The organism is Eubacterium sp. 1001713B170207_170306_E7, assembly GCF_015547515.1.
GTDB lineage: Bacteria > Bacillota > Clostridia > Eubacteriales > Eubacteriaceae > Eubacterium.
Genome location: NZ_JADMVE010000003.1, coordinates 115,344 through 346,029 on the forward strand (window position 1 = coordinate 115,344; position 230,686 = coordinate 346,029).

Genomic DNA, 230,686 nt, shown 5'->3' on the forward strand with positions numbered 1-230,686 from the left:
TCAATACCACGAAGGACACCACCGGAAAGGGCACATCGGTTAAGACCGACTATGTGCTTGAAAGTGTGGACGGCACCGATGTGGAGGAGCTGTCGCTTCAGGAAATCGCCCAGCTGGTTGATGATGGCGGCAGTACGGTCAAGCTGAAGGTGGTCAATCCGGGGGGCGGTATTTTCAGCAATATTATCACGACATTGTACATGGTGTTTCTGTCGTTGATCATTGCGCTGCCGATTGGTATTTTGGCGGCCATTTACATGACCGAATACGCCAAGCCCGGACGGCTGGTCAATGCGATTCGGTTTGCGACCGAATGCCTGTCGGGGATTCCATCCATTATTTTCGGCCTCTTCGGCATGGCGTTTTTCGTGGTCGCCCTGAAATTTCAGATATCCTTACTGTCGGGGAGCTTAACGGTGGCAATCATTCTGCTTCCTGTAATCATACGAAGCACAGAGGAAGCGCTTAAAACTGTTCCGGTCAGCTACCGCGAGGGCTCGCTGGCTCTGGGAGCGACCAAGCTGCAGACGGTGTTCAGGGTGGTGCTGCCATCCGCAGTTCCCGGCATTGTCACCGCGGTGCTCCTGAGTATTGGCCGTGTGATCGGCGAATCTGCAGCGCTGCTGCTTACCGCCGGCACGGTTGCACAGATTCCGGGAACCCTGTTTTCACCGGGAAGCACATTGACGGTTCAGGCCTACTATGTGGCGAAAGAAGAAGGAAATATCGAACTGGCCTGCGCCATTGGTATTATCATTGTGTTGATTGTCATTGTATTGAATATTTTATCAAGACTGGCAGCGGACAAGCTGGATGTTGCCCATAAAAAATAGACGAGGTTAAAATGGATAAGAAGAAAAAATTTGATGTGAAGGATCTGGATTTGTACTATGGTGATTTTCAGGCCTTGAAAAAAATCAATATTGATATTTATGAAAATGAAGTAACCGCTTTTATTGGTCCGTCGGGCTGTGGCAAATCCACGTTTTTGCGCTGCCTGAACCGCATGAACGACCTTATCGATTCGGTTCGTATTGAGGGGACGCTGAATTTTGACGGCAAAAATATCTATGAAAAGAACACCGATGTCATTCAGCTCAGAACAAAGGTGGGCATGGTTTTTCAAAAGCCCAACCCGTTTCCGATGAGTATCTATGATAATATTGCCTATGGCCCGAAATGCCAGGGCTTGAAAGATAAGAAAAAACTTGATAAAATTGTACACGACAGTCTGGTGGCCGCGGCTCTGTGGGACGAGGTGAGCGACCGGCTTAACAAGTCTGCCTTGGGCCTTTCCGGCGGACAGCAGCAGCGTCTGTGTATCGCCCGGACCATTGCCATGCAGCCGGAGGTTATTTTGATGGATGAGCCTACCTCGGCCCTGGACCCGATCGCGACTTCAAAGATTGAAGACCTGATGGAGGAGCTTAAAAAGGAATATACCATCATCATCGTCACACACTCCATGCAGCAGGCCGCCAGAATTTCGGACAGAACGGCGTTCTTTCTGATGGGAGAAATTATTGAATATAATGAAACGAATACCATTTTCATGAATCCGGAAGATAAACGGACTGAAGATTATATTACCGGACGATTCGGTTGATAAAGGAGCAAACCATGAGAGAAGTTTACAATGAAGAATTAAAAACCATAAAAAATGAAATTCTATTAATGTCTTCCCAGGCAGAACGAATGCTGTCGGACTCGATTACAGCGCTGGAAGAACAGAATGTCAAGCTGGCCAGAAGCGTGATCAGCCGGGATGATATTGTGGATTTAAAGGAAATCCAGCTCCAGCAGATTGTCAGCGAGGTGATCGCAAGACAGCAGCCGGTCGCCGGAGATTTAAGAAGGCTTTCCTCCACCTATAAAATTATTACAAACCTTGAAAGAATCGCTGATCTGGCGGTAAATATCTGCCAGAAGGTGATCTGCCTGCGCAAGGAAGAATACTATAAAAAGCTCGATAATATTCCACAGATGGCAAAAATGGTCGAAGATCAGCTGAAAATGTGTATCCAGGCTTATATTGATGAGGATATCAGCAGAATGGACGATGTGATCCGTTATGAGGATGAGATCGACCGTCTGAACAATACGCTGCACAGCGATTGTATTGCAGAGATTAACAAAAATCCGGAAATGGCGCTTCAGGCCATGAGCTTTTCCTTTATCGGAAGCCATTTGGAAAGAATTGGCGATCATGCCACCAATATTTTTGAGACTGTGTATTTTATCGTTACCGGAAATTATATGGATTTTAATGACTTAAACACCCTTCCTGAGGACGAATAAGCCTCAGGCTTTGCTAAGACCATAAGACCAGTGCCGCTTCCCGCGCTGGTCTTTTTCTTATTTATGCAAAATAATCAAAGAATCTTGACGTGGAGAATCGCGCCTGATATAATGAGTTATAGTCTATACTGATTTTAATTTAATAATGTTTTTAATACATAAAAAGGGCAAATCTGCTGAAAGGCAGAGACGCAAAACTAAAGGGCCTAAAACCGCTAAGCGGTAACGGCAGCCAGCTGCTATGGAAATCCATCATTACAGATGGCTCTTGAATGGCTGCGCCTTTTTGCAGCCATTTTTTATTTAAAAAAACAGTGTTTGATGAAAGATCATTTATTTAGAAAATGAAAGGAAAAAGAACATGAAAAAATGGTTAGCTTGTTTTATGTCAGTTGTGATGCTGTTTGCGAGCTTTCCGGTATCCATTCTCGCAGAGGAAGCCACACAGGAAGCCCCGGCTGAAATAACTGAGAATGATATCGTGACAGAAAATCGGGAAGAAGACGGGCCGGAAGAGGACGCAGGGTCTGCTTTTTCTGCGGATGCTGAAGTTTTGGAGCCTCTGGCGGAAAGCGAAGAGGATACTGCGATCCGCGCTGGCGGGCCTGCAGAGCTTGTGGGGAATATAGAGGTGGAAATACACTTTGCCCAGCCAAGAACAAAGCTGCTTGAGACCGCAGTCCTGACGCTGACATCCGAAGATGGCACGGCAAAGGAAATTTCGCTGAAAGATATTGTGAATGAAAAAACCTCGACTGATTTTGGCGGCCGAAATATTCAATATAAGACATTGCTTTTTGACAAGGCTGCCGACAACGGGGACAGCAGCAATGTTTTTTATGATGCGCAGAATCCGGACGCGAGGGTTTATTTTGCCAATGTCAATTTTTATCATCTGCCCGTTGGTGATTATTCGTTAACCTTTTCGGATAAGGGTATGGTATCAGCCCAGGCTCAGGTAAGTCTTCAGGGGAGTTCTAAGCGCGTCGAATTTATGGGCGGCGCTATTTTAACCGGAGATGTAGACCAAAACGGTACCATCGACGATGCCGACTACGATGCTGTGTTGGGAAAGCTGGGCTCTTCCGAAAAAGATTATGATTTGAACGGAGACGGAAGTGTCGATATTGTCGATCTGGTCTACCTGCAGGAAAATATGGGCGCGGCCTATGATCCTGAGAAGGTACAAATCAGCGATACGTCTCCGATTGTAGATCCGGGAAATGTGGTGGTTGAAAAAAACGAAGCAAACCCTGTCACAGTAAAAAGCGGCGATATTGCCCAGCTTTTCAGCACAGCTTCCGACCAGGCGGCTTCAGTCCAGTTTGCCAAAGAAAATGAAGGTGTGATTTCTGAGGATGAACCGCTGGAGATTCCACTTGTCATGCAGGAACCAGTTGTGGCGACAGAGCTGCGGATTGCTCCCAGCGAGCTTGGCCTTGAAAACGCCCCGAAAAAGGGCAGGATTGAAATTATCGACGACCAGGGGACGGAAGCGCTTTATGATTTTGACCTCCAGGACAAGGTGGATTATCTCTTTTTAACGGATGAAGCTTCCCCATCGACCATTGTCATTAACCTGAATAAACAGGTCGCCATCAAAAAGGTTACCATCTTTGTGACAGAGACCAACAGGGCGAGCAGCAATCTGGTGGAAATTTCAAAGGTCGAGTTTTTAAATAATACCAAAGATAAAATTGTCGAGCAGGTCACGAGCATACCCACAAATGTCAGGGTGGCTTCTGGCAATGAAAGCCTGACGGTCAGCTGGGAGGCGCAGGCCAATGTGACCGGCTATGAAGTGAAGATGAGCTTCATAAACCCCAAAACCGGTAAAAATGAAACCACATTGACTCCGGTGGACGGAACCTCTCTGACTGTCAGCGATTTAATCAATTTTGTGGCATATACTATTTCGGTCCAGTCGGTTAACCGCTCTGAAAGTGGAAACTGGGAAAGTGGTTTCAGCGCGCCGGTTATCGGAACGCCTATGCCAACCTCAGTGCCTGAAAGACCAGAGGGTATAACCCTGAAGGGCGGGTACCGCCAAATCACGGTCAACTGGGAAAAACAGAAGAATTCTACGGGCTACAATGTCTATTACCGTGAAAAAGGACAAGGGGAATACACAAAGGCCGGGGATTTAAGCGGCACCAGCTACGTGATTGAGAATCTTAAGGACCAGTCGGAATATGAGGTTTACCTGACCGGTTATAACGCCATCGGCGAGGGCGCGAAATCACCGGTATATACCTGCGCCACCGAATCCATTGAACCGCCGGTTACCTCAAACTATAAACTGATCAACCGGGCCGGGGAGGTAAATCAGCCGACTGCCCATATTAAGGACGTCACCTATCCTTATTTAAAAGAGAGTGATTACGAAAAGGCTTTCGATAAATTTGATATTGTGGATAATGATTACACCTCATACTGGAACTATGGTGGCTGGAATGCCGGCGGCTGGTCGGGCACGCTTCAGGCGCCTGTCGTCGAATTTGACCAGACCTATGAGATGAATGATATTGTGCTGGTGCGCGGCGAGGGCGAACCGAGTACATACAACGCTTATATGAAAATCCGCTGGTGGGATGAAAACGGACAGGTCTATAATCTGAATATTGGCAATGACTTTGCGGTTCAGTCCAAGAAAAGCACGAATGGCAAGGAATATTACCGTATCCGTCTGAATGAAAAAATCAAGCCTGCTAAAATTCAGATTAATCCGGCGCTTTACTGGGCCGGCGCACCCAACGCGCGCTGCCGGATTTCGGAAATAAAATTTTATGAGTACGACAGTCTGGCAGATGAGACCAGCGCCCTGTTTATGGACGATCTGCATGTGGAACTGAAAGACAGCGTGACCATGGCGTATGTGGATAAGCTCATTGAGCGCGCCAATACACCAGACCCAGTCAGCGGTGAGTTCCATCCGGATAAGGATTCCATTCTTTCTGAACTGACGCTGGCAAAAGCTATTTTGAGTGAAACGAATATTGACGATACGGTTCTGGTGGACCAGAACGTATCAAACGCCAAAAATGGAAACCTGGGCTTTGCAATGGCCCTGAATGACTTCCAGCCTCTGGGTCTGGCGGCCAGAGCGGGAGACACCATCAATGTCTATGTGGGGACAGAGGGAAATGTCCTGCCGCAGCTTGTTTATACCCAGTATCACCCGGATGTTAAAACAGGGTGGAGCAAAACCGTTAGCCTGAAGAAGGGCAAGAATGAAATTACCCTCGACCAGATCGGCGGGGAAGACAGCGAACGCGGTGGCGCGCTGTATATCCGTTATCCCAATGCCAGCCCGTCCGGTAGGGACATCAAGGTGAGAGTAGCGGGCGCCACAAAGGTTCCCTGCTTAAATCTGACGGGTGTTACAGATGAAAATGAAGCAAAAGACGCGATTCAGTCCTATGTTAAGGAGCTGAAGGACTTTGTTGCCAGGGTACCGGAGCTGTACGCAGGCGAGGACTCGAAATACCAATGGGATAAAAAGTCCAGTGTCTATAATAGTACAGACATTATGACAGACCAGATGCTGTTGTCCGTGCCGGCGACAGCTGTGCTGGAGGCCCTATCCGGTTCCGAAAGCGAACAGATTGAGCAGCTCTATCAGAACAGCCTGGCCATGGAGCAGCTGATGGACATCACTTATCAGTCCAAGGGGCTGTCCCGAGACGCGAAAGACGCAAAGGACAAATGGCCTGGTTCCAGAATTAACATTCGTTATACCCGCATGTTTACCGGTGCTTTTATGTACGCGACCGGCCAGCATATCGGTATTGAGTATGGCTCTGTCGGCGGCATGACCCACGGGGAGCCGCATACAAAACAGGCCGACGGAACCATGAGCGGCGGAAAGCTTTATGGCTGGGGCATCGCCCATGAAATCGGGCATGTGACCGATGAGGGAGATATGGTATACGGCGAGACCTCCAATAATATTCTGTCTCAGCTGGTTAAAACCTTTGATGAAAAAGAAGCCGCACGTGCGGACTATCCCGCGATATATCAAAAGGTTACATCCGGTACAAAGGGCTACGCGAGCAATGTCTTCACACAGCTTGGCATGTTCTGGCAGCTGCATCTGGCTTACGACGATACCTATAACAATCTCGATGATTCCAACAGCTTCTATGGCCGCATGTACCAGAATTACCGGAGAAACACGGTAAAGACAGACAAGGATAACCTGTTAATCCGGATGGCGAGCGATACAGCGCAGAAGGATTTGACCGCCTACTTTGAAAAATGGGGCTTGACGCCAAACGATGAAACCATCGCCTATGTGAGCAAATACCCCAAAGAGGAGCGGGCCATCTACTATCTGAACGATAACGCAAGACATAAACGCATTGAAAAAGCGCCGGCAATGGACAAGAATACCAAGGTCGAAGCCACGCTGAACCATAGCGTGGAAAATGGAAAGGATCCAAAACAGGTTACCTTTAATTTAGGCGTAAACAAAAATCCCGAAACGATTTTAGGCTATGAAATTATCCGAAACGGTGAGGCGGTTGGCTTTACAACCGACACTACCTACACAGATGTGGTATCCTCCGTGAACAACCGCGTGCTGAGATATGAGGTGGTCGCCTATGACAATTACCTGAACAAAACCGAGGCCCTGGCCTTGGAACCGATCAAAATCCAGCACGATGGCAGCATTGCCAAAACAAAATGGACCATGGATACAGATATGACCTCGGAAGGGGATACTTACATTGAGGACTGTACAGGCTCAGGCTTAAACCATCCGGCCCTGGCCAGTCTTTATGACGATGATTACAGCAACCTTTATCAGGGAGTAAAAGGCACCGGCAATGCACAGATTACCATTAATCTGCATGAAAATATGCCCGTTGTCGGGTTTAAATACACAGCGGCTGTCGAGGACGGAGCCCTTGTGGAAAATACCATTAAAGGCTACACCATCCAGGTAAGCGAGGATGGCTCCAACTGGCAGGATGCCGCGAAGGGGAGCTTCGTGCTAACGGCTGAAAACCGCGAAGCGAAGGTTTACTTTAACGAAAAAGACCAGGAAGGTGCGAATCAGCTGATTACCTACCGCGCAGAATATATGCGTATCATCGCAAATGGCGCGTCTGGCATAAGCGCGGCAGAATTTGACATTATCGGACCGCCGGGAGATAACGTAGAGCTTGAACAGAGTGGCATAGGACTGTTGGAGGCGGATTTCGTCTATGATCCGGCTCAGCCCGCCATCAAAGCAGGCTCGCTCATCTTTACCGGCAGCTACCGCGGTCATCCGGGCTTTAACGCCATACTGCTGAAGGATCAGGACGGCAACAACGTTGTCGGCAAAAATAATAAAGCCGCAAGTATCTTTATGGCAAACATACCGGGAAACGGCAATGTCGGCGAAATCAGCCAGGGTAACTGGATTTACTGGATTGACAAGGACCAGCTGGATATGAAAAAGCTCCCCAAAACCGTCAGGGTTGAGCTGTACCGCGTCAACAATATGGAAACCAACGAAGGCCAGCGGCTGACAAGCGACACCTTTGCTGTGGCATTACCCGACAGCCTGCCGAGTATCAGGCTGACCGATGGACAGATACCAGAGAAATAGGAGAGCAGGAATGAAGAAAAATAAAAAACTGAGAAAATTAGGGTTAAGCTGCCTGGCAGCCCTTATGATAATCCTTTTTTCAATGCCGGTCATGGCAGCGGACAACAGCCCTGAGCTGCTGGTCACAAAGGGAGAAAATGCCAATGAAGTGAATCTTTCTCTGACGAATTTTGGGGATAAAGCCATTAAAGGCTTTTCCCTTGCGTTAAAGATAACTGGCGGAGATGCGGCTTTTACCGGAGCCATTGAGGCGGGGAGCGCTTTGAACACAGAAGATACCCGTGTAAAACTACGGACAGAGAACGATGGCAGAGAAGCCACGCTGGTGGTTACCAGAAATGGACAGCTGCCGACCGGCCGTATTGATATCGGCACCCTGAAGGTTAAGGGAAAAAGCGGCGAAAAGTACAGGATTGAGGCCAGCGGCCTTGAGATGGTAAGTGTCGATGATTATCAGAAGGATACAGTCGAAATGGTGGAAATGGATAAAAACTCTGAGGATGGCCTGGTCATTGAGCGTCAGGACACAGAAGATCCCGATAAAAAACCGGATGCCACGCCAGAGACTCCGGAAGTAACCCCGGGTGAAGTGGATTCGGCTCATCCGGAAAATCCGGACGGTTCGTCACCTGCCAGGCCTTACGGTCTGGCAAACCCCTCCACCGGCGTCATCACAGACCCGAACGCCGCGGCATTTGTGTCGGCGGGCATACTTATTGTGATGCTGGCCGGTATGGCGGCTTTTAAACGCAAAAGGTTCTTATAAAAAAACAGAAACAAAAATCCCGCTGACAAACGCAGCGGGATTTTTGTTTTTTTTGAGAAATTGATTAATCTTTTCAGGCATTAAAGCTAGAAAAAGGGAGGACGGTATTAATAAATAATACACTGTATTTTAATAAATATTGGGAACAGTTTAGTTTGTTTGGGGAAAGGGGTGTTACACACCACCCCTTTTGGCGTTTAAAATGGCAGATTTTAATCCCAAACAAGTGTCAAATATTGAGCGATGATTAAATTGTTGGAGATGTAGTTTCTGTGTTCATTGAAGTCCAACCATGTACGGGAAGGAGGAGAAATAAAAAATCCTTCTCCGGGTGCGAAGAAGGATAAAAAATACTAACACGGTACATGATAGCTCTTAAACCCTCTAAATCGGAGGTAATTAAGAATAAACTCCTATATAGGTCTTCTGGCTCGGCAATATCATTCCGTTTCCCTTCCCATCCGGCAGGACAGTGGATTGAAACGGGCATTTTGCCTTACAGCTGCGATTACAGCAAAGGATTTTCACCTTTTTCCCTTGAACATAGGATCATTCAATATTTAACTAAGGTTATAATACACCAGATATGGTGGTTTGTCAAGGGTGAAAACGAAAGAATGCTACAATATTAAAAAAAGGCTAAAAAGTAACGGGCACTGCGGCCCAGTGTATGACCCTTTTTCCAGATAAAGGCGATCTGGGTCTTTAACGCTTTTGCCTCAATGTTTTTGCAGATGGTATTGGCCGAGGTGATGATCCGGCTGGCAGAGCTGGGGATAATGGCGACGCCAATGCCTGCATTGGCCCACATGAGGGAGGTCCGGGCGTCATCGTTTTTGCAGATGGCCCTGGGGGTCAGGCCCGCCGCGTCAAAGGTCCCCTCAATCAGCGTTTCAAATCGGCGGTAGTAGATGAGTGGTTTTTGGGCCAGGGCCTGAAGCGTGACCGTGTCAGAGTGAATATCCTCAAAAAAGGCCGGACTACCCACAGCGACCATGGGCTCAGATTCCATAAAATGCGTTTCAAAGCCTTCCGAGTGGAAGGGCGTGCGGACAATACCAAGCTCGATAACGCCGGCGTTTAAAAGGTCGATGACCTGGAAGGTAGTGCCCTCATGGAGCTCAAAGCGGATATGCGGGTGCAGCGCATGAAAGGCCGGCAGAGCCTCAGATAAAATGATGGCGCCGGACGAGGAGATGGTGCCAAGGGTAAGCGTACCCTCCAGACCATCGTGAATATCATGGAGTTCCTGGATGGTCTGGTCTGCCAGGGTGAGCAGGGTGCAGGCCTTTTCATACAGCGCTCTGCCCGCCGCGTTCAGCGTGATTTTACGGGCGCCCCGCTCCATCAGCTTAATGCCGAGCTCAGTTTCCAGCTGTTTGATCTGCTGGCTGAGCGGAGGCTGGGAAAGGTTCAGTTTTTTAGCGGCGGCGGAGATTGTCCCCTCCTCCACCACGGTTTTAAAATAAAGCAGCTGTTTAAGATCCATGGCCGCACCTTTCTATCTGTTTTTTATATAGAAGCTATACAAACTAAATATTATTCATATGGTTATTTTTATGATATCATAGCCATAATGAGACGTAAAGACAGGAGAACAAAAATGTTAGAACTCGCGCGTTATCTTAAGCATTTTAAAAAAGAAATGATCCTCGGTCCATTTTTCAAGCTGACCGAAGCGGTTTTTGAGCTGATTGTCCCGCTGGTAATGGCCAGTATTATTGACGTGGGAATAAAAAACGGCGACACTCAGTATGTTTACCGGATGGGCGGCCTGATGGTAGCGCTGGGCGCATTGGGGCTGTGCTTTGCCCTGACCGCCCAGTATTTTGCCGCCAGGGCCTCCCAGGGAACCGGTACTTTGATGCGCCGTGATTTTTTTGCGCACATTAACCGGCTTTCCTATGCCGAGCTTGACAAAATTGGCACGCCATCCCTCATTACCCGGATTACCAATGACATTGACCAGCTGCAGGTAGCGGTCGCCATGACCATCCGGCTTTTGCTGCGGGTTCCCTTTCTAATTATCGGCGCGACCATCATGGCCATGACCATTGATTTAAAGCTGTCGGTTATTTTTTTGGTGGCGGCGCCGCTCATCGCGCTGACCATCTATTTTGTCATGAGCCGCGCCGTGCCGGTCTATAAAAAAATACAGGCTAGACTTGACGGTATCTCGCTCATTACCCGTGAGAACCTGGACGGGGTGCGGGTCATCCGGGCCTTTTCCCGGCAGGACAGCGAAACCGCCCGCTTTGCGTGGGCCAATGAAAATCTGATGAAGGCATCGCTGAAGGCCGGGCGCATTTCCTCTCTGCTCAATCCGCTCACCTACGCGATTGTCAACATCGCCATTCTTTTTATCCTGTGGTTCGGCGGTGTCCGGGTCAACGCCGGCGATCTGAGCCAGGGCGAGGTGATCGCCTTTGTCAATTATATGACCCAGATTTTACTGGCGTTGATTGTCGCGGCCAACCTGGTGGTGATCTTTACCAAGGCGGCGGCCAGCGCGGCCAGGATCAACGCCGTTTTTGACACCAAACCCTCCGTTACGCCGGGGGCTGCACTCACGGATCCGATGTCCGCCGATATCGGTGAGGCGATCCGCTTTCAGGATGTCTCCTTCTCCTATAATCAGAATAACGAGTATGCCCTGAAAAATCTGAGCTTTTCCATCAATAAGGGCGAGACCATTGGGATTATCGGCGGGACAGGAGCCGGTAAAACCACGCTGGTCAATCTGATTCCCCGCTTTTATGACGCGACTGTGGGTCGCGTTGATGTGGCGGGACTTGATGTGCGGGAATACCCTTTGGGGCAGCTCCGGTCTCAAATCAGCATTGTGCCTCAAAAGGCGGTTCTCTTTACCGGGACGATTCGTGAAAATATGAAATGGGGAAATCCCCGGGCGAATGATGAAGAAATCGAACAGGCGCTGGAGATTGCTCAGGCTGCCGAGATTATCAAAAAAATGCCAAAGGGTCTGGATTCTGAAATATACCAGGGCGGCAAGAACCTCTCCGGGGGACAGAAGCAGCGCCTGACCATCGCCCGGGCGCTGGTCAGACAGCCCGAGATTCTGATTTTGGATGACAGCGCCAGTGCCCTTGATTTTGCCACAGATGCGGCGCTTAGAAAGGCCCTCCGACAGAAAACCGGAGAGATGACCGTACTGATGGTGTCACAGCGGGTGACAACCGTAAAAAACGCGGACCGGATCATTGTGCTGGACCAGGGAAAAATGGCGGGCTTCGGTTCCCACGAGGTGCTTTTCGAGACCTGTGACATTTACCATGAAATCTGTCTGTCACAGCTGAGCAGCCAGGAGGTAAACCAATGAAAGAAAAAAACAGAATACCGGTCATTCCAAGACTGTGGGCCTACGCAAAGCCCTATGGCGTCTTTCTTTTTCTCGGTCTTGTCTGCGCGGTGATCAGCATTGCGCTGTCTTTGTGGATGCCGGTTTTAATCGGCCATGGGGTCGATTATATCGTTGGACCAGGACAGGTGGATTTTTCGGGGGTTATGCGCTATATAACAATCCTGGGGATCAATATCGGTGTCACAGTCATTTTTCAATACCTGATGAGCCTGTGCACCAATCAGATCACCTACAAGACAATCCAGGATATCCGGAAGGATGCCTTTGAAAAATTTAACACCGTCCCGCTTAAATACATCGACAGTCATTCGCACGGCGATCTGATGAGCCGTTTTGTCAATGATATCGAGCTGATCTCAAACGGCCTGCTCCAGGGCCTGACACAGCTTTTTACCGGCGTAGTGACGATTCTGGGGACGCTGGGCTTTATGCTGTCGATCAATCTGCGCATTACAGCTGTGGTGGTATTGGTCACGCCTTTATCCATCTTTGTGGCAGGGATCATCGCCCGGCTTTCCTATAACAAATTCAGGGAGCAATCCGTTGTGCGGGGCGATCTAAGCGGCTTTGTGGAAGAAATGGTCGGCAATCAGAAGGTGGTCACAGCTTTCAGCCATGAGGCAGCTGCCGAACAGCAGTTTGAGGCCATTAACCAGCGTTTGTACCGCTGCGGTGTCCGTGCGCAGTTTTATTCTTCGCTGACCAATCCCTCCACACGTTTTGTCAACGCCATGGTTTATGCTGCTGTGGGCATAACCGGGGCGCTTTCAGTTATACGCGGGGGCCTGAGTGTGGGGCAGCTCTCAAGCTTTCTGGCCTATGCCAACCAATATACCAAGCCCTTTAATGAGGTGACTGGCGTGCTGACAGAAATCCAGACAGCCTTCGCCTCAGCCAGGAGGGTCTTTGCTCTGCTGGACGAGCCGCCAGAGCCCAGCGACGCGGCGCTTCCGGCGCTGCCGCCGGCAGAAGGTGCGGTGTGCGCAGCGCATGTGGATTTTTCATACCAGCCGGATACACGTCTGATTAAGGATTTGAACCTTAATGCCAAGCCTGGGCAGCGCATTGCGCTGGTAGGGCCGACGGGCTGCGGAAAAACCACGATCATCAACCTGCTCATGCGCTTCTACGATGTAAACCGGGGCTGCATTGCGGTGGATGAGCACCCGATAAAAGACGTGACCCGCAGCAGCCTCAGGGGGCAGTACGGCATGGTGCTTCAGGATACCTGGCTGTTTTCTGGAACGATTCGGGAAAACATCGCCTATGGCCGGCCAGACGCCAGTGATGATGAGATCCTTGAGGCCGCCCGAAAGGCCTATGCGGACAGCTTTATCAGGCAGCTCGAAAAGGGCTATGATACGCAGGTCACCGAAGGGGGGGACAACCTCTCCCAGGGGCAGCGGCAGCTTTTGTGTATCGCCAGGGTGATGCTCACCAGGCCTCCGATGCTGATCCTTGACGAGGCGACCAGCAGCATTGACACGCGGACCGAGGTCCGTATCCAAAACGCCTTTAATGCGATGATGAAGGGCAGAACCAGCTTTGTGGTCGCCCACCGGCTGTCCACCATCCGCGAGGCGGATATCATTCTGGTTATGGACCAGGGGCGGATCGTGGAGCAGGGCACCCACACGTCGCTTTTGGCCCAGGGCGGCTTTTATACAAGACTTTACAACAGCCAGTTTGAGGGAAACGAATAAAAAGCATTTGCTTTGACAGGCGGCGAAAACAGGTATCTAAAACAACGGGTTTGTGGTAAAATAATCTGGAACAATTCAAGGAGGCGTTAAATCAATATGAACGAAAAAGCAAAGGTCTATTTTACAAATTTCAGAGCGAATCCTAAAATGAATCTGCTGCAAAAGCTCAGAAAGCTGATTGTGGCGGCAGGGATGACTGACATTGATTTTGAAAATAAATTTACAGCCATTAAAATTCATTTCGGGGAACCTGGAAACATTGCCTATCTCCGTCCAAACTTTTCAAAGGTCGTTGTGGATTTGATCAGGGAGGAAGGGGGCAAGCCCTTTTTGACAGACTGCAATACCCTGTATGTGGGCCGCCGGAAGGACGCCCTGGAGCATCTCGACGCAGCATACGAAAACGGCTATAATCCCTTTACAACAGGATGCCAGCTGATCATCGCCGATGGCCTTAAGGGAACGGACGAAGTGGAGGTACCGGTTAATGGCGCGTATATCAAGGAGGCCAAAATCGGACGGGCCATCATGGACGCGGACATTTTTATTACGTTGAGCCATTTTAAAGGGCACGAAAATACCGGATTTGGCGGCGCCCTTAAAAACATTGGGATGGGCTGCGGCTCCAGACGCGGAAAAATGGAAATGCACAATGCCGGTAAGCCCCATGTCATCGAAAAGAAATGTCGTGACTGTAAGGTCTGTAAGGATATCTGCGCCATGGACGCTATCTCTTATCCAGAAAAAGCCGTGATTGATCACGAAAAATGTGTGGGCTGCGGACGCTGTATCGGGATATGCCCCTTTGATGCCATCACTACGCCCAACGATGAAAGCTTCGATGTGCTCAATAAAAAAATGGCCGAATACAGCCTGGCGGTTGTAAAGGGCCGGCCGAATTTTCATATCAGCCTGGTCATGGATGTTTCGCCATTTTGCGACTGTCACGCCGAAAATGATCTGCCCATCATACAGGATGTTGGCATGTTTGCCTCTTACGATCCGGTAGCACTCGACATGGCGTGCGCCGATGCCTGTAATCAGGCGCCCATTATTCCCGGCAGCTATCTGGCTGACCAGATCCATAAAAATCATGTCCACGATCCCGAGGACCACGACCGTTTTACCTGCACCCATCCCGAAACCGACTGGCGGGTATGCCTTGAGCACGCGGAAAAAATTGGACTTGGAACCAGAACCTATGAATTGATTGAAATAAAATAGTGGGAAAAACGGCCTGAGGGATCAGGTCGTTTTTGATTTTAAAAGACATTTTTCTTGTTTTTACAGGAAGGATGTCTTTTTTTATTCGATAAAAACAATTAATTTACAAAAAAATATCGAAATGAAAGCAAAAGCGCAAAAAAATATTGCGTTTTTCAAAAGAACAACTTAGCCTGTAAAGGTTTTAAGATCCAACAAACAAAAAATTGCGCGCAATTTTTTATGTAAAAAAGACAATAAAAAATGATAAAGATATATTTATTTTATCTATAAAAGAATAAAAGATATTTAAAAAGGCTTTCATATAAATTTTCGTAAAAAAACAAAAAATATTTTTGGCATAAAATTTGCAAATATTAATTTCAAGCCAATCTATGCGAGAGGAGGGCAACCAAACATTAAAGAGGCTGTAAGCTCGCGGTAAATATGTATTTTTATAATGATCCAAGGGGGAAAAAATGAAAAAATTTGATTTTAAACGAGCAATTCAATTTATCTGTCTGTGCGGTGCCAGCATTATTTATTATGTGCCCTATATGAAAGCAAGCTTTTACGATGCTCTGATTCAGGCCTTTAATGTGACCAATGTGGAGCTTGGAATTATGACAAGCGCCTATACGACCATGACAATCGCCACCTATTTTTTAGGGGGACTGGTAGCGGACAAGTTTTCGGCGAGAAAACTGCTGGCCTTTTCCTATGTGGCCTCAGGGCTTTTGTGCGTGGCATTTGGTACGATACCGGATTACCGGGTCGCGGTCGTGCTTTTCGCCATCCTGGGCGTTACGACAACCTTAACCTTCTGGTCCGCTTTAATTAAGGCGATCCGGATTTTTGCCAGACCGGGAGAGGAAGGAAAGGCCCAGGGGGATGTCGAAGGGACAAGAAGTATTTTGGCGGCTGTTCTGGGAACCATTGCCATTTTTATTTTCAGCCAGTTTTCCAATATTGTTACGGGCATGCAGGTCGTTATTTTTATCTTTGGCGGGGCCTGTATCCTGATCGGGATTCTCATTTGGATTTTCTTTGAAAGGGATGAACCGAACAGGGATAAAAGCCTCGGCATTGGGAAGATCCTGTTAACCTGCCTCAAAAATCCAAACGTGTGGCTGATGTCCTTCATCGTTTTTGGCGCATTTATTTCCTGTACGACAACACCCTATATGACGCCATACGGCACGCAGATGTTTGGCCTTTCCATAACTCTGGGAGCGATCCTGGGCATGTTCAGGGATTATATGCAGCCCATCGGCGCTTTGATCTCGGGGAATGTCAGCAACAAAACCGGGATTTCAAAGCTGCTGATTATCGTCACCGCACTGCTGGCGGTTATTAATATCTTTATCGCGATTATTCCGCAGCAGGACTCACTGGTTATCCTGGTATTCATTGGCACCGCGCTGGGCTATATTATCCTGGGGGCTGCCAGAGGAATCTATTTTGCAACCCTGCCGGAGGCGGATATTCCAATGTACATGTCCGGCACAGTGATCGGGATTATCTCTACCATTGGCTTTTTACCGGACAGCTTTATGCCGATTATTATCGGCAGCTGGCTGGACACCTACCCGCCGGAGCTGGCGTACCGCTTTATTTTTATAGCAGCAGCGGCCGGGGCCGTATTTGCGTGCATTATCTCCATTATTTTCCATAGACGGAACAAAGAAACCATTGCAAAGCTGGCGGTGATACAAAAAGAAGGCAAAATTGCGGATAAAAAGAATGCGGAGGAAGCCGTGTAAAAACGGAAAAGAGGTTAATCGTGAAAGCTTATGAAAAGTATATTTCAAAAGAATCAGTTAAAAAAATTCATGAAAACACATTGAGAATTTTGTCGGAGATTGGTGTCAATTTTGAAAATACACGCGCGCTGGAGGTCTTTAAAAAACACGGTGCAAAAGTAGAGGGCAATACGGTCTTTATTAATGAAAAAATGCTAGACGCGGCGCTGAAAACAGCGCCTCAGAAATTTACGATTTATTCCAACTCCTATAAGGATAGGGATATCGGCGGGGGCAGTATGATGAAAATTGCGCTGGCCTCCAATATCTATATTCAGGATGGGGACAAAATCCGCAAGACGACAAACGAGGACAATCTCAATCAGTTTAAAATGGGCGTCATGAGCCCGTTTATCGACTCCGCCGTGCTGAACCAGTTTCCGGACACCCATAAATTCACGGCGGAAGAAAAGGTGTTCGGCGTCTATGCCATGGATTTAAAATATTCGGGAAAAAGCCATATAAACGCCAATGAAATGACATTAGGGCTGGAGCCGGAGCTCGTCTACAATTTGACGCGTAAGGGCATACAGCTGATCAAGGAATTTGAGGGCATCAGGGACCGGTACGTATGCTACCGAAGCTTAAACGTGCTGTCACCCTTAACCTATGACAGCGCGCCGATCGAAAAAATCTTTGCCGCCTGTGATGAAAATCAGCCTTTGATTTTATCACCCTGCGCAATGCCGGTGTTGACCGGGCCGCCCTCGGTGGCAGGTATTCTTTCAATGAACAATGCGGAAATACTGGCCGGGCTGGTGCTCATCCAGCTGATACGGCCCGGAATCGGCTTTGTCTATGGCAATACGTCGGGCTCCTCCGATTTGAAGACACTTCAGCTGACAATCGGTACACCCGAGACAGCCTTGATTGCCTACGGAACCGCCGCTCTGGCAGATTACTACGGCCTGCCATTCAGAACAGGCGGCTCGCTGTCGGACGCCAAGGATTTAGACGGGCAGGCTGGTGCGGAAAGCATGATGCTGTTAAAGGCAACCGTGGATATCCGGCCCGATGTAATTTACCATACGCTGGGAACAATGGGCACCTTTAATGTGCTGAGCCTTGAAAAGTTCATCATGGATGAGGAAATTATCGGCATGCTTGAGCGCGAACGGAGCGGTATTGACTGCTCCGAGGAAAAATTATGCTTTGATGCCATCAGGCGGGTTGGCCCAAGAGGGACCTTTCTGAAGGGAAAAACGCCTAAAATGTATCGAGAGGAATTTTACAGGGCAGCTTTATTTAACAAAGAGGACCCCAACCAGTGGCAGAACGAAGGGCGCGTCAGCATTAAGGAAAGGGCAGGGGCAGAGGTGAAGAAACGTCTGGAAGCCTATGAGGCGCCAAAGCGAACAAAAGACCAGTGCAAGCTATTGGACGCGTTTATCCCGAAAATTTACCGAGAAGGGATCTAGTCAGATGAAAGCCTATGAAAAGTATATTAAGAAGGAAGAAATTGAGACCATACATGAAAAAAGTCTGCATATCTTAAAACATACTGGAATCAAATTTGAGCATCCGGAAGCGCTGGATATTTTTAAAAGAAACGGTGCATCGGTTGAGAATGATACAGTCTATCTGGACGAAAAAATGGTACAAAACGCATTAGAAACAGTACCAGAGAGCTTTACACGGTTTTCGTTAAAGGGAAGCTACGAGGTGGGGCATGGCTCCAGGATTATGCGTCCAGCTGACGGAGCCATCTATTTATCCGAAAACGGCCGCATCCGCAAGATGACAAACGGTGATATTATCAGACAGTTTAAACTGGGTGAGACGAGCAGGGTGGTCAACAGCAACGATGTCAATGGTTTTTTAGAAACAGCGCATTTTAGCAGGGCGCAGAAGATCTTTTCAAATATTGCGATGGCTTTAAAGTACAGCCACACAGCACCTGTGGCCCTTATGCCCAGAACCTTTGCACTTTCCGGGAAAGAGAGCGTGCGGGAAGTCTTTGCCGAGGGAATCCGGCTGGTCAAGCGCTTTGAGGGTGTGGAGGATGATGAAAAATATGTGATCTCCTACGGCGTGAACACCCTGTCCCCGTTATGCTATGACCATGACCCGATCGAGCGCATTTTGGCACATTGCGACGAAAACCAGCCACTTTGGATCAGCCCATGCGGAATGGCGCTCCTGACAGCACCTCCGTCAATCGCGGGAATGATGGCCATGACCAATGCCGAAACGCTGGCGGGGATTGTCCTGACACAGCTTTGCCGGCCAGGGCTGCCAGTCGTCTATGGCAACACCTCGGCAGGCACAAATCTGAGAACCCTGCAGCTGAGCATTGGAGCGCCCGAATCTGCGCTGATCTGTTACGCGACAGCGGGCCTGGCAGACCTTTACCACATGCCCTTCCGGACAGGCGGCGCACTGAGCGACGCAAAGGATTTCGATATTCAGGCCGGCATTGAATCCCAAATGCTCACCTTTGCAACCCTGGACTGCGGCGCCGACCTGATTGCGCACGCCTGCGGTATTATGGGCTCCTTCAATGTCATCAGCTTTGAGAAGTATATCATCGATGAGGAGATAACCGCCATGTGTGACCGCCTGATAAAGGGGATTAACTGCGACGAAAGCCGTTTTTGCATTAAGGAGATTGAAGAAACCGGAGCACGGGGCACTTTTTTAAAGGGCAGAACGCCAAAGATGTACCGGGAAGAGTTCTACCTTCCTGAATTTTTGAATAAGGAAGACCCCAACCAGTGGATGAACAGGGGAGCACCAAGTATTGATGCGCTTTGCCGGGAGGAGGTGGACCGCCGCATCGCGTCTTATGAGGCGCCGGAGATTACAAAGGAACAGGATGCTCTGCTCAGGCCCTATATTCCGGTTGAATATAGGGAAAACATATAGGTAAAGCAGTAATTCTTAACGAAAAAGGCTGTTGTTTTGCCATACCGGTATTTTAGGTTAAAATACCATCACCAAAAATCAAGAGGTGCTTTATGAAAAATGGGAAAACAGATAAAAAACTAATGCCGGCAGAATGCCTTGAAAAAATTGAGGATTTCTGCGTGCTGGTGGTCGATAAAAACAAAAAAATTATTGCTTATTCAAAGGGCTGTGAGCGCATTGAGGAAATGAAAAGAGAGGATGCCATCGGCAAAAGTCCAAATGAAATCTATGAGCCGAATGACCCGGATAAAACCATCAGCCGGAGTGATGAAAACCGCTCTTTGCTCCTGAATACCCTGAAAGACGGCCGCTGCTATAAAGATACTTTCTCTTACTATAAAACCCAGAATGGCAAGGAGTGCACCGTGCTTTTCAACTCTTTTCCTGTTTTTGATGAAAATGGAAATATTGAAATGAGTGTGGGCACGTACCGCGAAATATCGGAGTATTTTAATTTAATTGACACGATCAATAAAAAAAATCACGATAGCGGCACATTGAGCGCCGCGAAGCTGCACAATAACACGCAGTATACCTTTGAGGATATTATCGGGGAAAGCAATGAGATGAAGCAGTGTATCGAAAAGGCCAAGCTGGCCGGAATAACGGATGTCCCCATCATGATATCCGGAGCCACAGGAACGGGAAAAGAGGTTTTTGCTCAGAGTATTCATAACATCAGTGATCAGAAAAAGAATCATTTTGTGGCTGTTAATTGCAGCGCAATTCCGGAAAACCTGTTGGAGAGCACGCTGTTTGGCGTGAGAAGCGGCTCCTTTACCGGGGCAAAGGAGCGAAAGGGCCTTTTTGAGGAGGCCGAAGGCGGGACGCTTTTTCTGGACGAGCTGAACTCGATGAATATCAGCATTCAATCCAAGCTGCTGAGGGTGCTGGAGGAAAAAAGATTTAGAAGGGTTGGCGGGAATAAGGAGATTTTTGAGGATGTCCGTATCATCGCGGCGATTAATCAGGATCCCCTCGAGGCCATCCAGGATAACCGCCTGCGGTCAGACCTTTACTACCGTCTCAGTGTTTTTAATATCCAACTGCCGCCATTAAAAAATCGAAAGGAGGATATCATTGCGCTCTCAAACCATTATATTTCTGAGGTGGCGGGATTTTTGGGAAAAAAGGTCAACAGCCTGTCCAAGACAAGCCGGAAAATCCTGCTGAAGCATGACTGGCCGGGAAATATAAGAGAGCTGCGGCACGTTATTACACAAAGCCTGTACTTGGCAGGGACGGACTGCTACGCCCTGGAAAGCTCATGTCTGCCCGAATACCTGCTGGACCGCTACAGGCAGATAGACGAAAAACAAACAGAATGCCTGAACCTGGGCGGCAATAAAAATCTCAGGGAGATGGTCGATAATTTTGAAAAGGAAACGATTATAAAGGCGTTAAAGCAGAATAATCATAACATTACCCAGGCGGCAAGGCTCTTGAATATTTCAAGACAGAATTTACAAAATAAAATGAGAAAATATAAAATATCGGGATAATTATCCAGACAGGAGAAATCAAAATGAAAAGCTATGAACGTTTTATATCCAAAGAAGAAATTGAAAAAATCCACGAATATTCCTTGAAAATTTTATCCGAAATCGGTATGCGCTTTGAGCATGAGGGAGCTCTGGAGGTTTTTAAAAAACACGGCGCCCGTGTGGAGGGGCAGACTGTTTTTATGGATGAAAAAATGGTGACGGAAGCCCTCAAATATGCGAAACGGAGCTTTACGGTAAAATCCTGCAAGGGTGATCTGGAAATTGGCAGCGGTAAACAGTATAACGGCGCCATCGGCGGGAATGTGTACTGTCACCACCCAGACGGTGTTATCCGGAAAATGAGCAATGAGGATACTTTAAACCAGTTTAAGCTTGAGGATACCAGCGAGATGCTGGATTTTGGGACCATCAATTATTTTCAGGACTACTCCAAGGGTTTTACTTTAGAGCAGAAAATATTCAGTAACATTGCGCTGATTTTAAAATACGGACATAAGCCGCTTTTCCTGACCACCGCCAATACCTTTGCGCTGTCGGATAAAAAAGAAATTAAAAAGGCTTTTGAAAAGAGCGTCCAGCTCCTGAACGATTTTGAAGGAAATGACGCAGTGCACAATGTTTATATTTTAAATACCCTGTCGCCGCTTACCATGGATCACGATCCCTTAGAACGGGTATTTGTTCTCTGCGAAGCAAACCAGGGCATTATGTTCGCGCCCTGCGCCATGCCGCTCATGACCGCGCCCCCTTCCATCGCTTCGATGGTGGCCATGACAAACGCCGAGGTACTGGGCGGCTATGTGCTGGCAAAATTATTAAATCCAGAGGTGCCGGTGGTCTACGGCAACACCTCAGGCGCCACCGATATGCGGACGGTTCAGCTTTCAATCGGGGCGCCCGAATGTGCGCTGGTCGTTTACGCAACAGCTGGCCTGGCAGACTACTATGGCCTGCCGTTCAGAACCGGCGGCTCGCTCAGTGACGCAAAAGACGCCGACATTCAGGCCGGGGCCGAATCCATGATGATGATCACGGCCACCCAGGATGTCAACGCCGATATTGTTCTGCACGCCTGCGGCTGCATGGGTTCATTTAACGTGACCGATTTTCGCAAGTTTGTCATTGATGAAGAAATCCAGAGAATGAACCAGCGGCTCTTTGCGGGAATTGACTGCAGCGATGAAAAATTCTGTATGGATACCCTTAAAAAGGTTGGGCCAAGGGGCGCCTTCCTGACAGGCCGCACGCCAAAAATGTACCGCGAAGAGGTCTATCTCGCCAAATACTTCAATAAGGATGACCCGAACCAGTGGCAGAATAAAGGGAGCGTCAGTGTGGTTGATATCGCACAGCGGGAAGTTGAAAAACGCCTGGCTGCCTACAGCGTTCCAGAAATCACAAAAGAGCAGAATGAGCTGCTTCAGCCTTATCTGCCCGATGCCTATAAGGAAATGATCTAAAGTGGGGCGTAAGAAAACAGCAATGAAATCCTATGAAAAGTATATTTCAAAACAGGCGGTCGAGAAAATTCACGAGCAGACACTGCGTATCCTCAATGAGGTTGGCGTAAAGTTTGAAAATCAGGAGGCCTTGGAGGTTTTTAAAAACCACGGGGTCCGAGTGGAAAACGATACGGTGTTTATTGATGAAAAAACACTGATGGATGCCCTGAAAATAATTCCGTCCCAGTTTATTCTTTCTTCCTTTAAGGGGGATCTGGTAATCGGAGGGGAGCACACGGTTTTCAGGCCGCTTGGCAGCAATATTTATATTCAGACGGGAAAAGAAATAAGAAAAATGGATAACCGGGATATTCTTGACCAGTTTAAGCTGGCGGATACCAGCCCTGTGATCACAGGCTCCCATATTAACCTGCTGGCTGAGACCCAAAATTTTACGCCAGAGCAAAAGGTTTTTGCAAACATGGCGCTGCAGATGAAATATGCCAACAAGCCAACCGTGACCCTTTATCCCAACACCCTGGCGTCTGGAAAAGAAAGCCATCTGAGAACACTGTTTAAGGAAACGATTGAAATCGTCAACCGCTTTGAGGGGAATGACAAATACCATATTTTGCCAATGCTTAATTCTCTGTCGCCCCTTACCTTTGACAATGCGCCCGTCGAAAAGTTGTTTGCGACCTGCGAGGCGAACCAGCCACTGTGGATCGTGCCCTGTGCCATGCCCCTGATGACCGCACCGCCGTCTGTGGCCTCGATGATGGCCATGACAAACGCCGAACAGCTGGCGGGCATCGTGCTGGCCCAGCTTTTGCGGCCGGGTATACCGGTCATTTACGGGAACACCTCGGCCTCCACCAATATGCACACCATTCAGCTGAGCATTGGATCGCCCGAAACCGCCCTTGTCTGCTATGTAACGGCGGGGCTGGCAGACTATTATCATCTGCCCTTCAGAACGGGCGGCGGCCTCAGCGATGCCAAGGATTTCGACGCCCAGTCCGGTATCGAGAGCATGATGATGCTCTACGCGAGCTTAGACTGCGGCTCCAACTTTATCGAGCATGCCTGCGGAACCCTGGGCACCTTTAATGTCATAAATTTTGAAAAGTTTTTGATGGATGAAGAGATCATACAGATGGTCGGGCATCTGCTAAAAGGCGTAAACTGCTCAGAAGAGCGCTTCTGCTTTGAGGAAATTAAGAGTACAGGCGCCAGAGGGACGTTCTTAAAAGGCCGGACACCGAAAATGTACCGGGAAGAATTCTACCAGTCAAAATACATGAATAAGGAAGACCCAAACCAATGGCAAAACAGCGGATCAAAATCTTTAAGGGTGACCATGGAGCCCGCTGTCAAAAAGCGGCTGGAGAGCTACCAGCCACCGCAGATTTCACAGGATCGTTTATCTGTCATTGAGCCATATATTCCTGAATGCTACAAGGCGGGTATATAAATTTGTAAAGCAGAGACAGAAAGCGTCTCTGCTTTTTTACGGAACAGGAGAAAAATCATTATGGATAAAAAAAATCAACTGTCAAAAATGGTCAACTGGCATGTACTGTTGATTTCCGGAGCTGCGCTTATTTTCTTCGTGGCCTTTGCCTGCGTCGCGCCGGATATCTTTTCAAGCACTGCCAATGCCGCCCTTGCTTTTGTGCTCAAAAATTTCACGTGGTTTATTACCATTACAGCCTTTTCGGCCATTATATTCTGCCTGTGGGCTGGTTTTAGTAAATATGGAAAAATACGGCTGGGCGGCCCGGAGGCAGAGCCGAAAATGAATAAATTCGTCTGGTTTGCGGTCGCGCTGACCTCGGGAATCGCAGTGGGGATTAATTACTACGGCGTCTATGAGCCGATCCAGTTTATATACAATCCACCACCGTTTCTGGGCGCTGCGCCTTTGTCCAGCACCGCCATTTTGGGCTCGTTAAAATACACCTTCCTGCACTGGTGCATTCATCCCTACTCGATATATACAGCCGCAGGACTGTGCGTTGTCTTTCTGATCTATAACAGCAGGAAAGACTACCGGGTTTGCACTGCGTTGTACCCCCTGGCGGGCGATAAAATATACGGAATGGCCGGAAATGTGGTGGATGCCCTTGTTATTTTTGCGATTATCGGGGGCATCGCAACCTCTCTCGGATTCGCCACACTTCAGATCGCCCGGGGCTTGGATATCATTATGGGATTTACAAGTAATCTGTACAGCTGGGTGATAATCATCGCTGTGATCACCGTGTTCTATACTTTATCCAGTATCTCCGGCCTGCATAAGGGCATTACCTATATCAGCAATCTGAACACGCTGCTTTACTTTTTTGTCCTGGTTTTCGCCTTTATAGCCGTGGATCCCGTGGGCGTAATGGAATTAACCATCACAGCCATCGGCCAGTATTTTAATGATTTTGTAAATCTGTCCCTGTTTCTTGACCCCATTGAGAAAACAGGGTGGATCGGGGCCAACAATGTGTTCTTTAACACCTGGTGGATGGTTTTTGCGCCTTTGATCGGTCTGTTTTTAGTCAAGCTGGCCTATGGGCGCACCATACGTGAATTTGTGGTCGTCAACCTCATTGCGCCAGTGGTGTTTTCCTTTGCCTGGTTTGGTATTTTTGGCGGCGGCAGCATTATACTTGAAAAGTTTTACGGCGCCAATATCGGTGAGCTCATCGAGCAGACCGGGTCAGACATGGCCCTGTACGCTTTCTTTAAGCAGCTGCCGTGGAACGCGGTCATGAATGTGGTGGCCCTTGTCATTGTAATACTATCCTTTGTCACTTTGGCGGAATCTATGACCATGTCCATCTCCGCCATGTCGATGCGCCAGTTTAAGGACGCGACCGGGGAGGCCTCGCCGCCCCGCAGTATCAGTATCTTCTGGGGGAGCATCATGGCGGTAACCGCCGCGGTTCTGCTGGTCACGGGAGGGACAGTGGCCTTGCAGACAGCCTCCATTGTATGCGGTCTGCCCATTGCGGTTTTAATGGTGTTTATGATGGCTTCTTATTGCCGCACCATGAAGCACCTGTGTTTATACGATGAATACAGTAAAGGAAATCTGGAGGTTTATAAAAAAGAGGCACGATAATCTTTGATTTTACAGAAAAGATAAATCTTTCTTTAAAGCTTTCATGCTAAAATAGAATCATCAAAAAAAGGAGACCCCCGGCCACTTTGGCGCTGACCGGGGATTTGAGAGGAGTAAAAAATTAATTTATATAAAAGGAGACCGGTGTGGTTTCCCTGCCAGAAAGATATATACCCGTGATTTTTTAAAACTAACATAAAAGGAGAAAAAAAGAATGACAATTTTTGATGATTTGGGAAAAACCCTGAACGATGTGGCCGCCGCGACCGCGGACATGCTGGGTGACCTGGCTGAAACCGCCAAGGTGAAAACCACCATCGTATCCGAAAAGCACGAGATGGAAACGCTTTTGGCCGAGCTGGGCAGAACCGTGTATGATGCCCGGAAGGATAACCTGGCAGAAGACAGCGACGACCCTTCCGATGTGCTGTGCCGCAAAATTTTAGAAAAAGAAGAAAAGATTGCAGAGCTTGAAGCCAGGGAAGAAGAAATGAAAGCTAAAGAAGAAGCAAAGGAAGAAGCCGGGAAAGCCGCCGAAGATACAGAAGAAGAAGCCGTTTCCGACGCGGAAGTAACCGAGGAAGAGGAAACCGAAGATAAAGACGGTTCAAAAGACGAATAAGAAAAAGCGCAGGCATCAGACCTGCGCTTTTGTGATTTTTTGATAGTAGACCATGCCGGCAGCCAGAAAGACCAGACAGATGGCAATGTACAGAATAAACAATGGGCTCTGCAGACCACCCGAGAAGATGATCAGAGAACCAACCGCTGCCAGAACCGGGCACAGAATACCTCTGAAAGCCCCAATCTGCCGTTTCTGGCCCAGTTTAAACACCTGGTAGTACAGGGGAAGGTAAAGCAGGTAAGAGACCACAATGGCGATTTCTGACACATCGGAGTTGGTCAGCAGTCCAAAGCGCTGGGTGAAGTAGTGGACCACAAACCAGCAGGCGACAATCAGGTAAGAGGCAATGGTCGAGTTGAGCGGAAAATCCGACTTTGGCGTCAGGGCTTTCAGCTTATCCGCCCCGGGAATCATTTTCTGAAGCGCCAGGGAATAGGGCATCTGAGAAATCCCCATGACCAGGCCATTTAAGCCGCCGAGCACAGAGATTAAAACAAAGAAGCCGATCAGCTTGGCGCCAAAGGGGCCAAAGACCATGGCGGCCGCCTTGTCCAGATGCGCGTCGCCCAGCTGCATGATGGCCGGCGCGCCCAGCAGGTTGGTGACCCCTACAAAGTAGAGGATATACATGAGCAGGATGAACAGCGGGCTGATCACCAGCGCGATGGGCAGGTTCCGCCGGCTGTTTTTGATCTCATGGGCCACCGAGGTGGAGATGATCCATCCGTCAAAGGAGAAAGCCACTGACGGGATGGCCATAATCCAGGAGGCGTGAAGCATTCCGGTGGCCGGGGCCGGCATGGCGACTGCGGCTGTTTCCGTATTGCCATGAAGCAGGCCCGCCACCGCAATGATCAGCAGGGGAATCAGCTTGATGATGGTCGCGGCGTTCTGGAAAAGGCCGGCAAGCCTGGCTGAAAGCATATTCATGAGGTATAAGCCTGTCAGCAGGCCGAAGCCTACCAGGCACTGAAGCTCCAGAGAGGCATTGATGCCCATGAAAATACAAAAGTAAATGCCCGAAACCCAGGATAACACTACGGTGATGGTTGGCAGATAGACAAAGGTTTGAAACCAGCCGTAGGCTGATCCGGCCATGGGGCTGATGAAAACCCGGGCATAGGTGAGTACGCCGCCGGGCTCGTCGGTCCGGGAGGCCAGCTCCGCGACGGTCAGGCTCCCAAAGATAATGCTGACCGCCGCAAAGCAGAAAATGATCACACCCAGAACAACATTGCCGCCAGTGGCAATTAATATATTATCGCTTTTAAAAAAAATACCGGAACCGATGACGATTCCGATAATCATGGCAATGGCTGTAAACAGTCCATAACGTTTTTTGATTGTGTCTGTTGTCATGGTAACAGACCTCCTGTCCTATTTAGTCCCGAAGAGGCGGTCTCCCGCATCGCCAAGGCCTGGAACAATATAGGAATGCTCGTTCAGTCCCTCGTCGATACAAGCACAATAAATAGGTACCTCGGGGTGTTTTGCTTGTACTGCCTTTATACCCTCCGGAGAAGCTAAAATAACAACCAACTTAATATTTTTGCAACCCGCATCCTTTAAAATGTCAATGGTGTGAACCGAAGAAACACCAGTGGCCAGCATGGGATCCGTGATAATGGCCTCACGCTCCGCGATGTCTGTGGGCAGCTTGCGGTAGTATTCCACCGCCTCCAGGGTTTCGGGATCGCGGAATAAACCGATATGGCCGATCTTGGCATTGGGGATAACATGGGTAAAGCCCTCAACCATACCTAGGCCCGCGCGCAGAATCGGCACGATGACCACATCCTTATCCGCCAGCACCTGCTTGGTGGTTTTGCAGATCGGCGTTTGGATCTCAATATCCTTGAGGGGAAAGCTTCTGGTGACCTCATAGGCCATGAGGGTGGCCAGCTCCTTTACCAGCTCTCTGAAATCCTTGGGGGGTGTGTCCTCCATGCGCAGCAGAGTCAGCTTATGGGTGACCAGTGGATGGTCGATGGTAGTTACTTCATTCATAAAAAAACTCCTTTGTCTTGTTTGCTAAACATTATCATACATTAAAAAAAGCTGAAAGGCCATTGTTTTTTACTTTTAATTCTTGACACTTCGCCAGAATAAGGTAAAATGGTAAAGAAAAGGACCGATATTATCAAAGCTTGAATAAAAATAGCGAATCAGGATATAAACATAAGAAACGGAAGGAAGTTTGATTATGAAAGAAATTAGATTATATACCTGGCCCCACTGTCCATTTTGCAATAACGCAAAGCGATTGTTAGACCAAAAGGGGCTGGCCTATAAGGATGTTGATATTTATGGCAACAATGAGATGAAGCAGGCGCTGGCCGAAAAGACCGGACAGTACACGGTTCCCTTTATTTTTGTCGACGAAAAGTTTATTGGTGGTTATACCGAGCTGGCCGAGCTTGATAATAAGGGCGATTTTGATAAAATGCTCGCATAAGCGGGATAAGATAAATAATTAAAAGGAAGAAGAGGAAGTATGGCATTTTCGTTTAAAGTAGTAGAAGAAGTTGGAGTGTTATCCGAAGGAGCAAACGGCTGGCAGAAGGAATTAAACCTGGTCAGCTGGAACGACCGCGAACCCAAATACGATATTCGTGAATGGGACGCAAACCATGAAAAAATGCGCAAAGGCGTCACCCTGACCATCGATGAGGTGGTAGAGCTGCGCAACATTTTGAATGAATTAGAACTTTAATTTTATTAGAAAAACGAATAAAAAAAGAAAAAACGGACTCGAGAGGGTCCGTTTTTTATGTTGCTTTTAGGTAGAAAAGGTTCGTGGACTGTTGGTAGTCTGCGAACTTTTTTTGATTTTTCATTTAAGAAAATGATTTGTTTTTCAACTGCGTGATTTATTATAACATTCCCTCATGAAAAATGCACCCCTTTTTTGAAAAATTTAAATAATTTTCTTTAAAATCACTTTTATGTTTATATTTTAACGATAAACCATTATTTTCTTTATTTTTTGTTTTTTTGCAGACTGGTCAAAATCTGGTCAGTTTTCTTCTATATATAATAAGGTAAAATCTGCATTTCTAAAATTTCAAATTAAAAAAATATTTTTTCCAATCTGGTCAACGATCTGGTCAGAACTTTTCATAATGTACATATATGCGCTCTTTCCGGGATTTTATTCGCAGACTACCAACAGTCCACGAATAAAAGTGAGGTCAGTTATGAGTGCGGGATACGCTATCACGACGTACAAAATACAGCTGAATTACAAGCATTTAGACTGGTTTAAACAAACCCAGGCCCTCTTTGACAACGTCCTGGCGTTCTACTATCAGCTTCTCGAGAAACAGCCCGAAGCCCTCAGCCTCACCAACCAGAATTTACTGCGTCATTTAGAACTGCAGACCATAAAACAGCGGGACGGCACTTTGCCAAAAACGCCGCTGCCCTTTGAGAAAATCCCCCTGTACTTCCGGCGCGCGGCCATCAATGCCGCCATCAGCATGTACCGGAGTTACACAAGCAAGCTCAGGGACTGGGAAGCGGGTCAAGAAAAACAAATGGAGAATGAAGAATTGAGAGTTGAGAATTCAGGAACAGAATCGCAAAGCGATTCTGGATTGAATCAAATCGGCAAAGCCGATTTGTTCCAATATTCTCCATTGTCCATTCTCAATTCTCCATTGAAAAAAGGCCGGCCTTCCAGGCCGCGACGTCTCCACATGTCCATGCTCTACTACAAAGGCATGTACAAAGACTTTGACGAAAAAAGCATCATGCTCAAGCTCTACACCGGCAAAGCCTGGGCCTGGGTCAAACACCGGTATACCGGCAGACCCTTTCCAGAAAACGCCGAGCGCATGAGCCCGACCATTGTCACCAAAAAGAAAAAAGTCATGCTCCACATCCCCGTTAAAGAGATCGTGGAAGACAGCCGGACCGCCAAAGAGCGTGTGCAGCAAAACGAAAAGTTTGTCGCCGTGGCCTTAACCGGTTCCGACACCCTCGCGGTTTGTACTACCATTCAAGCAGACGGTCGTGCCACCGCCCCATATTTCATCAAGGGCGGAAAAGAACTGGCCCACCGTAGGAAGCTGCTTTTAGGGTATACCAAACGCGGCATTGCCGGGAACAACGCCCCCAGGCTTATGACACAGCCTATAGGGAACGACGCCCTCGTCGTTCCGCAAGAGCATCGGCCAAACAAAAAATACTACGAAAAAATCACCCGCGTCACCGACCATTACGCCCATGAGGTATCGAGGGAAATCGTCGATTACGCCATCAAACAGGGCGCAAAACTCATCGTCCTGCCCGAGCTCAAAGAAAGCTTCGACCAGGCGAAAAAGCCCTATCTGGGCAAAAGTCCCTACGACTTTATTGGAAGGCGCATCGCCCGCTACGTTCAGTATAAAGCCTGGCAGAAAGGCCTGGTCGCCATGACCAGTAAGCCCTACTACGCCAGTACCCGGTGTTACTACTGCGGCGCATCCATTGCCAAGCACAACACCGAGTACCAGAACCCCAGCCCCAATTTCTACGGCGGCAAGAACTTTGTCTGTAAAGAAGGCCACAAGGGGAGTACAGCGCTGAACAGTGCTAGGAATCTGGGAAAAGGGTTTTATGAGCGGTTTTATACGGGTGTGGCTTGATAGAAAGAATAAGAAAGTAATTGTAAATATATTATCTAAATCCTGTGGAGAAATCCATAGGTGTACTTTTCGTCTATAGGGCCAAGAGTACAGGCTTAGCACCGCCTGTTTTTATTTCGCGTCGCATTGTGGTTGTTTTTTCCTTATATATTAAAGAAAGCAACCGCAATGCGATGAAAGTAGAGATTAAAGGATCATTTTTGATCATGAGTGCTACGAGTTTTAAATTATTAATGAATTGTAGGGAACGCTGCCCTCGGCGTTCCGCAAAAAGGAACTACCATGGAAAAACAAGAAAAAATCTATCTCGCCTCTCCCCACATGGGTGGCGAGGAAATGAAATACATACAGGAAGCATTTGACACCAACTGGATCGCCCCCCTGGGCAAAAATGTCAACCAGTTCGAAAAAGAAATGGCAGATTATGTGGGACTTAAAGCAGGAGCAGCCTTATCCGCCGGAACAGCCGCCCTGCACCTCGGCTTAAAAGCACTGGGAGTAGGGGAAGAAGATGTAGTCTTCTGCTCCAGTCTGACCTTCTCAGCCAGCGCCAACCCCATTATCTACCTGGGCGCAAAGCCCGTTTTTATTGACAGCGAACCCGAAACCTGGAATATGAGCCCAGTAGCCTTAGAAAAAGCTTATGAACAATATCCTAATCCCAAAGCCGTGATCATTGTGGATTTATACGGCCAGGCCGCCGATTATGAAAACCTGTCAACCCTCTGTAAAGTCCACCACACACCAATACTGGAAGACGCCGCCGAAGCCTTAGGCGCGACCTATCAAGGACAGAAATGTGGCACCTTTGGAGACTTATCTGTTCTGTCCTTTAATGGTAATAAGATCATCACCACCTCCGGCGGTGGCATGCTCCTCGGCAATGATGAAGCACTCATTCAGAAAGCCCGCTTCTGGTCCACCCAGTCCAGAGAGAATGAGCGGCATTATGAGCACAAAGAGCTGGGCTACAACTACCGCATGAGCAACATCGTTGCTGGTATCGGAAGGGGACAGTTAAAAGTCCTTGACGAACGAATTGCGAAGAAAAAACAAATCTTTGAGACCTACAAAGAAGCTTTTACGAGCATTGATGCTATCGAAATGATGCCAGTTTCCGATAAAGGCAAACCCAATTACTGGCTCAGCTGCATGACTTTAAAAGAAGGCAGTGCAGTTAAGCCGTTAGATATCATGCTGGCTCTGGAAAAAGAAAACATTGAGTCCCGGCCTGTCTGGAAGCCCATGCACCTGCAGCCTTACTTCAAAGTCTTTGATTTCTTCAGCCATTGTGACCCGGAGAATGAAGGCAGTGTGGCAGAAGATATCTTTAACCGGGGAATCTGCCTGCCGAGCGATACCAAAATGGCCGAGGCAGACCAGCAGCGCATTATCAAAATTGTCAAAAAATTGTTTTAGTTTATAGCAAGCGTGTAGGGAACGACGCCCTCGTCGTTCCGATGAAACACAGAGGTTCAAAATGATCTATCAGAAATACATCAAACGCATACTCGACATCACCCTGTCCGGTGCGGCCATCATCGTGCTGTCACCCGTGATGGGCGTCACCGCCATTCTCGTCAAAAAGAAACTGGGAAGCCCCGTCATCTTCAAACAGAAAAGACCCGGTAAAGACGAAAAAATCTTTACGATGTATAAATTCAGAACCATGACCGATGAGCGGGACGAAAAAGGCGGGTTATTACCCGACAACGTCAGACTGACGAAGTTTGGCAAGATGCTCAGGAGTACTAGCCTTGATGAGCTGCCAGAATTGTTCAATATTTTTAAAGGGGATATGAGTGTTGTGGGTCCACGACCGCAACTTATAAAAGACCTTGTATTCATGACGCCAGAGCAAAGAAAGAGACAAACCGTCTTACCAGGCTTAACCGGCTGGGCTCAAATTAATGGTCGTAATGATGTGACATGGGAAGATAAGTTTAAATATGATTTAGAGTACCTTGAAAACATGTCTTTCTTTATGGATTGTAAAATCATTATGAAAACAATTTTAAAAGTTTTTGTAAAAGAAGGAATTAATACTGAAGGAATGGATACTGCAGAAGATTTAGGCGATTATCTTTTAAGAGAGAAAAAAATTAATATATCGATTTATAATCGTCTAATAAAGAAAAGCAAAGAAATGGTTCTATAATAATGGAAAAAAACATTTGGATTTTTAATCAACATAATATGCCACCAGAATATGGGCATTTAAATCGACACTATAATTTTGCAAAATACTTAAAAAAGAGGGGATATAATCCAGTAGTTTTTGTTGGCAGTAGTTTACACAATACAGATATGCAAATAGTAGAAAATGGGAAAGTATGTACAGAGTATAAACACTGCGATTTTCCATATGTTTTTGTACGAACATGCCATTATCATGGAAGTATGAAAAAAAGAATCATATCGATGATTCAATATTATCATCGATTATTCAAAGCGACCAAAAACTATGAGAAGCCCGATGTAATTATTGGGTCCTCAGCACATCCTTTGGCAGCACTTGCAGCAATAAAACTATCAAGAAAATATCAGTGTAAAAACATTGTAGAAATAAGAGATTTATGGCCAGAATCTTTGGTTGAATATGGAATTATAAAAAGAAATGGACTTTTATCTAAAATTTTATATATTTGTGAAAAATATCTTTATAAAAAAGCTGACCAACTAGTCTTTACCATGGAAGGTGGAAAAGACTATATTGCTAATCAAGGCTGGCAAGATGATATAGATCTTTTAAAGGTGCATCATATCAATAACGGAATTGATTTAGAAGAATATGAATACAACAAAAGATATGTTATTTATCATGATGCTGATTTGGAGGATACTGGTACTTTTAAGGTTGTGTATATTGGATCAATCCGCAAAGTTAATAATATCGGAATGATCGTAGATGCAGCAAAAGTTCTGAAAAATAAGAGTTCCAAAAATATCAGAATTTTGATTTATGGAGACGGTAATGAGCGTGAAGCGCTGAAAAAGCGTTGTACTGAAGAAAAAATTGAAAACATTGTGTTTAAGGGGTCTGTTGAGAAAAAGTACATTCCTTATATTTTAAGCAAATGCGATCTAAATCTCATGCATGGTGCATCGATAAAGCTTGCGAAATATGGTATGAGTCTTAATAAATCTTTTGATTATCTCGCCAGCGGTTATCCAATTTTATCCGATATAGACGCTCATTATGACTATATTATAAATAATAATGCGGGAAAAAAAGTTGAGTGCAGTTCTGAAAATATTGCAGAGGGAATTCTCTCTTTTTTAAATTTGTCAAAAGATGAGTATGACAGTATCTGTGAAAACGCAAGGAAAACAGCGTTAAAGTACGATTTTAAATATTTAACGGATCAATTAATCGAAATTATTGAAAAGTAGGAATAGAAATGGAAATTAAACAAGAATTAATAAATAAAATCACAAAGAAGCAAATTAAAGTCGGTGTTATCGGCCTAGGCTACGTAGGCCTCCCCCTGGCCGTTGAAAAAGCTAAAGCTGGCTTTAAAACCATCGGTTTCGATGTTCAGGAAGAAAAAGTAAAAATGGTCAATGAAGGCCACAACTATATTGGTGATGTCATTGACGATGACTTAAAAGAATTAGTCAATACTGGAATGCTTTCTGCAACAACAGATTTTTCTTTCATCAAAGATGCGGATTTTATCGCAATTTGCGTGCCAACGCCGCTGGATGAATACCAGCAACCAGATATCAGCTACGTCAAGGCATCAACCGAAGAGGTTGCTAAATACCTGAAAAAAGGAACTATGGTGGTGTTAGAGTCCACGACCTATCCGGGCACCACGGAAGAACTCATTAAACCCATCCTCGAACAGGGTTCGGGTTTAAAATGCGGCGAGGATTTTTATTTAGGCTTTTCACCAGAACGGGTGGACCCTGGCAATGCGGTATATAAGACAAAAAACACTCCTAAAGTGGTTGGAGGTATTGGAAGAGACGCTACCGAGGTCATTGCGGCCATGTACCGGGCAGTGCTGGACGGCGATGTCTACGAGGTATCTTCACCAGCCATTGCTGAGATGGAAAAAATTCTGGAAAATACTTATCGGAATGTCAATATTGGTTTGATTAACGAACTGGCCATCTTATGTGACCGTATGAAGATTAACATCTGGGAAGTGGTTGACGCGGCTAAGACAAAGCCCTATGGCTTCCAGGCCTTTTATCCTGGCCCCGGCTTAGGTGGGCACTGTATCCCGCTTGATCCTTACTACCTGTCATGGAAGGCTCGAGAGTATGGATTCCATACTTCCATGATTGAAAGCTCCATGATGATCAATGACCGGATGCCAGAATACTGCATTGACCGGGCTTCGCGCATTTTAAACAAAGACAAAAAAGCCCTAAACGGCGCGAAGGTCCTTGCGCTAGGTGTGGCCTATAAACAGGACATTGATGACTACCGGGAGAGCCCAGCGTTGAAGGTCATTGAAAATTTTGAAAAAGTGGGAGCGCAGATTGATTTTTATGATCCTTTTATCCCGGAATATAAGTATAAGAACGAGATACACAAAGGCATTGATAAAATTGATGGGGCTGTTATTAAAAATTATGATTTAGTTGTTATTACAACTGCCCACACAAGTGTTGATTACAATATGGTACAACAAAATGCAAAAGCCATCTTCGACACGAAGAATGCATTAAAACAAATTAAGAATAGAGACAATATTGAGTTGTTGTAAAAAACAGGAGTAACCCAATGAACTACGCACTCATCGGCTGTGGCCGCATCGCGACCAACCATATCAAAGCCGTATTAAATAACAACCTGAATCTCGTGGCCGTCTGTGACGTGATTCCCGAGCACATGGAGAGCCTGCTGGCAAAACATGGACTTGAAAAAGACACTGGCATCGCGCGCTACACCGATTATCAGCAGATGATCGAGGCGCATGACCTCGACTTAATCGGCATTGCCACCGAAAGCGGGCTGCACGAGGAGATTGCCCTGTACTGCATTAATCATGGCATTCACGTCATCATCGAAAAGCCCATGGCCATGAGCATTGCCGGGGCTGATGCCATCATCAGGGCGGCAGCAGAAAACAACGTGAAGGTATCCGCCTGCCACCAGAACCGTTTTAACATCGCTGTACAAAAAATGCGGGGCGCGGTGGAAGAAGGCCGTTTTGGCCGAATCTCCCACGGGTCCATCCATGTGCGCTGGAACCGGAACCAGGATTATTACACCCAGGCACCCTGGCGCGGTACCTGGGCCCAGGATGGGGGCTGTCTGATGAACCAGTGCATCCACGGCATCGACCTGCTGCGCTGGATGATGGGGGATGAGATCGACACGGTTTATGGCGTGACCAGGCAGCAGTTTCATGATTATCTGGAGGCAGAGGATATTGGCATGGCCGTGGTCCAGTTTAAAAACGGCGCTGTGGCCACCATTGAAGGCACCACCAACGTTTACCCCCAGAATCTGGAAGAGACCCTGTATCTTTTTGGGGAGAAGGGCACCGTGAAGCTTGGCGGCAAGTCCACCAACGCCATTGACGTCTGGGATCTGGCCGACGCCGATGATCATGAAAGCACTGAAAACAACGGCTTTCACGAAGCGACAAGTAATGTCTACGGCAACGGGCACACCAGCCTTTACCGGGATGTGATGGAAGCCATCGAGCAGGACCGGGCGCCCTATGTGGATGCCCAGGCCGGCAAAAACGCCCTGGAGCTGGTGCTGGCTGTGTACCGATCCGCGGCAGAGGGAAGGCCGTTGAAGCTGCCCCTTGACGCGTGCTGCAGCACAGACTTTGCAGGAAGGTTTGAACGCTGATGGCCGATTATTTTGTACATGAGAGCAGTTATATCGATGATGAGGTCATCATTGGAAAGGGCACTAAAATCTGGCATTTCTGTCATATTCAAAGCGGGGCTGCCATCGGGGCACACTGTTCTTTTGGGCAGAACGTCAATGTGGCCAGCCATGTAAAAATCGGAAACGGCGTCAAGGTACAGAATAATGTCTCCATCTACGAGGGTGTGGAGCTGGAGGACGCCGTATTCTGCGGTCCTTCTATGGTGTTTACCAACGACCTGACACCGCGGGCCGAGTACCCCAAAGGAAGCGCAGGATATAAAAGAACACTTGTCAGAAAAGGTGCGACCATTGGCGCTAACGCTACCGTTGTCTGCGGCCACACCATTGGCCGTTATGCCCTGATCGCCGCAGGGGCAGTGGTCGCCACTGACGTGCCCGATCACGCCCTGATGGCCGGCGTGCCCGCCAGACAGATCGGCTGGGCCTGTGAATGCGGTGCGGTTTTAGACAAAGCACTCAGCTGTCCAGAATGCGGACGCAGCTATACACAGAACGAAAACGGATTAAGTGAGAAACAGAGGTAACCCATGCAATTCAGAGACCTTAAAACCCAATACCACCACCTGAAAAAAGACATCGACGACGCCATCCAGTCCGTGCTTGACAACACGAATTTTATTTCCGGAGCCCCCGTCACCGAGCTGGAGGAGCAGCTGGCCGAATACGTGGGCGTAAAGCATTGCGAAACCTGCGGCAACGGCACCGACGCGCTATCCCTGGTGCTCATGGCCTGGGGCATTGGCCCGGGTGATGCAGTGTTTGTGCCGGATTTCACCTTTTTTGCCTCCGGAGAGGTCGTTGCCCACCAGGGCGCCACGCCCGTGTTTGTAGACGTAGACGAAGATAGTTTTAACATGGATTCCAAAAGGCTCGAAGAAGCTATTCAGGACGTGCTTGCAGAGGGACAACTGACCCCAAAGGTTATCATTGCCGTCGACCTTTTTGGCCTGCCTGCCGATTATCCCAGGATACAGGCCATTGCGGACAAATATGGCCTCAAGGTGCTGGAGGACGGCGCCCAGGGCTTTGGCGGGGCCATAAAAGGCAGACGGGCCTGCAGCTTTGGGGACGCGGCCACCACCTCCTTTTTCCCGGCCAAGCCCTTAGGCTGCTATGGGGACGGCGGCGCTGTTTTTACCAACGACGCCGAGCTGTCTTCCCTCATCAATTCCTACAAGATTCACGGAAAGGGCAGCTTTAAGTATGACAATGTGCGCATTGGCGTCAACTCCAGACTGGACACCCTCCAGGCTGCCATTCTTCAGGTCAAGCTCAGGGCCTTTGCCGATACTGAGCTGGAGGATGTGAACGCCGTGGCAGCCCAGTACACCCAGGCACTGAGCGGCGTGGTCAAAGCACCAGCTGTTCCCGAGGGCTTTTTATCCAGCTGGGCCCAATACACCATCACCCTGTCATCAGCCAGCCAGCGGGACAGGCTGCAGGCGACGCTTAAGGAGCAGGGGATTCCGACCATGATCTATTATCCCAAGCCCATGCATGAGCAGACCGCTTTCAAAGACACGCCCTTTATTAAAGGCAGCTGTCCGGTGACTGAGCGGCTCTGTGGGCAGGTGCTGGCACTGCCCATGCACCCTTACCTGACAGAAGAAATAATTGATAAGATTGTACGAGCGATACTAAAATGAAATACTTTTTAAGTCGAATTTTTAATCAAAATAGAGATATTCAAAATATAGATGTTGATAAAGACAGAGAGTTTTTAAATAAATTTAGTGAACCACATAGTGATACGCAACGTTCACTTTATCAATATTATTGCCAAAGAAGCTGGCAAAGCAGGAAAATAAAGATTTTTACTGATTTAATCGCGTCTTTGTTATATTTGCCTTTGCTAATAGTTTTGATGACTTTTAGTTTACAAAGAATAAAAATAGTATATGAAAACTCTATTTTTTGGAATAAATTAGGTAGTGACATAGTTCCAGAAACGATTCAAAAGAAGTATGCGCCCGCTTTTATCAACGAAAAAGAAATCGGTTTTTTAAAAAAAGAAGATATATTATATATATTTAATATAATAAAGGAAGTTGGCTTTCATCCAATGTTTCTTATGAAGGTAACATTGCGTATTTCTTTTTACAGAAAATTAATAGAAAAATATAGACCTAATTATATAATAGCTACTGCTGAGTATTCTTATACATCTTCAATTTTAACATATTATTGTGAAAAAAATAAAATTAAACATATAAATATAATGCATGGAGAAAAACTGTATGATATAACAGATTCTTTTTTTAGATTTACTAATTCTTATGTTTGGGATAAGCACTATATAAATCTCTTTATAAAGCTACGAGCTGAAAAAAGTCAATTTATCATTGAATTACCAAAGTTAATGACTTTAAAATCCTTTTCTCCTTCCAAAAATAGAATAGACTATAAGATATATTTAGATAGTATTGATGAAGAACAAATTAAAACTCTTAAAATTATTATCGATAGAATTAATAAAAAGAAATTTTCTATTATAATAAGACCTCATCCTATATATACTAATTTAAAATTGCTTAAAAAATATGTCTCAAATATTTATATAGAAGATTTTAGTGAAATTAGTATAGAAGAGTCGCTATTTACTACCAATAATGTTATAGCTAAATATTCTACAGTATTAAATCAAGCCTATCATTTAAATGTGAATGTAGTGATTGATGATATTTCAAATAAAAAGATTTACCAAGCGCTTAAAGATTTAGACTATATCATGTTGAGATACCCACATAAACTACTTTCAAAAATAATTGGACAGGTATAATATGGATTTATATAATAAAAAGTTTAATATTAAGAAAGTAAGTATTAATTTTAGTTTTTATATGATATGGATAATAAATATCCTGATTTCATTACTTACTTTTCTTGATGAAATGGAGTTAAGGACGATAGTTTTTTACTGTTCTTATATTTTTATTATTTTTGGTTTTTTAAATGTTTTATTAGTGAAGAGAAAGGATAGTATTTCTAAAAAAAAGATACGGATACTTTTATTGATTTTAATCTTCAGTTTTCTTTCTATATTAGTTAGTAAAACGATGCTTAATTTAGAAACGTTAAAGGTCTATTATATATTTTTATCTACTTTGTTATTTTTTTACACCTGTTCAGAAATAGAAATTTCAAAATTAATGGTTTCATTTGTGTTGACTATTAATTTGTTTCTATCATTTTTGTACATTCTGGTGTTTTTATTTCAAAAAAAAATTATTTTTTCTGAGGGCATATTAACATTTAATTGGGGTAATCCAAATACCACTGGTCATTGGATATTTTTAGAAATGATCTACTTAATTTTATTTTATTACTATACTAATAAAAAAAGTTTAAAATTTATTTTAGGATTGTGCTCGATTATTCTATTTTATTTTTTATATTTAACGGATGCAAGAATGTCTATAGTAAGTATTTTGGTTTGTATGTTTTTTGCATTAATTGAAAATAAAATGAAAAATATTAAATTAGGCAATTTATTTGTGACCATATGTATTCTAGCACCATTGATAATTCCGATTTGTTTAGTGCTTATATATAAATTTAATATTTTGGAGAATTTTACTTTCCTAGGAAAATCTATTTTTTCAGGTAGAGAAGTTATATGGAGTGTTCTTTTTGAGAACTCAAAAAAGCATCTACTTTTAGGTAATTATAGCAAAATTATAAGTGAAGTAAACGTTGGGATTTCTAAAATTATTACAAGAGATGTATACTTAAGTTTACATAATAGCTATATGGAAGTAATTGGAAGATATGGATATATTACATTTTTTTTATTTTTAGAATATCTTTTTACAATTGTTATAACTATAAATAATAATTGCACATCAAAGACACAAAAAATAGCGTTGTTAGCTTTTTTAATAGCACTCATCAGCGATACAACTGAATCGACGCTTGTATCTGGAGTGGGGACTGTAACTTTATATATCTCAATAGGAACATTAATCATTTTAGCTCGTTATAAAATTGATAGGAGAAATACATGAAACTTCTTATTTCCGGTGCCGACGGTTTCATCGGCAGCCACCTAACCGAAGCAATACTTGAAGCAGGCTACAACGTCAAAGCCTTCGTCTACTACAATTCATTCAACAACTGGGGATGGCTAGACACCCTTCCCAAAGAAAAGCTCAGTCAAATTGAAATCTTTACCGGAGATATCCGTGACCCTAACGGTGTTCGGACTGCCATGAAAGATGTGGACATGGTTTTTCATTTGGCCGCTTTGATCGCCATTCCATTCAGCTATCATTCACCGGATTCTTACGTGGATACAAATATTAAAGGCACGTTAAATGTTCTTCAGGCAGCAAGGGATTTAGAAACCAGCCGTATTTTGGTTACCTCCACTTCTGAAGTCTATGGAACGGCACAATATGTACCCATTGATGAGCACCATCCATTCCAGGGGCAGTCGCCATATTCAGCGACAAAGATTGGTGCAGATCGTCTTGCTGAAAGTTTCTACCGCAGTTTTGACATGCCGATTTCCATCGTTCGCCCCTTTAATACTTATGGACCAAGACAGTCTGCCAGGGCTGTCATTCCTACGATTATTAGTCAGCTTTTAGCTGGTAAAGAGGAGATTAAATTAGGTTCACTTACACCGACCCGGGATTTCAATTTTGTTAAAGACACAGCCAATGGGTTTATCGAAATCGCTAAATCGGATAAAACAATTGGCGAGGAAATTAATATTGCCACACAACAGGAAATCTCTATTGGTGAGCTGGCACAGGAAATCATCGATCAGATTAATCCAAAGGCTAAAATTATCTGTGAAGAGCAGCGGCTCCGGCCAGAAAAAAGTGAGGTCAACCGTTTGTTAGGTTCTAATGAAAAGATTAAGCGTTTGACAAACTGGAGACCGCAATATACTTTTGAACAGGGAATCCAGGAAACCATTGAGTGGATGAAACAGAACATGGATGCTTATAAGACGGATATTTATAACGTGTAGAAAAGAGGAATACGAATGAAATATTGTAAGAGATGTGTGATGCCGGATACCCGCCCGGGGATTGAGTTCAATGAAGAGGGTATTTGTTCGGCGTGTGTTGCCTATGAAAAAGCAAAAGAAACGGATTGGGAACAACGCTACAAAGACCTAGAAAAATTATGTGACCAATACCGGGGAATGAACGGGTCGTCTTATGACTGTGCTATCGCCGTCAGCGGCGGTAAAGACAGCCATTATCAGGTGCATATTATGAAGGAAGTTATGGGGATGAATCCCATTCTTTTTTCAGTCGAAGATAATTTTAAAATGACAGAGGCCGGAAAGCATAACCTTAAAAATATATCAGAGACATTCGGATGTAATATTATTTCAATAAAACCAGATATAAAAACACAAAAAAAATTAATGCGTAAAACATTTGAGGCCTTTGGAAAACCCACATGGTTCATTGACCGTTTAATTTACACTTACCCACTCATGATGGCCTTAAAATTCAATACACCACTTCTGGTTTATGGAGAAGATGTCAGCTATACATATGGTGGATCGAATGCTGTGGAAACATATTCCGCCAAAAACCAGATTTTTAATGGGGTAGCGTCGGATATGGAACTTGATTTTCTACTGGGTGAAGGCGTTACAGAAAAAGATCTGTCTTTGACGAATCCACCATCTGAAGAGGAGCTTAATAAGCTTGATCCGATTTATTTAAGTTACTTTTTGCCATGGAATAGCTATAAAAACTATGTGTTTGCAAAAAAGCGCGGCTTTCATGATTTAACACATGAATGGGATCGCACGCATCATATTGAAAACTTTGATCAAATTGATTCACCAGCGTATTTAGTTCATTCCTGGTTGAAGTATCCTAAATTTGGACATGCTGCCGCAACAGATTATGGAGCACGATTTATTCGTTATGGAATGATGACGCGAGAAGAAGCGGTTCAGCTGGTGAAAGAGCACGATCATAGTTTAGACTCAAAATCTGTACAGGATTTTTGTGAATTTTTAGGATATACAGAAGATGAATTTTGGACTGTTATTGACAAATTATATAATAAAGAGCTTTTTTATAAAGATGTTTTTGGCCAATGGAAATTAAAAAAGCCGATCTGGGAAGAAAAATGATGAAACCATTTATCCCTCTATCCGTCCCAAACATCAAAGGTAATGAAATCCAATATGTGACCGACGCCCTCGAAAAAGAATGGGTCTCCACGGGCGGGACTTATATCGACCGGTTTGAAAAAGAAATTGCCGTTTATGTGAATGTGGATTCGGCGGTCGCCTGTCAGAGCGGTAGCGCAGGATTACATTTGTCCCTTGTTTTAGCCAATGTGACCCGTGAAGACATGGTCATTGTGCCAACCTTAACCTTTATCGCGGCCGTTAATCCTGTGAAATATTTAGGCGCTGCACCAGTTTTTATGGACTGTGATGGCTCTCTCTGTATGGACATGGATAAGCTTCAGCGCTTTTGCGAAACCGAATGTGAATTGAAAGATGAAAAGCTGATTCATCTTGAGACGCAAAAGCATGTGAAAGCAGCAATTGTGGTTCATGTTTTTGGCAATATGGCCGATATGGAAAAAGCCGTCATGATTGCGGACAAGTACCACCTGATTCTCATTGAAGACGCAACCGAAGCATTAGGGTCATATTATACAAAAGGAGACTTTGCCGGAAGATATGCCGGAACCATTGGCGATATTGGCGTTTATTCCTTTAACGGTAATAAGATCATCACCACCGGAGGCGGAGGGATGATGGTCACCAAAGATCCAGTGTTGAGCCAGAGAGCAAGGTATCTATCAACCCAGGCCAAGGACGATGCCGTTAACTTTATCCACGGCGACGTGGGCTATAATTACCGCATGACCAATCTTCAGGCAGCTGTCGGGGTCGCCCAGCTTGAAAAACTTAATGATTTTATTGCGGTAAAAAAGGCCAACTACCAACGCTATGAAAAAGGCATTCAAACCCTGAATGGGCTTCGGCTGCTGCCTTTTAACCAGGCCATCGAACCCAATTACTGGTTTTACAGCCTATATATTGAAGATTTAGAAAAATATTCAAAAAAGGCAATCATCAAGACACTGTCCGAAAACAATATCCAGTCAAGACCTATCTGGGGCTTGATTCATGAACAGAAGCCCTACCAGAAGGATAGGACTTTCGACATCGAAAAAGCAAAAGATTATCACAGACGTATTGTCAATCTGCCCTGCAGCAGTAACCTGACTGCGGAGGAAGTTGATCGTGTGCTTGAAACCCTCAGTAATATAAAATAACAACGGGAGACCACCATGCATTTTCAGGATCTATTTATTAATGAAAACAAAACCGTTCTCGAGGCCATGAAACAGCTGGACACCGTGAGCAAGGGCATCCTTTATCTGGTGGACGAAAAGAGCCGGCTTCTGGCAGCCCTGACCGATGGGGATCTTCGCAGGCATTTGTTGAAGGGCGGACAGCTGCAGGAGCCCATCAAAGTGATTGCCAATTACAGCCCGAAATATATTTTCCTTGAGGACAGAGAGCAGGCACAGCAGACCATGCGTGAAAAGCATATTCTCTCCATCCCGATTGTGGATCATGAGAAGGTAATTAAGGGAATCTGTTTTTTGAACAATGGAGCGTTGGAGGAGAGACAAAAGCTTAAATTGCCGGTGGTCATGATGGCAGGAGGGAAGGGCACACGGCTGTATCCTTACACCAAGGTTTTGCCCAAGCCCCTCATTCCCATTGGCGATCTGCCCATCGCGGAGCATATCATCAATCGGTTTATGGATTTTGGCTGTGATGCGTTTCATCTGATCGTTAATCATAAAAAGCAGATGATTAAGGCTTACTTTGCCGAAACGGAGATAGCTGGCCAGATTACTTACTATGACGAGACCGAGCCTTTAGGTACAGGCGGGGGTCTTAGCCTGTTAAAGGGAAAAATCCATCAGCCTTTCTTTCTGACAAACTGCGACATTATTGTCAAAGCCGATTACAGTGATATTCTGGATTTTCACAGAAAGAATGGCAATACCATCACCATTGTCTGTGCCTACAAGCATTTCACCATCCCTTATGGTGTTATCACCATGGGGGAAGGCGGCGATATTGCGGATATGACCGAAAAACCTGAGTATTCCTTTTTGACCAATACCGGCTTTTATCTTGTAGAGCCCGAGGTTTTGAATGATATTGAGGAGCATGTCAGCATCGGCTTTCCAGACATTGTTGAGAAACAGCGGGAGCAAGGTAAAAAGGTGGCCATTTATCCCGTGAGTGAAAAATCCTGGATGGATATGGGACAGCTTGAGGAGATGGAAGAAATGCGGAAAGGCTTGGGCGTGTAGCGGATGGAAAAGATACTTTTAATCGGTGCGGGCGGCCATGCCAAAAGCGTAATCGACAGCTTGAAATCCCAGGGAAAATATGAACCGGCAGGTATCATTGATAAAACTGGGGTTGGTGATACGCAGGTTCTCAGCATTCCAATTATTGGGACAGATAAAGATCTGCCGCGCTTTTATGAAAAAGGGATACAGCATGCCTTTGTTACCGTCGGCAGTATTGGCGATACCCGTATACGCCAAAGGCTCTACCAAAAACTGAAAAAAATCGGATTTACCTTGCCCAATATCATCGATCCATCCGCTGTCATCAGTCCTACTGTCAAGCTTTGGGAAAGTATTTTTATTGGAAAAAGTGTTACCGTCAATGCCGGTTCTTCCATAGGTAAGATGGCGATTATCAACACTGGTGCTGTTATTGAGCATGAATGCAGTATCGGTAATTTTTGTCATATCGCTCCGGCAGCGGCCTTATGCGGCAATGTCTCGATAGGAGAAAATACACATATCGGAACTAATGCGACGGTCATACAGGGAATAAAAGTTGGATCAAACGCGTTTGTCGGTGCAGGCAGTGTCGTGCTGAAGGATATTCCGGATAAAGTGCGCGTTGTGGGTGTCCCGGCACGGGAAATCAATTAAAAGGAAGCAATCAAATGAGTGTTTTTATCATCGCCGAAGCAGGCGTCAATCATAATGGTAGTCTAAAACGGGCAAAAGAAATGATCCTTAAAGCCAGAGAATCTGGGGCTGATGCCATCAAGTTTCAGACCTTTAAATCTGAAAGGCTGGTTTCCACATTTGCTGAGAAAGCAGCATATCAGATTAAAAATACTGGTAGTGCCGATGAAAGCCAGCTGGAAATGGTCAAAAAGCTGGAATTAAGCTTTGATGATTTTCGGGAGCTTCAGGCTTTCTCAAAAGAAAAAGGCATTCAGTTTTTGTCCACCCCCTTTGATCTTGAAAGCATTGACTTTTTAAACCAGCTGGATATGCCATTCTGGAAACTGCCGTCAGGCGAAGTTACAAACTATCCCTATCTGGTTAAGATCGCCCAGACCCATAAAGCTATTGTCATGTCCACCGGCATGTGTACCTTGGATGAAATCAGAGAAGCCCTCGCTGTGCTAAGAGAGAACGGTGCGCGTAAAATATCTCTTTTACACTGTAATACCGAGTATCCGACGCCCATGGAGGATGTCAATCTTAAAGCGATGGAAACCTTAAAAAAAGCATTTGGCACACCCATGGGCTATTCCGACCATACAAAAGGCATTGAGGTTCCTATTGCGGCGGTTGCCGTGGGAGCAACGATTATCGAAAAGCATTTTACCTTAGACCGCAGCATGGAAGGACCCGACCACAAAGCCAGCCTGGAACCATCCGAGCTCAAGGCGATGGTTCAGGCTATCCGCAATATCGAAAAAGCCGTTGGAACCGGGGATAAAAAGCCAACACCTTCAGAGATTAAAAATATGGCGATTGCCCGAAAGAGTATTGTCGCCAGCCAGCCCATTAAAAAGGGAGAGGTTTTTACAGAACAAAACATTACCACCAAACGCCCCGGAACTGGCATCAGCGCCATGCGGTGGCGCCAGGTTCTCGGTCAGAAAGCAACACGTGACTTTGCAGAGGATGAGTTGATTGAAGTATGAAAAAAATATGTATTGTTACCGCAACACGGGCAGAGTATGGCCTTTTAAGTCCTATTATCAAAAAATTGGATCAAAATCCCTGTTTTGATGTACGAGTTGTCGCAACAGGGGCCCATCTCTCGCCAGAGTTTGGTTTAACCTACCGTGAAATTGAAAAAGATAAGATTGTCATTGATCAGAAAATCGAGATTCTCATGAGTTCTGACACGCCAGTTTCCATCTCCAAAAGCATGGGTCTGGCCATGATCAGCTTTGCAGAGTATTTTAACCGTACCAATCCTGATATGCTCATTGTTTTAGGTGACCGTTACGAAACCCTAGCTGTTTGCTGTGCCGCCATGAACGCACAGATTCCCATTGCGCATTTATACGGCGGGGAGACAACCGAGGGGGCCATTGATGAGAGCATCCGCCACGCAATCACTAAGATGAGCTATCTGCATTTTACCAGTACTGAGGAATACCGGAGGCGGGTGATTCAATTGGGCGAAGCGCCTGAACGCGTCTTTAAAGTCGGCGCCATGGGAGTCGAAAATATTCTTTCGATAAAGCTGCTCTCAAAAGAAGCGTTGGAGGCGAGTATTGCGTTCAAACTAGATAAGCCCTACGTAGTGATTACCTTCCACCCCGTCACCTTAGAAAAAAACCAGGTTGAACAACAATTTGACGCCCTGTTAAGTGCCTGTGATGCCCATCCGGAGATGCAGTTCATTTTCACCAAAGCTAATTCCGATGCTCATGGAAGAATCATCAACCAGAAGATCGATGACTATGCGTGTAAGCACGAAAATGCCATTGCCTTTGAATCCCTGGGCATGCTCCGTTATCTGAGCGCTTTAAAATACGCACAGATGATCATTGGCAATTCCTCCAGCGGTTTGATTGAGGTCCCCAGCTTTCATATTCCCACCATCAATATCGGTGACCGCCAGAAGGGCAGGATACAGGGAGAAACCGTCATTAACTGTTCGCCTGAAAAAGATGCTGTCCTAAAAGCAATGGATCAGGCGAATGATCCAGCGTTCAGGGAAAGCATACAGGATGCGGTAAACCCTTACGGCGATGGAAAGACCAGTGACAGGATGATTGAAGTGCTCGCTGATTTTTTGATGAATGATCGGATAAATTTGAAAAAGAAGTTTTATGATATAGAGGTTTTGAATGTATAAAGGAAAAAGGATTCTCGCAGTAATACCAGCACGCAGCGGCTCCAAAGGGCTTCCTGATAAAAATATTAAAGAGCTCAACGACAAACCTTTGCTGGCGTATACGATTGAAGCAGCTCAAAAGACAAAAGTAATTGATGAAATTTTTGTATCCACCGATTCAGAAGCGTATAAAGAAATAGCAGAGGCATATGGTGCCAATGTTCCTTTTTTAAGGCACAATACATTAGCGACAGATACGGCCTCCTCTTGGGATGTCGTCAAAGAAGCGGTCATTGAATACGAAAAGCTGGAGCAGAGGTTTGATATTTGTCTGCTTTTGCAGCCAACCTCCCCACTCAGAACAGAAAAAGATATTTTAAACGCACTGGAGATATTTATCAAAAAAGGTGCGAATACAGTAGTGTCGGTATGCGAGACTGATCATTCACCATTATGGGAAAATACACTGCCTGAAGATGGAAATATGAGCAATTTTTTTGATAAAGTCATTACTGGAAAAAGAAGACAGGATTTACCGATTTATTATCGGATCAATGGTGCTGTTTATATTATAAAAAAAAAGCATTTAATGACAAATACTGAAATATACGATGATAAAAGTTTTGCTGTGATTATGGATAAACAGAGCTCGGTCGATATTGATGATCAGTTTGATTTTATGATGGCTGAGATTTTGCTGAGGTTTAAATATGGTAAATGAAAAGAAAAAGGAACCTAAAATTAGTATAATTGTACCAGTGTATAACGTAGAAAAGTATCTATCAAGATGTATAGAATCTTTAATAAATCAAACATTAAGCGATATTGAAATTATTTTAGTGAATGATGCATCACCTGATAATTCACTTAGTATCATGAAAAAATATCAGAAACAAGATCCAAATAGAATTGTAATTATTGACTCAAAAGTAAATAAAAAGCAAGGTGGAGCTAGAAATTTAGGATTAGCAAAAGCTTGTGGAGAATACATTTGCTTTGTCGATAGCGATGATTGGGTTGAAAAAAAACTCTGTGAAAAAGTTTACGAAAGAGCCATTAGTACAAATGCTGAAATTATTTTTTATGATGCATTAGAGACAAAGGATGGAATACAAGGAATATATCTCAAAATGGCCGATGAAAAAAATATGGGGATCATTACCGAAGAAAAAAGAAGGAGACTTATTTTAAATCCAGGTTCATGTTGGGCTAAAGTATATAAAAGATGCTTATTGTTAGATAATGAAATTAAATATCCTGAAAATATTTTTTATGAAGATAATTGTCAAGCCCATATCCCAATGTTGTATGTTAAAAAATGTGATTATATAAAAGAACCCTTATATAATTATTTTCAAGATAATATAAATAGTACAACAAAGAGTGTAGATATTCGAAAAATGAGTGATCGATGTCAATCAGCTATGTTATTCATTCAAGAAGTTCAACACAGAAAATTATATGAAACATATAAAGATGAGATCGATTATGTTTTTTTGAACTATTTTTACTTTACTACAGCTAAGGCTCTAGTGCTTCGATTCAAAAAAGTACCAAAAAAATTTCTAAAAAAATAATATTATATATAAAAAATAATTATTCTGTGTATCAAGAGAATCTATACTTTAAAAATAAAGCAAGAATAAATCAATTATCAGTCAATATATTTTTTTATAATATTACTTTAGCTATTTGTGTTTATAAGCTAATAAGAATTACCATAAAATTAATGAAAAAAATAGGAATAAGAAGGAAAAAAAATTATTCTAGGTTGAGAAATGAATAATAAATTAAAAAACATCGCAAAGAGCTTTTCGTTATCTCTATCAGCTAATATAGTGTCATTATTAATATCGGTATTAACAGTATTAATTGTGCCAAAAGTATTAGATATAACACAGTATAGTTATTGGCAATTATATATTTTTTATTCTGGTTATGTGGCTTTTTTTCATTTTGGATGGGTAGATGGTATATATTTACGTTATGGAGGACAAGAGTATACTAAACTAAAAAAAGAAAGATTTGTAACGCAATTTTGGCTGTTAACAAGTTTTGAGATAATACTATTCTTAATACTAGTTAGTTCTGTCTATTTTTTGATACCTGATAATGAAAAGAGTATAATTTTAATCTTTACTTTCATATCTGGATTTTTATCAATTTTGAAAACCTTTTTTTTGTTTATTTTACAAGCGACATATCTTATTAAGAAATATTCTTTTATTACTATACTTGATAGAATTTTATCCGGAATATTTATAATAATTTTAGTAGTATTAAAAATATCAAGCTATAAGGTATATATAATTATCGATTTGGTTACTAAAGTTATTTCTCTTTTATATGCAATTATAAGTTGTAAGGATATTGTGTTTGGAAAATATGAAAATCTTAGGTCTGGGATAAAAGAGGCTTTTGACAATATAAAAGTTGGTATTAAAATTCTATTAGCTTATATTGCAAGTTCTTTAATAATAGGTATTGTTAGATTTGGCATTGAGCAAAACTGGGATATAGCTACTTTTGGAAAAGTATCAATGACATTAAGTTTATCCAGTTTATTGATGGTATTTATTAATGCCGTAAGTAATATAATGTTTCCACTTTTAAAGCGAGAAAAAAATGAAAGTTTGCCGCTAATATATACAAGAATAAGAACAATTCTAATGCCTATATTATGTGGAACAATGTTGCTTTATTATCCTTTTAAGGTTATTTTGAATATTTGGCTGCCTCAATACTGTGAAAGTATTGAATATATGGCTTTAATGTTTCCTATGTGTATTTTTGAAAGTAAAATGTCATTGCTTGTTAATACATATTTAAAAGCTTTACGTAAAGAAAATACTATTTTTATAGTAAATATAATTTCAGTTATTATGAGTATTTTTGTGACTTTAATTTCAGTATACATATGTAACGATCTTAAACTTACAGTTGTCTCTATTGTTTTGCTCTTGGCATTCAGATGTATTTTTGCAGAACTTCTTCTGGAAAGAAGTTTGAAAATAAAGATAAAAAATGATATAGTTTGTGAGTTTAGCTTAGCAAGTTTGTTTATTATTTTGAATTGGAATGGAGGATCAATAACTTCAGGGGTCATATATTTCGTTGCATTTGTAATCTATGTTTTGTATAAAAAACGACAAATTAGAGATGTATATTTAGAGTGTAGAAAAATACTATAGATATACATTTATGATGTAGTTAAAATTGGATTGATTTAATTAGGTGTAAACAACAACATTATCGCAACAAGACTGGGTGGGTTCAATATCTCGAAACGCCTGTATTTATATCGCATTGGCATTGTCAGCGTTGGCTTTATGCTCATCAATTTGACCTATGATTTTCCGATTCTTCGATGGATCATTATTCTTATATTAGAGTGTGATTTAATTTGTTTTAATAAAAGAATTTTGAAAGAAATAATTCAAAAAGCTCTAAAGGAGAAAAAATGAAAAAAAATTATGCCGTTAGTTACCTTAAATGTATTGCAATTATTTTAGTTTTAATAACTCATAGTATTAGCCCAACAAGCGAACAGAGAATTGGCGGTCCATTTTGGATTGCAATGGCTGTACCAATTTTTTTGATTATCAGTGGATTCAACTTTACGGCATCTTGCGAAAATAAAAAGATTTTTGCAACTCGGGAATGGTTTCGACATAATAATTTATTACCTAAATTAAAACGAATACTTTTACCATATAGTGCTGTTTATGTTCTAGAGATATTCCTTATCTATATTAGTAAGAAATTGGAATTAACGAAAGGAATAATGATTTTTAATTATGTAACCGGTGGATTTGGACCAGGAAGCTATTATATTCCAATTTTGATTCAATTTCTACTTTTATTTCCTTTTATATTAATGGGATTTAAAAGTAAAGCTAAATTGACTTTTAGTATATTATTAGTTATAAATATAGCATTTGATATGGAGTCTACTTATTTATCTGGATATGCATATACGGCATCATTATATCGATTGATGATTTTTCGTTACTTTGGTTTTATAATAAGCGGCGTCATTTTATATTATTACCAAAAAAGAGTAAAAACAAGAGCAATGATTATATGTTTGTTTATTGGATTTGTATATATTTTATTCAAAAATTATTTAGGGATGAAGCCGATTGTTTTTACACTTTGGCCAACAACTTCTCTGCCTACGGTATTATGGGTATTTCCAATTGTATTTTGGAGTTTGAAATATTTGAATATACACCCTAAAAATCAGATTATGCATGTTTATGAATATTGTGGAGATGCATCATATCATATTTTTTTGACGCAAATGGTCTATTATTGTGGAATGGGAAAAATTGTAATCCAAAGCACAAATGAGTTAGTTGGAACAATCCTCAATGTAATAATCTGTTTAAGCGCGGGATGTTTGTTTTATTTTATTGAAAACAAATTTTGGAATTTTAAAAAATTAAATATTCTTAAAAATGAATAGATGGTTTCCGGGACACATCCCCAATCAACCGGCATGTGGGCGCATTCGCGCTCAGCCTGTCGGTTTTATCTTTTTTGTCAAAATCATTGTGAAAGGCGGTGATTCCCTTGGTATCTGCACCTAGGATGATGGTGTTGAAAATGTATGGACGGTAACGTTAGAATGAATTAACAATAAAAAAGGAGTAGTAGAAACAAAAAAATGAAATCGATAACAGAATTAAAATATGAATCCCTGCCCACAGGCTTTGACAACGGGCAGGTCAAGCTGACAGATGAAAACATCGGCAGGATTTTACGGTTTTCGGGCGCGCCGCTGGGGTTTTTGCGGTGCTGTGAGGAAAAGGGCAACAGCACGGTGGTGTTATATGGGGATGGACAGGCCTTTATCATCCCGGTGGAGACCAGGTATTTTCTGGACTGTATCGGGGAATATCTGGATATAAACATGGCAAGACGGCGAAAGACCACCATGCGGTTTGCGGGAAAGAGAAGCAATAACGTCATTTTTTTAGGGGCGGGGCTTGGGTACATTCCGGTCAAGGTGGATGTGCCCTGGGTGAGCGCGAAGCGGTTCAGCTATCTTAACTGGCACGCGGTATACAGAGGGCATGACCGCAGGGCCAGAGCCCTGGTTACTTTTTCGGGCTTTGTGATTCCTTACAGGCAGCGGCCCGGCAGGGTGCAGGAAAAGCTGGACGAGGGCTGGCGCGTCCGGGAAATGTTTATTAAACGCCACTGGCCGGTTTACGGGGAATGGCTGCACTGTAAAGAATGCGGAATTCAAAGCGTATGTCTTGAGTGGCATCATCAAACAGCATCTCCGAACGAAGCTTTTTCGGTTTTACCGGAAGCGCATAAAATAAAACATTATTCCTCAGAAATGCAGAGGTTTACAGTTATTAAAAAACACGATACTTTTTAAACTTTAAAGAGAAAAATATTGCCATAAAAAGATATAAAACGCTGTGTTTTATGTTTTTTTGCTGCTTATCATCCCCTGGAGGCGAGATGCGCTTTATTAAAAAACCGCTATAATTAAACCTAACGTCAGCGCTGGCGAAAGTAACCGAAAGGAAATGGTATGAACGAAGATTTAAAGAGAGATGGGTTTTATGAAGAGCCCTGGTATGATTTAAAGCGGATGTCTGAGGGCTGCAAAGAATGCGCTTACCGGGCGGATGAAACACGCTGCAGGCTGTACTGCCGCTTTTTAGACGCGCAGGGGCAGTGCCGGTGCTTTCACAAGGAGGGAGAGCCCTTTGAGAGCCGCCCAATCGAGTGGGAAATGGCCGATATTGAAAAGCGGCTGCTCAGGGCAGAGACACCCGAGTTTAAGGAGGTGAAGATGATCTGGCTGAACAACGTTTTACTCAGCGATAATCCGCTGCTCTACAACATTTATGATGTTGGAAAAGTTTTAGGCCTGAAACCCTACGAAACGGAAATGTTTCTGCTTAGGCACTGCAAAAAGCAGGATCTGCTTCAGATGCAGGTGCCCCAGCAGGATAACGGCCCGAAGGATTGGTATATGACAGCTGACGGCGTTCGCCGGATGGCCCTTGCGTGCTTTGAAAAGGCTGAAGCCGAGGACAGACTGTGGTTCTTTTACGATGAGTGGGAATGGATCAGCCGGACTTATTTTAAATCGATGCCGCAGATGGCAAAGTGTTTTTACAGCGGCCAGTCTTTAGTGAATATATGGGAGGTAGAGTAGGATGAATAAACCCGTTTTAGCAACTTTGGAACAATGTTTTGGCAGTGATTACCATAAACTGCGCGTATATACCGATATCTATGATGAGGGCAGCCGGAGCTATTTTGTTTTAAGAGAGATCGCGGGGGATTTGGGTAACCGGGATTACCGCTGTTTTTTAAAGAAGGCGCCGGCCTCAGCCATATGCAAAAGGCGTATTAAAGACCGCCGCGGGCGCGCCAGCAATATGCTGATGATCAGCCAGGAGGGGGTGCTGGCTCTGCTTAAAAAACAAGGCGGCAAGGCGGCCACGGGCTTTAAGCGGTATCTGGAAATCTGCGTGCTGCCCGTGGTCCGCCATGAGATCGACGCAGCCCGGATGATGCTGCCTGAAAGCGAAAAAGCAGACAAAAATCAGGAGGAAAAAGAGAACATGGAGGAGGCAATCCGGATGCTCTCGGCCGCTCTGGCCTTTCAGGTCATTAAAAATCAGGAGCTTGAAATGCGGCTCGAAATAGTGGAGGAGCGCCTTTTACAAAGGGCAGCTGCCTGAGGGGCTTCATGAATTTTTTTTCGGAGCTGGAGGCTTTTATCGAGTGGCAGTCCGATCTGCCTGTGGAGAGCAAGCTTTCGGAGGGGGCTGTGGCGCTCTGGATTTACCTGCTTTACCGGTGCAACTGCTGCGCGCTGCCGTCCGTTGATGGACGGTGGCTGTGGCGGGTCGAGTTCTTTGTGCGGCCAGAGGGCATTGAGCGCTTCTTTGGGCGTAGTGACCGCAATATCCGCCGCTACCGAAAGGAGCTGGTAGACGCCGGACGGATGAAATATCAGAAGGCGGTTAAGAACCGGCGCAAAGGCATTTATACTTTAATCCCTTTTGCGGAGAACGTGGCGCCCACGCGCCTGAAGAATCTGGCCGATGAGGAGGTGTCGGTTTTTGGCCTTGTGGATAAGTATGCGGGATAGGGCAGAGCGGACAGATATGACCGCAATGTGGACAAAAAAAGCGGTATCGCGGCAACATCGCGGACACAGGTGTCCGCCATTAGTAATATTATTAATAATATTATATATTAATCTTTATTAATTCAGGAGGTGCGTTTGTACACAAACCGATACGGAGCAGGAAGACCCTGTACAGGGCGGCTGAGACATTACATTGTGGAAGGGGCATGCCGGGTGCGTAAGGTGCTGCCGGCCAGAAGCCCTGAGGAGGCGGAGGATTGTTTTTACGAGGCGGCCGGAGCGGTGGAGGATCATTTCCCGGAGGCTGTTCTGGAGATTATATCCATCCGCGAGGATGAGTGAAGGAGGGTGTGCTTGAGTAAAAAGTACGCGGAGATCGGCGTGTTGGTGACAAAGGCGCAGGCAGGAAGCAAGGCGGCAGCGGAAACGCTGCTGCTGACCTTTAAGCCCTTGATTTTAGCCACCATCAGCGCGTATGTTTACGATAAAACCCAGCTGGAGGATGCCTATCAGGAGGCCTGTGTTATTTTTATGGAGCGTTTAAAGGATTTTAAATCAAAACGGCCGGACTATTTTCCGGCTTACATTAAGCGGCAGCTTTTCTACACGTTTGTCCAGAAAGCAAAAAAGCGGCCGCAGACCTCGGTGCAGGCGGTCCTGTCACTGGATATGCCCTCATCGGAGGGTGTCTGCCTGGCAGAAACATTGTCGGAAGCAGAAGCGGAGGAGAGCGACGCAGACCGGAGCATGCGGGAAATCAAACAGGACAGTGACCTGCGCCTCTTAAAGCTGCGGGTGGCACAGCTGCCAAAAGTGCAGCGGGAGTGTGTTCAGGCCCACTATTACAGGGGGCAGACCTACCAGGCCATTGCGAGGGACCGCGGCGTCAGCGAGCAATGTGTGGCGAGGACCCTGAGCAAGGCCATGAAAGGCCTGCGGAAAGCCTATGGCATTGAAAAAACTTAAAGAAAGCTTAAAAGCAGGGTGGGCGTTTTGGGGATTTGCCATATTGTAAGGTGTAAGGCAGCGCTGCCGGAATTTGAAACAGGAGGCAAACAATATGGCAACCATTGAGAAAACTGTGGAATCGGTGGGAATGAAAATCACCGTCAATTATGGAGAAAAAGATGGAAAAATCGTCAAGGGAAATAAAACCTACGGCGATGTCAAGAAGGATGTGACGGACGAGGCTTTTGTGGGCACGGCCAAGGCCATTACCGGCATGCAGGAGCCCATTCGGGAAAAACAGATGAAGGTGACCGCCGAGGACCTGGTGGAAGTGGCATAGGGTACAGCGCCTTTATCGCGCCGTCAGGCGAGAGCAGAGAACGGGGAATCACAGAGGCGTGGTTCCCTGTAAAAACTAAAATTTGAGAGGAGATTTTAAATGGCAGCAACAACCAGCAAGGATTTATCCATCTATTTTCAGCGGACAGACGGGAAGGAATTTAAAATGACCATTCCGGATTACAAAGAAGGGATTACCGACACGGAGATCAAGACAGGGGCACAGACCATTGTCGATCTGGGCGTTTTTGAGCCTGAGGGGTTCGCTCTGGCCAAGGTGACCGGAGCCGTGAAGGTCGATACCACTAAAACCGATGTGGTCATTGAGGATGCGGCGTAAAAAAGGGGCGAAAGCCCCTTTTTTAGATGGAATCATGAGCAGGCAAAAATGGAAGGGGATTCTATGAAAAAATTTTATAAACGTATTTTTATGACACTGGCCATACTGCTGGTCTTTTTCACCAGCGGCATATTTCTGGTAAACTTTCAGGGCATGCCGGAGGCGGCGCCAGAAGTGGCCGTACCGGAGGTGATAACGCCAGCGCCCCAGTCTCCAGATGAAGGGGGCGTGGATACGCGGCCGGAGCCGGAAGCTGAGGCGCCGTCTGAAGTCTTGGAGCCCCAGGCGTCCGAGCATTTTCTGATGTCGGAATACGCCTGTGACTGCGCGGGCTTCTGCGACGGCTGGCCATGCACCATGAATCCAGAGCTTCTTGAAAAAATAGAAGCACTGCGGTGCACTTTCGGGTGTCCGGTCATCATTACCTCGGGCGTACGCTGTGCGGCGCGAAACGAGGAGGTTGGCGGCGTAAGCTGGTCCTTTCATAAACGGGGCTGCGCGGCGGACTTGTACTGCCCGGGTGTGGCGGTGGGCGATCTGGCGCTGGCGGCCGGGGAGCTGGGCATGAACGTGCTGCCCTACTACAGCCAGGGCTATCTGCACGTCGAGATTAAAGGCTAGGCGGTGCTACTTTTCGGGTGCGGCACAGTCGGCTGAGCCAGCGCTCAACAGCATTTCAAGCCCGTGATCCAGGGCGGGCAGGATGGCGGCCAGGTTCTCGCGGACGGCTTTCGGGCTGCCGGGCAGATTGATGATGAGGGTGCGCCCGCGGATGCCGGCGGCGCTTCGGCTCAGCATGGCCTTTGGGGTGATCTTCAGGCTCTCATAACGCATGGCCTCAGGAATGCCCGGGGTGAGCCGGTCACAGACGGAGACGGTGGCCTCGGGGGTGACGTCCCTGGGGGAAAAGCCTGTGCCGCCTGTGGTCAGAATCAGGTTTACCGGGTCGATGGCGTCGCACAGGGCTTTCAGATTACTCTCGATCACATGTCTTTCGTCGGGCAGAATGGCGGTGTGCACCACCTCATACAGGTCGGTATCCAGCATTTCAGCAATGACCGGACCGCTTTTGTCCTTGCGTTCTCCGCGGGAGCCTTTATCGCTGAGGGTTAAAATGGCTACAGTAAACATGGTATCCTCCTTAAAGATCAAAGGTTGTGAATTCATTGTCGAGCAGGTCGATGTACAGCAGTTTTTTGCGCAGAATTTCCCCTTTTCCGGTGAGAACCTTCAGGGCTTCGCTTACTTCTACCGCCGCGGCAAGGGCGGGCGTAAACGCCGGATTTCCGCCGCTCTGGGGCTTGTAGGCGGCGTCGCCATCCTTGATTTTGTAAAGCAGGGAGAGGGTATCGTCACCCGGAAAAACCGTGGTGACCTGGGCGTTAAAGCCGCCGATGGCGCCGTGAACCAGGGGCTTTTCCAGATTTTTGCAGGCCTTCTGGAGTGTCAGGCGCGCCGGGATATTGTCCAGAGCGTCGATGACAACATCGCTGTCGGCGATAAACTCCTCGGCGTTGCTCTCGTTTAAAAAAGCGTCGTAGACGGTGACACTGACACTGCTGTTAATGGCGTGTACCCTTGAGGCAGCCGCCTCGGCCTTTGGAAAGCCGATGTTTTCCTCGGTGCACAGCAGCTGGCGGTTAAGGTTGGAGACATCGAAAATATCGCCGTCGATCAGAATAAGCCCGTCGATGCCAATGCGGGCCAGCGCCTCGATAATATAGCCGCCGAGGCCGCCGCAGCCCACCACGCTGACGGTGCTGCGCTGGATAACGGCAAAATCATCCGGCGAAAAGGCCGGGAAGTTGCGGTCGTATCGTTTGGTAAATAGGTTCATCAGAAGGCCTCCTCAATGCTTGATATGCCCATTATAGCACGGTTTTACACTAAAAACCAAGATTTCCCGAAGAAATTTATTTTTGACGGATTGACAGATACACTTTAACATGATAGAATTTAAAAATCGAAACTGCAATGTTAAAGGCTGTGACCAGAAAGAAGTAGGAATGCTTAAGTCTCCCAGAGAGCTGCCGGTTGGTGTGAGGCAGTGAGAACGGCGTTTTGAATACATTTTGCGAGCTGTGCACCGAAAGGATTTTCCGAGTAGACTGCAACGGGTGCGCCCGTTAAAGCGCAGGGGTATAAGCGTGTGCGCGCCGTACCCTGTGAGCACACTGGCTGCAAGGCGGTGTGAAATTGAGGTGGTACCACGGGTATGTTAACGCTCGTCCTCTGTCTGGAGGACGGGCGTTTTTTATTTGCCATTTTCCTGTCCGACGGATGCTTTTGTCGCGTTTTGGTATAGCGGATGATCCGCAGATTAAAAGGAGAGGATTATGGTTTGAAATGACAGAAAAAATTGTTTTACTCGTGGCGTTTTTTGCCAGTATGGTGGTTGTTGGCTTTTACTGCCGGAAGCATGCCACCGATGTCAATGGGTTTGTATTGGGGGGCCGGTCCGTCGGCCCGTGGCTAACGGCTTTTTCTTATGGCACTTCTTATTTTTCCGCCGTTATCTTTGTGGGTTACGCCGGACAGTTTGGCTGGAAGTTTGGGGTCGCGTCCACCTGGATCGGCCTGGGCAACGCGGTTTTAGGCTCGCTTCTGGCCTGGGTGGTGCTGGGACGGCGCACCCGGATCATGACCCAGTATCTGGATACGGCGACCATGCCGGAGTTTTTCGGCAAGCGCTTTGATTCCAATAAGCTGAAAATCGGGGCGTCCATCATCACCTTTGTGTTTTTAATTCCCTACACGGCCTCGCTCTATAACGGGCTTTCCCGCCTTTTCGGCATGGCCTTTAATATTGACTATACGGTCTGCATTATTGTCATGGCGGTTCTCACCGGGATTTACGTCATCGCCGGGGGCTATATGGCCACGGCCATCAACGATTTTATCCAGGGGATTATCATGATCTTTGGGATCATCGCAGTGGTGGCTGTGGTTCTGGGGAACAACGGCGGCTTTATGGAAGCGCTGAATACCCTGTCCCATGTCAATGATCCGGCGGTATCCAGCCAGGCGGGGGCTTTTACCTCCTTCTTTGGCCCGGACCCGTTGTCCCTGCTGGGGGTGATTATCCTGACCTCTCTGGGAACCTGGGGCCTGCCGCAGATGGTCGGTAAATTTTACGCGATCAAGGATGAGCACTCCATCAATAAGGGCATGGTGATTTCCACCTTCTTCGCCATTATTGTGGCGGGCGGGTCATATTTCTTAGGCGGCTTTGGCCGTCTGTTCTCCGACCGGATTGATCTTGCGGCCGGAGGCTATGACTCCATTATCCCCACCATGCTGGAGGATCTGCCGTCCCTGCTCATTGGGATCGTGGTGATCCTGGTGCTGTCGGCCTCTATGTCCACGCTGTCCTCACTGGTCATGGCGTCCAGCTCGACCCTGGCCCTTGATCTGATCAAGGACAACCTGATTAAGAACATGGATGAAAAGAAGCAGGTGTTTACGATCCGCTGCCTGATCGTGGTCTTTATCCTGATCTCAGTGGTCATCGCCATTGTGCAGTACAGAAGCTCGGTCACCTTTATTGCCCAGCTCATGGGTATATCCTGGGGAGCGCTGGCCGGGGCATTTCTGGCGCCGTTCCTTTACGGCTTATACTGGAAGCGTGCCACCAAGGCGGCGGTCTGGGTTTCCTTTATCTTCAGCACCGTGCTCATGGTCTGCAATATGATCTTCCGCACGGCTTTTCCGCCGCTGCTGCAGTCGCCCATCAACGCGGGCGCCTTTGCCATGATCATGGGGCTGATCTTTGTGCCGGTGATCAGCCTTCTGACCAAGCCGCCCAGAAAGCGCCTGGTGGACGATGCCTTTGCGTCCTACGATGCCAAGGTTATTGTATCGGTTAAGGAAGACCTGGGAGAATAGACGTCTTTTAAACACCCTCTGCTTTTGGTGGAGGGTGTTTTTTAGCGGCTGGTCAGAGACCGATATGCTTCTACAAAAATGAAAAGGTTTGACAATCAGGATTTTTGTCACTATACTGAGTACAGGTAAATGATTACAGGAGGAATGACAATGGCTGATAATGCGAAAGACAGGACATTTGAAATGGCGGAGCTGCCCAAATACCGGGTGGAGGCCTACGTGGCCGAGGTTCCCGTTTCGGAATACATGGAAAGCTGTGTGGATATTCCCACTTTTTCAGGCTATTGTGAGGCCTGCCCGAGCTATGGTAAAACCTGGGCCTGTCCGCCCTTTGATTTTTCGCCGGAGGATACCTGGCGGGCCTACCGGCGCTTTTATATGAGCGGGAAAAAAATCATCCTTGAGGGCCTGAACGGTACGGCAGAAGATTTTAAAAGAATTTCCGGACAGATCCTTAAAAGGGAGAGCCAGGCCCTTGAGACAGAGCTCATAAAGCTTGAGGCCCAATACCCGGGCAGTTTGGCCCTGTCCATGGGCAGCTGTGATGTCTGTGGGGAAGGGAACTGTACAAGACCTCTGGGAGAGCCCTGCCGCCGGCCGGAAAGAATGCGCCATTCGGTGGAATCCATGGGCGGTAATGTGGGGCTGTCCGTTGAGAAATACCTGAAACAGGAGATACAGTGGATGTCGGAGGAACATCTGCCCGAATACTTTATGCTGATGGGCGGACTGTTGAAAAAATAAAAAAGGGCGGATCCGCCCTTTTTTTATTGCCGGTTATTTTTATAGCTGGAAGCCGGACGCCCCGGCCTCCTCCCGATAAGCCGCCGCCGCTGTGTCGCCGGCCTCAATGGCGATATGAAGCCATTGGCGGAAAATGGTCTGCTCAAGCAGAAGACTGCCCTCTGGCAGCTCGGATTTTTTGATCAGACAGCAGGCTGCGCTTCCTGCACCCAGGCCCTTTTGCAGCCAGGCCTCCTGCTCTCTCACGAGCTGTTCCTGGGAAAGCGGACGGTCCTTGCTTTCGCGGTCCAGCATGCTGTAGTAAAAAACCATACCAAAGGCCGCGTCTGAAAAGCCGAGCTCCCAGGAACGCCGCATGGCTTCGGCCGCCTCAGGGAATTGATTGTCTGAAAGACGCAGCAGTCCCTCAAAGTAAGCGCCGAGGCCCGAGCCCTTTTCGGAGGCTTCGTGCAGCGCGGCGTAAAGCTGCGCGGTTTCTTCATACGGCGTATTTTTGCAGCCCCATCCGAAAAGCTGGCAGAGTGTTTTCAGCGCCAGGATATCCGGATTGTCCGCGGCTTTTTCGCAGAGGCGGTCAAAGGCATTTGTGCCGTTGACCAAAAGGGCGCGGCAGGCATCCCTGTCCGGGCCATCGAAAAAGAAATCATCGCATCTTTCCAAAATCCCCTCAGCCGAATAGTAGGGGAGCTCCGAGAGCGCCTGCGCGTACTCCGCTTCCAGAGCGGCGGGCTCTTTTTGGTACTCACGTATAAACCGCGCGTGTGCGTGCGGTGTGTCACCCGACTCCAAGTCGCCGTAATTCGCCCATTCCATATCCAGATCGGGAACCGTTGTCCCCATGTCGTCAGACAGGTACCGTGAGGCCAGGCGCTGGAAGTGGGAATAATCGCCGGAGGCTTCGTCGTAAGGACAGTTCATGGCCTTTAAGACTTTTTTGTAAAGGGGGATATAGGCGTTTTTTAACGCCGAAAACGCCTGCTCCCAATGCTGGGTCAGCTCGTGTTCTTCGCGGTCCAGCTGTACTTTTTCCTGGTTGGCCGCTTCCGGTGATTCCAGCGCCAGAAAAATGGGCTCGGGATAGTGGATATCCTTGTCGGTAAACGGCGGGTAAGTGTCTTGGCTGCGTCTGATGGAGAAGCTTCCCGGCAGGGAATTATCCCATTCCGCGATGATGGAGAGACGGTCATATATCATCCGTGTGAATAGAGACGCAGGCAGTTCAACCGCGCTGAATAGTTTTTCGGTCTGCCGGTACCAGCCGGTGTTTTTGTATTCGTCCAGATAAATATAATAGCTGGCGCCCAGCTCCGCGATGGCGCGGGCCTGAGCCTCTGTGATCGGCTTTGGCACATAGAGGTAAAGGCCCCTGTGCTGAATCTGCAGATCAAAATAATAGCGGGGCTTGCCAATATCCGGAAGCTTAAACACAGGGGGCTTTTTTTCATCGAAGCCGAGGCTGAGAAAATCCGCAGTCACTTTTTCCAGCCCGGGCAGGTTTTCGTCTTTCAGATAGTTAAAAACCTGTTTCTGGTTGCTGGTGAGGTTTGCCGTGTAGGGTTCCTGGAAAGGCTCTGCGTAATAAGGGTCGGACAGGACTAAAAAGCCTGGAAAGATCCGGGTAAGCTCAAAGGCCTTCATGGAGGGATTGATGTATAAAAATTCAATGGCTTCGCCTCCGTCCAAAGCCAGGTCGCTGGCGACAGCCGCCAGAAGATTCGCGCATTCATTTTCAGCAATGAAATAGACGCCTTTATAATTTCCGGCCGCTGTGAGATGGTGTATCAGAACACCCAGCTCCTCACACTGGCTCCAAAATTCCAAATCCCGGCTGGGGGAGAAGCCCGCCGTATTTTGGCAGCGGGCATAGTCGAAATGCCCTGCTTCTGCGGAAGCCCTGGCCGCCAGGGATTTTTCAAGGTCTGGATGCCGGTCACTGTCGATAAAGTCAAAGACAAGATAATCACAGCCATTTTGCTCTGCCTCGCAGGTGAATCGTTTCATTTGATTTAAATCTGGTTGCTTCATGATAATAAGCTCCTTTAGCTGGTAACATTGATGTTTAAAGTGCGGGTGTAGGTGGTCTCGTAGGTTTTCACCTGGTTTCCCTGCTGATAATTGACAGAGATCTTCTGCGAGACAGTAATCTGGGTAACGCCGGGGCTGGCCGCAGCGATTTGAATCTGGTTGCCGTTCTGGGAAACCGATGCCGAGGATCCGCTGGCAGAGACCACCGTGGCCGCGTTGTTAGGGCCGTTGGCGGTAACCGTAATGGCGTTTCCGGACTGCATGTTGATGGTGCCGCCCACAGCGCCCCCATTCACCAGAAAGGTGATCTCAACTCCTGGGGCGGTGGTGTGTATCGGACAGGTCTGAGACTCCGGCGGCACCATCACAGATGCCTCGGAGGCGGTGAGATACTCCGAATCGACCGGGGTGATGCCCTGCGGGAAATTCCGGTTGACCTTTTGCAGCCGCACCACGCTCTGCACCGAGCTGGCCGGGCAGTAAGGCGTAACATAGCTGTTGGTGGATGTGTCCAAGGTGACAAGCGTATGGCAGTCATCCTTTTCGGTGGGGGCGGTGCCGTCGATGAAAAGCTCGTTAAAGACCATGGAGCCTCTGGGGTCTCTGGCAGACAGGTCTGTCGCCAGCTTGCCGGAGACCCGGTCAATGGCGGCGGTGACGATGCCGCCGGGGTTATCCGGGAAGGCGGCAGACTCGAGGTCGTGGTGGATATCGTTCATGACAGCCTCAAACATGGAGGCCGGCCCCGGCTTGCTGCCCCCAAAGATACCGATGTTCAGATAATAGGTCCCCTCGCTGGTCTCCACGACATTTTCGTCATAGCCGTACCAGACAGCCATGGAATAATAGGGTGTGTAGCCGCAGAACCAGGCGTGGCGGTTTTCGTCGGTGGTTCCGGTTTTTCCCGCCACTGGCTGGCCGTCCACATAGATGTTGGTGGTTCCGCCGTTTACCACCCCTTTCAGGGCGTCTGTCATCAGATAGGCGGTCTGGGGTTTAAATACCTGCTCGGAGCTGTCGGTTTTTTCGAGCAGCGTTTTTCCGCTGCGGTCCACGACCCTGGTGTAGAAGGACGGCGTTTTGTGCACTCCCATATTGGGAAAGGTGGCGTAGGCACTGGCCATGGCCAGCGAGGACTGTCCGTGGGTATAGCCCCCAAGGGCCAGCGCTGCCGGTGTCATGTCGTTGGCATCGCCGTCCTGCACGATGTCCAGGCCAAGACGGGTGCCATAGGCGGCAGACTGGTTGAGCCCGGTCGCCACATTGGCCTGTACGGCAATGGTATTCACCGAGCTGGTGATCCCCTCGCGCACGGTGGTCAGGCCCTCAAAGGTGCCGCTGGAGTTGTTGGGCCGCCAGCCCTGGTAGGCAATGGGCACGTCGGAAAAAACCGTGCCGAGGGTGATGGTGCCGGTATCAATGCCGGGGCCGTAGGCGGTCAGGGGCTTGGTCGAGGAGCCGGGCTGGAATTTGCGGGTGGCCCGGTTCAGGGACAGGTTGGTCTTTTCCTCCCGGCCTCCGACAATCCCGGCCACATTGCCGGTGCTGTTGTCAATGACGGTCATGCCGACCTCAGGAATGTAATCTGTCTCGACGCCGGTGTCGGCTGTTTTAGCCTCGGAAGCTGCCGCTGCCGCGCCGGACTGGGAGGGGTAGAGGTCTTCATTCAACGATTCGGCCTCCATGGCGCTCTGTACCTTTGGGTCGACCGTCGCGTAGATGGTGAGCCCGCCGCCGAGCAGCATGTCGGTAGCCTCATTTTCGGTATAACGGTATTTGCTCTGAAGGTCTGTGACGACCTGCTCATATACCGCGTCGGTAAAATAGGAGTAGGTGCTGTCCGGCTCATTGTAGACAAGCCCTACCTGATTAGCGGTGAGCTCCGCGCTGGCCTGGTCGTACTGGGCCTGGTCGATATAGCCGAGCTCCAGCATTTTATCAATGACGAGCAGGGAGCGTTCCATGTTGCTGGGGTTCAGGGTATGGCGCCCGTCAGCCTCGGTGGCGAACACCTCATTGCCCTGCTCGTCGGTCGTGTAGACATAAGGGTCATAATAGGACGGCGAGTTGGCAATGGAGGCCAGTATGGCACCCTGGGCTACATCCAGATCGGAGACGCTTTTGCCAAAATAGATTTCAGAGGCGGCCTGAACGCCCCAGGCATGGGAAAGGTTGATCTTATTCAGATAGGCCTCCAGAATCTGATCCTTGGTATAGACCCGTTCCAGCTTTGTGGCCAGCACCATTTCCTGAAATTTACGGGTGACGGTCTTTTCCGAGGTCAGGTGCGTGAGCTTGATGAGCTGCTGGGTAATGGTGCTGCCGCCCGGCCCGTCCAGGCTGCCGCCGGAAAAGAGCACGCCTGCGAGAGCCCGGCCAAAGCGTTTGTAGTCAACGCCATGGTGGCTGCGGAAACGCTGGTCCTCGATGGCCACAAAGGCATTCTGTACATGGTCGGGTATGGTGTCGATGGAGACGATCTCCCGCCGCTCAGCGCCCTGAAGGTCCTGATAAAAATTCCCGTTGACATCCATGATGCGGGCATTTTCAATATAATTAAAGTTGCCGGTGTCAAGGGGCGGGGTCTGGGCGTAAAGTACGCCAAAGGCGGCGCCGCCGCTCACAACGGCCAGAGCAAAGAGAACAATGAAAATCAGACTGATTTTTTGGGGAATCGTCCGGCTGTTCCACCCTCTTTTCTTTTTTTGGGGACTTCTGGCAGCAGACTTCTCCGTTTTTCTGCCGTTTGGGGCGGCATCCTTGCGGAGAGGCGTTTTTGCGCCTTGCTTTTTCTGGGGTTCATTTTCAGGGGCAGTTTTATCTTCTAACATTATAAAACCTCCTACTTGCTTAAGTTTCTGATCGTACTATTATATCTGTAAACGAAAAAAATAGCAATGAAATCGACAATGGAGAATTCCGGGGTAGAATAGATGAAGTAAATTACCGACCTTTTTTTAAGGCATTTGTGCTATAATAAATGCGCTGTCTCTACAGACGGCGATGATTATACTATATTAAGGAAGTATTTATGAGTGAAGTAAAAGCAGAAGGGGTGCGCCGAAGCATCCTGGACGAACTGAATAAACTGATTGGCTACACCATGGAGAACCAGGTGCTGCTGGACGAACAGGTGCTTGAAGTGCTGATCCGGCTGACAAAGACCCTTGGCCGCGAAATTCTGGTGATGACCAATGACAAAAATAAGATTGAGTATGTAGGCATCGGCGACGCGTCCAAGGTGCCTCTGGACCATTCCAGGGTTCAGGAGAACCGGAAAAGCCTGAACCGCATCCGTGTCCTCCATACTCATCCCGGCGGAAACCCGCACCTGTCCGAGGAGGATTTCACAGCCTCGGACCATTTATCGGTGGAATGTATGGTGGCGGTGGGCGTGAGCGAAGCAGGGCCCGTGCGGTTTGGAATCGGCGCGCCCGTAGTCCGGGATGGAAAGGTGGTCTATGGTATGGGCATCTGCGAATCCCTGGACCAGCTGAACCGTTTTCCGCTGGAAAATTATGTGCTGGCCGCCAACCGGGCGCTGCGGCGTGACCCCAACGCGGGCTTTGACATTGAGGATGAGAAGGAGCGCGCGCTGCTGATCGGAGTGGAGGTAAACGGCAGCCGCGGCGGCATCGACCTGGAAGAATCCATGGAGGAGCTGGCCCGGCTGGTCGAAACGGCCGAGGGTGAGGTGGCTGAGGTGGTGACCCAGCACCGGCCTCAGATCGATCCGGTCTTTTACGTTGGCCGGGGCAAGCTCCTGGAAATTATGAAAATAATCCAGAATCAGGATATTAACCTCATCGTGGCCAACGATGAGCTCAGCGCCAACCAGATCGGCAATATCGAGGGTATTACGGGCGTTAAAACCATTGACCGAACCACCATCATTCTCGACATTTTTGCCCGGCAGGCAAAAACAAGGGAAGGGAAGCTTCAGGTAGAGCTGGCCCAGCAGAAATACCGCCTCAGCCATCTGAAAGGCCTGGGCATTGTGCTCTCCCGTACCGGCGGCGGCATTGGCACCCGCGGCCCGGGTGAAAAGAAGCTGGAAACCGACCGCCGCCATATCCGCAGGCAGATCGACGAGCTGGAGCGCAAAAACGCCAAGATTAACCAGACCAACGCCCTCAATGCCAAGGGCCGCCAGAAAAACAATATCCGCACCGTCTCGCTGATCGGTTATACCAACTCGGGCAAGAGCACCCTGTTTAACGTGCTCACAGAGAGCGACGCAGTTATCAAAGACGGGCTGTTCATCACCCTGGACTCCACTATCCGCAAGGTATGCCCCGAAGCGGGCGACTATCTGGTTTCGGATACTGTCGGCTTTATTGAAAAGCTGCCCCACGAGCTGATCAAGGCCTTTAAGACAACCCTTAAAGAGGTAGAGACCGCCGACCTGCTGCTGCATGTGGTGGACGCCTCCAACCCCAATTACAAAAGCCAGATTGAGGTGGTCAACCAGGTGCTGCGGGACATCGGGTCCGGCCATAAGAAGGTGCTCATGGTCTACAACAAGATGGACAGGCTGACGCCGGAAGAACAGAAGCGCTTTGAAAACAGGGCTGCCCGGGCCGGCGACGCCATCTGTATCTCGGCCAGAGAGAAATGGCAGATCGAGGCGCTGACAGGGCGCATCGACCGTGAGCTCCGGGGCATGTCCTGCGAAAAAACCTATTGTATCCCCTATGAGGACAGCCGTGCCATGGCTGTGCTCCATGAAAAAAGCACGGTTTTGGATACCCGGTACGATACGGGAGGCACCCGGGTCCGGGTTTCCGTCAGCAGTGATTTTCCGGCGCATCAGTATGAAAAGTATGAAGTGGAAGCAGAGTGACAGGAGGTAAAATGGAACAGCAGGATTATCTGACCGTGCTTACCCCTTTCGAGACAGAGCTGGAAATCAAGAAATCCCGATTTATCGGGCGGGTTTATCCCATCCAGGATGAAGCGGAAGCCGACACGCTTCTCGCCGCGGTCAAAAAAGAACATTATAAGGCCACACACGTTTGCTCCGCCTGGGTTTTGAACACAGTCCCGGCCCGACAGAAGGCCAGTGACGACGGAGAGCCCTCAGGAACAGCTGGAAAGCCTATTCTGGAGGTCATCAACAAGCGGGGCATCAAAAATGTGCTGGTGCTGGTTATCCGCTATTTTGGCGGCATTAAGCTGGGGGCCGGCGGGCTTATCCGGGCCTACAGCGGCACAGCGGCCGAAGTGCTGAACCGCTGTCAGGTGATCAAAAAACAGTTTTCTGACATGGTTACCGTTGAAATTGACTATACGAGCTACGGCGGGTTGATGAATGTACTGTCCGCCGCGGGTTTCCGGCCAGCGGCCGAAAGCTTTGGCGAAAAGGTGAGCATGGATTTTGAGATTGAAGTAAAAAAGACCGAGGCTTTTCTGGCACTGATCCGGGAAACCACCAATGGCCGGTTTGATTACGCGGTCATGGAACAGCGCTATGTGGACATACCTTTTTTAAATTAAGCGTTGATGAACCGAAAGTGGTATGATACAATTAATAGTCGGAACAAGAATTTTATAAAGCATTGGCAATAGAGGCGGATGACGCGCTTTATTGTGCAGTGGTGATTGAACTTTAAATGGAGGAATAATATGTCAGGACATTCAAAATGGGCCAATATTAAAAACAGAAAAGGAAAACAGGATGCCGCCAAGGGCAAAATCTTTACCAAGATGGCAAAATACATCGCGGTCGCAGCGCGCGAAGGCGGGTCAGACCCTGAAATGAACGCGAGACTGCGGGACGCGGTGGCAAAAGCCAAGGCAGCCAACATGCCGAATGACAACATTGACCGCGCCATTAAAAAAGGCGCCGGCGAGCTGCAGGGCGCAGTGTATGAAGAAATCACCTATGAAGGCTACGGTCCTTCAGGCGTCGCAGTGATCGTGCAGTGCCTGACCGACAATAAAAACAGAACCGCGGGCGATGTGCGCCACGCTTTTGATAAAAACGGCGGAAACCTTGGAACCAGCGGCTGCGTAAGCTTTATGTTTACTAAAAAAGGCCGCATCATGATTGAAAAGAGTGATGCCATCGACGAGGACGAGCTGATGATGGTTGCCCTGGACGCAGGCGCGGAGGATATGGAAACCTCAGATGAAGGTTATGAAATCTCAACCACACCGGAGGATTTCGCGGCTGTCATGGACGCCCTGAGAGATAACGGGATCGAGGTATTGTCCGGTGAGGTCGCCATGATCCCATCCACCGAAACCTCGTTGAGTGAAGAGGACGCCAAAAAAATGGAAAAAATGCTGGATATGTTCGACGACAATGACGATATCCAGGAAGTATGGCATAACTGGAACGAAGAATAAATACCCGCGGGCCGATTTGGAGGTACCCAGATGAGTAAAAAAAAGAAAAAGCAGGTAAAGGAACCAAAGGTTAAAAAGCAGGGAAAGGGTAAGGATTTTCTGGTCTTTATCATCATTGCTTTTGTCATGGTTTTTTTAACCTCCTCCTTTATTGTGGAGGATGTCTATAATTACGCAGACCGTATTCTCATGACACCCGATGGGGTGAAAGAGGTGTACTCGGCCAGTATAGGCCAGTCAACCTTTGTGGAGGAAGTAAAGCAAAACAATAACCCCGACACAACGAACCAGAACACACAGCCGACAGCTGCGCCGACGGTCACGCCGGAGCCGACTCCCGAGCCAACACCGGAGGCTACCCCGGAGGAAAATCCGACTCCGACCCCGGCAGAGAACCAGTAAAAATAAAGGTTATTTAAGAGAAGTAAGGACTTTCACGGGTTCTTACTTTTTTATGCTTTACAAGACGATAAAGTCTGATATAATCTAATCATCTTAAGGAATAACAAGCCCGGTATTCATAGCTTAAAGGGCGGGCGATCAATAAAGAAAAGAGGACTAAAATGAAGGTGGTAACGCCACAGGAAATGGCACAAATGGACCAGAAAATAATCGCTTCCGGTATCAGTGGAATTGATTTGATGGAAAAGGCCGGTACGGAGTGTACCCGGGTGATCGAAAGCGCGCTGGCGGAGGGAGCGTCAGTCTGTGTGGTCTGCGGTCCTGGCAACAACGGCGGCGACGGCCAGGTCATTGCCAGACAGCTCAGCGAGAGGGGTTTTTCGGTTCAGGTGTTTTTTACCGAGCCTGCGGATAAAATGTCCCCAGACAGCCAGACCAATTACAGCCGTCTTCAGGAGACCCGTGTGGTCGTTCAGTTTTTATCGCAGGAGGCAGGCCTTGAAGGCTTTGAGGCCTCTCTGGCCGGAGCGGACCTGGTGGTGGACGCTGTTTTCGGAACAGGGCTGAAGGACCGCCCGCTGGGCGAATGGTACGAGACGCTGCTGCGTGCGGTCAGCGAATGTGGAAAACGGATTGTCGCCATCGACATTCCTTCCGGGCTGCGCGGTGATAACGGCTTGACCCTGGAGGCAGCTGTGGAAGCGGACCAGACCATCATTATCCAGAACTATAAAGTGGGCTGCCTGCTCAATGACGGCCCGGACTGCGTGGGCGAGCCGGTACTCGTGGACATTGGAATTGATGAAAACAGCATTGAAAACAACAAGTATTTTGTGCAGAAGCAGGACCTGCTCTGCCCCGTAAAGCGCAAAAAGAATTCCCATAAATACGACTACGGCTCAGTGGTGATCATCGCCGGCTCAAAGGGCATGATCGGCGCCGGGCTTCTGGCGACTGAGGGCGCCCTGAAAAGCGGCGCAGGCCTGGTTACCAGCTACGTGCCCCTGGAGGTTTATCTGCCCGTGGCGGCCCGGTCTCCGGTCGAGGTAATGATCAAAACCTATGACTGCAATATTACCGGCGAGGATATTGAGCATGACCGCAAGCGGGTGGTGCTCATAGGGCCTGGGATCGGCCGGAAAAAGAATTACAGCATTATCCTGAATGACCTTCTGTATAATACCACGGTTCCGGTGGTGATCGACGCCGACGGACTTTTCCACCTGTCCAGAAACCTGGAGGTGCTCAAAGCATCCAAAACCCCCGTGATCCTGACGCCGCATTTTGGCGAGTTTTCAACGCTGACCGGCATCGACCGGGAAGAAATCCTGAAAGACCCCATCGGCCACGGCCGCCGTTTTGCGCAGGAATACCAGGTAGTGCTGGTGCTTAAGGGCTACCGGAGCATGATCTTCAGCCCAGAGGGCGAGGTGTTCTTCAACTCGACAAGCAACCCGGGAATGGCGACCGCTGGTTCCGGCGACGTGCTGGCCGGGATGATCGCAGGCTTTGCGGGACAGAGCGTGGAGCTGCTCGAAGCGGCCAAGGCCGGTGTTTTTTACCACGGCGCCGCGGGAGATTATTACGCCGGGCGTTATGGTGAAAGCACCCTGACGGCCAGGAACATCATTGATTCGTTTAAGTATGTGCTCAAATAGGAGGTTTAATGAACAAGACATATAAAATAATGACCTTTGGCTGCCAGATGAATGAAAATGACTCTGAAAAGATATCCGGCCTGCTGAAAAATATGGGCTATACGCCCGAGGAGGATGTCAAAAAAGCCGGCGTGGTGATTCTAAATACCTGCAGTGTGCGCGAAAACGCGGATGTGCGTGTGTTTGGGAATCTGGGCGCCTTTAAATCGGTTAAAAAAGTAAATCCCGATCTCGTGCTGGCCGTGTGCGGCTGTATGATGCAACAGCCGGAGATCGTTAAAAAAATAAAGGAAAAATATCCCCAGGTCGATCTGGTTTTCGGGACACACAACATCCACCAGTTTCCGCAGATGCTGGGAAATTATCTGCAAAGGGGCGAACGAATTTTTGAAATCTGGGACGACAGCAGTGAAATTATCGAGGACCTGCCCGTTGACCGCAAGTACCCCTTTAAAAGCTTTGTGACCATTATGAACGGGTGCAATAATTTCTGCACCTACTGTATTGTCCCTTATACCAGGGGCCGTGAGGTCAGCCGCCAGCCGGAAAAGATCATCGAAGAGGTAACCCGCCTGGCCGACGAGGGCTGCCTCGAGGTTACGCTTTTAGGGCAGAATGTTAATTCCTACGGCAATGATTTAAAGACCGGCTACCATTTTGCCGATCTGCTCAGAGACCTGAACCAAATCGAGAAAATTAAGCGCATCCGCTTTATGACCTCACATCCGAAGGACCTGAGTGACGAGGTGATCGAGGCCATCGCCCAGTGCGGGAAGGTCTGCCCGGCGATTCATCTGGCGATCCAGTCCGGCAGCACCCGGATATTAAAGGCCATGAACCGCCGCTACACGAAGGAACAGATCATCGGCCTGGTGGACCGGGTGCGGAGCAGAATACCGGATGTCGCCATCACGACGGACATCATCGTGGGCTTTCCGGGAGAAACCGAGGAGGATTTTCAGGATACGCTGGAGGTTATGCGGGCCTGTAAATTTGACTCGGCCTTTTCGTTCATCTATTCCATCCGAACCGGAACCCCGGCAGCGACCATGGAAAACCAGATCCCAGATGAGGTCAAGCATGACCGGCTGAACCGTCTGCTGGAGGTGCTGCGCGGCATCAGCTTTGGTTTAAACAGTAAATATGAGGGCAGAGTGCTTCCCGTACTGGTGGAGGAGCCCAGCAAAAATAATACCGACCGTCTCAGCGGCCGTACCGAAACTGGAAAGCTGGTCAATTTTGAAGGCAGCTTTGACAGTATTGGGAAAATTGTAGATGTTAAAATTACCAAAACGGGCAGTTTTAGTCTGACTGGAGTAGAAATTCAGGCGTCGGATCGTGGATAATAGATCGGGAAGCGTGAACCATATAATTTAGAAAGGGGTGATCATTTGGGTCTGACACCAATGATGCAGCAGTATTTGGAAACCCACGAGAAGGTAAAGGACGCGATTTTATTTTTTCGTCTCGGGGATTTTTATGAAATGTTTTTTGACGATGCCTTAAAGGCCTCAAAGGAGCTTGAGATCGCTTTGACTGGCAGGGACTGCGGGCTGGAAGAACGCGCGCCCATGTGCGGTGTGCCTTACCATGCGGCTGAGACGTATATCACCAAGCTGGTGGAAAAGGGCTACAAGGTGGCTATCTGTGAGCAGATGGAGGACCCCTCAGTGGCAAAAGGGATTGTCAAACGCGAGATTATCCGGGTGATCTCTCCAGGCACCATCTCGGAAGGGAAGCTGCTGGAATCTAAAAAGAATAATTACCTGATGTCCCTCTATCAGGATAAAAACACCGTCGGGCTGGCTTACCTGGATATCTCGACCGGGGACTTTTTTGTCACGGAAATTTCCGGGAAAAACACGCTGGCCCTGTTGATGGATGAGGTCGGGAAAATTGGTCCGTCAGAGATTTTGGTGAATCCGACGCTTTTTAAGGACACCGGAACCATCAAAACGCTTGAAGAAAAATTCGGGATAATGACCAACCTGTATCCGGCCCGGTATTTTGAGTTCAAAGCCTCAGAGTCAAGGCTCAAGGAACAGTTTGACGTCTACTCGCTGACAGCCCTGGACCTGGAACGGCGGGAGCACAGTGTGCGCGCTGCCGGGGCGCTTCTGCGCTATATCGACGAGACCCAGAAGCGGGTGCTCACGCACATTAACCATGTGTCCTATTATAAAAACGATGAATATATGATTCTGGACTTGTCCACAAGACGGAACCTGGAGCTGACTGAAACCATACGCTCAGGCGAGAAGAAGGGGAGCCTGCTCTGGGTTTTGGACAGGACAGTCACCGCCATGGGCGGCCGGATGCTGCGCCGCTGGCTTGAGGCGCCGCTGCTTGAAAAAGAGGCCATAGAGGCCAGGCAGAATATGGTGGAGGAGCTTTACCGCCACCCGGGAGCGCTCAAGGACCTCAAGGGCGTTCTTGGAAAGGTCTACGACCTTGAGCGTATCTGCGGGAAAATATCCTTTGGTACCTGTAACCCCAAGGATATGCTGTCGCTTAAGCAGTCTGTTTCTGCCCTGCCGCTGCTGCAGGACTTTTTCGCCGGCATCGACGCACCGGTATTTAGAGAACGCTACGGACAGGCGGACCTGCTGACCGATATTTACGACCTGGTCGATACAAGTATTGACGACAATGCCCCCTTTGCCTTAAAGGATGGCAAGGTCATCAAGCGCGGCTATAATGAGGAGATCGACAGCTACCGCGAGGCGAGCGAAAAAGGCAAGGACTGGATACGGGATCTGGAGCTCAGGGAGCGTGAGCGCACAGGCATCAAATCCCTGAAGGTCAAGTACAACCGTGTATTCGGCTACTTCATTGAAATTACCAAAACCAATCTGGACCAGACCCCTGAGGATTATATCCGCAAGCAGACCCTGGCCAACGCAGAGCGTTTTTTTACCCCTGAGCTCAAGGAAATGGAAACCAGGATTCTGGGGTCAGAGGAGCGGCTGGCACAGCTGGAATACGAGCTTTTCCAGGATGTCCGGGAAAAAATCATCGGCCAGATCGCCAGAATCCAGAAGCGGGCCAGAGATGTGGCCGAAATCGACGCCCTGTACTCTCTGGCACAGGTGGCCATAGCAGGCAACTATGTAAAACCCGAGATCACAAACGGACCGGAGCTGGAGATCGAAAATGGCCGCCATCCGGTGGTGGAGGAGATTATCGGGATTAACCATTTTGTCACCAACGGCTGCCATTTTGACGGGAAGGACCTCAGGATGATGCTGATCACCGGGCCCAACATGGCTGGGAAATCCACCTATATCCGCCAGGTAGCCGTCATCACCCTCATGGCTCAGATTGGCTCCTTTATCCCGGCGGACAGCGGCAGGATCGGCATTGTCGACCGTATTTTCACCCGTGTCGGGGCGTCCGATGATCTGGCGACCGGGCAGAGCACCTTCATGGTCGAGATGACAGAGGTATCCAATATTCTTAAAAACGCCACCCGGGACAGCCTGGTCATTCTGGATGAGATCGGCCGGGGCACCAGCACCTTTGACGGCATCAGCATTGCCTGGGCGGTGGTGGAATATCTCTGGGATGAGCAGATCATCGGGGCCAAGACCCTGTTCGCAACCCACTACCACGAGCTCACCGAGCTTGAGCATCTGAAGCCCGGCATTAAAAATTTCAGCATCGGGGTAAAGGAAACTCCGGACGGGGTGGTCTTTCTCAGAAAGATCAAAGCCGGCAGTGCGGACCAGAGCTACGGGATTGAGGTAGCCAAGCTGGCAGGCTTCCCGCCGGCGGTTACAGCCAGGGCCAGGGAAATTTTAAATATCCTGGATCAGGGCGAGGACACCTACCGTGAGGGGATGATCGCGGCCGAAAAACCGTCCTTTGAAAGCGCACAGGTAAATTTCTTCGATATGGTTCCAGCCATGTCGGAGGAGGAAAAAGCCGTGCTGAACAGCATAAAGGACCTGACCATAAACGAGATGACCCCAATGGAGGCCATGAACCAGCTTTACGGCCTGCAGAGCAAGCTGAGGGATAATTAAGGCGCGCAGCCAAGAGGTGAAACATGAAAATAAAAATGCTCAATAATGAGACCATCAATAAGATTGCGGCCGGGGAGGTAATCGTCCGGCCCGTATCCGTCATTAAGGAGCTGGTGGAAAACGCCATCGACGCCGGGTCCACCCGGGTGGTGGTGGCAGTGGAAAAAGGGGGCAAAACGAGCATCTGCGTGACGGACAATGGTGTTGGCATCGCCTATAATGAGGTGCCGCTGGCCTTTAAACGCCACGCGACCAGCAAGATATTAAAGATTGAGGACCTCGAAAGCATTGATACCCTGGGTTTCAGGGGCGAGGCCCTTTCCAGCATCTCGGCCATTGCAAGAGTGCGGATCACCACCAAAACTGCGGAGGAAGAAATCGGCAGCCAGAGCTTTTTTGAGGGCGGTGCTTTCATTAACCAGCGCGTCTGCACCTATGACCGTGGAACCGAGATTATGGTGACCGACCTTTTTTACAATACGCCCGCCCGCCAGAAGCATCTGCAAAAGGATAAAAACGAAGAAAAGCTGATCCGGGATATTTTGGAAAAGCTTTCACTTTCGCATCCTGAGATAAGCTTCACCTATATGAACGATGGCCGCGAGGTATTTAAAACCCTGGGAACTGGACAGCTAAAGGACGTGATTGAAAGCCTGTACGGCCGTGACTTTTTCAAGGGGCTCCGGGAGCTGAATGTGGAAAATGCGCCCATGTGCCTGAAGGGCTATATCAGCGATCTTACCCTGACACGCTCCACCAGGGAGGAGCAGATCTTCTTCATCAATAACCGGTTTGTGAAAAATAAAAGCCTTTCCCGCGCCTTTGAGGATGCCTACGAGGGCTATATGATGGTGCACAAACACCCGGTCGGCATTGTGTTTATAGATCTGCCCGGCCGCATGCTGGATGTCAATATTCATCCGGCCAAAACAGAAATCCAGATTCTCAATGAGAGTCTGGTATCCATTTTATTCAAGCAGGGGATACGGGATTGTCTGAAAGCGCAGAACCTGGTGGTGGACGTGAGTGAGGTGACCGCCGCGCCAGAACCGTCCGGCGAGACCGCCCGGCCAAAGCCTGTGGAGGAAGCCCTCAGCTTTCTGGCGGGTGAGAGTCAGAATTTCACCCCGGCTAGCGAAATAAACGGGAGGCCCGAAGCTGAATCTCCCGCCCCCCAGATACCAAAAGCCGAAGCAGTCCGGCCTGAAGCCGTGAAAATGGGCGCAGAGGTCCCCCACCAGGCAAGGCTTGAGGCCGCAGAAGCAGAAGCGCCAGCCCCTGCGCCGGAAGTCCCTCAGCCCCGCCAGACTTTTGTGCCTGCGCAGCCCACATCGGCCGAAACGCCCCGGGTTGCCGAGCCCACGCCAGAATACCCGATCCGTAAAGGCCCGGATTTTAAAAACGCCAAAATCATTGGCCAGCTGTTCTCCACCTATATTCTGCTTGAAAAGGGGGATGAGATCATCATGCTCGACCAGCATGCCGCGCACGAAGCCTTTTTGTATCAGGAGCTCAGGGAGCGCTTTGATCAGAAATCGGATTTTCCGGCCCAGAGTCTCATGGTGCCTCAGCCCGTGGAAATCTCGGTGCGTGAGGCCGGCCATTTTGATGAGCTGCAGCCGGAGCTCATGCGCTACGGTTTTGACTGCGACCTTTTTGGCGAAAACACGCTCATGGTCCGCAGTGTGCCCATTATCCTTGGAGAACCCCAGGACGTATCGCTTTTAAAGGCCTTTATCGAGGGGCGGGTCTATGAGGACGCTTCTGATCCGAGAAATCTTATCGAGCGCATCATTACGATGTCCTGTAAAGGCGCTGTGAAAGGACATCAGGAGCTGTCGCGTGAGGAGATCGAAACCCTGCTTGACGGAATGGGCCGTCTGGATAATCCTTATACCTGCCCCCATGGCCGGCCGATTATCCTGAAGCTGAGGGAATATGAACTCAAAAAATTATTTAAACGGGTGGTGTAAATGACAAAACCAAAGATTGCCGTGCTGGTGGGGCCGACCGCCTGCGGAAAAACCGATACCGCCGTCGAGCTGGCTAAAAAGCTCGGTGGCGAAATTATCTCTGCGGACTCCATGCAGATCTACCGGCAGATGACCATCGGCACCGCCAAACCCACTGAGGAAGAAATGCAGGGTGTTCCGCACCACCTTATCGATTGTGTGGACCCGGACGAGGAGTACAGCGTTGCGCGCTTTAAGGCGGAAGCTCTTGAGCGGATCGGGGAAATTTTGAGCCGCGGCAGACAGCCGATCGTAGCAGGAGGAACCGGGCTTTATATCAATGGGCTCACATTGCCCTGGGGCTTTCGAGAAAAAGATACAGATGAAAGGGTTCGGGAACGCCTGGCCCGTGAGGTAGAGGAAATGGGCAAGGAGGCGTTCTACGAACGTCTGAAAGCCGTGGACCCTGCCACAGCCACCACTCTGCATCCCAACAATGTCAAGCGCATGATACGGGCCTATGAAATTTACGAGGTCACCGGAAAACCCAAATCCAGCCTGGACATGGAGGCGGCCAAAGAGGAACTGCCCTATGACTATGTATTGTTGGGTATATCCATGGACCGCGCCCGGCTCTACGAGCGTATAAACCGCCGGATCGACATGATGGTGAGGGACGGGCTGGTGGACGAGGTGAAGTCTCTTTTAGACCAGGGATACACTCAGGATCTGCTTTCCATGAAGGCCATCGGTTATAAGGAGTTTCTTCCTTACCTTAAGGGAGAAATGCCCCTCGAGGAGGCCCTGCGTATCTTAAAACGCGATACCCGGCACTTTGCCAAGCGCCAGCTGACCTGGTTCAGAAAAGATCAGCGTATCCGCTGGTTTGAGGCAGAGGATTATGGCTCCAGGGCTGAGATGGCAGAGGACATGAAAGCCTGTTTTTTAACATATTGATGTAAAATTTGTCTGTTTTTAAGAAATGTTTGCTATCCTTAACACAGGGTATATGAAATGATACAATGATGAAAGGAGTGAACAGTAATGAAAAAACTGAGAACAATATATCTGGCCGGCGGATGCTTCTGGGGCCTGGAAAAATTCATGGACAATATTACCGGCGTGGTGGAAACCCGTGTCGGCTATGCCAACGGTAATAAGGAAAAGCCTACCTATAAGGAGGTCTGCACCGGACGCACGGGCTTTGCGGAAACCGTAAAGGTGGTTTATGATCCTGGCGTTATCAGCCTGGAAGCCCTGCTGATTGCCTTTTACAATGTCATCGACCCAACCAGCGTTAACCGGCAGGGCCCCGATGTCGGCTCTCAATACCGCAGCGGTATCTATTATACCGATTCGGAGGATCTACCGGTCATTGAGCATGTGACAACCATGACCTTCCGCAGGCTCGGAGGACGCAAGCCTCTCGCGACAGAGATCAAGCCTCTGAAAAACTTTTACGACGCCGAGGAATACCACCAGAAATATCTGGATAAAAATCCCGGGGGCTACTGCCACATTCCAGAATGGAAAATGGGATCTTTCAAAGACCGTGAGCTGCGGGCTTCCTAAAAACAAAAAAGACAGTGAAAACTTGATTTTCACTGTCTTTTTTAATGCCAGACTTTAGAAATAAAGACAAAATCCGGCCGGACAGAGACCTTTTCTTTGTCCGGAAAGCCAGAATTTCAGAGACCAGTGACATTTTCTGTCAACCCTTGTTTATTTTTTATTTTGTGTTAAGATGGTATTAAGAAAATGAAAAATCATATAAAGATAGCATAAAAATAATGTAAAAACGACGGAGGAATGGAATGAAAATTGTCGTTGTGGGAAATGGTAAAGTTGGCACCACCCTGACGGTTCAGCTTGCTAGAGAAGGACACGATATTATTATCGTCGACAACGATGAACGGGTAATTGAGAATGTTGTCAATGCCTATGATGTTATGGGGATCTGCGGAAACGGCGGCTCCTACGATGTATTGCAGCAGGCAGGGGTGGATACGGCAGATCTTTTTATTGCCGTGACCTCAGGCGATGAAATGAATATTCTGAGCTGTATGCTGGCAAAGAAAATGGGCGCGAAGCACACCATCGCGAGGGTTCGTAACCCCCAGTATACAAAGCTCTTGGTCTATATGCGGGATGAGCTGGGCCTCAGCATGTCCATTAATCCGGAATTTGAGGCGGCTAATGAAATTTTTCGTGTTTTAAGGCTGCCACAGGCCCTGGAGGTCGATTCCTTCTCAAAGGGCAGGGTCGATCTGGTAGCGGTGCGCATCCAGCCGAATTCAAAGCTAAACGGAAAGGCCATCGCCGGGCTTCAGAGTTTTTTCAAAGCCAATATTCTGATCTGCGCCGTCGAGCGCAGGGGCGAGGTAATCATACCGGACGGCGATTTCGTGATGCAGTGCGGAGACAAGATTTTTATTTCAGCTGCCTCCAGGGAGCTGGACCTCTTTTTTAAGGAAACGGGCATTATCAGCCATAAAATCCGAAAGGTCATGATCATCGGCGGCGGAAAAATTGCCTATTATCTGGCCAGACAGCTGATAGGCCTCAAGGTGAATGTAAAGATCATCGAACTGAATAAGCAGAGAAGCCGGGAGCTCAGCGAGCTCCTGCCCAAAGCCACTGTGGTCTACGGAGACGGGACAGATCAGGCGGTTTTGACCGAGGAGGGAATCCGAAATGTGGACGCCTGTGTCGCCTTGACTGATAATGATGAGGAAAACATTATCCTGTCCATGTACGCCGGCACCCAGAAGGTCGAAAAAATTATCACCAAGGTCAACCGGATTCCGCTGCTCAAGATCATGCAGGACGTGGGGATCGAGAGTGTCATCTCGCCTAAAATGCTCACAGCCAACCATATCGTGCGCTACGTGAGGGCCATGGAGACCACCGAGGATAACAGTATCCGCACCCTGTATAAAATTGTTGACGGGCAGGCCGAGGCCATCGAATTCCCGGTAACGCGGGATTCCGGCTTTGTGGGCCGTCCTCTGCGCGATCTGAATATCCGTAAGAATAATCTGATTGCCTGCATTATCCGAAGGGGTCGCATTATCTTTCCAAATGGGGACGCAGTTATGGAAGCCGGGGATAATGTGGTGGTGGTCACCACCACCCAGAGCTTAAAACATCTGAAGGATATACTGGACAACAGAGAATAGGACAGCGCTATGAATTATCGAATGGTTTTTTACGTCATCGGGAATATGATGAAAAGTGAGGCAGCGCTGATGCTGCTGGCGATTATTGTGGCTTTGGTTTACGGCGAGGTGGACACCATTGTCTGGTTTGTTATTCCCATGTTTATGCTGGTATCCATTGGCTTTATCCTCAGCAATAAAATGCCGGAGTACCGGAATTTTTATGCGCGCGAGGGCTTTGTGGTGGTGGCGCTTTCCTGGCTTGTCATGTCCTTTTTTGGCGGGCTGCCCTTCTTTTTAGGCGGGCAGATCCCCACGCTGGTCGACAGCTTTTTTGAAGCGGTTTCGGGCTTTACCACAACAGGCTCCACGATTTTGACCAACATAGAGGCGCTGCCGAACAGCATGTTGTTCTGGCGCAGCTTTACTCACTGGATCGGCGGCATGGGGATTCTGGTTTTTGTCCTGACCATCATGCCGAAAACAGAAGGGAATTCCATCTATCTCATGCGGGCGGAAATGCCTGGTACCTCTGTGGAAAAGCTGGTGTCCAAGGTACGCCCGACGGTAAGAATTTTGTATGGGATTTATCTGGGAATGACGCTTCTGCTGATTCTCCTGCTGGTGGTGGGCGGTATGCCGCTGTTTGACAGCATCATCAACGCCATGGGCACCGCGGGAACCGGCGGGTATTCTTTAAAGAATGACAGCATTGCCTATTACAACAGCGCCTATATTGATGTGGTCCTGACGATTTTTATGCTTATGTTCGCCGTCAACTTTAATCTTTACCACCTGGTATTTATTAAAAAGGGAAAGGATTTTTTCAAAAGCGAGGAGCTTCGTTGGTTTATTGGCATTGTGGCTGTGGCCATCGCGTTAATCACCATTGATTTGCTGCCCCAATACGGAGAGAATATTTTGGAGACCCTGCGCTATTCATCCTTTCAGGTAGCCTCCATTATCACAACGACGGGTTTTGCCACGGCCAATTTTGATTTGTGGCCGAGCTTTTCAAAATATATTCTGCTCTTTTTGATGTTTATCGGCGCCTGCGCTGGTTCTACCGGCGGCGGGATCAAGGTTTCACGCTGGCTCATCATTGTCAAGACAGCGGCCAATGAGCTCAAGAAGATGATCCGTCCCCGCCAGGTGACAACCGTCAAATTTGAAGGCAAGCCCCTTGGCGCGCAGATCGTCGCCAGTGTCTACACCTATCTGGCCGTTTATATATTAATTTTTGCAGCCTCACTGCTGGTGCTCTCGCTGGACCAGTATGATTTTCTGACTAATTTTTCGGCGGTGGCGACCTGTATCAACAATGTCGGCCCGGGCTTTAACGCCATCGGTCCCGTTGAGAATTTTTCGGATTTTTCAACGGTGTCCAAGCTGGTGCTCTGCTTTAATATGCTGGCCGGACGGCTTGAGATCTTTCCGATTTTGATGCTGTTTGCACCCCATACCTGGAAAAATTAAATAAAAATATAAAAGCATGGACTTGGGGGAGTCCATGCTTTTTTTAATCTTTAAGGGAAAGTAGTATGCTCAGTTAAAGCTATTCAAACACGACGATCGCTTCTCCATTTTTAACGCGGAGGGCAATGGTTTCGAGGATTCTGAAATGGTGGTTCAGATCAACCAGCTCGAGATAGGAGGAGGCCATATCCTGACCAACGGCCAGATCCATATACTGTGCTTCGGAGCAGACCAAGAGGGCTTTGCCAGCCAGGGTATTGCTCTTAAATACACGGCCGCCTAAAAGCTCACGGATACGGTCGATTTCCATCAATCCAGTACCTGGCTGGATACGCTGAAGCTGGTAGTACAAATCCGGACCCATGGCCAGAGAATAACGGCCGATAATGCCTTTTTCATCTAAAAGGGCAGCGGCGGCAGCAATGTTTGAAAAAGCGTTTTCGCCGGTTCCCCAGTCCTCACGTTTCATGGTGGTAGCACCCTGGGCGTTTAAAAGACCCTCAAGACCTAAGGCTTTATTGCCAAAAAAGATCATTTTGTCTTCAGCCTTAGCCAGGGCCTGGGCCGCTCTGGCAACAGCAGACAGGTCAATGGGAGTGCCCATTCTCTGGCTGGCTTCCAGATCGCGCCATAAAATCATGAAATCGGCGTAAAGCTGTGGCAGTTCGACAAATTTTCTGCCGGTTGTACGGACAAAATCATCTTCGAATTCTTCCTCTTTTGTCTGAGCGTCAACATTTACGCCCTGGATTCCGGCGCCTAAGGGGCCATACAGAGGTAAAAAACGGCGGGCGACCATACATTTCTTGGCAGCTTCAACCACTGTGTTATCAATCTGTTCCCAGAGGTCATCACCAAAGGGAGCGGTTGTTCTTGCTAAATAGTCCATGTAAAACGCCTCCTACTCTATGAGACTGCCGATGGTAGCACCTTCAGGGGATTGGGCGTCACTGCTTCCGGTTGGGATGCCTAAATCTTCCATCATTTCGTGCACCTCTTCGGCACCATCTTCAAAAAGTTTTGCTTCTTCAGGATCTAAGTAACGCATCAGAGTGGTTAATTCTCCAATGTGGGCTTTTTCTTCATCGCGAATATCGGCCAGTACCTTTTTGGCAACGACATTATCAGTTGCCTGTACGTGGGCGTCATATAAATAAATGGCTTCCAGTTCTCCTGCGAGATCAAGGCGGATGGCCTGTGCCAATTCCTTCTTGGTCATTTTTCTTTCTACGTTTCCTGCAAACGGATCTCCAAATGCTGGCATAATCTGTTCACTCCTTTCAATTTATCTGAAATGATATATACCCTCTCTTATTTAAGAATAACCATTTATCAAAAAAGTTTTTTGTGTTATAATCAGGGTGTTGCTAATTTGAAAATTCCAACGGCTCTGACGGCCATTGGAATTTTTTAATGCTGGAGTGGAGGGAGAACTGATGGAAGAGACAAAACAAATAAGTACGGGCTACCTGATCAAAAGGTTTGCGCCCTATTTTAAAAAATACCGCTGGGTGCTGGTGCTGGATCTTTTCTGCGCGGCGCTGACGACTATCTGTGAGCTGGTACTGCCGCTGATCGTACGCTTTATTACCGATAAGGGCATGAACGATATGGCCAGCCTTTCGGTGAGGCTGATTCTATATGTTGGGCTTTTTTACCTGGTTTTAAGGCTGATTGACGCGGCCGCCAACTATTTTATGGCAAATATCGGACATGTAATGGGGGCCAGAATCGAGACGGATATGCGGCGGGATATCTTCGGGCATCTTCAGAAGCTCTCCTTTTCCTACTACAGCAATACAAAGGTCGGGCAGATCATGGCCAGGATCACCAGCGATCTGTTTGACGTGACAGAGTTTGCCCATCATTGTCCTGAGGAGTTTTTTATCGCCGCCCTTAAAATCACGGTATCTTTCGTTATTCTGGCCAATGTGAATGTGGCGCTGACCCTGATTATTTTTGCGGTGATTCCCATTATGCTGCTGTGCTCCATCTGGTTTAACAAACGGATGCGCCGGGCTTTTAAAATGGGGCGGGTGGTTACCGGGGATATTAACGCCCAGGTAGAGGACAGCCTGCTGGGTGTGCGGGTTGTCAAGTCTTTTGCCAATGAAGCCATTGAAGAGGAAAAATTTAATGAGGGCAACGCGGGCTTTCTGGATATTAAAAGGATGATGTACCGTTATATGGCGGGCTTCCAGACCATGACACGCCTGTTTGACGGGGTTATGTACATCGTGGTCGTTGTTGCCGGCTCATTGTTTATGATCGGCGGAAAAATTACCCCGGGCGATTTGATGGCCTACCTGCTTTACGTCACAACGCTGCTCACCTCGATCCGGCGGGTCGTTGAGTTTACCGAGCAGTTTCAGCGGGGTATGACGGGAATCGAGCGCTTTATTGAGATTATGGACGAGCCCCTGGAAATCGTGGATACGCCGGGCGCCAGAAAGCTGAAAAATGTTAAGGGCGATATAAGGTTTGACCATGTTGGTTTTATGTATTCCGACGACAATACCGAGGTGCTTTCCAATATTGACCTGCATGTGGAGCCTGGAAAGAACATTGCCCTGATCGGCCCCTCCGGAAGCGGCAAAAGCACGCTCTGCAACCTGATTCCCCGTTTTTATGATGTGACCTCTGGACGGATTCTCATCGACGGGCAGGACATCAAGGATTTAACCCTGCATTCGCTGCGCTCCGAAATCGGCATGGTTCAGCAGGAGGTTTATCTCTTTGCCGGCTCGGTGTTTGAGAACATCGCCTACGGGCTGCCCGGGGCCGGCAGAGAAGCGGTTGAGACCGCGGCGAAACAGGCCGGTGCCCACGATTTTATCATGGGTCTGCCCGAGGGCTACGATACCTACGTTGGCGAGCGCGGCGTCAAGCTTTCCGGCGGACAGAAGCAGCGTATCAGCATCGCGCGGGTCTTTTTGAAAAATCCGCCGATCCTGATTCTTGATGAGGCCACCTCGGCGCTGGATAATGAAAGTGAGCGGATCGTTCAACAATCCCTCGAGAAACTGACGGTCGGCCGGACCACCTTTACCATTGCCCACCGTCTGACGACCATCCGCAATGCCGACATTATACTGGTGCTCACCGAGGACGGCATTGTCGAACAGGGAACCCACAGAGAGCTGATGGCAAAGGGCGGTATCTACCACGATCTTTACCAGTTTTATACAGAAGACAGCGATCTCAATGAAGAATTTTAAAAGGGACTACACAAAAAACTAAAAATATGTTAGACTAAACTGAGAAATTTGTTCAGTCTATAAGAATGAAGGAAAGTATGGAGAACACGAAAAACGCTTATTTAAAGGAAGAATTTAATATTTCAGAGGATGTTATCAGCTTTGTGGACAGAGTGGAAACAGCCATAGAGCCCCGCCTTGCAGAGCTGGACGAAAAGGCCGAGTATCACCAGTATAAGGTCATTAAAGCCATGCAGCGCGCCAACCTGAGTGACCGCCACTTTCACCCTGCAACGGGCTACGGCTATGACGATGTCGGCCGCGAAGTGGTGGAGACCATTTACGCCGATATTTTTGGCGCCGAGGACGCTTTGGTGAGGCCGCATATATCATCGGGGACGCATGCCATTTCGCTGTGCCTTTACGGCGTCTTGCGGCCAGGTGACGAGCTTTTATCCATTACTGGCAGCCCCTATGACACCCTGCGGACTGTTATCGGCATCGAAGACGCGGACGCCGGAAATGGTACCCTGAAGGATTTTGGGGTAAACTACAATCAGATTGAGCTGACAGAGGATGGAAAAATTGACGAGGAAAAGGTTCTGTCCAGCATCCATGAAAACACAAAAATGATCTATATGCAGCGCTCCACGGGCTACAGCTGGCGTAAAGCCCTTAGGATTTCAGATATGGAGGCGATTATCGTCAAGGTAAAGACTGTTAAGCCCGATGTGGTGGTGTTTGTGGACAACTGCTACGGCGAATTTCTTGACTATAAGGAGCCGGTAGCAGTGGGCGCAGACCTTATGGCCGGATCGCTCATTAAAAACCCGGGCGGCGGCCTGGCTCCGACCGGCGGTTATGTCGCCGGGAAAGAAAAATACGTGTACATGGCCGCCTGCCGTCTGGCGGCGCCGGGTGTCGCTAAGGAAACGGGCGCCACGCTGGACATTAACCGCACCCTTCTGCAGGGCCTTTTTCTGGCCCCGACAGTGGTCGCACAGGCCATCAAAACCGCTGTGCTTATGGCGGCCGCTTATGATAAGCTTGGCTTTGGGGTATGTCCCGGCGTAGAGGATTACCGCAGTGATATTATCCAGAGCATTAAGCTTTGTGATCCAGAGGCTGTAAAGGTCTTTTGCCGCGCGGTCCAGGAGGCAGCACCGGTGGATTCCTTTGTCACGCCGGAGCCCTGGGATATGCCGGGCTATAACTGCCCGATTATCATGGCGGCGGGCGCTTTTATCCAGGGCTCGTCCATTGAGCTCAGCGCGGACGCCCCCATGCGTGAGCCATACATTGCTTATTTTCAGGGCGGGCTTACCCATTATCATGGGAAGCTTGGTCTGCTGCTTACCCTGCAGCGCTTGAAGGAAGCAGGGATTATTAAAAATTTACAGGAGGTCTGACATGATCAACAAAGATAAAATAGAACGCATTAATTTTTTAGCGAAAAAGAAAAAGGCAGAGGGCCTGACCGCAGAGGAGCTGGAAGAACAGCAGGGCCTGCGCGCCGAATATCTAGAAGCGGTCCGGGCGAATTTAAAAAGCCAGCTGGACAGCATTGAAATTATGAGTCCGGATTATGAAGAAAGCTATACGGAAGAAGATAAAAAACACATTGATGAAATGAATGAAAAGCTGGCGGTCGAATACCAGGACGAGCAGCGCAGGGAAAGAATGTCTGTCACAGAAGCGGGAAACCCCAGAAAACCCCAGGGTGAAGCGGGCAAGATGATGATTGAACGCATGAATGAAAGCCATGCGGAAATGACGGCCTGGGCGCTGGACAAGCTCGATTTAAAGGCGACCGATACCGTGCTGGATGTCGGCTGCGGCGGGGGAGCCGCCCTGAAACGCCTGTCTGGGCGCATTGACGGCGGCAAGCTCTACGGTATCGACTATTCCGAGGTATCGGTTGAGGCCTCAAAGGAGCTGAACAAGGCTGATGTTGAAAGCGGAAAGATGGAAATCCATCAGGGTTCTGTCTCCAAAATGCCCTTTGAGGACGGCATGTTTGACGCCATCATTACAGTGGAGAGCTACTACTTCTGGCCTGACCTGGAGGAAGACATGCGCGAGGTGTTCCGTGTCCTCAGGGAAGGTGGTACCTTTATGCTGATTGCAGAAATGTACATGAACGACGGTCTGGATGAACATCACATCGAAATGGCCAAGAAATATGAGCTGCGCAACCTGACGGTTGATGAGTTTAAGGAACTTTTTGAAAAGGTCGGCTATAAAGAAACAAAAATCCATTTAAAGGATGGAAAATACTGGATCTGTGTGGAAGGCAGAAAATAAAAAAAAGCGGTGATCACCGCTTTTTTTATTTTAATTTGAGCACATCCAGATCATCCGGAACATAAATTTTCCCTTTGAAATATTTTTTTCCTTCTGCCTTATAGCGCTTTTTCCGATCTGCCAGATTTTTTTCCTCGGTGTGCCAGAGAACCAGATTGGCAATTTTCATTTCTTCGGCCAGCTCGCAGGCCTCCCGGACCGTACTGTGGTGTTTCTCGTAGGGGGCGAAAATATCCCGTTCGCTGTAAAGACAGAAGGCCTCGCTGAGCAGCCAGTCCGTATCCAGAACGTATTTTTGACAGAGAGGGTTGAAGGGCTCGTCACCAAGACAGGTCAGCTTTTGTCCGTTTTTCAGCATGGTGGTAAAGCCAAACTGTTTTAGCTTGGTGGAGTGGATATCAAAGAAGGTAACGTAATAATCAAGAATTTTTTCGGTCTGTCCGTCCTGGACAGGGACCAAAAGAATACGGCTGCCAAAAAGGGCCGTCAGCTTTTTCTGAAGGGTCAGATCACAGATGGTTACCACGGTTTTTATCAGTTCGTCGTGGCAGTAAATCTTGAGGGTGCCCGCGTATGTTTTTTCCAGCATCATCGTGGCAATTTGGCGGACCAGCCAGACCACCCCAAGCACATGGTCGGTATGGCCGTGGGTAATGAAAAGATGATGGATATGCGCGGGACTGACTGAGGCTTTTTTCATCTGGCCGAGAATGCCGTTTCCACCGCCGGCATCCACCATAAAATATTCCTTTCCGCTTTTAATGGCAAAGCAGGTGTTATAACATTCGGTCACCATGGCGTTTCCAGTACCGAGGACAATGAGTTTTTCTGTTTTCATGGGGTCACTTCCTTTTAAATATTCCTTAACCAGTTTAACATAGAAGCTTTTTTTCATCAATTAGGACTTTACCTTACCCTAAACAAAAGGTAAAATAAGGTCAGGCAAAACTTATAAAGGAGGTTCATTTATGAGCAAAGATAAAGAAAGTAAAGCAAAAGAACTCCAGAAATCCCTGACAAAGAAGTTTGAGCTTGCGTGGCACGCTCTGGAACAAGAGGAAAAAACAGCGGTTGATGATTTTTGCGAAGGCTATAAAGAATATCTGACCGTTTCAAAAACCGAGCGCTTATGTGCGGCCTACACCGTGCTTTTAGCCGAAGAAAGGGGCTTTAAACCGCTTGAGTATTATCAGGCTAAGGGTAAGGTCGTACCCGGGGATAAGGTCTACGTTATTTTCAGAAAGAAAACCGTTCTGCTGTTCGTGATGGGCGAAGATGCCCTTGAAAACGGCATGTCGATTATCGGAGCGCATATTGATGCGCCAAGACTTGATTTAAAGCCGGCGCCATTGTATGAAGAGTCGGATATGGCATATTTTAAAACCCACTATTACGGGGGGATAAAAAAATACCAGTGGGTAACCATGCCGCTGGCCCTTCACGGCACTGTTGTCAAAAAAGATGGTGAGATCATCAATATTTCATTGGGCGAAAAGGATGAGGAGCCTGTCTTTTGTATCACCGATTTACTGCCCCATCTCTCACAGGAACAGAACCAGAAAAAAATGGCGGATGGGATTAAAGGCGAAGGCCTGAATCTGATTATCGGCAGTATTCCTTATGAGGATAAGGATATCGGCGATGCGGTAAAGCTCAATATTCTCAAGCAGCTCAATGACACCTACGGCATTATCGAGGAGGATTTTGCCAGCGCGGAGCTGGAGGTAGTACCAGCCGGCGCCGCGAGAGATGTAGGCTTCGACCGCAGCTTTATTGGAAGCTACGGCCAGGACGACCGCGTATGCGCGTTTACCGCCACGATGGCAATCTTAAGCCAGGATGAAAAGAACCCGCCTAAGCGTACCTTATGCACGATTCTGGCCGATAAGGAAGAGATCGGCAGCTATGGCAGTACTGGCATGCAGTCGAAATTCTTTGAAAATGAAATGGCAGAGCTCATCGACCTGACAGAAGATCATAAGCCGGAGCTGACCTTAAGGCGCTGCCTCAAAAATTCTGAATTTTTATCTGCGGATGTCACGGCGGCCTATGACCCGAACTTTTCAGGAACGCACGACCTGTATAACGCGCCTTTTGCCGGAAAGGGCTTGGTGATCTCAAAATACGGCGGTTCCAGAGGAAAGGCCGGTTCCAACGATGCGCACGCTGAGTTTTTAGGAAAACTGCGGGAGTGCTTTAACGCGGCCGACGTTACCTGGCAGATGGGTGAGCTTGGCCGTGTGGATCTGGGCGGCGGTGGAACCATTGCTTACATGCTGGCAGAATACGGCATGGATGTAGTGGACTGCGGCCCGGCGCTGCTGAGCATGCACTCGCCCTTTGAGCTCTGTTCAAAAGCGGATGTTTATATGACCTATAAGGGCTATAAAGCGTTTTTTGACCATTGCTGAGACCCCTGTAATTTTGAAAGTCAAGGTTTCCGCTGATAAGTGGAAATTTTGGCTTTTATTATTCCCTTAAAACAAGAAATCTTTATTATATTTCTGATAAAATTTCTTCTTGTCTTTAGTATGGTAAAGATGGTAAAATAGATTACATGTAACGTAAAGTTAAAAAAAGAAGCAAGAGGTGTGTGAATTGGAATTAAAGGAAAAACAAAAAACGTTCCGGGGCGGAATCCATCCGCCTTACAGGAAAAAGAGAACGGCATCCGTCTCGGTTAAGGTTGCAGCTGAACCTAAGGTTGTAACGATTCCAATGTCCCTTCACATCGGCGCGCCCTGTACGCCGGTGGTGAAAAAGGGAGATACGGTTTACCTCGGCCAGAAAGTTGGAGAAGCAAACGGTTTTGTTTCAGCTCCTGTGCACTCAAGCGTATCCGGTACGGTTATCGCGGTTGAAGAGCGGGCGCATCCCAACGGAGAGATGATCATGTCTGTGGTCATCGAGTCCGACGGTAAAAACACGGTTGATCCCTCGATCAAGCCTTACGGCAATTTCAGGAAATATGAGCCGAAGCAGATCATCGACATTATCCGTGATGCCGGAATTGTCGGCATGGGGGGAGCAACCTTCCCGACGCATGTTAAGCTGAGTATCCCGCCGGATAAAACGGTGGACAGCGTGGTTTTAAACGGCGCGGAATGTGAACCTTACCTGACTGCGGATCATCATCTGATGCTGGCCCGGCCAAAACGTATTATCCAGGGATTGAGAATTGCCATGCGGGCTGTCGGGGTTGACAAGGGCTATATCGGCGTGGAAAGCAATAAGCCAAACGCCATTGAGAAGCTAAGGAAAGCCATTACCGAAAAGGATAATATCGAGGTGGTGGTTTTAGAAACAAAATACCCTCAGGGAGCTGAAAAACAGCTGATAAAAGCGATTACAGGCCGTGAGGTGCCATCCGGCGGCTTGCCGGCTGATGCGGGCGTTGTCGTAATGAATGTGGGGACAGCCTGCCAGATTGCCATCACGTTTGAAACCGGTTTACCCCTGCACAAGCGTCTGCTCACCTGCACCGGCAACGCGGTAAAAAATGCCCGGACAATGGAAGTCAAGGTAGGGACACCCTATCAGGAGGTCATTGACCAGTGCGGCGGATTTGCAAAAAAACCGTATAAGGTCATTTCCGGCGGTCCGATGATGGGGGTTACCCTCTTCAGCACGGATGTCCCGGTGATGAAAGGGACATCGGGAATTTTGTGCCTGACAAAGGGCGCGGCCTATATCCCTGAGCCTTCGAACTGTATCCGTTGTGGAAAATGCGCGGAAGCATGCCCGATTCATCTGCAGCCCCTTTACCTGGCCGCCTACTCAGAAAAGGAACGCTGGGAAAAGTGTGAGGAATACCATGCTCTCGACTGTATCGAGTGCGGCAGCTGCTCATTTATCTGTCCCGCCAAGCGGACACTGGTTGCGTCCATCCGTGTGGCCAAGCGTCAGATCGCGGCATTAAAACAGAAAGAAAAGAAATAGGAGGAGCATCAATTGAGTAAATTAGATTTAACACTGACTGTATCCTCATCACCACATATTCGCGCAAAGCACAATACCTCCAGTATTATGCAGAGTGTTATCGTTGCGCTTTTACCGGCCCTCGCAGTTGCCGGATATGTATTTGGCATGAGAACCTTCCTGATCGTGGCAATCTGCGTTGCCAGCTGTGTCGTGACGGAAGCGGTTATCCAAAAGCTGATGAAAAAGCCCATTACGGTCAGTGACTGGAGCGCTGTTGTTACAGGCCTGCTGTTGGCCTTTAACCTGCCCATTACAGCACCGTGGTGGATGTGTATTGTCGGTTCCGTTTTTGCCATTGCCCTGGTTAAGCAGTGCTTTGGGGGCCTCGGCCATAACTTTATGAACCCGGCTTTGGCGGCCAGAGCTTTTCTGGTGGCGTCATGGCCAACTCATATGACAGGCACGGCCTATATCCCGACAGCGGATACCTTTACCACGGCGACCCCGCTGGGAATTTTAAAAGAAGGTATGGACTTAACCACACTGCCCAGTAATCTTGATATGTTTCTGGGAATCAACGGTGTTTATGGCTCCATTGGGGAGATTTCCGCGTTGGCGCTGCTGATCGGTGGCATTTACCTCATTGTCCGTGGGGTTATCAGCTGGCGTATTCCGGCGGTTTATCTCGCGACTGTGGCCATTTTATCCCTTGTGTTCGGACAGGACCCCATCTTCCAGCTTTGCTCTGGTGGTTTAATGCTGGGTGCTTTCTTCATGGCGACCGATTATGTCTCATCACCGAGCACGGCGGTCGGACAGATCATTTTTGCCTTTGGCTGTGGCCTGATAACCATGATTATACGAATGTTCGGCGGTTATCCGGAAGGGGTATCCTACTCCATTCTGCTGATGAACGTCGCAGCCCCGCTCATTGAACGGTTTACGCGTCCGCGTATTTACGGCGCGCCGAAAAAGGAAAAAAAGAGTAAAGAGGTGGAAGTGAATGGCTAATAAAGAAAAAATGTCCATTGACTGGAAAAATGTCATCAAGCTGGCTGTTATTCTCTTTGTCATCACGGCGATTGCGTCTCTCTGCCTCGCGTTGACGAATTACGTCACCTCCGACGTCATTGACCAGCGTAACGAGCAGGCCAATACAGAAGCCCGTCAGGCTGTCTTGCCCGACGCCGATAAATTTGAAGCCGTCGAAAATATCGAGGTCATCGCAGCGTCGGCAGCGCCCAATGAGGCCGACATTATTAAGGAAGCTTACATTGGCTATAAAGGCAGCGAGCTGGCTGGCTATACCATCAAGACTGCCCCGAGCGGTTATGGCGGAGCGGTTGAGGTGCTGACTGGTATTGATAAAGATGGTAAAATCACGGGTATTACCATTTTAAGCCAGAGTGAAACGCCGGGTCTGGGTGCAAAGTCTACCGAGCCGGCCTTCCAGGAGCAGTTTAAGGGAAAAAATGCCAAAAAGGAAATTGCGGTCATTAAATCCGGAGAAGCTTCGGATAATCAGATAACCGCCATTACAGGCGCTACAATCACTTCAAAGGCGGTTACAACAGGCGTCAACGCATCTGAAAAAGTATATGAAGCGCTTGCGAGGGAAGGAGGCGCACAATAATGGGTAATTTAAAACACTTTACAAACGGGCTGATCAAGGAAAACCCAACCTTCCGTCTGCTGCTGGGGATGTGTCCGACACTTGCGGTTACCACCTCAGCGATTAACGGTCTGGGCATGGGACTCGCGACCACCGTTGTTTTAATTGGTTCAAATGTAGTTATTTCAGCCTTAAGGAAAATCATACCGGATAAAATCCGTATTCCGGCTTTTGTCGTCATCATCGCGTCCTTTGTAACGATTGTCGGGATGCTGATGAAAGCCTACGTTCCAGCCCTGGACGCAGCGCTGGGGATCTATATTCCCCTGATCGTTGTTAACTGTATTATTCTCGGGCGTGCAGAAGCTTTTGCGTTTTCCAATCCGGTTCTGTCGTCCTTTGCAGACGGCGCAGGGATGGGCCTGGGCTTCACCCTGTCTCTGACAGTGCTGGGATCAATCCGTGAGATTATCGGCGCAGGCGCGATTTTTGGCCTGAGCATTTTTGGCTCCGGTTATGAACCGGTTCTCATATTTATCCTGCCGCCAGGGGCATTCCTGACCCTGGGGGTCGGCATTGCGGCCATCAATAAAATTACGGAAAAAATAGAAGCGAAAAAATCAAATAAGGAGGATAGCCTGTCATGACCAATATACTCCTGATTTTAGTCAGCGGCATTTTTGTCCAGAACTTTATTTTGTCAAAATTCCTCGGCATCTGCCCCTTCCTTGGCGTTTCAAAGCAGATTGAAACAGCGGTAGGTATGGGGATTGCCGTTACCTTTGTAATGGCCATGGCTTCTGCCATCACCTATGTGGTGCAGTACGCCATTCTGGACCCGCTGGGTCTGGGCTATCTGCAGACCATTGCCTTTATTCTGGTTATTGCGGCGCTGGTACAGCTGGTGGAAATGATTATTCAAAAGACCAGCCCGTCCCTCTATCAGGCGCTGGGAGTCTACCTGCCGCTGATCACCACCAACTGTGCAGTTTTGGGGGTTGCGCTGTTAAATATCCAGTATGGCTACAATTTTATCGAAACAGTATTCAACGGGATCGCCGGAGCCCTTGGTTTTACCCTGGCGATCGTGCTGTTTGCTGGTATCCGGGAACGTCTGGAGCTGTCCGATATTCCCAAGCCCTTTGAGGGATTCCCGATTGCGCTTGTTACAGCAGGCCTGATGGCCATCGCGTTCCTGGGATTCTCCGGAATGCTGTAAGGAGGTGCCGGAAATGATAATGGAATTACTGATTCCCGTAGGTATTTTAGGTGCCATGGGTTTAATTTTCGGAGCAGGTCTCGCCATCGCTTCAAAGGTATTTGAGGTTAAGACGGACGAGCGTGTTCCTTTGGTAAGAGATGCCCTCCCGGGGGCAAATTGCGGCGGCTGCGGATTTCCGGGCTGCGATGCCCTTGCGGCGGCCATTGTCAATGGCGAGGCAGCAGTAAATGCCTGTCCAGTAGGCGGCGCGGCCACAGCCCTGGCCATTGGCGAAATTATGGGAGAAAGCGTTGGAAACAGCGAACCAAAAGTGGCCTGCATTCACTGTAACGGCGACTGTACCCATTCGCCGAACCGCGCGGATTATTATGGCATTCAGGACTGCCGTCAGGCCATGATTGCAAGCGGCGGCGTAAAAACATGCCGTCATGGCTGCATGGGCCTTGGCACCTGCGTTAATGCCTGTATGTTTGGAGCGCTCTCCATTGGCGATAACGGTCTGCCGGAAGTGGACGTTGATAAATGTACGGCCTGCGGTAAATGCCGGGATGCCTGTCCAAAGGGGATTATTGACCTGATTCCGTCAGACCAGCTGGTGCATGTGGACTGCCGGAATACCGATAAGGGCAAGCTGGTGCGTGCGGTCTGCGATATTGGCTGTATCGCCTGTAAAGCCTGCGTGAAGGTTTGTCCGGAGGAAGCGATTACGGTTGAAAACAATCTGGCCTCCATCAATTATGACAAATGCACCCAATGCCAGGCCTGCTTTGAAAAATGCCCGACTGGCGCCATCACACTGGAACAACGTATTGTCATCGGCGATGAAACCACGGTCATTGAGCTGGAACCGGAAAAAGATCTGGATGAAGAAATGGAAGCCATCATGCGGGTCGATGCCGAACCAGAAGAAGTCCTGGAAGAGGAAGTGGAGGTCAGCGAAGAGATTGAGGTTTTAGAAGCGAAGGAAAGCTTGGAAGAACCCGAAAAAACAGCTGAGCCGGCAGAAGAACAGCCGGAAGATGAAAAAGATAAGGTCGAGTTCAAAATCAGCGATCTGAAATAGGCTTAAGGAGTGCCGCCAAGGCTGCGGCGCTCCTTTTTTGAATTAGCGATAATTTCCAGCAGAAAGAGCTGGAAAAAGCAGAGGGTTTAGGCTATAATAGAAATTCATGGGCCAAAACGCCATATTTTTTTTAAACCAGAGGAGTATAAAGACCAAAGAATGATTACAGTATCGGATTTAAGTTTAAATTTTGATGGAAGCAATTTATTTTCAAATGTTAATATAAAATTCACCCCAGGTAACTGTTATGGAATTATCGGCGCCAACGGAGCGGGCAAGTCCACCTTTTTAAGGATTTTATCCGGCAATCTCGAGCCGTCCAGCGGCGATGTCATTATGCCTAAAGAGCTGCGCATGTCCGTATTAAAGCAGGATCACTACGCTTTTGATGATTATTCAGTGTTAGATACCATTATTATGGGAAATCAGCATCTTTATGACATCATGAAGGAAAAGGACGCCATTTACGCCAAAGAGGATTTTTCCGATGAGGATGGTATCCGTGCCGGAGAGCTGGAAGGAGAATTTGCCGATTTAGGCGGCTGGGAAGCCGAGTCAGACGCGTCGCGCCTGGTACAGGGGCTTGGGATGGACGCATCCATTATTGACGCGCAGATGGCCGGACTGACAGGGAATGAAAAGGTCAAGGTGCTCCTGGCCCAGGCCCTTTTTGGCAAGCCGGATATTATCCTGCTTGACGAACCCACCAATAACCTGGACATCCAGGCAGTGGTCTGGCTGGAAGAATTCTTGATGGATTACCCGGGAACGGTGATCGTGGTTTCCCATGACCGTTATTTCCTGAACAATGTGTGTACCCATATTGTGGATATTGATTTTGGAAAAATCAAACTGTATGTCGGGAATTATGATTTCTGGTACGAATCCAGCCAGTTGGTTCAGAGAGTGCTGAAGGACCAGAATAAGAAAAAAGAGGATAAAATTAAAGAGCTGCAAAACTTTATAGCCCGCTTCTCAGCCAACAAGTCAAAATCGAAGCAGGCAACCTCCAGAAGAAAGCTGCTTGACAAGCTGGCCGTTGAAGAAATGCCAGCCTCCTCCAGAAAGTATCCTTACGTCGGCTTTAATATGGACCGCGAGCCGGGAAAGGAAATTCTGGAGGTGGAAAACCTGTCCAAAACCATTGACGGCGTGAAGGTTTTAAACAACGTAAGCTTCAGAATTAACAAAGAGGATAAAGTCGGTTTTGTAGCTGAAAATGAAATTGCCATGACCACTCTGTTTAAAATCCTGATGGGGGAAATGGAGCCTGATGAAGGCAGCTTTAAATGGGGGCAAACCGTTACCACCTCTTATTTTCCCCAGGATAACACGTCCTTTTTTGAGGGCTGTACCCTCAATATAGCGGAGTGGCTCAAGCAGTTTACCACAGAAGAAACCGAAACCTACCTCAGGAGCTTCCTTGGCCGCATGCTTTTTTCTGGGGACGATATTTATAAAGAGGTACAGGTCCTCTCCGGCGGAGAAAAGGTACGCTGCATGCTGTCCAGAATGATGATGTTTGGCTCTAATGTGCTGGTGGTTGACCAGCCCACCAACCATCTCGACCTTGAGTCCATCACCGCGGTTAACAATGGATTGATGGATTTTAAAGGGGTAATTCTTTTTGCCAGCCATGACCATCAGTTTATGCAGACGCTGGCTAACCGGATTATTGAGCTGACAGACGGCGGCATTATTGACCGGTTATCAAGCTACGATGAATTCCTGGAATATAAAAAACAGATGAACGCATAATAAAAAAAGACACGGAGCACAAATGAGAGCTCCGTGTCTTTTCTATTTTATTCAAAGGTTACTCGCAGTGCGCCAACGCCGCCGCTTATCTCTAAACTGTTGGGTGCGCTGCTGTTTCTGAACCGGTTCTCCGTATAGCGCGTACCGTCCACAGAGAATTCGCCGATTCCTGCCTCGCCCTTAATGTCAAAATCTGTGGCACTGCCCTTAATGGACAGAGTCGTCTCACCGACGCCGCCGTCAATTTTGTTTTTACCAGTGAGGGAGCCTTCAAAGGAAACTTTGCCGACACCGCATTCCATATCCATGTCATTCAGATTCATATCGGAGAGGATCACTTCCCCTGCGCCATTGTTAAATTTGGCGCGATCAGCCGTGATGCTTTTCATTTCAACGCGTCCAACACCCATATCAACGTTAAGGCGATCGGTTTTCAGCGTATCAATGGTGCTGTCTGACGCGCCAAAATCCAGCTCGACCTCATTAAACGTGATGCTCTCCGGAATGGTGACCGTGAGATGAGGCTTCTGAGCATCAGACAGAGCATTTAAGAAACTGACAGGATCCTTGATGCTGTCCTTAATTTTCAGCGTATCATTTTTCTGCTCTGCTGTAAAATTATCCGGCAGATTATAGCCTTCAACCTTAAAGACATCGCCCTTTTCTATTTCTAAATAGCCAGCAGAAAAATCAAGGTCAAGGGTAGTGACGCCAGTAAACTCCTGGGAAAATTCCTTGTTTGTTACCGTGCCGCTGGTGGTGGTTTTGCCGAGATGCCCGAAAGCACCGAAAATACCTAAAAAAGTTCTGACAATAACCGATATAATAAAAATCGCCAGGATCAGCCCAAGGGCAATAGCGACGTATTTTGCGACCTTACTGGTACTTCTCATAAAATATCAACTCCTCCAAAGATACAGACGCTGTTGAGGTAGACGGTGGGTGGGTTTGTGCCGGTGGGACGAGGCGTTTTATCAGAAACGCCGCCAAATATGGGGGTACTTGAAACATCAACCCGGACGTTGGAGGGGACATTAATGTCAATGCCGCCAAAAATGCTGGTGGTTGTAATGGTGATGTCCTCAGTAATAAGCGCATCCCTCAGGTCAAGCTCGATGCCGCCAAAAACAGCGGTCAGCGTAGCGCCCCGGAAGGACTCTCCCGGAAAACGCAGCTCCTGTGAGCCGAAGATAGCGGTGTAATCCTGCGTTTCACCCTGCGTGAGCATTTTGACCTCATTGGCCCGGCGGCTGCCTTTACCACGAAAAATAATGCTGATCCCTATGACCACCAGGATCAATGGAAAAATAAGTTCGCCGATTAAATGCCCGCTGATAAAATCCTGTTCACCGAGCAGCAATAAAACACCGATCGCGAGCGCGATGCAGTTGGCGGTTCTAAAACCGTTTTGAACAATGTTGATGATGCTGGGAATGATGATGATTAAAGTCCACCAGCCGTTAAAGAATAATGAAAAATGCCAGTATCCCATGACCTGTCCGCCAAAGCCGACGCCAAGAGCTATAAAGAAAATCCCCCACAGGGCATTACCGATTGAATGTCTCATTTTTTATTCTCCTTGCTTTGTAGTGATTTCATTATAACGGATTCTAAAACCTTTTAACAGGAAAATATAAAAGTGATGACAGATGTAATACCAATATGATAAAAATCATAATGAAAACAAAAGAACAAAAGGTTTTTGGCCTGTGAAAATAATTTATAAAGAAAAACAGAAACTTTGCTTGATGATTTAAAGGTTTTGGGTATATTATAATAGGTAAGACCATATGATTTAATAAGGAGATGAGACCATGGCATTACAGGAAGTTAAAAAGTTTATAACTTACATTAAAGACAACCGCGAGGCTTTGGAAAAATATAATGAAAAGCTTCTGGAAACAGGCAGTTATATGTTTATGGACCCTGCGCTGATGACCGAAAGCTACACACCGTTAACCACGATTCCAGATAATCCGGAGGATGACATTCTGGAAGAAATCATTCATATTGATGATAAACAACAGGAGGAAGCTGAAAAAGAAGCCAATCCAACGCCTAAAAAGGAAGGTCTTGGTGAAAAGATCGCCAACAAATGGGGTGAATTTGTGGAGGACGTCGTCTTTGATGGTAAATCAAAGGAAGAGCGTCTGGAGGAAAGACGCCACCGCCTTTTTGGCAAGCTCGCAGAGATTGCCAAGGATGAAGATTTCGACGTTACCCAGGATGATCTGGAATACTATATCGGCCGAAGTGTAGAAAAATTGATCGATGAAAATCCAAATGACGATGCTGTTCAGATTTTGGAGAAGCTTTTAGACAGCTTTGCTGAAAAAGAAAAGGAATAATAAAAAACCGGCTTAAGCCGGTTTTTTATTATTCCTCACTGATATAGAAAATTTCGGGTTTTTTGTAAATCCCTGCAAAGTTTCCTTCAAGAAACTGTACCGTCGCAAGAAACGCTGGCGCGGTAAACTGGCGGGCCTCAACCGGACAGACGCGAACACAGGCGCAGCAGCGGATGCAGAGATCCGGATCGGTTTGTGTCGGATCATCGGGATTAATGGCAGCTACCGGGCAGACAGAAATACATTCACCGCATTGGGTGCAGGCGTCTGAAACCTCAGGCGCCAAGGGGGTGTAGTCCATACCGTCTTTATAAGGATAGTTTCCTTTTACGATAAGCGTTCCCTTGTAATCTTTTTTGCGCAGATATTTTTCACGGATGGTACGGCCCAAATTCCCCATGATTTCAAGGTCGTTGTCATCCGGGCGTCCGCCTGCCAGCTTGTCACTGTAGGAATGAACCGCCAGAAAGGCAGCTGCCACGACTGGAATAAAGCCATTTTCAATGGCAAGGTTTTTCAGCTCCAGCAGAGCATCGTCATACTCGCGGTTTCCATAGGTTACAACCAGGACAACCGGGGTGTCGTCTCCCTCAATTCCGTCGAACAGATTCTCCGGTTTTGGAGGAATACGGCCCGCATAGACAGGGCATCCAAGAATTACGAAGCTGTCTTTTGTAAAATGAAGCTTCTCTCTCCGGCCCGGTGGATAGGTTCGGTCGTGCTCAATCACCTGTGTCTGGGCGCCGGCGGCGATAGCCTGGAGTGTTTTGCGGGTATTTCCTGTCGGACTGAAATAAACGAGATCAATATCTTTCATAAATACCTCCCTGATTTTAAGGTTTTGATAAACTAAGCATACGCCTTAAAATGCATCCTGTCAAGAAAGCGGCAGGCATAAAAAAACCCCTCCGGTCTAAACCAGAGGGGGAGTATTGCGAAATTAAAGGCTGCGTCTTACCTGACGTACAACACCAAGGATACGTGCTTTTTCTTTGCTGGTATTCGCGTAAAAATCACCGCGTTTAGAAGGAACCAAAGGCTGAACTAAAACGCCGTTTGGCTGCATGAAAACATATTTGATTTCTGCGTCGTAGCCACTTACCTGTACTAAAGCGATTTCACCGTCTTCACAGTTATCGCGTACTTCGATGATTAAAACGTCATTCTTTAAGAAAACGGGTGCCATTTCGTCGTCAGAAACCTTAAAACCAACATAGGTTTTGCCGTTTTCAAGCATCTTAACGCCTAATTCTTCATAGCCAGCGCGTTCTTCGATGTTTGCCCATTCCACACCTGCCGGTACACGGGTGTAAACAACGATTTCATTATCTTTTTTGAGACGGCTTGAGTCAACGCCGAGCAGGTAGTCCGTTGTGACGGAATAAATATCAGCCAATTGCTTGATCGTGTTGATATCTGGATAGTTTTTATCCGTTTCCCACTGGCTGACAGCAGTCTGTGAAACACCCAATCTTTCGGCAAGGTTTGCCTGGGACAAGTTGCGTTCTTTTCTGAGTTGTCTGTACTTGTTCATTCTTCCAATCTCTCTCTCTTAACATTTTTTTATTGCTTTGATTAGTGCTCCAGTTAATCAAAGATAATATTATCTTATAAGTAAATGAAAGAAAAGTAAATAATAAATTTAAAACATTTTAAATTCAATTAGAAATGTTTAATTAAAAAACTTTAAATTGTATTTGTTTTTTAATTATCTGAAAACAGTTCCACAATTCTTAATGGATTTAAAGAAGTGGTCAACCTGTTCTGTTGAAAAAATGCGGAGAATGGTTCATAATAAGAAATAGTTTATAGAGAAAGAGGCGAAAACATTGAAGGCGATCAGTATACACCAGCCCTGGGCAAATTACGTTGTTTTGGGGTTAAAACAGTATGAAACACGTTCCTGGCCCACCAAAATACGCGGCAGGGTTGCGATACATGCCGCTAAAATCAAAAATTCAGAATATGAGGAGGGGATGGCATTAGGTGCAATTATTGGAACTGTCGAAATTATCGACTGCCATCCAGTGGAGCTTTTGAGAAATTCTCTCTCAAAAGATGAAATCGAAAGAGGCGATTTTTCTGACGGGCGTTATGCCTGGGAGTTGAAGAATCCGATTTTTTTTGAAAAGCCAATTTTAACACGTGGCTATCAGGGCTTTTGGAATTTAGACGATAATTTAATGAAACAGATTGAAAAGCAGAGCGGGGCATGTTAAAATAGTCAAAAATACTTTAGGTGGTACCCATGATTTTATCAGATAAAAGCATTTATAAATATTTAGAAAGCGGCGAGCTGGTTATTGATCCTCTGGAGAAAGGGCAGGTACAGCCCGCCTCCGTTGACATCCGGCTGGGACGAAATTTTTTGAAGCTGGATGAGAATAAGTTCGAGGCAATGTCCATGACCGATGAAATTCAGTACGTCCAGTTTGAGAGCGATTCGATCATTATCCCATCCAATTCCTTTTTACTGGCCACAACCATGGAGTATATTAAGCTTCCATGTGATTTAACGGCCTTTGTGGAGGGAAGAAGCTCTATCGGCCGTATGGGACTGTTTATTCAAAATGCCGGATGGGTTGATCCTGGTTTTGAGGGAGAAATTACGCTGGAGCTCTACAATGCCAACAGGCTGCCCATCAAGCTGGAAGCCGGCCGGCGCATCTGCCAGCTGGTATTTGCCCAGATGGATGAGCAGGCCCTTAATCCTTACGCTGGAAAATACCAGGGACAGCGCAATGCTGTGGGGAGCCGAATCTTCTTGGATAAAGAGCTGGAGCCTCAGCAGTAGAGCAAAAATTGTGATCGTGCTTAAAATCGGACAATTTGTCCGGTTTTTTTATGGTATTTCTTGAGAGACGGCTGCCGGTAAGGTATAATAGAGAGCAGACTTTGAAAATTGAATTTGAGATCAGGTGATGAGAGTGAACGAAATATATTTGGATAATTCCGCAACGACACGTCCCCATCCGGAGGTTGCGAAGGAAATGATGCGCTATCTTACAGAGGCGTATGGAAACCCTTCCTCCTTGTATGACCGGGGAATCGTGGTTGAAAAAGCCATTAAGGATGTGCGCGGCCGTCTGGCCGGGGCCATTCACTGCAATCCGGAGGAGCTGTATTTTACTTCTGGCGGAACAGAGGGCAATAATACCATCATAAAAGGGATTGTTGAAAACCAGCGTATTGACGATATCAGGATCATTACAACACAGATTGAGCATCCCTCTGTGTTGGAAGTTTTTAAATTTTATGAAGATCATGGTATGGACGTGGTGTATCTCGGGGTGGATCGTGAAGGCTTTATCGACATGAATGAGCTGGAGGAGAGCATTAACGAGCATACCGTTCTTGTCAGCATCATGGGTGTGAATAATGAAACAGGAACAGCGCAGAATCTGGCGGCCATTGGGCAGCTCATTAAAAAATGTAACCCCAACTGCCTTTTTCATACCGATTATGTCCAGGGGTTTATGAAGCTGCCGGTGGACGTAAAAGCCTGTAAGATTGACGCCTTAACCCTGTGCGGACATAAAATCTGCGGCCCCAAGGGAATCGGCGCGGTTTATCTTAAAAAAGGCGTAAGGATCAAGCCGTTGATTATTGGCGGTGGACAGGAGAACAATCTCCGATCCGGCACTGAGAATGTTCCGGGAATAATGGGACTTGGCAAGGCTGTCGAGATACAGCAGGCCTGTGGTTCGGATCAATTAGAAAAAATGCGTGCCATACGCAGGGAAATGATCGGCTGCCTGGAGGCAAATATCAGGGACATGCGGGTAAATGGTCCTGAAAACGGGTGCCCTTATGTTTTGAGCCTGTCCTTTAAAGGCGTCAGGGGTGAGGTGCTGCTTCACAGCCTGGAGGCGCAGCATATTTATGTATCAACCGGATCGGCCTGTTCATCCCATAAAAAAGAAAAGCAATATGTTTTAAAGGCCATCGGCCTTCCAGAGGAGTACAAAGAGGGCACCATCCGGGTCAGCTTTTCAATGATGACGACCAGAGAGGAAGTACTGGAGGCGGCAAAGGCCATTGAAGGGGCAGTATGTCAGCTGCGTAAGCTTCTGCGCCGAAAAAAATAAAAGTGAGGAATGAACAGATGAAACATGTCATTTTAGTAAGATATGGTGAGATCAGTCTGAAGGGCTTGAACCGAAATTACTTTATTGATTTATTGGTTAAAAATATCCGCAATACCTTAAAGCGTTTTGAGAGTGTAAAGGTACAGAAAATACAGGGGCGGATTATCGTCCATCTTTCAGAGGCGGATCTGGAGGGTGCGCTGGAGGCAGTGACCAAGGTTTTTGGGATTGTATCCGTCAGCCCTGCCATTGTAGTGGAAAGTGACATTGATGTTATCGAAAGGGCTACACTGGAGCAGGCCAGCGCGGCGGACTTCAAAACCTTTCGCATTACGGCCAAGCGCGGGGATAAGCGTTTCCCCATACAGTCACCTGAGCTGGGCCGGCGTCTGGGTGCTGTAGTGCTGCGGAATATTCCGGACATTAAGGTGGATATGCACACTCCGGATATGAACCTGTGGGTTGAGGTCCGGGAAGAGACCTATATTTATCATAGATTTATCCCATGCAACGGCGGCCTCCCGGTGGGCTGCAGCGGCAAGACGGCACTGCTGCTCTCCGGCGGAATCGACAGCCCCGTAGCCGGCTATATGATGGCCAAAAGGGGAGTGGAGCTGATTGGTGTTTATTTTCACAGCTTTCCTTTTACCAGTGACCGTGCCAAGGAAAAAGTCATTGATTTGGCAAAGATTGTGTCGGGATACTGTGGCAAGGTAACTTTGTACGTTGTGCCTTTTACAGAAATCCAGACAAAAATTGTTGAGGTGTGCCCTGAACGCCAGACAACCATTATTATCCGGCGTTATATGATGCGGATTGCTCAGGAAATTGCCAGACGCAACGGAGCCATGTCCCTGACTACAGGGGAAAGCCTTGGGCAGGTAGCCAGCCAGACCCAGGAGGGCTTGGGAGCGACCAACGCTGTCGTGGAACTGCCCGTATTCCGGCCTTTGATTGGGATGGACAAACAGGAAATTGTAGCGATCGCGGAAAGAATCGGTACCTTTGAAACCTCTATTTTGCCGTATGAGGATTGCTGCACGATTTTTGTTCCAAAGCATCCTGAAACCAAGCCTAAACTGGAAGCTGTTGTTAAATCCGAAAGGCCAATGGAAGAAATTGTGGGCCCCATGATTGATAAAGCAATCGAAGACGCTGAAATTATCAGGGTTTAATCAGATGGTTTAAAAAGACAGGAAAACAGAATGTGTTTTTCTGTCTTTTTTAGAATTTAAGGAGGCCGTTTATATAAAATATTTTTACCAATAAACTAAAAGCTAGAGCTGACTCTATTGTTTTCGTTTAAAAAGCGGAGAGCTTCTCTGTTTTAAAGATAAACTTAAAAAAATCTTAAGCATAAATTGGAATGATTTCAGACAAATTGTATACAAAAAAGAAAAAGGGTAGACGCCGAAACACTTTAAATATAGCGGTGTAAACAGAATTGATTTTTTCAGTAAAATGTAAATTACATTTTACTGAAAAAATAATGTAAAAATTAAAATAAAAACGCTTGACCTAGAGTTTACTCTAGGAATTAAAATAGAAGCAAGTTAAGGGAAGCTCCCAAGACAAAAAAGAAACAACGGATAAAAAGAATCCATAAAAAATCAACAAAAAGAACACGAAAATGTGTTAAATCATTAAAAACTGGGTAAATATAATTAAAGATCAGAAAATGATAATTATCCCTTAAGATTATCATCTGAAATATAACTAAATTCAAAAGAGGTGAATCGAAATGATGTACTATAACCCATTAAAAGAAATGATGGAAAAAGCTTTAAAAGCTTCCAAATAATCTTACAATCTCCCTCCAATATTTGATAAATTAATAAATAGAACGAATGACTTATTAAACTAAATAATCCTCCCCTTAGATTATAAATTAGTTTGATCTCCTCAAACCCCCTTATTAAATAATCTTTCAAAAACAAAGCAGGAAGCTTTCCCCCTAAAGTTTCCTGCTTTGTTTTTTATTGCGGTGCGCCTGTGTAAGGCATCAAAAACCAGTAGGTCTCAAGAACCTCATAAGGGCTGATTAATCCAAATTCCTTGAGAATGACATTCAGTGTTTCGAGGGAAGGGGTCATTTCCGTTTCATTGCTGACCGCATAATCATAACCCTCTTCATTTAGAAGTCTGTCCACCATTTCAAAATCGCCACTATCCGGCTTGAGCTCCTGCTCATCAAGGTATTTTTCAAAGATTCCTGTAAAGCAGACAGCTTCGCCATACTGAATAATTGGCTGGTTTGTGGCCATCCCGCTGGCCTGCAGCAGATCAAGTAAAGAGTTTTCCTCCAGGGGGAGCCGGGCTTTATTTTCTTTTAATAAAATATCGCGAACCTTTGGATACCGCGTTTCGATATCAGAAATTTTTACGCATTTTAAAGCTTCTGTGCTGATAAAATACCCTGTGCCATTGTACACACCCATGCGTTATACCTCCAGATTAAGTCAAATTGTATTCTTATCATATTATACCACAGATCAGTCAAGCAGGAAGGCTCTTTTATCGCTTTGGAAAGGAATATCATTGTACTTTAGTACAATGGAAGTGTGTTTTTTCTGTACGGATACCCTATTGTATTGTGCTTGAAAAAGGTTTACAATAAGAATAATTTAATGAAAAATTAACAGGAGGTATGCAAATGGCAACATTTAAGACAAATGACAATGTTGAGCTTTATTATGAAGTTAAGGGTGAGGGAAAACCCCTTTTGATGATTCCAGGCTGGACCTGCACCACCCAGTTTTTTAAAAAGAACAGCGACGCGCTGGCAGAAAAATGCCAGGTTATTCTTTTAGATTACAGAGGTCATGGAGAATCTGAAAAAGTAATGCACAGCCATCGTATTTCACGTTATGCGATGGATGTAAAAAATCTTCTGGATCATCTGGATGTTCAGGATGTCACTGTTTTGGGGTGGTCCATGGGGGCGGCTATCCTGTGGAGCTATATTGAGCTGTTTGGAAAACACCGTATCAGCAAGCTGGTCTGTGTCGATCAGGCGCCGCTTCAATATACTGGTCCGGACTGGGTTTGGGGACAGAACGGCTGCTACGACGTGGAAATGTTTATCCGTACCTGTTATGATATCAAATATGCTCCGAGAGAAAACGCGGAGGGGCTGGCAACGGCTTGCCTGCACCATACACCATCGGATGAGGAAGTAAAATTTATCGCAGATGAAATCTCAAAATGCCCGCCTTATGTAAGAATCGAGGTTATGCGCGACCATACCAATCTGGACTGGCGTGATTTCCTGCCTTTTATCGACATGCCCACACTGGTATGTGTTGCCCGTCACAGCAATGTGTTTGACTGGCAGGGAAGCGCCTATGTCGGCGAGGTTATCCCGAATGCAAAGACAGTATTTTTTGAAGAATCCGGCCATATGCTTTTCTGGGAGGAACCGGACAAATTTAATCAGACATTACTGGAATTTGTGCAGGCATAAAAATTTTGATAAAATAACATGGAAGAAAATTTCCATGTTATTTTTCGTTTTAAGAAAAATTGTCAGGAGGATAAAATGAAAATTGTTATCGCGCCAGATTCATTTAAAGGATCACTTTCAGCAGAAATGTTTTGTGAGGTGGTGGGCAGAGAAGCTGCGGAGGTTTTTGAATCGGCAGAAATTATAAAGCTCCCGGTATCCGACGGCGGAGAAGGTATGGTTGACAGCCTGTTGGCCGCAGCAGGGGGAAAGAGAATCAGGGCAAGGGTAAAGGGGCCTCTGTTTGAGGAAACAGAGGCCGAATATGGAATACTGGACAGCGGTACAGCCGTGATTGAGATGGCCGCTGCGTCAGGGCTCCCTCTTGTTCCGGAGAAAAAACGAAACCCAATGGAGACCACCACCTTTGGGACCGGTGAGCTGATGCTGGACGCATTGGAAAGAGGATGCAGCGAAATAATTCTGGGCATTGGCGGCAGTGCAACAACCGATGGCGGCATCGGAGCAGCCGCGGCTATCGGAGCACAGTTTCTCGACAAAGAAGGCAGGGCAGTTCCCTTATCCGGTAAAGGTCTGGAAAAAATAGAGGCTCTTGATTTTTCAAATATTGATGAACAATGGAAGGAAACCAAAATAACCATTGCCTGCGATGTGGTTAATCCGCTCTGCGGCGCCCTGGGCTCTGCCGCGATCTATGGTCCGCAAAAAGGGGCCGATAACGCAGCGATCGTTCTGCTGGACAAAGGGCTGAGTCATTTTGAGACTCTGATAGCCAGCCAGAAAGGCCGGGAATTTCGAGACCTGCCGGGGATTGGCGCGGCCGGGGGACTGGGGCTGCCCTTCGTAGCCTTTCTGGGGGCTTCGCTGAGGCCGGGCCTGGAAATTGTACTGGATGTTCTGGAGTTTGATCGTCATCTGCAGGGGGCAGATCTTGTTGTCACCGGTGAAGGAAAAACAGATGCGCAAAGCGCAATGGGCAAGGTGCTGTCTGGTGTTTCTGGACGTGCCAGGGCTCAGAATGTACCGGTCGCTGCCCTTTCAGGGGCTTTGGAGACGGGTTATGAAGGACTGTATGACAAGGGCCTGACGGCTGCTTTCTCAACCTGGAAAAGCGGCGAAAAGCTGGAATGGCAAATGGCTCATGCAGAGGAGAATTTATCAAACGCGACCCGGAACCTGTTCAGGCTGGTTCGGGCTTTTAAATAAAAAGGGGATAGAACAATGCTGGATTCAAAAACAGCGCAGAAAATTGCGGATGAGGTAATGAACAGCCTGGGCTATAATATCAATGTCATGAATAAGAACGCCATTATTATCGGCAGCGGAATCGTTGAGCGCATTGGCACCTTCCATGAGACGGCCATGCAGACGATTCGGGACTGTGCCATTTATGAAGTGACCGAGGAGGACGCGGCCCGGCTGCAGGGGGTAAAGGCTGGCATTAATATGCCCATTGTCAGCAAGGACGGAAGGGTGCTGGGTGCTGTTGGGATTACAGGCAAGCCCGATGAAGTCCGCAATATTGGCAAGCTGGTAAAAATGACAGCAGAGCTGATCATTGAGCAGGAAGAATCCATGAACCAGTTTTACCGTCACCGGAACGATAAGGAGCTTTTTGTGACCATGCTGCTCAGCGACAGCCCGGGCATGTCATCGGAGGAGATGAAGCGTTGGGGGCAGCGCATGGGCTATGATATGGAGCTGCCAAGAGCCGCCTGTATTATTTCCAGAAAGGCCAAACCAAATACAGGGGGCTATGAAAGACTTCTGGACCGGATTAAGCGTTCAAAAAGCCACTCGAAGCAAGACCTCTCGGTGGTAATGTCTGCCGGATATATTCTGGTTTTTAAACACCTGGACCGAACTGAGCCCTGGCGCATTGAGCAGACCCTGAGCGACTATCAGGAGCATATTTTGGGCAATCTGGATAAAGAGGATCAGGAAACGGTTCAGTTTTTTATCGGCGGTTACCATAAAGGCATCAATGGGTATCGAAAATCCTATGAGGATGCTGCCGCAATGTACCGCAGTGTGTCTCTGCCCCGGGATACAGCGCTGTTTTTCAGCCACCGCCATTTATTGGAGATCTTTTATGCACAGATGGACGCTGAATCCAGGGAAAGGATATTAGCTCCTTATATTAAGCTGTTGGAAGAGGCCTTTGGCAAGGGCGCAATGGACGCAGTACTAACCATGAAGGGCCTTTTGGAAAACGGCTTCCGGTACGAGCAGACTGCCAATGAAATGTTTTTACATAAAAATACAGTTATTTTCAGAAAAAAGAAAGTGGACCAATGTCTGGGCATAGACCCTAAAGGAAATATGAATGACCTGGTGTTAATGCGGTTGATTATCTGCCAGTATCTTGAGCAAACTGAAGAATAAGCGGCAAAGATCCTCCTAAATTATAAAGAAAATGTAAAGCTTTTAAAAGAAGCTGTTAATTCAGCGTAAATTAGGTTATAATGGTTTCAACATGAGGGAAAGGAGGCCTTAATATGGAGGGTATCAGCATGGTCACGGTCTGGATTGTATTGCTGGCGGTCTTTTTGATTGCTGAGATTTTAACAGTCGGGGCTCTGGTCTCAGTTTGGTTCTGCTTTGGCTCGGGCGCGGCGTTGATCTGTGCGCTGGCTGGCGGCGGGGTTGGACTGCAGACGGGTCTCTTTATCGGTGTCTCCCTTATTCTGCTTTTGTTGACCAGGCCTTTTATCAAACGGTTTATCAGGCCAAGGGAATCAAAAACCAATGCAGACCGGATTGTCGGCTTCAGAGCCATTGTTCTGGAGGAAATTGACAATCTGCATGGAACAGGGAGCATTGAGGTGGATGGAAAGATTTGGACAGCCCGCAGCGTAATGGATAATGAGATACTGCCGGCTGGTTCTGAAGTACTGGTAGAACGAATCGAGGGTGTTAAAGCCATGGTTCGTAAGTATAAACTTTAAAGGAGGACGAAATGGGTTTTATTTTTTTATTAATCCTGATTATTGTGGTGGTGGTGCTGGTGGTGCTCAACACCCGGATCGTACCGCAGGCTCACGCTTATGTCATTGAGCGTTTAGGCGCTTATCATGCAACATGGGAAACCGGTTTCCACATGGCGATTCCGATTATTGACAAAATTTCAAAGAGAATCAGCCTGAAGGAAAGCGTGGCGGATTTCCCACCGCAGCCGGTTATTACCAAGGATAATGTCACCATGCAGATCGATACGGTTATTTACATGCAGGTGACCGATCCTAAATTTTATATGTATGGGGTAGACCATCCCATGCGTGCCATTGAAAACCTGACAGCTACAACGCTTCGTAATATTATCGGGGATCTCGAGCTGGACCAGACCCTGACCTCCAGAGACACCATTAACTCGCAGATGCGGATTATTCTGGACGAGGCGACCGACCCGTGGGGCATCAAGATTAACCGTGTCGAGCTGAAAAATATTATGCCGCCGACCGAGATTCAAAATGCCATGGAACGCCAGATGAAGGCAGAGCGTGAAAGACGTGAAAAGATTCTTCAGGCAGAGGGTGAAAAAAAGAGCGCTGTGCTTGTAGCAGAGGGTGAAAAGGAAGCGTTGATTCTTCAGGCTCAGGCCCAGAAGGAAGCGGCGATTCTGGAAGCCGAGGCAGACAAGGAAGCCCAGATCCGCCGCGCAGAAGGGGAAGCAGAAGCGATCCTCAAGGTACAGAATGCGACTGCGGAAGGGGTTAAAATGATGAATGCGGCAGAGCCGATTAAAGAGGTTATTGCCATTAAAAGCCTGGAAGCATTTGAAAGGGCGGCTGATGGAAAAGCGACCAAGATTATCATTCCGTCAGAGATACAGGGCCTTGCGGGGCTGGCTGCCTCCCTTAAAGCATTGGTTGAGGACGACAGCAAGCCTAAAATTGCACCCCGTCAGAAATAAGGCAGAGCAGCTGACTGTTCACTGGAAAAGGACCGGCATCATTGCCGGTCCTTTTAAATTACAAAAATCATATGCTGAGAGATGTTTAACAGCTTAAGGCAAGTGCGTCAGGGTCTAAAAGAGTGATCTCCCCGCGGGAGAGACAGACCAGCCCCTCGGTTTGAAACTGATTGAGCAGCCGGGTCACCACCTCGCGGGCAGTTCCCAAATCTCTGGCCAGGGCATCGTGGGTCAGATGAAGGGTTTTACTCTTTTCCAGCCGGGAGTGCTCCAGAAGGGCGCAGGACAAGCGGTTTCGCATGCTGGAGAAAGCAAACTGGTTGAAGCGCTCCATGATAATGGAAAAATTATTGGCGACCATGCCAAGGGTAAAGTCCTTGACCGTAGGATTGGTGTCGCTGATGGCCTTAAAAACATCCTTTGGGATAATACAGCTTTCGGTATCCTCCTCATAGGCAATATCAATATCAAAATTCAGATTGTGGATCATGCAGGCAGCGCTGAGAATACAGACCTCGCCCTCGACCAGACGGCATAATGTGATCTCATCGCCCTCAGGCGAGGTTATGAAAATGCGCGCACGCCCGGTTTGAAGAATATTGAGACCGACACAATTACCGCCATACTGATGGGTTACAGTCCCTTTTTTATAACGCTGGGTAAATACACTGTCATGGATGGCGGCCTTTTCTGAATCGGTCAGAGCGTCCCAAAACGGAAGAAGGGTAATAGATTCAGACATAATGAACCTCTAGTTTATTCATTTGTTTATTCCATTATAGCAGTTTATTCTAAATTTAGCCATAAGGCCTCTTTCGGTGACTTTGTCACCGACATGGGCAGCCTGGTGGAGTATAATAATAAAAAAATGAGGAGGTTTTCAAATGAATACAATATTTAAGGCAACGGCGAAAAAATTGCCGGAAGGTTTACAGGTCGAAACAACAGCGCGGAATTTTAAAATTCTGCTGGATGAACCGGAAGACCTGGGCGGAACCAATAAGGGTTTAAATCCTGTGGAAGCAGTGTTGAGTGCTCTGGGCGCCTGCCAGACCATCTGCGCTTATGCTTTTGCGGGAGCCATGCACATTGATTTAAAGGATTTTTATGTCGAGCTGGAAGGCGACCTTGATCCCGATGGCTTTATGGGGCTGAACAAGGAAGTGAGAAACGGTTTTTCCGAAATCCGTTTTACTATGCATATGACAACCGACGCGTCACAGAAAAAAGCTGAAAAGCTGGCGGATTTCATCGAATCCCGATGTCCGGTAGGCGATTGTCTGGAAAATCCAGTAAAATTGGTAAGAACAGGTGTGGTGGTGCACCAGGGATAGCAAAAAGCCAGCGGCCGCTGGCTTTTTTTAGTAAAAACAGGTCCGATTCGGTAAAAACAAACCATGATGGCAGCCGTTATTTTATAATAGAGATTACGTGTTTTCTATCTGCGGATCATTTTTTTTAAAAATGTATTTGCTTTTTATTTTCTTTATAGTATAATAGACCAGTAGCAAATGCGCCCGTAGCTCAGGTGGATAGAGCAATGGTCTCCGAAGCCATGTGCCGTTGGTTCGAATCCAATCGGGCGCACCATATAAAATGTCTTTTTTAAAGTCTGGTCTCTCACTGAAAGAAACCAGGCTTTTTTGTTATACTATGAATTTTATGAATAGTCGGGCTGTATTTAAAGCTGGCTAATTTGTTTGTAATGGTATATAATCATTACAATATACTAAAATGAAAAGGGGAAAAGTATGAAAAAGAAAATTGGTGTTTTTTCGCTTGCCATCCTGCTTGTTTTATCGGTTACACTGGCAGGGTGCAGCGCTTCGCCGGCGACAAAGGTTAAGCTGAGTCCTGACGACCCGGTATCGCTTGAAGTATGGCACTACTACAACGGCCCGCAGAAAGAGGCCTTTGACGAAATGGTGGCAGAGTTTAATGATACGGTCGGCATGGAACAGGGTGTTACCGTCGAGGCTTTTAATAAGGGGAATGTTAATGAGCTGACCGACGCCGTGCTGGCATCTGCCAATAAAAAGGTGGGCGCGGATGAAGTGCCGGATATTTTTGCCGGCTATGCAGATACGGCATACCAGGTCGACAAGCTTGGACTGGTCGCTTCACTGGATGCCTATCTGACTAAAAAGGAAATCGAGGAGTATATCCCGAGCTATATTGAAGAAGGCCGTTTTGACAGTGAGGAAAATTTAAAAATATTCCCGTTTGCCAAATCCATGGAAGTGATGATGATCAACAAAACAGACTGGGATAAGTTTGCTTCTGCCACAGGCGCTTCACTGGACAGCTTAAATACCATTGAGGGCCTGACGGAAACCGCCCAGAAATATTATGAATGGTCCGGCGGCAAGGCCTTTTTCAACCGTGACGCCATGGCCAACTATATGATCATCGGCTCTAAACAGCTGGGTGTTGAAGTTTTCCAGGTTAAAAACGGCGCGGTGACCTTCAATCTTGACAAGGATGTCATGCGTAAGCTTTGGGACAACTATTATGTACCTTTCATTAATGGATATTTTGCCTCCTATGGCCGTTTTGCCTCTGATGATGCCAAGACAGGGGATATTATTGCGCTGGTAGGCTCGTCCTCGGGCGCGACCTATTATCCTTCCAAGGTAACCGTCAGCGATACGGAGAGCTATCCGATCGAAACGGTGGTGATGGCAGCGCCGGAATTTAAGGACGGCGAAAAGGTAGCGGTTCAGCAGGGCGCAGGTATGGTCGTGGTGAAATCGGATGAACGCAAGGAGTACGCCGCGACGGTTTTCCTGAAATGGCTGACCGACGCGAAACGAAACATTGACTTTTCAATCACCTCGGGCTATCTGCCTGTAAAGAAAGAGGCTAACACCAGCGAAATGCTTGAGACCGCCATGGCAGAGGCCGGCGAAAGCGCCATCTCCAATAACTTGGCCAAAACACTTCCGGTGGCTGTGGATATTACCAACAATAACGAGCTCTATACCAACAAGGCCTTTGAGGGCGGTACAGATGCCCGTAATGTTCTGGAAGCCTCGATGAAAAAGAAAGCCGCGGCAGATGCGGAAGCCGTTAAGGCCGCCGTTGCCGCTGGTACGTCTAAAGAAGCGGCTGTCGCCGCCTACAATACCGACGAAAATTTCAACCAATGGTATGAAAGCCTGAAAAAGGAACTGGAAGAAACTCAAAAATAATGCTCAACGAGGTGTTCGATGGCAAAACACAAATTTTTGGATTGGGGTAACCGGTCCATTATCCGAAAACTTTTCACTCCGATGATCATCGTCATGGTGATACAGGCCATTTTGTTTTCCATGGTCATCCTGTGGGGTGGAACAATTGAACAATTAAATAATAATGCCTTGGATATCCTCAATGAAAGAGTCATTAACCGAAAAAATTATCTTGAAAATGAGATGATTCAACGCTGGTCCAATGTGGATGAGTCTGTTAAGAGCATCAACAGCACTGTCGGCAGAGTACTGGCGGAAAAAAACGCCTCGGTGCAGGATATCGGCACAAACCCGGCATTGCCCGAGGCCATTGTTTCTTCCAATACACAGAACCTGATTTACCTGATCCGGAAGAATTTTGTGACAGGTGCCTTTATCGTTTTGACAGGCAACGACACAAACTATGAGCTGGAGCCCGGGCAGTCTGTGCAGAAAACATCCCTCTACATCCGTGACGCGGATCCGGGGAGCGATGTTGTGGACAACTCAGACCTTTCCCTGGAGCGGGCGCCGGTCGCTGTTACAAAGGCCACGAACGTGACCATGGCAACCGGATGGGCCCCGCTGTTAAGCTTTACGGGGGATGAACCGGATGCGTCGGCGTTTTATTACAAGCCGCTCAAGGCCGCGTCGGAAAACCCTGAACTGGCCTATTCGGATCTGGCTTACTGGAGCAGTCCTTTTAACCTGAATTCTGAGGAAAGCGGCGTGATTACCTATTCGGTACCGCTGAGAACAGAGGACGGAACCCTTTACGGGGTTATGGGCGTTGAAGTTTCAACGGATTATCTTCAGAAGATTCTTCCGAACACAGAGCTTGACGCCAACAAAAACGCTTCCTATCTGCTGGCGATGGATTCCAATAATGACGAAAGCTTTCAAAATGTGGTAACCACCGGAACGGCCTATAAACGGCTTGCCGGAAATGCGGATCATACCACCTTTGAATCGGAGCCATATTATAAAAGCATCTATTCCATCAAAAAGAATGAGCGAATTACAGAGGACGCCCTCGGCGCGGTTCAGTACCTGAATCTGTACAATAGCAACACGCCTTTTTCGGGCGACAAATGGGCGCTTGTCGGCGTGACCACCAACAAGAACCTGTTTGCTTTTTCGGATATGGTTATCCGGATGGTAATGATCGCTCTGGTTATTTCGCTGGCCATCGGCCTGATCGGCATTCTGGTAGCTGGAATCCATTTTACCAGGCCCATTACAACGCTGGTGCAGCAGGTTAAAAAAAGCAATCCGAGGATGCCGGTAAACCTCAATAAAACGAACATCACCGAGATTGATGAGCTGGCCGGCGCCGTCGAAACCCTGAGCCAGGATGTGGCCAGCTCCGCCTCGAAGCTTTCACGCATTATCGCCATTGCGGGGATACCAATTGCGGCTTTTGAAATCAATAAGGTGACGGATGAGGTCTACTGCACCGACAGCTTTTTCAAGATGCTGAATCTGGCGCAGGTGGAAAAGACCGTAGACAGCCTGAATAAAAAGAGCTTTAAAGAGATTATGCACGGCCTTAAGATTCTGAGTCAGGATTTTGATGCCCAGACCAATGTGTCGGTTATTGAGATTATGGACCGGAACAAGCAGAGCAGGTGGATTGAGGTCAAGCTGGTTGAGGATGACATCAATATTCTCGGGGTTATCCGGGATGTTACCATCGAGACACAGGAACGATTAAAAATCGAGCATGAACGCGACTACGATATTTTGACCAACCTGTTGAACCGGAGGGCCTTCTACGCCGCGCTGAACGAGTGCTTTGCAGCGCCAGAGACGCTTAAAACTGCGGCGGTTCTCATGCTTGACCTGGACAATCTGAAATACATCAACGATACCTATGGTCATGATTTTGGGGATGAATACATACGAAGCACAGCCAATGTGCTCAAGCAGTTTGCGTCTCCCAACGCGATTTTTGCACGAATATCCGGCGACGAATTTTATGCTTTGATCTACGGCTACGACAATAAGGATCAGATCCGCCCGATTATTTCACAGATCCGGCAGAGGCTTTTGCACACGGCCTTCCCGCTGCTGAATGATCCGGACCTTAAGATCCGGGCCTCGGGCGGCGTGGCCTGGTATCCGGACGATTCACCGTCCTACGAGGTGCTTTTAAAATATGCCGATTTTGCCATGTATCAGATTAAGAATTCGGTCAAGGGCGAGTTTTGCGAGTTCGATTCAAAGAGCTACAGCGAGAATGCCTATCTTCTTGAAAATAAGGAGGAACTGAATAAATTCATTGACGGTAATCTGGTGGACTACCATTTCCAGCCGATTGTGGATATACGCGATGGGCAGATTATCGGCTATGAGGCACTTATGCGGTCCAGACTCTCAACGCTGAAGACGCCTATGGAAATTCTGGCCCTGGCCAAATCCCAGTCCAAGCTTCATCAGATCGAGTGGCTGACCTGGTTTAACAGCCTGAAAGCCCTCAAGGCGAATCAGGAGGCCTTTGGCGGCGCGCGGATGTTTATCAACTCCATTTCAAACCAGCTGCTGTCCAGTGATGAAATGGAAAGGCTGGAGCAGCTTTATCAGCCCCTTCTGGGCCAGATTGTCGTTGAGTTGACAGAGGAGGAGCGCACAAATGAAACCTTTACGCGCAAAAAACAGCGCTATATCAGAAACTGGGGAGCCGGCCTGGCCCTGGATGACTTTGGGACAGGCTATAACAGCGACGCGAGCCTGCTCTTTATAACACCGGATTATGTTAAAATTGATATGTCGATTGTCCAGAATATAGATAAGGATGTTAACCGGCAAAAGCTTCTGCGGAACCTGGTAACCTATTTCAAAGAAAGAAAAATCAAGGTCATTGCCGAAGGCGTAGAGACCGCCAGCGAGTTGCACGAGCTCATCCGTTTTGGCGTGGATTATGTCCAGGGCTACTATCTTGGCAGGCCGGATATACACCCGCAGCGGCTGACAGAGGAACAGGTTGCAGAGATTTTACACCTGAACGAGCAAGTCAGAAATGAAGCATAAAAAGAAAACCCGGAAAGGCTATCCGGGTTTTTTTAATGGTTGCAGTAATTATAAACGGAACCGACGCTCAGGCCAAAGTTTTCCGCGATTTCGGCATAGGTACAGCCCTTTGCGCGGTAGTGCTTAATCTGTTCAATATCCTTGCTGTTCAGCTTGCGCTTTCTGCCGGCGCCGCGGCTGTTCTGAGCCTCAAGCTGAGCCTCGAGCTGTGAAATATAGTCTTTTTTTGTCTGGAGCTGTTCCTCCAGCAGCCGGATTTGTTCGTATGGGTCCATGAGAATGACTCCTTTCAAAAATTAATTTATGAATATATTATACCGGATATTCCTTAAAATTTCAATAATTAATTTTTGAAAGAGCAGATATTTGTGGAAAGCTTTTCTTTTCACTTTAAAAAATGCCTGAAATAGTATAAAATAGAGATAATAGGAATGAAAGAGAGAAAATGTTTTGAGAAAATTTCTGAGCGGCAGCATCGAAAAATTATTCAGCAAGCTTGAGGAAAACCGCATACTGACAGCCATACGTGACGGTATGATCCTGGCCATTCCCTGGATCATGGCCGGGTCCTTTGCGCTGCTGCTTAAGAGCCTGCCGATTCCGGCTTACAAGGTTTTTTTAGAGACTTTTCTGAATGGTTTTTTCTTGAACATGCTCCTGTTGATCAACGATGCGACCCTAGGGATTATCGCACTGATTTTGCTGCTGACGATCAGCCTTAGCTTTGAAAAGCAGACCGACACGGAAAATCTGGGACTCTTGCCGTTGATCAGCCTCTGTGCCTACATTGCCTTTGCCTACAATATTGAAACCGGATTTACCTTTGAGATCTTTCAGAGCACCTGGCTTTTTAACGCCGTGGTGGTCTCGATTGCGACCTGTCTGTTATATGATAAGCTGTCAAGCCTGTTTTCAAACGCCTTTAAATCTTATTCGGAGGGGGCAGATAATCATTTTAACCAGGTGCTGGCAGCACTGGTGCCGGGCACATTGATTATTTTTCTGTTTGCCCTTTTAAACAATATGATGGTGATGGTTTTTGGCGTCCCCAATTTTCAGCTGGTGGTGTCCGATTACCTCTTTAATATCTTTCAGCATTTTGGGCGGGGACTGGGCAGCGCGCTTTTCTTTGTGTTTATTATGCATTTTATGTGGTTTTTCGGCGTGCACGGCGCCAATATGCTGGACGATGTCGCCAAGACCTTTTTCAGCCAGGGACCGTGGATTGCGACCAAGACCTTTTTTGATACCTTTATCTTTTTTGGCGGCTGCGGGGCGCTGCTGTGCCTGGTGGTGGCCATCTTTATTGGCGAACGGCGGAAAAGCGTAAGGGAGCTCTCCGCCATCGCGACCTTTCCTGTCCTGTTTAACATGAATGAGCTGATCCTCTTTGGCATACCGGTGGTTTTTAACCCCATTTATTTTGTGCCTTTTATCGTCACGCCGCTGGTACTGACGCTTATCAGCTACGGGGCTTTCTATTTTGGCCTTGTACCGATGATTACCAGCACCGTGGAGTGGACAAGCCCGATTTTTCTGAGCGGCTACGCGGCCACGGGCTCCATTGCCGGGAGCCTGCTCCAGCTCGTCAATCTGGCAGTGGGCATTGGAATTTACCTGCCCTTTGTGTATCTGTCCCAAAAGCAGCAGCTTAAAACCCTGACGCGCCAGATTGACGAGCTCAGCGATGTGGTTAAAAGGGCTGAGGAGAGCGGTGAGCAGCCGGTTCTGCTCAGCCGCGGCGGACGGCTTTCAACCGTGGCAAAGGGCCTTGTCAGCGAATTGCGGCGCGATATCCGAAGCCGCAGCATCAATCTTTACTACCAGCCCCAGGTCAATGCAGAGGGCCGGGTGATTGGGGCAGAGGCCCTGTTGAGGTGGAAGCACCCTGTGGCCGGCTTCCTCTATCCGCCGCTGGTCATCGCGCTGGCCGAGGAGGCGGGTCTTCTGGAGGAGCTCGGCCGGATCATTACCGAAACGGCCTGTGACGATTTGGAGGGGCTTCAGCCCTGGATTGACGACCGGTTTATGATTTCTGTCAACCTGACGGCAAGCCAGCTTGAAAATCCAAAGATTCCTGAGCAGATGAGGGAGTTGCTGGACCGCCATAGCTTCAGGCCCAGCCAGCTGGGGCTTGAGCTGACCGAACAGATGGCATTGTCCAGCTCTCAGGCTATGACAAACCGTTTGATGGCACTTCATGAAATGGGCATGCCGCTGATTATGGATGATTTTGGCATGGGGCACAGCTCGCTCATGTACCTGCAGAATAACCAGTTTGACATTGTCAAGCTCGACGGCTCCCTTGTCAAGCAGCTGATGAGCAATAAACGCAGCAGCGACATTATCTCCTCGATTATCTACCTGTCCCATTCCCTCAAATTTGAGGTGCTGGCCGAGTTCGTGGAGACAGCTGAACAGCGTGACGCGCTGCTGGAGCTGGGGTGCAGGAATTATCAGGGCTATCTGTACAGCCCGGCAATCCCCATTGATGCGCTGAGGCTTTTTATACAGAAAATAGACTGAAATAACGCCGGTAACCAGGGGGTTACCGGCATTTTAAAATGGGTACAATTGTTGTAACAGCAAGGGAGAAATGATCAATGAAACTAAGCAGTATTAAAGCACCAGATTACAAACAGTTGAAAAATTGGGCGGCTTCGCCCCATAAACCCTCTCCAAGCGACCAGGTTCCTTCATTTTTGGAGGAGGGGCCTGCGCATAAAACAGCCGATGTTTTTTTTATTCACCCGACCACTTACCTGTGCCAGCGCCATGGGCGCTGCAGCATTATGCTTGACCGTACAGAGGTAAACCGGATGAGGGCGCGGGCTAATGATGAGCCGTGGAACAGCGATACAGACGATACAGCGCTGAATGCCTTTACCGACCGCGGCACCATCCGGATGCAGGCCAGCGTGTTTAACCAATGCGCCCGGGTGTTTGCGCCGCGGTACCGCCAGGCCCATGTCAAAACCTTTTTTCTGAAACCCTCGGACGCGGTTCAGGCCGCCTTTGATATGGCCTACTCAGACATCAGCAGTGCCTTCAGTTACTATCTTGAGCATGAGAACAACGGCCGGCCGATTATCCTTGCGGGACACAGCCAGGGAAGCTTTCACGGGCTTCGGCTGCTGAAGGAATTTTTTGACGGTACGAGCCTTCAGAAGCAGCTTGTGTGCGCTTATCTGCCGGGCTTTCAGATACCCCACGCCCATTTCAGCCAGCTGCCCTTTGCCAACACGCCGGAGATGACCGGCGGTTATCTGGGCTGGCGGAGCTACCAGCGCGGAACAGTGCCCGAGGATCTGCCAGCTGAAAAAGGGGACTCGCTGTGTGTCAACCCCTTTGTCTGGAGCGATACCATCGCTAAAATATCCCCTGGAAAGAGACGCTGTGGCATTGAAGACTGCAGCCATGTCATGCCAGGGGGCATGGCGGCGGCCATAGAACCCAGGACAGGGGTGCTGCTGGTGGACCTGCCGGACAAAGCGCCTGGAAAGATGAAAGGGCATCAGAACCTGCATCTCTATGACTACAGCCTTTTCTGGTTCTGCATCCGGGAGAATGCAGCGCACAGGGCGCACGGCTTTATTGATAAACAATAAAAAAGTCTTGCCGTTCAATAAGGATTGTGGTATCTTAAGGATAAGGAGGAGGTTGTATAATGTGGAATGAAACAAAAAGCCTGGCCTTATCCAAGCTGTGCGTAAAGCTCTTTATGGCTTTGCTCATTGGTCTGGGGGTCAGCGTGCCTTTCTGGCTGAGAAGCCTGCTGGCTTTTTACGCAGCGCTTGGGCTGGAGGGCTTTTACAGCTGTTTTCTGGTGAGCATTTACGCCTGCTGCGTACCGGCAGCGCTGCTTTTATATCATTTATACCGGCTCTTAAACAATATTGGCGAGGATGAGATTTTTAACGCTGAAAATGTTCGGCACCTCCGGGTCATATCCTGGTGCTGTATCGCAGCGGGACTGATCTGCCTTATTTCCGGCCTTTATTATCTTCCCTGGCTTTTGCTGGCTGTAGCGGCAGCCTTTATCGGGCTGATACTGCGGGTGGTAAAAAATGTGATTCAGCTGGCGGTGGTCTTAAAAGATGAGAATGACTATACGATTTAGGGAGGACCAAAATGCCCATTGTTGTTAATATTGATGTGATGATGGCAAAACGCAAAATGTCGGCCGGTACGCTGGCGGAAAAAATTGGGATCACCCCCGCCAATTTGTCGATTCTCAAAAACAATAAAGCCAAGGCGGTGCGCTTTACAACACTTTATGCCCTGTGCAGGGCACTGGACTGCCAGCCGGGGGACATCCTGGAATATGTGCCGGATGACGAGCCAGATAAAATGGAAGAAAAAGGATGACCGTACGAAACGGACGGTCGTTACTTTCTGCCAAAGAAGCGGCGTAGTCTAGGACGGCGCCTTTTATCCAGATAAAAAAAAGGGTCCAGGTGCTGTAAAAACGGCCCAAAATCATGACGCTTTACCGGAGCCGCCGGACACTGGTGCGTTACAGCGTTAACGGCAGCAAAGAAATTCCTGGTGCAGAGGGCAGTGCCCGCAGGACGCCTTTTTCTTTTGATTTTTTTGATATGATGAGACGACCGTACGAAATGGGCGGTCGTCTTTTTTTATGTTATTCGGTCTATTTTTATCGAAAAACAATAAAAAACACTTGAAAAACAGAAAATAACATGCTATACTGTCCTCAATGTAGGAAGTGTTTTGAGGAATCAAGAGCTCAAAACGTGCGCGCAGCTTCTGGACAGGAGGAAAGACAATGAATGAAAATACGATTTATCTGAAAAGCCAGGGGACGGCGCAGCCGGTCACTGCTGCCGAAAAGCTTTTGGCGGTGCTGATGCTGCTGACAGCGTATCTTTTTATACGCTGCTTTATCCCCGGTTATTATGGGTTTTTAGGTGGGATGGTCACCCTGTTTACAGTGGTGTTTGCTTTGGCGGGAGCTTTGTATTTCTTTAAAGAAGGTCTTGCTTTTACAAAGGAGAGCCTTTATTGGCTGGTCATGGCCCTGGCCCTGGGGGGTAGCTATGGCATTTATGTTAATCAGCGTTTAAATGTGCTGCTGCTGCCCGTCCTTTTTGCCATGCTGGCCTACTGGGTACTGTGCACTGCCGGTGCGAGGATCGGCCGGGGCCGCTTTTTTCTCTCTGATCTGTTTAATGCCTTTCTGGCCCTGCCCCTCTTTAATTATACACGGGAATGGCAGGTGTTTAGAAGAATGGGCAGCGGGAGCAGCGCAGGACACGCCCTGAAGGCTGTTTTACTGGGCCTGGCTCTCGGTGTGCCGGTGCTCCTGGTGGTGCTTTACCTGCTGGTCCAGGCGGACGCAGCCTTTCAGGCAATGCTCGGGCGTTTGTTTATTAATGTGCCTCAGATGCTGCTGGAGGTTTTAAGGCTGGCGCTGGCCTTGGTTTTATCAGGATATTTCTTCGGCCTGTTTTACGGGGCCTGTAAGAGAGAAAAAACAATACTAGAGGCTGAGGCCCTGGAGACGGGAAGGCAGAAGCGCAGAAAGCTGCCTGTGGTTACAGGCTGTACGGTTCTTGGCCTTTTATGCCTGGTCTACTTTATGTTCTTTGCCGCCCAGGGCGGCTACTATTTCTCAGCCTTTTGGGGAGACCTGCCCGGAGGCGGCATGACCGCGGCCGAGTATGCCCGGCGGGGCTTCTTTGAGCTGTGCCAGGTTTCGGTCATCAACCTGGTGGTAATGGGGGCAGGGCAGCTTTTTTTAAGAGAAGCTGAAAAGACGGCCCGCGTACTGCTTAAGGGATTCAATATCACTCTCTCAGTGCTTACGCTGCTGCTCATCGCCACAGCGCTCAGCAAGATGTTTTTGTATATTGAACGGTTCGGCATGACCCAGCTCCGGATTTTTACCAGCTGGTTTATGCTGCTGCTGGCCCTGTTCTTTATTTTGCAGATCATCCGCCAGTTCAGGTCCTTTGCGGTGATGAAGGTCTGCGCGGTGGCCGCGGCGGTGATGGTGGTTCTGCTCAGCTATGCGGATATGGACCGGATGATCGCTGCCTATAACCTCTCGGCCTATGACAGGGGCCGGCTTGAAACGCTGGACATGGACACCCTGGCGGCCTGCGGACCTGCGGCGGTGGAGCCGATAAAGGCCTTTTATGAGCAGACCGGGGATCAGGAGGCCCGGGAGCTTATCGCGGCTTATCGTTGGTCTGATGGCGCGGCCCTTTTGGAAAACACACCGCTTTATGGTTACAGCCTTGAATACAGCAGGGCGGCAGCGCTTTGGAAAATGGATTGGGAAGCAAACCGGTAAAGGCCTGAGACAAAAGATTATTGACATATGCCCATAACGGCGGTATAATAAAGACAGATGAACCACACAGGGAGGAAGATTAATGCCAAGGCCAACCAAACGCAGGCGGATATGCGGACTGCCTGAAGGAAAAATATTTGTCTGCGCAGACGCGTGTGAAAAACAGGCGGAGCCTGTGGTCATGACGCTGGAGGAATACGAGACGGTCCGGCTCATCGACCATGTTGGTCTTAACCAGGAGGAGTGTGCAGAACAGATGGCAGTGGCCAGAACGACGGCTCAGCGCATTTATAACAGCGCCCGGTCAAAACTGGCAGAGCATCTGATTACAGGGGCAACGCTTAAAATAGAGGGCGGAAGCTATGACATCTGCACCGACCGTGAATGCAGCTGCCGAATGCGGCAGTGCGGCAAAAGGCAATGTGGCTGTCATCAGAAAAGAGGACACTGTCCTAAAAAAACCGAAGAAGAGGAATGAGGTAGAAAATTGAGAATTGCAGTTACGTATGAAGATGGACATGTATTTCAGCATTTTGGGCATACCAGCCAGTTTAAAATTTATGACATCAACGCAGACCAGATACTGGACTCACGGGTAGTGGATACCAATGGCGTTGGACACGGAAGCCTGGCGGGCTTTTTGAAGGACGAGTCCGTCGATCTTTTAATCTGCGGCGGTATCGGCGGCGGCGCACAGAATGCCCTGATGAATGCGGGTATCCTGTTTAAGGGCGGCGTAGCCGGCAATGCGGACAAGGCGGTTCAGGCCTATATGGACGGCACACTGGACTACAACCCCAATGTCCATTGCGACCATCACGACCACGCACACGGCGAGGGCTGCGGCCATCATCACGAAAACGGCGGCTGCGGCCATCACGATCACAGCTGCGGGCATCAGCACTAATTTGTTAAAAAAGACGACGGGCTTTAATCCGTCGTCTTTTTATTTTTGCTGAAGGCCATGATGCCGCCCTCGATAAACTGGTTGAGGGCCTGATTGACAGACTCCGGCGAGTAGAGCTCACGGTGCTGCATACAGTTTTGCAGGACCCCGGCGCAGCCGTAGGTGATAAAGGTGGTACAGATCTCCTGCGACAGGGGATCATCCTCAAACAGCCCCGTATAGCGCTCATTGGACAGCAGCTTTTCCTTAAAGACCTTATGAAGCTTTTTAAAAAACATCTCGGATTCTCTGGAGTTGAGGAGTCTCTGGCTGAGCTTGATGTCCTGATTCAGGTAGCAGTCGATCGGATGCATCATATCGCCGATCTTTTCGACGGAATTATTCAGATTGTCGAGGGAATGGCTGAGATTTTCAATAATCTCGTCCTCGATCTGCTCCAGAATGTCATATACGTCGCGGTAGTGGGCGTAAAAGGTACCGCGGTTGATGTCGGCCCTGTCGGCAATATCCTTCACGGTAATTTTTGAAATCTCTTTTTCAGCAGCCAGCTCCATAAAAGCTGTTTTTATGAGCTTGCGCGAACGAATCGCACTGCGGTATTCTGCTTTACTTCCCATGAATTAAGCTCCTTTTAAGTTGAATTTTATAAAATCAAACAAAATTCCATCAAATGTTCAATTTTGTACAAAAGTCAAGGTATTGTTTATTGAAAGATGTGGTTTCCTTTATTATAATACAACCAACGTACAAAAATCAACATTTGTTTAATTTTATTGAAATGTTCAAAATAATCAAAGGAGAAAAAATGGAACAGAAAAAACCCCCCAGAAAACCCCTTATATTTTATTATCTGATCGGGCTGGCGGTCATCATGCTTTTAAACGCATTGGTGTTTCCGTCGCTGATGAAGGAGCAGGTTACCGAGGTTGACTATGGCACCTTTTTATCGGCCATTGACAGCGGAACCATTGATGCGGTTGAAATAAATAACGATGAAATTGTGTATAAAACAAAGGACGGCAGTGGGAAGGAGACTCTCTACAGCACAGGCAAAATGGATGATCCGGACCTTGTTGGCCGCTTGTCTGCGGCCAAGGGCACCAATGATCAGGGTAAAATTTCCTTTACGCAGATTGCCCAGCAGAGGACCTCGCCCCTTATCAGCTTTCTGCTGACCTGGATTCTGCCCATTCTGCTCATCTTTGGCATTGGGCAGCTGATGGGCAACCGGATGCAGAAAAGAATGGGCGGCAACGCCATGACCTTTGGCAAAAGCAATGCGAAAATCTATGTCGAGGCGGAGACCGGCAAAACCTTTAAGGATGTGGCCGGGCAGGACGAAGCCAAGGAGGCCCTGACAGAAATTGTGGATTTTCTGCACAACCCCAAAAAGTACGCCGACATCGGCGCGAACCTGCCAAAGGGAGCTCTGCTTGTAGGCCCTCCGGGAACTGGGAAAACCCTTCTGGCAAGAGCGGTCGCAGGCGAGGCCAAGGTGCCCTTTTTCTCGATCTCCGGCTCCGAATTTGTGGAAATGTTCGTGGGCATGGGCGCGGCCAAGGTGCGCGACCTCTTTAAGCAGGCCACCGACAAGGCCCCCTGTATTGTCTTTATTGACGAAATAGATACCATCGGCAAGAAGCGTGACAGCAAGGGCTTTACCGGAAACGACGAGCGTGAGCAGACCCTGAACCAGCTGTTGTCTGAGATGGACGGCTTCGACGGCAAAAAGGGCGTCGTGATCCTGGCTGCCACCAACCGCCCGGAAACCCTTGACCAGGCGCTGCTGCGCCCCGGCCGTTTTGACCGGCGTATCCCGGTTGAGCTGCCCGACCTCAATGGCCGGGAAGCCATTCTGAAGGTTCACTCCCAGGATGTGAAAATGGATGGAAACATTGACTATAACGCCATTGCCCGGGCCACTGCCGGCGCCTCGGGCGCCGATCTAGCCAATATCATCAACGAGGCGGCGCTGCGGGCAGTGCGCTGTGGGCGCAACAGGGTTCAGCAGAACGACCTTGAGGAAAGTGTTGAGGTGGTGATTGCGGGCTACCAGCGCAAAAACGCGGCCATCTCGCCCAAGGAAAAGGAAATTGTGGCCTATCATGAGGTGGGGCATGCCCTGGTGGCGGCAAAACAGACCGATTCTGCGCCAGTGCACAAGATCACCATTATCCCGCGCACCTCAGGAGCCCTGGGCTACACCATGCAGGTGGACGAGGGTGAGCATAACCTGATGAGCCGGGATGAAATATACAATAAAATCACGACCTTTACAGGCGGCCGGGCCGCTGAGGAGATTATCTTCAACTCTGTAACCTCCGGCGCCTCCAATGATATTGAGCAGGCTACACGCCTGGCAAGAGCCATGGTCACCCGTTTTGGCATGAGTAAGGATTTTGGCATGGTCGCGCTGGAAACCGTGGATAACCCTTATCTGGGCGGAGACACGTCCTTGACCTGTTCAGCCGAAACAGCGGCCCGGGTGGACCGCGAGGTCATGGATATCATCGGCAGCGCCCATGAGAAGGCTGTGGATATCCTGAAGGATAACCAGGAAAAGCTCCATGAGCTGGCCCGTTATCTGCTTGAAAAAGAAACCATCACAGGTGAGGAGTTTATGGAAATCCTGAACCGTTAATATAAAAGACGACCGTCCGTTTCGTACGGTCGTCTTTTTGCCGTTGCGGAGGACGCATTGGCTTAAGCCCTGGGATTTTACCAAAAAGGCCTCATTAATACGGTTATTGTAATCGAAGATTCTTAGGGATTGTGATATAGTAGGATAAGGAAGAATAATTAAATTTCAGGAGGAATCAAATGAGTATTCAGGAAAAATTCAGCGACGCGATGGAACGCATTAAGTCAGACCCGAATCTGGCCAACGAATTTAAGGAAGACCCGGTTAAGACAGCTGAATCTGTTTTGGGCGTGGACCTGCCGGATGAACAGGTTGAAGGCTTTATCAATCATATCAAGGAAAACGTGGATCTGAGCGAAATTAAGAACCCGGGTGACCTTTTTAATTCCATTAAGCACTTATTCTAAACGAAAAAAACCAACGGCATACTGCACGTTGGTTTTATTTTTTTTGCTTTATCAGCGCTTGAGGACATCAAAGAGCCCACGTACCAGGCTTTTGCCAACCTCGCGGCCAATGGTGGACAGGGCGCTGTCGGCGGCCTTTTCAAAAGAGGACTTCTGGTGTCTGGGCGCGGCCTCTCTGGCGGGTTTCTTTTCGGGCTCCGCCGGGGTGGCTTCCTGGGCAGGTGCGGCTTCTGTCTGCTGCTGGAGGTCCTCATAGGCTGATTCGCGGTCGATAGTGTCTTTATATTTGGTGTTAAAAGGGCTGCTCTCAATTAGGCTGCTCCGGGTGTCGGGAGCGGCGGGACCCATGTGGCTCTGGGGCGGGAGGACAAAGCAGCGCTCAACCACGGTGGGGCGGCCCTCCTCGTCCAGGCAGGAGATCAGGGCTTCGCCGGTGCCCAGATCGGTGATGGCCTCCTCGGTTTTAAAGGCGGGGTTGGGCCTGAAGGTTTCGGCCGCGGTTTTGATGGCCTTCTGCTCGGATGGGGAGTAGGCCCGGAGCGCGTGCTGAATGCGGTTGCCAAGCTGTGATAGAATGCTGTCCGGCATATCGGTGGGGCTCTGCGAGATAAAGTAGATGCCTACGCCCTTTGAGCGGATCAGGCGCACGACCTGCTCGATTTTTTCAAGGAGAACCTTGGGCGCGCCGTTAAAGAGCAGATGGGCCTCGTCAAAGAAAAAGACCATCTTGGGCTTGTCCAGATCACCGGCTTCGGGCAGGACCTCAAAGAGATCGGACATGAGCCAGAGCAGAAAGGTGGAGTACAGGGCCGGGGTCTGGATAAGCTCGACGCAGTCCAGAATATTGATGGTGCCCAGGCCGTTTTCGTCGGTTTGGATCCAGTCCATGATGTCCAGGGGCGGCTCGCCGAAGAACTGGTCGGCGCCCTGGTCCTCCAGGGCCAGGATAGCGCGCAGAATGGCCCCGACACTCTGGGACGAGATGTTGCCGTATTCCAGCTTCAGGTCCTTGGCGTTGTTTCCCACGTACTGGAGCATGGCCTTGAGGTCCTTAATGTCGATGAGCAGCAGGTTTTTGGCGTCGGCCACTCTGAACACAATGTTTAAAATGCCCGACTGGGTATCGTTGAGGTTGAGGAGCCGTGACAGCAGCAGCGGCCCCATTTGAGACACTGTCGTGCGGATGGGGTGGCCCTGCTTGCCGAGCAGGTCCCAGAAACGGACCGGGTAGGGCTTGTAGCCGAACTGGTCCTTCAGCCCAAATTTTTCAATGCGCTTTTGCATATCCTCGCTGTCGGTGCCGGGCTCACAGGTGCCAGAGAGGTCGCCCTTTACGTCTGCCAGAAAGACCGGAACGCCGAGGTCGCTGAAGGACTCGGCCAGCACCTTCAGGGTGATGGTTTTGCCGGTGCCGGTGGCGCCTGCCACCAGGCCGTGCCGGTTGGCCATTTTGGGCAGGAGATAAACAGGCTGTTCGCCTTTTGCAATCCAGATTTTATCGTCAGTATACATGTGCTTTCCTCCATAGGTAATCTATCTTAATTATACTCGAGGCAGAAAGTACAGCGGTGTTGAAAACGGTAAAAACAGGACGAATTTGGAAAAAATAAAAAACAGCCCGGCAGGACTGTTAAAATACCAGGAGCATATCATACCAGACGGCTCCGCCGTGGGTCGAGTCGGAAACACCCAGGTTCTGATAGCCAAAGCTTTCGTAAAAGGGGATCAGCGTCTCCTTGCAGGTCAGGATCAGGCCTTCTCTGCCGGAGTCCATGGCTTTGTGAATGAAATAGGTCATTAAAATGGTCGCGATCCCCCTGTGCTGCCAGCCGGGCAGGACGTCCAGGCCAAAAATGCTCTGGTAGCGGCCATCGGGAATGTGGCGCGAGCTGTCCTCAAAAAGGATATCCGTGATGGTTTCATCATCGGTGGCACAGCCGTTAATCATGCCCACAAGCTGTCCTTCGACCTCCGCGACAAAAAAGCTTTCGGGAAAGGTTTTGATGCGCTTTTCAAAGGCGCCGGGGCTTGCAGCCTCGGCAGCGGGAAAACAGGCCGCTTCCAGAGCAGCGATTGAGGGCAGATCCTCGGGCCTGGCCTGCCGGATACGTATATTCATGTAAAAATTACCTCACTTCATCAATGCTGAGATAAGTATACACCTTTGTCATTCGGAGGGCAAGGGGCTAGGCCAAAGCAGAATTATTTGTTATAATTTATACTAATCAATAAAGAGATAGTGAGGAAAAAATGACTGAAAAAGAAAAAATGCTGGCCGGACAGCTTTACTGCGCTGAGACGCCAGAGCTGACAGAGGAACGGACAAGGGCCCATGAGCTCTGCCGTCAATTTAACTTAACGACAGAATACGAGCCGCAGCACCGCCAGCAGATCATTGAGCAGCTTTTTGGCGGCTTGGGTAAAAACTTCATGGTTGAGCCGAGCTTTAGGTGTGATTACGGCTATAACATCACCGCTGGAGACAACCTGTACATTAATTTTGACGCTGTTTTTCTGGATGTCTGCCCGATTACCATCGGGGATAACTGCTTTATGGCCCCGCGTGTCTGTATTTTTACGGCGTGGCACCCACTGGTCAGCGATGAGCGCAATACCCTTCTGGAGGGCGGCAGCCCTGTGACCATCGGGGACAATGTGTGGATCGGCGGCAACACCACCATCAATCCGGGGGTAACCATCGGCAGTAATGTCGTGATTGGCGCAGGCTCTGTGGTGACAAGGGATATACCCGATAATGTGGTGGCGGCCGGCAGTCCGGCGCGGGTGCTGCGTGAGATCACAGAAGCGGACAGAATGATGGCAAAACGGTAAAAAAAGCGCGTCCTGCACAGGCCGCGCTTTTTTATGACTTTTATTATGACGCCTTTGATACCAGCCCCTGTATTTTTCTGACCAATGGCAGTAAAAGCCCTTTGCCGGGCAGCAGGTCCAGCTCCTCCTCGGTGAGGATACCAAAGAAGATAATCAGAAAGAAATAGATAACCGCCGCCACAAGAATGGCGGCAAGGACAGCGGCAGTATTGCCGGTGTGGGGCAGCAGAAAATCGTAGCAGCCGAGGGCCGCCATGCCCATGATGGCCGAGGCGATCATGGGCTTGACCAGGGTGCTGGTATAGCTGAGCCGCACGTGGGTATAACGGCGGATAAACAGAAAGTTGACAACCATCAGGAAGATAAAGGTCAGCATGGTGCTCAGGACGACGCCATAAATATTGAGGGCAGGGATGGCCATGAACACATAGCTGCAGCCAATGCGCACCACCGAGGCGCCCAGCAGGGCGATGAGCGGGATGATAAAGCGGTCAATGGACTGTAAAATACTCTGGAAGGTATTGGACAGCATGATAAAAATGGTCGCGAAGGCATAGACCTCCATGATGGCGGCGCCGTGCTCAGAGCCCGGGAAGATCAGGGTGAAGATGCCGTCTGAGAGCACGGACAGGCCGATACAGCAGGGCAGGGCCACCAGCACGACCAGGCGGATGGCGGTATTGATGCGCTCGTTGATGCCGGCCTGATCCTTAAGGGCAAAGGATTCCGAGATGGCGGGGATCATGGCAGCAGCGAAGGTGGCGCTGATGCTTAAAGGAATGTTGACAAAGGTATCCGCGTAGGAGAAATCACCCATGAGGGCTGTGGCCGTATAGGCATCGAAGCCGGCCAGGGCCAGGCGGTCGACGTACATCATGGCGTCGGCAAAGGAGAAAAAGGTGATCATGGCAGAGGTCAGTGTGACCGGGACCGCGATGAGCACCAGGCGCTTCAAAATCCTTTTGCGGGACAGGGGGACCTTGCGGCTGGTTTTGAGCAGCAGGGCTTTGTGCTTCCGGGTAAAGTAAAAATGCCAGACAACTAAGAGCAGGCAGGCTGCCAGACTGCTGATGGTCGTGCCCAGGTAAGCGCCGCCGACGCCAAGGCTGACGTTTTGCAGCATGACCACACAGTACCAGCACAAAAAGACGCCCAGCACAATGCGGACAACCTGCTCGATTACCTGGGAAACGGCCGTGGGCAGCATATTCTGAAAGCCCTGAAAATAGCCGCGGTAGACGGAACAGACCGCCACGATCAGCGGGGAGAAAGCAATGCCCTGGATGGCGTAGATGCTCTCGGGCGGCCAGTTGGTCACTCCGATGAGCCATCCGGCTCCAAAAAACAGGAAAAGGCTGGAGAGCCCACCCAGCACAAACAGGGTGATCAGAGAGACCTTGAAAACATTGGTCACAGCCCTGAAATCTCCAATGGCCACATTTTCTGAAATCATTTTGGAGACAGCCACCGGGAAGCCAACCGTGGAGACCATCAGCAGGAGGCTGTAAATACTAAAGACATTTGAGAAAATGCCGTTGCCGTAGCTGCCCACCAGATTGCTGATGGGAATACGGAAAAGGATGCCGATCAGTCTTACAAAGATACCGGCAGCGGCGAGAATGGCCGCGCCCTTAACCCAGCTTTTTTCTGTTTTACGCATATAGAATATTCTCCTTGATTAATGTATGTCGTGACCGTACGAAACGGACGGCCGTCTAAAACGAGAGCAGCATTTTATAGAGCGTTTCCAGTGCCGGACCAAAGATGCCCTCGTTAAAATCAAATTTGGGATGGTGGATGGGGTAATTGGGGGCAGTGTCCTGGGCTGCAAAGAAGACGATGCGCAGGCCCGGGAGCTCCTTAAAATACCATCCAGCGTTATCGCCGACCAGAAAAGGCGAGCCGGAGAGGACACAGCGGCTGCCAAAGACTGTCTGGCCCGCGGCAAAGCCCTTTTGGATAAGGCGGGGATCGTTGATGACCGCAGGGGTTCTGTGAGACAGGCCGACACGGATCTGACTACCAGTTCGTTTTTCGGTGTTCTCTGCCATGCGCCGGATGGCGGAGAGCAGGAGATCAAAGTCCGATTCTATAAAGGCGCGCAGCGTCCCCTGCATGACACAGGCGTCAGGAATGACATTGGATTTAACGCCGCCATTGATGGTGCCGAATCCAATAATAAAAGGCCTCTGGGTGACGGCCGTGGCGTTGAGGCCCTCGATATCACATAATAATGAAGCCGCTGCGCTCACAGCGCTGTTGCCCAGGGAGGCTTCTGCCCAGTGGCCTGAGGAACCTGTAACCTCGATTTTGAGGCCTGCGACTGTGGCCGTAGAGGCTTCCTCCTGTATTTCCATGCCAAAGGGCTCAGAATTGGCGAAATGAAAGATGATGAGCTGATCAGGCTTCGGCGATTCCAGCGCCCCGCCATCCATCATCAGCCTGGCGCCGCGGCCGGTTTCCTCGGCTGGCTCAAACAGAAAACGGATATTGGTGGACAGCTCATCTTTATGCGCGCTTAAAAGCCTGGCCAGCCCCAGAGTGAGGGCAGTGATCCCGTCATGGCCGCAGGCGTGGGATACGCCCGGCGTCCGGGAGGCGTAGGGAACAACTTTTTCATCGGCAATGGGCAGCGCGTCAATCTCGGCCCGGATGGCGGTGGTAGGGTAACCGGGATTGACGATAAGGTCAGCGACCACACCAGTGGGCTCGATACGGCGGTGTGGGATGGACAGGGCGTCCAGGTGGGCCTCAATGCAGTCCGCGGTCTGGTATTCCTCAAGGCTCAGCTCAGGGTTCTGATGGAGCTGCCGCCTCAGCAGGATGATTTTCGGCAGCAGCGCGTGGATTTCAGTTTTAATTTGAGTCATTAAAATCCTCCAGTGGTGGGTTGAAAAGATGTTTTTTCAATTATACCATAAAATTTTCCAAATCCTTATAAAATCCTGAAAATTGACTTTTATACTGGAGTCATCAAAAGAGATAAGGAGCGATAATATGATTGAGTATTTGTTGGAAACACGGGCTCTGAGCAAGCGCTTTAAGAAAACAGAGGCGGTTAAAAAGCTGAACCTGAGGGTGAGAAAAAACACCATTTACGGGCTTCTGGGCCCCAATGGAGCGGGCAAGTCCACCACCCTCAAGATGATGACTGGTATGCTGCGGCCCAGCGCCGGGGAGATCATCTTCGACGGGCACAGCTGGTCCAGGAAGGACCTTGAGCATATGGGTGTTTTGATTGAATGGCCGCCCCTTTATGATAACCTGACGGCCCAGGAGAACCTGAAGGTCCGCACGACTCTGCTGGGCCTCCCGGAAAAAAGAATCGGGCAGGTGCTGAAGATTGTAGACCTGAAGAATACCGGCAGCAAGCGCGCCGGACAGTTCTCCATGGGAATGAAGCAGCGGCTGGGTATTGCCCTGGCGCTGCTGGGCAGCCCGAAGCTGCTGATCCTGGATGAGCCGACCAATGGGCTGGACCCCATTGGAATCCAGGAGCTGCGGGAGCTGATCCGCTCCTTTCCAAAGCATGGCATCACCGTGATCCTGTCCAGCCATATCCTCTCTGAGGTGGAGCTCATGGCCGATGACATTGGCATTATCAGCGACGGCGTGCTGGGCTACCAGTCAAAAATTCATAAGGGCGAGGACCTGGAGGCCCTGTTTATGCAGGTTGTTAAGAACAGCCGTGCCCGGGAAGGAGGCAGCGCAGCATGCTGAAGCTGATGAAAGCAGAAAACCTGAAATTTAAACGGACCTTCAGCCGCAAGCTGATTTTCCTCGGGCCTCTGGGGCTCATACTGCTGAGCTTTACCTTTGGCTTTGGCTACTATCAGATCAATGCCTTTAACTGGTGGTACACGCTGCTGTATCCAGGCTGCATTGCCCTGTTCGCGGCGCTTTCCAACCAGAAGGATGGGAATAAAAAGCTTAAATACCAGAACCTTTACACAGTGCCGGTAGACCTTAAGACGTCCTGGCTGGCTAAAATGGGCGTCGTCGCCTTTTATGTACTGCTTAGCTGCGGCGTGGTGTTCCTGGGGATCATTCTGGGCACCCTGATCAAGGATTTTATCTGGCAGGGCACAGCGCTGCCGCTCACAGATACCCTTTTACCCATGCTGCTGGGCATGATTGTGATCTTTGTGACCAGTGTGTGGCAGATCCCCCTTTGCTTTATGCTTGCCAAGAAGCTTGGCTTTTTGGGGGCGGTGCTGCTCAATGTGGGGGTGGGCACCGTTGGCGGCATCCTAGTGGCAGAAAAGAGCTTTTGGTATCTGATCCCATACGCCTGGACGCCCCGGGCCATGTGCCCGGTGATGGGCATCCGGCCGAATAACCTTCTGGTAGAGGCGGGAAGCCCGCTGCTCGACATAAGTGTGGTGCCCGTGGCAATCGTGCTGTCCCTGCTGCTGTGCGCGGCCCTGACCCTGCTCTGTATGTACTGGCTCAGCAAAAAGGAGGCGGCGTAGATGAAAAGCTTTCTGAGATCCTTTGGGACGGAAGCCCTTAAAATAAAGCATACGCCCCTTTTGTGGCTGCATCTGATCCTCCCTCTTGTGGGCGTGGCCCTGTTTCTTTTTTACAGCGCGCTGTCGGCATGGGATACCGTGGTTTTGCTGACGCTTTACTTTGAGGCGCTGGCCCTGGCTTTTCCGATGCTCATCGGTATTGTGTGCGGCATGGCAGCCTCCCAGGAGGAGCAGGCCGGTGGTTTTCAGAACATGCTTGGCGTGCTGCCGTCCCGTCTGATGCCGTTTTTGAGTAAGGCTGGGTTTCTGGCAGTGCTGGGCCTTGGCTCGCTGGCGGCAGCCATCGGCCTTTACGGAGCGGGCTTTGCCCTGCTGCCGGGCCAGCAGGCTGTGCCGGCGCTGCTGTACCTGAAGCTGGCCGGGGTCCTGTTTGGGACCAGCTTGTTTTTATACCTGCTCCACCTCTGGATTGGCCTGCGCTTTGGCAAGGGCGCGTCCATTTCGGTGGGGGTGGCGGGCTCGCTGGTGTCAGCGCTGATGCTGACAGGCCTCGGGGATGGTATCTGGTATTTTATTCCCTGGGCCTGGGGTGTGCGCCTCAGCGACATGGCGGTTTTAAACGCGATGACCTCCCCGTCACCGCAGGGGCTTATGTTTATCCAGAACGAAACCGCCGCCGGCTGGCTGGCGGCCGGCGTGGCCACGCTGCTGCTCCTTGCGTTCTGCCTGATCTGGTTTAAGCGCTGGGAGGGCAGAAGCGCCAGCGAGTAATTTATCCTTGTGCGCCGGGGCACAAAAAGCTATACTGGTGATAAAAGGACAGAAACAACAGGAGGCAGGATCAATGGCAAGAATACTGGTGGTCGACGATGAAAAGGGAATTTTAAATCTGGTGAAGCGTGTGCTGGAAAAGGACGGGCATCAGGTCAGGACCATGGCCGATCCGGCAGAGCTTTCCATGAACGGGCTCGGAGCCTTTGACCTCATTCTTCTGGATGTGATGATGCCCGGAACCGATGGCTTTACCCTCTGCCGGGAGCTGCGGGAAAATGTGGACTGCCCCATTCTTTTTCTGACCGCCAAAACCCTGGAGAAGGACATAATGTACGGCCTGGGCGTCGGCGGCGACGACTACATCACCAAGCCCTTTGGCAACGGCGAGCTGAGAGCCCGGGTGGCCGCCCACCTGCGTCGTGAAAAGCGTGAGAAGCGCAGTGTGCTGAGCCTGGACGGCATAAGGTTTAACCTCGGCGCCCATGAGATGCTGGCAGGGGAGCAGAAGGTCCCTCTGACCAAAAGCGAGTATGCCATCTGCGAGTTCCTGGCCAGAAGCCACGGGCAGGTCTTTTCCAAGGAGCAGATCTACGAGGCGGTGTACGGCTACGAGGGCGAGGGCGACAGCTCCGCCATCGCGGAGCATGTGAAAAATATCCGGGCTAAGCTCAGCGTTTACGGCTGCGCGCCCATTGAGACGGTCTGGGGGATTGGGTATAAATGGCAATGAGTGCGCGCCCTAAAAAGATCAGCAGGCTTATCTTAATCTATGCCGGTCTGCTTGTTTTGTCCTTTGTGGTGGTGCTGGTTATGGCGGCTGGCGCTTTGACCGAGATTATCACATCGGACCAGTTCGTCCCGGCCAACAGTGTGGAGAACGCGATCCGGGAGCAGAAGGAGGCTATCCAGGCCACAGAGCCCTTTGACCCGTCATTGGTTCCGGACGGGAGCCGCTACGCGCTGATCAGCCATGAGGGACAGGTGCTGGATACCGATATGGATCAAAAAACACTTGCGGAGGCCCAGGAATATGCCAGGCAGGGCGTAAACATTTTCGGCGACCGGTTCTATTACCGGATCGCCCGCGCCGACGGGGACTGTATCCTTCAATACTATATCAAAGCGTCCTATAAAGACGAGGCGTTGAATCAGAGACTGCCCTCGCCGGAAACAATGATGAACGCGGTGATTATCACAGGGGCGGCGCTTTATATCCTGCTGATCTTTTTGGGTACCCGGGCATTCAGCAAACGTCTGAAGGGCGAGCTGGCCCCGCTCATGGAGGCCACAAACGCCATCCGGAACCAGGATCTGGAATACAAAGCCGGCCCATCGGGCATATGGGAGTTTAATCAGGTGTTAGACTCCATGGACGATATGCGCCTCGCCCTGAAGCAGTCTCTGGAGCAGCAGTGGCGTGAGGAACAGGAAAAGCAGGAGCAGATCAGCGCTCTGGCCCATGATATCAAGACGCCGCTGACCATTATAAAAGGAAACAGCGAGCTGCTCGCAGAGGAGGACCTGAACGGAGACCAGGCCGAAAGTGTCCGTTATATCCACGATAACGCAGAGGTTATAGAGGAGTATACGCGCCTTTTGATGGAGGTATCTCAGGATAAGGCAGCCTGGAGCCTGAATGCGGAGGCGATCCCCACAGCAGCCTTTTTAGAGCGCATAAAAAAACAGGCTGTGGGCTACACAGCCCGCAGGCAGATCCGGCTGTGTGTGGACACCGAATGTCTGCCCGGGCACTTTACCGGCGACCGCCGGCTTTTGATCCGGGCGGTGATGAACATCATTGCCAACGGGGCTGATTACACGCCCGAGGGCGGCAGGATTGAGCTTAAGGCAGCGGGTGACAGCGGCATGCTGGTCCTCACCGTGACCGACGGCGGGCCAGGGTTCAGCGCGGACGCGCTCAGAAACGCGGCCCGCAAATTTTACATGGGCGACAAGAGCAGAAGCTGTGAAAAGCACTACGGCATGGGGCTTTACATCGCCGACAGTATTATCAGCCAGCACCGCGGCAGCCTGTGCCTGGAAAACGATCCTGTGACAGGCCATGGCCGGGTGGTGATAAAACTGCCAATTGAGGAATTTTTGTCACCGTTTTGTCAAAAATAGGGTGTATACTGGGCATATGTAAGGGAACATGAGGTGAAAAAGATGGAAAAAATGCTGATCGCAGATGATAACAAACAGATAACAGCCGTGCTCACTGCCTACGCGCGCAAGGAGGGCTTTGAGCCTGTGGTCGCCTATGACGGCGAGGCGGCGCTCTGCGCCTACAGGCGGGAGGCCCCGGCGGTCATTCTGCTGGATGTGATGATGCCAAAGCTTGACGGGTTTGAGGTATGCCGGCAGATACGGGAGGAATCCGCAGTGCCCATCATCATGATCACAGCCCGGGGCGAGGATTTTGAGAAGATCATGGGCCTGGACATCGGGGCCGATGATTATATTGTCAAGCCCTTTTCCGGAGGTGAGGTCATGGCGCGGGTGCGGGCCATCCTGCGCCGGCTGTCCCGGGACGGCGGGGGCAGGCGCCAGTTTTTCAGCTACAAGGGCCTGACCATGGATTTGGATACCTATACGACCACCGTGAACGGCGAGGTGGTGCCGCTCACGAAAAAGGAGACAGAGCTGTTCTGGACCCTTGCGGCCAACCGAAACAGGGTTTTTTCAAGGGACAACCTGCTGGATGCGGTCTGGGGCTATGACTATTACGGCGACAACCGCACCGTCGATTCCCATATCCGGCGGCTGCGGGCCAAGCTGGACAAAAGAGAGCACCCCGGGTGGAGCGTTGCGACCATCTGGGGGGTGGGTTACCGTTTCGAGGTGAATGATGAGGAAGCGTAGCATTGCCTTTAAGCTGGGGCTCTATTTTTCACTGGCCCTGCTGGCCTTCGCGCTGGTGGCGGGCTCGGTGTTTTTTCTGCTGTTTAAAAAGCAGAACGTGGCGCTGACCCAGAAGCAGCTGGAGGACCGGGCCACTGCCATCGCCGGCACCTTTGGCAGCTTTATATCCGCCGAGGGCAGCGGCAGGCGCGGCGAGGGGGCCCACGGCAGCGGAGGGAACGGCATGGGCTACGCGGCCTATATCCGCTTTCTGGACGATATTGCCATGGCAGATGTATGGGTGGTGGATGGCGACCATAATCTGGTCACCCCATCCAGCCACGAAGGCCATGAGACCGCTGCGTCTACCTATAACTACGCAGATCTGCCGGCCGACGCCGAAACCGTGGTGGACCAGGCCTTTGGAGGCCAGGTAACTGCGAGCGAGGGCTTCTCAGGTCTGCTGAACGCCCCGACCCTGACAGTCGGGGCCCCGGTCCGGGACAGCGCAGGCAATATCCAGGCCGTGGTGCTGCTTCACTCTCCGGTGGAGGGCATTGAGGCCGCGGCCAACGAGGGCTTCAGAACCCTGGCCATCAGCCTGTGCGTGGCGTTGGTGATCGGGATCGGCTTTGCCGTGCTGCTGGCGCGCAGCTTTACAAAGCCCATGAAGGAAATGCAGGTAATGGCCGGGCGTCTGGCCGGGGGCGACTATACGGCCGCCAGCCATATCGGCCGTCAGGATGAGATCGGCCAGCTGGCCGCCTCGCTGGATACCCTGAGCCATCAGCTCAAGCTCTCCAGTGAGGAGCATGAGCGCTTCCAGAAAATGCAGCAGGTCTTTTTCTCCAATATCTCCCATGAGCTTAAAACCCCGGTGACTGTGCTCTGCGGCTCTTTAGAGGCTCTGGCCGGCGGCGTGGTGACAGATCCGGACCAGGTGGCCGCCTATCATCAGGAAATGTACGCGGAGAGTCTGGCGCTGAAACGGCTGGTCAATGACCTGCTGGACCTGTCCAGACTCCAGAACGCCGAGTTCAGCCTTAACCTGGAGCGGGTAAATCTGTGTGATATCCTCAGTGAGGTGCGGCGCAGCGCCCAGAATATGGCAAAGGCGAAGGCGCTGGCCATCACCACAGAGATGGACACAGGTCTTTACTTTATGCAGGGGGACTACCTGCGGCTGCGGCAGCTGCTCATGATCATCATGAGCAACGCCATAAAATTTTCACCAGAGGGCGGGCAGATCGAAATGCGCCTGTGTGGGAGCACCCTCACCATTTCCGATCATGGCTGCGGAATCAGCCAGGAGGACCAGAAGCATATTTTTGAACGCTTTTATAAAACCCTGTCCGAGGAAAATGCCGAGGGAACCGGACTGGGCCTGCCCATTGCCAGGGAGATCGCGGAGCGGCACAATATTGGCCTGGTGGTTACCAGTGAAGAAGGGCAGGGCACAACCGTGACCCTGGATCTGCCCGGCAAAGAGAACACGACCGTCTGAAACGGGCGGTCGTGGTATCGTATAGCTAAATCCGCCGAAGGACATTCAGATATACGGCACAATCAGGGTACTCTTACCTCACCGCTTCGGCGGTCTGCGAAAAATGTACAACCTTCTTTCTCAATGAGACCGCAGGCGCAGTTCGGTAAAGTACCCTGCTCGCGCCACACGGGGAGAATATCCTTCGGCTCATCTGCAAATGGTGGCTTTGCGGTGTAGCGCCTAAGAATGAGAGGGTAGTATAAATCTTATCAAGTTTAACAGAGCTGTATATCAGCTTGTCAATTTTCTGAGGAAGCAATGGATTTTTTACCTGCCCCGTTGCAGAGCGTGGCACTTTACCGAAGCGGGTACGCCTATGGTCTCATGACCAGACAAATTTGTACAGAATTGCGCAGACCATCGAAGCTGTGAGGTAAGAGTGCCACGATTTGCGGCATCCAGAAAATCCATTGCTGGTTCCTCGCTGCACCGCAGTCTCCGTCTCCACCACGACCGCCCGTTTCGTACGGTCGTGAATAAAATATAGGCTGAAATGGATAGAAGGAGTTAGCCTGTCAGGCTAATTTTCTTTAGAGAATAAGAGAAATGAAAACAAAGCGGTTAAAATTAAAAAACAAAGGACATCGGATCAAAAATTCTTAAGAAAAGCTTTGGTAATTTATAAAAAAAGTGCTGGCTGGGGGCTACCAGCCGGCACTTTTTATATTTTTTTATTGGGCGGAAGCGAGTAAATGGTGTGGAGCAGTTTTGGATACCAAGAGAGAAGTGCTTCCGCCGGATTTCACTGTGGGCAGAGAAAGGAACTGCCTCAAAGATAGTGAACTTTAGTGTCTATTGATAGACATTAACTATTTTTCTTCATAATACCTTTAATGATAATACTAATAATAACACTCATCGGGTAAAAAGTCAACTCAGGGTATATTAGTTTATTATTAGAATACAAGCAAATGGTATTGTTATTAAAAACGCGATGGAGAAAAGCAAATGGTATACTTCGGATCAAAGCTCAGACAACTCAGGCAGGAAAAAGGATATACGCAGCAGCAGCTGGCGGATATGCTGGGAATCACCAAGGGCAGTGTCTCCGCCTATGAGACCTCTGCCAAGTACCCGTCTGTCGATGTGCTACGAAAAATAGCAGTGACTTTAAATACTTCGACCGATTTTCTCCTGGGCCTGTCCGATGAACGCGTTTTTAATCTCGATTTTTTAACAGACGACCAGATCCACATCATCAACAGCCTGATTACAGAATTCAATCATTTAAACAATAAAAACAATTAAGGGTAAAGCGATGGCTTTGCCTCTTTTAGATTGGAAAGGGCTTTACGGGCAATAGTAATTTTAGGCGAAAGAGGGTATAATGATAAAAAGGAGGCGCATTATGTTTCAGATTACCGATACGCGTCTAAAGGACGCTCTGGACTTTGCTTCAGATAAACACGCAGGCCAGCTGCGGTGGGGCGGGATTCCTTTTATCACCCACCCTGTGGCTGTGGCAGCCTATCTGCAGGAGCGCGGCTACAGCGATGATACCCTGCTGACGGCTCTTTTCCACGATCTTTTAGAGGATACGGATACCACCCAGGAGGAGATTCTGGAATACAGCGGCAGGGAGGTGCTGGACGCTGTGATCCTGCTCACCAAGCCCAAGCCCTACGATATGGCCGATTACCTGGGTGGGATCGACCGCAACGCCATGGCGAAGGATGTAAAATGCGCAGACAGAATACATAATCTGAGGACCACCGCAGATTCGAGCCGGGCCTTTCGGCAGAAGTATTACGATGAGAGCGTGCGCTGGTACGTGCCCTTTTTCAGAGACACAAGCTTTGAGCCGGATTTTCTGGAGGCGCTGACGAGCCTGGAGAGAATGCTTAAATAGGCGCTGTTTTTTTGAGGTAAAAATGCAAAAACCCATTGACAACGACCGTCAAATATGAGAAAATATTCACAAGTTAATACCTGTATATACAAAGTCATGAAGGCTTATTCAGCGGTTTGCAGACCGCCTGGTTCTTCATGGCTTTATTTTTTGCCATGAACAAGCAATAGGATAAAAAATCAAAAGGGGACGTAAAAATGGAGAATATTTTAGAGAGAGTTGAAAATTATTGGGAAGGCCGCGCGGACGGCTATTCTGAAGTAAACGAGGCGGAGCTGAACAGCTATAAAATGGACGTGTGGAAAAACCTGATCAACAGCTATAAGCCGGATGTAATCGGCAGAAAGCTGAAGGTGCTGGACATCGGTACCGGCCCGGGCTTTTTTGCCATCACCATGGCCTCCTGCGGCTATGACGTTACCGCTGTGGACTACACCGACGCCATGCTGTACAAGGCCAAAAAGAACGCCGGCATCTACAAAAACGCCATTGATTTCAGACGCATGGATGCCCATTCGCTGGATTTTGAGGACAATACCTTTGACCTGATCGTAACCAGAAACCTGACCTGGAACCTGGAAAGACCAGATGAAGCCTACGAAGAATGGCACCGTGTGCTGGCAACGGGCGGCAGATTGTTAAATTTTGACGCCAACTGGTACCTGCACCTTTACGATGAGGACAAACGCCGGGAATATTTTGAGGACCGCGATAACTCTCAGGCCCAGGGCTACAACGACCACTATGTGTGCACAGACACCACCGCCATGGAGGAGATTGCCAGAAATTTACCGCTGAGCCGCACCATGCGCCCGCAGTGGGACGCCGCGGTTCTGCTTAACATCGGCTTTAAAAAAGTAATGATCGAACAGGATATGGGCGACCGCGTCTGGGACGACGAGGAACAGGTGAACTACGCCTCAACCCCCATGTTCATGATTGCCGCGACCAAATAGGGCCGCGCTGGATTCCGAACAGATTGTAATACGCCTTTACCATTTTGCGGACCCTGTGAAGTGGCAAAGGCGTGTTTGTTGAAAAAACTAAAACCTGAAGGAGAAGAAAATGAAGCTGAAAAAAATTACGGCGCTGCTTGTGACAGCCGTCATGTGCACCGGCCTTCTGGCGGGCTGCGGCAGCGCAGGCAGCACCGATGTGTCCGAAAGGGACGAGATCAACTACGCCTGCACCAAGGACATAAGGGACATTAATCCGCATCTCTACTCTGGCGAGATGTCTGCACAGAACATGGTGTTTGAGGGGCTGACCAAGAACGAGGGCGGCGAGGTCAAGCCCGCCCTGGCAGAAAGCTGGGATATATCGGACAACGGGCTGGAGTATACCTTCCATTTAAGAAAGGGTGTGGCCTTTACCGACGGCGAGCCCTTTAACGCCCAGGCAGTCAAGCAGAATTTTGACGCCATTATCAGCAATAAGGAGCGCCATTCCTGGCTGGATATGGTCAACGAGATCGCCGACACCGTGGTGGTGGACGACAACACCTTTAAGCTGGTGCTGGCCCATCCCTATTACCCGACCCTGGTCGAGCTGGGCCTGACACGGCCTTTCCGTTTCATCTCACCCAAATGCTTTGTGGACGGCAACACCAAGGACGGCGTCAGCGGCTATGCGGGCACAGGCCCCTGGGTGCTGTCGGAGCATGAGGACAATCAGTACGCGACTTTTACCCGCAACGATAGCTACTGGGGCGACAAGACCAAGGTATCCAAAATCAACTGGAAGGTCATGCCGGATCCACAGACCATTCTGCTGGCCCTGCAAAACGGCGAGGTCGATTTGCTGTTCGGGGCTGACGGCGACCAGATCGACCTGGACTCCTTTAAAAAGCTGGAGTCTGAGGGCGCGTATGTCACCTACCTCAGCGAGCCGGTCGCCTCAAGAGCGATCCTGCTGAACAGCAAGGCTCCGGTCACCAGCGACCTGAAGGTGCGCGAGGCCTTTGAGACGGCCATTAACAAACAGAACATCATCGACGGCATTCTAAACGGCTCCGAGGACCAGGCTGACACATTGATGGCAAAAACCGTGCCCTATTGCGACCTTGACCTAAAGACCTATTCCTACGACCCGGATAAGGCCGGCAAGCTTCTGGATGAGGCGGGCTGGAGCATGGGATCAGACGGGGTGCGTGAGAAGGACGGCAAAAAATGTGAGGTGACCTTCTCCTACAACTCTCAGAATGCCCAGGAGGGAACCATTGCCGAGTCCATCCAGGCCGATCTGGCCGCTGTCGGCATTAAGATGAATATTCTGGCCGAAGAAAAGCAGGCCTTCCTGGACCGTCAGAAGTCCGGCGATTTTGATCTTCAGTACTCCCTGTCCTGGGGAACACCGTACGATCCCCAGTCCTATGTCTCATCCTGGAGAATCCCGGCCCACGGCGATTACCAGGCCCAGACCGGACTCGAAAAGAAACAGTGGCTTGACGATACCATCACCAAAATTATGATCGAGGCTGACGACACCAAACGGGCCGGCATGTACAAGGAAATTCTGACCTATATCAATGACCAGTGCGTCTACGTGCCCATCTCTTACTCCAAGACCAAGGCGGTCGGGATTAAGGGCCTGCAGGGTGTAACCTTTAACGATTCCCAGTACGAGATCCCCTTTGAGAAGATGTACTGGAATTAATGGAGAATAATTTTATAGAAAGCTTCCAATGAAAACTTATATCATTAAAAGACTGCTCTGGATGATCCCGATTCTTATCGGGATCTCCTTCTTTGCCTTTATCCTCATTAATTTGAGCCCCAGTGATCCTGCCGAGGTGGCGCTGCGGGTCAATGAGGTGGTGCCAACAGAACAGAATATTGCGGATATGCGGGAAAAACTGGGCCTGGACGAGCCCTTTTTGACCCGCTATTTCCATTGGGTGGGCAATGCCCTCCAGGGTGACTTTGGCAGCAGCTACGCCAATAACAAGCCTGTGGGCGCCGAGATCGCAAAGGCCCTGCCGCCGACGCTGTACCTGGCCTTTGTCTCCCTGGTCATCATACTGGTGGTCTCGGTGGGGGCCGGGGTGCTCTGCGCCCTGTACCGGGACAGCCTCGGTGACCGGCTTATCCGGGGCATTGTCTTTATCGGCACTGCCATGCCGGCCTTTTGGGCAGGCATCCTGCTCATGTGGCTCTTTGCCGTCAAGCTGAGGCTGCTGCCCACCAGCGGCATGACCGCGCCGGGCTCAGTGATCCTGCCGGCGGTGACATTGTCGCTGGGGTATATCGCCACCTACGCGAGACTGCTGCGTAATAACATGATCAAGAACCAGGGCGAGAACTACGTGCTCTATCTGCGGGCCCGGGGCCTTAAGCAGCGCACCATCACCCGCCATGTGTTGGGGAACTCGCTGCACAGCGCACTCACAGCTCTGGGCATGTCCATTCCCAAGCTGATCGCGGGCACGGTGGTCATTGAGAACATCTTTGCCTGGCCGGGCATGGGCAGGCTCTGTGTGACCGCCATTTTTAACCGGGACTTCCCGGTGATCCAGGCCTATGTGCTCATCATGGCAGTGCTTTTCGTTGTCTGTAATTTTGCCGTGGACATGATCACCACGCTCATGGACCCGCGGATGCGGCAGGAGGTGTAATGATGACCGGATTTTTCAAACGCTTTAAGACCGACCGGCTGGCCATGGCCAGCGCGGTATTTCTGCTGCTGGTCATTCTGGCCGCAGCCCTGGCACCCGTCATTGCGCCCTATGACCCGACGGCCCAGAACATCGTCATGAAATTCCAGGGGCCATCCCTGGCGCACTGGCTCGGGACCGATCAGCTGGGTCGGGATACCCTCTCCCGTATCCTGTACGGCGGCCGGATTACCGTGCTCTTATCCATTGTCACCATGCTCTGCACCATTGGCATCGGGGTGGTGCTGGGCGTGATCGCAGGCTATTTCAGAGGGGTGGTGGACGAGGTGGTCATGCGCATCTGCGACGTGATGCTGTCCTTCCCCAGCGAAGTAATGATTCTGGCCATTGTGGGCGTGCTGGGCGCAGGCATTTTTAACATTGTCATTGCCACCATCATTGCCAAATGGGCCTGGTATGTGCGCATGATCCGGAGCATCGTGATCCGCTTTATGGATAAAAATGACATCCGGTTTGCCCGGGTGGCGGGGTGCAGCACGGGCTATATCATCAGGAAGCACCTGATTAAGGGCGCGCTCGGGGAGATCGCTGTGCTGGCAACGCTGGACACCGGGGCCATTATCTTAAATATATCGGCCCTGTCCTTTCTGGGCCTTGGGGTACAGCCGCCCACCGCGGAATGGGGCATGATGCTCAACGAGGCCAAGAACGTCATGACCACCAACCCGGGCCAGATGCTGGCGCCTGGGATCGCCATTTTTCTGGTGGTGGCAGCCTTTAACTTTTTGGGCGACGGTATTGAGGAGGCCATGAATCCAAAGCTGGACAAGGGCTTTAAGCGCAGGCGCCGATCCATTTTTGTGCGCAAAAAGGCGGTGGCGTCATGAGCAGTCTGCTGCGTGTAAAGGACCTGAGCGTCACCGATGTGCGCGACGGCCAGGTCATTGTAAACAACCTGAGCTTTGAGCTGAGGGCCAACAGCTGTCTGGGCATTGTGGGCGAGAGCGGCAGCGGCAAATCCATGACCGCAAGGGCATTGCTCGGCCTGCTGAATCCCTGGCTCAAGACCACTGGCTCCGCGCTGTTTGCACAAAACGGTGGCGAGGCAGAGCTGATCGGACTGGAGGAGAGCCAGCTGCGGCACATCAGAGCACGGGAAATCTGCATGATCCTCCAGGACGCCATGACAGCCTTTGATCCCCTGGCCCGTCTTGGCAGCCAGATGGCCGAGACCTTTGTGCAAAATCTGGAAATGGATAAAAAGGCCGCGAAGACCCTGGCCCCCGAGGTGCTGGCAGCCCTGAACATACGGGATCCGGAGCAGGTGGTCCGGAAGTACCCGCACCAGCTGTCCGGCGGCATGCTTCAGCGCTGTATGATTGCCATCGCCCTGGCCATGAAGCCGGCTGTGATCATCGCGGATGAGCCAACCACGGCCCTGGATGCTGTTAACCAGCGGCAGGTGGTGGAGGCCTTTGAGCTGCTGCGGCAGGAGACCGGCACGGCCTTAATCTTTATCTCCCACGATCTGGGTGTGGTCAGGCGCCTGTCCGATGACCTGCTGGTCATGGAAAAGGGCTGCGGTGTGGAGGCCGGAAGGGCAGAGGCAGTGTTCCGGAACCCTCAGAACGACTATACCCGGTATCTGATCGACACCCGGCTCATGATCACCGATTCCTTTAAAAAAGCCATGAATAAGGAGGCGCGCCATGAAGAACCTGGTCGAAATTAAGGATGTGCACAAGAGCTACCTGAAGGTGGGCGAGGGCTTTAGCGGCGGCCGCCTCAAGGTGCTGGAGGGCGTGAGCTTTAACATTGAGGAAGGCCTGTGCGTGGGCCTGATCGGTGAGAGCGGCAGCGGCAAGAGCACCCTCTCCCGCCTGATCCTGGGCCTTGAAAAAGCCGATAAGGGCAGCGGCGGTATTTTTATCGAGGGTGAGCCGGTCAAGGCATGGCTGGCCAAGAACCGGGGCAAAATGAGCGTTGTCTTTCAGGACTACACCTCCTCGGTCAATGCGCAGTTTACCGTGCGCGAGGCCATTTTGGAGCCGCTGCTGGCCCTTGGAAAAAGGCCGGAGGACCAGCAGATCGACACGCTGCTCGAAAAGGTCGGCCTGCCCGCAGCCTTTAAGGGCCGCTACCCCCACGAGCTGTCCGGCGGCCAGCTCCAGCGGGTATGCATCGCCCGGGCCATTGCCACAAACCCCCGGTTCATCGTTCTGGACGAGGCCATCAGCTCACTGGACGTATCGGTTCAGGCCCAGATCATGACTCTGCTGCACGCGCTGCGGGTTGAGATGAACATGACCTACCTGTTTGTGGCCCACGACCTGCAGGCCGTCGCCCATCTCTGTAATAAGATTGTCTTCCTATATAAAGGGCGCATTGTCGAGGCGTGCATGAGCGGGGAGCTGGCCCAGGTGCAAAACCCCTATGCCAGGAAACTGCTCAGCTCGGTAATTCCCTTTGAAGTATAGGGAAATAGAAGGGCTTTTTAACCGGCCAGCCATTGACGTTTTCATACAAAAGCGGTACAATATTAATCACATATTTAATTGATAGAACAAGTATGAAATCAGGAAAGCAGGAAGAACCAGTGAGCAGAGAATTTAATCAATGTATTACGCCGCTGACACAGGAAATGGTGGAGACCTACCATGAGGACGACGCCTACACCACCTATACCTCCACAGCGCTGCCAAACAGAAACGAAATCATTGGCATTTTATGTGATATAAGAGAGCTGTTTTACCCCAGGCATTACGGCAGCCGGGAGCTCTTTAACTGTACCATTCAATACTATATCGGGGATATTTTAATGGGCATTGAGGAGCGGCTGCACAAGCAGATCCGGCTCTGCCTCATGCGCAAATATGAAAATTCTGAAAAATACCAGGTGCAGGCTGTGGCCGACGAGGCCGCACAGATCAGCTGCGCCTTTATGAAGACATTGCCGAAGATCCGAACCCACATGGCCCAGGACGTGCAGGCCGCCTACGACGGCGACCCCGCGGCGGCGGATAAGGATCAGATTATCTTCTCCTATCCCGGCGTGTTTGCCATGATGGTCTACCGCGTGGCCCATGAGCTCTACCAGCTGGGCGTGCCGATCATCCCGCGAATGATGACCGAATATGCCCACAGCCGCACCGGCATCGACATCAACCCGGGCGCCACCATTGGAAAATTCTTCTTTATGGACCACGGCACCGGCATTGTTATCGGCGAGACCACCATTATCGGCGATTATGTCAAGCTGTACCAGGGCGTGACCCTGGGGGCCCTCTCGACCCGAGGCGGCCAGAACCTGCGCGGGCACAAGCGTCACCCCACCATTGAGGACAATGTGACCATTTACTCCAACGTGTCGATTTTGGGCGGCGAGACCGTCATCGGGCATGACGCCATCATTGGCGGGAACTGCTTTATCACCCAGTCTGTCCCGGCCGGCTCAAAGGTCAGCGTCAAGAACCCAGAGCTGCAGATGGAGGGCGGTGAGCCCCAGGAGGTTGAAGAAAACTTTGACTGGGCGCAGTAAGAGCATATGAAAGCCTGACAGGCGGCGGACACTGGAGTCCGCCGCCTTTTTACGTTGTTGAAGATCAGAGGATAAAGGGGTATAATAAAACTAAAGAATTAACCATCAGAAAAGAGGCGCAGCCATGAGTGATATTAAGGTGAAAAATTTTGATTTTCAGAAAGAACTGGAAAAGGTAGCGGCTGGAATCCGCAAGCCCAATATCCTGATCTGCGGGGCCACCGGAGCAGGCAAAAGCACCGTGGTCAACTGGATTTTTGGCAAAAATGTGGCGGCCACCGGGACAGGAAGACCGCTGACCAGAGGCATTACCGAGTACAGCAGTGAGGACACCAGCGTCAATCTTTTTGACACCGAGGGCTACGAGATCGGCGAGGAAAAAATCTCCGCCTATCGGGACAATGTGGAAAAATGGATCGAGGAACGCCGGGAGGGAGGGCTGGCCAGGCAGATCCACGAGGCCTGGTACTGTATCTCCGCTGCCAACAAGCGGGTGACCGATATGGATATCTCTGTGGTGCAGACCCTTTTAGAAAAAAATATCCCTACGGTTGTGGTACTGACCCAGCTGGACTGCGTCGATTATGAGGAATACCGCGAGCTGTTCAGAGCCGTCACAGAAAATTGTAATGTCCATTGCTTTGCCACCAGCGCCCATGAGGATAAATATATCCAGGAGGTAATGGAGCCTTATATTGAGTGGGATGCCCTGGTCGACTGGGCAATCCGCGAGCTGGACGACTCTTTAAAGGAAGGCTTCATCGGCTCGCTGGCAGGCCATGTTCAGAAAAAGCAGGAGCTGGTCGCAAAAAAGATCATCCCTATTTACACCACCGCCGCGGCAGGCGTGGCCGCGACGCCCATTCCGTTTTCGGACGCAGTGCTTTTAGAGCCCATACAGGTCTCCATGGCCATGCACATCTTAAGAACCTACGGGCTCGATAAAATCTCCGAGGATCTCATCTCCTTTGTGGGCAGCCTGGTGGTGACCCAGGCAGGGCGGATGCTGGCCCAGAGCCTGACCGCCGGTGTGCTCAAGATGATCCCCGGCGTGGGTACCGCGGCCGGCATTGCCGTGAACACCGTTGTGGCCTCCACCTTTACCGCCGCCATCGGCGCAGCCCTGTCCCAGAGCTGCGCCAACTACGCCAAAGCCGTGTTTGAGGGTAGCAAGCCCCAGTCCTATAAGAAATTCTTTGACAGCGCCATCCTTTCCGGCTTTGTAGAAAGCTGGCTGAAGGAGCATAAAAATGGAAAAGACACTTGACGCCAATGTGCTCATCCTCGGCAAAACCGGGTCCGGGAAGACCTCCCTGTTCAACTATATCTTTGGCAGAAACGTCTATGCTACCGGGGCAGGGCGGCCCGTTACCGGTATGGGCATCTATGAGGAGACCGTGACCCTGTCCCCGGATTTTACCCTGCACCTGTACGATTCCTGGGGCCTGGAGGCCGATAAGGCCAGAGACTGGAAGCAGCTCATAAACGATACCCTCAAAGCCCATGACGTGCCCGAGATCACCGAGTGGTTTCATACCATTCTTTACTGCATTTCGGCCAAAGCCGCCCGGGTAGAGGACTTTGACCTTGAGATCATCGAAAGCCTGCGCCAGGGCGGCAATCAGGTGCTCGTGGCCCTGACCCACGCCGATGTGGCAGGAGGGCAGGAGAACCTTATGACCATGCTCCAGACCATTGTCCAGAGCGGCCATGTGCCCGAGGAGGATATCCTCCCGGTTAACAGCCAGTCCAAAACCCTGCTCAGCGGAAAAAAGACCCTGGCCTTTGGCCGGGAGGCCGTCATCAGCCGGATCAAGTCAGGTCTGCTGAGCGCCATCAGCCAGAAAATTCCCCATATTTTTGAGGAGGAGGGCAGAGAGATCATCGAGACCTGGTATACCCGCTGCTGCTACCGCATCGACGCCGACCTCAGAAGGCCCGGCGGTATCAGCGCCCATAAGGAAAAGGAACGCAACCGCCTCTTTACCGCCTACGCCGAGGAAGCGCAGAGCGATATCGAGCAGTCCTACGACACCCTGATCTCCGAAGCCTGCCGCTATTACTGGAAATTCTGCGACCACCTCGAGCAAAACCCTGTCGGGTTTGCCAAAAAGCCCAGAAAACCACTGGAAGCCCTGAGAATGAAGCTCCACTTCACCGATGCCCTCCAGGCGGCAGGCGACAATATCGGCCAGTTTTTTCAAGGCCTCTTTAAAAAGGAAAAAAGAGCCACAAAGCACGACGCCTTTGCCCAGTTCTACAGAAAGGGCCTGACCAGATACCGCGAACAGCTGTACCAGCTGCTAAAGGAATATACCCGTAAAATGAAAGCAGAGCTGCGCGCGTATTATAAAATTGTGCAGAGCCCCAAATAAAGAAGCAAAAATGACGACCGTCCATTTCGTACGGTCGTCAAAGGCAGGCACTATACCTAAATTATTAGAAAACAACCGTTATAAATCGAGTTTAAATAAATTTTTTTATTTATTTTTAAATTTTACGTGCAATTTTGAGGAGCCAATGTTATAATAGGTTTCGATATTGAAAAAATTGATTTTTTTGTAAGCAAAAGAGCGCGTGTAGGCTCTGATTTTTTTAGATATTAAATTTAGATGAGTTTTAATATAAAATATAAAAGGAAAGAAAAATGGAAAAGCCCGAAAAGATTTACCTCGCCTCGCCCCACATGGGCGGCGAAGAAATGAAATACATACAGGAAGCCTTTGACACCAACTGGATCGCTCCCCTGGGAAAAAATGTCAACCAGTTTGAAAAAGAAATGGCAGACTATGTGGGACTTAAAGCAGGAGCCGCCTTATCCGCCGGAACAGCCGCCTTGCATCTTGGCTTAAAAGCACTGGGGGTAGGGGAAGGCGATGTGGTCTTCTGCTCCAGCCTGACCTTCTCCGCCAGCGCCAACCCCATTATCTACCTGGGCGCAAAGCCCGTTTTCATCGACAGCGAGCCCGAAACCTGGAACATGAGCCCGGCCGCTCTTAAAAAAGCCTATGAAAAATACCCCAATCCCAAAGCCGTGATCATTGTGGATTTATACGGACAGGCCGCCGATTATGAAAAGCTGTCAGTCCTCTGTAAAGCACACCACACACCCGTGTTAGAAGACGCCGCCGAAGCCTTAGGCGCAACCTACCAGGGACAGAAATGCGGTACCCTAGGCGATCTGTCCGTTCTATCCTTTAACGGCAACAAGATCATCACCACCTCCGGCGGCGGCATGCTCCTCGGCAACGACGAAGCCCTTATCCAGAAAATCCGCTTTTGGTCCACCCAGTCCAGAGAGAATGAACGCCATTATGAGCACAAAGAGCTAGGCTACAATTACCGCATGAGCAACATCGTTGCCGGTATCGGAAGAGGACAGTTAAAAGTCCTTGATGAGCGGGTCGCAAAGAAAAAAGAAATCTTTGCTACCTACCAAGAAGCCTTTAAACAAATCAGCGATATTGAAATGATGCCCATTTCCGATAAAGGCAAGCCCAATTACTGGCTAAGTTGCATGACTTTAAAACAGGATAGTAAGGTAAAGCCAATAGATATCATGCAAGCTTTGGAAAAAGAAAACATTGAATCCCGGCCAGTCTGGAAACCCATGCATCTGCAGCCCTACTTCAAAGCCTTTGATTTCTTCAGCCATTGCGATCCAGAGAATGAACAGAGCATCGCAGAAGATATCTTTAACCGGGGCGTCTGCCTGCCGAGCGATACAAAAATGAGCGAAGCAGACCAACAGCGTATTATCAACATTATTAAGACACTCTTTTAAAAAGTAAAATACCGAGGTTCAAAATGATCTATCAGAAATACGTCAAACGCATACTCGACATCACCCTGTCCGGCGTGGCCATCATCGTGCTGTCACCCGTGATGGGCGTTACCGCAATCCTAGTTAAAAAGAAGCTGGGAAGCCCGGTGATCTTCAAACAAAAACGGCCCGGCAAGAATGAAAAAATCTTTACCATGTACAAATTCAGAACCATGACCGATGAGCGGGACGAAAAAGGTGAGTTGTTACCGGATAGCATTCGGCTGACGAAGTTTGGAAAGATGCTCCGAAGTACCAGTTTGGATGAATTGCCCGAGCTATTTAATATTTTTAAAGGAGATATGAGTGTTGTTGGACCTCGACCCTTATTGGTGCAGTATCTTCCCTTATACAATGAAAAACAGAAAAGGCGGCATGAAGTAAGACCCGGCCTTTCAGGATTGGCTCAGGTCAATGGGCGCAACGCCATCACCTGGGAAGAGAAATTCAATTACGATGTCGAGTATGTAAAAAAGGTAAGCTTTCCCCTGGATGTTAGCATTGTCATAAAAACTATGATCAAAGCCTTCAAGCAGGAAGACATCAACGCAGATACAGCAGTCACCATGGAAGTATTCAAAGGAAGTGAAAAAGCCAATGCCTGAGAAAAAAGTCATGATCATCGGAGCCAGCGGCCATGGAAAAGTGATCGCCGATATTGTCCATCAATCAGGAGACAAAGTCCTGGGCTTTTTAGATGACGACCCGGCAAAGAAAGAGATCCATCAGATTCCCGTGCTGGGAAAGATAGAAGATACACAGAAATACAAAGACGATTACTATTTTATCATCGGGATAGGCAATAATAAAATCCGAAAAGAAATCGCAGAAAGCAATCCAGCATTAAACTACTATACCGCCATTCATCCCACCGCAGTTATCGGGGAAGGCGTCCGTATTGGTAACGGCACAGCCGTAATGGCCGGTGTCGTGATTAATGCCGATGCAGAGATTAAAAAGCACTGTATCATTAACACCTCAGCGGTCATTGAGCACGAGTGTGTGATTGGAGACTACACCCATGTATCGCCACAGGCTTGTTTGTGTGGGAATGTACATATGGGTGAGGCGTGTCATGTTGGAGCGGGTGCCAATGTTATTCAAGGAAAAATAATCGTAGAAAAAGTGGTTGTAAGTGTAGGTAGTGTGGTGGTAAAAGATTTGACCGAAGCCGGAACATATGTGGGTATTCCGGCAAAATTAAAAGAACGACGATATTAAGGAGGAAATGATATATGAAAAAAATATGGATTTTCAACCATTATGCTGGCCCTCCTTCAATATGTACGGGTTTGAGACATTTTAATTTTGCAAAGTATTTAAAACAGGCAGGATATAAAGTAACAATATTTGTATCTAGTGCCCAGCATAATTCGAGCATTAATCTTATAAACGATGATAAAAAATATATTGAATATACAGAAGAAGATATACCGTTTGTATATATAAAAACAAGACAGTATAAAGGCAATGGAAAAGAACGTATAAAGAATATGTTTGATTATTACAAAGGTGTCCTAAAAGTAGCAGATAACTTTGAAAAACCAGACATTATTATTGGATCTTCCGTGCATCCCTTAGCCTGTTTGGCGGCAATTAAACTGTCAAAAAAATATCATTGTAAGAATATTGTGGAAATAAGAGATTTATGGCCAGAATCTTTGGTTGAATATGGAATTATAAAAAGAAATGGACTTTTATCTAAAATTTTATATAAATGTGAAAAATATCTTTATAAAAAAGCTGACCAACTAGTTTTTACCATGGAAGGTGGAAAAGATTATATTGTTGATCAAGGATGGCAAGATGATATTGATCTTTCGAAAGTACATCATATCAATAATGGGATTGATTTAAAAGAATATGAGTATAGTAAAGAAAATATCACTTACAAAGATTTTGATTTGGAAGATCCAGATACCTTTAAGGTTGTCTATATTGGGTCAATCCGAAAAGTTAATAATATTGAAACATTAGTTGATGCAGCAAAAGTGTTGCAAAATACAAATTCTGAAAATGTAAAAATTTTGATTTATGGGGACGGTAATGAGCGTGAAGCGCTGGAAAAACGTTGCAATGAAGAAAAAATCGAAAACATTGTGTTTAAAGGGTCTGTTGATAAAAAATACATTCCCTATATTTTAAGTAAATGTGATCTGAATCTAATGCATGGGGTATCAGCCAGGCTTGTAAGATATGGTATGAGCCTTAATAAATCTTTTGATTATCTCGCCAGTGGTCATCCGATTTTATCCGATATAGATGCTCATTATGACTATATTATAAATAATAATGCGGGGAAAAAAGTTGGATGTTTACCTGAAAATATTACAGAGGGAATACTTTCATTTTTTTATCTATCGAAAGATGAATATAACAGTATCGGTGAAAACGCAGAGAAAACAGCGTTAAAGTACGATTTTAAAAATTTAACAGAGCAGTTGATCGAAACTATTGAAAAGTAGGAAAAGAAATGGAAATTAAACAAGAATTAATAAATAAAATCACAAAGAAGCAAATTAAAGTCGGTGTTATAGGCCTAGGCTATGTAGGTCTTCCCTTAGCCGTAGAAAAAGCCAAGGCCGGCTTTAAAACCATCGGCTTCGACGTTCAGGAAGAAAAAGTGAAAATGGTCAATGAAGGCCACAACTACATCGGCGATGTCATCGACGATGACTTAAAAGAATTAGTCAATAGCGGAATGCTCTCTGCAACAACAGACTTTTCTTTCATCAAAGATGCGGATTTTATCGCAATCTGCGTGCCGACACCACTGGATGAATACCAGCAGCCAGACATCAGCTATGTCAAGTCATCAACCGAAGAGGTTGCTAAATACCTGAAAAAAGGAACCATGGTGGTGTTAGAGTCCACGACTTATCCCGGCACCACGGAAGAACTCATTAAACCCATCCTCGAACAGGGTTCGGGTTTAAAATGCGGTGAGAATTTTTATTTAGGCTTTTCACCAGAGCGGGTGGATCCCGGCAATGCGCTTTATAAAACAAAGAACACGCCTAAGGTGGTTGGAGGTATTGGCGAGGATGCCACTGAGGTCATTGCAGCGATGTATCGGGTGGTATTGGATGGAGATGTTTTTGAAGCATCCTCGCCAGCCATTGCTGAGATGGAAAAGATTCTGGAGAACACTTACCGGAATGTCAATATAGGTTTGATTAACGAGTTGGCCATCTTATGTGACCGCATGAAGATCAATATCTGGGAAGTGGTGGACGCGGCTAAGACTAAGCCCTATGGATTCCAGGCCTTTTATCCGGGTCCGGGTTTGGGCGGGCATTGCATCCCGCTCGATCCCTATTATCTGTCGTGGAAGGCTCGGGAGTATGGTTTCCACACCTCCATGATTGAAAGCTCCATGATGATTAATGACCGGATGCCGGAGTATTGTATTGACCGGGCTTCGCGTATTTTAAACAGAGACAAAAAAGCCCTAAACGGCGCGAAGGTCCTTGCACTCGGTGTGGCGTATAAACAGGACATCGACGATTACCGGGAGAGCCCAGCGTTAAAGGTCATTGAAAACTTTGAAAAAGTTGGAACGCAGATTGATTTTTATGATCCTTTTATCCCAGAGTACAAGTATAAAGGTAAAATCCATAAAGGAATAGAAAAAATTGATGCGGCTGTTGTTAAAAAATATGATTTAGTCGTTATTACAACTGCCCACACAAGTATTGATTACAATATGGTACAACAAAATGCAAAAGCTATCTTTGACACTAAGAATGCATTAAAACAAATTAAGAATAGAGACAATATTGAGTTGTTGTAAAAACAGGAGTAACCAATGAACTACGCACTCATCGGCTGTGGCCGCATCGCGACCAATCATATCCAAGCCGTATTAAATAACAATCTGAACCTCGTGGCCGTCTGTGACGCCATCCCCGACCACATGGAGAGCCTGCTGGCAAAGCATGGCCTTGAAAAAGACATCAGTATCCGGCGTTACACGGACTATAAAAAAATGATCGAAGAGAACCCCCTCGACCTAATCGGCATTGCCACCGAAAGCGGCCTGCACGAGGAGATCGCCCTGTACTGCATCCGACACGGCATTCACGTGATCATCGAAAAGCCCATGGCCATGAGCATTGCCGGTGCCGATGCCATCATCAGGGCGGCTGCAGAAAACAAGATAAAGGTCTCCGCCTGCCACCAGAACCGTTTTAACATCGCCGTGCAGAAAATGCGGGGCGCGGTGGAGAAAGGGCGCTTTGGCCGAGTCTCACACGGCTCCATCCATGTGCGCTGGAACCGGAATCAGGACTATTACACCCAGGCGCCCTGGCGCGGCACCTGGGCTCAGGACGGGGGCTGTCTGATGAACCAGTGCATCCACGGCATCGACCTGCTGCGCTGGATGATGGGGGACGAAATCGACACAGTTTATGGCGTGACCAGGCAGCAGTTCCACAACTATCTGGAGGCAGAGGACATTGGCATGGCCGTGGTTCAGTTTAAAAACGGCGCTGTGGCCACCATCGAAGGCACCACCAACGTTTATCCCCAGAATCTGGAAGAGACACTGTACCTTTTTGGGGAAAAGGGCACCGTCAAGCTTGGCGGCAAGTCCACCAACGCCATTGACGTCTGGGATCTGGCCGACGCCGATGATCATGAAAACACTGAAAACAACGGCTTTCACGAAGCGACAAGTAATGTCTACGGCAACGGGCACACCAGCCTGTACCGGGATGTGATCGAAGCCATCGAGCAGGACCGGGCGCCCTATGTGGATGCCCAGGCCGGAAAAAATGCTCTGGAGCTGGTGCTGGCCATCTACCAGTCCGCGGCAGAGGGAACGGTCGTGAAACTGCCTCTTAACAATTGCTGTAGTACTGACTTTGAGGGAAGATTTAATTTCCCTTACAGAATAGAAAAAAGGAAATATGATGATTGATATAGAAAAAAAAGAAAAATACCAAATTTTTTGCGATAGTACGTATACACCTATTTTTTCGCAGTCTTGGTGGCTAGATATAACTTGCAATGGTAATTGGGACGTTTACTTATTTGAAAGTGGTGGAGAAGTTATAGCTGCGATGCCGTATTATATACATGATACGCATGGTTTAAAAAAAATTACAAAACCCTTACTTACTCAAAATAACGGTATCATTATAAAATATCCAAAAGATCAAAAGTATTTTAAAAAACTACATTATGAGGAAAAGATTATTAATAAGGTGTGTGATTTTATTGAAGATCTACCCATTGATCGCTATGAACAGCAATATCATTATTCTTTTACGAATTGGCTACCTTTTTATTGGAGAAAATATCAAGAAATTACACGATATACATACGTTATCGAAAATACACAGGATATGAACTGTGTATGGAATGATTTTTCGCCAAACCTACGAAATATGATTCGTAAATCTGAAAAAAATAATTTGATGATCAGAGAAGATTTAGAAATTTCGGCAATGTATGAAGTCAATAAAATGACTTTTGACCGACAAAACATTGAAATACCTTATTCACTTAAATTTTTAATAAAATTGGATGAAGCATGCAAAAGCAATAATTGTTGTAAAAACTATTATGCGATCGATGACGAAAACAGAATACATGCAATCATTTATTTAATTTGGGATCAGCAATCAATGTATTTATTATTAGGTGGTTCCAATCCGGAATTAAGAAAAAGTCAAGCGTATGACGCGCTAATTTATAGGGGAATTAAATTAGCGTCAGACTTGGGACTGAAATTTGATTTTGAGGGCAGTGTCATAAAACAAATTGAGCATTCCTTTAGAGAATTTGGGGCTGTTCAAAAGCCTTATTTTCGAATTTACAAAGACTTTAAAAAACAAGAGGATTAGCATGCAATTCAGAGACCTAAAAATCCAATATCAACACCTGAAAAAAGACATCGACGCCGCCATCCAGTCCGTGCTTGACAACACGAATTTTATTTCCGGCGCCCCCGTCACCGAGCTGGAGGAGCAGCTGGCCCAATACGTGGGGGTAAAGCATTGCGAGACCTGCGGCAACGGCACCGACGCGCTATCCCTGGTGCTCATGGCCTGGGACATTGGCCCGGGTGACGCGGTGTTCGTGCCGGATTTCACCTTTTTTGCCTCCGGCGAGGTCGTTGCCCACCAGGGCGCCACTCCCGTGTTTGTAGACGTAGACGAAGATAGTTTTAACATGGATTCCAAAAGGCTCGAAGAAGCTATTCAGGCCGTGCTTGCAGAGGGACAGCTGACCCCAAAAGTCATCATCGCCGTCGACCTTTTTGGCCTGTCGGCCGACTATCCTAAGATACAGGCCATTGCGGACAAATATGGCCTCAAGGTGCTGGAGGACGGCGCCCAGGGCCTTGGTGGGGCAATTAACGACAAACGGGCCTGCAGCTTTGGCGACGCGGCCACCACCTCCTTTTTCCCGGCCAAGCCCTTAGGCTGTTATGGGGATGGCGGCGCTGTCTTTACGGATGATAGCGATCTGGCAGCCCTTATCAACTCTTACAAGATTCACGGCAAGGGCAGCTTTAAGTATGATAATGTGCGCATTGGGGTCAACTCCCGGCTGGACACCCTTCAGGCAGCCATTCTTCAGGTAAAGCTCAGGGCCTTTTCCGATAACGAGCTGCAGGCCGTGAACGATGCGGCAGCCCAGTACACCAGGAAATTGAGCGGCGTGGTCAAAACACCTATTATTCCAGAGGGCTTTTTATCCAGCTGGGCCCAATACACTATCACCCTGTCATCAGCCAGCCAGCGGGACAGGCTGCAGGCCGCGCTTAAGGAGCAGGGGATTCCGACCATGATCTATTATCCCAAGCCCATGCATGAGCAGGCCGCTTTCAAGGACACGCCCTTTATTAAAGGCAGTTGTCCGGTGACTGAGCAGCTTTGCGGGCGGGTTCTGGCGCTGCCCATGCACCCTTATTTGACAGAGGAAAACATTATAAAAATTAATACTACTATTAAAAATAATATATAAAAAAGAGAATGTGAGTAAAAAATGAAGATATTACATTTAAATTCATATTATGCTCAAGGTTATTTTTACAAAAATCTGTATGACGAGCAAATAAATCAAGGGGTGGATATTAGTGTTTTTGTACCTGTGAAAAAGAATTTTAAAAAAAATAGTTTTAATTATGGTAATTATACCAAAATATGCCCAAGTTTCAACGAAATTGACCGTTATTTTTTCCATATAAAACAAAAAAAAATAAAAAACAAATTAAACCAAGAATATAACATTCAAAAATTTGATTTAATTCATGCACATACTTTATTTACAAATGGATGGCTTGCGTATCAAACTAAAATTGACGATGGTATTCCTTATTTGGTGACAGTAAGAAATACGGATGTAAATCTCTTTTTAAAAAAATTGATTCATTTACGGAACTTGGGGATCAAAATAATGACACATGCAGAGAAAGTGATTTTTTTATCAAAAGCATATCGAGATGAAGTTTTAAAGAAATATATTCCCCAACAAGATAAAGACAAATTTCTGCAAAAATGTGTCATTATTCCAAATGGAATAGATAATTTTTGGTTTAAAAATATCGGTAAACCTAAAGGTTATGATTCCAATAATGAACTTAAATTGTTATATGTTGGAGAGATAAACAAAAATAAGAATATAGAAACAACAATCGAAGCCGTAAAAGGATTAAAAAATAATGACATAGAAGTCATATTGTCGATTGTTGGAAAAAAAAATGATAAAAAGATTTTTGATAAAGTGATGGCATATGATTTTGTACATTATCTTGGTACAAAATCAAAAGAAGATCTACTATCGGTATACCGTGAACATGATATTTTTGTCATGCCTTCCATCCATGAAACATTTGGTTTGGTTTATGCTGAAGCCATGAGTCAGGGGTTGCCGGTTATTTATTCAATAGGGCAAGGGTTTGACGGGCAATTTTGTGAAGGCGATGTAGGATTTCATGTTAAAGCTAGTGATTATTTAGATTTACATGAAAAAATTTATATAATATTAAAAAAATATAATGATATATCTAAAAGATGTATTGAACTAAGTAATAAATTTTCTTGGAATCAAATCATTTTAAAAATAAATAAAATTTATAACGAATGCTTAAAATAAATCTTGAAGGGAAATAAACATGAAACTAGGTACAGCGTTTAAGTACAAAACGATAACTATTATTATTTTCACTTTAGCTGTATTACCAACATTTGAGATTGCTTCATTAGAAGTGCCAATGATCTATATTGCAATGCCACTTGTTTTTACTGGCGGACTCGTATTTTTAGCTAAGGATAATCAAATATCTAAAAGGATGGGATATATATATTTATTCTTTATAATGGTAATTTTTGAAATATTTTTAACTTCAACATATGGTTCAATTAAGTATTTTGATCACTTCTCAATCCGATTTGATGTTATCAATTATGCATGTAAATTTATGGTATGCATATTTTTTATAAGTCTATCATCAAATCAAAAAATCGGAATTAATTTTTTTATTAAATGTTTCATATGTGTGGGAATATTTGCCATGTTTGTTGGTATTGTTGAGTGGATACCAGGAGTAGGTCGTGAATTTTTCATGAAAATGTATCCATTTCATGATGATGATTATTTAACGTTCAATCGTGCAATGGTAAATTTCAGATCAAGTGGAATCGCACAACACGCAACTTCAAATGGAGGACTTGCCGCGTTCTTTTTTGTTTTTTCCGTACTTTTATTAAAGCATAGCAGACAATATAAAGTAACCGCGGGCATTCTTGCTGTTATTAGTATCTTAAATGTATTTGCTTCACAAGCGAGAGCAGGAATGTTAGCGGTGTTATTTGCCATTATATTTATGTATCTTTTAGAGGTAATCGTCGATAAAAGAAAAGTAAAAAACACATTTCGATTTTTATTTATATGTTTATTGATCTGGATAGTATTCTTTTATTTATATAAAATTAATAATCCGGTTGTAGTAAAAATGTTTTATAGATGGAATGTATTGTTTGAAACAAGTGGTGGGGGTAGAGTAGATCAACTAATTTATTTTAAAAACTTATTGAAAACACCGTTTCAATATTTGTTTGGTTTATCTAAAATTTTGATTAACGATAGTTCAATATCTTATGGAGTTGAAATTGAGTTTGCAAGTATTTTCTTTGCTTATGGCCTAATTGGTGTAATTTTACAATATGGATTGGTTATTATTGTACTGAAAAATCTTTACCATAATATAAAAAAATCAACGGGTATGGTTTCTTTTTTACAAAGATGTGCTTTTATAACGCTCATTGTTTATCAAGTTTTTGGAATAGGATATTTCTTTTTTAGAGAAATTCGCTGCGGTTTCTTTCCATGGATACTTATTGGGTTTGCTTTAGGTAGCTACGAAAAATATAAAAAATCACTTTTATTAAATGCTGAATAAAAAAAGAAAGGCAACAGAATGTATAAAAACAAAATTGTGCATTTTTTTAAATACGAGAAATTTACTAAGGATTATATAAATTTTGTAAATAATAATTTTAAAGACGAACATTTTTTTATAGTTTTTGGAGATAAGGAAAGATTTGATCTTGATTTTTCAGAATATATAAATGTAAAAGAAATTAATAGTTTTTATATTGATTTAGGTACATTAAAAAAATGTTATCAAGCAAAATCAATTATATTACATAGTTTATTGTTTCCTAAATTATTAATAGAACTTTTTTTTATGAAAGGTTTAGTAAAAAAGGCAACAATACTTTTTTGGGGGGCAGATCTTTATTATTATAATATACGAAATAAATCAATAAAGAAAAGAATCTATGAAATTATCAGAAAGTCTATAATTAAAAATGCAAAAAAAATTCTAACTTTAGTAAAAGGTGATTATGATTTAGCAAAAGAGTGGTATGGGATAGAAGGAACTTACTATGATTGTAAATATTATAGTCCAAGTTATTCCAGAGAGGTGTTAGAAAAACTTAATAGAACAGCTGATTCAAAAATTTTAAACATCCAAATTGGAAACAGTGCAACACAAAGTAATCATCATATAGAAGTGTTAATGAATTTGAAAAAATTTTCAGAAGAAAATATTCATATTTATTTGCCAATGTCTTATGGTGACTTTAACTATCGTGAGGAAGTAGAAAAAGTAGCAAAAGAGTGGTTTGGCGAAAAGGTAACTATTATGAAAGATTTTTACAAACCAGAAATATTTAACCAACATCTGGCCAATATGGATATTGCTATTTTTAATAATGACAGGCAGCAAGCCTTGGGAAATATCTATATGCTCATTTGTTTAAAAGCAAAAGTGTATATGCGAAGTGGCACTAGTATGTGGGATGAAATAACTAACATCTTAGGATGTCAATTGGAAGACGCTGTACAAATAGAACAAGAGAATTTTGAGAAATTCACTCAAAAGCAGGATGTCGTATTAGAAAAAAACTCAAAGATTATGATAGGGTATAACAGTCTTGATTATGCTAAAAAAATTTGGACTAAGATATTTGATGCATAGAATAGGACACTACATAACAAGGACTGTATATGGAAAATAAACAGATTGTTAAAGGAAAAATTATTAAAAATTTAATATGGAAATTTTTGGAACGTGGAGGAGTCCAGGGGATCCAATTCGTATTACAAATTGTTTTAGCACGTTTGTTAACCCCATCCGATTATGGTATTACTGGATTAATAATCGTATTTATTAATGTAGCCAATGTCTTTGTCCAAAGTGGCCTTGGCAGCGCGCTAATCCAAAAAAAGGATACAACAGAGGAAGATTACTCATCTGTTTTCTATTTAAATATCCTGATCTCTCTAGTCATGATCGGTATTTTGTTTATAGCAGCACCGGCAATCTCCAGTTTTTATCAAATGGAGATATTAATACCGGTACTAAGGGTACAGTCTTTGATGCTTTTATTTAATGCTTTTAACGTTGTACAGAATGCGGTACTGCAAAAGAATATGCAGTTTAAAAAGTTATTCTACGCTAGTTTAGGGGCTATTACAATTTCAGGAGTTTTTGGCATTTTCTTTGCCTGTTTAGGTGTCGGCGTCTGGGCTTTGGTCTTTCAGCAGCTTATCAATGCGCTAGTCACATCTATCATTTTATGGTTTGTTGTAAAGTGGCGTCCGAAACGCGTCTTTAAATTAAATAATGTTCGCCAGCTTTTTAAGTTTGGGTCTCGATTATTATGCTCTGGTTTGATTGATACACTCTATAATAACATTTATCCCTTGATTATTGGTAAGGTCTATAGTCAAGCGAATTTGGGTTACTATAATCGAGGTTATCAAATACCAAGTGTATTAGTGAATAATATAAACGGCTCGATTCAAGGGGTTTTGTTCCCTGCTTTTGCGGAATATCAGGACAATCGTCCGCGGCTAAAACAACTGGTAAGACGGTCAATTGTCACTAGTAGCTTTTTAGTTTTTCCAATGATGGCAGGCTTAGCGGCGTGTTCAGAACCGATCACCATTATTTTACTCACAGAAAAATGGTTGCCGAGTGTGCCTTTTATGCAATTATCCTGCATTATTTATGCTTTATGGCCTATCCATACAGCGAACTTGCAGGCCATTAATGCTGTTGGCCGAAGTGATGTTTTTTTGAAACTGGAGGTCATCAAAAAAGCTATTAATATTGCAGTGCTTTTTTTTACAGTACCATTGGGGATTTATGCCATGCTTATTGGCAGCTGCTGCACATCCTTTGTCAGTGCAGCGATCAACGCATGGCCAAATAGAAAGCTTTTAAATTACAGTTATTTTGAACAAGTCAAAGATACCCTGCCATCACTCGTATTATCCCTTATCATGTGCGCCCTCTGTTTCTCTGTTTTCTTACTGCACTTAGGCACCTGGGCAACGCTGATCATACAGATAACCACAGGCACTGTTTTTTATATCACAGCAGCTTGGTTGCTGAAACTGGAATGCTTCACCTATTTGTTAAATACGATTAAATCAGGACTGAGGTCAAGAAAGGAACGTAAACATGCAGCATAAACCCGTATTGGTTACCCGGTCATCCTTGCCGGATTTAGAAGAATATGTAGAGGAAATAAAGCCGATTTTTGAAAGTGCATGGTTAACTAACATGGGTCCAGTGCACCAAAATTTTGAACAACAATTGGAAAGCTATTTAAAGGTTCCGAATGTGTCACTTTTTTGTAATGGACATTTATCCCTTTTTATCGCAATTAAGGCATTGCGTTTAAGCGGTGAAGTTATTACAACGCCCTTCTCATTTGCGTCAACCACCCATGCCATTGCTGATAATGGATTAAGACCGGTGTTTTGTGATATTGACCCGGACACCTATACCCTTGATCCTCAGAAAATAGAAAGCCTGATTACACGCCACACCACAGCCATCATTCCAGTCCATGTCTACGGCAATGTCTGTAATATAGAGGCTATTGAAACTATCGCTAAAAAGCACCACTTAAAAGTTGTCTATGACGCGGCTCATGCTTTTGGTGTGGAAGTGAACGGCGAGGGAATTGGAAATTTCGGTGATGTTTCAATGTTTAGTTTTCATGCGACTAAGGTATTCAATACCATTGAAGGCGGTGCGCTGACATACCGTGATGCAGGCTTAAAAGACTTGCTTTATAACCTTAAAAATTTTGGGATTACATCACCAATAAATGTAGAAGATATTGGTACCAATGCCAAAATGAACGAGTTTCAGGCCGCTATGGGGATTTGTAATTTGCGCCATGTTGACAAAGAAATTGAGAAAAGAAAAAAGGTAGTGGAACGCTATCGAGAACATTTGGAAAATATCCCTGGGATTAAATTAAATCTCAAACAGCAGGGCGTAAAGACTAATTATGCTTATTTTCCTGTGATTTTTGACAAAGAAGTCTTTGGAAAGTCTCGAAATCAAGTGGCTGATGAACTGGCTAAAGAAAATATATTTGTTCGTAAATATTTTTATCCTTTAATTAATGATTATGAATGCTATCGTTCAATTTATTCGTCAAAGGCGACGCCCATTGCAAAAAAAGTTGCCGATGAAGTGGTAACATTGCCATTATATGCAGACTTACCAATTACAATGGTTGATGAAATATGCCGAATTATTGTGAAAAAAAATTGATTTAGTAGTTTTAAATATAAAATTCACTTATATATTTTGGCTAGTTATGTCAAATATAAAGAGATATAAAAATTATAAGGAGGAAGAATGGTTTTAGCAATTTATGGTGCCGGCGGGTTAGGCAGAGAAGTTTTAATGCTAGCTCGGCAGATTAATCAAAAAGATCATCGTTGGGATGATTATCTTTTTATTGATGATTTTAATCCAGACAGAAAAATAAAGGATATTTCAGTCGTCAAATTAGAAGACACATTATCCCAAAGTAATGAAGACAGCATTGAATTTGTTGTAGCAGTAGGTGAACCATCGTTAAGAGAAAAAATATTTTTAAAACTAAAAGAACGAAATTTGCAAATTGCCACATTGTGTCATCCAAGCGTATATATTGATGAATCTGTCGAAATCGGTGAAGGGACAATTATTTGTCAAAATGTTTTTGTTTCATGTGATTTAAAAATTGGGGATAACATTTTAATTCAGCCAGGTGTGAATGTTGGTCATGATTGTACGATACAGAGTAATTGTGTCATCTCAAGTGGTGTTACTGTTGCTGGAAATTGCAAAATTGAGAAAAACACCTATATAGGAATGAATGTACCGATTAAAGAAAATATATGTATAGGATATGACACCATTATTGGAATGGGTTCAGCAGTTTTTAAAAATATACCAGACAGCATAATCGCGCTGGGGAATCCAGCACGCCCCATGAGAAAAAATGAAGAAAAAAAAGTGTTTAAATAGGAGATACAAATGTTACTAAAAGGAAAAACAGCAGTGATTACAGGTTGTTTGCAGGGAATCGGTTTAGCCACCTTAGAACTGTTTGTAAAAAATGGAGCAAATGTTTTTGCTTGCTGCCAAAATGAAGATGCGGCTTTCACGAGCTATATCGGTGAAATGGAAAAAGAGCATGGTGTGGAAATTACGCCCGTCTATTTTGATTTAATGGATAATGAAGCCGTCAAAAATGGTGTTAAAACAATACAAAAACAGAAAAAGCCTATTGACGTTTTAGTCAATGTCGCGGGGATGAATCTTGATGCGTTGTTCCATATGGTTACAATGGACCAGCTTGAAAAAACATTTCAGGTAAACTTTTTTTCACAGATATTATTAACCCAATACATGACTAAATTAATGTTACGTCATGGTAAAGGAAGTGTTATTAATATTTCAAGCATCTCAGGAATTGATGGAAATTTAGGACAATTGGCATATGCTTCATCAAAAGCAGCTCTAATTGCGGCAACAAAGACGATTTCTCAAGAATTAGGCCCTAAAGGCATAAGGGTTAACGCCATAGCCCCTGGAGTAATCGAAACAGACATGACAAAGAATTTGCCCGAAGAAGCGCTTGAACGACAGATGAAGCGAAGTAATATTCATCGTTTAGGGTTACCTGAAGAAGTCGCGAAAGCCATATTATATTTAGCGTCCGATTTATCAAGCTTTGTGACAGGACAAGTCATAAGAGTTGACGGCGGAATTGGATGTTAGGAGGTTATGAAGATGTTACTTGAAAATAAAAATGTAATCATTACAGGAACGAACAGAGGCATTGGACGTGCAATGGTCGAAGCTTTTGCCAGCAACGGTGCTAATGTTTGGGCACATGCAAGAAAAGAGAATGAAGTCTTTGAAAAAGAAATGCGAGAAGTTTCAGAAAAATATGGTGTAGAGATATGGCCAATCTATTTTGACTTGAAAAACGGTCAGGAAATGAAAGAAGCTGTAAAAAAAATTCGATCTGCAAAGCGTACAATTGATGTTTTGGTTAACAATGCCGGCATTACCTATAACGCATTGTTCCAAATGTCTTCAGAAGAAAACCTAAGAGAACAGTTTGAGGTCAATTTCTTTTCAATGTTTTTATTTACCCAATACATCTCTAAGTTGATGGTTCGTCAAAAGCATGGAAACATTGTAAATATTGCATCTTCAGCTGCTATAGATGGGAACCCTGGAAAATCGGTCTATGGCGCGACAAAAGCCGCTGTCATTTGTATGACTAATTCCATTGCAGAGGAGTTGGGAGAACAGGGAATCAGAGCTAATTGTATCGCACCGGGAATAACAGAAACAGAAATGCTCAGTACAATGCCAGAAGAAGTAGTCGAAGCTTCAAAAAACTCAGCAGATTTGCGGCGTGGTGGTAAGCCAAGTGAAATAGCGAATACTGCCGTCTTTCTGGCCTCCGATCTATCGAGTTATATTACCGGACAAGTAATTCGGGTCGATGGGGGATTAAAATGATCAGTGAAGAAGCAGTTTTAAAAGGAAAAATCGCAGCAAAAAATATGCGGGAAAATATTTTAAAACTTGCTTTGAAAGGAGGCAGCAACGGTGCACATCTTGCACCTGCACTCTCAATTGTGGAAATAATGGCGGCTCTCTATACCAATATCTTAAACGTTAAAGAAGATATGCCCGAATGGGAAGGACGTGACCGTTTTATCTTGAGCAAGGGACATGGAGCGTTGGGATTTTACACGGCGCTCTATGAAGCAAGGATTATTTCAAAAGAAAAACTTTTTACTTTTGAAGATGATGGGGGAGATTTACCAGGTCAGCCGAGTAAAAATATCCAATTAGGCATTGAATTTTCAGGTGGAAGTTTGGGATTAGGCCTCTCTTATGGTGTGGGAATCGCTTTGGCTACTTATATGAAAGAATTGTCATCCAAGACTTATGTATTAATGGGTGATGGTGAAATCAACGAAGGAACTGTGTGGGAAAGTGCCATGTTTGCCGGTAGTCATAAACTAACCAATCTGGTTGCGATCATTGACTATAACAATATGCAATCCGACGGTTTCAGAAAAAACATTTTACCCATTGATTATAAACCGATATGGACAAGCTTTGGCTGGCAAGTAGCAGAGTGTGATGGACATAATGTTGAAGAACTGATGAATATATTTGAAACACAGATTCATGATAAACCATTAGTAATCATTGCCAATACCGTAAAAGGAAAAGGTGTTAGTTTTATGGAAAACAACAAAGAGTGGCACCATAACAAACTAACGGAAGAACAATATAAGCAGGCGATGGATGAACTTGAAAAAGGAGAAATTGGCTATGATTGAATATAAATCTTCAGCAATAAGAATGTGGTCAATTTTGGGTTCAAGAGGCGCATTTGGCGTTGCTTTAAATGAGCTGGCACAGAGTCATCCGGAAATCATTGCCTTATCAGCCGATCTTTGTACGACATCAGGGCTAGATCGATTTAAAAACAGCTATCCCAACCGCTGTATTAATGTAGGAATCGCTGAACAAAATATGGTCGGTATTGCCGCGGGGATGGCCTCAATGTCATATATCCCATTTGCAACTACTTTTTCTAATTTTGCATCCCTAAGGTCATGTGAACAAATGAGACATTTTATGGGATATATGAAAGAAAATGTTAAGATTGTTGGTTTAGGAGCTGGATTTGCCATGGGAATGTTTGGTGTGACACATTATGGATTAGAAGATATAGCATCCATTCGAGCAATACCAAATATAACTATTTTGTCCCCAGCGGATTGCACAGAAACAGTCAAAATGACACAAAAAGCCCTTGAAATTAAGGGACCTGTATATCTGCGGTTAACTGGCGTGATGAACGCACCAATCATTTATAAAAAAGATTATGAGATCGAAATTGGAAAAACCATTCCCTTAAGCAATGGGGATGATCTCACAATTTTTGCAACAGGCAGCATGGTCAACGAAGCACTGAAAGCATCAGAAATTTTAAAAAAACAAGGGATCAGTGCAGCCGTTGAAGATGTACATACTATTAAACCATTTGATACAGAAGCCATTGAACGAGCCTGTTCAAAAAAAATGATCGTAACGATTGAAGAGCATAGTGTCATTGGAGGCCTTGGAAGTGTCGTTTCTGAAACACTCAGCAAGATCGCCAAGCATCCTATGCAATTGACCATTGGAGTAGAAAATAACTATCCTAAGGCAGGGAGTTATCAATATTTAGTTAATTTTTGTGGATTATCAGCAGATTCAATTGCTGAAAAAATAAATAAAAAATACAAAGAGGTAAATAGAGATGAATAATTTAGATTTATACAAAGAAGCTTTTGTAAAAACATTTGGTGTTGGTGAAGAAGACTTAAACGGCTTGGAGTATCAGTCTATTGCAGCTTGGGATTCTGTTGGGCACATGGCTCTAATCGCAGAACTCGAGGAAGCCTTCGACATCATGATGGATACCGACGACATCATCGATTTGAGTTCTTATGAGAAAGGGAAAGAGATTTTAGGAAAGTATGATGTGGAATTTTAACCCCTATCTCAATAAGCATGCCGCCATATCCGAAACCGGTGAAACCATAACCTATGCCGAGCTTAAGAGCTTTGCCCAAGAAATGCACACCCAAATACCCGAAAGAGCCTTAGTCTTTTCCCTGTGCGAAAACACCATCGGCTCACTGGCAGGGTATGTCGGATTTTTAGAAAATAAAATCGTGCCGTTGCTTTTGGACAGCGGAATGGACGCCGAGCTTTTAGAGCAGCTGATCGCGCTATACCATCCCAGCTATCTCTGGCTGCCTGAAGCCATGAAAGAAAGCTTTCTAAAACAGAAAGTCCATCAGAACAATACCGAAGTATGGCGTAGCAGAGGCTATGTGCTTTTAAAAACGCATCTCGCACCCTATCCGCTTAACGATGCGCTGGCATTGCTACTCACCACCTCCGGCTCCACCGGCAGTCCCAAGCTGGTGCGTCAGAGCGCCCAAAATATACAGGCCAACGCCGAATCCATTGCCGAGTACCTTGAGCTGACCGAAGCAGAACGCCCCATCACCAGTCTGCCCATGAATTACACCTACGGTCTGTCCATCATTAACAGCCATCTGTTAAAAGGCGCAACCCTTTTAATGACCACCAAAAGCTTCATGCAGAAAGAATTCTGGCAGTTTTTTAAAGAGCAGGAGGCAACCTCCATCGCTGGGGTTCCCTATAACTATGAAATGCTTAAACGGCTGCGTTTTTTCAGAATGGATTTACCAAGCCTTAAAACCATGACCCAGGCTGGCGGCAAGCTATCTCCCGAACTCCACAAAGAATTTGCCGAATATGCCCAAGCCACTAACCGGCGCTTTTACGTCATGTACGGCCAGACTGAAGCCACCGCACGCATGTCCTACCTGCCCTATCAGGAAGCCCTTAGAAAATATGGCAGCATGGGCGTTGCTATTCCCGGCGGAAAGTTTTCCCTCATCGACATAGACGGAAAATCCTTTGACGAAGCCGAAAAAGTAGGCGAGCTGGTATATGAAGGCCCTAACGTTACCCTGGGCTATGCCGAGCGCGGCGAGGATTTAATCAGGGGGGATGAGCGAAAAGGCGTGTTGATTACAGGCGATATGGCCAAGAAAGATGATGAAGGCTATTACTATATCGTCGGCCGTAAAAAACGCTTTGTCAAAATTTTTGGCAACCGTGTCAATCTCGATGAAACCGAGCGTATGATCAAAACAGCCTTTGAAAATTTAGATTGTGCCTGTAGCGGCGTCGATGATCATATGAAAATATTCATCACCAACGAAGCCGAGACCGAATCGGTAAAACAATATGTCAGCGAGAAAACAGGCCTGCATTTTTCAGCATTCACCGTTAAAGCCATAGATACAATCCCCAAAAATGAAGCCGGAAAGACCCTGTATAAAAATTTACCAGAATAAATCATTTGATAAAGAGGTTTAAAATGATCAACCGAAAAGTTGCCATTATTGGCGCAGGCTTCACGGGGGCCTCCATCGCTTACGCCCTCACAATGAAAGATTTAGCCGATGAAATTATTTTAATTGACCAAAATAAAAAAGTCGCGCAGGGTGAAGCTTTGGATATTCGACATGGAATTTCCTTCATGGGAACTGCTTATATACGCGAAGGAGATTACCAAGATTGCAAAAACTGTCATCTGATCATTATCACTGCTGGTCGTAATAGGCGACCAGGCGAAACAAGACTGGACTTAGTTGATGAAAACCTTCAAATTGTCAAAAAAGTCTGTGATCAGATACAGCCCTATTACACGAACAGCGTTATCATGATGATCACGAATCCAGTGGATATCATTACCACTTTTGTCACTAATTACTTAAAGATTCCGGAAGGTCGTGTCTTTAGTACCGGGTGCTTATTAGATACTTCCCGATTGCTGAGCCAGGTAGCCGATTATGTTGGCTTAAAAACAGAAACCATCCGTGGCTTTATTGCTGGAGAACATGGTGAGGGACAGGTGCCTGTCTGGAGCCGCTTTTCAGTGGCAGGAGAACCCATTGAGGAATATTGTGCGAATACAGGCATTATCTGGAATCACGCTATCAAGGAGAACATTCAGGAGCGCGTAAGGCAGATGGGAGCGACCATTATCGCCGATAAAGGTCGCACACATTACGGCATCGCAACCTGTGTGTGCGCCTTGGCAGATGCGATATTAAATCGTCGGGCAACCGTTTCATGCGTTTCGAGTGTGCTGAAAGGTGAGTATGGCGTCAGCGGTATTGCGTTGAGTGTTCCTTCTATTATTGATGGCAACGGTGTTCAAAAAAGACTGGTTGAGCAATGGACATCTGATGAAATAAACCAATTTCGGGAAAGTGCAGAACACTTAAAAAATCAGGCACAAAAGATAAATGAGGACAAAAAATGATTGATTACGAAGCTCTACTAAAAACTGAGCCCTATGGGCTTGACAAAGCTCAAAAGCACAAGCTGATGACCACGGTGCAAAGCGAACTGACCCAGCACCACTATCGACAGTGCGAAGCTTATCGCCGGATGCTTGATGCCATGCAGTTTGATCCCCATGCGATCACAGACTATGAGGACATTCCCTTTCTGCCCGTGAGCCTTTTTAAAACCTTGACACTGAGAAGCATTGAAGAAAAAGACATCTTCAAAACCATGACCTCCTCGGGAACTACCGGACAGGCTGTGTCCAAAATCTACCTCGATCGGGAAACTGCCAGCTTACAGCAGAAGACACTGGTCAAAATTGTCTCAAGCTTCACCGGCACAGCTAGAATGCCCATGCTGATCATCGACTGTCCTTCCGTGGTCAAAAACCGGGCCCTGTTTTCCGCTAGAGGCGCCGGGATTTTAGGCTTTTCACTCTTCGGTTCAAAAAAAGCCTACGCCTTAAAGGATGATATGACCCTCGATATCGAGGGCATACAGGCCTTTTTAGAACAGCATCAGGGCAAACCCATCTTGCTGTTTGGCTTTACCTTTATGATCTGGCAGCATTTTTATAAAGAGCTCCAAAAGCATCCTGAGTATCCAATTGATTTGTCGAAGGGCATTCTTATCCATGGCGGAGGCTGGAAAAAGCTCATAAATGAAGCCGTGACAGCCGAACAGTTTAAAGCGCGTTTAGAAGCCGTCTGCGGCTTAAAGGATGTTCATGATTACTACGGCATGGTCGAGCAGACCGGGTGCATCTATATGGAGTGCGAAGCCGGACACTTGCACGCCAGTGTATTTTCCGATGTCATTACACGAAACGCTCTTGATTTTTCAAAATGTTCCCTCGAAGAGACCGGTATTATCGAGGTGGTTTCAATGCTGCCCAGATCCTACCCGGGACATTGCCTCTTAACCGAGGATGAAGGCGTCATCTTAGGCGAGGATGACTGCCCCTGCGGGAGAAAAGGAAAATATTTTAAAATCCATGGTCGATTAAAAAACGCCGAAGTCAGGGGGTGCAGTGATACCTATGCAGAACAATTTAGAACCATTTAAAGCCACCGATATTTTATACAGCATTGGCGATTCAGACACACTGAAGGAAATGCTTAAAGCGCCGCCATTAAAGATATTTGATGAACGAATCATGAACTTTTTGAATGACTTATCGCGAAATATTTTAAAAAATAAAGCAGCCAAAGCCTATCCCGATGTGATGACCTTTGGTTTCTGGTGCCGAAGAGCCTCCATTGAAACCTTAAAAAAACCCTATGACCCTTTGGAACAATCTTTAGGACGGGGAATAGCCTTTCATATCGCACCGTCCAATGTTCCCGTAAATTTTGCCTACTCCATGGTGGTTGGTCTATTGGCAGGCAATGCGAATATTGTACGCCTGCCTTCAAAGTCCTTTGAGCAGGTTGAAATACTCATTCAGGCTATCGCCCAAACCCTGGAAGACGAAAAACACCGTTCGTTTAAGCCTTACTTTTTATTGGTTCAATACGGACACCAGGACACCATCACCAACCTTTTTTCCAGTGTTTGTGATACCCGCATCATCTGGGGCGGCGACCAGACCATAAAGACCATCCGCAGGGCACCGCTGAAGCCAAGAGCCACAGAGATTACCTTTGCAGACCGGTACTCCTTGGCAGTGATTGATGCCCAGGCCTATTTACAAGCCGACAATAAATCAGCCATCGCCGGTGCTTTTTATAACGATACTTATCTGACCGATCAGAATGCCTGCACATCGCCAAGAATTGTTTTCTGGATAGGACAAGAAAGCCATAAAGCCCGAGAAATCTTCTGGGAGCAGCTGTATCAGAAAGTCAAGGCAGACTACACTATCCAGCCCGTACAGGCCGTCGGCAAACGCACCAGCCTAATGGAACTGGCAGCCACCCATGAAAACACACAGGTGATGGAAACCAAAGATAACCGGCTTATTCGAATACAAATCGATCAGGTTGAAGCAGATTTGATGCAATACCGAAACCATTCAGGCTACTTTATGGAATGTGTCATTCAAAAACTCGAAGAAATGCTGCCAATCTGTAATCAGAGCCCGTGTCAAACCTTATCTTACTATGGACCTCTAAAAGAAAAACTGATGGATTTCATCTTTGAGTACAAACCAAAAGGAATTGACCGTGTAGTGCCCATGGGGAAGACCATGGACTTTGAACTGGTTTGGGATGGATATGATTTGATACGGTGTTTATCGCGGATTGTTAAGTAAACAGAGGTAACCCATGCAATTCAGAGACCTGAAAACCTAATATCACCACCTCCTTTTTCCCGGCCAAGCCCTTAGGCTGCTACGGCGACGGTGGCGCTGTTTTTACCGACGACGCAGAGCTGGCAGCCCTCATCAATTCCTACAAGATTCACGGCAAGGGCAGCTTTAAGTATGACAATGTGCGCATCGGCGTCAACTCCCGGCTGGACACCCTCCAGGCCGCCATCCTTCAGGTCAAGCTCAAGGCCTTTGCCGATACTGAGCTGGAGGCCGTGAATCATGCGGCAGCCCAGTACACCCAGGCACTGAGCGGCGTGGTCAAAACACCAGGTATTTCCGAGGGCTTTTTATCCAGCTGGGCCCAGTACACCATCATGCTGTCATCAGCCAGCCAGCGTGACGCGCTGCAGGCGACGCTTAAGGAGCAGGGGATTCCGACCATGATCTATTATCCTAAGCCCATGCATGAGCAGACCGCTTTTAAGGATACGCCCTTTATCAAAGGCAGCTGTCGGGTGACCGAGCGGCTCTGCGGGCGAGTACTGGCGCTGCCCATGCACCCCTACCTGACAGAGGAAGCAATCGACATGGTAGCCTCTGAAATAAAAAAACAAATCTAATCACCCCACAACAACCCATGGTTTCCGGGACACATCCCAATCAACCGGTACGCGAAGCGTTAAAAGCTTTGCGTGCCGGTTGTTTTTTTATTCCCGGGCAGAGAAAAGGAGGATTTTATGTCGAGGTGCGCGGAGCCGGGCACATTTGAACTGGAGGTTCTGATCGAGGAGAACGAGGATTTTGGCACGGCCTTTGAGAAGACCAGGAGCAGGGTTTTAAAGGCGCTGCTCACAGATATTAAAAGGCGGTTCGGTTATTCGCCGGGGGTCAGCCGGACCAGGCTTTTGAAGGATTTTTTCTGTGAAAACACCATTGACTGGGCGTCGGATGTACTGGGAGCAAAGAAGTCCGGGCTGGATTGGAAACGTCCTCATAAACCTGGGGAAACCGGAGATGCCGAAAAATGCGGACGGCGGCTGAACAAAAACGGGTTTGCCATCCGCGTTCTCATCAACCTGATGGACCGTATTCATATTTTTCTGGTGCCGGTGCTGCTGTGCCCGGACTGCCAGGAGCGGCGGGCCCTGGACGAGGCCTTCAGCGCCCAGTACTGCCAGCGGATCCTGCCCGAACCCATGGTAAAGAGGCATCAGTACGCCTCGGAGGTCTATGAGGCCTTGATCAGCGAGGGCTTTGACAAAAAGTACGGGGAGGTGGAGGTTTATTTCAGTGAGGAGCAGGCTGAGGCCGTCAAACAGGATTTTCAGAAAATGGTCGGCCATGTGAAGGCCAGGCTGTCCGGCCCCTTATCGGAGCGGGTGATCCCCCAGGATATGCGCCCTGGGCCGCGCAGGGGAGAGAAGCCCAGCCGGAAGGACCGGCGGCAGCGCCGGCTGGAGGAAATGGTGGTCTGGGTGAAGGAACAGGTAAGGCGCCCGGACGAGCAGGAGCCGGTCAAAAACTGGTACAGCCGGCTGCGGCGGCTGTGCTCGGATGAAAACGGGGACCCCTGCTGGTAAAATTTGATCCCGGAATAGTAAAATCCAACGTGGAGTGCATGGTTTCGAGGTTAAAACGGGAATATAATAATCCCAACGTCAGCGTTACAACCGCGGCGTTAATAATAAACAAGGAGGTACTGATTAAATGAAAGAACAATCGGTACAAAAGGGTTTTTCCAAAAAATCGGCATGGGAGGCTCTGCTTTCCTGCGGCCAAAATCAGAAAGCTGTGCAGAGGGTAAGCCGGGAGCAGTGTATGTGCCCGGGCTGCTTTTACAGGGATATCGGCGAGGACGGAGGCTGTCTGTTCACCGCCACCCTGGAGAACCATCAGGGCCTGTGCATGAATTACCGGGGCGATGTGGGCTGCTTTCCGGAAATTCTGCATTATGGCAGTGTGGATGAGGACAATGTGCGGGAGCGGCTTTTCATCTGGCGCCACAAAGAGCTGGGCGATCTGGCGTGTGTGCTCAAGGACAAAAACCAGGCGCTGTTCAGCTGTGAAGGTCTGGCGGCCTTGCTGGGGATTAAATTCTTTGGCTTCCTGAAACGTTATTTCAGGCTGCTGATGCCTGTGCGGCTTCTGGTCCCCGACGATACCAGCGACGAGGGCTGCCGCGAGGTTTACTTTCTGGACGTCCTGGGCCTGGAGCGGGCCCTGCTGCTGGAAACAGCTGTGGACCCGCAGCTGCGCCGGGTGCTCGGCCAGGAACTGGCCCTGGTCGGTGTCAATATCGAAAGGCTCCTTGAGGGAAAGCAGGCGCTGCGGCTTGGCATTGATGTGGAAGTGGAACGCGACTGGGAGGCCCTGTGATGAAAAAGGATTATTTGCTCAAGCGCGTTTTTAAATTTGACGGCGTCACCAGCCTGCGCACACTGGTCATCGAATGGCCGGTTTATGACAAGCTGGGCGAGGCGCTCCACGATGCCTTCGGAAAGCCGGTCACCCGCCGGGATGTGGGCTTTGTGGGCAAGGACGCGGCGGATATTCTGGAGTACCGCAACGCCTCCCACGCCATCCTGCGCCACGTGGCCCCCGGTGACCGTACGAAACGGACGGTCGTGGACGGCGCTGGCCGCAGCCAGCACATGTGGATCATCAACGAGCCGGGCCTATACGGGCTCATCTTCGGCAGCCAGATGGAGGATGCCCGCCGCCTGGGCGACTTTGTCAAGCGGGTGGTGCTGCCCTCCATCCAGCGTTACGGGGCCTATATGGAGCCCGAGGTGCTGGCGCGGGCAGAGACCGACGATGCGGCCCGAAAGACGCTGTTTGAGGCGCTGAGCAGCGAGAAGGCCCACAGCCGCGCCCTGCTGGACGAGCTGACCGAGGCCCGGCCCAAGATTGAGTTCTACGACACCATCGGCGGGGCCGAAAACGCCAGCTCCATGGGCGATACGGCCAAAATGCTGGCCAACGCAGGCTTTTTAAACGAGGATAACGACTGTCCCCTTGGCCGGAACAACCTGTACCGCCTGCTGCGCCGCTGGGGCTACCTCTGCTCTCAGCCCAGCAGCTTTAACACGCCCTACGCCTGGTGTATGGAAAAGGGCTGGTTTAAGGTGAAGGAGAAGCGCCGGATCCTGGGCGGCGCTTCGGTGCTCGAGACCATGGTGCTGGTGACGGGCAGGGGCCAGGCCGAGCTTTTAAGGCTTTTTCACGAGAAGGCCAGTCTGGGCGAGGTGGCGGTTCATCCGTGCTGCTATCAGGCCCCGGGCCAGGTGGAGCAGGGGTAATTGAATTACCTGAACGAGCTTCTGGGGTTTTACCACTGGCTTTCGGCCCACCCGCTGCCCGGGCTGCTCCACGCCTACTGGCACCTGCTCATGTATTATAACAACAAGAGCGCCCGGCCCGATGTGTCCGGCAGCTGGTACTGGCCTGTGGCCTTTAAGGTGCCCAACTCTGTGGTCATGGCCTGGCTGGGCCTTGACGACCGCCGCAAGGTGATGCGACAGCGAAGCAAGCTCATTGAGGCCGGTCTGGTGACCTACGAGAAGGACACCGGCAACCGGGCAGGCTGGTACCGGATGGTCCCCTTTGACAGGGGGCTGGCGCCCGGGTGGGCGCAGCTCGAGAAACAAAAGGAGCGGACACAGGTATGGACACAAACCAGTCCCCAAAGCGGGCACACAGGCGGACTGTTTATAAACAATGCTTTAAACCATAAGCATGCTTCTCTGTATGGTAGTATTCCTGACCACGGCGCGGCTCCCAGCCCGGAGGCTGCCATGGAGGCCATGAAGCGCAACGTGAACAGTGTATTTGGAACGGATATTTTTAAGCTTGAAGAGGAATGAGGTGAGAGGATGAACCGATACGGCGTTGGAAGGCCGGTGGTGGACATGAGCCGCCCCTATTACGCCCGGGCAGACTGCCGGGCAGGGCTGACGCTCTGGGCTGGCAGCCCGGAGGCCGCGGATACCCTGTTTCAGGAGTTTGCAGCCCAGGTGGAGGACCGTTTTCCGGAAATTGTTCTGGAGCTGCGTGAGCTCCGGGAGGAGGAGACTTTATTTTGAAAGGGGGCTTTCTTTGCAGGAAAGACAAAAGAGAGAAGATTACACAGCGCTGGACGCGCTGGTCCGGCGTGCCCAGCAGGGGGACCGTTCAGCCATGGAGGGGCTGCTGCTGGCCTTTAAGCCCATGCTCTGGTCAGTGATCAGCCGCTATGTTTACGACAATTCAGAGTACGAGGACGCCTATCAGGAGGCCTGTGCGGCTTTCATTCAGGGGGTACGGGATTTTGCCCTGGAGGCCCGGGTCTACTTCCAGACCTTTATGCAGCGGCGGCTGTCCCATTATTTTTTAAAACGGCGGGAGGGGCGGTTTAACGCCTCGCTGACAGGAGCCGTGTCCCTGGATACCCCGGTGGAGGGCGCCGACGGCGCCGTGGCGCTCATCGAGCTGATCCTGGATGAGCGGGCCGACGTCGAGGGAGCCTGCGTGGCCTCGGAGCAGCGTGCGGCATGCCTGCGCGCCTTCAGGAGGCTGTCCCCCGGGCAGAAGCAGGTGCTGCGGTGGCAGTATCTGGAAAAGGGGACCCTCTCCGAGCTGGCGGCGCGAAAAGGGGTGAGCCCGGCAGCGGTCACCCAGACCCACAAACGGGCTCTGGCGGCAATGAAGCGGCATTTATGACCGGTGTTTTAAATTTTTTAAACAGGGGGTTAAAAGCGGAGCCAAAACCGGATTGTATTAGTGTCAGGCAGCGATGCCAAAACGCAAATACAGGAGGTAAGAAAAATGGCAACCATTCAGAAAAACACCGAATCCGTGGGCATGAAGATCACCGTCAATCATGGCGAAAAGGACGGGAAAATCGTCAAGTCCTCAAAGACCTACGGCGACATCAAGGAGAACGTGACCGATGAGGCCTTTATGGCCACCGCCAAGGCCATCACCGGCATGCAGGAGCCTATCCGGGAAAAACAGGTGAAGGTGACGGCGGAGGAACTGGTTGAAATCGCATAGCGATTTTGTTCCAAAATTCTCCATTCTGCATTCTCAATTTTCCATTAAAAAACGTAGGGCACGACGCCCCCGCCGTGCCGCAGACAGGCATCAAAATTAAAAATTAAAGGAGATTAAAACATGGCAGCAACAACCAACAAGGATTTAACCATCACGTTTCAGCGGACAGACGGAAATACCCATAAAATCACGATTCCGGATTACAAGGAGGGCATCACCGACGCCGAGATCAGGACCGGGGCCCAGGCCATCGTGGACCAGGGCGCCTTTGAGCCCGACGGCTTCGCCCTGGCCAAGGTGGTGGGCGCGGTAAAGGTCGACACCATCAAAACCGATGTGGTCATCGAGGGAGAAGGAGCATAAGCATAAGCGAGGGGCGGCAAGCCCCTTTTTTAATGGCCTTATAACCTATAATAGAAGGAGAGACACCATATGAAAAAAATAAAAAGGATCACCGCGGGCACCCTGGCGCTGCTCTGCCTTTTGACCAGCGTCCTATTTGCGGGCAACCTCATGGGCGCCGGCACAGCCACTGAGCCGGACCCGCCCCAGACAGGCACAGCGGCGCCGGAAACGCCAGAACCGCCGGAACCGCCGGACAGGCCGGAGCCTGTCCCGGAGCAGCCAGCAGAGGAACCCTCCTCTCAGGAGCCGGGGGAAGCCGAAGCCCCGGTCATGGCCACTGCCCACTTTGCCCTGGAGGAATACCGGTGCGACTGCGGGGGCTACTGCGACGGCTGGCCCTGCGAAATGGAGCCGGAGCTTTTAGAGAAGATCGAAACCCTGCGCTGTGTTTTCGGCCGGCCTGTAATCATCACCTCGGGGGTGCGTTGTGAGGTGCGCAACACGGAGGTGGGCGGTGTGGCCTGGTCCTTTCACATGCGGGGCTGCGCGGCAGACCTCTACTGTCCCGGTGTGGCGGTGGGAGAGCTGGCCGAAGCGGCAAAGGACATCGGTTTAAACGTTCTGCCTTATTATGCCCACGGCTACATTCATGTTGAGATTTAAGAATCTGGGGGAAGTCATAATCTTGTATCTTAAAAATCGCTTTGAATACAAGGCTTTTCAGAAAAGTGTGTATAAATGACACAAATGTCGCTTATCGCAAAATAAAATCAGGGCATATAAAAAGACTGTTCATCTGCCGAACAGTCTTTTTTGGTGTTAATGAAAATTTAAGTCCCAATTGCGCATTTCCTCACTCTTAAAGGCCACATGGCCCTCTAAGGCGGCGTGCAGCTCGGCCAGCATCCGGGGCTTGTCCTGGTTCAGGGTGCCGGCCAGGTTGATATAATTTGAGATGTGGTTCGAACGGAACACCGAGCCAGGGCTGTCCAGGTGCTCCAGCATCAGCAGGGTCTCCTGTGCGACCTCGATGGGGCTGAGCATCTGGAATTCGCCGCGCTCGACCTCGGCAATCATAGGCGCCTGTCCCTCCAGCCGGAAGGTGAGCAGGCCGATGTACTCGGGGTTCATGGCGTTCAGGGCTTCGGCTGTTTTGACCGCGTGCTCCTGCCACCGGGCTTTGCCGCCAAGGCCGGAGATGGCTGTGACGGACAGCTTCATGCCGGCCTCACGCACCATCTGGCCCGCTTTGATGATCTCACTGGCGGTCTCACCCTTGTTCACATGGGTGAGCACTGGATCGCTGCCGGATTCCAGGCCCATGTAGATCATCTCAAGACCCAGGGCTCTGAGCTGTTTAAGATGCTCCGGCGTTTTGATCAGAATACTTCTGGGCGAGCCGTAGCTGGTGATCCGGCCGCACTCTGGAAAGATTTCCCGGATGGCGCTCAGGATGGCCTCCAGATCGGAAAAACGGCGAACCAAAGCGTCGCCGTCGGCCAGGAAGATCCTGCCCACAGGGCCGTAAGCCTCCCGGGCCTGCCTCAGATCCTCGACGACTTCCTCCAGTGGCCGGACATGAAAGCTTTTTTCTTTATACATATCGCAGAAACGGCATTTGTTATGGCTGCACCCCACCGTGGCCTGGATGATCAGGCTGTAGGCCTCGCTGGGCGGCCGGAATACGCGTCCTTCATAGCGCATGGCTGTCAACTCCTTTGCGTGCTAATTGTTTTGTTTGGATGATTATAACACGCTTTTGTCTAAAAGGCCAGATGAAACTTTGATTTGCATTTTCTTTAAGCCTGTGTTAAAATTTATTAGTCCGAATCCGGACTAATTTAATGAGGTGAAAAATGAAAGCGCAAGCCATTGATAAAAAGTTTTTTAAATTTGTCCTGCCCTCCATGTTTACCATGTTCTTAAACGGGCTGTATACCATTGTAGACGGCTTTTTCGTAGGGCACGCGGTAGGCGATGTGGGGCTGGCGGGCATCGGCCTTGTATGGCCCATCACAGCGGTGCTCATCGCCCTGGGCATGGGCATCGGCGTGGGCGGCTCGGTGCTGATGTCCACAGCGCGGGGCGCCGGGTGTGACGAAAACGCCGACGCGGCGCGGGCCAATACCCTGATGCTGCTGGCCGCGGCCAGCGTGCTGCTCACCCTGCTTCTGGTCCTGGTGAACCCGGCGCTCGTATACGCCCTGGGAGCCAGAGGCGCGGTGTACGACGCGGCCCTGGCCTATATCCGTATTATCGCCCTCGGCGGCAGCATGCAGATACTGGCCTCGGGCCTGATCCCCATGATCCGCAACAGCCATAAAACCATCCAGGCCATGGTGATCATGGGCACGGGCCTTGTCTGCAATATTATTCTGGACGCCTGCTTTACCATGGTCATTCCCATGGGGCTGGCCGGCGCGGCCCTGGCCACCATTACGGCCCAGTCGCTGACCGTGGCCGGGAGCCTGTTCTGCCTGCTGAGGGACCGGGAGCACCCTGTCCGCAGAAGCCATTTCCGCCTGCAGAAGCGCATGATGGCCAAAATGCTGAAGATTGGCGTGTCGCCCTTTGGCCTGTCGCTGATGCCGTCGGTGATCACAGTCTACAACAATCTGCAGTGTCTGGCCTACGGCGGCGACCTGGCCGTATCGGCCTACGCGGTCATCAATTATTTTATCGGCTCGGTGCTGCTGCTGCTGGAGGGCGTGGGCGAGGGCATACAGCCCCTGGTCAGCTACGCCAGCGGCGCGGGGGACTACGCGGCCATGAAACGGCTTAAAAACAAAGGGCTGGCGGCCGTGCTTGTTTTTTCGGCCCTGTTTCTGGTCGCCTGTGTGCCGGCCGTAAGCCTGCTGCCCGGCTTTTTCGGCACCTCGGCCCAGACCGCGGACATCATCCGCACCGCCCTGCCCATTCTGGGGCTGGCCTTTCCGATGATGGGCCTGGGCAAGCTGTTCAGCTCCTATTTTTACGCCTGCGGCGAGACCCTGTACTCCACGCTGCTGGTCTATCTGGACCCGGTGCTGTTCACGCCTTTGTGTATTTTTATCCTGCCCCGGCTCTTTGGGCTCTCTGGGGTGTGGATGGCCCTTCCGGGCGCTCAGGTCCTGGTGATGGCCGTGCTTCTGGTGCTGTGGTGCCTGCACAGCAGCGCGCTGAAAAGCAGGGAGGCCGGGTATGCCGGATAATCTTCACGAAACCCTGAAGGCCTACTATGATTTCTGGTTCAGCTGCAATGCCCTGTACGAGAAATGGGCCAAGGGGCAGGGCATTACTGTCAACACCCTCTTTGTCATTTACACGGTCAACGAATACCGTCAGGACTGCAACCAGCGGCTGATCTGTGAGAAGCTGATGCTGCCAAAGCAGACTGTCAATACCATTTTAGAGGCGCTGACTAAAAAAGGGATCGTTCAGAAAAAGGCCGACCCGTCGGATAAGCGCAACAAGCGCATTGTCTTTACCCAGGCCGGTGAGACCTACGCGGGGCCGCTGCTGAAAAGGCTGAGCACCTTTGAGGAAAAGGCTCTGGGCGCAATGACGCCAGAGCAGCGGGAGGACTTCACCCAAAACAGCCAGGTTATGCTGGCGCGCCTGGAGGAGGCCCTGGCTTCTGATTCCTGATGAAATTGGATGAAAATTTATCACACAGCGGGCTGTAAAAATGGTATAATAAACCGAATACCTTCATAAATGGAGAACAGAATGAATGATAAAAAGCCAACAGCACAGCCGTGCAGCAAGCTGGTTCTGACCATTCTGATTCTGGCCATTGTTTTCCTGGAGGGGCTTGCCGCCTATGATTTTGTGTCCGGCGGGGCCCTGGCCTATGAGAACTGGTCCAGAGGCTTTGGACAAATGGAGGAATTGACAGAACCCCGGGAGCGCAGTGTAACAGCCCGGAACGACATCCAGTCCTTTGGCGTTGACGCAGCGGCCGGGGACTGTATCCTGAACTATATGACCCGGTATTTTGACGGCCTGGCCGTCCTGGAGGAACAGGATCTTACAGACCTTTACGACACAGGCGATCCGCAGGCCCAGAGGGCTGCCGCCATCGACCAGACAGCCTTTTCCTACCTGATCGGCGTGAGAAGGCTTCAGCCTAACGACCTCAGAATGGAGGCCTACAGCTGCGGCATTACCTACGTCAACGCGGCGCTGCAGCCCGGCGGCGATGTGCAGGTCGAGCTGCTGGAGGACCAGGTGGTCAACTTTGCCTTTATTCCAGAGGTCGATGCCAGCAGCGGCGGCATCCGGCACACCTTCACTCTCCGCAAAAGCGGCGAGACCTACCGCATGGTGGCTCATGAGAAGGAGGAGGACGGCTACCTGCTCATCGAGGAATGCTATGAGCAGCAGGCCGGCGGCACTGCCGATGTCCAGACTGTTCTGGACCAGGTCAAGGCCTCTCTGCTTGAGAGCGCCAGGGCCGCGGTCGATTACCAGAACGCCCAGCGCGGCGCCGCGGCGGACAGCCCGGCACCCGGTAAGCCCCACACCCATCCCTATGACCGCGCCGCGGCCGTGGCCTACGCCATGGAGTGGGTGGACCCGCTCACCGTCAAGCGCAACCCGGACTGGTTTCTCTACGACGGTTACGGGGGCAACTGCAATAACTTTATCTCGCAGTGCCTGTACGCTGGCGGCATTCCCATGGACTGGGACGGCTACGCCCAGTGGAAGTGGTTTGACGACGAGGTGGACACCTGGAACCAGCCAAGCGGCCGGTCACCGGCATGGGCCGGGGTCGAAGAGTTCTACAACTACGCCGAAAACAACAGCGGCTTCGGCCTGGTGGCCGAGGTGCACCCCAATCTGTACACCGGGGAGCCCGGAGACGTCCTGCAATACGGCGCCACCGGCGAATGGCGCCACTCGGTGATCATCACCGATGTGGTCTACGGCGAGGATGGCAGGGTTCAGGATTATCTGATCAATTCCAACACAACAGACAGAATCAGCTACCCGGCCAGCGCGTACGCCTACTATGATTTCAGGCTGATACACGTGCTGGGCTGGAACGATTAAAGAAAGATGATGGAAACCCCATCAGCTTAGGTGTTTAAAGAAGCGGCGCAGCCCGAGACGGCGCCTTTTATCCAGATAAGAAAACAGGTCCAGGCGCTGCGGTAAACGGCGGGGAATCGAGCCATGTTACCAGAGGCGCCGGACATGGGAGGGATAAAATATTTAAAGCCTATGAAGAAGATGCGGATGTGAGGCCGTGCCCGCAGGACGCTTTTTTCTTCCTTAGGTAAAAGGCTTTGTCTCTCGAATTCTTTAACACGCTGAGATGATGGAAATTTTTCATCATCTTTTTTTATTACGTCACATAATTGTCACGAAACTGTCACAAAAGTCGTCTATAATGTAAACTATCTTTGAGGAAGGATAGGTTACAAACGGATGAAACGACGACCAAACCAAAGGCAGAATAAAAGACAGAATGAAAGACAAAATAAAAGACAAATAAAAAAGAGAAGGCAGGCGGCGTTTCTGGTGGCCCTGATGGCGGTGTTCATCGTGGCGGGCTCGGCGGCTGTGCGCCATGTGACAAAGGTACTGGCCGCAGGCAGCAGCGCGGAGACGCTGGCAGAGGAGGACTCAGAGGAAGAAAAGAAGGGGGTTGTGGTGCGCGGCAGCCGGAGTGCCTACGGCATTGACAGCAGCACAGAGGGTGCGATCGTGGACTATCTGAACACCTGGTTCGGCGCACTGGCAGAGCTGAAGGAGCAGGATGTGACCCAGTATTTTGACCTGTCCGACAGCCAGGGCGCTGTCAGCGCCGCCATCGACCAGGCCGCTCTGTCCTTTCTGGTAGACGTGCGTTCGCTGCAGGCGAACGACCTGACACTCACAGGCTATACCTGCGGCATCACCTACACCGGGGCCGAAACCCTGGATAACGGCGATCTGGAGGTGACCCTGGAGGAGGACCACGCAGTGCAGTTTAGCTTTTTGGACGGCGTAGATTCCTACAGCTCGGGCATCGAGCACACCTTTGTGATCCGCCAGGAGGGAAGCAGCTGCCGGATCATTGCGCATGAAAAGGAGGAGGACGGCTACCTGCTCATCGAGGAGCTCTATGACGAGCAGAGCCAGGGCACAGTCCGCACCCAGACCAGCCAGCTGCTGGACCAGATCAGGGAGCAGCTGCTGGATCAGGCCAGACAGGACATCGCAGCGCTTGAGGCCGAAAAGAGCGGGGTGTCCGCAGACAGCGCCTCCGCGGCCCTGAGCGACCACGCTTACGACCGGGACGCCGCAGTGGCCTATGCCATGGAATGGGTGGACCCGCAGTCGGTCATCCGGAACGACGCCTGGGGGCTTTATGATGAATATGGCGGCAACTGCAATAACTACATCTCCCAGTGCCTGTACGCAGGGGGTATCCCCATGGACAGCGACGGGGCGGACCAGTGGAAATGGTACGGCGATTCGGTCAACACACGCCAGACCGCCAGCGGCCGATCCGGCTCCTGGGCCGGGGTTGCCGAGTTCTATGACTATGCCGAAAGCAATGACGGTTACGGGCTGACTGCGGACACCACCGCCAACATTTACTCCGGCCAGGCCGGAGATATTCTCCAGTATGGGGTGGACGGCGAGTGGAACCATTCGGTCATCATCACCGATGTGGTGACCGGGGAGGATGGCAGCGTGAAGGATTACCTGATCAACTCTAACACCACCGACCGGATCAATTACCCGGCCAGCGCCTACGCCTATTCCGACCTGCGGCTCATCCGCATTCTGGGCTGGAACGATTAAAAAAGTGACGACCGTACGAATCAGACGGTCGTCCCGTGTTGTCGGAGAAGCGGCGCAGTTCAGGACTGCGCCTTTTATCCAGATAAGAAAAAAAGATCCAGGCGCTGTGGTAAACGGTCCGGAAGCGTGCCGCTTTACCGGAACAGCCAGACATTGGCAGGATCAACATTCATGTCGAAGATACAGGCGAGAGGGCAGTGCCCTCAGGACGCTGACGGCTTTTCCAACTTAAAGCTTGACAATTGAAAAGGATTAGCATATAATGTAAACAATTAATCATCAGTTTAAGGACTTGAGTCTAAGAGTTGTCCGTATTATACCTTGTTACACAGTGTAGCGTTTATTTGTTGTGCGATGAGGTATGATACGGATTTTTTATACCTAAAATCAGGAGGGATTGTTTTGGAAACGTCTAAAGTGGAGCTGCTGCTTGAGGGCTCGCGCATCATTCCGTCGGTCAATACGGCCGAGGGGCTGAAGTGTGTGCTCACCAAGACCAGCCTGCCCTGTGTCATGCTCAAGCTGGGGGATGTCAATACCCTGCCCAAAATCGTCAGGCTCATCCACCAGTATGGGCGCAGGGCAATGGTGCACCAGGATTCCATCAAGGGGCTGGCCCGGGACCGCACCAGCATTGATTTTCTGTCAAAGCTGGGGGTGGACGCGGTCATCACCATGAAGCCCCAGTGCGTGCGGTGGATAAAGGAAGAGGAAATGCTCGCCATTCTGGGGCTGTTCCTCATTGATACCAATGCTCTGGCCACAGGCGTCCAGAGCATTAATGAGAGCCGGCCCGACGCGGGGCTGGTTATGCCCATGACCATACCGGGCAGCATATACGCGGCCATTCTGCGCCAGATACGGGTGCCGCTTCTGGCCGGCGGGCTGGGCATGGAGGAAGAGCTGGTGACCGCGGCGCTTGATAACGGCGCCCTGGCCGCGGCCGTTACCAAGCCGGCGCTCTGGCAGACCATTGGTTCATGAGCCCTCTGGGCTTAAAATATATTTTAGTGGAGGTAATAGAATGAAAAAGACTGTTTTGATTTTTGGGGATTCAAACACCTGGGGCTGGAAGCCCTCAAACGACATGATCAAGCCGCTGGAACGCTGGGATGACGATGTGCGCTGGCCGGGTGTGCTGCAGGCAGGCCTGGGGGACGAATACAAGGTCATCGCCGACGGGCTGAACGGCCGCACCACGGTCTGGAACGACCCCATCGAGGAATACCGCTGCGGCAAGGACCAGATCATTCCGACCATGGATGCCCAGGCGCCCTTTGACATGATCATTATCTTTGTGGGCACCAATGACCTCAAGGTGCGCTACACCGTATCGCCCCAGGACATCGCCAACGGCGTGGGTATTCTGGTGGACAAGGCCCTGCATCAGGTGGGGGACTACACCGGCGAGCCCAAGGTGCTGCTGGTGGGCCCGCCGCCGCTGGGCCCAATCGCGGACGGCGTGTTCAAGTACATGTTTGCAGGCAACGAAGAAAAATCCAGGGATGTCGCCCAGTTCTACAAGGGTGTGGCTGAAGCCTACGGCGTCGCGTTCTTCGACGCCGGCACAGTGGTAAAGAGCAGCGATGAGGACGGACTCCACCTGCAGGCAGACCAGCATGAGCTGCTCGGCAAGGCCATGGTAGAGGAAGTTAAACGCATTATCGGTTAGTGAGCGCAGAAACGCGCAGCCTGTGCTGCGCGTTTTTCAGGGAAAGGCATAATATGAAGAATCAACTGGCCCTGATCGGGGGAACCATTTTGACTATGGAGGACAGCCAGCCGGAATGCACCGGCGTGCTGATTGAAAAGGGGCGGATCACCGCAGTGGGCTCGTCGGAGGCCATTGCGGCGCTGGCGCGGGAGCGCAGGGCCGGGATACTGGATTTAAAGGGCAGAACCGCTGTGCCCGGGCTCCACGACTGCCATGTCCACGTCATGGGCACAGGCCTCAACGCCACAGGCATCGACCTCTTTGACTGTGCCTCGGTGGACGAGGTGCTGGATAAGCTGAGGGAAGGATTAAAAAACCCGGGTGAGGACTGGATCTACGGCACCCGCCTGGACGAGTCGCGGCTCAGGGAAAAGCGGCCCCCCACTGCGGCGGAGCTGGATGCCCTCTCCGGCAGCCGGGGAATATTTTTGGTGGACCGGGGACTGCATTATACCCAGGTGAACACCGCGGCCTACAACGCCCTGGGGCTTAAGGGAGACGAGCCCGGCGTTGTGCGCGGCAGCGGCGGCCGGCCAAACGGGCGGCTCCACGGCCAGGCCAACGGCATTGCCAGAAGCTATTACAACAACCAGATGAGCGACGCGCGGCGTGAGCAGGTCATCCGCTATACCGTGCAGCAGGCCCTGGCCAAGGGTGTGACCACCATGCACGGCATGGAGGGAGGGGACATGTTTTCCGACGCCGATATTCCGGTGCTTCTGGCCATGCGGGACCAGCTGCCCCTGGACATTGTGCTGTACTGGGATACCGAAAATGTCGAGGCAGTCAGAGACGCGGGCCTGCGCGCCATGGGCACCGACCTGCTGCTGGACGGCTCCATCGGCTCGCGCACAGCCGCCTTTGACGAGCCCTACGCCGACGATGCAACAAGCCGGGGCGTCCTGTACTATGATTCGGACACCATCACCAGCATGATCGAGCGGGCGCTGAAATACGGCCTGCAGTCCGGCTTTCACGCCATCGGCCAGCGGGGCATCCGTCAGGCGCTGGACTGCTTCGAGGCCGCCAGTGCAAAATACCCGGTGGCAGACCACCGCTTCCGTATCGAGCATTTTGGCTTCCCGGACCAGCGCGACATTGACCGGGCGGCCCGGCTGGGCGTGGTGGTCTCGACCCAGCCTGCCTTTACCTATTTAAGAGGCGGCCCGGGCAGTGTCTACAACGAACGGACCGGAGACGCCAGAGAGCGCAGGGCCTATCCCATGCGCCGCTTCCTGGAGGCGGGCATTGTACTGGGCGGCGGCTCCGATTCCGGCGTCACGCCCATCGACCCGGTGCTGGGCATCCACGCGGCGGTCAATCCGCCCTATGAGGAGAACAGCATCACCGCCACACAGGCCCTGCGCATGTTTACCATCGACGGGGCCTACACGGCCTTTGAGGAAAAGGAAAAGGGATCCATCGCCGCGGGCAAATGGGGAGACCTGACCATTTTGTCAGGCAATCCGCTGGCAGCAGATCCAAAAGCGATCAAGGAAATTACGGTTGAAATGACCGTCAAAAAAGGCGAAATCGTCTATAACAAGGGGGAAGAATAAGCTATGCAGCAGGTTATTTTAGGAATCGACCAGGGAACCACAGGCACCCGGGCCATGATCTTTGATCATGATATTAACATCATTGCCTCGGCCTACAGTGAGTTCACACAGTATTTTCCGCAGTCGGGCTGGGTAGAGCACGACGCGTCTGAAATCTGGGATGTGACCATGAAAATGGTGGCCCAGGCATTAAAGGAGGGCGGTGTCAAGCCGGAGCAGATCGCGGCCATCGGTATCACCAACCAGCGTGAGACCACCGTGTTCTGGGATAAGGAAACCGGCGAGCCCGCCTGCCGGGCCATGGTGTGGCAGGACCGCAGAACCCTGCCCATCTGTGAGGCGCTGGAGGCCGCCGACGGGGCCGCAATGGTCGAGCGCACGGGCATGATCATTGTGCCCAACGACGCGGCCACCAAAATCCGGTGGTATATGCAGAACGACGAGAATGTGCGCAAAGGCGTGGAGCAGGGCCGCCTGATCTACGGCACCATGGATACCTGGCTGATCTGGAAGCTCTCCGGCGGCGCTGTGCACGTGACCGACACCTCCAACAACTCGGTGACCCTGCTCCAGAACGCCACCACCCTGGATTACGACCAGGGTGTTTTGGACGCGCTTGAGATCCCGAGGGAGATCCTGCCCAAAATCTGCGGCTCCAGTGAGGTCTACGCCCACACCGACCCGGCTGTTTTCTTCGGTGCGTCGGTGCCCATCGCGGGTATTCTGGGCGACCAGCAGGCAGCGGCCCTGGGGCAGGGCTGTATGGAGCGGGGCATGGCGAAAAACACCTATGGCACCGGCTCCTTTATGGTCATGAACACCGGGGGCAAGTATGTGCCGCCGTCAGACGGCATCTTCTCGCCAGTGCTGTACAGCATCGGCGACCGGACCGACTACTGCCTGGAGGGCATGGCGGATGTGTCCGGCGCGGTCATCCAGTGGCTGCGCGACGGCCTGGACATCATTGAGCACAGCGCCGACGCCGAGAAGCTGGCGCTTCAGGTAGAGGACAGCATGGGCGTTTACTTTGTACCGGCCTTTGTGGGCCTGGGCGCGCCCTACTATGATTCCTACGCCCGCGGCACCATCATCGGGATCTCCAGAGGCACCACCAAGCACCACATCGCCCGGGCCGCGCTGGAATCCATGGCCTACCAGGTCTGTGACGCCTTTAAGGTGATGGAGCAGAAATCCGGCCTCCGGCTAGAAAAGCTGAGGGCAGACGGCGGCGGCGCCAGCAGTGATTTCATGCTCCAGTTCCAGGCCGATATCCTGGGCGTTCCCGTAGAACGGCCCGTGATCACCGAGACCACGACCCTGGGGGCTGTCTACATGGCCGGCCTGGCAGTGGGGTACTGGGACTCCATCGAGGAGGTTTCAAAATTCTGGAGGATCGAAAAACGGTTTGAGCCCCAGATTAGTGAGGAAAAGCGTGAAGAGCTGTGCTATGGCTGGAACAGCGCCATCGAGCGCGCCGGCTGCTGGCTGAAGCGTTAAGCTGAAATTTAAGAGCGGACAGGCTTTCAGGGCCTGTCCGCTCTTAAATTTCAGCGGGTCATATCGTCAATGGAGGGATGGTTGGCGTGCTCGCGGCTGTTGTGCTCGCTGATGTTTACCGCAGCCTCTGAGTTCAGGTCAATTTCTTCTGAAATCACATCCTCCACATCCATCTTTTTGGGGCGCGCACCCTTATCCTTGCGGTGCAGTTTGTTCTTGATTTTATCAAATTCACCTGCAATGGTGTGTCTGGTCATTTTATGGTCCTCCTCTTCATAAACAGCATCAATGCCTTTCTGCTTCGTTTATACCCAGGCAGGAGAGGGAGTATCAAAAAAAGACGACCGCCCGTTTCGGACGGTCGTCTTTTGGATGATACGTGGCCGCGTCATAGTCTGCGCCACCCGCTGGTGCGCAGCTTCTTAATAAAGCTGTCGATGTGGGCAACGGTAAAATAGCCAACAATACCGGCAAAAATTAAGATTAAGACTAAAAGGATATTCGCCATAGTTTCCACCTTCTTTTATAACAGCATATCACGCTGGGCGTGAAGGTGGTGTTAAAGCCTGGCCGGTCGTATAAATATTTTATAAAGATGGGCTTAAGAGCTTTTATTTTTTATCGTCCATCAGGTTCAGCTCCGACATGTAGGCGCTTTTGGTGGCCAGTTTTTCGTCGGCCTCCTTCTGGAACTTGGTCACTGCTGTGACAGCCTTCTTAATGGGCATGAGGGTGCCGGCGCCGCCGATACAGCCGCCCGGACAGGCCATGCCCTCCAGCAGGTAGCCGTCGCGCTTGCCGGCCTGGGCCAGCTTCAGCATTTTCTGGCATTCCTTCAGGCCCTCGGCGCGGTCGATCTTTACATCCACGTCCGGGTAGAGGTCATGAACCGCGTTGCAGATGGCGTCCGCCACACCGCCGGCCACAGAGTAACCACGGCCGGCCGCTGTCGCGTCGTCCAGCCTGCCGTCATCCCCGAGGTCGCCGAACTCAATGCCCTTGGCCACGAACATGCCCATGAGCTCCTCAAAGGTGATGACAAAATCCACGTCGCTGCGCACGCTTTTTCTGGAGGCCTCCAGCTTTTTGGCCGCGCAGGGTCCGATAAAGACAATCCGGGATTTGGGGTGTTCCTTTTTGATAATGCGGGCCGTGGCCACCATTGGGGTCAGCTCGCCGGAAATGCAGTGGGCGATCTCCGGAAATTTGGTCTTGGCCATAACCGACCAGGACGGGCAGCAGGAGGTGCCGATAAAGGGGTCGTCCCCCTTGATCACCTTGTTGACATAGTGGTGGGCCTCCTCGACGGCGCCCAGGTCAGCGCCCAGGGCCACCTCCACCACGTCGGCAAAGCCCAGCTCCTTGATGGCCTCCTTGATCTTCTCCGGCGTTGCCAGAGGGCCAAACTGGCCCACAAAGGCCGGGGCAATCTCGGCAATGACTTCATCGCCCTCCTTGATGGCGTGGATCAGCTGAAAAATCTGGGTTTTATCCGCGATGGCGCCAAAGGGGCAGTTGACCAGACACATGCCGCAGGAGACGCACTTGTCGTAATTGATCTTGGCGCGCCCCAGCTCGTCGCTCTCAATGGCGTCCACACCGCAGGCCGCCGCGCAGGGCCGGTCGTATTTCACAATGGCCTCGTAGGGGCAGGCCTCCCGGCAGCGCCCGCACCGCACGCATTTTTCCTTGTCAATGTGCGATTTGCCGTCCTTCATGTAAACCGCGTTGACCGGGCAGACCGACACGCAGGGATGCGCCAGGCAGCCCCGGCAGTTGTCGGTCACCATGAAGGCCTTCGGCTCACAGGCGTCACAGGCAAAAGGAATAACATTCACCAGCGGTGGATCATAGACCTTTTCGGCGATGGCGCTTTCCTCCACATCTCTGGAGATGGGGGAAGGCTGGTCGACCGGGTACAGGGGCAGGCCAATGGCGAGACGCAGGCGCTCCCCGATGATGGCCCTCTCCTTAAAGACGCTGTCGCGGTAGTTTGCGACCTCGCCCGGTATAATTTCAAAAGGGATTTCTTCCACTCTACTGGCGTAATCGCCGCCCTCATAGGCCATCTTGGCAATGGCGGCAAAAACCTGACGACGGATTTTGGTCACAGGTGTGTAGATTCCTCTCATTTACAAATTCACTTCCTTCTTGATTATTTTGTCATTTCAAGAATTTGTGCCATAACAGTCTCAGTATTTGCCTTTTCGATCACAACATTTCCGACAGAAACAATAGGGGATTTCATTCCGTGCTTTGCCTCGCCGATACATTTAACCGTTTCGATATAAATACCGCGTGAGAGCTCCAGAACATCCTTCACATCGTTTAAGCTCTCGATGGATTCGATGATGTCCATGGCGCCCTTCATCACGCATTCTGTACAGACACAAACTGCTACTTTTAAATCTTCCATGTTTTCTCCCCCTGGTTGCTGGCCGCCTGAAAATAACGAACGATCACGCTGCGTTATTTATCTTAGGCCAGGCGTTAAATTTAAGTTCGATTTTTTTAATTTTTAAAGCTGTGGATCGGAGCGGGAATTTTGCCGCCGCGGTTCACAAAGACTGAGCAGTCGTTGGGATTGACTGCCATAATGGGTGCGGTGCCCAGCAGGCCGCCAAAGGAGGCGGATTCGCCAAGGCCCTTGCCGTAGACCGGAATCAGGCGCACAGCAGTGGTTTTGGCGTTGATCATGCCAATGGCCGCCTCGTCGGCAATGATGCCGGAGATGGTCGCGGCAGGGGTGTCACCCGAAATGGCGATCATGTCGAGCCCGACCGAGCAGACACAGGTCATGGCTTCCAGCTTGTCGAGGGACAGGGCGCCAATGGAGGCCGCCTCGATCATGCCCTCGTCCTCGCTGACCGGGATAAAAGCGCCGCTCAGGCCGCCAACGGAGGTGGAGGCCATGATGCCGCCCTTTTTAACCGCGTCGTTGAGCATGGCCAGCGCCGCGGTGGTGCCGTGGGCGCCGCAGTGCTCCAGGCCCATCTCCTCGAGAATACGGGCAACCGAGTCGCCGATTTCGGGTGTGGGGGCCAGAGAAAGGTCCAATATGCCAAAGGGAACGCCCAGGCGCTCCGCCACCGTGGTGCCCACCAGCTGGCCGGCGCGGGTGATCTTAAAGGCTGTTTTCTTAATGATTTCTGCCATTTCGTCAAAGCTGGCGTTCTGGTGCTTCTCCAGCGCCTTCTTGACAACGCCGGGGCCGCTGACGCCAACGTGCAGCACGGTGTCCGGCTGGCCGATGCCGTGGTAAGCGCCTGCCATGAAGGGATTATCCTCGACCGCGTTGCAGAAGACCACCAGCTTGGCGCAGCCGATGGAGTCCTGGCCGCGTGTGAGGTAAGCCGTCTGCTTGACAATCTCGCCCATCATCTTCACCGCGTCCATGTTGATCCCTGTTTTGGTCGAGCCAAGGTTGACAGAGGAGCAGACACGCTCGGTGCAGGCCAGGGCCTCGGGAATGGAGTTGATCAGGTTGAGATCGCCCCGGGTAAAGCCCTTGGGTACCAGCGCGGAGAAGCCCCCGATAAAGTTGACGCCGATTTCGTGGGCGGCTTTATCCAGTGTTTCGGCGTAGGCCACATAGTCGGTGTCGCTGCTGGCGCCGGCGATCAGTGAGATGGGCGTCACCGAGACCCGCTTGTTGACGATCGGGATGCCGAACTCGGTCTCAATGCGTTCGCCCTGGGATACCAGGTGCTCGGCCATTCGGGTAATTTTGTCATAAATCTTGCGGCGGGCTTTTTCGCCGTCGGCATCGATGCAGTCCATCAGAGAGATCCCCATGGTAATGGTGCGGATATCCAGATTTTCCTTTTCGATCATACGGACGGTTTCAAGCACATCTTTAAACATTGCCATTGCGTATCACCTCTTAAATGGAATGCATGGCATTAAAAATGTCTTCATGCTGAATGCGGATCGACATGCCGATGGTTTTGCTCAGCGCTTCAAGCTCTTCCTTGAGCTGAGCAAAATCACAGGTCATTTTGGAGACATCCACCAGCATGATCATGGTGAAAAAGTCCTGCATAACCGTTTGGCTGATGTCCTCGATGTTGGCGTTGCTCTCTGCCAGAATTTTGGACACATTGTAAATAATTCCTGTGCGGTCCTTACCAATGACCGTAACTACTGCTCTCATTTATACACGTACTCCTTACAATTTAATAGCGTTAAAGTATTTGAATGATCCCTACTATATTAAACTAAAAAAGCGCGCAGAACAAGGGGTAATGTGGGCTGAAACGGACTTCAGCTTAAGGAATACCCAAAAATCATTAAAATAAAGAGCGAAAGGAAAGATTTAATTATTTAAGGTTAGTGGTAATAACTTGTCCCTGGGTGGTGCATTGTGGTATAATGTGGGGAGAATTGGTGTAGTGACCCAACAAAGTGGGAGATTAGTGGAAGAAAGGGTGGCGTTTGGCATGTTCTTTGGCGAATACGAGCATAATATTGACGACAAGGGCCGTCTGATCATCCCGTCCAAATTCAGGGAGGCACTCGGCAGGGACTTTGTCATTACCAAGGGGCTTGACTGCTGCCTTTTTGTCTTTTCGACCGAGGAGTGGGAGATCTTTGTGAACAAGCTCAGAACCCTGCCCATTTCGGATAAGGACGCCCGGGATTTTACACGCTTCTTCTTCAGCGGCGCATCGGAGTGCGCGCTGGACAAGCAGGGGCGTATCTCCATCCCGCCGTCTCTCAGAAAGCATGCCCGGCTCGAAAAGGAAACCAAGATCATTGGGGTTTCCAACCGGCTTGAAATCTGGAACACTGAAAACTGGGACAGCTACAACAATATGGACGTCAGCGATATTGCCGATAAAATGGCAGAGCTGGGAATCTAGCCGAAAGGAGGGAGCCTTTGGAATTTTCACACACAACCGTGCTTTTGCACGAAACTGTAGACGGGCTGATGATCAGACCGGACGGTACCTATGTCGACGGTACCCTGGGCGGCGGCGGCCACTCAGAGCTGATCTGCCAGCGCCTGAACGCAGACGGAACGCTGATCGGCATCGACCAGGACGATTTTGCCCTGGACTACGCCGGCAGACGCCTCGCACCTTATCCGTGCCGCAAGCAGCTTGTCAAAAACAATTTTGTCAATCTGAAAGCAGTGCTCGAGGTGACCGGCATCTCGCAGATCGACGGCATTATTTATGACCTTGGGGTTTCCTCCTTTCAGTTTGATGATGAAACCCGGGGCTTTTCCTACCACCACGACGGGCCGCTGGACATGCGGATGGACAGCGCAGCCGAGCTGTCGGCCTATGAGGTCGTCAACGCCTACCCGCCGGAGCGCTTAAAAAAGGTGCTGCAGGTCTACGGGGAGGAACGCTTCGCCGGCCGCATTGTCAATACGATTATAAAGGAAAGGGAAAAAAAGCCCATCCAGACCACGCTGGAGCTCAGCGAGCTCATCAAGGCCGCCTACCCGGCCAAAGAGCGCTTCAGGGAGAAGCACCCAGCGCGTAAAAGCTTTCAGGCCATCCGCCTGGAGGTCAACCATGAGCTGGACATTCTGGAGGACGCCTTTTCGGCGGGGATCGAAGCACTGAAGCCCGGAGGGCGCATGTGCATCATCACCTTCCATTCCCTTGAGGACCGGATCGTCAAGCATTTTTTCAAGGACCGGCAGAACCCCTGCACCTGTCCGCCGGAGTTCCCCACCTGCGTGTGCGGGAAGAAGCCGGAAGTCAAGATTATTACGCGCAAACCGATGCTTCCCACGCCGGAGGAGATCGAGGCCAACCGAAGGTCCAGAAGCGCTAAATTAAGAATTGCAGAAAAGCTATAGAACAAGGAGCAAAATCAAAATGGAGAACATGCAGAACAGTTGGGTTATTTCGGACACCATGAATTTGGACACGGCTTCAGCCAGTGAGAGCCTGGGCCGTACCGCCACCCGAAAAGCAACGCATCGAAAAGCTAAAAATACCGCAAAGGCCAGCGGCAGAAAGCCGAGAAGCCGCGCCAAGGCCAAGGAGCTGACCGCCCTGTCCTATCTGGTGATCGCGGCCGTGCTTATTTTTGTGGTCTGTATCGGTCTTTTGTTCCAGCAGTCCATGATTTCAGAGCTGAACGAGGAAGTGCGCACCATGCAGGCCGAGCTTGAGGACAAGCAGGCAGTGAACGACAGTAAAAACGGGCAGATCATGGCCAGCACCGAGGACTTGAGCGGCATTGAAGCCACCGCCAGAGGCTACGGCATGACCACACCCACCGCCAGCCAGTACGTTTATGAGACCACCATGGAAAACACGCAGAGAGCGTCAGCGGACACCCAGGGCGACAGCTGGCTCCGTTCGATTTTTAAATAATCGAGGCTGACAATGAGAGCGCGTAAGAAAAAAAAGAAAAATTTAAAACAATCCCGGATGTTTTATGCAATTGTTATTTTAGCAGTTGCATTTTTAATACTTGTAATAAAGCTGATGTATTTACAGATCATCGACTCCACCGACCAGTACTCGCGTCAGGTGGATCAGCTGGTGGAGGAGGTGCCGTTAAAGGCCTCGAGGGGGAACATCTACGACCGCAACATGCGCATTCTGGTGCAGGACTCCACCGCCACCGCCATTCACGTTATCCCGTTGGAGGTTAAGGAGCCCGAGCGGCTGGCCAAGGGGCTCAGTGAAAAGCTGAACCTTGACTACCAGGAGGTTTTAGACAAGGTCAATAAGGTTGAGGATGACAAGGTCGAGGTCAAAAACGGGGTCAAAAAAGGCGACGGCGAAAAGGTGGCCGCTGAAATCCCCGAGGGCGTCAGCTTTCTGGACGGCACGGTCTACGCGGTGCCCGATGAGGTCAAGGACCCGGATTCGGCCGCCCAGGTGCTGGTCAACGTGCTGGGCATGGACTACGACGATGCCCGGGAGGTATTGACCCGGAAGGAAAACAGCGCGGTGCTCATCGAGGGCAAGGTGGATAATAACCTGGCCCGTGAGATTAAAGAGGACCAGGCCATTAAAAACGAAAAGGGCGATACCAAAAGCTATAACGGCATCGAGCTGATCGAGGATAAACGCCGCTATTACACCAACGGGAATTTCGCCTCCTATGTCCTCGGCTTCACAGGCCAGGACCATACAGGCCTTGCAGGCGTCGAGTCCTTCTACGATGATCAGCTTAAGGGTGACGACGGCATCATCTATTTCCAGAAGGATGCCCAGGGCAACCAGATCCCATCCCAGACCAAGATCATCAAGGAGGCGACCCAGGGCAAGGACTTAACCCTGACCATCGACAGCAATATTCAGATGCTGGCCGAGCGGGGTCTTAAATCCGCCGTTGAGGAATGGAAGGCCAAGAGCGGCACCGCCATTGTCATGGATACCAAGACCGGCGAGATCATCGCCATGGCGACCCAGCCGGATTACAATCTCAACGACCCGTACAGCATCAGCGACTATTACAGCTCCAAGCACGCGAACGACCTGAAGGACAAGTCCAAGGCCGATCAGCTCAGTGAGATGTGGAAAAACCCGGCAGTCAGCTTTATTTACGAGCCCGGCTCCACCTTTAAAGCCGTGACCGCGTCCAGCGCCCTTGAGGAGGGCGTGGTGACACCGGATACCACGGTTTACTGCAGCGGCTCCATCAACATTAACGGCGTCACGGTTAACTGTACCGGCTCCCACGGCACCCAGACGGTTTCCCAGGCCATTGCCAACTCCTGTAACCCGGGGCTGGTTCAGATCATTCAGAAGCTGGACCCGCAGCTCTTCTACCAGTATGTCTACAACTACGGTTTTGGCAAGCAGACCGGCATCGAGCTGCCCGGCGAGGAAGCGGGCATTATCAACCGGCCCTTTGACGGGAACGGCGAGATCAACCTGCTGGATTATGCCACCTTCTCCTTTGGACAGGGCCTTGCCACCACACCGATTCAGCTGCTCTCAGCGCTGAACTGCGTGGTTAACAACGGCTATTACATGAATCCGACCATTGTCGGAAAGGGGAGCAGTCAGCAGGAATATGTCAATAACCAGCTGAACGGCCCCAAGCAGATCATCTCCTCGGACACCTCGGCCGAAATGCGCAACATCATGAAAAATGTCGTCGCTGAAAACTCGACCCTAGCCAGCCTGGCAGAGGGCTACAGCATCGGCGGCAAGACCGGTACAGCCGAAAAATTCGTGGACGGCGCTTACAACAGCACCTATTACGTCACCTCCTTTTTCTGCTACGCGCCGGTCGAGGATCCGCGGTACTCCATTCTTCTGGTACTCGACGAGCCCGACCCCAGTGCCTTTGGGGGCACCAGCGCCGCGCCGACAGCCATCAACCTGATGAAGCAGGTGCTGGACTACATGGGCGGCCAGACCGACAGCGACACCCAGATTCAACAGAATGCCATCACCGTGCCCGATCTGATCGGCCAGGAAAAGGATTTTGCGGTTAAGATTCTGGAGGAAAAGGGCATCAAGTACAAGCTGGACGTGAAGGGCGACGGCGATACCGTCATTTCCCAGAGCTTCCCGGCCCAGAGTGTCTACGACCCCAACACAGAGCTGGTGCTTGAAATTGGCTCCCAGAGCAGTGAAAATGGCGACAAGGTCACAGTTCCAGACCTCAACGGCATGTCCATCCAGTCTGTCAACGAGATCGTCACCGGCCTTGGCCTCAACCTCAAAGTCACCGGCTCCGGCTTTGCCGCCGAGCAGTCCGTGGCAGCAGGAAGCGTTGTCGACAAGGGAAGTGAGATCAGCGTCACCTTTAAGCCTTAGACAATTAAGATGGAGACAGCGGCGACCGTACGAAACGGGCGGTCGTCGCTGAACAGCTAAAACCGCCGATGGATATTATGGGATGTGGCACAATCAGAGTACTCTTACCTCTCAGCTTCGGCGGCTCTGCGGAAAAATGCACAGCATTCTTTCTCAATGAGACCGCAGGCGCTGTTCGGTAAAGTACCCTGCTCGCGCCACGGGGGTAAATATCCATCGGCTCCAATGAAAATTGATTGTATTGTGGTGCGGCGGATTCTATTTTTAGGCAACATTGATCTCATTCAGCTAAAAACAGCTGAACCGCTGCCCTCAGATTCTGTGAGAAAGCAATGGATTTTCACCCTTTCGCACCGCAGAGCGCAACACTTTACCGAACTGCGCCTACGGTCTCATTACCTTACCGCTGCATATAACTAACGCAGAGCCGTCGAAGCCGTGAGGTAAGAGTGCTGGGATTTGCGGCATATCTGAAAAATCCATTGCTTGTCCCGCGCTACGGAGGCGACCGCCCGTTTCGTACGGTCGTGGGGCTTAAGCTTTAGATCATCATTGAAGAAGCAGGAATTTCTTGCTTCTTTTTGTCAATTTGTAAATAAAATGTAAAATTGTTGGAACCTTGCCTGTGGTTTTGCTATAATAAGAAAGTATGTAAAAATTTCAGTTTGTCTTTGACAAAACAACAAGAGAAAGAAGATACTCAGATATGGAAAAAGTTTCACTTGAGCAATTGGTGAAAATCACAGAAGGCCGGCTCATCCAGACTGGCAAAACCGGCTGGATCAGCGGCGCGGCGATCGATAGCCGTAAAATCGAAAAAAACGATCTTTTTATCCCCATTAAGGGTGAAAAGGTAGATGGACACCGTTTCATCGAAATCGCGGCTGAAAAGGGCTGCTCAACAAGTTTTACAGAGACAGCGGCCCTGGACTTTCCGGCGGGCATCAATGTCATTCTGGTCGAATCCTGCCTGGAGGCCATGAAGGCTCTGGCAAAGTACAACCGGGACCGCTACGCTATCCCCGTTATCGCCGTTACCGGCAGCAGCGGAAAAACGACCACCAAGGACCTCATCGCCTCGGTGCTGTCCCAGAAATACAACACCTTAAAAACCCAGGGGAATTTTAATAACGAGTACGGGATCCCCCAGACCCTCTTTAATTTACAGCCGGAGCACGAAATCGCTGTGATCGAGATGGGCATGGATCATCTTGATGATATCCGGAAATCCATCGGCGAGGTCCGGCCCCACATCGGCGTCATTACCAATATCGGCACGGCCCACATCGAGATCCTGAAAACCCAGGATAACATTCTGGCCGCCAAGAAAGAGATTTTCGAGACCATGGGTGCGGACGACATTGCGCTGCTCAATGGGGACGATGTGTATTTAAATAAGATCAATGAGGCGGAGGAACCCTTCTCGGTCGTGCGGGTAGGTATCCAGAGCGCGGGCCTGTCACTCAGGGCAGAGCAGGTGGAGTCCTCAGCCCAGGGCATCCGCTTTGTGGCAGACGGCGAGCGCTATCACTTCGCCTATCCTGGCATTCACAATGTTTATAACTGCCTGACCGCCATCTGGCTCGGCAAAAAATATCAGATGACCCAGGACGAGATCCAGCGGGGCCTTGACGCCTTTAAGCCAAGCGGCAACCGCATGGATATTGTCCAGGTAAAGGAAACCACGGTGATCAACGATTCCTATAACGCCAACCCCGACGCCATGAAGGCGGCCCTCGATATGCTGTGGGACATGGGCAAGAACAGCCGCAGGCTTGCGGTGCTCGGCGATATGCTGGAAATGGGCGAGATGGCTGAGAGCGGCCACCTTGAGATCGGCGCCTACGCGGCAGAAAAGGCCGATGTGCTCATCGCTGTCGGGCCGGAATCAAAGGCCTACATCAAGGGGGCAGGCGCCAGCCTGGCCGATGAAAGCTGCTTCTGGACCGCCGACGCAGAGGGCGCGGGCAGACTGCTGAGAAAGCTTATGACACCGGGAGACGTCATACTCATCAAGGCCTCCAGGGGCGTACATCTGGAAAAAACACTGGAAATGATTCAGGAGTAAAGGAAGAGGAAACAAGGAAAAGATGGATACTTTAAAATTTTCAATTATCAGTTTATTGGTCGCGTTTGTCATTGTCTGGCTCGCCATGCCCAGAGTCCTGCCGGTTCTGCACCGGCTGCACTTCGGACAGGCCATCCGTGAGGAGGGCCCCCAGAGCCATATGAAAAAATCCGGCACCCCCACCATGGGCGGCCTGGTCATTCAGGGCGCGATTTTGATCGCGGTGATCATCATCAGTTTATTGACCGGAAAATGGGATTTCTTTCCATTGACCGTGATGGTGGCGTTTGGGGCCATTGGCTTTATCGACGACTATATCAAGGTTTCAAAAAAGCATAACCTGGGTCTGCGCGCCTGGCAGAAGCTGGTGCTCCAGTTTGTGGCAGCCCTGGCCATTGCGTTCTACGCGGCGTGGACACCTTCCATCGGCACAGAGCTGGTCGTCCCGTTTACTGGCACTACGGTCGATTTTGGCATCTGGTATGTTCCCTTTACCTTTTTTGCTGTCGTGGCAGTGACCAACGCAGTCAACCTGACCGACGGCCTTGACGGTCTCGCCTCCGGCGTCACCGCCATTGTGTGTGTGTTCTTCCTGGCTGTGGCCGTGGCGCTCAGCCAGGTCAGCACCGCTGTTTTCACCGGCGCGGTCATCGGCGCGTGCCTGGGCTTCCTGCGCTACAACTCAAACCCGGCGGAGATTTTTATGGGGGATACGGGCTCCATGGCGCTGGGCGGCGCGGTGATCGTGATGGCCATCATCACACGGATGCAGATCTTCGTGCTGATCGCGGGCCTGCTCTATGTCATTGAGGCCTTATCGGTGGTTATCCAGGTCGGCTACTTCAAGCTGACCCACGGCAAGCGCTTCTTTAAAATGGCGCCGATCCACCATCACTTTGAGCTCAAGGGCTGGAGTGAGACCCGGGTCGTCACCGTGTTCTGGGTGGTCACAGCAGTCTTTGTGGCGCTGGCATTTTTATGTTTATAATTTAGGAGGCGTGAGTAAAATTGAGTGAAAAGATTTTAGTGATTGGAGCTGCCCGCAGCGGCGTGGCGGTTTCAAAGCTTTTAATGGATAACGGCAAAGCAGTTGTGCTGACCGACAATCGTCCGGAGGACGTGGTTCTGGCAGAGTTTCCACAGGTGCGGGAGACCTTGGCAGAGCTTGAGGAAAAGGGCATCGAAACGGTTTTTGGAAGACAGATCGACACGAAGGTTATCAATGAGATCGACCGTGTGGTCACCAGCCCGGGCGTGCCGCTGACCATCCCCATCATCACCGAGGCCTACCGCTGCGGCGTGCCTGTCATCGGTGAGGCTGAGCTGGCCTACTGCATGACAAAGGCCCCCTTTGTAGCCATCACCGGCACCAACGGCAAAACCACCACCACCACACTGACGGGTGAGATCTTTAAAAACAGCGGCCGCAGGACCTACACAGTAGGCAACATCGGCGACCCCATCAGCAATTATGTGACAGGGGCAGCCCCGGAGGACGTGTTCGTGACAGAGATCAGCGCGTTTCAGCTCGAGACCATCAATAAGTTCCGTCCTGTGGCCTCCGCCATCTTAAACCTGTCGCCGGACCACATGGACCGGTACGGCACCATGGAAAACTATATTGCCGCCAAGGCCCGTATTTTTGAAAACCAGCGCGGCGAGGACTTCCTGGTGCTCAACGCCGACGACGAGCAGGTCTGTGAGCTGGGCCGCCAGGCACAGTGCCGGAAATACTATTTCAGCCTGGATAAAAAGGTCGCCCAGGGCGCCTACGCCATGGACGGCGGTATTTTTATCAATGACAATGAATCGGTCATTCCCATCTGCCGCGTTGAGGAAATGGGCATCAAGGGCCCCCACAATGTTCAGAACGCCCTGGCGGCTACCGTGCTCGCCTACTTTATGGGCGTGGATGTGGTCAGCATCGCGGAAACGCTGAAGTCCTTTGGCGGAGTCGAGCACCGTCAGGAATTTGTGGCCAGCATCGGCGGCGTGGATTATATCAACGATTCCAAGGGCACCAATACCAACGCGGCCATCGTGGCCCTGAACGCCATGACCAAGCCCGTGGTCCTCATCGCCGGCGGTTATGATAAAAAGGAAGACTACAGCGACTTTATCGAGGTGGTAAAGCAGAAGGTAAAACGGATGATCCTGGTCGGCGCCACGGCTCCACAGATCGAGGAGACCGCCCAGAATCAGGGCTATTACAACACCGTGCGCGTGGGCGATTATGACGAGGCCGTCAAGGTCGCCTCCGAATGTGCGCTGCCCGGCGACGTGGTGCTGCTGTCACCGGCCTGTGCCAGCTGGGACATGTTTGATAATTTTGAAATCAGAGGACAGGTCTTTAAGGATTTAGTGAAACGAATCGGGAGTAACTGATGAAAAAAGGAAAAGTAGACAGGCCGTTTGTCATCGCACTGTTGATATTGGTAGGCTTTGGCCTCTTGATGGTCTTTAGCGCCAGCATGTACTCATCAACCGTCGACGGCAGCAAGGGCTACGCGCTCTTTCTCAAGCAATTTGGGTTTGTGGCGCTGGGGCTCGTTGTCATGGGCTTTATGAGCAATATCGATTATCGCAAATACAATAATAAGAAAATCAGCATGATCCTGCTGGTCGTGACGGTCTTTCTGCTGCTCCTTGTAATGATACCGGGCATCGGGGTAGAGGTCAATGATGCCAGGCGGTGGCTGAATGTCGGCATCGGCCAGTTCCAGCCTTCAGAGCTCGCAAAGGTCACAGGCATTCTCTACCTCTCCTCACTGCTGACGCGGGAGCCGGAGGTGCTGAACGGCAGCACCTGGGAGTTTACCAAGCAGTGTATGGCCCCGATTTTCCTGATCTGCGGCATCACTGCCATCGAGCCCTCGCTGAGCGCGGCCATGGCCATTGGCTTTGGCATGGTGGCTGTGCTCTATTTTGCAGGGGTGCGCTTTAAACGCTTCGCGCCCTATGCGGCAGTCGGCGTGGCAGGGGTCGTTGTGCTGATGATCATTGAGCCTTGGCGTCTGGAGCGTTTTAACGTGTTCCTGGGCCGCGGCAGCGTCGATTACCAGATTACCCAGTCGCTTTTAGCCATTGGGACCGGCGGCATCTTTGGCCAGGGGCTGGGCAACGGCAAGCAGAAATTTCTGTTCCTGCCCGAGCTTCAGAATGACTTTATTTTCGCCAATATCGGTGAGGAGTTCGGCCTCATCGGCTGTGTTTTTGTTTTGGGTCTTTTCGCCTTCATTATCTGGCGGGGCTTTAAAATTGCCAACACCTCGCCGGACCGGTTTGGTTATTTGTACACCAGCAGCGTCATGCTGCTGCTGGGCTTTCAGGTATTTGTAAATGTCGGGGTCGCCACCTCGGTCATTCCGGTTACCGGGATGGCGCTGCCCTTTGTCAGTGCGGGCGGCACCTCGATGGTCGTGCTCTTTGCCATGCTGGGGCCCATATTGAACATCTCAAGGCAGGCAGACCTGCGCAAGAGAAAGGGGAGAAGAAAATGAAAATTTTAGTGGCGGCCGGCGGCACCGGAGGGCATATCTATCCGGGACTGGCCATTGCAGATAAATTAAAGGAGCGCCTGCCCGACGCCGAGATTATTTTTATCGGCTCGCAGGTGGGAATGGAGAAAAACATCGTGCCCAAGGAGGGCTACCCCATCGAGTACATCCGTGTACGGGGCTTTGAACGGGAGCTGTCCCTGGAAACCCTGGCCGCGGTCAAGGGAATCTTTGACGGCATTTCAGACTCCAGGAAGGTTCTGAAAAGGCACCAGCCCGATCTGGTGGTGGGCACCGGCGGCTTCACCTGCGGCCCGCTGTTGCTCGAGGCCGCCAAGCGGGGCATCCCCACCATGATCCATGAGCAGAATGCCTACCCGGGCAAAACCAACCGGATGCTGGGCAAAAAAGTGGACCGTGTGGCCATCAGCTTTAAGGAGGCTGCCGAGTACTTTCCAGAGGATAAAACCTTTCTGGCAGGCAACCCGGTGCGCGACGTGTTTAAACAGACCGACCGCCAGGCCCTCAGAGACAGGCTCGGGCTTAAGGACAGCCAGCGGCTGGTCGTGATCATGGGCGGCAGCCAGGGCGCCGGGAGCATCAACCAGGCGGCAGTCGGCTTTATCGTCCAAAATGCCGGCAATCCGGATATGGTGGTCTATCATCTGACCGGGAGAGGACAGTATGATAAAGTCCTAGATAGTTTAAAGGAAAATGATGTAAAATTAGATGATTGCCGTAATATAAACGTATTAGCTTACAGCAATGATGTCCATACACTCATCGGCGCGGGGGATCTGGTTGTCAGCCGGTCCGGGGCCATGTCGGTGGCCGAGATCGCGGCGGTGGGCATTCCATCCATTCTGGTGCCCTATCCCATGGCGGCCGGAAACCATCAGGAATTTAACGCCCGCGTGATTACAGACAACGGCGGCGGTATCCTGATCCACGACGCGGAGCTGACACAGAGCCTGCTGGCTGAGACCATCCCGGCGCTGCTCCGGGACGAGAAGGGGCTTGAGAAAATGCGGAGGGCCACAAAAGAGCGGGCAATACTGGATGCAGGCGACCGGATTTGCGCTGAAGCTTTGAAGCTGATCAAATAAATTGAATAAAAACAAATAAAAAGGGTGACAAAAACCGGTAAATGGTGATAAAATGGATGAAAAGCTGCAAAGACGTAAAAAATTAAAAAAAAATAAAAGGAAAAGACTGCTAAAATATGTTACACTATTAGTGGTTGCTGTTTCTATTTTATTTGTCTTTGTTTTTGTCATGGCACGCGCCATTTCCGCCGGTGTGTTTAACATCAAGCATATTGAAGTAATTGGAAATGAAGTTGTCGATAGCGAAACAATTGTAGAAACTTCGGGAATCAATGAAGGTGAAAGCATTTTTTGGGTAGATTTAAACAAGGCTCACTATAATATTGAGGAACTCATAAATGTTGAGAAGCTGGAGATAACAAAAGTAATGCCGGACAAGATTGTCATCAAGGTCAAGGAAGCGCCGGCCATCTGCGCGGTCAACTATGACAGCAAGATCAATTACATCAACCGTGAGGGGCTTCTGGTAGAGCGCAGTGAGTATCTCCGCAAGACGGATATTCCCATTGTCACAGGCTTCACGGATATTACCATTGACAAAATCGGGCAGCCGGTCACCTTCAGTCCAGACTGGAAGTTTGACACAGTCATGGAGATTCTGAAGACCTTCCAGAACGATGGAAACCTTACGAAGGTTTCGGAAGTGGGTATTACGGAAAACAATACCTATCGGATCATTACAAAAAATAACGTGGTGATGACAGTGTCGGATCTGGATAACTTTAAGGGCTCTTACGATTATATCAATACGGTTTTTTCCGAAAACAAGAGCAATCTGGACATCAATCTGACGACTGGCGGCAACAAACCGATTCTGAAACCAAGATAAACTGAGGTGAAGGCTTGAAGCGAAAAGGCAGTTTGGCCATTGCGTTAATATGTATTTTTGTGGGGGTATTGATCATCCTTCAAATGAAGACAGTGGACCAGCTGGGCGGAACGGTCGATTCCGAGCGCGCCGGTGATCTGGCTGCTGAAGTGAAGGCCCTCGAAAACAAAAATGACGAGCTGAACAACCAGCTCGAAGACCTCGAGAACCAGCTGGCTAATTATGAATCCAACGCCGCTGGAACCGATGATGTCATAAAGAAAAAACAGCAGGAGCTGGAAAAGGAGCGGGTGCTGGCAGGTGTAACGGATGTGACGGGTTCAGGCCTGGTCATCACCATTGATACCGACAGCACAGATTATGACGCCTCCCTTTATTCCAAAAGCTCCGACCTGCTGCTCTCACTGGTAAATGAGCTGAACGCAGCGGGGGCTGAGGCCATTTCCATCAATGGCGAACGATTGATTAATACCTCGGAGATCCGCCAGGCGGGCTCCTATATTAATATAAACCGTAACAAATACGGTGCACCCTTTGAGGTGAAAGTCATTGGCAATTCCCAGGACCTGTCCGCTGCCATCAAAATGCGGGCCGGTGTTGTGGATGTCATGCAGTCCAATAAGCTGAAGGTTTCTATTTCACAGGAGGACAATGTTCTGGTAAAGGCCTACAGCGGAGTGATTGACTTTAAGTATGCAACGCCGGTCTCAGGCAGTGGGGCCGATGAATAGCGGTGGGCTATGAAGAGTATGAATGAAAAAACCATGAACTGGATACTGGTTTCGGTCTTTCTGGTGGTTGGCATCGGAATGGCCCTGATCGTGAAGGAGATTGGTTCCAAGGATATCCCGGCGCAGCGTACCTTTGTCAACGCGAAGACCTTATACAACCAGGAGCTTGAGGAGGATAACCTCAAGGTGAAAAATGAAGAGCTCAGCAAAAAACTGGAGGCTGAGCAGAAACGGCTCGAAACCTACGAGGAGGCCCAGAGGGCCATCGCGGATGACGGGTCTGTGGTCGACACTGTCGGCCAGTATCTGGACTCAGAGCTCGAAAACTATCAAATGGCAGACGGCTCTGTCGCCATTCAGGGGCCCGGTATTGTCATCACGCTGGAAGACAGCGAGAAGGCCATCGAGCCCGGTGAGAACCCCAATAAATACCTGGTGCACAACTCAGATGTGCTGGCCGTCATCAACGAACTGAAGGCCGCCGGTGCAGAGGGGATCCAGCTCAATAAAATGCGCGTCACCAGCAGCAGCAACATCGACTGCGGCGGTGCGGTTATCAATGTGGATGATGAGATATCCTCTCCGCCATTTGTGATTGAGGCCATTGGAGACCCGGAATCCATGTATATTTACTTAAATTCTGATGAAAGTGTTATTCAACTGTTGAAATATTGGGAAATAAAGGTTAATATAGAAAAGTCAGAATATTTACGACTCAACAAAAGTAACAAAAAGTAATAAACTGTAATTTGATTTTTTGCAGAGAAACGAGGACAACGATGCTATATCCATTAATAGGGCTGCTCGCAGGACTTTTAATCGGTGTTGTTTTGCCTTTTGAAATACCGCTGGCATATTCATCCTATCTCTCGATCGCGATACTCGCTTCGCTGAACTCAGTATTTGGCGGCATCCAGGCTGACCTGGAAGGAAAATTCGACCAAAAGCTGTTTATCACCGGGTTTTTTGGCAACACCATTCTGGCGGCGCTGCTGACCTATATCGGTGACCGGGTAGGGATTCCAATATATTACGCAGCAATCTTTTATTTTGGAACCAGCCTGTTTTCAAGCTTTGCGAAGATCCGGCGCTATTATTTCCGCTCCGGCAGCAAAGAATCAGATCCTAAAGCGATTTCAAAGGAACAGAAGCATGGCCATTCAACCGGCCATAAGGCTGAGCCTATAGAAATAATACATTCCACGACCGATGATTTGGACGAGACAGAGGACTATGAGGAAGAAGACTACGAAGCTGTCGAGCTTGACAAGGACGGCTACCGCGGAGACGCTTCCGACGAGGATGAAGTTTTTGAAGATGATGAAGAACTGGATGAAGAAAAAAAAAATGATGATAAAAAACAAACTAAGAGTTTCTTACGTGAAATAGAGGAGGAAGAAAAGTGATTGAATTAGATGGCTACAATGATAATTTTGCGAGAATTCGTGTAATTGGTGTTGGCGGCGGCGGGAACAATGCCGTTAACCGCATGATCGAATCAGGTCTGAAGGGTGTTGACTTCATATCCATCAATACCGATAATCAGGCATTAGCCCTGACCCTGGCTGAAAAACGCCTTCAGATTGGTGAAAAGACCACTGGCGGTCTTGGTGCGGGCGGTAACCCTGAAATGGGACAGAAGTCTGCGGAAGAAAGCCGTGATGCCATTGCAGATTTAATTCAGGAAACCGATCTGTTGTTTATCACTGCTGGTATGGGCGGCGGAACCGGTTCCGGTGCTGCGCCGATCATTGCAAAAATTGCCCGTGAAATGGGTATCCTGACCATTGGTGTTGTCACCAAACCATTTTCCTTTGAAGGCCGGGTACGTATGCGCAACGCTCAGATTGCCAGTGATTTCCTTCAGGACAATGTCGATGCGCTGGTAACCATTCCAAATGACCGCTTATTAAGAATGGCCGATAAGACCACTTCCTTAAGAGATGCCTTCAAGCTGGCTGATGATGTATTATTACAGGGTGTCAAGAGTATTTCGGACCTGATCTCTATGCCGGGTCTTGTAAGCCTTGACTTTGCCGACGTTAAGACCATCATGAAGGATGCCGGTCTGGCTCACATGGGTGTTGGCCGCGCTTCCGGTGAAAACCGTGCCGAAGAAGCGGCAAAAGAAGCCATCTTAAGCCCGTTGCTGGAAACCGAAATCGACGGCGCAACCGGCGTGCTCTTAAACATTACCGCAGGCGAAGACCTGTCACTCTTTGAAGTCGACAGAGCCGCTACCATTGCGAGAGAAGCCTCCGACGAGGACGCCAACGTAATCTTTGGTGCGACCATCGATGAAAGCTTTGGCGATGAAATTCAGATTACCGTTATCGCTACCGGATTTTTACCGGCAGAAGAAGTGGAAGCTAAAAAAGCTGCAATCCTGAACAGTGCCAATGCCACAGCTGCAAATACAGCCCCTAAGACTGAAACCAAAACCACCAGCGGCGCAGGTGAATTTGCGATTCCTGGTTTTTTAAGCAACGAAGACTAAGGTGTGTGAATGAAGTGTCCCTTTTGTGATTATGACGAAAGCAAAGTAGTTGATTCACGACCTGTTGAAGAAGGCACTATGATTCGTAGAAGGAGGGAATGTATCCGGTGTTCCAAAAGGTTTACGACCTATGAGCGCATTGAAAACATTCCCTTGATCGTTGTTAAAAAAGGCGGGCAGCGCGTCCCCTTTGATAAAAATAAAATTTTGAACGGGATGATCAAAGCCTGTGAAAAACGTCCGGTACCCATCGACAACATTCAGCGTGTGGTCGATTTAATGGAGAAGGAGCTTTATCAGGTTGAAGATAAAGAGGTGGAATCATCCTATATTGGAGAGCGTGTCATGGACGCGCTTAAGGATATCGATCAGGTGGCCTACGTTCGTTTTGCATCAGTTTATCGTGAGTTTAAGGATGTTGAATCCTTTATGGATGAACTGAACCGCCTTATGTCGGAACGCTGAAGGCGTGGAGTAGTGAATGAAATTTTTTGAAAAAACCATTGCGTCCAAGGAAATTTATCATGGCCGCATCTTAAATTTAAAGGTCGACGAAGTCGAGCTTCCGGATGGAGGGACCTCTTTCCGGGAACTGGTAGACCACAAGCAGGGGGTCGGTATTCTGCCTGTCAGAGGCAACCGGATAATATTCGTGCGCCAGTTTAGAAAGGCCATCGAAAAAGTTATCCTGGAAATACCGGCAGGTCTGGTTGAAGCGGGTGAAGATCCCAAAAAGGCAGCGGTACGGGAGCTGCAGGAAGAAATTGGCCTGAAGCCCCTGGATTTGCACTTTTTAGGAGAAATGTGGCCCTCACCGGGATTTACCAATGAAGTGACCACTTTATTTATGGCGTCTCAATTTGTAATTGAGCCGAGAAAACAGGATGATGATGAATTCATCGAAATTGTCGAAATGCCTATACGGACAGTTCAGATGCTTTACCTCAAAGGTAAATTTTCAGACGCAAAGACTGCCTGTGTTTTAGGTCGCTTTTTTTCTCTTATGTAAATAAAATCATCGAGGTGGTCTTTTATCATCTGTGTTGCACACAGGATAACAGATCACTTTTCTTATTATTTGTAGCAAAAAAATTAAAGCTTTTAAGGAGAAACTGAATGACAGAAAATTTTATCTTTTCCGGTCATGACACGGTGGCGCTGGCAAAGCAGTATGGCACACCGCTTTATGTGATGAGCGAAGATATTTTAAGAGCCAACATCAACCGCATTAAGGCGGCCTTTGAATCGGCCAATGCGGACTATGATGTGAACTATGCCGGTAAAACCTTTTTAAACATGGGAATGTGCCGGATTGTGGCAAGTGAGGGCATCTCTCTGGATGTGGCCTCAGGCGGGGAACTCTATACCGCTGTAAAAAGTGGTTTCAATCCTGCCCGGATCTGCTTTCACGGCAGCAACAAGAATCAGGCGGAGCTGGAGATGGCCCTTGGCTATAAGGTAGGCCGCATCGTGATCGACAGCGAATGGGAGCTGGAACGGCTGCGCCTTCTGACAGACGAGCTGGAACAGTCGGTCAAGGTGCTGTTTCGGGTATCACCAGGCATCGAGGCCCATACCCACGAGCTCATACAGACAGGAAAGATTGATTCCAAGTTTGGCCTGCCGCTGAGCCAGGCCCGTGAAATTATCGGCCGCACAAAGGACATGAGCTATGTGGAGGCTGTGGGGATCCACTGCCATATTGGCTCCCAGATTGCCGATGAAAAGCCTTTTTTACTGGCGTCAGAGGTTATGCTCGATCTTTATAAGGCATTGCTTTCTGATGGGCTGAATCTGACAGAGATCAACCTGGGCGGGGGTTTTGGCATCCCTTACCTGCCCGACGATCCCAGCTTTGACGTCACCAATTATATTCCTAAAATGGTGGATCATATGCGTGAGATGTCTGCACAGCGGGAGGTTCCCATGCCTAAAATTGTCGTGGAGCCTGGCCGTTCTCTTGCGGCGCCGGCAGGTATTACACTGTATACGGTCGGCACCGTCAAAGAGATTCCAGGTCTGAAAAAGTACGTGAGCGTGGATGGGGGCATGGCAGATAATCCGCGCCCGGCCCTTTATGGGGCAGACTACAATGCTGTAATCTGTAATAAGCCACAGGACGAAGCGTTGATGGAGGTGGTAACCGTCAGCGGCAAGGCCTGTGAGACCGATACCCTCATCAAGTCCATTAAGCTGGCGTCACCTCAGCCGGGTGATACGCTGGCAGTGCTTCATACCGGAGCTTATAATTATTCAATGGCCAGCAATTATAACCGTCTCAGAAGACCGGCTGTTGTCCTCTTAAAAGGGGACCGGTCCGAAATTCTGGTTGAACGTGAAAGCTTTGAAGACCTGGTCCGAAATGACCGGATTCCTTCCTGGTTAGAGGACTGATTATGTTTAGCGCGAGTTATTTTATCAACCTGCTGCTGAGCCTGCCGGGGATTCTGGTGGCCATTTCTTTCCATGAAATGGCCCACGGCTACGCGGCAGATGCAATGGGTGACCCGACCCCCAAGCTGGCAGGCCGCCTGACCGTCAACCCGCTTAAGCACATTGACCCCATTGGCTTTATCAGCATGCTGCTTTTCCGGTTTGGCTGGGCCAAGCCCGTGCCGGTCAACCCGAATAATTTTAAGAGCCACCGGAAGGGGATTATTGTTGTCAGCCTGGCGGGCTGCTTCACCAATCTTTTACTGGGATTTATTTCGCTCATTGCGATCTATGCGGTTTCGCCCTTTGCCAATGTGTACCTGCTCCAGATTCTGCAGTATATGTACCTGTACAACTTGATGTTCGCGGTCTTTAACCTCATTCCCATACCGCCCCTTGATGGCTCTCAGATTCTGGCCGAATTTCTGCCCTATAACGCGAAACAGAAATTCTACCAGTTCTCACGCTATGGGATGATTATCCTGCTGCTGCTGGTTGTGTTCAATGTATTCGGCCTGATTATCACCCCCATCATCAATGGGATCGATGGGTTGTTCAGAATGATACTAAACCCACTTTTTTTAATGCTTTGGTCATAAAATGAATAGTTATGAAGTCAGCTTAGAGAAATTTGAAGGTCCTCTGGACCTTCTCATTCATTTAATTCAAAAAAACAAAATTGATATTTACGATATTCCCATCGCGGAGATCACCAACCAGTATCTGGCCCATATCGAGAAGTGGCGTGAGCTCGATATGGAGGTTGCCAGTGAGTTTGTGGTCATGGCCTCCAAGCTTTTGGAAATCAAGTCCAGAATGCTTCTGCCAAGAGCAAAGGATGAGGAAGAGGACGAGGAAGACCTGAAAGAAAAACTGGTGCGCCAGCTCATTGAGTACAAAATCTTTAAAAATATCAGCACCTATCTGGAAGAACGTGAGTGCACCGAGCTTCACGCGGTCTACAAGGACCCGGAATACATACCGGTTATGAACCAGGACGCGGAGGTTGAGATCAACCCTGAGGATATTTTTAAGGCATACTCCAATATATTTTCCCTATACAACGATGAGATTGAGTTCAAGGACTTTTCTCAGGAGATTGTAAGGGAAGTTTTTACTGTGGAGGAAAAAATAGAATACATCGAGGGCCAGTTTGAGCTCAATCGTTCCGGCGAGCTTCATTTTTCAGAGCTGTTCAGAAAAAAAGTGAGCCGGGGTGAGGTTGTGGTCACCTTTCTGGCGCTTTTGGAAATGTATAAAATTAACAACATACGGCTTTTTCAGAACCGTGTATTTCAGGAAATTATCATCAGACAGAGGACAGAGGAATAAATGCAGGAACTTTCAAAAAGCAATAAAAAGCGTTTAAAGGGAATCATCGAGGGCATTCTGTTTGCCGCCGGCGAGCCCGTCGCGCTGCGTGAGCTTGAAAAGGCGATGGAGCTGGATGGGAACACCATTCAGGAGCTTATGTCAGAGCTGGAAAAGGACTACGGCGGCGTGGAAAGGGGCCTGCGTCTGGTACAGGTGAACAAAACCTGGCAGCTGTCCACAAAGCCCGAGCATTACGATTTTATTAAGCAGGTGCTGGGGCAGCAGGAGGCTTCAGGCCTGTCCAAGGCGGCTCTGGAGACCCTTTCCATTATCGCCTACCGCCAGCCGATCACCCGTATTGACATTGACAACCTGAGAGGGGTCAGCTCCAACAGCTCGGTTCAGCGTCTCCTTGACCGGGGACTGATCAAGGAGGCGGGCCGGATGGAGGCGCCGGGCCGCCCGATTCTCTATAAAACAACACCCGCCTTCTTAAAGACCGTCCAATTGAAGCGTATCGAGGATTTGCCGGACTTTAAACAGTTTGCCGAGGGTGAACAGCAGAAATTTGAGATCGCCGCTTCTACGGCAGAAAATATGGAAATTAACACAGTTGAGGAAATGAATTGAGATTACAGAAATATATGGCCCAGTGCGGCGTTGCCTCAAGGCGTAAATCAGAGGAGCTCATTGCCGCCGGCAGAGTGTGTGTCAACGGTGAGACCGTGCTGACCCCTGGTTTTCAGGTAAACCCAGGCGTTGATACGGTTACGGTAAACGGCAAAGCCATTGCCGAGGATCAGAAAATTTATGTGCTGCTGAATAAGCCCAAGGGCGTGGTATCCACCTCGGCAGACCGCCATGCGGATCAGACCGTCATGGACCTGCTGCCTGTCAGGGAGCGGCTGTTTACGGTGGGACGGCTGGATAAGGATACGGAGGGCCTGCTGATTTTAACCAATGATGGCGACCTGACCTTCCGTCTGACCCATCCCAGCCATGAGTTTGATAAGGTTTATGAGGGGCTTGTAAAGGGCATCCCCGCTGCGGATGAGCTGAGGCGTTTTGCCGAGGGGGTTGAGATCGAAGAAGACGACCACACCCTGCACACCACTGCGCCTGCCTCTGTGCAGGTTTTAAAGACCTACAGAAGCACAGCCCTGCTTCAAATGACCATTCACGAGGGAAGAAAACGGCAGATTCGCAAAATGTGCGCGGCCATTCACCATCCGGTCATTCACCTCAAGCGGGTCGCCATTGGCAGCATCACCTTAAAGGGATTGAAGGCTGGTGAATGGCGTTATCTTACAGAGGAAGAAATACGTTATCTGAGGGGAGAAAAAGATGATTAAGATTGTGATTCCTAAAAGCTTTGAGGTGGTCGCCCCGTATTTTAAGGCGCCAGAGCACAAGCGGAGCCTTTATATGACGGCCATGGATGGCGATGTACTTCTTGCCGTGGCCCGTTTTATGGTAAAAGGGGAGACGGCAGAGCTTTACGATATTATAAAGGTTGAGCCGGAGGTGCCCATGGCAGTACTGGATGGCCTGATCCGCACGACCCTGTTCCAGGCAGCCGAGCTGGGCTGTGAAGCCTGCCGGGTTTACAATGTGCCGGATGGACTGAAGTCCTACTTTGCGGGTCACCAGTTCAGGGACTGCGGCGACTACATCGGCCATGACGCTTATGTCAATGAGTTTTTTAAGCCATGCCCGGGGTGTGCCGGTGCCGTCGATTAATGATTTCAGGAGAGTGACCTTGCTGGCAGGGGCCATGATGGCCGGGCATTTACGGGAAGGGGATTCGGCCATCGACGCGACGGCCGGAACCGGCGCGGATACCTGTCTGCTGGCCCGGAGTGTCGGCGCATCTGGGAAGGTCTATGCCTTCGATATCCAGAAGGAAGCTCTGGAAGAAACAGAACAGCGCCTGTCGGCTGAGGGCTTAAGGGACCGTGTCCTGCTTTTTCACAGGGGCCATGAGGAAATGAAGTGTCTCCCGGAGCTCCGGCAGGATTCTAAAATTATGGGGATTATGTTTAATTTAGGGTATCTGCCTCATGGAGACAAAGCCGTATATACAAAGACAGATACCACACTGGCAGCCCTTGAAAGCAGTGTGACGCTGCTGGCGCCAAAGGGCCTGCTCACACTCTGCCTGTACCGGCACCCCGCGGGCCTTGACGAGAGCAGGGCAGCAGAAAAATGGTGCGCACAGCTGGGAACAGGCTTTAATGTACATAAGCTTGAAACAATCAACAAAAATAATCCGCCCTATCTAATTATGGTGGAAAAGACAAAATGAGGCAGATAACGGAAATGAACCAATCGGATACGAAACATGATAGCAAACCGGAACTAAGGGATATTTTTGCAGAGATTAAAGAGCGCTACAAGGACCTGAGCAAAAGCCATAAAAAAATTGCGGCCTTTGTGATGAAGAATTATGAGAAGGCTCCCGACATGTCTGCCATCAAGGTGGCGCAGCATGTAAAAGTCAGCGAAGCGACGGTGGTGCGCTTTGCGCTCTCTTTGGGCTATGAGGGTTACCCGGAGTTCAGAAAGGCGCTTAAAAATGAAATAAACAGCAAATTAACGACCATCGAGCGTATCAATATGACCCTGGGTGACGAAGAAAAAGAGAAGCTGATGCAGCGCTCTGTGGCCGCGGTGCTCAAAAGCGACATCAAGAGCATTAACGGCACCCTTGAAGCCTTTGACTATGATGCGCTCAAAGAGTGCGTGGACCTGATCCGCGGTGCGGGCAAGGTGGTCATTATCGGCTTTAGAACGACCAGTCTGCTCACCGAGCACCTGGGCTACTATCTGAACCTGATCTTAGATGATGTCCGGGTGATCAACCACGGTGTAACCGACGTGTATGAGCATTTGATCAAAATCGGCGAGGGCGACGTGGTCATTGCCATGAGCTTTCCGCGCTACGCCCAGAAAACCTATGAAGCGATACAATTTCTTAAGAACCGGGGGCCCAGGATCATCACCATATCGGACAGCGAGCACGCTCCCATCAATGAGTTTGCAGACTACAAGCTGATTGCGAAGAGCAATGTCTATTCCTTTGTGGATTCTCTGGTGGCGCCCTTAAGTCTGATTAACGCACTGGTCGTGGCAGTGGGCTTTAAAAATATCAAAGAGACAAAACAGACCTTTAACGAGCTCGAGGAAATCTGGAAAGAGCATTATATTTATACCGGCGACGAGTTCGTCAAGGATCTATAGGAGAGAGTATGAAAAAAACAGCCATTATCGGCGGCGGCCCCGCCGGGATGACCGCGGCCATTGCCGCACTGCGCTCAGGCCAGCAGGTGGATCTTTATGACCAGAATGAAAAACTGGGCAAAAAGCTTTACATTACCGGAAAGGGCCGGTGTAACCTGACCAACCACTGCGATATCAGCGAATTTTTTGACAGCATTGTCACCAATAAGAATTTTCTTTATTCAGCCCTTTACACCTTTACCAATGATGCGTTTATGGAAATGATGGAAGAAAACGGCTGTCCCCTCAAGGTTGAACGGGGAGAGCGGGTCTTTCCAAAAAGTGACAAGTCCAGCGACATTATCAAAACCTTCAGAAAAATTCTGGAGCGTGAGGGGGCGCAGGTTTATCTGAACCACCGCATCGCAGCCATTGAGACCGGAGAAGACAGCGACGGAAAAAGAGTTACCGGTATCCGGCTGGAAAATGGAAGGGTCGAAAATTATGACCGGATCATTCTGGCCACTGGCGGAAGAAGCTATCTCTCAACCGGCTCGGATGGTTCGGGCTTTAAAATGGCCAGAGAGCTTGGCCACCGGGTGACTCCCCTGAGGCCGTCGCTGGTGGGCGTCAATATTCAGGAGGCCTGGGTGCCGGAGCTGCAGGGCCTTTCACTGCGCAATGTGGGCCTGACCATGAAAAAGGGTAAAAAGAAGGTCCGGTATGAGGCAGGTGAGATGCTCTTTACGCATTTTGGTGTCTCCGGTCCGCTGGTACTTACCATGAGCGCCTTTATGAAGCCGCCCTGTGAGGATTATACCCTGACCATTGATCTGAAGCCTGCTCTCAGCATGGAACAGATGGATGCCCGGCTGCAGCGTGACTTTGAAAAATATCATAACAAGCATTTTATTAACAGCTTAGTGGATTTATTACCTTCAAAAATGATTCCGGTTATGGTAAAATGTTCAGGTATTCCAGAGGATAAAAAGGTCAACCAGGTCACGCGGGAGGAACGCAGACACCTGGCGGAGCTTTTTAAGGGGCTGACCCTTCACGTGACATCCCTTCAGGATATCAATACCGCCATCATCACTTCGGGTGGTGTGGATGTCCGGGAGATCGACCCCAGTACAATGGAATCAAAACTTGTCCGTGGGCTTTATTTTGCCGGCGAAATGATCGACGTCGACGCCCTCACAGGCGGGTTTAACATACAGATTGCCGCCAGCACCGGGTGGCTGGCAGGTTTATCGGAAGAAGGTTAAGGAGAGCTTTATGCAGATTGCAATTGACGGCCCTGCCGGGGCAGGAAAAAGTACCATTGCGAAAATAATTGCAAAGGAATTGGGTATTCTTTATTTAGATACCGGCGCGATGTACCGGGCCATTACCTACGGTGTCTGGAAAAACAAAATGGATTTTTCGGATCAGAAGGCCATCGCGGATTTTACCAGAAGGAACACCATTGATTTTAAGGGCGAGGATGTTTATTTAAGCGGCGAAAGGGTAACAGAAGAGATTCGACTGCCCATTGTCAGCAGGCATACCTCGGATGTGGCCTGTATCGGCGAGGTCCGCAGACTGCTGGTCGAACAGCAGCAGAGCATCGCAGGCAGTCATTCGGTGATCATGGACGGCAGAGATATCGGGTCGGTGGTGCTCCCGGAGGCAGACTATAAGTTTTATCTGGATGCCAGCATTGACGAGCGCGCCAGACGGCGGGCCATCGAGCAGCAGGCCAGGGGAATCGAACAGGATTTTGACAGTATCCGCGAAAGCATTGCGGTGCGGGACTATAACGACAGCCACCGCGACGAGGGGCCATTAGTCTGTACCGAGGACGCTGTTGTGGTCGACACCACCGGCAAAAGCATTGACGAGGTCTGTCAGGTAATCCTAGAAAATATCCGGGGAGGAATGGCCCATGTTTTATAGATTCGGCAGAGCCCTGATCAAGCTTTTAAATCTCATTTTGTATAACATCCAAGCAGAGGGTGAGGAGAACATTCCGGAGACTGGCGGTTTTGTCCTTTGTCCCAATCATATCAGCAATTATGACCCTCTGGCTGTGGCCACGCATATGAAGCGGCAGGTACATTTTATGGCCAAGGCCGAGCTCTATAAAAATTTTGTTTTTAAAAAGGTGATGCTGGCCTTAGGCACCATTCCTGTTGACCGGGGGAAGGTTTCACTGGAAACACTAAAGGAATCCTTAAGAGTTCTCAAAAACGGTGAGATTCTGGGCATTTTCCCGGAGGGAACCCGTGTAAAAAACGGCGAACGCAGGAAACCAATGGAGGGTTTTGTGGTATTTGCCCTGAAAACCAAGTCTCCCATCCTGCCGGTACACATTGAGGGTGAATACAAATTTAGAGGTAAAATAAACATAAAATTTGGAAAACCCATTGAATTAAACGAATATTATGGAAAAAAAGTGAAACCTGAAGAAATGTCAAAAATAAGTGAAAAAATTATGGACATTGTCTATGATTTACAATAAAATAATGGAGATAGACTATGCAGATTATCATTGCCGATAAGGCAGGCTACTGCTTTGGAATTGAAAACGCCATGAAAATGGTCGAGGATACTCTGGCAGACCATCAGGATCAGCCAATCTATACCCTGGGGGATATATCCCATAACCGTCAGGAAATGGACCGGCTGATTGACAGAGGGGTTGTCAAGGCGGAGACCATCGATGAAATAGACCAGGGCTGCGTCATCATTCGCTCTCACGGTGTGGGGAAGGATGTCATTGAGGCAGCTGAGGCGAAAGGCCTTGAAATTGTCAACGCGACCTGTCCCTTTGTAAGGGCCATGCAGAAAAAGGTCGAGGATTACTACGAAAAAGGCTACCAGATTGTCATTGTCGGCAATCGGGATCACCCGGAGGTCATCGGAGCTACGGGATGGTGCAATAACGAAGCAATTGTCATAAACGACATAAAAAGTGTAGAAAATTTAGAAAAATATGATAAAATATGTGTAGTGGCGCAGACGACGATCATTGAGGCGAATTTTAATAAAATTACCGAAGCCCTGAAGTCGAAAGCGGATGAAATTGTTATATTTAATACTATTTGCAGTGCAACGGCTGAAAGACAAGCGGCTGCGGCAGAAACTGCAAAAGTAGTAGAATATATGATCGTAATAGGCGGATATCATAGTTCCAATACCCAAAAATTATTAGATATCTGTAAGACCTATTGCAAAAACACTTGTCATATAGAAACAGCCGGAGAATTAGACCCTAATGAGATTAAGAAGTATCAAACCATCGGAATCACAGCGGGCGCATCAACACCGGATTGGATCGTTAAGGAGGTAACGGAAAGTATGGAAGAAAACAAATTGGAACAAGAACAAACTCAAGAGGTGGTTCAGGAAACAGAAGCTGTCAAAGCGCAGACAGCAAACGAAATTGCAGATGCTAATTTCGATTTTGCAGCTGAAATTGAAGAATCCCTCAAACCAATCAGAAAGGGTGCCCCAGTAGAAGGTGAAGTAATTCACATTGACAATGATGAAGTTATTTTGAATATTGGATATAAGGCAGATGCAGTCATTAAAAAGAATGACTTCACATGGAAACATGATGAAGAACTGGCAGACCTTGTCAAGCTTGGCGATAAAGTCAATGCGATTGTGACCGACTTGAATGACGGTTCTGGCAGCGTTAAATTGTCTAAGATCAAATATGACAATCAGAGAGTTCAGCGTCAGTTAGCAGAAGCTTTTGAAAATAAAACTGTTTTAGAAGGCAAAGTAAAAGGCGTATCTGGCAGCGGTCTCATTGTTGATATCGGATTTACAGATATCTTCATGCCAGCATCCCAGTATCATGTGCGTTATGTCAAGGATCTTGAATCTTTAATCGGCGAAGACGTTAAAGGGATCATTATTGACTACAACGCAAAGAGAAGAAGAGCCATCTTATCACAGAAGGTTATCCTTGAAAAAGAAATCAAAGAAAAACAGGCAGCCTTAAGAGAAGCCAAAGAAAAACGTTTTGACGAGCTTGAAGTCGGCGATATCGTGGGCGGTACCGTTAAAACCATCACCAACTTTGGTATTTTCGTAGACTTAAACGGAATCGATGGCTTTGTACACCGTTCTGATTTAACCTGGGAAAGAGCGAACGAACCAAAAGACCTGGTAGAAAAGGGTCAGGAAATCGAAGCGAAGGTTATTTCCAAAAACGACGAAGACAAAAAGATCAAGCTGAGCGTAAAGGCGCTTAAGGAAAGACCATGGGAAGAATTCGTTAAAAACTACAAAGTAGATGACGAAGTAGAAGTTAAGATCACAAACGTACTGGATTTCGGTGCTTTCGCTGAAATTCTGCCAGGCGTTGAAGGCTTAATCCACGTTTCTGAAATCAGCTATGATCGTGTAGAATCCGTTGCAGCCGTTCTGAAACCAGGCGATGTTGTCAAGGTTAAAATCATTGGCATCAACATGGAAAAAGAAAAAATCAGCCTGAGTATCAAAGCAACCTTAGAAGCACCTGAAAGACCTGCAAGACAGAAAAAATCAGATTCTTCTTATGAAAGATCCTCTGCACCAAGATCTGACGCTCCAAGAAGAAGACCACAACAGAATAAGAATAAAACTGTTTACGAAGAATCAGCTAATGTAACCTTAGGTGATGCTTTTGGTAATCTTTTTGAAGGTCTGTCTTTCGATGACGAGGACGACGATCAATAAGCAATAAGAACATAAGCCTCTCCGGAATACCGGAGAGGTTTTTTTCTGGTTAGGGCTTTTTATTAACAGGGCCTTAGTATATAATAGTACTATGGAATTTTTTGATAACATGAATAAAGTGGAGGAGAAAGACTTTGGGAGGAATTTTTGGAGTTGTATCTAAAAAAGACTGTGTAGCGGATTTGTTCTTTGGAACAGATTATCATTCACACTTAGGAACACGTAGAGGGGGCATGGCTGTCTATGACAAGGAAAATGGCTTTGACCGGGCGATTCACAATATCGAGAATTCACCCTTCCGTACAAAATTTGAGCGTGACGTACAGGAAATGAGAGGCGAGATCGGCATTGGCTGTATCAGCGACAGCGATCCACAGCCGCTGATTGTCCGCGCCCATTACGGTAATTTTGTACTGACTACTGTCTGCCGGATCAACAATGCCGATGACATCGTGGAACGGGTATTGTCCAAGCACCGCGCCCATTTTATGGAAATGAGCAGTGGAAAGGTAAACGCCACCGAGCTGGTCGCATCCATCATTGCCGGCAGAGACAACCTTCTGGATGGCATTAAAGCCGCCCAGGAGATAGTGGACGGCTCCTTAACCATGCTGATCATGACAAAGGACGGCATCTATGCGTCCAGAGACCGCCTGGGGAGAACCCCCTTAATCATCGGCAAAAAGGATGACGGCTACTGCGCCTCTTTTGAATCCTTTGCCTATCAGAATCTGGGCTACAGCGACGCTTATGAGCTGGGGCCAAATGAAATAGTTTATATCACAGCGGATGGTTACGAAACCGTATCGCCGGCGGGCAAGGAGATGAAAATCTGTGCCTTCCTGTGGACCTATTACGGTTATCCAACCTCTACCTATGAAGGGGTGAACGTGGAAGCAATGCGTTACCGCTGCGGCGAGGCACTGGCAAAACGGGACGTGGATGTACCGGTCGACTCGGTGGCCGGGGTTCCGGACTCCGGGATTGCGCACGCCATCGGTTATGCCAACGAGTCGGCCATTCCTTTCTCGCGGCCGCTGATCAAGTATACGCCCACCTGGCCAAGAAGCTTTATGCCGCCGACTCAGAGCATGCGGCACCTCATTGCCAAGATGAAGCTCATCTCTGTTGACGCCTTGATTAAGGATAAAAAGCTGTTATTTATTGACGACTCCATTGTCCGTGGAACACAGATGAGTGATACGGCCAGCCACCTGTTTAAAAACGGTGCGAAGGAGGTACACGTCCGCTCAGCCTGTCCGCCGATTATGTATGGCTGCAAGTACCTGAACTTCTCACGCTCGACTTCGGAATATGATCTGATCACCCGCCGTATCATCCATGAACGCGAGGGCGACAACGACGTGAACGTTGTGGCCGACTACGCGGATCAGAACTCCCAGAATCATAAAGAAATGGTCGACACGATCTGCAAGCGCCTTAAATTTACATCGCTCAAGTACCATGAGCTGGAGGACATGATCGAGTCGATCGGGATTGATCCCTGCAGGGTTTGTACCTACTGCTGGAACGGTAAGGAATAGCCGGCATGCTTTCCCAGATTCACAGCTGCAGCCTTCTGGGGATTGAAGGCCAGATTGTTACAGTGGAGATTGACGTATTAAACGGCCTGCCCTCCTATGTGCTGGTAGGCCTTCCGGATACGGGTGTGAGAGAGTCAAAGGAGCGGGTATACTCAGCCCTGAAAAACAGCGGTTACAGCTACCCTATGAAGAAGATCACCATCAATCTGGCGCCGGCAGACCTGAAAAAGGAAGGCCCGGCCTACGATCTGCCCATCGCTCTGGGGTTGCTGATGGCTTCGGAGCAGCTGGAGCCCCTTGACATAGAAAGCTATGTTATTTTGGGAGAGCTCTCTCTGAGCGGAGCGGTCAAGCCTGTCAACGGTATTCTGCCCATGGTTCTGGCAGCCAGAGACCACGGCTTCAGAAGGATCATGATTCCTTCGGCCAACCGGTATGAGGCAGCGGTTGTGGAGGGAATTGATATTCTTCCTGTGGATAGTATCACTGAGGCGGCAGCGCACCTGTCAGGCGAATGCCCTAAAGTACCCTGTGAGGTCGATAGTGACGCTTTGTTCAAAAGGGCGCACACGCACAGCTGCGAGACAGATTTTTCAGAGATAAGGGGACAGGAGCCCGCCAAGCGTGCCTTTGAAATTGCCGCCGCCGGCGCGCACAACCTTTTGCTGAGCGGCCCGCCAGGCGCGGGGAAATCCATGATGGCAAAGGCTTTCCCGTCAATTCTGCCAGACATGACTGTGGAAGAGGTGCTGGAGGTCACAAAGATTTATTCGGTGGCGGGCCTTTTGCGTGACGCGCAGGTGATGACGGAAAGGCCCTTTCGGTCGCCCCACCACACCATCTCCAATATTTCACTGATTGGCGGAGGCCGGATTCCCAAGCCGGGAGAGGTCTCACTGGCACATCTTGGCGTGTTGTTTCTGGATGAATTGCCAGAGTTTAAAAAGAGCGCGCTGGAGGTTTTGAGACAGCCCATTGAAGACCAGCAGGTGACCATTTCAAGGGTTAACGCCTCATTAACCTACCCGGCGTCCTTTATGCTGGTGGCCAGCATGAATCCCTGCCCCTGCGGCTATTACGGCGATCCAACCCACGAGTGCCGATGCAGTGCCAGCGAGAGACACCGCTATGCCGGAAAGATATCCGGACCTCTGCTGGACAGAATTGATATAAAAATCGAGGTCCCCGCCATGGATTTTGACGCCCTTGAGACGGCGCCGAAGGGTGAGTGCTCAGCGGCTGTCAGGGCCCGGGTAAATGCAGCGCGGGCTCTGCAGAACACACGCTATGCGCAGGAAAAAGGGCTTTATTTCAATGCGCAGCTGTCACCGAGGCATCTCGAGAGGTACTGCGGGCTGGGGGCCCGTGAAAAGCTGCTGATGGAAAAAATATATAAAAAAATGAACCTCAGCGCCAGAGGATACCACCGTATTCTCAAGCTGGCAAGGACCATTGCAGACCTGGAGGGCACAGCTGATATCCGCACAGCCCATTTATCGGAGGCCGTGCAGTACCGAAGCTTTACTCCTGAGGAATAAAAAAGGTGAGAACCCGGAATCACGGGCCGCTCACCTTTTTTTATTGCTGTCTGTAAACTAAATGTGCAAATGCTTCGATGGGCATGGGCCTCGCGAAATAATACCCCTGAATAATATCACAGCCGATTTTTTTCAGGAAGTCGATCTGTTCCTGCGTTTCCACGCCCTCGGCCACCACCTTGATATCCAGCGAGTGGGCCATTTGAATAACGCTTTCCACCACCTTTTCTCCGCGGCGTGACAGGGTTGTCTCGTTGAAAAATTCCCTGTCCATTTTCAAGACATCCACAGGCAGCTCCCTCAGCAGGTTTAATGAGGAATAGCCTGTTCCGAAATCATCGATCGAGATTTTAAATCCAAAATCATTCAGGGCCTTGAAAACAGAGGCCAGCATGCCGATATTGTCAAAGACAGCGCTCTCGGTTACCTCGAGCTCCAGACAGTCGGGCGGCACCCCGTATTTTTCCACGATGGCCATGAGCCGCTCTGCAAAATCCGAATGGCTCAGATGCTTTCGGGAGAAATTGACGGATATCAAAAGCGGTCTCAAGCCCTGATCCATCCAGCTGCGCTGTTGTTTACAGATGGATTCAAACATAAAGAAATCCAGCTTTATGACAAAGTTGTTCTTTTCAAACAGGGGGATAAACTCAGCCGGCGGTATGAGTCCTTTTTCCGGATGAAGCCAGCGGACCAGTGCCTCGGCGCCAACAGGCTGCAGGGTTTCAAGGGAATACTTTGGCTGCAGGTAGACTTTGAACTGCCCTGTCTCCAGCGCGGTCTCCATCTGGTTTTCAATTTTTCTTTCCCGGAGAATCTGATTGCGCATGACGGTGTCAAAAAAGGCGATGCCGTTGCCGTTGGCGTCTTTAATGGACTTGCGGGCCATATCTGCACGGTCATACATGTGGTTGACACTCAGGTGATCCTCCTGAACCAGATAAACGCCAAAGGACAGGGTAAAAGGAATGTCAAGCTCCTGACAGGCCAGCTGCTCTCTCAGAATCCTCAGCCGTCCGGTTAAGGCCTCGGGGGTATTGTAACGGAGCAAAAGGGCAAAATCATCTGAGGCGACGCGGCAAAAGGTTTCCCGGTCCGTTAAATGGCGGTTGAGGATCTCCGACATGGCGGCCAGCAGCTGGTTACCGCTTTTGAAGCCATAGAGGTCATTTATTGCCTTGAATTTGTCAATGTCGAAGCTGACAATTGCGTATTGCAGGTGCTCCTTACCGTTTAGCCAGCGTTCACTGTCCACAATGAACTTGTTAAAATTGGAAAAGCCAGTAATGGTGTCGGTGTAGGCCATGCGCTGCAATTCTCGGCGGCTCTTTCTCTGGTGGATTTCGATATACACGATCAGGGCGGCAAAGAAAAACAGAATAACGGCCCAGGTCAAAAGGGTGGATTGAATAATCTGGCTGGATTTTTCTGAGACGACGCTTTTGGGCGCCACAATCAATACATTCCAGTTGTTCGTGTCCACCGGAGCAATGCTGAAGTAGTAGGGCTCACCATTATGCGTGTATTCTGCAACACAGGTTTTGCGGGACTGCAGCGCCTCCAGTACCTGGCTGCGCATTGCGGTGTTTTTGTAGCTGAGCGTTGTGATACTCTGGATATTCTGGTTGCTTTCAGGATGACTGGAACGTATGATGATGTCTCCGCTGTCGTTGATAATATAGGAATAGCCCCTGCCGTCAAAGCTTGTGACCGAAAGGACATCGCTGTAATGGCTGATGGCATTGGTCGCGAAAAGAACGCCGATCACATCGTCGCCGGAGCGGATCGGGGCAGCGTACACCGTAATGGGCTCTCCGCCGAATTTGTCTGTCAGAATACCGGAAACAACGGTTTCGCCGGCCAGGGCTTCATAAAAATAATCCCGGTCGGAAAAATCCTCATCATAACCATCAGTCGTATGGGCAACGCCGTCGGGGGTAATGATACCCATGCGTTTAAACGCGTTATGATTGTTTTCCTGCTCCAAAACAGGAAGCGCCGCCAGAATATTATCCGGCGCGTCACTGCCAATGTAGGTGGCAATGGCCTCCAGTGTGTTAAAGTCCCCTCTCAGCCGGTTTTGTATGGCGGTGGCAGACTGCTCGGACAGCTCCTTTAACGTCGTCTGAGTCTCTGACTCCAAAAAGCGGTCCAGATAGGAGGTGTAAACATAAGCGATGATGACGATCATCAATATAAGCAGCAAGGCAGCGAGAATCGGCCGCCATAATTTTGATTTTAACCCACGGTCATTCATGTAGGATCTCTTTTCTATCGATATTGCTTATATTATACCATAGCAACGGGTGTTAAAGAAACAATGCGGCAAAAAGAAAACAATGAAATAAAAAGAAATAGATGTGAAAAAGGTGATGTTTTGTGAAGAAAGTTAAAAATATACAACATTAATGTGAAAATATGTGTTATGATAAAGTATCATATTTTTTAAAAGGGGAATTGATATGGAAAAGGATTTGTTCTGGATATGGCTGATGTCGCTGACCGAGCTTGGCAACCAGCGCAAGCGGAGACTGCTGGATTTTTTTGGGACACCCGAAAATATCTATAACGCCGATGAGCACAGCCTGATGGCCTCTGGCGCTGTTAAGGAAAAGGACTGTAAATACATCCGCAGCCAGCAGCACCTTTACCTGGCCACAAAAGCCAAGGGCTTTATGGCACGCCATGGAATTGATCTGATTACGGTCCAAGACAGCCTCTACCCAGTGAGGCTTAAAAATATTTACGATCCGCCAGTCGGCCTGTTTGCAAAGGGAAGGCTTGATCTGCTGGACCGGCCCATGTACCTGGGGATTGTAGGCTCCCGAAAAGCTTCGCCGGCAGGCCTTAAACAGACGCGTAAGCTGGCCGAAACCTTTTCGGATATGGGGATCACCATCGTCAGCGGCCTGGCAGAGGGGGTAGACGGAGAAAGCCACCTGGGCAGCTGCGAGCGCGTGGGCTCTACCATTGCGGTCATGGGGACCGGCATCAACGTCTGTTATCCTGAAAAGCATAAGGCACTGTATAAAAAAATTGTCCGCAGCGGGTTGATCTTAACAGAATTTTTTATGGATGAGCAGCCTCTGAAATTTCATTTTCCAAGAAGAAACCGGATTATCAGCGGTCTGAGCGACGGCCTGCTGGTGGTTGAGGCCCGGGAAAAGAGCGGCGCCCTGATAACGGCCGACTTTGCTTTGGAGCAGGGAAAAAATGTCTACGCTGTACCGGGCGATATTACACGCTATCAGAGCGCTGGCAGTAATCAGCTTATTAAAGAGGGCGCAAAGGTGGTGACAGGACCAGAGGATGTGCTGGAGGATTACGTGGACAAGCTGCCAGAGGACATGGAGCGCTTCCATAATCCCATTAGTCTGGAGCACGCCGCTGAGGGCCTGGAGGATCCGGAACAAAAGAAAATACTGAATTATATTGCCGAAGGCTACACGACAGTGGACGAGCTGGTGTCAGTGTCTGGAATGGGGATTCAGGCCGTCAACGGGGCCCTTTCCATGCTGGAGCTTGACGACCGTGTTAAAGTAGAATATGGAAAGGTATATATTCTTTAGAGAGAAACCTTATGGATTTCTGTAGTCAAAATTTGATAAATAAGGATTCCTTTGTTATAATGAAGCTTGTTTGACTTTTATCATACATAATAAAAAACAAGTTATAACGGTAAAACATATAGAAGGAGGAATACAATGGCAAAAAATCTCGTCATTGTTGAATCACCCGCAAAAGCTAAGACGATAAAAAAATATCTTCCTAAGGGCTATGAGGTGCAGGCAACCATGGGGCACGTTATCGACCTGCCTAAAAGCCGTATTGCGATCGACATCGAAAATCATTTTAAACCCGATTATATTAAAATCAGGGGAAAAGGTGAGCTGCTGAAGAAAATTAAAAAAGAAGCCAACAAGGCCGACACGATTCTGCTGGCAACGGACCCCGACCGCGAGGGAGAGGCCATCTCATGGCATGTTGCCAATTTTCTGGGGATTGATCTGGATACCAAATGCCGGATTGAATTTCATGAGATTACCAAAAGAGCGGTTAACGCCGCCATTGAAAATAAACGCGCGGTGGATATGGACCTGGTGGATTCACAGCAGGCCAGAAGAATCCTGGACCGTCTCGTCGGCTATTCCCTGAGTCCCTTTTTATGGAAAAAGGTAAAGAAGGGCCTGAGCGGAGGCCGCGTACAGTCTGTCGTCACCCGGATCATTGTAGACCGGGAGGAGGAGATCGCGGCGTTTGTCCCGGAAGAATACTGGGGGCTTGATCTCGAACTCAAAAAAGATAAGGATAAGAATGTCTTTTTATCCCGTTTCTATTCTGAGGATGGCAAGAAGAAAACCATCAAGGACGCCGAAGAAGC

At 49.0% G+C, this 230,686-nt stretch carries 215 protein-coding genes, 1 tRNA gene, 1 pseudogene, 2 riboswitches and 1 other annotated feature (2 of these 220 only partly in view); of the genes and pseudogenes, 188 read left to right on the plus strand and 29 right to left on the minus strand.

What is annotated here, in order from left to right:
- From pstA to I2B62_RS08560, 5 genes are all read left to right on the plus strand, one after another.
- On the plus strand, positions 1-833 hold the 3' portion of the coding sequence (gene pstA, locus I2B62_RS20795) for a phosphate ABC transporter permease PstA (RefSeq protein ID WP_195268552.1). It extends 373 nt beyond the left edge of the window; the window shows 833 of its 1,206 coding nt (coding positions 374-1,206); its start codon lies off the left edge, out of view; it ends in the stop codon at positions 831-833.
- A gap of 11 nt (positions 834-844) precedes the next feature.
- Positions 845-1,606: a phosphate ABC transporter ATP-binding protein PstB gene (pstB, locus tag I2B62_RS08545; protein WP_195268553.1), complete on the plus strand. Its 762-nt coding sequence runs from the start codon at positions 845-847 to the stop codon at positions 1,604-1,606.
- A 14-nt stretch (positions 1,607-1,620) separates the two neighbouring features.
- On the plus strand, positions 1,621-2,298 hold the full coding sequence (gene phoU, locus I2B62_RS08550) for a phosphate signaling complex protein PhoU (protein WP_195268554.1): 678 nt from the start codon (positions 1,621-1,623) through the stop codon (positions 2,296-2,298).
- Between the two features lie 156 nt (positions 2,299-2,454).
- A riboswitch (cyclic di-GMP riboswitch) is annotated at positions 2,455-2,542 on the plus strand.
- Between the two features lie 117 nt (positions 2,543-2,659).
- Positions 2,660-7,897 (plus strand): M60 family metallopeptidase, encoded by a 5,238-nt coding sequence (locus I2B62_RS08555; protein WP_195268555.1) that lies wholly within the window; start codon positions 2,660-2,662, stop codon positions 7,895-7,897.
- Positions 7,898-7,907: 10 nt separating this feature from the next.
- Positions 7,908-8,663 carry a hypothetical protein gene (locus I2B62_RS08560; protein WP_195268556.1) on the plus strand — a complete coding sequence of 252 codons (756 nt, stop codon included), beginning with the start codon at positions 7,908-7,910 and terminating at the stop codon, positions 8,661-8,663.
- Between the two features lie 398 nt (positions 8,664-9,061).
- Positions 9,062-9,240, minus strand: a riboswitch (cobalamin riboswitch).
- 51 nt (positions 9,241-9,291) lie between these two features.
- On the opposite strand, the gene I2B62_RS08565 is transcribed toward I2B62_RS08560, so the two are convergent.
- The gene (locus I2B62_RS08565; protein ID WP_195268557.1) at positions 9,292-10,152 is read right to left on the minus strand and encodes a LysR family transcriptional regulator; all 861 of its coding nucleotides are present in this window, start codon (positions 10,150-10,152) and stop codon (positions 9,292-9,294) included.
- A gap of 114 nt (positions 10,153-10,266) precedes the next feature.
- Here I2B62_RS08565 and I2B62_RS08570 point away from each other — a divergent pair, with 114 nt between their 5' ends.
- The 11 genes from I2B62_RS08570 (at position 10,267) to I2B62_RS08620 (ending at position 26,344) form a co-directional block, all read left to right on the plus strand.
- On the plus strand, positions 10,267-12,003 hold the full coding sequence (locus tag I2B62_RS08570) for an ABC transporter ATP-binding protein (RefSeq protein ID WP_195268558.1): 1,737 nt from the start codon (positions 10,267-10,269) through the stop codon (positions 12,001-12,003).
- Positions 12,000-13,748: an ABC transporter ATP-binding protein gene (locus I2B62_RS08575; RefSeq protein WP_195268559.1), complete on the plus strand. Its 1,749-nt coding sequence runs from the start codon at positions 12,000-12,002 to the stop codon at positions 13,746-13,748. The genes I2B62_RS08570 and I2B62_RS08575 overlap by 4 nt, the downstream gene beginning before the upstream one ends.
- Before the next feature lie 96 nt (positions 13,749-13,844).
- Positions 13,845-14,972: a DUF362 domain-containing protein gene (locus tag I2B62_RS08580; protein WP_195268560.1), complete on the plus strand. Its 1,128-nt coding sequence runs from the start codon at positions 13,845-13,847 to the stop codon at positions 14,970-14,972.
- A 458-nt stretch (positions 14,973-15,430) separates the two neighbouring features.
- A complete protein-coding gene (locus I2B62_RS08585; RefSeq protein ID WP_195268561.1) occupies positions 15,431-16,714 on the plus strand; it encodes an MFS transporter in 1,284 nt (427 codons plus the stop codon).
- Positions 16,715-16,734: 20 nt separating this feature from the next.
- Positions 16,735-18,171, plus strand: coding sequence for a trimethylamine methyltransferase family protein (locus tag I2B62_RS08590; protein WP_195268562.1), 1,437 nt, complete (start codon positions 16,735-16,737; stop codon positions 18,169-18,171).
- A 4-nt stretch (positions 18,172-18,175) separates the two neighbouring features.
- Positions 18,176-19,618 (plus strand): trimethylamine methyltransferase family protein, encoded by a 1,443-nt coding sequence (locus I2B62_RS08595; RefSeq protein ID WP_195268563.1) that lies wholly within the window; start codon positions 18,176-18,178, stop codon positions 19,616-19,618.
- Positions 19,619-19,710: 92 nt separating this feature from the next.
- Positions 19,711-21,162 (plus strand): sigma 54-interacting transcriptional regulator, encoded by a 1,452-nt coding sequence (locus I2B62_RS08600; RefSeq protein ID WP_195268564.1) that lies wholly within the window; start codon positions 19,711-19,713, stop codon positions 21,160-21,162.
- A gap of 23 nt (positions 21,163-21,185) precedes the next feature.
- Positions 21,186-22,625, plus strand: coding sequence for a trimethylamine methyltransferase family protein (locus I2B62_RS08605; protein WP_195268565.1), 1,440 nt, complete (start codon positions 21,186-21,188; stop codon positions 22,623-22,625).
- Positions 22,626-22,647: 22 nt separating this feature from the next.
- Positions 22,648-24,081, plus strand: coding sequence for a trimethylamine methyltransferase family protein (locus tag I2B62_RS08610; protein ID WP_195268914.1), 1,434 nt, complete (start codon positions 22,648-22,650; stop codon positions 24,079-24,081).
- A gap of 60 nt (positions 24,082-24,141) precedes the next feature.
- Entirely contained in the window at positions 24,142-25,722 is a 1,581-nt protein-coding gene (locus tag I2B62_RS08615; protein ID WP_195268566.1) for a BCCT family transporter, read from the plus strand.
- Positions 25,723-25,936: 214 nt separating this feature from the next.
- Positions 25,937-26,344, plus strand: coding sequence for a hypothetical protein (locus tag I2B62_RS08620; RefSeq protein ID WP_195268567.1), 408 nt, complete (start codon positions 25,937-25,939; stop codon positions 26,342-26,344).
- Positions 26,345-26,359: 15 nt separating this feature from the next.
- Here the strand turns inward: I2B62_RS08620 and I2B62_RS08625 are convergent, their stop codons facing one another.
- Positions 26,360-27,706, minus strand: coding sequence for an APC family permease (locus tag I2B62_RS08625; RefSeq protein WP_195268568.1), 1,347 nt, complete (start codon positions 27,704-27,706; stop codon positions 26,360-26,362).
- 18 nt (positions 27,707-27,724) lie between these two features.
- Positions 27,725-28,354, minus strand: a complete 630-nt coding sequence (gene upp / locus I2B62_RS08630) for a uracil phosphoribosyltransferase (protein WP_195268569.1) — start codon at positions 28,352-28,354, stop codon at positions 27,725-27,727.
- A gap of 196 nt (positions 28,355-28,550) precedes the next feature.
- Here upp and I2B62_RS08635 point away from each other — a divergent pair, with 196 nt between their 5' ends.
- From I2B62_RS08635 to I2B62_RS08790, 32 genes are all read left to right on the plus strand, one after another.
- Positions 28,551-28,802 carry a glutaredoxin domain-containing protein gene (locus I2B62_RS08635; protein WP_195268570.1) on the plus strand — a complete coding sequence of 84 codons (252 nt, stop codon included), beginning with the start codon at positions 28,551-28,553 and terminating at the stop codon, positions 28,800-28,802.
- Positions 28,803-28,841: 39 nt separating this feature from the next.
- Positions 28,842-29,060 carry a PC4/YdbC family ssDNA-binding protein gene (locus tag I2B62_RS08640; RefSeq protein WP_195268571.1) on the plus strand — a complete coding sequence of 73 codons (219 nt, stop codon included), beginning with the start codon at positions 28,842-28,844 and terminating at the stop codon, positions 29,058-29,060.
- Between the two features lie 484 nt (positions 29,061-29,544).
- A complete protein-coding gene (locus I2B62_RS08645; RefSeq protein ID WP_195268572.1) occupies positions 29,545-30,975 on the plus strand; it encodes a hypothetical protein in 1,431 nt (476 codons plus the stop codon).
- Positions 30,976-31,257: 282 nt separating this feature from the next.
- Positions 31,258-32,394, plus strand: coding sequence for a DegT/DnrJ/EryC1/StrS family aminotransferase (locus tag I2B62_RS08650; RefSeq protein WP_195268573.1), 1,137 nt, complete (start codon positions 31,258-31,260; stop codon positions 32,392-32,394).
- A 61-nt stretch (positions 32,395-32,455) separates the two neighbouring features.
- Positions 32,456-33,133, plus strand: a complete 678-nt coding sequence (locus tag I2B62_RS08655) for a sugar transferase (protein WP_207735977.1) — start codon at positions 32,456-32,458, stop codon at positions 33,131-33,133.
- Between the two features lie 2 nt (positions 33,134-33,135).
- On the plus strand, positions 33,136-34,368 hold the full coding sequence (locus I2B62_RS08660) for a glycosyltransferase family 4 protein (protein WP_195268574.1): 1,233 nt from the start codon (positions 33,136-33,138) through the stop codon (positions 34,366-34,368).
- 8 nt (positions 34,369-34,376) lie between these two features.
- Entirely contained in the window at positions 34,377-35,696 is a 1,320-nt protein-coding gene (locus tag I2B62_RS08665; RefSeq protein ID WP_207735978.1) for a nucleotide sugar dehydrogenase, read from the plus strand.
- Between the two features lie 17 nt (positions 35,697-35,713).
- Complete coding sequence (locus I2B62_RS08670; protein ID WP_195268575.1) at positions 35,714-36,796, plus strand: Gfo/Idh/MocA family oxidoreductase; 1,083 nt, start codon at positions 35,714-35,716, stop codon at positions 36,794-36,796.
- Positions 36,796-37,365, plus strand: a complete 570-nt coding sequence (locus I2B62_RS08675) for an acyltransferase (RefSeq protein ID WP_195268576.1) — start codon at positions 36,796-36,798, stop codon at positions 37,363-37,365. The genes I2B62_RS08670 and I2B62_RS08675 overlap by 1 nt, the downstream gene beginning before the upstream one ends.
- Before the next feature lie 3 nt (positions 37,366-37,368).
- Positions 37,369-38,487 (plus strand): DegT/DnrJ/EryC1/StrS family aminotransferase, encoded by a 1,119-nt coding sequence (locus tag I2B62_RS08680; RefSeq protein WP_195268577.1) that lies wholly within the window; start codon positions 37,369-37,371, stop codon positions 38,485-38,487.
- Positions 38,484-39,620: a hypothetical protein gene (locus tag I2B62_RS08685; RefSeq protein WP_195268578.1), complete on the plus strand. Its 1,137-nt coding sequence runs from the start codon at positions 38,484-38,486 to the stop codon at positions 39,618-39,620. The genes I2B62_RS08680 and I2B62_RS08685 overlap by 4 nt, the downstream gene beginning before the upstream one ends.
- A 1-nt stretch (position 39,621) precedes the next feature.
- Positions 39,622-40,845, plus strand: coding sequence for an O-antigen ligase family protein (locus tag I2B62_RS08690; protein WP_195268579.1), 1,224 nt, complete (start codon positions 39,622-39,624; stop codon positions 40,843-40,845).
- The gene (locus tag I2B62_RS08695; RefSeq protein ID WP_195268580.1) at positions 40,842-41,819 is read left to right on the plus strand and encodes an NAD-dependent 4,6-dehydratase LegB; all 978 of its coding nucleotides are present in this window, start codon (positions 40,842-40,844) and stop codon (positions 41,817-41,819) included. Before I2B62_RS08690 ends, I2B62_RS08695 begins: the two co-directional genes overlap by 4 nt.
- Before the next feature lie 15 nt (positions 41,820-41,834).
- Positions 41,835-42,950 (plus strand): N-acetyl sugar amidotransferase, encoded by a 1,116-nt coding sequence (locus I2B62_RS08700; RefSeq protein WP_195268581.1) that lies wholly within the window; start codon positions 41,835-41,837, stop codon positions 42,948-42,950.
- Positions 42,950-44,113 carry a LegC family aminotransferase gene (locus tag I2B62_RS08705; protein WP_195268917.1) on the plus strand — a complete coding sequence of 388 codons (1,164 nt, stop codon included), beginning with the start codon at positions 42,950-42,952 and terminating at the stop codon, positions 44,111-44,113. Before I2B62_RS08700 ends, I2B62_RS08705 begins: the two co-directional genes overlap by 1 nt.
- 15 nt (positions 44,114-44,128) lie before the next feature.
- Complete coding sequence (locus I2B62_RS08710; protein WP_195268582.1) at positions 44,129-45,172, plus strand: sugar phosphate nucleotidyltransferase; 1,044 nt, start codon at positions 44,129-44,131, stop codon at positions 45,170-45,172.
- Between the two features lie 3 nt (positions 45,173-45,175).
- Positions 45,176-45,811: an acetyltransferase gene (locus tag I2B62_RS08715; RefSeq protein ID WP_195268583.1), complete on the plus strand. Its 636-nt coding sequence runs from the start codon at positions 45,176-45,178 to the stop codon at positions 45,809-45,811.
- A gap of 14 nt (positions 45,812-45,825) precedes the next feature.
- A complete protein-coding gene (gene neuB / locus I2B62_RS08720; protein ID WP_195268584.1) occupies positions 45,826-46,824 on the plus strand; it encodes an N-acetylneuraminate synthase in 999 nt (332 codons plus the stop codon).
- A complete protein-coding gene (gene neuC / locus I2B62_RS08725; protein WP_195268585.1) occupies positions 46,821-47,993 on the plus strand; it encodes a UDP-N-acetylglucosamine 2-epimerase in 1,173 nt (390 codons plus the stop codon). The genes neuB and neuC overlap by 4 nt, the downstream gene beginning before the upstream one ends.
- Positions 47,986-48,693 (plus strand): acylneuraminate cytidylyltransferase family protein, encoded by a 708-nt coding sequence (locus tag I2B62_RS08730; RefSeq protein WP_195268586.1) that lies wholly within the window; start codon positions 47,986-47,988, stop codon positions 48,691-48,693. Before neuC ends, I2B62_RS08730 begins: the two co-directional genes overlap by 8 nt.
- The gene (locus I2B62_RS08735; RefSeq protein ID WP_195268587.1) at positions 48,683-49,549 is read left to right on the plus strand and encodes a glycosyltransferase; all 867 of its coding nucleotides are present in this window, start codon (positions 48,683-48,685) and stop codon (positions 49,547-49,549) included. Before I2B62_RS08730 ends, I2B62_RS08735 begins: the two co-directional genes overlap by 11 nt.
- 201 nt (positions 49,550-49,750) lie before the next feature.
- Positions 49,751-51,163: a hypothetical protein gene (locus I2B62_RS08740; protein ID WP_195268588.1), complete on the plus strand. Its 1,413-nt coding sequence runs from the start codon at positions 49,751-49,753 to the stop codon at positions 51,161-51,163.
- 269 nt (positions 51,164-51,432) lie between these two features.
- Positions 51,433-52,440, plus strand: a complete 1,008-nt coding sequence (locus I2B62_RS08745; RefSeq protein WP_195268589.1) for an acyltransferase family protein — start codon at positions 51,433-51,435, stop codon at positions 52,438-52,440.
- A 201-nt stretch (positions 52,441-52,641) separates the two neighbouring features.
- Positions 52,642-53,364, plus strand: coding sequence for a hypothetical protein (locus I2B62_RS08750; protein WP_195268590.1), 723 nt, complete (start codon positions 52,642-52,644; stop codon positions 53,362-53,364).
- A gap of 159 nt (positions 53,365-53,523) precedes the next feature.
- Complete coding sequence (locus I2B62_RS08755) at positions 53,524-54,156, plus strand: hypothetical protein (protein ID WP_195268591.1); 633 nt, start codon at positions 53,524-53,526, stop codon at positions 54,154-54,156.
- 1 nt (position 54,157) lies between these two features.
- Entirely contained in the window at positions 54,158-54,688 is a 531-nt protein-coding gene (locus I2B62_RS08760; protein WP_195268592.1) for a hypothetical protein, read from the plus strand.
- 8 nt (positions 54,689-54,696) lie between these two features.
- On the plus strand, positions 54,697-55,101 hold the full coding sequence (locus I2B62_RS08765) for a hypothetical protein (protein WP_195268593.1): 405 nt from the start codon (positions 54,697-54,699) through the stop codon (positions 55,099-55,101).
- 129 nt (positions 55,102-55,230) lie between these two features.
- A complete protein-coding gene (locus I2B62_RS08770) occupies positions 55,231-55,443 on the plus strand; it encodes a hypothetical protein (RefSeq protein WP_347707803.1) in 213 nt (70 codons plus the stop codon).
- A 12-nt stretch (positions 55,444-55,455) separates the two neighbouring features.
- Complete coding sequence (locus tag I2B62_RS08775) at positions 55,456-56,067, plus strand: sigma-70 family RNA polymerase sigma factor (RefSeq protein ID WP_195268595.1); 612 nt, start codon at positions 55,456-55,458, stop codon at positions 56,065-56,067.
- A 94-nt stretch (positions 56,068-56,161) separates the two neighbouring features.
- Positions 56,162-56,389, plus strand: coding sequence for a hypothetical protein (locus I2B62_RS08780; RefSeq protein WP_195268596.1), 228 nt, complete (start codon positions 56,162-56,164; stop codon positions 56,387-56,389).
- A gap of 99 nt (positions 56,390-56,488) precedes the next feature.
- On the plus strand, positions 56,489-56,728 hold the full coding sequence (locus I2B62_RS08785) for a DUF2922 domain-containing protein (RefSeq protein WP_195268597.1): 240 nt from the start codon (positions 56,489-56,491) through the stop codon (positions 56,726-56,728).
- Between the two features lie 63 nt (positions 56,729-56,791).
- On the plus strand, positions 56,792-57,349 hold the full coding sequence (locus I2B62_RS08790) for a D-Ala-D-Ala carboxypeptidase family metallohydrolase (protein ID WP_195268598.1): 558 nt from the start codon (positions 56,792-56,794) through the stop codon (positions 57,347-57,349).
- A gap of 6 nt (positions 57,350-57,355) precedes the next feature.
- Here I2B62_RS08790 and I2B62_RS08795 read toward each other — a convergent pair whose 3' ends face one another.
- On the minus strand, positions 57,356-57,859 hold the full coding sequence (locus I2B62_RS08795) for a MogA/MoaB family molybdenum cofactor biosynthesis protein (RefSeq protein ID WP_195268599.1): 504 nt from the start codon (positions 57,857-57,859) through the stop codon (positions 57,356-57,358).
- Between the two features lie 10 nt (positions 57,860-57,869).
- Positions 57,870-58,565: a HesA/MoeB/ThiF family protein gene (locus tag I2B62_RS08800; RefSeq protein ID WP_195268600.1), complete on the minus strand. Its 696-nt coding sequence runs from the start codon at positions 58,563-58,565 to the stop codon at positions 57,870-57,872.
- Positions 58,566-58,705: 140 nt separating this feature from the next.
- Positions 58,706-58,964, plus strand: a binding site (T-box leader).
- A gap of 110 nt (positions 58,965-59,074) precedes the next feature.
- Between I2B62_RS08800 and I2B62_RS08805 the strand changes: the two genes are divergently transcribed.
- A complete protein-coding gene (locus I2B62_RS08805; RefSeq protein ID WP_195268601.1) occupies positions 59,075-60,613 on the plus strand; it encodes a sodium:solute symporter in 1,539 nt (512 codons plus the stop codon).
- 150 nt (positions 60,614-60,763) lie between these two features.
- On the plus strand, positions 60,764-61,357 hold the full coding sequence (locus I2B62_RS08810) for a DUF2284 domain-containing protein (protein ID WP_195268602.1): 594 nt from the start codon (positions 60,764-60,766) through the stop codon (positions 61,355-61,357).
- 39 nt (positions 61,358-61,396) lie between these two features.
- On the opposite strand, the gene I2B62_RS08815 is transcribed toward I2B62_RS08810, so the two are convergent.
- Positions 61,397-63,382, minus strand: a complete 1,986-nt coding sequence (locus I2B62_RS08815; protein WP_195268603.1) for a hypothetical protein — start codon at positions 63,380-63,382, stop codon at positions 61,397-61,399.
- Positions 63,383-63,396: 14 nt separating this feature from the next.
- Positions 63,397-66,213: a transglycosylase domain-containing protein gene (locus I2B62_RS08820; RefSeq protein WP_195268604.1), complete on the minus strand. Its 2,817-nt coding sequence runs from the start codon at positions 66,211-66,213 to the stop codon at positions 63,397-63,399.
- 200 nt (positions 66,214-66,413) lie between these two features.
- Here I2B62_RS08820 and hflX point away from each other — a divergent pair, with 200 nt between their 5' ends.
- The 12 genes from hflX to I2B62_RS08880 all read left to right on the plus strand — a co-directional run bounded on the left by hflX (position 66,414) and on the right by I2B62_RS08880 (position 82,404).
- Complete coding sequence (gene hflX, locus I2B62_RS08825; protein ID WP_195268605.1) at positions 66,414-68,225, plus strand: GTPase HflX; 1,812 nt, start codon at positions 66,414-66,416, stop codon at positions 68,223-68,225.
- A gap of 11 nt (positions 68,226-68,236) precedes the next feature.
- A complete protein-coding gene (locus I2B62_RS08830; RefSeq protein ID WP_195268606.1) occupies positions 68,237-68,878 on the plus strand; it encodes a YigZ family protein in 642 nt (213 codons plus the stop codon).
- A 129-nt stretch (positions 68,879-69,007) separates the two neighbouring features.
- Positions 69,008-69,733, plus strand: coding sequence for a YebC/PmpR family DNA-binding transcriptional regulator (locus tag I2B62_RS08835; protein ID WP_195268607.1), 726 nt, complete (start codon positions 69,008-69,010; stop codon positions 69,731-69,733).
- A 30-nt stretch (positions 69,734-69,763) separates the two neighbouring features.
- On the plus strand, positions 69,764-70,135 hold the full coding sequence (locus I2B62_RS08840; RefSeq protein ID WP_195268608.1) for a hypothetical protein: 372 nt from the start codon (positions 69,764-69,766) through the stop codon (positions 70,133-70,135).
- A 161-nt stretch (positions 70,136-70,296) separates the two neighbouring features.
- A complete protein-coding gene (locus tag I2B62_RS08845) occupies positions 70,297-71,793 on the plus strand; it encodes an NAD(P)H-hydrate dehydratase (protein WP_195268609.1) in 1,497 nt (498 codons plus the stop codon).
- Positions 71,794-71,801: 8 nt separating this feature from the next.
- Positions 71,802-73,139 carry a tRNA (N6-isopentenyl adenosine(37)-C2)-methylthiotransferase MiaB gene (gene miaB / locus I2B62_RS08850; protein WP_195268610.1) on the plus strand — a complete coding sequence of 446 codons (1,338 nt, stop codon included), beginning with the start codon at positions 71,802-71,804 and terminating at the stop codon, positions 73,137-73,139.
- A 45-nt stretch (positions 73,140-73,184) separates the two neighbouring features.
- Positions 73,185-75,818: a DNA mismatch repair protein MutS gene (gene mutS / locus I2B62_RS08855; RefSeq protein WP_195268611.1), complete on the plus strand. Its 2,634-nt coding sequence runs from the start codon at positions 73,185-73,187 to the stop codon at positions 75,816-75,818.
- 23 nt (positions 75,819-75,841) lie between these two features.
- Complete coding sequence (gene mutL, locus I2B62_RS08860) at positions 75,842-77,791, plus strand: DNA mismatch repair endonuclease MutL (protein WP_195268612.1); 1,950 nt, start codon at positions 75,842-75,844, stop codon at positions 77,789-77,791.
- Positions 77,792-78,727: a tRNA (adenosine(37)-N6)-dimethylallyltransferase MiaA gene (gene miaA, locus I2B62_RS08865; protein WP_195268613.1), complete on the plus strand. Its 936-nt coding sequence runs from the start codon at positions 77,792-77,794 to the stop codon at positions 78,725-78,727.
- Positions 78,728-78,823: 96 nt separating this feature from the next.
- Positions 78,824-79,342 (plus strand): peptide-methionine (S)-S-oxide reductase MsrA, encoded by a 519-nt coding sequence (gene msrA, locus I2B62_RS08870; RefSeq protein ID WP_347707810.1) that lies wholly within the window; start codon positions 78,824-78,826, stop codon positions 79,340-79,342.
- 242 nt (positions 79,343-79,584) lie between these two features.
- Positions 79,585-80,949, plus strand: coding sequence for a Trk system potassium transporter TrkA (trkA, locus tag I2B62_RS08875; protein WP_195268615.1), 1,365 nt, complete (start codon positions 79,585-79,587; stop codon positions 80,947-80,949).
- A 9-nt stretch (positions 80,950-80,958) separates the two neighbouring features.
- Complete coding sequence (locus I2B62_RS08880; protein WP_195268616.1) at positions 80,959-82,404, plus strand: TrkH family potassium uptake protein; 1,446 nt, start codon at positions 80,959-80,961, stop codon at positions 82,402-82,404.
- A 79-nt stretch (positions 82,405-82,483) separates the two neighbouring features.
- On the opposite strand, the gene I2B62_RS08885 is transcribed toward I2B62_RS08880, so the two are convergent.
- Together I2B62_RS08885 and I2B62_RS08890 are read right to left on the minus strand one after the other, a co-directional pair.
- Positions 82,484-83,293, minus strand: a complete 810-nt coding sequence (locus I2B62_RS08885) for a family 1 encapsulin nanocompartment shell protein (protein ID WP_195268617.1) — start codon at positions 83,291-83,293, stop codon at positions 82,484-82,486.
- A gap of 12 nt (positions 83,294-83,305) precedes the next feature.
- On the minus strand, positions 83,306-83,668 hold the full coding sequence (locus I2B62_RS08890; RefSeq protein WP_074617011.1) for a demethoxyubiquinone hydroxylase family protein: 363 nt from the start codon (positions 83,666-83,668) through the stop codon (positions 83,306-83,308).
- A 172-nt stretch (positions 83,669-83,840) separates the two neighbouring features.
- On the opposite strand from I2B62_RS08890, the gene I2B62_RS08895 reads away from it, so the two are divergent.
- The 3 genes from I2B62_RS08895 to I2B62_RS08905 all read left to right on the plus strand — a co-directional run bounded on the left by I2B62_RS08895 (position 83,841) and on the right by I2B62_RS08905 (position 87,905).
- Positions 83,841-85,622 carry an ABC transporter ATP-binding protein gene (locus I2B62_RS08895; protein WP_195268618.1) on the plus strand — a complete coding sequence of 594 codons (1,782 nt, stop codon included), beginning with the start codon at positions 83,841-83,843 and terminating at the stop codon, positions 85,620-85,622.
- A 77-nt stretch (positions 85,623-85,699) separates the two neighbouring features.
- Positions 85,700-87,010, plus strand: a complete 1,311-nt coding sequence (locus tag I2B62_RS08900) for a methionine gamma-lyase family protein (RefSeq protein WP_243259468.1) — start codon at positions 85,700-85,702, stop codon at positions 87,008-87,010.
- Position 87,011: 1 nt separating this feature from the next.
- Positions 87,012-87,905 (plus strand): methyltransferase domain-containing protein, encoded by an 894-nt coding sequence (locus I2B62_RS08905; protein WP_195268620.1) that lies wholly within the window; start codon positions 87,012-87,014, stop codon positions 87,903-87,905.
- Positions 87,906-87,930: 25 nt separating this feature from the next.
- Here the strand turns inward: I2B62_RS08905 and I2B62_RS08910 are convergent, their stop codons facing one another.
- Positions 87,931-88,743 (minus strand): MBL fold metallo-hydrolase, encoded by an 813-nt coding sequence (locus tag I2B62_RS08910; RefSeq protein ID WP_195268621.1) that lies wholly within the window; start codon positions 88,741-88,743, stop codon positions 87,931-87,933.
- 130 nt (positions 88,744-88,873) lie between these two features.
- Between I2B62_RS08910 and I2B62_RS08915 the strand changes: the two genes are divergently transcribed.
- The 8 genes from I2B62_RS08915 to I2B62_RS08950 all read left to right on the plus strand — a co-directional run bounded on the left by I2B62_RS08915 (position 88,874) and on the right by I2B62_RS08950 (position 97,481).
- Entirely contained in the window at positions 88,874-90,316 is a 1,443-nt protein-coding gene (locus I2B62_RS08915; protein ID WP_195268622.1) for an aminopeptidase, read from the plus strand.
- A gap of 187 nt (positions 90,317-90,503) precedes the next feature.
- Complete coding sequence (rsxC, locus tag I2B62_RS08920; protein ID WP_195268623.1) at positions 90,504-91,844, plus strand: electron transport complex subunit RsxC; 1,341 nt, start codon at positions 90,504-90,506, stop codon at positions 91,842-91,844.
- Between the two features lie 12 nt (positions 91,845-91,856).
- Positions 91,857-92,837 (plus strand): RnfABCDGE type electron transport complex subunit D, encoded by a 981-nt coding sequence (locus tag I2B62_RS08925; protein ID WP_195268624.1) that lies wholly within the window; start codon positions 91,857-91,859, stop codon positions 92,835-92,837.
- On the plus strand, positions 92,830-93,459 hold the full coding sequence (locus I2B62_RS08930) for an RnfABCDGE type electron transport complex subunit G (protein ID WP_195268625.1): 630 nt from the start codon (positions 92,830-92,832) through the stop codon (positions 93,457-93,459). Before I2B62_RS08925 ends, I2B62_RS08930 begins: the two co-directional genes overlap by 8 nt.
- Positions 93,459-94,085, plus strand: a complete 627-nt coding sequence (locus I2B62_RS08935; RefSeq protein WP_195268626.1) for an electron transport complex subunit E — start codon at positions 93,459-93,461, stop codon at positions 94,083-94,085. The genes I2B62_RS08930 and I2B62_RS08935 overlap by 1 nt, the downstream gene beginning before the upstream one ends.
- Complete coding sequence (gene rsxA, locus I2B62_RS08940) at positions 94,082-94,657, plus strand: electron transport complex subunit RsxA (RefSeq protein WP_013380941.1); 576 nt, start codon at positions 94,082-94,084, stop codon at positions 94,655-94,657. The genes I2B62_RS08935 and rsxA overlap by 4 nt, the downstream gene beginning before the upstream one ends.
- A gap of 13 nt (positions 94,658-94,670) precedes the next feature.
- Positions 94,671-95,723: an RnfABCDGE type electron transport complex subunit B gene (locus I2B62_RS08945; protein WP_195268627.1), complete on the plus strand. Its 1,053-nt coding sequence runs from the start codon at positions 94,671-94,673 to the stop codon at positions 95,721-95,723.
- Positions 95,724-95,882: 159 nt separating this feature from the next.
- Positions 95,883-97,481, plus strand: a complete 1,599-nt coding sequence (locus I2B62_RS08950) for an ABC-F family ATP-binding cassette domain-containing protein (protein ID WP_195268628.1) — start codon at positions 95,883-95,885, stop codon at positions 97,479-97,481.
- Between the two features lie 47 nt (positions 97,482-97,528).
- On the opposite strand, the gene I2B62_RS08955 is transcribed toward I2B62_RS08950, so the two are convergent.
- Both I2B62_RS08955 and I2B62_RS08960 read right to left on the minus strand, forming a co-directional pair.
- Positions 97,529-98,374 carry a DUF4097 family beta strand repeat-containing protein gene (locus I2B62_RS08955; RefSeq protein WP_195268629.1) on the minus strand — a complete coding sequence of 282 codons (846 nt, stop codon included), beginning with the start codon at positions 98,372-98,374 and terminating at the stop codon, positions 97,529-97,531.
- A complete protein-coding gene (locus tag I2B62_RS08960) occupies positions 98,371-99,048 on the minus strand; it encodes a LiaF domain-containing protein (RefSeq protein WP_195268630.1) in 678 nt (225 codons plus the stop codon). Before I2B62_RS08960 ends, I2B62_RS08955 begins: the two co-directional genes overlap by 4 nt.
- 247 nt (positions 99,049-99,295) lie before the next feature.
- Between I2B62_RS08960 and I2B62_RS08965 the strand changes: the two genes are divergently transcribed.
- Positions 99,296-99,829, plus strand: a complete 534-nt coding sequence (locus tag I2B62_RS08965; protein WP_195268631.1) for a hypothetical protein — start codon at positions 99,296-99,298, stop codon at positions 99,827-99,829.
- A gap of 28 nt (positions 99,830-99,857) precedes the next feature.
- Here I2B62_RS08965 and I2B62_RS08970 read toward each other — a convergent pair whose 3' ends face one another.
- On the minus strand, positions 99,858-100,646 hold the full coding sequence (locus I2B62_RS08970) for an EFR1 family ferrodoxin (protein WP_195268632.1): 789 nt from the start codon (positions 100,644-100,646) through the stop codon (positions 99,858-99,860).
- Positions 100,647-100,769: 123 nt separating this feature from the next.
- Positions 100,770-101,363, minus strand: a complete 594-nt coding sequence (locus tag I2B62_RS08975) for an XRE family transcriptional regulator (protein WP_195268633.1) — start codon at positions 101,361-101,363, stop codon at positions 100,770-100,772.
- A 295-nt stretch (positions 101,364-101,658) separates the two neighbouring features.
- Here I2B62_RS08975 and I2B62_RS08980 point away from each other — a divergent pair, with 295 nt between their 5' ends.
- The 4 genes from I2B62_RS08980 (at position 101,659) to thiI (ending at position 105,092) form a co-directional block, all read left to right on the plus strand.
- A complete protein-coding gene (locus I2B62_RS08980) occupies positions 101,659-102,048 on the plus strand; it encodes an ASCH domain-containing protein (protein WP_195268634.1) in 390 nt (129 codons plus the stop codon).
- A gap of 29 nt (positions 102,049-102,077) precedes the next feature.
- Entirely contained in the window at positions 102,078-102,623 is a 546-nt protein-coding gene (dcd, locus tag I2B62_RS08985; RefSeq protein WP_195268635.1) for a dCTP deaminase, read from the plus strand.
- A gap of 127 nt (positions 102,624-102,750) precedes the next feature.
- The gene (locus tag I2B62_RS08990) at positions 102,751-103,917 is read left to right on the plus strand and encodes a cysteine desulfurase family protein (protein WP_195268636.1); all 1,167 of its coding nucleotides are present in this window, start codon (positions 102,751-102,753) and stop codon (positions 103,915-103,917) included.
- Between the two features lie 17 nt (positions 103,918-103,934).
- Positions 103,935-105,092, plus strand: coding sequence for a tRNA uracil 4-sulfurtransferase ThiI (thiI, locus tag I2B62_RS08995; protein WP_195268637.1), 1,158 nt, complete (start codon positions 103,935-103,937; stop codon positions 105,090-105,092).
- Between the two features lie 801 nt (positions 105,093-105,893).
- Here the strand turns inward: thiI and I2B62_RS09000 are convergent.
- Positions 105,894-106,355: a hypothetical protein gene (locus I2B62_RS09000; RefSeq protein WP_195268638.1), complete on the minus strand. Its 462-nt coding sequence runs from the start codon at positions 106,353-106,355 to the stop codon at positions 105,894-105,896.
- Positions 106,356-106,570: 215 nt separating this feature from the next.
- Between I2B62_RS09000 and I2B62_RS09005 the strand changes: the two genes are divergently transcribed.
- The 5 genes from I2B62_RS09005 to I2B62_RS09025 all read left to right on the plus strand — a co-directional run bounded on the left by I2B62_RS09005 (position 106,571) and on the right by I2B62_RS09025 (position 111,293).
- A complete protein-coding gene (locus I2B62_RS09005) occupies positions 106,571-107,380 on the plus strand; it encodes an alpha/beta hydrolase (RefSeq protein WP_195268639.1) in 810 nt (269 codons plus the stop codon).
- 75 nt (positions 107,381-107,455) lie between these two features.
- On the plus strand, positions 107,456-108,586 hold the full coding sequence (locus I2B62_RS09010; protein ID WP_195268640.1) for a glycerate kinase: 1,131 nt from the start codon (positions 107,456-107,458) through the stop codon (positions 108,584-108,586).
- Positions 108,587-108,601: 15 nt separating this feature from the next.
- On the plus strand, positions 108,602-109,765 hold the full coding sequence (locus I2B62_RS09015; RefSeq protein WP_195268641.1) for a sugar diacid recognition domain-containing protein: 1,164 nt from the start codon (positions 108,602-108,604) through the stop codon (positions 109,763-109,765).
- A gap of 113 nt (positions 109,766-109,878) precedes the next feature.
- On the plus strand, positions 109,879-110,328 hold the full coding sequence (locus tag I2B62_RS09020) for an NfeD family protein (protein ID WP_195268642.1): 450 nt from the start codon (positions 109,879-109,881) through the stop codon (positions 110,326-110,328).
- Positions 110,329-110,339: 11 nt separating this feature from the next.
- Positions 110,340-111,293 (plus strand): SPFH domain-containing protein, encoded by a 954-nt coding sequence (locus I2B62_RS09025; protein ID WP_195268643.1) that lies wholly within the window; start codon positions 110,340-110,342, stop codon positions 111,291-111,293.
- Between the two features lie 85 nt (positions 111,294-111,378).
- Here I2B62_RS09025 and I2B62_RS09030 read toward each other — a convergent pair whose 3' ends face one another.
- Entirely contained in the window at positions 111,379-112,035 is a 657-nt protein-coding gene (locus tag I2B62_RS09030) for a Crp/Fnr family transcriptional regulator (RefSeq protein ID WP_195268644.1), read from the minus strand.
- A gap of 142 nt (positions 112,036-112,177) precedes the next feature.
- Here I2B62_RS09030 and I2B62_RS09035 point away from each other — a divergent pair, with 142 nt between their 5' ends.
- The 4 genes from I2B62_RS09035 (at position 112,178) to I2B62_RS09050 (ending at position 117,532) form a co-directional block, all read left to right on the plus strand.
- On the plus strand, positions 112,178-112,627 hold the full coding sequence (locus I2B62_RS09035) for an OsmC family protein (RefSeq protein WP_195268645.1): 450 nt from the start codon (positions 112,178-112,180) through the stop codon (positions 112,625-112,627).
- Between the two features lie 179 nt (positions 112,628-112,806).
- A tRNA-Arg gene (locus I2B62_RS09040) sits at positions 112,807-112,883 on the plus strand.
- Between the two features lie 161 nt (positions 112,884-113,044).
- Complete coding sequence (locus tag I2B62_RS09045) at positions 113,045-114,484, plus strand: extracellular solute-binding protein (protein WP_195268646.1); 1,440 nt, start codon at positions 113,045-113,047, stop codon at positions 114,482-114,484.
- An 18-nt stretch (positions 114,485-114,502) separates the two neighbouring features.
- Positions 114,503-117,532: an EAL domain-containing protein gene (locus tag I2B62_RS09050; RefSeq protein ID WP_243259469.1), complete on the plus strand. Its 3,030-nt coding sequence runs from the start codon at positions 114,503-114,505 to the stop codon at positions 117,530-117,532.
- Between the two features lie 32 nt (positions 117,533-117,564).
- On the opposite strand, the gene I2B62_RS09055 is transcribed toward I2B62_RS09050, so the two are convergent.
- Positions 117,565-117,807 (minus strand): helix-turn-helix domain-containing protein, encoded by a 243-nt coding sequence (locus tag I2B62_RS09055; RefSeq protein ID WP_195268647.1) that lies wholly within the window; start codon positions 117,805-117,807, stop codon positions 117,565-117,567.
- Positions 117,808-117,982: 175 nt separating this feature from the next.
- Here I2B62_RS09055 and I2B62_RS09060 point away from each other — a divergent pair, with 175 nt between their 5' ends.
- The 7 genes from I2B62_RS09060 to I2B62_RS09090 all read left to right on the plus strand — a co-directional run bounded on the left by I2B62_RS09060 (position 117,983) and on the right by I2B62_RS09090 (position 124,755).
- Positions 117,983-120,058, plus strand: a complete 2,076-nt coding sequence (locus I2B62_RS09060) for an EAL domain-containing protein (RefSeq protein ID WP_195268648.1) — start codon at positions 117,983-117,985, stop codon at positions 120,056-120,058.
- A 77-nt stretch (positions 120,059-120,135) separates the two neighbouring features.
- The gene (locus I2B62_RS09065; protein ID WP_195268649.1) at positions 120,136-121,140 is read left to right on the plus strand and encodes a DUF3089 domain-containing protein; all 1,005 of its coding nucleotides are present in this window, start codon (positions 120,136-120,138) and stop codon (positions 121,138-121,140) included.
- A 59-nt stretch (positions 121,141-121,199) separates the two neighbouring features.
- A complete protein-coding gene (locus I2B62_RS09070) occupies positions 121,200-121,652 on the plus strand; it encodes a DUF2975 domain-containing protein (RefSeq protein WP_195268650.1) in 453 nt (150 codons plus the stop codon).
- A gap of 11 nt (positions 121,653-121,663) precedes the next feature.
- A complete protein-coding gene (locus I2B62_RS09075) occupies positions 121,664-121,900 on the plus strand; it encodes a helix-turn-helix transcriptional regulator (protein WP_195268651.1) in 237 nt (78 codons plus the stop codon).
- Positions 121,901-122,318: 418 nt separating this feature from the next.
- Positions 122,319-123,848 carry a DUF4173 domain-containing protein gene (locus tag I2B62_RS09080; protein WP_195268652.1) on the plus strand — a complete coding sequence of 510 codons (1,530 nt, stop codon included), beginning with the start codon at positions 122,319-122,321 and terminating at the stop codon, positions 123,846-123,848.
- Positions 123,849-123,930: 82 nt separating this feature from the next.
- The gene (locus tag I2B62_RS09085) at positions 123,931-124,326 is read left to right on the plus strand and encodes a DUF134 domain-containing protein (RefSeq protein ID WP_195268653.1); all 396 of its coding nucleotides are present in this window, start codon (positions 123,931-123,933) and stop codon (positions 124,324-124,326) included.
- A 9-nt stretch (positions 124,327-124,335) separates the two neighbouring features.
- Positions 124,336-124,755, plus strand: coding sequence for a NifB/NifX family molybdenum-iron cluster-binding protein (locus I2B62_RS09090; protein WP_195268654.1), 420 nt, complete (start codon positions 124,336-124,338; stop codon positions 124,753-124,755).
- A 23-nt stretch (positions 124,756-124,778) separates the two neighbouring features.
- Here I2B62_RS09090 and I2B62_RS09095 read toward each other — a convergent pair whose 3' ends face one another.
- Positions 124,779-125,372: a TetR/AcrR family transcriptional regulator gene (locus I2B62_RS09095; protein WP_195268655.1), complete on the minus strand. Its 594-nt coding sequence runs from the start codon at positions 125,370-125,372 to the stop codon at positions 124,779-124,781.
- 188 nt (positions 125,373-125,560) lie between these two features.
- Between I2B62_RS09095 and ftsH the strand changes: the two genes are divergently transcribed.
- Positions 125,561-127,396 carry an ATP-dependent zinc metalloprotease FtsH gene (ftsH, locus tag I2B62_RS09100; protein ID WP_195268656.1) on the plus strand — a complete coding sequence of 612 codons (1,836 nt, stop codon included), beginning with the start codon at positions 125,561-125,563 and terminating at the stop codon, positions 127,394-127,396.
- 179 nt (positions 127,397-127,575) lie between these two features.
- Positions 127,576-127,803: a hypothetical protein gene (locus I2B62_RS09105; protein ID WP_195268657.1), complete on the plus strand. Its 228-nt coding sequence runs from the start codon at positions 127,576-127,578 to the stop codon at positions 127,801-127,803.
- A 51-nt stretch (positions 127,804-127,854) separates the two neighbouring features.
- Here I2B62_RS09105 and I2B62_RS09110 read toward each other — a convergent pair whose 3' ends face one another.
- Together I2B62_RS09110 and I2B62_RS09115 are read right to left on the minus strand one after the other, a co-directional pair.
- Positions 127,855-129,315, minus strand: coding sequence for a helicase HerA-like domain-containing protein (locus I2B62_RS09110; protein WP_195268658.1), 1,461 nt, complete (start codon positions 129,313-129,315; stop codon positions 127,855-127,857).
- A 118-nt stretch (positions 129,316-129,433) separates the two neighbouring features.
- Positions 129,434-129,922, minus strand: a complete 489-nt coding sequence (locus I2B62_RS09115) for a GNAT family N-acetyltransferase (protein WP_195268659.1) — start codon at positions 129,920-129,922, stop codon at positions 129,434-129,436.
- A gap of 131 nt (positions 129,923-130,053) precedes the next feature.
- On the opposite strand from I2B62_RS09115, the gene I2B62_RS09120 reads away from it, so the two are divergent.
- On the plus strand, positions 130,054-130,635 hold the full coding sequence (locus tag I2B62_RS09120) for a sugar O-acetyltransferase (RefSeq protein WP_195268660.1): 582 nt from the start codon (positions 130,054-130,056) through the stop codon (positions 130,633-130,635).
- Positions 130,636-130,678: 43 nt separating this feature from the next.
- On the opposite strand, the gene I2B62_RS09125 is transcribed toward I2B62_RS09120, so the two are convergent.
- Positions 130,679-132,295 (minus strand): polysaccharide biosynthesis protein, encoded by a 1,617-nt coding sequence (locus I2B62_RS09125; protein WP_195268661.1) that lies wholly within the window; start codon positions 132,293-132,295, stop codon positions 130,679-130,681.
- Positions 132,296-132,350: 55 nt separating this feature from the next.
- Positions 132,351-133,505 carry a M20 family metallopeptidase gene (locus I2B62_RS09130; protein ID WP_195268662.1) on the minus strand — a complete coding sequence of 385 codons (1,155 nt, stop codon included), beginning with the start codon at positions 133,503-133,505 and terminating at the stop codon, positions 132,351-132,353.
- A 127-nt stretch (positions 133,506-133,632) separates the two neighbouring features.
- Between I2B62_RS09130 and I2B62_RS09135 the strand changes: the two genes are divergently transcribed.
- From I2B62_RS09135 to I2B62_RS09385, 51 genes are all read left to right on the plus strand, one after another.
- Positions 133,633-134,355 (plus strand): lantibiotic protection ABC transporter ATP-binding protein, encoded by a 723-nt coding sequence (locus I2B62_RS09135; protein WP_207735979.1) that lies wholly within the window; start codon positions 133,633-133,635, stop codon positions 134,353-134,355.
- Complete coding sequence (locus I2B62_RS09140) at positions 134,349-135,107, plus strand: lantibiotic immunity ABC transporter MutE/EpiE family permease subunit (RefSeq protein ID WP_195268663.1); 759 nt, start codon at positions 134,349-134,351, stop codon at positions 135,105-135,107. Before I2B62_RS09135 ends, I2B62_RS09140 begins: the two co-directional genes overlap by 7 nt.
- Positions 135,108-135,878 (plus strand): lantibiotic immunity ABC transporter MutG family permease subunit, encoded by a 771-nt coding sequence (locus I2B62_RS09145; protein ID WP_195268664.1) that lies wholly within the window; start codon positions 135,108-135,110, stop codon positions 135,876-135,878.
- A gap of 73 nt (positions 135,879-135,951) precedes the next feature.
- Positions 135,952-136,611: a response regulator transcription factor gene (locus I2B62_RS09150; RefSeq protein WP_195268665.1), complete on the plus strand. Its 660-nt coding sequence runs from the start codon at positions 135,952-135,954 to the stop codon at positions 136,609-136,611.
- On the plus strand, positions 136,602-138,005 hold the full coding sequence (locus I2B62_RS09155; protein ID WP_195268666.1) for a HAMP domain-containing sensor histidine kinase: 1,404 nt from the start codon (positions 136,602-136,604) through the stop codon (positions 138,003-138,005). The genes I2B62_RS09150 and I2B62_RS09155 overlap by 10 nt, the downstream gene beginning before the upstream one ends.
- Positions 138,006-138,047: 42 nt before the next feature.
- On the plus strand, positions 138,048-138,743 hold the full coding sequence (locus I2B62_RS09160; protein ID WP_195268667.1) for a response regulator transcription factor: 696 nt from the start codon (positions 138,048-138,050) through the stop codon (positions 138,741-138,743).
- Positions 138,727-140,226 (plus strand): HAMP domain-containing sensor histidine kinase, encoded by a 1,500-nt coding sequence (locus I2B62_RS09165; protein ID WP_243259470.1) that lies wholly within the window; start codon positions 138,727-138,729, stop codon positions 140,224-140,226. The genes I2B62_RS09160 and I2B62_RS09165 overlap by 17 nt, the downstream gene beginning before the upstream one ends.
- Before the next feature lie 990 nt (positions 140,227-141,216).
- Positions 141,217-141,516, plus strand: coding sequence for a helix-turn-helix transcriptional regulator (locus I2B62_RS09170; protein ID WP_195268668.1), 300 nt, complete (start codon positions 141,217-141,219; stop codon positions 141,514-141,516).
- Between the two features lie 100 nt (positions 141,517-141,616).
- Positions 141,617-142,117 carry an HD domain-containing protein gene (locus tag I2B62_RS09175; protein WP_195268669.1) on the plus strand — a complete coding sequence of 167 codons (501 nt, stop codon included), beginning with the start codon at positions 141,617-141,619 and terminating at the stop codon, positions 142,115-142,117.
- A gap of 197 nt (positions 142,118-142,314) precedes the next feature.
- Positions 142,315-143,073 (plus strand): class I SAM-dependent methyltransferase, encoded by a 759-nt coding sequence (locus I2B62_RS09180; RefSeq protein ID WP_195268670.1) that lies wholly within the window; start codon positions 142,315-142,317, stop codon positions 143,071-143,073.
- A 109-nt stretch (positions 143,074-143,182) separates the two neighbouring features.
- The gene (gene nikA / locus I2B62_RS09185) at positions 143,183-144,772 is read left to right on the plus strand and encodes a nickel ABC transporter substrate-binding protein (RefSeq protein ID WP_195268671.1); all 1,590 of its coding nucleotides are present in this window, start codon (positions 143,183-143,185) and stop codon (positions 144,770-144,772) included.
- A 28-nt stretch (positions 144,773-144,800) separates the two neighbouring features.
- Positions 144,801-145,730 carry a nickel/cobalt ABC transporter permease gene (opp1B, locus tag I2B62_RS09190; protein WP_195268672.1) on the plus strand — a complete coding sequence of 310 codons (930 nt, stop codon included), beginning with the start codon at positions 144,801-144,803 and terminating at the stop codon, positions 145,728-145,730.
- The gene (gene opp1C / locus I2B62_RS09195; RefSeq protein ID WP_347707804.1) at positions 145,730-146,617 is read left to right on the plus strand and encodes a nickel/cobalt ABC transporter permease; all 888 of its coding nucleotides are present in this window, start codon (positions 145,730-145,732) and stop codon (positions 146,615-146,617) included. Before opp1B ends, opp1C begins: the two co-directional genes overlap by 1 nt.
- On the plus strand, positions 146,614-147,462 hold the full coding sequence (locus I2B62_RS09200; RefSeq protein WP_195268673.1) for an ABC transporter ATP-binding protein: 849 nt from the start codon (positions 146,614-146,616) through the stop codon (positions 147,460-147,462). Before opp1C ends, I2B62_RS09200 begins: the two co-directional genes overlap by 4 nt.
- Positions 147,440-148,207 carry a dipeptide/oligopeptide/nickel ABC transporter ATP-binding protein gene (locus I2B62_RS09205; protein WP_195268674.1) on the plus strand — a complete coding sequence of 256 codons (768 nt, stop codon included), beginning with the start codon at positions 147,440-147,442 and terminating at the stop codon, positions 148,205-148,207. Before I2B62_RS09200 ends, I2B62_RS09205 begins: the two co-directional genes overlap by 23 nt.
- 119 nt (positions 148,208-148,326) lie before the next feature.
- Positions 148,327-149,268, plus strand: a complete 942-nt coding sequence (locus tag I2B62_RS09210; RefSeq protein ID WP_347707805.1) for a serine O-acetyltransferase — start codon at positions 148,327-148,329, stop codon at positions 149,266-149,268.
- Between the two features lie 124 nt (positions 149,269-149,392).
- The gene (locus I2B62_RS09215) at positions 149,393-150,535 is read left to right on the plus strand and encodes a GTPase (protein WP_195268676.1); all 1,143 of its coding nucleotides are present in this window, start codon (positions 149,393-149,395) and stop codon (positions 150,533-150,535) included.
- Entirely contained in the window at positions 150,519-151,643 is a 1,125-nt protein-coding gene (locus tag I2B62_RS09220) for a GTPase domain-containing protein (protein WP_195268677.1), read from the plus strand. The genes I2B62_RS09215 and I2B62_RS09220 overlap by 17 nt, the downstream gene beginning before the upstream one ends.
- A 272-nt stretch (positions 151,644-151,915) precedes the next feature.
- The gene (locus I2B62_RS09225; protein WP_195268678.1) at positions 151,916-153,052 is read left to right on the plus strand and encodes a DegT/DnrJ/EryC1/StrS family aminotransferase; all 1,137 of its coding nucleotides are present in this window, start codon (positions 151,916-151,918) and stop codon (positions 153,050-153,052) included.
- A 23-nt stretch (positions 153,053-153,075) separates the two neighbouring features.
- Positions 153,076-153,696 (plus strand): sugar transferase, encoded by a 621-nt coding sequence (locus tag I2B62_RS09230; protein WP_207735980.1) that lies wholly within the window; start codon positions 153,076-153,078, stop codon positions 153,694-153,696.
- Positions 153,689-154,312, plus strand: coding sequence for an acetyltransferase (locus I2B62_RS09235; RefSeq protein ID WP_195268679.1), 624 nt, complete (start codon positions 153,689-153,691; stop codon positions 154,310-154,312). The genes I2B62_RS09230 and I2B62_RS09235 overlap by 8 nt, the downstream gene beginning before the upstream one ends.
- 14 nt (positions 154,313-154,326) lie before the next feature.
- Entirely contained in the window at positions 154,327-155,556 is a 1,230-nt protein-coding gene (locus tag I2B62_RS09240) for a glycosyltransferase family 4 protein (RefSeq protein ID WP_195268680.1), read from the plus strand.
- Between the two features lie 8 nt (positions 155,557-155,564).
- Positions 155,565-156,884 carry a nucleotide sugar dehydrogenase gene (locus I2B62_RS09245; protein ID WP_207735981.1) on the plus strand — a complete coding sequence of 440 codons (1,320 nt, stop codon included), beginning with the start codon at positions 155,565-155,567 and terminating at the stop codon, positions 156,882-156,884.
- Between the two features lie 15 nt (positions 156,885-156,899).
- Positions 156,900-158,015 (plus strand): Gfo/Idh/MocA family oxidoreductase, encoded by a 1,116-nt coding sequence (locus tag I2B62_RS09250; protein WP_195268681.1) that lies wholly within the window; start codon positions 156,900-156,902, stop codon positions 158,013-158,015.
- A complete protein-coding gene (locus I2B62_RS09255; RefSeq protein WP_207735982.1) occupies positions 158,005-158,943 on the plus strand; it encodes a GNAT family N-acetyltransferase in 939 nt (312 codons plus the stop codon). Before I2B62_RS09250 ends, I2B62_RS09255 begins: the two co-directional genes overlap by 11 nt.
- Position 158,944: 1 nt before the next feature.
- The gene (locus tag I2B62_RS09260; protein ID WP_195268683.1) at positions 158,945-160,069 is read left to right on the plus strand and encodes a DegT/DnrJ/EryC1/StrS family aminotransferase; all 1,125 of its coding nucleotides are present in this window, start codon (positions 158,945-158,947) and stop codon (positions 160,067-160,069) included.
- Between the two features lie 21 nt (positions 160,070-160,090).
- On the plus strand, positions 160,091-161,200 hold the full coding sequence (locus I2B62_RS09265; protein ID WP_195268684.1) for a glycosyltransferase family 4 protein: 1,110 nt from the start codon (positions 160,091-160,093) through the stop codon (positions 161,198-161,200).
- A 19-nt stretch (positions 161,201-161,219) separates the two neighbouring features.
- Entirely contained in the window at positions 161,220-162,506 is a 1,287-nt protein-coding gene (locus tag I2B62_RS09270) for a hypothetical protein (protein ID WP_195268685.1), read from the plus strand.
- Between the two features lie 18 nt (positions 162,507-162,524).
- The gene (locus I2B62_RS09275; protein WP_195268686.1) at positions 162,525-163,592 is read left to right on the plus strand and encodes a TDP-N-acetylfucosamine:lipid II N-acetylfucosaminyltransferase; all 1,068 of its coding nucleotides are present in this window, start codon (positions 162,525-162,527) and stop codon (positions 163,590-163,592) included.
- Positions 163,593-163,621: 29 nt separating this feature from the next.
- Entirely contained in the window at positions 163,622-165,094 is a 1,473-nt protein-coding gene (locus I2B62_RS09280) for a lipopolysaccharide biosynthesis protein (RefSeq protein ID WP_195268687.1), read from the plus strand.
- Entirely contained in the window at positions 165,084-166,193 is a 1,110-nt protein-coding gene (locus I2B62_RS09285; protein ID WP_195268688.1) for a DegT/DnrJ/EryC1/StrS family aminotransferase, read from the plus strand. Before I2B62_RS09280 ends, I2B62_RS09285 begins: the two co-directional genes overlap by 11 nt.
- A gap of 87 nt (positions 166,194-166,280) precedes the next feature.
- A complete protein-coding gene (locus tag I2B62_RS09290; RefSeq protein WP_195268689.1) occupies positions 166,281-166,937 on the plus strand; it encodes an acetyltransferase in 657 nt (218 codons plus the stop codon).
- A gap of 9 nt (positions 166,938-166,946) precedes the next feature.
- Positions 166,947-167,693, plus strand: coding sequence for an SDR family NAD(P)-dependent oxidoreductase (locus I2B62_RS09295; protein WP_195268690.1), 747 nt, complete (start codon positions 166,947-166,949; stop codon positions 167,691-167,693).
- Between the two features lie 12 nt (positions 167,694-167,705).
- Positions 167,706-168,449, plus strand: a complete 744-nt coding sequence (locus I2B62_RS09300; RefSeq protein ID WP_195268691.1) for an SDR family oxidoreductase — start codon at positions 167,706-167,708, stop codon at positions 168,447-168,449.
- Complete coding sequence (locus I2B62_RS09305) at positions 168,446-169,285, plus strand: transketolase (protein WP_195268692.1); 840 nt, start codon at positions 168,446-168,448, stop codon at positions 169,283-169,285. Before I2B62_RS09300 ends, I2B62_RS09305 begins: the two co-directional genes overlap by 4 nt.
- Complete coding sequence (locus tag I2B62_RS09310) at positions 169,278-170,261, plus strand: transketolase C-terminal domain-containing protein (protein WP_195268693.1); 984 nt, start codon at positions 169,278-169,280, stop codon at positions 170,259-170,261. Before I2B62_RS09305 ends, I2B62_RS09310 begins: the two co-directional genes overlap by 8 nt.
- Positions 170,254-170,490 carry an acyl carrier protein gene (locus I2B62_RS09315; RefSeq protein WP_195268694.1) on the plus strand — a complete coding sequence of 79 codons (237 nt, stop codon included), beginning with the start codon at positions 170,254-170,256 and terminating at the stop codon, positions 170,488-170,490. Before I2B62_RS09310 ends, I2B62_RS09315 begins: the two co-directional genes overlap by 8 nt.
- The gene (locus tag I2B62_RS09320) at positions 170,474-171,892 is read left to right on the plus strand and encodes an AMP-binding protein (protein ID WP_243259471.1); all 1,419 of its coding nucleotides are present in this window, start codon (positions 170,474-170,476) and stop codon (positions 171,890-171,892) included. Before I2B62_RS09315 ends, I2B62_RS09320 begins: the two co-directional genes overlap by 17 nt.
- Before the next feature lie 23 nt (positions 171,893-171,915).
- Complete coding sequence (locus I2B62_RS09325) at positions 171,916-172,866, plus strand: L-lactate dehydrogenase (RefSeq protein ID WP_195268695.1); 951 nt, start codon at positions 171,916-171,918, stop codon at positions 172,864-172,866.
- Positions 172,863-173,957 (plus strand): acyl-protein synthetase, encoded by a 1,095-nt coding sequence (locus tag I2B62_RS09330; protein ID WP_195268696.1) that lies wholly within the window; start codon positions 172,863-172,865, stop codon positions 173,955-173,957. The genes I2B62_RS09325 and I2B62_RS09330 overlap by 4 nt, the downstream gene beginning before the upstream one ends.
- Positions 173,932-175,146, plus strand: coding sequence for an acyl-CoA reductase (locus tag I2B62_RS09335; RefSeq protein ID WP_195268697.1), 1,215 nt, complete (start codon positions 173,932-173,934; stop codon positions 175,144-175,146). The genes I2B62_RS09330 and I2B62_RS09335 overlap by 26 nt, the downstream gene beginning before the upstream one ends.
- Before the next feature lie 41 nt (positions 175,147-175,187).
- Positions 175,188-175,766 carry a DegT/DnrJ/EryC1/StrS family aminotransferase gene (locus I2B62_RS09340; RefSeq protein WP_347707811.1) on the plus strand — a complete coding sequence of 193 codons (579 nt, stop codon included), beginning with the start codon at positions 175,188-175,190 and terminating at the stop codon, positions 175,764-175,766.
- A 117-nt stretch (positions 175,767-175,883) separates the two neighbouring features.
- The gene (locus I2B62_RS09345; RefSeq protein ID WP_195268698.1) at positions 175,884-176,726 is read left to right on the plus strand and encodes a hypothetical protein; all 843 of its coding nucleotides are present in this window, start codon (positions 175,884-175,886) and stop codon (positions 176,724-176,726) included.
- A gap of 127 nt (positions 176,727-176,853) precedes the next feature.
- Entirely contained in the window at positions 176,854-177,522 is a 669-nt protein-coding gene (locus I2B62_RS09350) for a hypothetical protein (protein WP_195268699.1), read from the plus strand.
- Positions 177,522-178,445, plus strand: a complete 924-nt coding sequence (locus I2B62_RS09355) for a phage antirepressor KilAC domain-containing protein (RefSeq protein WP_195268700.1) — start codon at positions 177,522-177,524, stop codon at positions 178,443-178,445. Before I2B62_RS09350 ends, I2B62_RS09355 begins: the two co-directional genes overlap by 1 nt.
- Positions 178,446-179,009 carry a restriction endonuclease subunit S gene (locus tag I2B62_RS09360; RefSeq protein WP_195268701.1) on the plus strand — a complete coding sequence of 188 codons (564 nt, stop codon included), beginning with the start codon at positions 178,446-178,448 and terminating at the stop codon, positions 179,007-179,009.
- 9 nt (positions 179,010-179,018) lie between these two features.
- Complete coding sequence (locus I2B62_RS09365; protein ID WP_195268702.1) at positions 179,019-179,228, plus strand: hypothetical protein; 210 nt, start codon at positions 179,019-179,021, stop codon at positions 179,226-179,228.
- A gap of 13 nt (positions 179,229-179,241) precedes the next feature.
- Complete coding sequence (locus I2B62_RS09370) at positions 179,242-179,844, plus strand: sigma-70 family RNA polymerase sigma factor (RefSeq protein WP_195268703.1); 603 nt, start codon at positions 179,242-179,244, stop codon at positions 179,842-179,844.
- A 105-nt stretch (positions 179,845-179,949) separates the two neighbouring features.
- Positions 179,950-180,177 carry a DUF1659 domain-containing protein gene (locus I2B62_RS09375; RefSeq protein ID WP_195268704.1) on the plus strand — a complete coding sequence of 76 codons (228 nt, stop codon included), beginning with the start codon at positions 179,950-179,952 and terminating at the stop codon, positions 180,175-180,177.
- Positions 180,178-180,297: 120 nt separating this feature from the next.
- Entirely contained in the window at positions 180,298-180,540 is a 243-nt protein-coding gene (locus I2B62_RS09380) for a DUF2922 domain-containing protein (RefSeq protein WP_195268705.1), read from the plus strand.
- A gap of 69 nt (positions 180,541-180,609) precedes the next feature.
- Entirely contained in the window at positions 180,610-181,185 is a 576-nt protein-coding gene (locus I2B62_RS09385) for a D-Ala-D-Ala carboxypeptidase family metallohydrolase (protein WP_195268706.1), read from the plus strand.
- A gap of 156 nt (positions 181,186-181,341) precedes the next feature.
- Here the strand turns inward: I2B62_RS09385 and I2B62_RS09390 are convergent, their stop codons facing one another.
- Positions 181,342-182,226 (minus strand): radical SAM protein, encoded by an 885-nt coding sequence (locus I2B62_RS09390; protein WP_195268707.1) that lies wholly within the window; start codon positions 182,224-182,226, stop codon positions 181,342-181,344.
- A gap of 152 nt (positions 182,227-182,378) precedes the next feature.
- Between I2B62_RS09390 and I2B62_RS09395 the strand changes: the two genes are divergently transcribed.
- The 8 genes from I2B62_RS09395 to glpK all read left to right on the plus strand — a co-directional run bounded on the left by I2B62_RS09395 (position 182,379) and on the right by glpK (position 192,069).
- The gene (locus tag I2B62_RS09395; RefSeq protein WP_195268708.1) at positions 182,379-183,713 is read left to right on the plus strand and encodes an MATE family efflux transporter; all 1,335 of its coding nucleotides are present in this window, start codon (positions 182,379-182,381) and stop codon (positions 183,711-183,713) included.
- Entirely contained in the window at positions 183,703-184,149 is a 447-nt protein-coding gene (locus I2B62_RS09400; RefSeq protein WP_195268709.1) for a MarR family transcriptional regulator, read from the plus strand. Before I2B62_RS09395 ends, I2B62_RS09400 begins: the two co-directional genes overlap by 11 nt.
- A gap of 81 nt (positions 184,150-184,230) precedes the next feature.
- Complete coding sequence (locus tag I2B62_RS09405) at positions 184,231-185,556, plus strand: amidase domain-containing protein (protein WP_195268710.1); 1,326 nt, start codon at positions 184,231-184,233, stop codon at positions 185,554-185,556.
- A 378-nt stretch (positions 185,557-185,934) separates the two neighbouring features.
- Positions 185,935-187,299, plus strand: a complete 1,365-nt coding sequence (locus tag I2B62_RS09410) for an amidase domain-containing protein (RefSeq protein ID WP_195268711.1) — start codon at positions 185,935-185,937, stop codon at positions 187,297-187,299.
- A gap of 402 nt (positions 187,300-187,701) precedes the next feature.
- Complete coding sequence (locus I2B62_RS09415; RefSeq protein ID WP_195268712.1) at positions 187,702-188,283, plus strand: glycerol-3-phosphate responsive antiterminator; 582 nt, start codon at positions 187,702-187,704, stop codon at positions 188,281-188,283.
- Positions 188,284-188,323: 40 nt separating this feature from the next.
- Positions 188,324-188,971, plus strand: coding sequence for an SGNH/GDSL hydrolase family protein (locus I2B62_RS09420; RefSeq protein ID WP_195268713.1), 648 nt, complete (start codon positions 188,324-188,326; stop codon positions 188,969-188,971).
- Positions 188,972-189,024: 53 nt separating this feature from the next.
- Positions 189,025-190,572, plus strand: a complete 1,548-nt coding sequence (locus tag I2B62_RS09425) for an amidohydrolase (RefSeq protein WP_195268714.1) — start codon at positions 189,025-189,027, stop codon at positions 190,570-190,572.
- 3 nt (positions 190,573-190,575) lie between these two features.
- On the plus strand, positions 190,576-192,069 hold the full coding sequence (glpK, locus tag I2B62_RS09430; RefSeq protein WP_195268715.1) for a glycerol kinase GlpK: 1,494 nt from the start codon (positions 190,576-190,578) through the stop codon (positions 192,067-192,069).
- A 50-nt stretch (positions 192,070-192,119) separates the two neighbouring features.
- On the opposite strand, the gene I2B62_RS09435 is transcribed toward glpK, so the two are convergent.
- The 5 genes from I2B62_RS09435 to I2B62_RS09455 form a co-directional block, all read right to left on the minus strand.
- A complete protein-coding gene (locus tag I2B62_RS09435; RefSeq protein ID WP_195268716.1) occupies positions 192,120-192,326 on the minus strand; it encodes a hypothetical protein in 207 nt (68 codons plus the stop codon).
- 354 nt (positions 192,327-192,680) lie between these two features.
- Entirely contained in the window at positions 192,681-194,201 is a 1,521-nt protein-coding gene (locus I2B62_RS09440; RefSeq protein ID WP_195268717.1) for a 4Fe-4S dicluster domain-containing protein, read from the minus strand.
- A 23-nt stretch (positions 194,202-194,224) separates the two neighbouring features.
- Complete coding sequence (locus I2B62_RS09445; protein ID WP_013380840.1) at positions 194,225-194,485, minus strand: NAD(P)H-dependent oxidoreductase subunit E; 261 nt, start codon at positions 194,483-194,485, stop codon at positions 194,225-194,227.
- Positions 194,486-194,580: 95 nt separating this feature from the next.
- Positions 194,581-195,939 (minus strand): PFL family protein, encoded by a 1,359-nt coding sequence (locus tag I2B62_RS09450; protein WP_195268718.1) that lies wholly within the window; start codon positions 195,937-195,939, stop codon positions 194,581-194,583.
- A 13-nt stretch (positions 195,940-195,952) separates the two neighbouring features.
- Complete coding sequence (locus tag I2B62_RS09455; RefSeq protein WP_195268719.1) at positions 195,953-196,222, minus strand: ACT domain-containing protein; 270 nt, start codon at positions 196,220-196,222, stop codon at positions 195,953-195,955.
- A gap of 286 nt (positions 196,223-196,508) precedes the next feature.
- Between I2B62_RS09455 and mraZ the strand changes: the two genes are divergently transcribed.
- From mraZ to I2B62_RS09605, 30 genes and pseudogenes are all read left to right on the plus strand, one after another.
- Positions 196,509-196,931 (plus strand): division/cell wall cluster transcriptional repressor MraZ, encoded by a 423-nt coding sequence (gene mraZ, locus I2B62_RS09460; RefSeq protein WP_195268925.1) that lies wholly within the window; start codon positions 196,509-196,511, stop codon positions 196,929-196,931.
- A gap of 17 nt (positions 196,932-196,948) precedes the next feature.
- Positions 196,949-197,884 carry a 16S rRNA (cytosine(1402)-N(4))-methyltransferase RsmH gene (rsmH, locus tag I2B62_RS09465; RefSeq protein ID WP_195268720.1) on the plus strand — a complete coding sequence of 312 codons (936 nt, stop codon included), beginning with the start codon at positions 196,949-196,951 and terminating at the stop codon, positions 197,882-197,884.
- A 19-nt stretch (positions 197,885-197,903) separates the two neighbouring features.
- A complete protein-coding gene (locus I2B62_RS09470; RefSeq protein WP_195268721.1) occupies positions 197,904-198,407 on the plus strand; it encodes an RAMP4 family protein in 504 nt (167 codons plus the stop codon).
- A gap of 114 nt (positions 198,408-198,521) precedes the next feature.
- Positions 198,522-200,816 carry a penicillin-binding transpeptidase domain-containing protein gene (locus tag I2B62_RS09475; RefSeq protein WP_243259472.1) on the plus strand — a complete coding sequence of 765 codons (2,295 nt, stop codon included), beginning with the start codon at positions 198,522-198,524 and terminating at the stop codon, positions 200,814-200,816.
- Positions 200,817-201,522: 706 nt separating this feature from the next.
- Positions 201,523-202,884, plus strand: coding sequence for a UDP-N-acetylmuramoyl-tripeptide--D-alanyl-D-alanine ligase (gene murF / locus I2B62_RS09480; protein ID WP_195268723.1), 1,362 nt, complete (start codon positions 201,523-201,525; stop codon positions 202,882-202,884).
- 22 nt (positions 202,885-202,906) lie between these two features.
- Positions 202,907-203,872 (plus strand): phospho-N-acetylmuramoyl-pentapeptide-transferase, encoded by a 966-nt coding sequence (mraY, locus tag I2B62_RS09485; protein WP_195268724.1) that lies wholly within the window; start codon positions 202,907-202,909, stop codon positions 203,870-203,872.
- 20 nt (positions 203,873-203,892) lie between these two features.
- Positions 203,893-205,269: a UDP-N-acetylmuramoyl-L-alanine--D-glutamate ligase gene (gene murD / locus I2B62_RS09490; RefSeq protein WP_195268725.1), complete on the plus strand. Its 1,377-nt coding sequence runs from the start codon at positions 203,893-203,895 to the stop codon at positions 205,267-205,269.
- The gene (ftsW, locus tag I2B62_RS09495) at positions 205,269-206,384 is read left to right on the plus strand and encodes a putative lipid II flippase FtsW (RefSeq protein ID WP_195268726.1); all 1,116 of its coding nucleotides are present in this window, start codon (positions 205,269-205,271) and stop codon (positions 206,382-206,384) included. Before murD ends, ftsW begins: the two co-directional genes overlap by 1 nt.
- Positions 206,381-207,487, plus strand: coding sequence for an undecaprenyldiphospho-muramoylpentapeptide beta-N-acetylglucosaminyltransferase (gene murG / locus I2B62_RS09500; protein WP_195268727.1), 1,107 nt, complete (start codon positions 206,381-206,383; stop codon positions 207,485-207,487). The genes ftsW and murG overlap by 4 nt, the downstream gene beginning before the upstream one ends.
- A 52-nt stretch (positions 207,488-207,539) precedes the next feature.
- Positions 207,540-208,316, plus strand: a complete 777-nt coding sequence (locus tag I2B62_RS09505) for an FtsQ-type POTRA domain-containing protein (protein ID WP_195268728.1) — start codon at positions 207,540-207,542, stop codon at positions 208,314-208,316.
- A 14-nt stretch (positions 208,317-208,330) separates the two neighbouring features.
- Positions 208,331-209,047: a DUF881 domain-containing protein gene (locus I2B62_RS09510; protein ID WP_195268729.1), complete on the plus strand. Its 717-nt coding sequence runs from the start codon at positions 208,331-208,333 to the stop codon at positions 209,045-209,047.
- Between the two features lie 18 nt (positions 209,048-209,065).
- On the plus strand, positions 209,066-209,785 hold the full coding sequence (locus I2B62_RS09515) for a DUF881 domain-containing protein (RefSeq protein WP_207735983.1): 720 nt from the start codon (positions 209,066-209,068) through the stop codon (positions 209,783-209,785).
- Positions 209,786-209,826: 41 nt separating this feature from the next.
- Positions 209,827-210,138, plus strand: a pseudogene (locus I2B62_RS20515) (small basic family protein); the annotation flags it as partial.
- Positions 210,139-210,449: 311 nt separating this feature from the next.
- Positions 210,450-211,544 carry a cell division protein FtsZ gene (ftsZ, locus tag I2B62_RS09525; protein WP_195268732.1) on the plus strand — a complete coding sequence of 365 codons (1,095 nt, stop codon included), beginning with the start codon at positions 210,450-210,452 and terminating at the stop codon, positions 211,542-211,544.
- 9 nt (positions 211,545-211,553) lie between these two features.
- Entirely contained in the window at positions 211,554-212,009 is a 456-nt protein-coding gene (nrdR, locus tag I2B62_RS09530; protein ID WP_195268733.1) for a transcriptional regulator NrdR, read from the plus strand.
- 16 nt (positions 212,010-212,025) lie between these two features.
- On the plus strand, positions 212,026-212,553 hold the full coding sequence (locus I2B62_RS09535; protein ID WP_195268734.1) for an NUDIX hydrolase: 528 nt from the start codon (positions 212,026-212,028) through the stop codon (positions 212,551-212,553).
- 107 nt (positions 212,554-212,660) lie between these two features.
- The gene (gene lysA, locus I2B62_RS09540; protein WP_195268735.1) at positions 212,661-213,938 is read left to right on the plus strand and encodes a diaminopimelate decarboxylase; all 1,278 of its coding nucleotides are present in this window, start codon (positions 212,661-212,663) and stop codon (positions 213,936-213,938) included.
- 2 nt (positions 213,939-213,940) lie between these two features.
- Entirely contained in the window at positions 213,941-214,576 is a 636-nt protein-coding gene (locus tag I2B62_RS09545) for a site-2 protease family protein (RefSeq protein ID WP_195268736.1), read from the plus strand.
- A gap of 1 nt (position 214,577) precedes the next feature.
- Positions 214,578-215,309 (plus strand): segregation/condensation protein A, encoded by a 732-nt coding sequence (locus tag I2B62_RS09550; protein WP_195268737.1) that lies wholly within the window; start codon positions 214,578-214,580, stop codon positions 215,307-215,309.
- Positions 215,310-215,921: an SMC-Scp complex subunit ScpB gene (gene scpB, locus I2B62_RS09555; RefSeq protein ID WP_195268738.1), complete on the plus strand. Its 612-nt coding sequence runs from the start codon at positions 215,310-215,312 to the stop codon at positions 215,919-215,921.
- Positions 215,918-216,643, plus strand: a complete 726-nt coding sequence (locus I2B62_RS09560) for a pseudouridine synthase (protein WP_195268739.1) — start codon at positions 215,918-215,920, stop codon at positions 216,641-216,643. The genes scpB and I2B62_RS09560 overlap by 4 nt, the downstream gene beginning before the upstream one ends.
- Positions 216,636-217,031, plus strand: a complete 396-nt coding sequence (locus I2B62_RS09565; protein ID WP_195268740.1) for a hypothetical protein — start codon at positions 216,636-216,638, stop codon at positions 217,029-217,031. Before I2B62_RS09560 ends, I2B62_RS09565 begins: the two co-directional genes overlap by 8 nt.
- Entirely contained in the window at positions 216,985-217,596 is a 612-nt protein-coding gene (locus I2B62_RS09570; RefSeq protein ID WP_207735984.1) for a class I SAM-dependent methyltransferase, read from the plus strand. Before I2B62_RS09565 ends, I2B62_RS09570 begins: the two co-directional genes overlap by 47 nt.
- Positions 217,593-218,531 (plus strand): MurR/RpiR family transcriptional regulator, encoded by a 939-nt coding sequence (locus I2B62_RS09575; RefSeq protein ID WP_195268741.1) that lies wholly within the window; start codon positions 217,593-217,595, stop codon positions 218,529-218,531. Before I2B62_RS09570 ends, I2B62_RS09575 begins: the two co-directional genes overlap by 4 nt.
- 8 nt (positions 218,532-218,539) lie before the next feature.
- Entirely contained in the window at positions 218,540-219,778 is a 1,239-nt protein-coding gene (locus I2B62_RS09580) for an NAD(P)/FAD-dependent oxidoreductase (RefSeq protein ID WP_195268742.1), read from the plus strand.
- 10 nt (positions 219,779-219,788) lie between these two features.
- Positions 219,789-220,448 carry a (d)CMP kinase gene (gene cmk / locus I2B62_RS09585; protein ID WP_195268743.1) on the plus strand — a complete coding sequence of 220 codons (660 nt, stop codon included), beginning with the start codon at positions 219,789-219,791 and terminating at the stop codon, positions 220,446-220,448.
- On the plus strand, positions 220,438-221,013 hold the full coding sequence (locus I2B62_RS09590) for a lysophospholipid acyltransferase family protein (RefSeq protein ID WP_195268744.1): 576 nt from the start codon (positions 220,438-220,440) through the stop codon (positions 221,011-221,013). Before cmk ends, I2B62_RS09590 begins: the two co-directional genes overlap by 11 nt.
- A gap of 17 nt (positions 221,014-221,030) precedes the next feature.
- Entirely contained in the window at positions 221,031-223,223 is a 2,193-nt protein-coding gene (locus I2B62_RS09595) for a bifunctional 4-hydroxy-3-methylbut-2-enyl diphosphate reductase/30S ribosomal protein S1 (protein ID WP_195268745.1), read from the plus strand.
- 134 nt (positions 223,224-223,357) lie between these two features.
- Positions 223,358-224,767 (plus strand): amidophosphoribosyltransferase, encoded by a 1,410-nt coding sequence (locus tag I2B62_RS09600; RefSeq protein WP_195268746.1) that lies wholly within the window; start codon positions 223,358-223,360, stop codon positions 224,765-224,767.
- Between the two features lie 5 nt (positions 224,768-224,772).
- Entirely contained in the window at positions 224,773-226,305 is a 1,533-nt protein-coding gene (locus I2B62_RS09605; RefSeq protein WP_195268747.1) for a YifB family Mg chelatase-like AAA ATPase, read from the plus strand.
- Positions 226,306-226,345: 40 nt separating this feature from the next.
- Here I2B62_RS09605 and I2B62_RS09610 read toward each other — a convergent pair whose 3' ends face one another.
- On the minus strand, positions 226,346-228,562 hold the full coding sequence (locus I2B62_RS09610) for an EAL domain-containing protein (RefSeq protein WP_195268748.1): 2,217 nt from the start codon (positions 228,560-228,562) through the stop codon (positions 226,346-226,348).
- A 205-nt stretch (positions 228,563-228,767) separates the two neighbouring features.
- Here I2B62_RS09610 and dprA point away from each other — a divergent pair, with 205 nt between their 5' ends.
- Positions 228,768-229,874, plus strand: coding sequence for a DNA-processing protein DprA (gene dprA / locus I2B62_RS09615; protein WP_195268749.1), 1,107 nt, complete (start codon positions 228,768-228,770; stop codon positions 229,872-229,874).
- Between the two features lie 135 nt (positions 229,875-230,009).
- Positions 230,010-230,686: the 5' portion of a type I DNA topoisomerase gene (gene topA, locus I2B62_RS09620; RefSeq protein WP_195268750.1), read on the plus strand. The gene runs 1,402 nt beyond the window's last position; the window shows 677 of its 2,079 coding nt (coding positions 1-677); it begins with the start codon at positions 230,010-230,012; the stop codon falls past the right edge of the window.

Coding starts and splice junctions, on each gene's coding strand:
- pstB (WP_195268553.1), top strand. CDS start 845: ATGGATAAGAAGAAAAAATTTGATGTGAAGGATCTGGATTTGTACTAT.
- phoU (WP_195268554.1), top strand. CDS start 1,621: ATGAGAGAAGTTTACAATGAAGAATTAAAAACCATAAAAAATGAAATT.
- I2B62_RS08555 (WP_195268555.1), top strand. CDS start 2,660: ATGAAAAAATGGTTAGCTTGTTTTATGTCAGTTGTGATGCTGTTTGCG.
- I2B62_RS08560 (WP_195268556.1), top strand. CDS start 7,908: ATGAAGAAAAATAAAAAACTGAGAAAATTAGGGTTAAGCTGCCTGGCA.
- I2B62_RS08565 (WP_195268557.1), bottom strand. CDS start 10,152: ATGGATCTTAAACAGCTGCTTTATTTTAAAACCGTGGTGGAGGAGGGG.
- I2B62_RS08570 (WP_195268558.1), top strand. CDS start 10,267: ATGTTAGAACTCGCGCGTTATCTTAAGCATTTTAAAAAAGAAATGATC.
- I2B62_RS08575 (WP_195268559.1), top strand. CDS start 12,000: ATGAAAGAAAAAAACAGAATACCGGTCATTCCAAGACTGTGGGCCTAC.
- I2B62_RS08580 (WP_195268560.1), top strand. CDS start 13,845: ATGAACGAAAAAGCAAAGGTCTATTTTACAAATTTCAGAGCGAATCCT.
- I2B62_RS08585 (WP_195268561.1), top strand. CDS start 15,431: ATGAAAAAATTTGATTTTAAACGAGCAATTCAATTTATCTGTCTGTGC.
- I2B62_RS08595 (WP_195268563.1), top strand. CDS start 18,176: ATGAAAGCCTATGAAAAGTATATTAAGAAGGAAGAAATTGAGACCATA.
- I2B62_RS08600 (WP_195268564.1), top strand. CDS start 19,711: ATGAAAAATGGGAAAACAGATAAAAAACTAATGCCGGCAGAATGCCTT.
- I2B62_RS08605 (WP_195268565.1), top strand. CDS start 21,186: ATGAAAAGCTATGAACGTTTTATATCCAAAGAAGAAATTGAAAAAATC.
- I2B62_RS08610 (WP_195268914.1), top strand. CDS start 22,648: ATGAAATCCTATGAAAAGTATATTTCAAAACAGGCGGTCGAGAAAATT.
- I2B62_RS08615 (WP_195268566.1), top strand. CDS start 24,142: ATGGATAAAAAAAATCAACTGTCAAAAATGGTCAACTGGCATGTACTG.
- I2B62_RS08620 (WP_195268567.1), top strand. CDS start 25,937: ATGACAATTTTTGATGATTTGGGAAAAACCCTGAACGATGTGGCCGCC.
- I2B62_RS08625 (WP_195268568.1), bottom strand. CDS start 27,706: ATGACAACAGACACAATCAAAAAACGTTATGGACTGTTTACAGCCATT.
- upp (WP_195268569.1), bottom strand. CDS start 28,354: ATGAATGAAGTAACTACCATCGACCATCCACTGGTCACCCATAAGCTG.
- I2B62_RS08635 (WP_195268570.1), top strand. CDS start 28,551: ATGAAAGAAATTAGATTATATACCTGGCCCCACTGTCCATTTTGCAAT.
- I2B62_RS08640 (WP_195268571.1), top strand. CDS start 28,842: ATGGCATTTTCGTTTAAAGTAGTAGAAGAAGTTGGAGTGTTATCCGAA.
- I2B62_RS08645 (WP_195268572.1), top strand. CDS start 29,545: ATGAGTGCGGGATACGCTATCACGACGTACAAAATACAGCTGAATTAC.
- I2B62_RS08650 (WP_195268573.1), top strand. CDS start 31,258: ATGGAAAAACAAGAAAAAATCTATCTCGCCTCTCCCCACATGGGTGGC.
- I2B62_RS08655 (WP_207735977.1), top strand. CDS start 32,456: ATGATCTATCAGAAATACATCAAACGCATACTCGACATCACCCTGTCC.
- I2B62_RS08660 (WP_195268574.1), top strand. CDS start 33,136: ATGGAAAAAAACATTTGGATTTTTAATCAACATAATATGCCACCAGAA.
- I2B62_RS08665 (WP_207735978.1), top strand. CDS start 34,377: ATGGAAATTAAACAAGAATTAATAAATAAAATCACAAAGAAGCAAATT.
- I2B62_RS08670 (WP_195268575.1), top strand. CDS start 35,714: ATGAACTACGCACTCATCGGCTGTGGCCGCATCGCGACCAACCATATC.
- I2B62_RS08675 (WP_195268576.1), top strand. CDS start 36,796: ATGGCCGATTATTTTGTACATGAGAGCAGTTATATCGATGATGAGGTC.
- I2B62_RS08680 (WP_195268577.1), top strand. CDS start 37,369: ATGCAATTCAGAGACCTTAAAACCCAATACCACCACCTGAAAAAAGAC.
- I2B62_RS08685 (WP_195268578.1), top strand. CDS start 38,484: ATGAAATACTTTTTAAGTCGAATTTTTAATCAAAATAGAGATATTCAA.
- I2B62_RS08690 (WP_195268579.1), top strand. CDS start 39,622: ATGGATTTATATAATAAAAAGTTTAATATTAAGAAAGTAAGTATTAAT.
- I2B62_RS08695 (WP_195268580.1), top strand. CDS start 40,842: ATGAAACTTCTTATTTCCGGTGCCGACGGTTTCATCGGCAGCCACCTA.
- I2B62_RS08700 (WP_195268581.1), top strand. CDS start 41,835: ATGAAATATTGTAAGAGATGTGTGATGCCGGATACCCGCCCGGGGATT.
- I2B62_RS08705 (WP_195268917.1), top strand. CDS start 42,950: ATGAAACCATTTATCCCTCTATCCGTCCCAAACATCAAAGGTAATGAA.
- I2B62_RS08710 (WP_195268582.1), top strand. CDS start 44,129: ATGCATTTTCAGGATCTATTTATTAATGAAAACAAAACCGTTCTCGAG.
- I2B62_RS08715 (WP_195268583.1), top strand. CDS start 45,176: ATGGAAAAGATACTTTTAATCGGTGCGGGCGGCCATGCCAAAAGCGTA.
- neuB (WP_195268584.1), top strand. CDS start 45,826: ATGAGTGTTTTTATCATCGCCGAAGCAGGCGTCAATCATAATGGTAGT.
- neuC (WP_195268585.1), top strand. CDS start 46,821: ATGAAAAAAATATGTATTGTTACCGCAACACGGGCAGAGTATGGCCTT.
- I2B62_RS08730 (WP_195268586.1), top strand. CDS start 47,986: ATGTATAAAGGAAAAAGGATTCTCGCAGTAATACCAGCACGCAGCGGC.
- I2B62_RS08735 (WP_195268587.1), top strand. CDS start 48,683: ATGGTAAATGAAAAGAAAAAGGAACCTAAAATTAGTATAATTGTACCA.
- I2B62_RS08740 (WP_195268588.1), top strand. CDS start 49,751: ATGAATAATAAATTAAAAAACATCGCAAAGAGCTTTTCGTTATCTCTA.
- I2B62_RS08745 (WP_195268589.1), top strand. CDS start 51,433: ATGAAAAAAAATTATGCCGTTAGTTACCTTAAATGTATTGCAATTATT.
- I2B62_RS08750 (WP_195268590.1), top strand. CDS start 52,642: ATGAAATCGATAACAGAATTAAAATATGAATCCCTGCCCACAGGCTTT.
- I2B62_RS08755 (WP_195268591.1), top strand. CDS start 53,524: ATGAACGAAGATTTAAAGAGAGATGGGTTTTATGAAGAGCCCTGGTAT.
- I2B62_RS08760 (WP_195268592.1), top strand. CDS start 54,158: ATGAATAAACCCGTTTTAGCAACTTTGGAACAATGTTTTGGCAGTGAT.
- I2B62_RS08765 (WP_195268593.1), top strand. CDS start 54,697: ATGAATTTTTTTTCGGAGCTGGAGGCTTTTATCGAGTGGCAGTCCGAT.
- I2B62_RS08780 (WP_195268596.1), top strand. CDS start 56,162: ATGGCAACCATTGAGAAAACTGTGGAATCGGTGGGAATGAAAATCACC.
- I2B62_RS08785 (WP_195268597.1), top strand. CDS start 56,489: ATGGCAGCAACAACCAGCAAGGATTTATCCATCTATTTTCAGCGGACA.
- I2B62_RS08790 (WP_195268598.1), top strand. CDS start 56,792: ATGAAAAAATTTTATAAACGTATTTTTATGACACTGGCCATACTGCTG.
- I2B62_RS08795 (WP_195268599.1), bottom strand. CDS start 57,859: ATGTTTACTGTAGCCATTTTAACCCTCAGCGATAAAGGCTCCCGCGGA.
- I2B62_RS08800 (WP_195268600.1), bottom strand. CDS start 58,565: ATGAACCTATTTACCAAACGATACGACCGCAACTTCCCGGCCTTTTCG.
- I2B62_RS08805 (WP_195268601.1), top strand. CDS start 59,075: ATGACAGAAAAAATTGTTTTACTCGTGGCGTTTTTTGCCAGTATGGTG.
- I2B62_RS08810 (WP_195268602.1), top strand. CDS start 60,764: ATGGCTGATAATGCGAAAGACAGGACATTTGAAATGGCGGAGCTGCCC.
- I2B62_RS08815 (WP_195268603.1), bottom strand. CDS start 63,382: ATGAAGCAACCAGATTTAAATCAAATGAAACGATTCACCTGCGAGGCA.
- I2B62_RS08820 (WP_195268604.1), bottom strand. CDS start 66,213: ATGTTAGAAGATAAAACTGCCCCTGAAAATGAACCCCAGAAAAAGCAA.
- hflX (WP_195268605.1), top strand. CDS start 66,414: ATGAGTGAAGTAAAAGCAGAAGGGGTGCGCCGAAGCATCCTGGACGAA.
- I2B62_RS08830 (WP_195268606.1), top strand. CDS start 68,237: ATGGAACAGCAGGATTATCTGACCGTGCTTACCCCTTTCGAGACAGAG.
- I2B62_RS08835 (WP_195268607.1), top strand. CDS start 69,008: ATGTCAGGACATTCAAAATGGGCCAATATTAAAAACAGAAAAGGAAAA.
- I2B62_RS08840 (WP_195268608.1), top strand. CDS start 69,764: ATGAGTAAAAAAAAGAAAAAGCAGGTAAAGGAACCAAAGGTTAAAAAG.
- I2B62_RS08845 (WP_195268609.1), top strand. CDS start 70,297: ATGAAGGTGGTAACGCCACAGGAAATGGCACAAATGGACCAGAAAATA.
- miaB (WP_195268610.1), top strand. CDS start 71,802: ATGAACAAGACATATAAAATAATGACCTTTGGCTGCCAGATGAATGAA.
- mutL (WP_195268612.1), top strand. CDS start 75,842: ATGAAAATAAAAATGCTCAATAATGAGACCATCAATAAGATTGCGGCC.
- miaA (WP_195268613.1), top strand. CDS start 77,792: ATGACAAAACCAAAGATTGCCGTGCTGGTGGGGCCGACCGCCTGCGGA.
- trkA (WP_195268615.1), top strand. CDS start 79,585: ATGAAAATTGTCGTTGTGGGAAATGGTAAAGTTGGCACCACCCTGACG.
- I2B62_RS08880 (WP_195268616.1), top strand. CDS start 80,959: ATGAATTATCGAATGGTTTTTTACGTCATCGGGAATATGATGAAAAGT.
- I2B62_RS08885 (WP_195268617.1), bottom strand. CDS start 83,293: ATGGACTATTTAGCAAGAACAACCGCTCCCTTTGGTGATGACCTCTGG.
- I2B62_RS08890 (WP_074617011.1), bottom strand. CDS start 83,668: ATGCCAGCATTTGGAGATCCGTTTGCAGGAAACGTAGAAAGAAAAATG.
- I2B62_RS08895 (WP_195268618.1), top strand. CDS start 83,841: ATGGAAGAGACAAAACAAATAAGTACGGGCTACCTGATCAAAAGGTTT.
- I2B62_RS08900 (WP_243259468.1), top strand. CDS start 85,700: ATGGAGAACACGAAAAACGCTTATTTAAAGGAAGAATTTAATATTTCA.
- I2B62_RS08905 (WP_195268620.1), top strand. CDS start 87,012: ATGATCAACAAAGATAAAATAGAACGCATTAATTTTTTAGCGAAAAAG.
- I2B62_RS08910 (WP_195268621.1), bottom strand. CDS start 88,743: ATGAAAACAGAAAAACTCATTGTCCTCGGTACTGGAAACGCCATGGTG.
- I2B62_RS08915 (WP_195268622.1), top strand. CDS start 88,874: ATGAGCAAAGATAAAGAAAGTAAAGCAAAAGAACTCCAGAAATCCCTG.
- I2B62_RS08930 (WP_195268625.1), top strand. CDS start 92,830: ATGGCTAATAAAGAAAAAATGTCCATTGACTGGAAAAATGTCATCAAG.
- I2B62_RS08935 (WP_195268626.1), top strand. CDS start 93,459: ATGGGTAATTTAAAACACTTTACAAACGGGCTGATCAAGGAAAACCCA.
- rsxA (WP_013380941.1), top strand. CDS start 94,082: ATGACCAATATACTCCTGATTTTAGTCAGCGGCATTTTTGTCCAGAAC.
- I2B62_RS08945 (WP_195268627.1), top strand. CDS start 94,671: ATGATAATGGAATTACTGATTCCCGTAGGTATTTTAGGTGCCATGGGT.
- I2B62_RS08950 (WP_195268628.1), top strand. CDS start 95,883: ATGATTACAGTATCGGATTTAAGTTTAAATTTTGATGGAAGCAATTTA.
- I2B62_RS08955 (WP_195268629.1), bottom strand. CDS start 98,374: ATGAGAAGTACCAGTAAGGTCGCAAAATACGTCGCTATTGCCCTTGGG.
- I2B62_RS08960 (WP_195268630.1), bottom strand. CDS start 99,048: ATGAGACATTCAATCGGTAATGCCCTGTGGGGGATTTTCTTTATAGCT.
- I2B62_RS08965 (WP_195268631.1), top strand. CDS start 99,296: ATGGCATTACAGGAAGTTAAAAAGTTTATAACTTACATTAAAGACAAC.
- I2B62_RS08970 (WP_195268632.1), bottom strand. CDS start 100,646: ATGAAAGATATTGATCTCGTTTATTTCAGTCCGACAGGAAATACCCGC.
- I2B62_RS08975 (WP_195268633.1), bottom strand. CDS start 101,363: ATGAACAAGTACAGACAACTCAGAAAAGAACGCAACTTGTCCCAGGCA.
- dcd (WP_195268635.1), top strand. CDS start 102,078: ATGATTTTATCAGATAAAAGCATTTATAAATATTTAGAAAGCGGCGAG.
- I2B62_RS08990 (WP_195268636.1), top strand. CDS start 102,751: ATGAGAGTGAACGAAATATATTTGGATAATTCCGCAACGACACGTCCC.
- thiI (WP_195268637.1), top strand. CDS start 103,935: ATGAAACATGTCATTTTAGTAAGATATGGTGAGATCAGTCTGAAGGGC.
- I2B62_RS09000 (WP_195268638.1), bottom strand. CDS start 106,355: ATGGGTGTGTACAATGGCACAGGGTATTTTATCAGCACAGAAGCTTTA.
- I2B62_RS09005 (WP_195268639.1), top strand. CDS start 106,571: ATGGCAACATTTAAGACAAATGACAATGTTGAGCTTTATTATGAAGTT.
- I2B62_RS09010 (WP_195268640.1), top strand. CDS start 107,456: ATGAAAATTGTTATCGCGCCAGATTCATTTAAAGGATCACTTTCAGCA.
- I2B62_RS09015 (WP_195268641.1), top strand. CDS start 108,602: ATGCTGGATTCAAAAACAGCGCAGAAAATTGCGGATGAGGTAATGAAC.
- I2B62_RS09020 (WP_195268642.1), top strand. CDS start 109,879: ATGGAGGGTATCAGCATGGTCACGGTCTGGATTGTATTGCTGGCGGTC.
- I2B62_RS09025 (WP_195268643.1), top strand. CDS start 110,340: ATGGGTTTTATTTTTTTATTAATCCTGATTATTGTGGTGGTGGTGCTG.
- I2B62_RS09030 (WP_195268644.1), bottom strand. CDS start 112,035: ATGTCTGAATCTATTACCCTTCTTCCGTTTTGGGACGCTCTGACCGAT.
- I2B62_RS09035 (WP_195268645.1), top strand. CDS start 112,178: ATGAATACAATATTTAAGGCAACGGCGAAAAAATTGCCGGAAGGTTTA.
- I2B62_RS09045 (WP_195268646.1), top strand. CDS start 113,045: ATGAAAAAGAAAATTGGTGTTTTTTCGCTTGCCATCCTGCTTGTTTTA.
- I2B62_RS09050 (WP_243259469.1), top strand. CDS start 114,503: ATGGCAAAACACAAATTTTTGGATTGGGGTAACCGGTCCATTATCCGA.
- I2B62_RS09055 (WP_195268647.1), bottom strand. CDS start 117,807: ATGGACCCATACGAACAAATCCGGCTGCTGGAGGAACAGCTCCAGACA.
- I2B62_RS09065 (WP_195268649.1), top strand. CDS start 120,136: ATGAAACTAAGCAGTATTAAAGCACCAGATTACAAACAGTTGAAAAAT.
- I2B62_RS09070 (WP_195268650.1), top strand. CDS start 121,200: ATGTGGAATGAAACAAAAAGCCTGGCCTTATCCAAGCTGTGCGTAAAG.
- I2B62_RS09075 (WP_195268651.1), top strand. CDS start 121,664: ATGCCCATTGTTGTTAATATTGATGTGATGATGGCAAAACGCAAAATG.
- I2B62_RS09080 (WP_195268652.1), top strand. CDS start 122,319: ATGAATGAAAATACGATTTATCTGAAAAGCCAGGGGACGGCGCAGCCG.
- I2B62_RS09085 (WP_195268653.1), top strand. CDS start 123,931: ATGCCAAGGCCAACCAAACGCAGGCGGATATGCGGACTGCCTGAAGGA.
- I2B62_RS09095 (WP_195268655.1), bottom strand. CDS start 125,372: ATGGGAAGTAAAGCAGAATACCGCAGTGCGATTCGTTCGCGCAAGCTC.
- ftsH (WP_195268656.1), top strand. CDS start 125,561: ATGGAACAGAAAAAACCCCCCAGAAAACCCCTTATATTTTATTATCTG.
- I2B62_RS09105 (WP_195268657.1), top strand. CDS start 127,576: ATGAGTATTCAGGAAAAATTCAGCGACGCGATGGAACGCATTAAGTCA.
- I2B62_RS09110 (WP_195268658.1), bottom strand. CDS start 129,315: ATGTATACTGACGATAAAATCTGGATTGCAAAAGGCGAACAGCCTGTT.
- I2B62_RS09115 (WP_195268659.1), bottom strand. CDS start 129,922: ATGAATATACGTATCCGGCAGGCCAGGCCCGAGGATCTGCCCTCAATC.
- I2B62_RS09120 (WP_195268660.1), top strand. CDS start 130,054: ATGACTGAAAAAGAAAAAATGCTGGCCGGACAGCTTTACTGCGCTGAG.
- I2B62_RS09125 (WP_195268661.1), bottom strand. CDS start 132,295: ATGCGTAAAACAGAAAAAAGCTGGGTTAAGGGCGCGGCCATTCTCGCC.
- I2B62_RS09130 (WP_195268662.1), bottom strand. CDS start 133,505: ATGACTCAAATTAAAACTGAAATCCACGCGCTGCTGCCGAAAATCATC.
- I2B62_RS09135 (WP_207735979.1), top strand. CDS start 133,633: ATGATTGAGTATTTGTTGGAAACACGGGCTCTGAGCAAGCGCTTTAAG.
- I2B62_RS09140 (WP_195268663.1), top strand. CDS start 134,349: ATGCTGAAGCTGATGAAAGCAGAAAACCTGAAATTTAAACGGACCTTC.
- I2B62_RS09145 (WP_195268664.1), top strand. CDS start 135,108: ATGAAAAGCTTTCTGAGATCCTTTGGGACGGAAGCCCTTAAAATAAAG.
- I2B62_RS09150 (WP_195268665.1), top strand. CDS start 135,952: ATGGCAAGAATACTGGTGGTCGACGATGAAAAGGGAATTTTAAATCTG.
- I2B62_RS09155 (WP_195268666.1), top strand. CDS start 136,602: ATGGCAATGAGTGCGCGCCCTAAAAAGATCAGCAGGCTTATCTTAATC.
- I2B62_RS09160 (WP_195268667.1), top strand. CDS start 138,048: ATGGAAAAAATGCTGATCGCAGATGATAACAAACAGATAACAGCCGTG.
- I2B62_RS09165 (WP_243259470.1), top strand. CDS start 138,727: ATGATGAGGAAGCGTAGCATTGCCTTTAAGCTGGGGCTCTATTTTTCA.
- I2B62_RS09170 (WP_195268668.1), top strand. CDS start 141,217: ATGGTATACTTCGGATCAAAGCTCAGACAACTCAGGCAGGAAAAAGGA.
- I2B62_RS09175 (WP_195268669.1), top strand. CDS start 141,617: ATGTTTCAGATTACCGATACGCGTCTAAAGGACGCTCTGGACTTTGCT.
- I2B62_RS09180 (WP_195268670.1), top strand. CDS start 142,315: ATGGAGAATATTTTAGAGAGAGTTGAAAATTATTGGGAAGGCCGCGCG.
- nikA (WP_195268671.1), top strand. CDS start 143,183: ATGAAGCTGAAAAAAATTACGGCGCTGCTTGTGACAGCCGTCATGTGC.
- opp1B (WP_195268672.1), top strand. CDS start 144,801: ATGAAAACTTATATCATTAAAAGACTGCTCTGGATGATCCCGATTCTT.
- opp1C (WP_347707804.1), top strand. CDS start 145,730: ATGATGACCGGATTTTTCAAACGCTTTAAGACCGACCGGCTGGCCATG.
- I2B62_RS09200 (WP_195268673.1), top strand. CDS start 146,614: ATGAGCAGTCTGCTGCGTGTAAAGGACCTGAGCGTCACCGATGTGCGC.
- I2B62_RS09205 (WP_195268674.1), top strand. CDS start 147,440: ATGAAGAACCTGGTCGAAATTAAGGATGTGCACAAGAGCTACCTGAAG.
- I2B62_RS09215 (WP_195268676.1), top strand. CDS start 149,393: ATGAGTGATATTAAGGTGAAAAATTTTGATTTTCAGAAAGAACTGGAA.
- I2B62_RS09220 (WP_195268677.1), top strand. CDS start 150,519: ATGGAAAAGACACTTGACGCCAATGTGCTCATCCTCGGCAAAACCGGG.
- I2B62_RS09225 (WP_195268678.1), top strand. CDS start 151,916: ATGGAAAAGCCCGAAAAGATTTACCTCGCCTCGCCCCACATGGGCGGC.
- I2B62_RS09230 (WP_207735980.1), top strand. CDS start 153,076: ATGATCTATCAGAAATACGTCAAACGCATACTCGACATCACCCTGTCC.
- I2B62_RS09235 (WP_195268679.1), top strand. CDS start 153,689: ATGCCTGAGAAAAAAGTCATGATCATCGGAGCCAGCGGCCATGGAAAA.
- I2B62_RS09240 (WP_195268680.1), top strand. CDS start 154,327: ATGAAAAAAATATGGATTTTCAACCATTATGCTGGCCCTCCTTCAATA.
- I2B62_RS09245 (WP_207735981.1), top strand. CDS start 155,565: ATGGAAATTAAACAAGAATTAATAAATAAAATCACAAAGAAGCAAATT.
- I2B62_RS09250 (WP_195268681.1), top strand. CDS start 156,900: ATGAACTACGCACTCATCGGCTGTGGCCGCATCGCGACCAATCATATC.
- I2B62_RS09255 (WP_207735982.1), top strand. CDS start 158,005: ATGATGATTGATATAGAAAAAAAAGAAAAATACCAAATTTTTTGCGAT.
- I2B62_RS09260 (WP_195268683.1), top strand. CDS start 158,945: ATGCAATTCAGAGACCTAAAAATCCAATATCAACACCTGAAAAAAGAC.
- I2B62_RS09265 (WP_195268684.1), top strand. CDS start 160,091: ATGAAGATATTACATTTAAATTCATATTATGCTCAAGGTTATTTTTAC.
- I2B62_RS09270 (WP_195268685.1), top strand. CDS start 161,220: ATGAAACTAGGTACAGCGTTTAAGTACAAAACGATAACTATTATTATT.
- I2B62_RS09275 (WP_195268686.1), top strand. CDS start 162,525: ATGTATAAAAACAAAATTGTGCATTTTTTTAAATACGAGAAATTTACT.
- I2B62_RS09280 (WP_195268687.1), top strand. CDS start 163,622: ATGGAAAATAAACAGATTGTTAAAGGAAAAATTATTAAAAATTTAATA.
- I2B62_RS09285 (WP_195268688.1), top strand. CDS start 165,084: ATGCAGCATAAACCCGTATTGGTTACCCGGTCATCCTTGCCGGATTTA.
- I2B62_RS09290 (WP_195268689.1), top strand. CDS start 166,281: ATGGTTTTAGCAATTTATGGTGCCGGCGGGTTAGGCAGAGAAGTTTTA.
- I2B62_RS09295 (WP_195268690.1), top strand. CDS start 166,947: ATGTTACTAAAAGGAAAAACAGCAGTGATTACAGGTTGTTTGCAGGGA.
- I2B62_RS09300 (WP_195268691.1), top strand. CDS start 167,706: ATGTTACTTGAAAATAAAAATGTAATCATTACAGGAACGAACAGAGGC.
- I2B62_RS09305 (WP_195268692.1), top strand. CDS start 168,446: ATGATCAGTGAAGAAGCAGTTTTAAAAGGAAAAATCGCAGCAAAAAAT.
- I2B62_RS09310 (WP_195268693.1), top strand. CDS start 169,278: ATGATTGAATATAAATCTTCAGCAATAAGAATGTGGTCAATTTTGGGT.
- I2B62_RS09315 (WP_195268694.1), top strand. CDS start 170,254: ATGAATAATTTAGATTTATACAAAGAAGCTTTTGTAAAAACATTTGGT.
- I2B62_RS09320 (WP_243259471.1), top strand. CDS start 170,474: ATGATGTGGAATTTTAACCCCTATCTCAATAAGCATGCCGCCATATCC.
- I2B62_RS09325 (WP_195268695.1), top strand. CDS start 171,916: ATGATCAACCGAAAAGTTGCCATTATTGGCGCAGGCTTCACGGGGGCC.
- I2B62_RS09330 (WP_195268696.1), top strand. CDS start 172,863: ATGATTGATTACGAAGCTCTACTAAAAACTGAGCCCTATGGGCTTGAC.
- I2B62_RS09335 (WP_195268697.1), top strand. CDS start 173,932: ATGCAGAACAATTTAGAACCATTTAAAGCCACCGATATTTTATACAGC.
- I2B62_RS09345 (WP_195268698.1), top strand. CDS start 175,884: ATGTCGAGGTGCGCGGAGCCGGGCACATTTGAACTGGAGGTTCTGATC.
- I2B62_RS09350 (WP_195268699.1), top strand. CDS start 176,854: ATGAAAGAACAATCGGTACAAAAGGGTTTTTCCAAAAAATCGGCATGG.
- I2B62_RS09355 (WP_195268700.1), top strand. CDS start 177,522: ATGAAAAAGGATTATTTGCTCAAGCGCGTTTTTAAATTTGACGGCGTC.
- I2B62_RS09365 (WP_195268702.1), top strand. CDS start 179,019: ATGAACCGATACGGCGTTGGAAGGCCGGTGGTGGACATGAGCCGCCCC.
- I2B62_RS09375 (WP_195268704.1), top strand. CDS start 179,950: ATGGCAACCATTCAGAAAAACACCGAATCCGTGGGCATGAAGATCACC.
- I2B62_RS09380 (WP_195268705.1), top strand. CDS start 180,298: ATGGCAGCAACAACCAACAAGGATTTAACCATCACGTTTCAGCGGACA.
- I2B62_RS09385 (WP_195268706.1), top strand. CDS start 180,610: ATGAAAAAAATAAAAAGGATCACCGCGGGCACCCTGGCGCTGCTCTGC.
- I2B62_RS09390 (WP_195268707.1), bottom strand. CDS start 182,226: ATGCGCTATGAAGGACGCGTATTCCGGCCGCCCAGCGAGGCCTACAGC.
- I2B62_RS09395 (WP_195268708.1), top strand. CDS start 182,379: ATGAAAGCGCAAGCCATTGATAAAAAGTTTTTTAAATTTGTCCTGCCC.
- I2B62_RS09400 (WP_195268709.1), top strand. CDS start 183,703: ATGCCGGATAATCTTCACGAAACCCTGAAGGCCTACTATGATTTCTGG.
- I2B62_RS09405 (WP_195268710.1), top strand. CDS start 184,231: ATGAATGATAAAAAGCCAACAGCACAGCCGTGCAGCAAGCTGGTTCTG.
- I2B62_RS09410 (WP_195268711.1), top strand. CDS start 185,935: ATGAAACGACGACCAAACCAAAGGCAGAATAAAAGACAGAATGAAAGA.
- I2B62_RS09420 (WP_195268713.1), top strand. CDS start 188,324: ATGAAAAAGACTGTTTTGATTTTTGGGGATTCAAACACCTGGGGCTGG.
- I2B62_RS09425 (WP_195268714.1), top strand. CDS start 189,025: ATGAAGAATCAACTGGCCCTGATCGGGGGAACCATTTTGACTATGGAG.
- glpK (WP_195268715.1), top strand. CDS start 190,576: ATGCAGCAGGTTATTTTAGGAATCGACCAGGGAACCACAGGCACCCGG.
- I2B62_RS09435 (WP_195268716.1), bottom strand. CDS start 192,326: ATGACCAGACACACCATTGCAGGTGAATTTGATAAAATCAAGAACAAA.
- I2B62_RS09440 (WP_195268717.1), bottom strand. CDS start 194,201: ATGAGAGGAATCTACACACCTGTGACCAAAATCCGTCGTCAGGTTTTT.
- I2B62_RS09445 (WP_013380840.1), bottom strand. CDS start 194,485: ATGGAAGATTTAAAAGTAGCAGTTTGTGTCTGTACAGAATGCGTGATG.
- I2B62_RS09450 (WP_195268718.1), bottom strand. CDS start 195,939: ATGGCAATGTTTAAAGATGTGCTTGAAACCGTCCGTATGATCGAAAAG.
- I2B62_RS09455 (WP_195268719.1), bottom strand. CDS start 196,222: ATGAGAGCAGTAGTTACGGTCATTGGTAAGGACCGCACAGGAATTATT.
- mraZ (WP_195268925.1), top strand. CDS start 196,509: ATGTTCTTTGGCGAATACGAGCATAATATTGACGACAAGGGCCGTCTG.
- I2B62_RS09470 (WP_195268721.1), top strand. CDS start 197,904: ATGGAGAACATGCAGAACAGTTGGGTTATTTCGGACACCATGAATTTG.
- I2B62_RS09475 (WP_243259472.1), top strand. CDS start 198,522: ATGTATTTACAGATCATCGACTCCACCGACCAGTACTCGCGTCAGGTG.
- murF (WP_195268723.1), top strand. CDS start 201,523: ATGGAAAAAGTTTCACTTGAGCAATTGGTGAAAATCACAGAAGGCCGG.
- mraY (WP_195268724.1), top strand. CDS start 202,907: ATGGATACTTTAAAATTTTCAATTATCAGTTTATTGGTCGCGTTTGTC.
- ftsW (WP_195268726.1), top strand. CDS start 205,269: ATGAAAAAAGGAAAAGTAGACAGGCCGTTTGTCATCGCACTGTTGATA.
- murG (WP_195268727.1), top strand. CDS start 206,381: ATGAAAATTTTAGTGGCGGCCGGCGGCACCGGAGGGCATATCTATCCG.
- I2B62_RS09505 (WP_195268728.1), top strand. CDS start 207,540: ATGGATGAAAAGCTGCAAAGACGTAAAAAATTAAAAAAAAATAAAAGG.
- I2B62_RS09515 (WP_207735983.1), top strand. CDS start 209,066: ATGAATGAAAAAACCATGAACTGGATACTGGTTTCGGTCTTTCTGGTG.
- nrdR (WP_195268733.1), top strand. CDS start 211,554: ATGAAGTGTCCCTTTTGTGATTATGACGAAAGCAAAGTAGTTGATTCA.
- I2B62_RS09535 (WP_195268734.1), top strand. CDS start 212,026: ATGAAATTTTTTGAAAAAACCATTGCGTCCAAGGAAATTTATCATGGC.
- lysA (WP_195268735.1), top strand. CDS start 212,661: ATGACAGAAAATTTTATCTTTTCCGGTCATGACACGGTGGCGCTGGCA.
- I2B62_RS09545 (WP_195268736.1), top strand. CDS start 213,941: ATGTTTAGCGCGAGTTATTTTATCAACCTGCTGCTGAGCCTGCCGGGG.
- I2B62_RS09550 (WP_195268737.1), top strand. CDS start 214,578: ATGAATAGTTATGAAGTCAGCTTAGAGAAATTTGAAGGTCCTCTGGAC.
- scpB (WP_195268738.1), top strand. CDS start 215,310: ATGCAGGAACTTTCAAAAAGCAATAAAAAGCGTTTAAAGGGAATCATC.
- I2B62_RS09565 (WP_195268740.1), top strand. CDS start 216,636: ATGATTAAGATTGTGATTCCTAAAAGCTTTGAGGTGGTCGCCCCGTAT.
- I2B62_RS09570 (WP_207735984.1), top strand. CDS start 216,985: ATGAGTTTTTTAAGCCATGCCCGGGGTGTGCCGGTGCCGTCGATTAAT.
- I2B62_RS09575 (WP_195268741.1), top strand. CDS start 217,593: ATGAGGCAGATAACGGAAATGAACCAATCGGATACGAAACATGATAGC.
- I2B62_RS09580 (WP_195268742.1), top strand. CDS start 218,540: ATGAAAAAAACAGCCATTATCGGCGGCGGCCCCGCCGGGATGACCGCG.
- cmk (WP_195268743.1), top strand. CDS start 219,789: ATGCAGATTGCAATTGACGGCCCTGCCGGGGCAGGAAAAAGTACCATT.
- I2B62_RS09590 (WP_195268744.1), top strand. CDS start 220,438: ATGTTTTATAGATTCGGCAGAGCCCTGATCAAGCTTTTAAATCTCATT.
- I2B62_RS09595 (WP_195268745.1), top strand. CDS start 221,031: ATGCAGATTATCATTGCCGATAAGGCAGGCTACTGCTTTGGAATTGAA.
- I2B62_RS09605 (WP_195268747.1), top strand. CDS start 224,773: ATGCTTTCCCAGATTCACAGCTGCAGCCTTCTGGGGATTGAAGGCCAG.
- I2B62_RS09610 (WP_195268748.1), bottom strand. CDS start 228,562: ATGAATGACCGTGGGTTAAAATCAAAATTATGGCGGCCGATTCTCGCT.
- dprA (WP_195268749.1), top strand. CDS start 228,768: ATGGAAAAGGATTTGTTCTGGATATGGCTGATGTCGCTGACCGAGCTT.